220 protein-coding genes, 2 tRNA genes, 9 pseudogenes and 1 riboswitch (1 of these 232 running past the window's edge) are annotated in these 230,686 nt (G+C 42.3%); of the genes and pseudogenes, 50 read left to right on the forward strand and 181 right to left on the reverse strand.

What is annotated here, in order from left to right; translation table 11 throughout:
- Nucleotides 1-62, reverse strand: the start of a protein-coding gene (locus I872_RS07840) for a PFL family protein (protein ID WP_015605593.1). The gene continues 1,276 nt to the left of window position 1, outside the view; 62 of the gene's 1,338 nt are visible here — the first part of the coding sequence; the start codon lies at nucleotides 60-62; the stop codon falls past the left edge of the window.
- 11 nt (nucleotides 63-73) lie between these two features.
- Entirely contained in the window at nucleotides 74-340 is a 267-nt protein-coding gene (locus I872_RS07845) for an ACT domain-containing protein (RefSeq protein WP_005590918.1), read from the reverse strand.
- A gap of 296 nt (nucleotides 341-636) precedes the next feature.
- On the opposite strand from I872_RS07845, the gene I872_RS07855 reads away from it, so the two are divergent.
- Nucleotides 637-3,906, forward strand: coding sequence for an LPXTG-anchored zinc carboxypeptidase (locus tag I872_RS07855; protein ID WP_015605594.1), 3,270 nt, complete (start codon nucleotides 637-639; stop codon nucleotides 3,904-3,906).
- A 141-nt stretch (nucleotides 3,907-4,047) separates the two neighbouring features.
- Here the strand turns inward: I872_RS07855 and I872_RS07860 are convergent, their stop codons facing one another.
- Nucleotides 4,048-4,530, reverse strand: coding sequence for a GNAT family N-acetyltransferase (locus I872_RS07860; RefSeq protein ID WP_015605595.1), 483 nt, complete (start codon nucleotides 4,528-4,530; stop codon nucleotides 4,048-4,050).
- Nucleotides 4,531-4,959: 429 nt separating this feature from the next.
- On the opposite strand from I872_RS07860, the gene I872_RS07865 reads away from it, so the two are divergent.
- From I872_RS07865 to erm(B), 7 genes and pseudogenes are all read left to right on the forward strand, one after another.
- Nucleotides 4,960-5,274, forward strand: coding sequence for a YdcP family protein (locus I872_RS07865; RefSeq protein ID WP_000420682.1), 315 nt, complete (start codon nucleotides 4,960-4,962; stop codon nucleotides 5,272-5,274).
- A 15-nt stretch (nucleotides 5,275-5,289) separates the two neighbouring features.
- The gene (locus tag I872_RS07870; protein WP_000985015.1) at nucleotides 5,290-5,676 is read left to right on the forward strand and encodes a YdcP family protein; all 387 of its coding nucleotides are present in this window, start codon (nucleotides 5,290-5,292) and stop codon (nucleotides 5,674-5,676) included.
- Between the two features lie 28 nt (nucleotides 5,677-5,704).
- Entirely contained in the window at nucleotides 5,705-7,090 is a 1,386-nt protein-coding gene (locus I872_RS07875) for an FtsK/SpoIIIE domain-containing protein (protein ID WP_000813488.1), read from the forward strand.
- A 175-nt stretch (nucleotides 7,091-7,265) separates the two neighbouring features.
- Nucleotides 7,266-8,468, forward strand: a pseudogene (gene mobT, locus I872_RS07880) (MobT family relaxase); the annotation flags it as partial.
- Nucleotides 8,451-8,684 (forward strand): peptide-binding protein, encoded by a 234-nt coding sequence (locus I872_RS12315; RefSeq protein WP_148842514.1) that lies wholly within the window; start codon nucleotides 8,451-8,453, stop codon nucleotides 8,682-8,684. The pseudogene mobT and the gene I872_RS12315, both read left to right, overlap by 18 nt.
- Before the next feature lie 48 nt (nucleotides 8,685-8,732).
- On the forward strand, nucleotides 8,733-8,816 hold the full coding sequence (locus I872_RS07885) for a 23S rRNA methyltransferase attenuation leader peptide (RefSeq protein WP_001814874.1): 84 nt from the start codon (nucleotides 8,733-8,735) through the stop codon (nucleotides 8,814-8,816).
- A 124-nt stretch (nucleotides 8,817-8,940) separates the two neighbouring features.
- Nucleotides 8,941-9,678, forward strand: a complete 738-nt coding sequence (erm(B), locus tag I872_RS07890) for a 23S rRNA (adenine(2058)-N(6))-methyltransferase Erm(B) (protein ID WP_001038795.1) — start codon at nucleotides 8,941-8,943, stop codon at nucleotides 9,676-9,678.
- A 256-nt stretch (nucleotides 9,679-9,934) separates the two neighbouring features.
- Here the strand turns inward: erm(B) and I872_RS07895 are convergent.
- Nucleotides 9,935-11,180, reverse strand: a pseudogene (locus I872_RS07895) (ISL3 family transposase).
- A gap of 179 nt (nucleotides 11,181-11,359) precedes the next feature.
- Between I872_RS07895 and I872_RS07900 the strand changes: the two are divergent.
- From I872_RS07900 to I872_RS11065, 10 genes are all read left to right on the forward strand, one after another.
- Nucleotides 11,360-11,581, forward strand: coding sequence for a hypothetical protein (locus tag I872_RS07900; protein WP_001009056.1), 222 nt, complete (start codon nucleotides 11,360-11,362; stop codon nucleotides 11,579-11,581).
- Nucleotides 11,582-11,697: 116 nt separating this feature from the next.
- A complete protein-coding gene (locus I872_RS07905; RefSeq protein ID WP_000342539.1) occupies nucleotides 11,698-12,195 on the forward strand; it encodes an antirestriction protein ArdA in 498 nt (165 codons plus the stop codon).
- Between the two features lie 88 nt (nucleotides 12,196-12,283).
- The gene (locus I872_RS07910; protein ID WP_000723888.1) at nucleotides 12,284-12,676 is read left to right on the forward strand and encodes a conjugal transfer protein; all 393 of its coding nucleotides are present in this window, start codon (nucleotides 12,284-12,286) and stop codon (nucleotides 12,674-12,676) included.
- A complete protein-coding gene (tcpF, locus tag I872_RS07915) occupies nucleotides 12,660-15,107 on the forward strand; it encodes a conjugal transfer ATPase TcpF (RefSeq protein ID WP_000331160.1) in 2,448 nt (815 codons plus the stop codon). Before I872_RS07910 ends, tcpF begins: the two co-directional genes overlap by 17 nt.
- Before the next feature lie 2 nt (nucleotides 15,108-15,109).
- Nucleotides 15,110-17,287 carry a CD3337/EF1877 family mobilome membrane protein gene (locus I872_RS07920; protein ID WP_000804748.1) on the forward strand — a complete coding sequence of 726 codons (2,178 nt, stop codon included), beginning with the start codon at nucleotides 15,110-15,112 and terminating at the stop codon, nucleotides 17,285-17,287.
- On the forward strand, nucleotides 17,284-18,285 hold the full coding sequence (locus I872_RS07925) for a bifunctional lytic transglycosylase/C40 family peptidase (protein ID WP_000769868.1): 1,002 nt from the start codon (nucleotides 17,284-17,286) through the stop codon (nucleotides 18,283-18,285). The genes I872_RS07920 and I872_RS07925 overlap by 4 nt, the downstream gene beginning before the upstream one ends.
- Nucleotides 18,282-19,217 carry a conjugal transfer protein gene (locus I872_RS07930; RefSeq protein ID WP_001224320.1) on the forward strand — a complete coding sequence of 312 codons (936 nt, stop codon included), beginning with the start codon at nucleotides 18,282-18,284 and terminating at the stop codon, nucleotides 19,215-19,217. Before I872_RS07925 ends, I872_RS07930 begins: the two co-directional genes overlap by 4 nt.
- A gap of 295 nt (nucleotides 19,218-19,512) precedes the next feature.
- Entirely contained in the window at nucleotides 19,513-19,608 is a 96-nt protein-coding gene (locus tag I872_RS12540; protein WP_473965410.1) for a hypothetical protein, read from the forward strand.
- Nucleotides 19,595-21,514, forward strand: a complete 1,920-nt coding sequence (gene tet(M), locus I872_RS07935; RefSeq protein WP_002414694.1) for a tetracycline resistance ribosomal protection protein Tet(M) — start codon at nucleotides 19,595-19,597, stop codon at nucleotides 21,512-21,514. The genes I872_RS12540 and tet(M) overlap by 14 nt, the downstream gene beginning before the upstream one ends.
- A gap of 118 nt (nucleotides 21,515-21,632) precedes the next feature.
- Nucleotides 21,633-21,800 carry a cysteine-rich KTR domain-containing protein gene (locus tag I872_RS11065; RefSeq protein WP_000336323.1) on the forward strand — a complete coding sequence of 56 codons (168 nt, stop codon included), beginning with the start codon at nucleotides 21,633-21,635 and terminating at the stop codon, nucleotides 21,798-21,800.
- Between the two features lie 59 nt (nucleotides 21,801-21,859).
- On the opposite strand, the gene I872_RS07945 is transcribed toward I872_RS11065, so the two are convergent.
- Entirely contained in the window at nucleotides 21,860-22,213 is a 354-nt protein-coding gene (locus tag I872_RS07945; protein ID WP_001227347.1) for a helix-turn-helix transcriptional regulator, read from the reverse strand.
- Between the two features lie 503 nt (nucleotides 22,214-22,716).
- Between I872_RS07945 and I872_RS07950 the strand changes: the two genes are divergently transcribed.
- The 4 genes from I872_RS07950 to I872_RS07965 all read left to right on the forward strand — a co-directional run bounded on the left by I872_RS07950 (nucleotide 22,717) and on the right by I872_RS07965 (nucleotide 25,329).
- The gene (locus I872_RS07950; RefSeq protein WP_000804885.1) at nucleotides 22,717-23,139 is read left to right on the forward strand and encodes a sigma-70 family RNA polymerase sigma factor; all 423 of its coding nucleotides are present in this window, start codon (nucleotides 22,717-22,719) and stop codon (nucleotides 23,137-23,139) included.
- Nucleotides 23,136-23,366, forward strand: coding sequence for a helix-turn-helix domain-containing protein (locus I872_RS07955; RefSeq protein ID WP_000857133.1), 231 nt, complete (start codon nucleotides 23,136-23,138; stop codon nucleotides 23,364-23,366). Before I872_RS07950 ends, I872_RS07955 begins: the two co-directional genes overlap by 4 nt.
- Before the next feature lie 460 nt (nucleotides 23,367-23,826).
- Nucleotides 23,827-24,030: an excisionase gene (locus I872_RS07960; RefSeq protein ID WP_000814511.1), complete on the forward strand. Its 204-nt coding sequence runs from the start codon at nucleotides 23,827-23,829 to the stop codon at nucleotides 24,028-24,030.
- Between the two features lie 81 nt (nucleotides 24,031-24,111).
- A complete protein-coding gene (locus I872_RS07965; RefSeq protein WP_001291561.1) occupies nucleotides 24,112-25,329 on the forward strand; it encodes a tyrosine-type recombinase/integrase in 1,218 nt (405 codons plus the stop codon).
- Nucleotides 25,330-25,881: 552 nt separating this feature from the next.
- On the opposite strand, the gene I872_RS07975 is transcribed toward I872_RS07965, so the two are convergent.
- From I872_RS07975 to I872_RS08190, 46 genes and pseudogenes are all read right to left on the reverse strand, one after another.
- Entirely contained in the window at nucleotides 25,882-26,646 is a 765-nt protein-coding gene (locus I872_RS07975; RefSeq protein WP_015605598.1) for a class I SAM-dependent methyltransferase, read from the reverse strand.
- A gap of 792 nt (nucleotides 26,647-27,438) precedes the next feature.
- Entirely contained in the window at nucleotides 27,439-28,371 is a 933-nt protein-coding gene (locus I872_RS07980; protein WP_015605599.1) for an HNH endonuclease, read from the reverse strand.
- Nucleotides 28,355-28,516, reverse strand: coding sequence for a hypothetical protein (locus I872_RS12325; RefSeq protein WP_015605600.1), 162 nt, complete (start codon nucleotides 28,514-28,516; stop codon nucleotides 28,355-28,357). The genes I872_RS07980 and I872_RS12325 overlap by 17 nt, the downstream gene beginning before the upstream one ends.
- 5 nt (nucleotides 28,517-28,521) lie before the next feature.
- On the reverse strand, nucleotides 28,522-29,943 hold the full coding sequence (locus tag I872_RS07985; protein WP_015605601.1) for an AAA family ATPase: 1,422 nt from the start codon (nucleotides 29,941-29,943) through the stop codon (nucleotides 28,522-28,524).
- A gap of 1 nt (nucleotide 29,944) precedes the next feature.
- Nucleotides 29,945-30,619 carry a hypothetical protein gene (locus I872_RS07990; RefSeq protein WP_015605602.1) on the reverse strand — a complete coding sequence of 225 codons (675 nt, stop codon included), beginning with the start codon at nucleotides 30,617-30,619 and terminating at the stop codon, nucleotides 29,945-29,947.
- 170 nt (nucleotides 30,620-30,789) lie between these two features.
- Nucleotides 30,790-31,671: a class II fructose-bisphosphate aldolase gene (locus tag I872_RS07995; RefSeq protein ID WP_015605603.1), complete on the reverse strand. Its 882-nt coding sequence runs from the start codon at nucleotides 31,669-31,671 to the stop codon at nucleotides 30,790-30,792.
- A 181-nt stretch (nucleotides 31,672-31,852) separates the two neighbouring features.
- Nucleotides 31,853-31,938: transfer RNA gene (locus tag I872_RS08000), tRNA-Leu, on the reverse strand.
- Between the two features lie 131 nt (nucleotides 31,939-32,069).
- Nucleotides 32,070-32,420, reverse strand: a complete 351-nt coding sequence (gene rbfA / locus I872_RS08005) for a 30S ribosome-binding factor RbfA (protein WP_005590924.1) — start codon at nucleotides 32,418-32,420, stop codon at nucleotides 32,070-32,072.
- Nucleotides 32,421-32,748: 328 nt separating this feature from the next.
- On the reverse strand, nucleotides 32,749-35,550 hold the full coding sequence (gene infB / locus I872_RS08010) for a translation initiation factor IF-2 (protein ID WP_015605604.1): 2,802 nt from the start codon (nucleotides 35,548-35,550) through the stop codon (nucleotides 32,749-32,751).
- Between the two features lie 16 nt (nucleotides 35,551-35,566).
- A complete protein-coding gene (locus I872_RS08015) occupies nucleotides 35,567-35,866 on the reverse strand; it encodes a YlxQ-related RNA-binding protein (RefSeq protein ID WP_015605605.1) in 300 nt (99 codons plus the stop codon).
- Nucleotides 35,859-36,155, reverse strand: a complete 297-nt coding sequence (gene rnpM / locus I872_RS08020) for an RNase P modulator RnpM (RefSeq protein ID WP_015605606.1) — start codon at nucleotides 36,153-36,155, stop codon at nucleotides 35,859-35,861. The genes I872_RS08015 and rnpM overlap by 8 nt, the downstream gene beginning before the upstream one ends.
- 11 nt (nucleotides 36,156-36,166) lie before the next feature.
- Nucleotides 36,167-37,417, reverse strand: coding sequence for a transcription termination factor NusA (gene nusA / locus I872_RS08025; protein ID WP_172456451.1), 1,251 nt, complete (start codon nucleotides 37,415-37,417; stop codon nucleotides 36,167-36,169).
- Nucleotides 37,418-37,478: 61 nt separating this feature from the next.
- On the reverse strand, nucleotides 37,479-37,967 hold the full coding sequence (gene rimP / locus I872_RS08030; RefSeq protein ID WP_041826911.1) for a ribosome maturation factor RimP: 489 nt from the start codon (nucleotides 37,965-37,967) through the stop codon (nucleotides 37,479-37,481).
- A 149-nt stretch (nucleotides 37,968-38,116) separates the two neighbouring features.
- On the reverse strand, nucleotides 38,117-39,988 hold the full coding sequence (pknB, locus tag I872_RS08035; protein ID WP_015605609.1) for a Stk1 family PASTA domain-containing Ser/Thr kinase: 1,872 nt from the start codon (nucleotides 39,986-39,988) through the stop codon (nucleotides 38,117-38,119).
- Nucleotides 39,985-40,725, reverse strand: a complete 741-nt coding sequence (locus I872_RS08040) for a Stp1/IreP family PP2C-type Ser/Thr phosphatase (protein ID WP_015605610.1) — start codon at nucleotides 40,723-40,725, stop codon at nucleotides 39,985-39,987. Before I872_RS08040 ends, pknB begins: the two co-directional genes overlap by 4 nt.
- 21 nt (nucleotides 40,726-40,746) lie before the next feature.
- Nucleotides 40,747-42,060 (reverse strand): 16S rRNA (cytosine(967)-C(5))-methyltransferase RsmB, encoded by a 1,314-nt coding sequence (rsmB, locus tag I872_RS08045; RefSeq protein WP_172456452.1) that lies wholly within the window; start codon nucleotides 42,058-42,060, stop codon nucleotides 40,747-40,749.
- On the reverse strand, nucleotides 42,050-42,988 hold the full coding sequence (gene fmt, locus I872_RS08050; RefSeq protein WP_041826831.1) for a methionyl-tRNA formyltransferase: 939 nt from the start codon (nucleotides 42,986-42,988) through the stop codon (nucleotides 42,050-42,052). The genes rsmB and fmt overlap by 11 nt, the downstream gene beginning before the upstream one ends.
- 100 nt (nucleotides 42,989-43,088) lie before the next feature.
- The gene (locus I872_RS08055; RefSeq protein ID WP_015605613.1) at nucleotides 43,089-45,494 is read right to left on the reverse strand and encodes a primosomal protein N'; all 2,406 of its coding nucleotides are present in this window, start codon (nucleotides 45,492-45,494) and stop codon (nucleotides 43,089-43,091) included.
- 64 nt (nucleotides 45,495-45,558) lie between these two features.
- A complete protein-coding gene (gene rpoZ / locus I872_RS08060; RefSeq protein WP_005590937.1) occupies nucleotides 45,559-45,873 on the reverse strand; it encodes a DNA-directed RNA polymerase subunit omega in 315 nt (104 codons plus the stop codon).
- Between the two features lie 26 nt (nucleotides 45,874-45,899).
- Nucleotides 45,900-46,532 (reverse strand): guanylate kinase, encoded by a 633-nt coding sequence (gmk, locus tag I872_RS08065; RefSeq protein WP_172456453.1) that lies wholly within the window; start codon nucleotides 46,530-46,532, stop codon nucleotides 45,900-45,902.
- Nucleotides 46,533-46,644: 112 nt separating this feature from the next.
- Nucleotides 46,645-47,178, reverse strand: a complete 534-nt coding sequence (locus I872_RS08070; protein ID WP_015605615.1) for a YceD family protein — start codon at nucleotides 47,176-47,178, stop codon at nucleotides 46,645-46,647.
- A gap of 149 nt (nucleotides 47,179-47,327) precedes the next feature.
- The gene (locus I872_RS08075; RefSeq protein ID WP_015605616.1) at nucleotides 47,328-48,713 is read right to left on the reverse strand and encodes an amino acid permease; all 1,386 of its coding nucleotides are present in this window, start codon (nucleotides 48,711-48,713) and stop codon (nucleotides 47,328-47,330) included.
- A 177-nt stretch (nucleotides 48,714-48,890) separates the two neighbouring features.
- Nucleotides 48,891-49,093 (reverse strand): annotated as a pseudogene (locus I872_RS08080) (DUF7716 domain-containing protein); the annotation flags it as partial.
- Nucleotides 49,090-49,848 carry a GNAT family N-acetyltransferase gene (locus I872_RS08085; protein ID WP_015605618.1) on the reverse strand — a complete coding sequence of 253 codons (759 nt, stop codon included), beginning with the start codon at nucleotides 49,846-49,848 and terminating at the stop codon, nucleotides 49,090-49,092. The gene I872_RS08085 and the pseudogene I872_RS08080, both read right to left, overlap by 4 nt.
- 4 nt (nucleotides 49,849-49,852) lie before the next feature.
- Entirely contained in the window at nucleotides 49,853-50,551 is a 699-nt protein-coding gene (locus tag I872_RS08090) for a 3-oxoacyl-ACP reductase (protein ID WP_015605619.1), read from the reverse strand.
- Nucleotides 50,544-50,780, reverse strand: a complete 237-nt coding sequence (locus tag I872_RS08095) for a DUF2829 domain-containing protein (protein WP_002899859.1) — start codon at nucleotides 50,778-50,780, stop codon at nucleotides 50,544-50,546. The genes I872_RS08090 and I872_RS08095 overlap by 8 nt, the downstream gene beginning before the upstream one ends.
- A 62-nt stretch (nucleotides 50,781-50,842) precedes the next feature.
- Entirely contained in the window at nucleotides 50,843-51,298 is a 456-nt protein-coding gene (locus tag I872_RS08100) for a GNAT family N-acetyltransferase (protein WP_015605620.1), read from the reverse strand.
- A gap of 18 nt (nucleotides 51,299-51,316) precedes the next feature.
- Complete coding sequence (locus I872_RS08105) at nucleotides 51,317-51,742, reverse strand: GNAT family N-acetyltransferase (protein ID WP_015605621.1); 426 nt, start codon at nucleotides 51,740-51,742, stop codon at nucleotides 51,317-51,319.
- A gap of 315 nt (nucleotides 51,743-52,057) precedes the next feature.
- Nucleotides 52,058-52,327: a hypothetical protein gene (locus tag I872_RS08110; protein WP_015605622.1), complete on the reverse strand. Its 270-nt coding sequence runs from the start codon at nucleotides 52,325-52,327 to the stop codon at nucleotides 52,058-52,060.
- Between the two features lie 42 nt (nucleotides 52,328-52,369).
- Complete coding sequence (locus I872_RS08115) at nucleotides 52,370-53,770, reverse strand: amino acid permease (RefSeq protein WP_015605623.1); 1,401 nt, start codon at nucleotides 53,768-53,770, stop codon at nucleotides 52,370-52,372.
- A gap of 131 nt (nucleotides 53,771-53,901) precedes the next feature.
- Nucleotides 53,902-55,890: an ABC transporter permease gene (locus I872_RS08120; RefSeq protein ID WP_015605624.1), complete on the reverse strand. Its 1,989-nt coding sequence runs from the start codon at nucleotides 55,888-55,890 to the stop codon at nucleotides 53,902-53,904.
- Nucleotides 55,883-56,650, reverse strand: coding sequence for an ABC transporter ATP-binding protein (locus tag I872_RS08125; RefSeq protein ID WP_015605625.1), 768 nt, complete (start codon nucleotides 56,648-56,650; stop codon nucleotides 55,883-55,885). Before I872_RS08125 ends, I872_RS08120 begins: the two co-directional genes overlap by 8 nt.
- A 525-nt stretch (nucleotides 56,651-57,175) precedes the next feature.
- Nucleotides 57,176-57,307, reverse strand: a complete 132-nt coding sequence (locus tag I872_RS12395) for a hypothetical protein (RefSeq protein WP_015605626.1) — start codon at nucleotides 57,305-57,307, stop codon at nucleotides 57,176-57,178.
- 420 nt (nucleotides 57,308-57,727) lie between these two features.
- Entirely contained in the window at nucleotides 57,728-64,516 is a 6,789-nt protein-coding gene (gene bgaA, locus I872_RS08130) for an LPXTG-anchored adhesin/beta-galactosidase BgaA (protein WP_015605627.1), read from the reverse strand.
- Between the two features lie 246 nt (nucleotides 64,517-64,762).
- Nucleotides 64,763-65,110, reverse strand: coding sequence for a class Ib ribonucleoside-diphosphate reductase assembly flavoprotein NrdI (locus tag I872_RS08135; RefSeq protein WP_015605628.1), 348 nt, complete (start codon nucleotides 65,108-65,110; stop codon nucleotides 64,763-64,765).
- A gap of 9 nt (nucleotides 65,111-65,119) precedes the next feature.
- A complete protein-coding gene (locus I872_RS08140; RefSeq protein WP_041826912.1) occupies nucleotides 65,120-65,467 on the reverse strand; it encodes a hypothetical protein in 348 nt (115 codons plus the stop codon).
- A 174-nt stretch (nucleotides 65,468-65,641) separates the two neighbouring features.
- Nucleotides 65,642-66,208, reverse strand: a complete 567-nt coding sequence (locus tag I872_RS08145; protein ID WP_015605630.1) for a TetR/AcrR family transcriptional regulator — start codon at nucleotides 66,206-66,208, stop codon at nucleotides 65,642-65,644.
- A 182-nt stretch (nucleotides 66,209-66,390) separates the two neighbouring features.
- Nucleotides 66,391-66,792 carry a DUF3021 domain-containing protein gene (locus I872_RS08150; protein ID WP_015605631.1) on the reverse strand — a complete coding sequence of 134 codons (402 nt, stop codon included), beginning with the start codon at nucleotides 66,790-66,792 and terminating at the stop codon, nucleotides 66,391-66,393.
- A 10-nt stretch (nucleotides 66,793-66,802) separates the two neighbouring features.
- Nucleotides 66,803-67,258 (reverse strand): LytTR family DNA-binding domain-containing protein, encoded by a 456-nt coding sequence (locus I872_RS08155; protein ID WP_015605632.1) that lies wholly within the window; start codon nucleotides 67,256-67,258, stop codon nucleotides 66,803-66,805.
- 20 nt (nucleotides 67,259-67,278) lie between these two features.
- Complete coding sequence (locus tag I872_RS08160) at nucleotides 67,279-68,142, reverse strand: ABC transporter permease (RefSeq protein WP_015605633.1); 864 nt, start codon at nucleotides 68,140-68,142, stop codon at nucleotides 67,279-67,281.
- A gap of 218 nt (nucleotides 68,143-68,360) precedes the next feature.
- Nucleotides 68,361-69,009 (reverse strand): annotated as a pseudogene (locus I872_RS08165) (ABC transporter ATP-binding protein); the annotation flags it as partial.
- 147 nt (nucleotides 69,010-69,156) lie between these two features.
- Entirely contained in the window at nucleotides 69,157-71,157 is a 2,001-nt protein-coding gene (locus I872_RS08170; protein WP_015605635.1) for an ABC transporter permease, read from the reverse strand.
- Entirely contained in the window at nucleotides 71,138-71,917 is a 780-nt protein-coding gene (locus I872_RS08175) for an ABC transporter ATP-binding protein (protein WP_015605636.1), read from the reverse strand. The genes I872_RS08170 and I872_RS08175 overlap by 20 nt, the downstream gene beginning before the upstream one ends.
- 82 nt (nucleotides 71,918-71,999) lie before the next feature.
- Nucleotides 72,000-72,758 carry a TraX family protein gene (locus I872_RS08180; RefSeq protein WP_015605637.1) on the reverse strand — a complete coding sequence of 253 codons (759 nt, stop codon included), beginning with the start codon at nucleotides 72,756-72,758 and terminating at the stop codon, nucleotides 72,000-72,002.
- A 111-nt stretch (nucleotides 72,759-72,869) separates the two neighbouring features.
- Nucleotides 72,870-73,850: a sensor histidine kinase gene (locus I872_RS08185; RefSeq protein WP_015605638.1), complete on the reverse strand. Its 981-nt coding sequence runs from the start codon at nucleotides 73,848-73,850 to the stop codon at nucleotides 72,870-72,872.
- Nucleotides 73,834-74,520: a response regulator transcription factor gene (locus tag I872_RS08190; RefSeq protein ID WP_015605639.1), complete on the reverse strand. Its 687-nt coding sequence runs from the start codon at nucleotides 74,518-74,520 to the stop codon at nucleotides 73,834-73,836. Before I872_RS08190 ends, I872_RS08185 begins: the two co-directional genes overlap by 17 nt.
- A 205-nt stretch (nucleotides 74,521-74,725) precedes the next feature.
- Between I872_RS08190 and I872_RS08195 the strand changes: the two genes are divergently transcribed.
- Nucleotides 74,726-75,985, forward strand: a complete 1,260-nt coding sequence (locus I872_RS08195; protein WP_015605640.1) for an NRAMP family divalent metal transporter — start codon at nucleotides 74,726-74,728, stop codon at nucleotides 75,983-75,985.
- 119 nt (nucleotides 75,986-76,104) lie between these two features.
- Entirely contained in the window at nucleotides 76,105-77,310 is a 1,206-nt protein-coding gene (locus I872_RS08200) for a DUF2974 domain-containing protein (protein WP_041826913.1), read from the forward strand.
- Nucleotides 77,311-77,554: 244 nt separating this feature from the next.
- On the opposite strand, the gene I872_RS08205 is transcribed toward I872_RS08200, so the two are convergent.
- Together I872_RS08205 and metG are read right to left on the reverse strand one after the other, a co-directional pair.
- Entirely contained in the window at nucleotides 77,555-77,950 is a 396-nt protein-coding gene (locus I872_RS08205) for a DUF805 domain-containing protein (RefSeq protein WP_015605642.1), read from the reverse strand.
- A 354-nt stretch (nucleotides 77,951-78,304) separates the two neighbouring features.
- Nucleotides 78,305-80,302 (reverse strand): methionine--tRNA ligase, encoded by a 1,998-nt coding sequence (gene metG / locus I872_RS08210; RefSeq protein WP_015605643.1) that lies wholly within the window; start codon nucleotides 80,300-80,302, stop codon nucleotides 78,305-78,307.
- A 363-nt stretch (nucleotides 80,303-80,665) separates the two neighbouring features.
- On the opposite strand from metG, the gene I872_RS08215 reads away from it, so the two are divergent.
- Nucleotides 80,666-81,127, forward strand: coding sequence for a DUF805 domain-containing protein (locus tag I872_RS08215; RefSeq protein ID WP_015605644.1), 462 nt, complete (start codon nucleotides 80,666-80,668; stop codon nucleotides 81,125-81,127).
- Nucleotides 81,128-81,250: 123 nt separating this feature from the next.
- On the opposite strand, the gene I872_RS12330 is transcribed toward I872_RS08215, so the two are convergent.
- The 35 genes and pseudogenes from I872_RS12330 to I872_RS08380 form a co-directional block, all read right to left on the reverse strand.
- Nucleotides 81,251-81,580 (reverse strand): hypothetical protein, encoded by a 330-nt coding sequence (locus I872_RS12330; protein ID WP_231913921.1) that lies wholly within the window; start codon nucleotides 81,578-81,580, stop codon nucleotides 81,251-81,253.
- Between the two features lie 301 nt (nucleotides 81,581-81,881).
- On the reverse strand, nucleotides 81,882-82,718 hold the full coding sequence (locus I872_RS08225; RefSeq protein WP_015605646.1) for an energy-coupling factor transporter transmembrane component T family protein: 837 nt from the start codon (nucleotides 82,716-82,718) through the stop codon (nucleotides 81,882-81,884).
- A pseudogene (locus I872_RS12500) lies at nucleotides 82,711-83,514 on the reverse strand (energy-coupling factor ABC transporter ATP-binding protein); the annotation flags it as partial. The gene I872_RS08225 and the pseudogene I872_RS12500, both read right to left, overlap by 8 nt.
- A 27-nt stretch (nucleotides 83,515-83,541) precedes the next feature.
- Nucleotides 83,542-84,396, reverse strand: a pseudogene (locus I872_RS12505) (ATP-binding cassette domain-containing protein); the annotation flags it as partial.
- Between the two features lie 6 nt (nucleotides 84,397-84,402).
- Nucleotides 84,403-85,164, reverse strand: coding sequence for a nucleoside phosphorylase (locus I872_RS08235; protein WP_015605648.1), 762 nt, complete (start codon nucleotides 85,162-85,164; stop codon nucleotides 84,403-84,405).
- Between the two features lie 343 nt (nucleotides 85,165-85,507).
- Nucleotides 85,508-85,780: pseudogene (locus tag I872_RS12545) on the reverse strand (IS30 family transposase); the annotation flags it as partial.
- 290 nt (nucleotides 85,781-86,070) lie between these two features.
- On the reverse strand, nucleotides 86,071-88,101 hold the full coding sequence (locus I872_RS11095) for an ATP-binding cassette domain-containing protein (protein ID WP_015605650.1): 2,031 nt from the start codon (nucleotides 88,099-88,101) through the stop codon (nucleotides 86,071-86,073).
- Between the two features lie 173 nt (nucleotides 88,102-88,274).
- Entirely contained in the window at nucleotides 88,275-88,673 is a 399-nt protein-coding gene (locus I872_RS08245) for a hypothetical protein (protein ID WP_234702195.1), read from the reverse strand.
- 8 nt (nucleotides 88,674-88,681) lie between these two features.
- Nucleotides 88,682-89,374 (reverse strand): ABC transporter permease, encoded by a 693-nt coding sequence (locus tag I872_RS08250; RefSeq protein ID WP_015605652.1) that lies wholly within the window; start codon nucleotides 89,372-89,374, stop codon nucleotides 88,682-88,684.
- Between the two features lie 23 nt (nucleotides 89,375-89,397).
- Nucleotides 89,398-90,261, reverse strand: coding sequence for an ATP-binding cassette domain-containing protein (locus I872_RS08255; RefSeq protein ID WP_015605653.1), 864 nt, complete (start codon nucleotides 90,259-90,261; stop codon nucleotides 89,398-89,400).
- Nucleotides 90,262-90,617: 356 nt separating this feature from the next.
- The gene (locus tag I872_RS08260; RefSeq protein ID WP_015605654.1) at nucleotides 90,618-91,208 is read right to left on the reverse strand and encodes a TlpA family protein disulfide reductase; all 591 of its coding nucleotides are present in this window, start codon (nucleotides 91,206-91,208) and stop codon (nucleotides 90,618-90,620) included.
- On the reverse strand, nucleotides 91,208-91,429 hold the full coding sequence (locus tag I872_RS08265; RefSeq protein WP_015605655.1) for a hypothetical protein: 222 nt from the start codon (nucleotides 91,427-91,429) through the stop codon (nucleotides 91,208-91,210). Before I872_RS08265 ends, I872_RS08260 begins: the two co-directional genes overlap by 1 nt.
- 142 nt (nucleotides 91,430-91,571) lie before the next feature.
- The gene (locus I872_RS08270) at nucleotides 91,572-92,495 is read right to left on the reverse strand and encodes a helix-turn-helix domain-containing protein (protein WP_015605656.1); all 924 of its coding nucleotides are present in this window, start codon (nucleotides 92,493-92,495) and stop codon (nucleotides 91,572-91,574) included.
- Nucleotides 92,496-92,649: 154 nt separating this feature from the next.
- Entirely contained in the window at nucleotides 92,650-93,525 is an 876-nt protein-coding gene (locus I872_RS08275) for a DUF4299 family protein (protein ID WP_015605657.1), read from the reverse strand.
- Between the two features lie 120 nt (nucleotides 93,526-93,645).
- Nucleotides 93,646-94,632 (reverse strand): oxygen-dependent tRNA uridine(34) hydroxylase TrhO, encoded by a 987-nt coding sequence (trhO, locus tag I872_RS08280; RefSeq protein WP_015605658.1) that lies wholly within the window; start codon nucleotides 94,630-94,632, stop codon nucleotides 93,646-93,648.
- A gap of 136 nt (nucleotides 94,633-94,768) precedes the next feature.
- Nucleotides 94,769-95,260, reverse strand: a complete 492-nt coding sequence (locus I872_RS08285; RefSeq protein ID WP_015605659.1) for a DUF6773 family protein — start codon at nucleotides 95,258-95,260, stop codon at nucleotides 94,769-94,771.
- Between the two features lie 9 nt (nucleotides 95,261-95,269).
- Complete coding sequence (locus I872_RS08290; RefSeq protein ID WP_015605660.1) at nucleotides 95,270-95,947, reverse strand: CPBP family intramembrane glutamic endopeptidase; 678 nt, start codon at nucleotides 95,945-95,947, stop codon at nucleotides 95,270-95,272.
- The gene (locus I872_RS08295; RefSeq protein ID WP_015605661.1) at nucleotides 95,944-96,420 is read right to left on the reverse strand and encodes a DUF6773 family protein; all 477 of its coding nucleotides are present in this window, start codon (nucleotides 96,418-96,420) and stop codon (nucleotides 95,944-95,946) included. Before I872_RS08295 ends, I872_RS08290 begins: the two co-directional genes overlap by 4 nt.
- Nucleotides 96,421-96,464: 44 nt before the next feature.
- Complete coding sequence (locus tag I872_RS08300) at nucleotides 96,465-96,959, reverse strand: DUF6773 family protein (protein WP_015605662.1); 495 nt, start codon at nucleotides 96,957-96,959, stop codon at nucleotides 96,465-96,467.
- Between the two features lie 19 nt (nucleotides 96,960-96,978).
- Nucleotides 96,979-97,176 (reverse strand): helix-turn-helix transcriptional regulator, encoded by a 198-nt coding sequence (locus tag I872_RS08305; protein ID WP_015605663.1) that lies wholly within the window; start codon nucleotides 97,174-97,176, stop codon nucleotides 96,979-96,981.
- Nucleotides 97,160-97,360 (reverse strand): hypothetical protein, encoded by a 201-nt coding sequence (locus tag I872_RS08310; protein WP_041826832.1) that lies wholly within the window; start codon nucleotides 97,358-97,360, stop codon nucleotides 97,160-97,162. The genes I872_RS08305 and I872_RS08310 overlap by 17 nt, the downstream gene beginning before the upstream one ends.
- 134 nt (nucleotides 97,361-97,494) lie before the next feature.
- Nucleotides 97,495-98,037, reverse strand: coding sequence for an ECF-type riboflavin transporter substrate-binding protein (locus I872_RS08315; RefSeq protein WP_015605664.1), 543 nt, complete (start codon nucleotides 98,035-98,037; stop codon nucleotides 97,495-97,497).
- Between the two features lie 11 nt (nucleotides 98,038-98,048).
- Complete coding sequence (locus tag I872_RS08320; protein WP_015605665.1) at nucleotides 98,049-98,894, reverse strand: SAM hydrolase/SAM-dependent halogenase family protein; 846 nt, start codon at nucleotides 98,892-98,894, stop codon at nucleotides 98,049-98,051.
- 222 nt (nucleotides 98,895-99,116) lie between these two features.
- On the reverse strand, nucleotides 99,117-99,710 hold the full coding sequence (locus I872_RS08325) for an MptD family putative ECF transporter S component (RefSeq protein ID WP_041826833.1): 594 nt from the start codon (nucleotides 99,708-99,710) through the stop codon (nucleotides 99,117-99,119).
- Between the two features lie 478 nt (nucleotides 99,711-100,188).
- Nucleotides 100,189-100,881, reverse strand: coding sequence for a methionine ABC transporter permease (locus tag I872_RS08330; RefSeq protein ID WP_015605667.1), 693 nt, complete (start codon nucleotides 100,879-100,881; stop codon nucleotides 100,189-100,191).
- A 1-nt stretch (nucleotide 100,882) separates the two neighbouring features.
- Entirely contained in the window at nucleotides 100,883-101,947 is a 1,065-nt protein-coding gene (locus I872_RS08335) for a methionine ABC transporter ATP-binding protein (RefSeq protein ID WP_015605668.1), read from the reverse strand.
- Entirely contained in the window at nucleotides 101,937-103,313 is a 1,377-nt protein-coding gene (locus tag I872_RS08340) for a M20/M25/M40 family metallo-hydrolase (RefSeq protein WP_015605669.1), read from the reverse strand. Before I872_RS08340 ends, I872_RS08335 begins: the two co-directional genes overlap by 11 nt.
- A 206-nt stretch (nucleotides 103,314-103,519) precedes the next feature.
- On the reverse strand, nucleotides 103,520-104,395 hold the full coding sequence (locus tag I872_RS08345; protein ID WP_015605670.1) for a MetQ/NlpA family ABC transporter substrate-binding protein: 876 nt from the start codon (nucleotides 104,393-104,395) through the stop codon (nucleotides 103,520-103,522).
- Nucleotides 104,396-104,480: 85 nt separating this feature from the next.
- Nucleotides 104,481-105,314 carry a transporter substrate-binding domain-containing protein gene (locus tag I872_RS08350; protein WP_005592302.1) on the reverse strand — a complete coding sequence of 278 codons (834 nt, stop codon included), beginning with the start codon at nucleotides 105,312-105,314 and terminating at the stop codon, nucleotides 104,481-104,483.
- Between the two features lie 204 nt (nucleotides 105,315-105,518).
- Nucleotides 105,519-106,655, reverse strand: coding sequence for an amidohydrolase (locus tag I872_RS08355; protein WP_015605671.1), 1,137 nt, complete (start codon nucleotides 106,653-106,655; stop codon nucleotides 105,519-105,521).
- A 105-nt stretch (nucleotides 106,656-106,760) separates the two neighbouring features.
- Nucleotides 106,761-107,855: a DUF4352 domain-containing protein gene (locus I872_RS08360; protein WP_172456454.1), complete on the reverse strand. Its 1,095-nt coding sequence runs from the start codon at nucleotides 107,853-107,855 to the stop codon at nucleotides 106,761-106,763.
- 151 nt (nucleotides 107,856-108,006) lie between these two features.
- Entirely contained in the window at nucleotides 108,007-108,567 is a 561-nt protein-coding gene (locus I872_RS08365) for a hypothetical protein (protein WP_015605673.1), read from the reverse strand.
- A gap of 29 nt (nucleotides 108,568-108,596) precedes the next feature.
- Complete coding sequence (locus tag I872_RS08370; RefSeq protein ID WP_015605674.1) at nucleotides 108,597-109,007, reverse strand: peptide deformylase; 411 nt, start codon at nucleotides 109,005-109,007, stop codon at nucleotides 108,597-108,599.
- 80 nt (nucleotides 109,008-109,087) lie between these two features.
- Nucleotides 109,088-109,987 (reverse strand): fructokinase ScrK, encoded by a 900-nt coding sequence (gene scrK, locus I872_RS08375; RefSeq protein ID WP_015605675.1) that lies wholly within the window; start codon nucleotides 109,985-109,987, stop codon nucleotides 109,088-109,090.
- Between the two features lie 311 nt (nucleotides 109,988-110,298).
- Nucleotides 110,299-112,311, reverse strand: a complete 2,013-nt coding sequence (locus I872_RS08380) for a sucrose-specific PTS transporter subunit IIBC (RefSeq protein WP_015605676.1) — start codon at nucleotides 112,309-112,311, stop codon at nucleotides 110,299-110,301.
- A 196-nt stretch (nucleotides 112,312-112,507) separates the two neighbouring features.
- Here I872_RS08380 and I872_RS08385 point away from each other — a divergent pair, with 196 nt between their 5' ends.
- From I872_RS08385 to I872_RS08395, 3 genes and pseudogenes are all read left to right on the forward strand, one after another.
- Nucleotides 112,508-113,962 (forward strand): sucrose-6-phosphate hydrolase, encoded by a 1,455-nt coding sequence (locus I872_RS08385; RefSeq protein ID WP_015605677.1) that lies wholly within the window; start codon nucleotides 112,508-112,510, stop codon nucleotides 113,960-113,962.
- The gene (locus I872_RS08390; RefSeq protein ID WP_015605678.1) at nucleotides 113,943-114,908 is read left to right on the forward strand and encodes a LacI family DNA-binding transcriptional regulator; all 966 of its coding nucleotides are present in this window, start codon (nucleotides 113,943-113,945) and stop codon (nucleotides 114,906-114,908) included. Before I872_RS08385 ends, I872_RS08390 begins: the two co-directional genes overlap by 20 nt.
- Nucleotides 114,909-115,063: 155 nt before the next feature.
- Nucleotides 115,064-116,007: pseudogene (locus I872_RS08395) on the forward strand (IS30 family transposase).
- 358 nt (nucleotides 116,008-116,365) lie between these two features.
- Here I872_RS08395 and I872_RS08400 read toward each other — a convergent pair.
- From I872_RS08400 to I872_RS08430, 7 genes are all read right to left on the reverse strand, one after another.
- Nucleotides 116,366-120,190 (reverse strand): pullulanase, encoded by a 3,825-nt coding sequence (locus I872_RS08400; protein ID WP_015605681.1) that lies wholly within the window; start codon nucleotides 120,188-120,190, stop codon nucleotides 116,366-116,368.
- 652 nt (nucleotides 120,191-120,842) lie between these two features.
- Nucleotides 120,843-121,058, reverse strand: a complete 216-nt coding sequence (locus I872_RS12335; protein ID WP_015605682.1) for a hypothetical protein — start codon at nucleotides 121,056-121,058, stop codon at nucleotides 120,843-120,845.
- Between the two features lie 898 nt (nucleotides 121,059-121,956).
- Nucleotides 121,957-122,388, reverse strand: coding sequence for a transcription antitermination factor NusB (gene nusB, locus I872_RS08410; protein WP_015605683.1), 432 nt, complete (start codon nucleotides 122,386-122,388; stop codon nucleotides 121,957-121,959).
- Nucleotides 122,381-122,770, reverse strand: a complete 390-nt coding sequence (locus tag I872_RS08415) for an Asp23/Gls24 family envelope stress response protein (protein ID WP_015605684.1) — start codon at nucleotides 122,768-122,770, stop codon at nucleotides 122,381-122,383. Before I872_RS08415 ends, nusB begins: the two co-directional genes overlap by 8 nt.
- Before the next feature lie 30 nt (nucleotides 122,771-122,800).
- Nucleotides 122,801-123,361, reverse strand: a complete 561-nt coding sequence (gene efp, locus I872_RS08420) for an elongation factor P (protein ID WP_015605685.1) — start codon at nucleotides 123,359-123,361, stop codon at nucleotides 122,801-122,803.
- A gap of 61 nt (nucleotides 123,362-123,422) precedes the next feature.
- A complete protein-coding gene (locus I872_RS08425) occupies nucleotides 123,423-124,484 on the reverse strand; it encodes a M24 family metallopeptidase (RefSeq protein ID WP_015605686.1) in 1,062 nt (353 codons plus the stop codon).
- A gap of 64 nt (nucleotides 124,485-124,548) precedes the next feature.
- Nucleotides 124,549-125,955 carry a Cof-type HAD-IIB family hydrolase gene (locus I872_RS08430; protein ID WP_015605687.1) on the reverse strand — a complete coding sequence of 469 codons (1,407 nt, stop codon included), beginning with the start codon at nucleotides 125,953-125,955 and terminating at the stop codon, nucleotides 124,549-124,551.
- A 66-nt stretch (nucleotides 125,956-126,021) separates the two neighbouring features.
- On the opposite strand from I872_RS08430, the gene I872_RS08435 reads away from it, so the two are divergent.
- A complete protein-coding gene (locus tag I872_RS08435) occupies nucleotides 126,022-126,984 on the forward strand; it encodes an asparaginase (RefSeq protein WP_015605688.1) in 963 nt (320 codons plus the stop codon).
- 454 nt (nucleotides 126,985-127,438) lie between these two features.
- On the opposite strand, the gene I872_RS08440 is transcribed toward I872_RS08435, so the two are convergent.
- The 3 genes from I872_RS08440 to glyQ are packed head-to-tail and all read right to left on the reverse strand — an operon-like array spanning nucleotide 127,439 to nucleotide 130,678.
- Nucleotides 127,439-127,696, reverse strand: coding sequence for a DUF896 family protein (locus I872_RS08440; protein ID WP_015605689.1), 258 nt, complete (start codon nucleotides 127,694-127,696; stop codon nucleotides 127,439-127,441).
- Between the two features lie 22 nt (nucleotides 127,697-127,718).
- Nucleotides 127,719-129,758, reverse strand: a complete 2,040-nt coding sequence (gene glyS, locus I872_RS08445) for a glycine--tRNA ligase subunit beta (RefSeq protein ID WP_015605690.1) — start codon at nucleotides 129,756-129,758, stop codon at nucleotides 127,719-127,721.
- Nucleotides 129,759-129,760: 2 nt separating this feature from the next.
- Complete coding sequence (gene glyQ, locus I872_RS08450) at nucleotides 129,761-130,678, reverse strand: glycine--tRNA ligase subunit alpha (RefSeq protein WP_015605691.1); 918 nt, start codon at nucleotides 130,676-130,678, stop codon at nucleotides 129,761-129,763.
- Between the two features lie 788 nt (nucleotides 130,679-131,466).
- Between glyQ and I872_RS08455 the strand changes: the two genes are divergently transcribed.
- The 5 genes from I872_RS08455 (at nucleotide 131,467) to serS (ending at nucleotide 136,166) form a co-directional block, all read left to right on the forward strand.
- The gene (locus I872_RS08455; RefSeq protein ID WP_005591780.1) at nucleotides 131,467-132,456 is read left to right on the forward strand and encodes a PTS sugar transporter subunit IIB; all 990 of its coding nucleotides are present in this window, start codon (nucleotides 131,467-131,469) and stop codon (nucleotides 132,454-132,456) included.
- A gap of 44 nt (nucleotides 132,457-132,500) precedes the next feature.
- On the forward strand, nucleotides 132,501-133,304 hold the full coding sequence (locus tag I872_RS08460; RefSeq protein ID WP_015605692.1) for a PTS mannose/fructose/sorbose transporter subunit IIC: 804 nt from the start codon (nucleotides 132,501-132,503) through the stop codon (nucleotides 133,302-133,304).
- Nucleotides 133,305-133,322: 18 nt separating this feature from the next.
- Entirely contained in the window at nucleotides 133,323-134,234 is a 912-nt protein-coding gene (locus tag I872_RS08465; RefSeq protein ID WP_015605693.1) for a PTS system mannose/fructose/sorbose family transporter subunit IID, read from the forward strand.
- A gap of 70 nt (nucleotides 134,235-134,304) precedes the next feature.
- Entirely contained in the window at nucleotides 134,305-134,676 is a 372-nt protein-coding gene (locus I872_RS08470; protein WP_015605694.1) for a DUF956 family protein, read from the forward strand.
- 212 nt (nucleotides 134,677-134,888) lie between these two features.
- On the forward strand, nucleotides 134,889-136,166 hold the full coding sequence (serS, locus tag I872_RS08475; RefSeq protein WP_015605695.1) for a serine--tRNA ligase: 1,278 nt from the start codon (nucleotides 134,889-134,891) through the stop codon (nucleotides 136,164-136,166).
- A 288-nt stretch (nucleotides 136,167-136,454) separates the two neighbouring features.
- On the opposite strand, the gene I872_RS08480 is transcribed toward serS, so the two are convergent.
- A complete protein-coding gene (locus I872_RS08480) occupies nucleotides 136,455-138,413 on the reverse strand; it encodes a peptide ABC transporter substrate-binding protein (RefSeq protein WP_015605696.1) in 1,959 nt (652 codons plus the stop codon).
- A 280-nt stretch (nucleotides 138,414-138,693) separates the two neighbouring features.
- On the opposite strand from I872_RS08480, the gene pbp3 reads away from it, so the two are divergent.
- Nucleotides 138,694-139,971: a D-alanyl-D-alanine carboxypeptidase PBP3 gene (pbp3, locus tag I872_RS08485; RefSeq protein ID WP_015605697.1), complete on the forward strand. Its 1,278-nt coding sequence runs from the start codon at nucleotides 138,694-138,696 to the stop codon at nucleotides 139,969-139,971.
- Nucleotides 139,972-140,164: 193 nt separating this feature from the next.
- On the opposite strand, the gene sufB is transcribed toward pbp3, so the two are convergent.
- The 9 genes from sufB to I872_RS08530 all read right to left on the reverse strand — a co-directional run bounded on the left by sufB (nucleotide 140,165) and on the right by I872_RS08530 (nucleotide 150,447).
- Nucleotides 140,165-141,577 carry a Fe-S cluster assembly protein SufB gene (gene sufB / locus I872_RS08490; RefSeq protein ID WP_015605698.1) on the reverse strand — a complete coding sequence of 471 codons (1,413 nt, stop codon included), beginning with the start codon at nucleotides 141,575-141,577 and terminating at the stop codon, nucleotides 140,165-140,167.
- 17 nt (nucleotides 141,578-141,594) lie between these two features.
- On the reverse strand, nucleotides 141,595-142,032 hold the full coding sequence (gene sufU / locus I872_RS08495) for a Fe-S cluster assembly sulfur transfer protein SufU (RefSeq protein WP_015605699.1): 438 nt from the start codon (nucleotides 142,030-142,032) through the stop codon (nucleotides 141,595-141,597).
- Nucleotides 142,019-143,251: a cysteine desulfurase gene (locus I872_RS08500; RefSeq protein WP_015605700.1), complete on the reverse strand. Its 1,233-nt coding sequence runs from the start codon at nucleotides 143,249-143,251 to the stop codon at nucleotides 142,019-142,021. Before I872_RS08500 ends, sufU begins: the two co-directional genes overlap by 14 nt.
- A 40-nt stretch (nucleotides 143,252-143,291) precedes the next feature.
- Entirely contained in the window at nucleotides 143,292-144,554 is a 1,263-nt protein-coding gene (sufD, locus tag I872_RS08505) for a Fe-S cluster assembly protein SufD (RefSeq protein WP_015605701.1), read from the reverse strand.
- Nucleotides 144,555-144,595: 41 nt separating this feature from the next.
- Nucleotides 144,596-145,366, reverse strand: a complete 771-nt coding sequence (gene sufC / locus I872_RS08510; RefSeq protein ID WP_015605702.1) for a Fe-S cluster assembly ATPase SufC — start codon at nucleotides 145,364-145,366, stop codon at nucleotides 144,596-144,598.
- A gap of 83 nt (nucleotides 145,367-145,449) precedes the next feature.
- Entirely contained in the window at nucleotides 145,450-146,622 is a 1,173-nt protein-coding gene (locus I872_RS08515) for a glycosyltransferase family 4 protein (RefSeq protein ID WP_041826834.1), read from the reverse strand.
- Entirely contained in the window at nucleotides 146,613-147,359 is a 747-nt protein-coding gene (gene mecA / locus I872_RS08520; RefSeq protein WP_015605704.1) for an adaptor protein MecA, read from the reverse strand. Before mecA ends, I872_RS08515 begins: the two co-directional genes overlap by 10 nt.
- Nucleotides 147,360-147,620: 261 nt before the next feature.
- The gene (locus I872_RS08525) at nucleotides 147,621-148,463 is read right to left on the reverse strand and encodes an undecaprenyl-diphosphate phosphatase (protein WP_015605705.1); all 843 of its coding nucleotides are present in this window, start codon (nucleotides 148,461-148,463) and stop codon (nucleotides 147,621-147,623) included.
- 88 nt (nucleotides 148,464-148,551) lie between these two features.
- Nucleotides 148,552-150,447 carry a DUF2207 domain-containing protein gene (locus tag I872_RS08530; protein WP_015605706.1) on the reverse strand — a complete coding sequence of 632 codons (1,896 nt, stop codon included), beginning with the start codon at nucleotides 150,445-150,447 and terminating at the stop codon, nucleotides 148,552-148,554.
- Nucleotides 150,448-150,577: 130 nt separating this feature from the next.
- Here I872_RS08530 and I872_RS08535 point away from each other — a divergent pair, with 130 nt between their 5' ends.
- Nucleotides 150,578-152,143 (forward strand): ABC transporter substrate-binding protein/permease, encoded by a 1,566-nt coding sequence (locus I872_RS08535; RefSeq protein ID WP_015605707.1) that lies wholly within the window; start codon nucleotides 150,578-150,580, stop codon nucleotides 152,141-152,143.
- On the forward strand, nucleotides 152,140-152,880 hold the full coding sequence (locus I872_RS08540) for an amino acid ABC transporter ATP-binding protein (protein ID WP_015605708.1): 741 nt from the start codon (nucleotides 152,140-152,142) through the stop codon (nucleotides 152,878-152,880). The genes I872_RS08535 and I872_RS08540 overlap by 4 nt, the downstream gene beginning before the upstream one ends.
- 93 nt (nucleotides 152,881-152,973) lie before the next feature.
- Here I872_RS08540 and I872_RS08545 read toward each other — a convergent pair whose 3' ends face one another.
- From I872_RS08545 to I872_RS08640, 20 genes are all read right to left on the reverse strand, one after another.
- Nucleotides 152,974-153,189, reverse strand: a complete 216-nt coding sequence (locus I872_RS08545; protein WP_001130035.1) for a capsule biosynthesis transcriptional regulator — start codon at nucleotides 153,187-153,189, stop codon at nucleotides 152,974-152,976.
- A gap of 110 nt (nucleotides 153,190-153,299) precedes the next feature.
- Nucleotides 153,300-154,238 (reverse strand): SPFH domain-containing protein, encoded by a 939-nt coding sequence (locus I872_RS08550; protein ID WP_095666434.1) that lies wholly within the window; start codon nucleotides 154,236-154,238, stop codon nucleotides 153,300-153,302.
- A 54-nt stretch (nucleotides 154,239-154,292) separates the two neighbouring features.
- On the reverse strand, nucleotides 154,293-155,543 hold the full coding sequence (gene ilvA / locus I872_RS08555; protein WP_015605710.1) for a threonine ammonia-lyase IlvA: 1,251 nt from the start codon (nucleotides 155,541-155,543) through the stop codon (nucleotides 154,293-154,295).
- A gap of 66 nt (nucleotides 155,544-155,609) precedes the next feature.
- A complete protein-coding gene (gene ilvC / locus I872_RS08560) occupies nucleotides 155,610-156,632 on the reverse strand; it encodes a ketol-acid reductoisomerase (RefSeq protein ID WP_015605711.1) in 1,023 nt (340 codons plus the stop codon).
- A gap of 217 nt (nucleotides 156,633-156,849) precedes the next feature.
- Nucleotides 156,850-157,326 (reverse strand): acetolactate synthase small subunit, encoded by a 477-nt coding sequence (gene ilvN / locus I872_RS08565; RefSeq protein ID WP_015605712.1) that lies wholly within the window; start codon nucleotides 157,324-157,326, stop codon nucleotides 156,850-156,852.
- Nucleotides 157,319-159,019 carry an acetolactate synthase large subunit gene (locus I872_RS08570; RefSeq protein ID WP_015605713.1) on the reverse strand — a complete coding sequence of 567 codons (1,701 nt, stop codon included), beginning with the start codon at nucleotides 159,017-159,019 and terminating at the stop codon, nucleotides 157,319-157,321. The genes ilvN and I872_RS08570 overlap by 8 nt, the downstream gene beginning before the upstream one ends.
- Nucleotides 159,020-159,180: 161 nt before the next feature.
- Nucleotides 159,181-159,780 carry a response regulator transcription factor gene (locus I872_RS08575; protein ID WP_015605714.1) on the reverse strand — a complete coding sequence of 200 codons (600 nt, stop codon included), beginning with the start codon at nucleotides 159,778-159,780 and terminating at the stop codon, nucleotides 159,181-159,183.
- On the reverse strand, nucleotides 159,777-160,883 hold the full coding sequence (locus tag I872_RS08580) for a sensor histidine kinase (RefSeq protein ID WP_041826835.1): 1,107 nt from the start codon (nucleotides 160,881-160,883) through the stop codon (nucleotides 159,777-159,779). The genes I872_RS08575 and I872_RS08580 overlap by 4 nt, the downstream gene beginning before the upstream one ends.
- Nucleotides 160,884-160,887: 4 nt before the next feature.
- Nucleotides 160,888-161,622 (reverse strand): ABC transporter permease, encoded by a 735-nt coding sequence (locus I872_RS08585; protein WP_015605716.1) that lies wholly within the window; start codon nucleotides 161,620-161,622, stop codon nucleotides 160,888-160,890.
- Nucleotides 161,623-161,634: 12 nt separating this feature from the next.
- Entirely contained in the window at nucleotides 161,635-162,510 is an 876-nt protein-coding gene (locus I872_RS08590) for an ABC transporter ATP-binding protein (protein WP_015605717.1), read from the reverse strand.
- On the reverse strand, nucleotides 162,497-162,691 hold the full coding sequence (locus I872_RS08595) for a hypothetical protein (protein ID WP_015605718.1): 195 nt from the start codon (nucleotides 162,689-162,691) through the stop codon (nucleotides 162,497-162,499). Before I872_RS08595 ends, I872_RS08590 begins: the two co-directional genes overlap by 14 nt.
- On the reverse strand, nucleotides 162,688-162,870 hold the full coding sequence (locus tag I872_RS08600; protein ID WP_015605719.1) for a hypothetical protein: 183 nt from the start codon (nucleotides 162,868-162,870) through the stop codon (nucleotides 162,688-162,690). The genes I872_RS08595 and I872_RS08600 overlap by 4 nt, the downstream gene beginning before the upstream one ends.
- Before the next feature lie 148 nt (nucleotides 162,871-163,018).
- Nucleotides 163,019-163,615 carry an SP0191 family lipoprotein gene (locus I872_RS08605; protein WP_015605720.1) on the reverse strand — a complete coding sequence of 199 codons (597 nt, stop codon included), beginning with the start codon at nucleotides 163,613-163,615 and terminating at the stop codon, nucleotides 163,019-163,021.
- Between the two features lie 265 nt (nucleotides 163,616-163,880).
- Nucleotides 163,881-165,545, reverse strand: coding sequence for a DAK2 domain-containing protein (locus I872_RS08610; protein ID WP_015605721.1), 1,665 nt, complete (start codon nucleotides 165,543-165,545; stop codon nucleotides 163,881-163,883).
- Nucleotides 165,546-165,547: 2 nt separating this feature from the next.
- Complete coding sequence (locus I872_RS08615) at nucleotides 165,548-165,913, reverse strand: Asp23/Gls24 family envelope stress response protein (RefSeq protein WP_005591747.1); 366 nt, start codon at nucleotides 165,911-165,913, stop codon at nucleotides 165,548-165,550.
- A 145-nt stretch (nucleotides 165,914-166,058) separates the two neighbouring features.
- Entirely contained in the window at nucleotides 166,059-166,247 is a 189-nt protein-coding gene (gene rpmB, locus I872_RS08620) for a 50S ribosomal protein L28 (RefSeq protein WP_001140948.1), read from the reverse strand.
- A 135-nt stretch (nucleotides 166,248-166,382) separates the two neighbouring features.
- Nucleotides 166,383-167,048 (reverse strand): LiaF transmembrane domain-containing protein, encoded by a 666-nt coding sequence (locus tag I872_RS08625; RefSeq protein ID WP_015605722.1) that lies wholly within the window; start codon nucleotides 167,046-167,048, stop codon nucleotides 166,383-166,385.
- 5 nt (nucleotides 167,049-167,053) lie between these two features.
- Nucleotides 167,054-167,500, reverse strand: a complete 447-nt coding sequence (locus tag I872_RS08630) for a LytTR family DNA-binding domain-containing protein (RefSeq protein ID WP_015605723.1) — start codon at nucleotides 167,498-167,500, stop codon at nucleotides 167,054-167,056.
- Between the two features lie 166 nt (nucleotides 167,501-167,666).
- Complete coding sequence (locus I872_RS08635) at nucleotides 167,667-168,155, reverse strand: hypothetical protein (protein ID WP_015605724.1); 489 nt, start codon at nucleotides 168,153-168,155, stop codon at nucleotides 167,667-167,669.
- Nucleotides 168,156-168,535: 380 nt separating this feature from the next.
- Nucleotides 168,536-168,608, reverse strand: a tRNA-Thr gene (locus I872_RS08640).
- 212 nt (nucleotides 168,609-168,820) lie between these two features.
- Here I872_RS08640 and I872_RS08645 point away from each other — a divergent pair.
- The 4 genes and pseudogenes from I872_RS08645 (at nucleotide 168,821) to I872_RS12340 (ending at nucleotide 170,673) form a co-directional block, all read left to right on the forward strand.
- Nucleotides 168,821-169,272: pseudogene (locus I872_RS08645) on the forward strand (DUF3290 family protein).
- On the forward strand, nucleotides 169,272-169,901 hold the full coding sequence (locus tag I872_RS08650) for a DUF421 domain-containing protein (protein ID WP_005591742.1): 630 nt from the start codon (nucleotides 169,272-169,274) through the stop codon (nucleotides 169,899-169,901). Before I872_RS08645 ends, I872_RS08650 begins: the two are co-directional and overlap by 1 nt.
- 136 nt (nucleotides 169,902-170,037) lie before the next feature.
- Nucleotides 170,038-170,241 carry a CsbD family protein gene (locus I872_RS08655; RefSeq protein ID WP_015605726.1) on the forward strand — a complete coding sequence of 68 codons (204 nt, stop codon included), beginning with the start codon at nucleotides 170,038-170,040 and terminating at the stop codon, nucleotides 170,239-170,241.
- A 120-nt stretch (nucleotides 170,242-170,361) separates the two neighbouring features.
- The gene (locus I872_RS12340) at nucleotides 170,362-170,673 is read left to right on the forward strand and encodes a site-specific integrase (protein WP_015605727.1); all 312 of its coding nucleotides are present in this window, start codon (nucleotides 170,362-170,364) and stop codon (nucleotides 170,671-170,673) included.
- An 11-nt stretch (nucleotides 170,674-170,684) separates the two neighbouring features.
- Here the strand turns inward: I872_RS12340 and I872_RS08665 are convergent, their stop codons facing one another.
- From I872_RS08665 to I872_RS08710, 11 genes are all read right to left on the reverse strand, one after another.
- Nucleotides 170,685-171,182 (reverse strand): GNAT family N-acetyltransferase, encoded by a 498-nt coding sequence (locus tag I872_RS08665; RefSeq protein WP_015605728.1) that lies wholly within the window; start codon nucleotides 171,180-171,182, stop codon nucleotides 170,685-170,687.
- A gap of 26 nt (nucleotides 171,183-171,208) precedes the next feature.
- Nucleotides 171,209-172,258 carry a DUF389 domain-containing protein gene (locus I872_RS08670; protein WP_015605729.1) on the reverse strand — a complete coding sequence of 350 codons (1,050 nt, stop codon included), beginning with the start codon at nucleotides 172,256-172,258 and terminating at the stop codon, nucleotides 171,209-171,211.
- Nucleotides 172,255-172,578, reverse strand: coding sequence for a potassium channel family protein (locus tag I872_RS08675; protein ID WP_001253404.1), 324 nt, complete (start codon nucleotides 172,576-172,578; stop codon nucleotides 172,255-172,257). The genes I872_RS08670 and I872_RS08675 overlap by 4 nt, the downstream gene beginning before the upstream one ends.
- A gap of 13 nt (nucleotides 172,579-172,591) precedes the next feature.
- Nucleotides 172,592-172,933 (reverse strand): hypothetical protein, encoded by a 342-nt coding sequence (locus tag I872_RS08680; protein ID WP_000397556.1) that lies wholly within the window; start codon nucleotides 172,931-172,933, stop codon nucleotides 172,592-172,594.
- Nucleotides 172,858-173,160 carry a TMEM175 family protein gene (locus I872_RS11130; RefSeq protein WP_004240734.1) on the reverse strand — a complete coding sequence of 101 codons (303 nt, stop codon included), beginning with the start codon at nucleotides 173,158-173,160 and terminating at the stop codon, nucleotides 172,858-172,860. Before I872_RS11130 ends, I872_RS08680 begins: the two co-directional genes overlap by 76 nt.
- A 353-nt stretch (nucleotides 173,161-173,513) precedes the next feature.
- Nucleotides 173,514-173,906: a 30S ribosomal protein S9 gene (gene rpsI / locus I872_RS08685; protein WP_015605730.1), complete on the reverse strand. Its 393-nt coding sequence runs from the start codon at nucleotides 173,904-173,906 to the stop codon at nucleotides 173,514-173,516.
- An 18-nt stretch (nucleotides 173,907-173,924) separates the two neighbouring features.
- Nucleotides 173,925-174,371: a 50S ribosomal protein L13 gene (gene rplM, locus I872_RS08690; protein WP_003026230.1), complete on the reverse strand. Its 447-nt coding sequence runs from the start codon at nucleotides 174,369-174,371 to the stop codon at nucleotides 173,925-173,927.
- A gap of 183 nt (nucleotides 174,372-174,554) precedes the next feature.
- The gene (locus I872_RS08695; RefSeq protein WP_015605731.1) at nucleotides 174,555-175,418 is read right to left on the reverse strand and encodes a DegV family protein; all 864 of its coding nucleotides are present in this window, start codon (nucleotides 175,416-175,418) and stop codon (nucleotides 174,555-174,557) included.
- A 142-nt stretch (nucleotides 175,419-175,560) separates the two neighbouring features.
- On the reverse strand, nucleotides 175,561-175,989 hold the full coding sequence (locus tag I872_RS08700; RefSeq protein ID WP_015605732.1) for a hypothetical protein: 429 nt from the start codon (nucleotides 175,987-175,989) through the stop codon (nucleotides 175,561-175,563).
- 215 nt (nucleotides 175,990-176,204) lie between these two features.
- Entirely contained in the window at nucleotides 176,205-176,936 is a 732-nt protein-coding gene (gene rlmB / locus I872_RS08705) for a 23S rRNA (guanosine(2251)-2'-O)-methyltransferase RlmB (RefSeq protein ID WP_015605733.1), read from the reverse strand.
- A 792-nt stretch (nucleotides 176,937-177,728) separates the two neighbouring features.
- Nucleotides 177,729-178,097: a hypothetical protein gene (locus I872_RS08710; RefSeq protein ID WP_015605734.1), complete on the reverse strand. Its 369-nt coding sequence runs from the start codon at nucleotides 178,095-178,097 to the stop codon at nucleotides 177,729-177,731.
- A 215-nt stretch (nucleotides 178,098-178,312) separates the two neighbouring features.
- Between I872_RS08710 and I872_RS08715 the strand changes: the two genes are divergently transcribed.
- On the forward strand, nucleotides 178,313-179,203 hold the full coding sequence (locus I872_RS08715; protein WP_015605735.1) for a helix-turn-helix domain-containing protein: 891 nt from the start codon (nucleotides 178,313-178,315) through the stop codon (nucleotides 179,201-179,203).
- Between the two features lie 174 nt (nucleotides 179,204-179,377).
- On the opposite strand, the gene tig is transcribed toward I872_RS08715, so the two are convergent.
- From tig to truA, 5 genes are all read right to left on the reverse strand, one after another.
- Nucleotides 179,378-180,661, reverse strand: a complete 1,284-nt coding sequence (gene tig / locus I872_RS08720) for a trigger factor (RefSeq protein ID WP_005591726.1) — start codon at nucleotides 180,659-180,661, stop codon at nucleotides 179,378-179,380.
- A gap of 428 nt (nucleotides 180,662-181,089) precedes the next feature.
- Nucleotides 181,090-181,653 (reverse strand): TIGR01440 family protein, encoded by a 564-nt coding sequence (locus tag I872_RS08725; protein ID WP_015605736.1) that lies wholly within the window; start codon nucleotides 181,651-181,653, stop codon nucleotides 181,090-181,092.
- Nucleotides 181,654-181,665: 12 nt separating this feature from the next.
- A complete protein-coding gene (locus I872_RS08730) occupies nucleotides 181,666-182,148 on the reverse strand; it encodes an ECF transporter S component (RefSeq protein WP_015605737.1) in 483 nt (160 codons plus the stop codon).
- A complete protein-coding gene (locus I872_RS08735; RefSeq protein WP_015605738.1) occupies nucleotides 182,138-182,899 on the reverse strand; it encodes a bifunctional hydroxymethylpyrimidine kinase/phosphomethylpyrimidine kinase in 762 nt (253 codons plus the stop codon). Before I872_RS08735 ends, I872_RS08730 begins: the two co-directional genes overlap by 11 nt.
- Complete coding sequence (gene truA, locus I872_RS08740) at nucleotides 182,889-183,638, reverse strand: tRNA pseudouridine(38-40) synthase TruA (protein ID WP_015605739.1); 750 nt, start codon at nucleotides 183,636-183,638, stop codon at nucleotides 182,889-182,891. Before truA ends, I872_RS08735 begins: the two co-directional genes overlap by 11 nt.
- Nucleotides 183,639-183,759: 121 nt before the next feature.
- On the opposite strand from truA, the gene I872_RS08745 reads away from it, so the two are divergent.
- Entirely contained in the window at nucleotides 183,760-184,287 is a 528-nt protein-coding gene (locus I872_RS08745) for an NUDIX hydrolase (protein WP_015605740.1), read from the forward strand.
- Nucleotides 184,288-184,399: 112 nt separating this feature from the next.
- Here I872_RS08745 and I872_RS08750 read toward each other — a convergent pair whose 3' ends face one another.
- From I872_RS08750 to I872_RS08780, 7 genes are all read right to left on the reverse strand, one after another.
- Complete coding sequence (locus I872_RS08750; protein ID WP_015605741.1) at nucleotides 184,400-185,551, reverse strand: FtsX-like permease family protein; 1,152 nt, start codon at nucleotides 185,549-185,551, stop codon at nucleotides 184,400-184,402.
- A 3-nt stretch (nucleotides 185,552-185,554) separates the two neighbouring features.
- Complete coding sequence (locus I872_RS08755) at nucleotides 185,555-186,235, reverse strand: ABC transporter ATP-binding protein (RefSeq protein ID WP_015605742.1); 681 nt, start codon at nucleotides 186,233-186,235, stop codon at nucleotides 185,555-185,557.
- On the reverse strand, nucleotides 186,232-186,810 hold the full coding sequence (locus I872_RS08760; protein WP_015605743.1) for a TetR/AcrR family transcriptional regulator: 579 nt from the start codon (nucleotides 186,808-186,810) through the stop codon (nucleotides 186,232-186,234). The genes I872_RS08755 and I872_RS08760 overlap by 4 nt, the downstream gene beginning before the upstream one ends.
- A gap of 279 nt (nucleotides 186,811-187,089) precedes the next feature.
- Nucleotides 187,090-188,445: a bacteriocin secretion accessory protein gene (locus I872_RS08765; protein WP_015605744.1), complete on the reverse strand. Its 1,356-nt coding sequence runs from the start codon at nucleotides 188,443-188,445 to the stop codon at nucleotides 187,090-187,092.
- Nucleotides 188,446-188,459: 14 nt separating this feature from the next.
- The gene (gene comA / locus I872_RS08770) at nucleotides 188,460-190,613 is read right to left on the reverse strand and encodes a peptide cleavage/export ABC transporter ComA (protein ID WP_015605745.1); all 2,154 of its coding nucleotides are present in this window, start codon (nucleotides 190,611-190,613) and stop codon (nucleotides 188,460-188,462) included.
- 355 nt (nucleotides 190,614-190,968) lie between these two features.
- Nucleotides 190,969-191,196, reverse strand: coding sequence for a hypothetical protein (locus tag I872_RS08775; RefSeq protein ID WP_231913924.1), 228 nt, complete (start codon nucleotides 191,194-191,196; stop codon nucleotides 190,969-190,971).
- A 68-nt stretch (nucleotides 191,197-191,264) separates the two neighbouring features.
- Entirely contained in the window at nucleotides 191,265-191,438 is a 174-nt protein-coding gene (locus I872_RS08780; protein ID WP_041826837.1) for a class IIb bacteriocin, lactobin A/cerein 7B family, read from the reverse strand.
- Nucleotides 191,439-191,662: 224 nt separating this feature from the next.
- Here I872_RS08780 and rnhC point away from each other — a divergent pair, with 224 nt between their 5' ends.
- From rnhC to recD2, 3 genes are all read left to right on the forward strand, one after another.
- Nucleotides 191,663-192,547: a ribonuclease HIII gene (gene rnhC / locus I872_RS08785; RefSeq protein WP_015605747.1), complete on the forward strand. Its 885-nt coding sequence runs from the start codon at nucleotides 191,663-191,665 to the stop codon at nucleotides 192,545-192,547.
- A 3-nt stretch (nucleotides 192,548-192,550) separates the two neighbouring features.
- A complete protein-coding gene (gene lepB / locus I872_RS08790) occupies nucleotides 192,551-193,183 on the forward strand; it encodes a signal peptidase I (protein ID WP_015605748.1) in 633 nt (210 codons plus the stop codon).
- 76 nt (nucleotides 193,184-193,259) lie between these two features.
- Complete coding sequence (gene recD2, locus I872_RS08795) at nucleotides 193,260-195,644, forward strand: SF1B family DNA helicase RecD2 (protein ID WP_015605749.1); 2,385 nt, start codon at nucleotides 193,260-193,262, stop codon at nucleotides 195,642-195,644.
- A gap of 142 nt (nucleotides 195,645-195,786) precedes the next feature.
- Here the strand turns inward: recD2 and dinB are convergent, their stop codons facing one another.
- Nucleotides 195,787-196,851 (reverse strand): DNA polymerase IV, encoded by a 1,065-nt coding sequence (gene dinB, locus I872_RS08800; RefSeq protein WP_015605750.1) that lies wholly within the window; start codon nucleotides 196,849-196,851, stop codon nucleotides 195,787-195,789.
- A 354-nt stretch (nucleotides 196,852-197,205) separates the two neighbouring features.
- Between dinB and pflB the strand changes: the two genes are divergently transcribed.
- The 3 genes from pflB (at nucleotide 197,206) to I872_RS08815 (ending at nucleotide 200,875) form a co-directional block, all read left to right on the forward strand.
- Nucleotides 197,206-199,521 carry a formate C-acetyltransferase gene (gene pflB / locus I872_RS08805; RefSeq protein WP_015605751.1) on the forward strand — a complete coding sequence of 772 codons (2,316 nt, stop codon included), beginning with the start codon at nucleotides 197,206-197,208 and terminating at the stop codon, nucleotides 199,519-199,521.
- Nucleotides 199,522-199,638: 117 nt separating this feature from the next.
- Nucleotides 199,639-200,412 (forward strand): threonine/serine exporter family protein, encoded by a 774-nt coding sequence (locus I872_RS08810; RefSeq protein WP_015605752.1) that lies wholly within the window; start codon nucleotides 199,639-199,641, stop codon nucleotides 200,410-200,412.
- A gap of 4 nt (nucleotides 200,413-200,416) precedes the next feature.
- Complete coding sequence (locus tag I872_RS08815; RefSeq protein WP_015605753.1) at nucleotides 200,417-200,875, forward strand: threonine/serine exporter family protein; 459 nt, start codon at nucleotides 200,417-200,419, stop codon at nucleotides 200,873-200,875.
- Between the two features lie 171 nt (nucleotides 200,876-201,046).
- Here I872_RS08815 and I872_RS08820 read toward each other — a convergent pair whose 3' ends face one another.
- From I872_RS08820 to I872_RS08925, 22 genes are all read right to left on the reverse strand, one after another.
- Complete coding sequence (locus I872_RS08820) at nucleotides 201,047-202,327, reverse strand: hydroxymethylglutaryl-CoA reductase, degradative (protein ID WP_015605754.1); 1,281 nt, start codon at nucleotides 202,325-202,327, stop codon at nucleotides 201,047-201,049.
- Entirely contained in the window at nucleotides 202,324-203,502 is a 1,179-nt protein-coding gene (locus tag I872_RS08825) for a hydroxymethylglutaryl-CoA synthase (protein WP_015605755.1), read from the reverse strand. Before I872_RS08825 ends, I872_RS08820 begins: the two co-directional genes overlap by 4 nt.
- Before the next feature lie 287 nt (nucleotides 203,503-203,789).
- A complete protein-coding gene (gene der, locus I872_RS08830; protein ID WP_015605756.1) occupies nucleotides 203,790-205,100 on the reverse strand; it encodes a ribosome biogenesis GTPase Der in 1,311 nt (436 codons plus the stop codon).
- Between the two features lie 42 nt (nucleotides 205,101-205,142).
- Nucleotides 205,143-205,859 (reverse strand): NADPH-dependent oxidoreductase, encoded by a 717-nt coding sequence (locus I872_RS08835; protein WP_015605757.1) that lies wholly within the window; start codon nucleotides 205,857-205,859, stop codon nucleotides 205,143-205,145.
- Nucleotides 205,856-206,755 (reverse strand): primosomal protein DnaI, encoded by a 900-nt coding sequence (dnaI, locus tag I872_RS08840; RefSeq protein ID WP_015605758.1) that lies wholly within the window; start codon nucleotides 206,753-206,755, stop codon nucleotides 205,856-205,858. Before dnaI ends, I872_RS08835 begins: the two co-directional genes overlap by 4 nt.
- The gene (locus I872_RS08845) at nucleotides 206,756-207,910 is read right to left on the reverse strand and encodes a replication initiation and membrane attachment family protein (RefSeq protein ID WP_015605759.1); all 1,155 of its coding nucleotides are present in this window, start codon (nucleotides 207,908-207,910) and stop codon (nucleotides 206,756-206,758) included.
- A gap of 6 nt (nucleotides 207,911-207,916) precedes the next feature.
- The gene (gene nrdR, locus I872_RS08850) at nucleotides 207,917-208,390 is read right to left on the reverse strand and encodes a transcriptional regulator NrdR (RefSeq protein WP_005591110.1); all 474 of its coding nucleotides are present in this window, start codon (nucleotides 208,388-208,390) and stop codon (nucleotides 207,917-207,919) included.
- 148 nt (nucleotides 208,391-208,538) lie between these two features.
- Nucleotides 208,539-209,870: an alanine/glycine:cation symporter family protein gene (locus tag I872_RS08855; RefSeq protein ID WP_015605760.1), complete on the reverse strand. Its 1,332-nt coding sequence runs from the start codon at nucleotides 209,868-209,870 to the stop codon at nucleotides 208,539-208,541.
- Between the two features lie 90 nt (nucleotides 209,871-209,960).
- A riboswitch (glycine riboswitch) is annotated at nucleotides 209,961-210,053 on the reverse strand.
- Between the two features lie 426 nt (nucleotides 210,054-210,479).
- Complete coding sequence (locus tag I872_RS08860) at nucleotides 210,480-211,028, reverse strand: carboxymuconolactone decarboxylase family protein (RefSeq protein WP_009659051.1); 549 nt, start codon at nucleotides 211,026-211,028, stop codon at nucleotides 210,480-210,482.
- A gap of 182 nt (nucleotides 211,029-211,210) precedes the next feature.
- Nucleotides 211,211-211,981 carry an acetyl-CoA carboxylase carboxyl transferase subunit alpha gene (locus I872_RS08865; RefSeq protein WP_015605761.1) on the reverse strand — a complete coding sequence of 257 codons (771 nt, stop codon included), beginning with the start codon at nucleotides 211,979-211,981 and terminating at the stop codon, nucleotides 211,211-211,213.
- The gene (gene accD, locus I872_RS08870) at nucleotides 211,978-212,841 is read right to left on the reverse strand and encodes an acetyl-CoA carboxylase, carboxyltransferase subunit beta (protein WP_015605762.1); all 864 of its coding nucleotides are present in this window, start codon (nucleotides 212,839-212,841) and stop codon (nucleotides 211,978-211,980) included. The genes I872_RS08865 and accD overlap by 4 nt, the downstream gene beginning before the upstream one ends.
- A 65-nt stretch (nucleotides 212,842-212,906) precedes the next feature.
- Entirely contained in the window at nucleotides 212,907-214,274 is a 1,368-nt protein-coding gene (locus I872_RS08875; RefSeq protein WP_015605763.1) for an acetyl-CoA carboxylase biotin carboxylase subunit, read from the reverse strand.
- Nucleotides 214,275-214,292: 18 nt separating this feature from the next.
- Nucleotides 214,293-214,715 (reverse strand): 3-hydroxyacyl-ACP dehydratase FabZ, encoded by a 423-nt coding sequence (fabZ, locus tag I872_RS08880; RefSeq protein WP_008809611.1) that lies wholly within the window; start codon nucleotides 214,713-214,715, stop codon nucleotides 214,293-214,295.
- On the reverse strand, nucleotides 214,712-215,218 hold the full coding sequence (accB, locus tag I872_RS08885) for an acetyl-CoA carboxylase biotin carboxyl carrier protein (protein ID WP_015605764.1): 507 nt from the start codon (nucleotides 215,216-215,218) through the stop codon (nucleotides 214,712-214,714). Before accB ends, fabZ begins: the two co-directional genes overlap by 4 nt.
- Nucleotides 215,219-216,451: a beta-ketoacyl-ACP synthase II gene (gene fabF / locus I872_RS08890; RefSeq protein ID WP_015605765.1), complete on the reverse strand. Its 1,233-nt coding sequence runs from the start codon at nucleotides 216,449-216,451 to the stop codon at nucleotides 215,219-215,221.
- Nucleotides 216,452-216,503: 52 nt separating this feature from the next.
- Nucleotides 216,504-217,238 carry a 3-oxoacyl-[acyl-carrier-protein] reductase gene (gene fabG / locus I872_RS08895; protein WP_015605766.1) on the reverse strand — a complete coding sequence of 245 codons (735 nt, stop codon included), beginning with the start codon at nucleotides 217,236-217,238 and terminating at the stop codon, nucleotides 216,504-216,506.
- A 12-nt stretch (nucleotides 217,239-217,250) separates the two neighbouring features.
- The gene (gene fabD / locus I872_RS08900) at nucleotides 217,251-218,171 is read right to left on the reverse strand and encodes an ACP S-malonyltransferase (protein ID WP_015605767.1); all 921 of its coding nucleotides are present in this window, start codon (nucleotides 218,169-218,171) and stop codon (nucleotides 217,251-217,253) included.
- Complete coding sequence (fabK, locus tag I872_RS08905; protein WP_015605768.1) at nucleotides 218,164-219,138, reverse strand: enoyl-[acyl-carrier-protein] reductase FabK; 975 nt, start codon at nucleotides 219,136-219,138, stop codon at nucleotides 218,164-218,166. The genes fabD and fabK overlap by 8 nt, the downstream gene beginning before the upstream one ends.
- A 130-nt stretch (nucleotides 219,139-219,268) precedes the next feature.
- Entirely contained in the window at nucleotides 219,269-219,493 is a 225-nt protein-coding gene (locus I872_RS08910; RefSeq protein ID WP_005591706.1) for an acyl carrier protein, read from the reverse strand.
- Between the two features lie 55 nt (nucleotides 219,494-219,548).
- Nucleotides 219,549-220,523 (reverse strand): beta-ketoacyl-ACP synthase III, encoded by a 975-nt coding sequence (locus tag I872_RS08915; protein ID WP_015605769.1) that lies wholly within the window; start codon nucleotides 220,521-220,523, stop codon nucleotides 219,549-219,551.
- Nucleotides 220,523-220,957 carry a fatty acid biosynthesis transcriptional regulator FabT gene (gene fabT, locus I872_RS08920; protein WP_015605770.1) on the reverse strand — a complete coding sequence of 145 codons (435 nt, stop codon included), beginning with the start codon at nucleotides 220,955-220,957 and terminating at the stop codon, nucleotides 220,523-220,525. The genes I872_RS08915 and fabT overlap by 1 nt, the downstream gene beginning before the upstream one ends.
- 119 nt (nucleotides 220,958-221,076) lie before the next feature.
- The gene (locus tag I872_RS08925; RefSeq protein ID WP_015605771.1) at nucleotides 221,077-221,868 is read right to left on the reverse strand and encodes an enoyl-CoA hydratase; all 792 of its coding nucleotides are present in this window, start codon (nucleotides 221,866-221,868) and stop codon (nucleotides 221,077-221,079) included.
- Between the two features lie 245 nt (nucleotides 221,869-222,113).
- On the opposite strand from I872_RS08925, the gene I872_RS08930 reads away from it, so the two are divergent.
- The gene (locus I872_RS08930) at nucleotides 222,114-223,481 is read left to right on the forward strand and encodes an aspartate kinase (RefSeq protein WP_015605772.1); all 1,368 of its coding nucleotides are present in this window, start codon (nucleotides 222,114-222,116) and stop codon (nucleotides 223,479-223,481) included.
- Nucleotides 223,482-223,543: 62 nt separating this feature from the next.
- On the opposite strand, the gene I872_RS08935 is transcribed toward I872_RS08930, so the two are convergent.
- From I872_RS08935 to aspS, 7 genes are all read right to left on the reverse strand, one after another.
- Nucleotides 223,544-224,455 (reverse strand): DMT family transporter, encoded by a 912-nt coding sequence (locus I872_RS08935; RefSeq protein ID WP_015605773.1) that lies wholly within the window; start codon nucleotides 224,453-224,455, stop codon nucleotides 223,544-223,546.
- Between the two features lie 253 nt (nucleotides 224,456-224,708).
- Nucleotides 224,709-225,002 carry a hypothetical protein gene (locus I872_RS08940; protein WP_015605774.1) on the reverse strand — a complete coding sequence of 98 codons (294 nt, stop codon included), beginning with the start codon at nucleotides 225,000-225,002 and terminating at the stop codon, nucleotides 224,709-224,711.
- Nucleotides 225,003-225,050: 48 nt separating this feature from the next.
- Nucleotides 225,051-225,407, reverse strand: a complete 357-nt coding sequence (locus I872_RS08945; RefSeq protein ID WP_015605775.1) for a hypothetical protein — start codon at nucleotides 225,405-225,407, stop codon at nucleotides 225,051-225,053.
- 88 nt (nucleotides 225,408-225,495) lie between these two features.
- The gene (gene gatB, locus I872_RS08950; RefSeq protein WP_015605776.1) at nucleotides 225,496-226,929 is read right to left on the reverse strand and encodes an Asp-tRNA(Asn)/Glu-tRNA(Gln) amidotransferase subunit GatB; all 1,434 of its coding nucleotides are present in this window, start codon (nucleotides 226,927-226,929) and stop codon (nucleotides 225,496-225,498) included.
- Entirely contained in the window at nucleotides 226,929-228,395 is a 1,467-nt protein-coding gene (gene gatA / locus I872_RS08955; protein WP_015605777.1) for an Asp-tRNA(Asn)/Glu-tRNA(Gln) amidotransferase subunit GatA, read from the reverse strand. Before gatA ends, gatB begins: the two co-directional genes overlap by 1 nt.
- Nucleotides 228,395-228,697, reverse strand: coding sequence for an Asp-tRNA(Asn)/Glu-tRNA(Gln) amidotransferase subunit GatC (gene gatC / locus I872_RS08960; protein WP_005591696.1), 303 nt, complete (start codon nucleotides 228,695-228,697; stop codon nucleotides 228,395-228,397). Before gatC ends, gatA begins: the two co-directional genes overlap by 1 nt.
- Nucleotides 228,698-228,897: 200 nt before the next feature.
- The gene (aspS, locus tag I872_RS08965) at nucleotides 228,898-230,634 is read right to left on the reverse strand and encodes an aspartate--tRNA ligase (protein WP_015605778.1); all 1,737 of its coding nucleotides are present in this window, start codon (nucleotides 230,632-230,634) and stop codon (nucleotides 228,898-228,900) included.
- Nucleotides 230,635-230,686 lie beyond the last annotated feature (52 nt).

Below are 230,686 nucleotides of genomic sequence, written 5' to 3' on the forward strand. Positions count from 1 at the left end.
CGAATATCAAAATTCTGCTCCTCAATCATGGCAATGGTTTCTGTAACTTGTCTAATATCCATGCGCCCTCTCCTTAGATATTGTACATAGCGTCAAAAATCGCTGCACTTTGAATATTGATTTTGACATTGAGGGTCTGACCAAAGGCCTCAAATTCACTACGAAGCGCAGCAAAATCCTGCTTTTCGTCGCTAGACACGACAGCCATCATGGTAAAAAACTCATCCAAAACCGTTTGAGAAATATCGTCAATATTGAGCCCCAGCTCGGCAATTTTACTAGCTACACCAGCCACAATCCCTGCCTTATCTTTTCCAACAACCGTAATAATCGCTTTCATCGTTTGCTCCAATCATCTTTATTGCTAATATTGTAGCATAAACGCTTGGTTTTTGCATGAATTTGCAGAAATCCAAGCTGCGAATCTTGCAAGCCATTTTTAAAAAATAATTGATTCAAATATTGGCAACATCCCACTAAAAATGGCTCTCTCGATATCAGGTTCAGATGCTCTTCAGAAATTACACACATCTCTCTTTTTTGTTAGAAGTTTGTTTTTTATCTATGTTTTTGTTTGTGAACGGTTTCAAACTCTGCTATACTAAACTTAAGAACACATTAAAAAGGAGGTTTCTTATGAAAAACTCATATAAGAAACGCTTATATACACAAGCCCTCAGCCTATCCGCTGCGGTTCTCTTAGCCGTTTTAGCTCAAGGAAATTCAGCGGCTGATACGCTTAACCCTGCTGAAACTCCGCAAGACAGCAGCAAAATCAGTTCTCTGGTGGAGCAGCCTAAGCCTGCAAGTACAGAGAAACCTGAAGAAACTTCGACTACTCCACAAGCTGAGCCACTAGAGAAAAATGGTCCATCTGAAGCTGCCGACAGCAAGGCTCCAAGTCTTCCTTCCACAGCCCCAGAGGAAAAAGCAGCTGATGCTAGCCAAAAACTGGATACTGCGCCTAAAACAGAAGTCCGCGCAGCCAGCACCCATGAAAGCAAGGTTCAGCTTGCTGACAGTAAAGTTTACATGTCCGAAAAAGCCAGCATTGAAGAAACTATTCAAGAACAGGGCGCTCAAGCTGGTAAAATCACCTGGACACTAGACAACAAGCCTATTAGCGAGTGGAAAACTTGGAAAATGGATGACGGCACCTTCACTGGCGACCCATTTGTCACTGTCGAAGAAAAAGCTGATGGAAATGACCTAAAAGTTTCCCTCAAATTTAATGAACTATTTGGTCAAGACTTAAGCCTGCGGACACCGAACAATATCCGTAGAACCTACCGCAACTTTATGGGAACTCATGAATTAGTCGGAACTAGTGAGGATCTTGGCCTGACCATTCGCAAGAATATCGTCCTTCGTCCTTACGAAGATTTCCATACCCACGATGAAATGCTGGCAGCTATCGAAAAGAGCCGACAAGATGCTAAAAAAGACCGACTGGTCCAAATCGAAACAATTGGTAGCAGTGCCCAAGGTCGTGATATCAAGCTCGGTATCATCAGCTCCGACCAAAAGAGCATTGACGACTATCTCAACACAACCAATAAAGTTGCCCTTACTAAACCAGCTGAAATGTTAGCTGCTCTGAAAAATGGTAGACTGGACTACAAACTTCCGGTCCTTATCAATAACACCCACGCTGACGAACAGCCAGCTATCGACATCATCACTGGACTCTTCAATACTTTTGCGACCAAGGAGCAAATTTCTTTCCAAACAACTGATGCCAACGGTGCTGCTAGAAATATCACCCTCAATGTCAAAGAACTCCTCAAGAAATTCATTTTCCTCTTTGACTTTACTGAAAATCCTGACGGAGATGTTGCCAATACGCGTGCTCTTGCCAACGGAATCGATCCAAACCGCGACACTAGCTATCAGGCTAACCCAGAAACCCGTACTGTAGCTGGACTCATCAACAAATGGAATCCAATTGCACTTTATGATATTCATGGATTTGTTAAAGAATTCTTGATAGAACCCGCTACCCCACCGCACGATCCAAACTTTGAATACGACCTTTTGTCTGAAAATATGCTGGAAAATGCCCACCACATGGGTCGCGCCGGCGTTGCCAACTCCAAATACGACCACTACATCATCCCTAAACTAGACTGGGGCGATGGCTGGGATGACTCCTTCTCCGGCTACACTGGTGTCTATGCCATGTACCATGGCATATTAGGACATACCATTGAAATACCTGAGGGCAATCAGGAATCCTACAAGGCTGGCTATCACGCTGTCCTCGGAGGTATTTCTTACCTATCCCAAAACCCTGATAAACTCATGGAAATGCGCCTTAACTTCTATCTCCGTGGCATCAACAAAGTTGAAGATCCAAAAGCTGAAAATGAGTTGGTCGGACCTGACGGCAAGGTTGTTGGACGGGTAAAAAACGGTCAGAAAAAATTCTTCCCTGACTATTACGTCATCCCTATGGGTCTCGACAAAGACAATGATTCCCAACAAGCCTTTAATATGATTGAATACTTCAAGAGAAATGGTGTTGTCATTCAAGAATTGAAGGAAGATGTTGGCAACTATAAGAAGGGTGACCTGGTTGTCGATATGGCTCAAGCTAAGCGTGGCTATGCCAACCATATCCTCTACAAAGGATCAAACGAATCCGCTTGGGCTGCCATGTATGCTGAGCTTTTGGTAAACTTCCCAGATATGAGAGGCTTTAAAGCTGAGCCGATCTTTAAAGATAAACTCTTTGATGGCAAACTCGGTGAAGTCACTGCTCTCCGTGCTACTCGGACGAGCGATATCAACTACTCAGCACCTTACTATGTCATCGCTAATACATCTGACAGCGCAGTCAAAGCTGTCAACCAAGCCATTCGCCAAGGTAAGAAAGTCTATCTAACAGAAGATGGTTATATCGTTGATACATCAACCTTTGCAAATCTCTTAGGTGATTATGCTATTTATGGAGACGCCTTGTATAAGGTTCCGGAAGGGCCAAGCTTGAAAGCACTGAAGGTCTATGCACCTCCTCATCAATTCTACTGGGCAGGAGTGGACTCACCTGCTCATACCGCTCTGGCATTGAAAAATCTAGGCTTTGATATTGTCGATACACCTGAGGAAGCTGATGTCATCGCCCTTGAAAGCAACAAGTTTGATAAGTCTATTCTTGGTCGCAAACCAACCATTGTAGTGGGGGGCTCTGCTATGCAACGCCTTGAAAAACTCGGTGTTCTAGATGGATTTGATGCAGAAAGATTCTCCGGCGGTAGCGATTTTGAAGGTCTGATGAAGGCTATTATAGACGATAAAGATCCATTGACTAGCGGCTATAAAAAGAATGATTTCTTCTATTCTAATTCTGGAAACTGGATCGCAAAAGCCCCTGCCAACTTCAAGACTTTGGCGACTATTGCAGACAGTGACTATTACATTGCAGGTTGGTGGCCAGGCAACGAAAAACTAGCCAATAAAATCGTTGCTATTTCTGGTAATTACAAGGAACACCCACTCTTCGTTTATGCTGGAAATCCAACCAATCGTCTGCACACCATTCACTTCTACCGTTGGGTATCGAACGCTGTCTTTGGCAATCAATTGGCTGAGCTGAAAGATATGCCTATCACTCACAAACCAAGTGTCGAAATTGTTGAAATTTTGAACCAAAAACCTCAGCCAAAACAAGCAGGCAAACCAGCTGACAAACCGACAGCTCCGAAAGCAAAAGAAGAGCCATTAGAAAGTCTAGCTCAGAAAACAAGCGAAGCACAGCCTATCGCTACAGCTCAAAAAGCAACAAATACTCATCAGGCCCAGCTCCCACAAACAGGAAGCAAAGAAGACTCTGCTCTCTTTACAGTTGCAACGATTCTTCTGGCTACAAGCGGTGGTCTCATCTTGCTCAAAAAGAAAGAAGCATAAGCATTCATTTCCTTTTTTGCTAGCTCACTACAATCCTCTAAATACAAAAATCGCATGGACAAATCATCTCAGTTTCATCCATGCGATTTTTTTCGTAATTGCTAATGTTGCAGTATTGAGCTAATAGTGAGAAAAGCTCAGTCAGATCTGGAAATATGCTTCTGAATTTAATTTTTTTACCCAAATCAAACAAGGGTTGCTCTTATCCCAAAGCTCAGGAAAGATTTCTAACTTCTTAAATCCCTGAGACTGGTAGAAAGCGTTCGTCCTGTCGTAAGTACGATAATGACCTGGTGCTACCGTTTTGACTTGCAGATAAGATGCTTTTTGACGAGCAGCATTTTCCAAAACTCCCAGAAGCCGACTGCCAATTCCCAATCTATGATAGCATTTCTTAACAGCCAGACAGTCAATCTCAGCACAATCCTCACTGGAATAGGACAAACTGATAAACCCCACTGCTTGGTTCCCATCATAAGCTCCCCAAACCTGCAGATTCTCAGCGGTCTCAATATAGGCTCTGGTGCTTTCGGGAATCCCAAACCACTCTGGCAAATCAGCTAGAACAGCCGTCGCAAGTGCCGATTTTTGACTCCTATTTGTGATTTCAGTTACTTGAATCATTACTCTCCTCCACAATGTTCCTTTTATTTCCGGAAAAATATTGTAAATCATATTTATATCTAGGCAATACAGAACTATCTAGTATTTTTCAAAGAAAAATAGCATAAAAATCTAGTTATCCGCATAAAAACTGGACTTATCACACTTTATCAAGGTCAAAACCACTCAATTTACTACTAATTTACTACTTATGAATGAGCTTTGATACGACGATTTATCCTTGAAAAGTGAAGATATAAAGATACTTCCAATAAAATTTGAATATTTAATAGGTAGACACTTCAAAAAATGAGGTGTCTATTTTTTACCCGATTTTGAAAGGAAGTGAACTTATGAAAACAAAAAATCAAGAATCAAAAGGTCGTTCCCCACTCTTTAAGACCATCAAACATTCATTCAGCCAATAAAAAAGAAAGGATAGGTAAAAATATGGAACTTAAATTTGTGATTCCCAACATGGAAAAAACATTCGGCAATTTAGAATTTGCTGGCGAGGATAAAGTCGTTCAGCGAAGAATCAACGGACGGCTAACTGTCTTATCAAGAAGCTATAATCTCTATTCTGATGTTCAAAGAGCAGATGATATTGTGGTGGTGCTTCCTGCTGAAGCTGGCGAAAAACATTTCGGCTTTGAGGAACGTGTGAAGTTAGTCAATCCACGTATTACCGCAGAGGGCTACAAAATCGGCACTCGTGGTTTTACAAATTACCTTTTACATGCTGACGACATGATAAAAGAATAAAGAAAGAGAGGAAAAATGATGAGATTAGCAAATGGCATTGTATTAGATAAAGACACGACTTTTGGAGAATTGAAATTCTCTGCTCTACGTCGTGAAGTGAGAATCCAAAATGAAGACGGGTCGGTTTCAGATGAAATCAAGGAACGTACCTATGACTTAAAATCCAAAGGACAAGGACGCATGATTCAAGTAAGTATTCCTGCCAGCGTGCCTTTGAAAGAGTTTGATTATAACGCACGGGTGGAACTTATCAATCCCATTGCGGACACCGTTGCTACTGCCACCTATCAAGGAGCAGATGTTGACTGGTATATCAAGGCAGACGATATTGTGCTGACAAAGGATTCTAGTTCATTCAAAGCTCAACCACAAGCAAAGAAAGAACCGACACAAGACAAATAGTCGCTAGGTAGAAAGGAGACTTTTTCGCATGAAACAGCGTGGTAAAAGGATTCGCCCATCTGGTAAAGATTTAGTCTTTCATTTTACGATAGCGTCACTCCTGCCTGTTTTCCTGCTGGTTGTCGGACTGTTTCATGTGAAGACAATCCAGCAGATCAACTGGCAGGATTTTAACCTATCACAAGCAGATAAGATTGACATTCCCTATTTAATTATCAGTTTCAGTGTCGCAATTCTTATCTGCTTGCTGGTAGCGTTTGTATTCAAACGGGTTCGCTATGATACGGTTAAACAACTTTACCACCGTCAAAAACTGGCAAAGATGATACTTGAAAACAAGTGGTATGAATCTGAACAGGTCAAAACAGAGGGTTTCTTTAAAGATAGTGCTGGTCGTACAAAGGAAAAGATAACCTACTTCCCTAAAATGTATTATCGACTTAAAAATGGCTTGATACAGATACGGGTGGAAATCACGCTGGGAAAATATCAAGACCAACTCTTACACTTGGAAAAGAAATTAGAGAGTGGCTTGTACTGTGAGCTGACGGATAAAGAGTTAAAGGATTCCTATGTGGAATATACTTTGCTCTATGACACCATAGCCAGTCGTATTTCTATTGATGAAGTAGAAGCTAAAGATGGTAAACTTCGCTTAATGAAAAACGTATGGTGGGAATATGATAAGCTCCCTCATATGTTGATTGCTGGTGGTACAGGTGGCGGTAAAACTTACTTTATACTGACACTGATTGAAGCCTTGCTTCATACAGATTCAAAACTGTATATTCTTGACCCGAAAAATGCTGACCTTGCGGACTTAGGTTCTGTGATGGCAAATGTCTACTATAGAAAAGAAGACTTGCTTTCTTGCATTGAAACATTCTATGAAGAAATGATGAAACGTAGTGAGGAAATGAAGCAGATGAAGAACTATAAGACTGGCAAAAATTATGCTTACTTAGGTCTCCCGGCACACTTCTTAATCTTTGATGAATACGTCGCTTTCATGGAAATGCTGGGAACAAAAGAAAACACCGCAGTTATGAATAAGCTGAAACAGATTGTCATGTTAGGTCGTCAAGCTGGCTTCTTTCTAATACTGGCTTGTCAACGTCCAGACGCAAAATATTTAGGCGACGGAATCCGTGATCAGTTTAATTTCAGAGTGGCTTTAGGTCGTATGTCTGAAATGGGCTATGGCATGATGTTTGGCAGTGACGTACAAAAGGATTTCTTCTTAAAGCGAATCAAAGGTCGTGGCTATGTTGATGTAGGAACAAGTGTCATATCAGAGTTTTATACTCCCCTTGTACCAAAAGGATATGATTTCTTGGAGGAAATTAAAAAGTTATCCAACAGCAGACAGTCCACGCAGGCGACGTGCGAAGCGGAAGTCGCAGGTGTGGACTGATCTTGCTGGCTGGTGTGGCAATAGCCACGCCAGCACTTAACCCCCGTATCTAACAGGGGGGTACAAATCGACAGGAAACAGTCAAAAAACATTAGAAAATCCTTTGGTTACAAGGGATTTACAAAATTTCAGCGTATGTCAAATGGGCTTTAAAAGTTGACATACGCCTTTTTGATTGGAGGGATTTTTACTGAATGAACAAACTTGGTTACAGCATTTAAAAGAAAAACGCTTGGCTTATGGACTATCTCAAAACCGTTTAGCTGTTGCGACTGGTATTACAAGGCAGTATCTAAGCGATATTGAAACAGGAAAAGTCAAGCCATCAGAGGATTTACAGCAGTCCCTTTGGGAAGCTCTGGAACGCTTCAATCCCGACGCTCCCCTTGAAATGCTGTTTGATTATGTAAGAATTCGCTTTCCGACAACAGACGTACAGCAGGTGGTCGAAAACATCTTACAACTGAAACTGTCCTATTTTCTTCATGAGGACTATGGTTTCTATTCTTATTCAGAGCATTATGCTTTAGGCGACATATTCGTCCTTTGCTCCCATGAACTGGACAAAGGAGTTCTGGTGGAATTGAAAGGTCGTGGGTGCAGACAATTTGAAAGCTATCTTCTGGCACAACAAAGAAGCTGGTATGAGTTCTTTATGGACGTTTTGGTGGCTGGCGGTGTGATGAAACGCCTTGACCTTGCCATTAACGATAAGACAGGGATTTTAAATATCCCTGTACTCACTGAAAAGTGCCAACAGGAAGAATGTATCTCCGTCTTCCGCAGTTTTAAAAGCTATCGCAGTGGCGAACTGGTACGCAAAGAGGAAAAGGAATGTATGGGAAACACCCTCTATATCGGTTCATTACAAAGTGAAGTTTATTTCTGTATCTATGAAAAGGACTACGAGCAGTACAAGAAAAATGATATTCCCATTGAAGACGCAGAAGTAAAAAACCGTTTTGAGATTCGATTGAAAAATGAGCGTGCCTATTATGCAGTCCGTGATTTACTCGTCTATGACAATCCAGAGCATACCGCCTTTAAAATTATCAATCGGTATATCCGTTTTGTAGATAAAGACGATTCCAAACCTCGTTCTGATTGGAAACTGAATGAAGAATGGGCTTGGTTTATTGGGAACAATCGTGAACGATTAAAACTAACCACAAAACCAGAGCCTTACTCCTTCCAAAGGACGCTGAACTGGCTATCTCATCAAGTTGCCCCGACCTTAAAGGTTGCGATTAAACTTGATGAAATCAACCAGACGCAGGTTGTAAAAGACATTCTCGACCATGCGAAACTGACAGACCGACACAAGCAGATTTTGAAGCAACAGTCAGTAAAAGAACAGGACGTGATAACAACAAAAAAAGGATATCTGTCAACCATACCAGTTGACAGATATCCAAAAAAAGATATAATGGGAGATAAGACGGTTCGTGTTCGTGCTGACTTGCACCATATCATAAAAATCGAAACAGCAAAGAATGGCGGAAACGTAAAAGAAGTTATGGAAATAAGACTTAGAAGCAAACTTAAGAGTGTGTTGATAGTGCATTATCTTAAAATTTTGTATAATAGGAATTGAAGTTAAATTAGATGCTAAAAATTTGTAATTAAGAAGGAGGGATTCGTCATGTTGGTATTCCAAATGCGTAATGTAGATAAAACATCTACTGTTTTGAAACAGACTAAAAACAGTGATTACGCAGATAAATAAATACGTTAGATTAATTCCTACCAGTGACTAATCTTATGACTTTTTAAACAGATAACTAAAATTACAAACAAATCGTTTAACTTCTGTATTTGTTTATAGATGTAATCACTTCAGGAGAGATTACATGAACAAAAATATAAAATATTCTCAAAACTTTTTAACGAGTGAAAAAGTACTCAACCAAATAATAAAACAATTGAATTTAAAAGAAACCGATACCGTTTACGAAATTGGAACAGGTAAAGGGCATTTAACGACGAAACTGGCTAAAATAAGTAAACAGGTAACGTCTATTGAATTAGACAGTCATCTATTCAACTTATCGTCAGAAAAATTAAAACTGAATACTCGTGTCACTTTAATTCACCAAGATATTCTACAGTTTCAATTCCCTAACAAACAGAGGTATAAAATTGTTGGGAATATTCCTTACCATTTAAGCACACAAATTATTAAAAAAGTGGTTTTTGAAAGCCGTGCGTCTGACATCTATCTGATTGTTGAAGAAGGATTCTACAAGCGTACCTTGGATATTCACCGAACACTAGGGTTGCTCTTGCACACTCAAGTCTCGATTCAGCAATTGCTTAAGCTGCCAGCGGAATGCTTTCATCCTAAACCAAAAGTAAACAGTGTCTTAATAAAACTTACCCGCCATACCACAGATGTTCCAGATAAATATTGGAAGCTATATACGTACTTTGTTTCAAAATGGGTCAATCGAGAATATCGTCAACTGTTTACTAAAAATCAGTTTCATCAAGCAATGAAACACGCCAAAGTAAACAATTTAAGTACCATTACTTATGAGCAAGTATTGTCTATTTTTAATAGTTATCTATTATTTAACGGGAGGAAATAATTCTATGAGTCGCTTTTTTAAATTTGGAAAGTTACACGTTACTAAAGGGAATGGAGATAAATTATTAGATATACTACTGACAGCTTCCAAGAAGCTAAAGAGGTCCCTAGCGCCTACGGGGAATTTGTATCGATAAGGGGTACAAATTCCCACTAAGCGCTCGGGACCCCTTGTAGGAAAATGTCCTAAGTGGGATATCTGTCAACTGGTATGGTTGACTAAAAATACTTCCTACGAAAATGTAGGGGGTATTTTTTTACGAAAAAATACAATCGATTCTTAAAAAGAAAAATTTTTGATTGGCAAAACCATAACAAGTTCGTTTTAGGGTTTTGATTTTGCGATTGATGCCTTCTAAAGGACCATTAGAGTATTCAAATTTAGCGCTATTTAAGACATATTTTCTGTTTTGACGAAGGGTTTGAATAGCAGTATCCATTTCTGTATTGGTTTTTTGGTAGTCTAAGATGGTTGACTCTAGTAATTCACTATTGCGCTCGTTTAGGGCTTTCGTGATATCTTGGTAAGTTTGGTATACTTCAGCGAACTTGGAAAATTTACTAGTAATGAGATCAACAGCATTTTGGCGAGTCATATATTGTTTAACGCCGCGAAGAAAAACTACTTCTTCAGGGTGAAGATCTTCAGCTTTTTTATGGAATAGCTTCCAATGTGACTTCATAATTTTATATTCTTGGCTCTGTTTATCAAGTTGCTTTAGGATAGAGATACGACAATTGTCCAAAGCGCGACCAGCTAATTGTACAAGGTGGAAGCGATCAATAATGATATTGGCATTAGGGAAAAGGCGATAGATAAAACTTTGATATTGAGCATTTAAATCAATTACAACTGATTGAACGCATTCGCGTTCGGCTTTTGAATAACGACTTTCAAAATAATCAACAATGGTAGGTGATAGACGATCCTGTAACTTTGTGACAATTTGGTGGGTTTCAGCGTCACAACAGATAAAGGACATCACAGACTTAATTGAACGAAACTCGTCAAAACATAGATGCTTAGGCAACTTAGCCACACGATAGTGTGGTTCCATGCGCTCTAAGATTGTTCGACGAACACTGCTAGGAGAGCAGTGACACATTTCAGCAATAAGCTGACCAGATAAGCCTTTACGAGCTAAAAGCATGATTTGATTTTTGAGATCACTGGATAAGGTTTGATTTTCTTTGGTTAAATTAGTAATAGCACCAAAAGTAGTATGGCATGATTTACATTTATAGCGTTGTTTACGAAGCTCTAGTTCATATCTTCTCCCATTTAAACTTGCCAGTCGTACATGAGTTTTGCGAAAGCCATCCTTATTAACTGTGGGAAAGCCACAGTTACGACAACGATTAATCGGATAAGAAAGAGTAGCTGTTATTAGCGTTATATACTCTTTAACAGAATCGTTGTTGTGTTCAGCTTCTTCAACAGAAATAATTTAATATTTTATCTTTAATTCCAAGAATATTTAGGATAGAATCATTATGGGACATTTGTTTAACCTTCTTTCATGATTTTTGTGGTGAATTGATTGTATAACGAGGGGACAGCAAATGTCCTCTTTTTTGTATAAAAAAATCTGGCATGGAATCTCTATCCATACCAGAAAGTGTATACCCCAAAAAAATAACTCAAATACAAATTCATTGAATATAGAGAGGAGAACATTTTTATGAATTTTGGACAAAACCTTTATAACTGGTTTCTATCAAACGCTCAATCACTGGTGCTTTTAGCAATCGTTGTGATTGGCTTGTATCTTGGCTTCAAGCGTGAGTTTAGCAAACTGATTGGCTTTTTAATTATTGCGATTATTGCGGTTGGCTTAGTCTTCAACGCTGCTGGAGTAAAAGACATTTTACTAGAGCTATTCAATCGCATTATTGGTGCTTAAATAAAACCGTTCTTTTGTGGAATATAAGTGGTTTTCTTATGTTCCGCAAAGGAATGGTACACCAAACGAAGTGCGGTAGGGATTTTTGAATCTCTACAAAGAAAGGACGTGAATATATGGACGATATGCAAGTCTATATTGCGAATTTAGGCAAATACAATGAGGGCGAATTGGTCGGTGCGTGGTTTACCTTTCCCATTGACTTTGAGGAAGTCAAAGAGAAAATCGGCTTGAATGATGAATATGAGGAATACGCCATTCATGACTACGAGTTACCCTTTACGGTTGACGAATACACTTCCATTGGCGAACTCAATCGACTATGGGAAATGGTATCGGAATTACCCGAAGAATTACAATCGGAGCTATCTGCTCTGCTCACTCATTTTTCAAGCATTGAAGAACTAAGCGAACATCAAGAGGATATTATCATTCATTCCGATTGTGATGATATGTATGACGTGGCACGCTACTACATTGAAGAAACGGGTGCTTTAGGCGAAGTACCAGCTAGTCTTCAAAACTATATTGATTATCAAGCCTATGGTCGGGATTTAGACCTTTCAGGAACGTTTATCTCAACCAATCATGGGATTTTTGAAATCGTCTATTAAATCTGTCGGTACATTACTACTGGCAGATTTTCTATTTTACGGGGTGGCTCAATCAGCTACCCCTATTTTTTATGAAAGGATTGATTACATGAAGAAAATACGAAGCTATACCAGTATCTGGTCTGTGGAAAAGGTACTGTATTCTATCAATGATTTTAGACTTCCGTTTCCCATAACCTTTACGCAAATGACATGGTTTGTCGTGTCACTCTTTGCAGTGATGATACTTGGCAACTTGCCCCCTCTTTCCATGATAGAGGGAGCATTTCTCAAATACTTTGGGATTCCTGTGGCTTTCACATGGTTTATGTCTACAAAAACTTTTGATGGTAAAAAGCCTTATGGATTTTTGAAGTCTGTCATTGCTTATGCACTGCGACCAAAGCTGACCTATGCAGGAAAAAAAGTAACGCTTGGCAGAAACCAGCCACAAGAAGCCATTACAGCAGTTAGGAGTGAATTTTATGGCATATCCAATTAAATACATTGAAAACAATCTCGTCTGGAATAAAGACGGGGAATGTTATGCTTACTATGAGCTTGTTCCTTACAATTACTCATTTCTAAGTCCAGAACAGAAAATACAAGTGCATGATTCTTTCAGACAGCTTATCGCACAAAATCGTGATGGCAAAATTCATGCTTTACAAATCAGTACAGAATCCAGCATACGTTCTGCACAAGAGCGTTCCAAAAATGAAGTCACTGGCAAGCTCAAAGCGGTTGCCTATGACAAAATCGACCAACAGACAGACGCTTTAATATCCATGATTGGCGAAAATCAAGTGAACTACCGTTTCTTTATCGGCTTTAAGTTGCTTCTCAACGATCAGGAGTTTTCTATGAAAAGTCTTACCGTTGAAGCAAAAAATGCTTTGTCTGATTTTGTCTATGATGTGAACCATAAGCTGATGGGCGATTTTGTTAGTATGAGTAATGATGAAATCCTGCGTTTTCAGAAGATGGAAAAGCTCTTAGAAAATAAAATCTCTCGTCGTTTCAAAATCCGCAGGTTAGATAAGGACGACTTCGGCTATCTGATTGAACACCTTTACGGACAGACAGGCACTGCCTATGAAGAGTATGAGTACCATCTATCAAAGAAAAAGCTGGATAATGAAACGCTGATTAAATACTATGACTTGATTAAGCCTACTCGCTGTTTGGTGGAAGAAAAACAGCGATATTTGAAAATCCAGCAGGAAGATGAAACCGTCTATGTAGCTTACTTTACCATTAACAGCATTGTCGGAGAACTGGACTTCCCGTCCTCTGAAATCTTCTACTACCAGCAACAGCAATTTACATTCCCGATTGATACGTCAATGAATGTGGAAATTGTAGCGAATCGTAAAGCCCTATCTACTGTCCGCAATAAAAAGAAAGAACTGAAAGACTTGGATAACCACGCTTGGCAAAGTGATAATGAAACCAGCTCCAATGTGGCGGAAGCTCTGGAAAGTGTGAATGAGCTGGAAACCAATTTAGACCAAAGCAAGGAATCTATGTACAAGCTGTCTTATGTGGTAAGGGTATCAGCAAATGATCTTGACGAACTCAAACGTCGTTGTAATGAAGTGAAAGATTTTTATGACGATTTAAGCGTAAAACTGGTACGACCATTTGGGGATATGCTCGGCTTACATGAAGAATTTTTACCTGCCAGCAAGCGTTATATGAATGATTATATTCAATACGTGACCTCTGATTTCCTCGCTGGTTTAGGTTTTGGTGCTACTCAAATGCTGGGGGAAAATGAGGGGATTTATGTTGGCTACAGCTTAGATACTGGACGCAATGTCTATCTGAAACCTGCTCTTGCCAGTCAAGGGGTTAAGGGTTCAGTAACCAATGCGTTAGCGTCGGCTTTTGTTGGTTCGCTGGGTGGTGGTAAATCCTTTGCGAATAACCTTATCGTCTATTATGCGGTGCTTTATGGGGCACAAGCAGTGATTGTAGACCCAAAAGCAGAACGTGGCAGATGGAAAGAAACCTTGCCAGAGATTTCCCATGAAATCAATATCGTCACTCTGACTTCTGATGAGAAAAACAAAGGCTTACTTGACCCTTATGTGATTATGAAAAATCCCAAAGATTCTGAATCACTGGCTATTGATATTCTGACATTCCTTACGGGGATTTCCTCTCGTGATGGGGAACGCTTCCCAATCCTTAGAAAAGCCATTCGTGCAGTAACCAATAGTGAAGTACGAGGGTTGATGAAAGTGATTGAGGAATTACGGGTTGAGAATACGCCACTAAGTACCAGTATAGCCGACCATATCGAAAGTTTTACAGACTATGACTTTGCACATTTATTATTCAGTAATGGTTATGTGGAGCAGTCTATCAGCTTAGAAAAACAACTGAACATTATACAGGTTGCGGACTTGGTACTTCCCGACAAGGAAACTTCCTTTGAGGAATATACCACTATGGAGCTTTTATCCGTTGCTATGCTGATTGTCATTAGTACCTTTGCTTTAGACTTTATCCATACAGACCGAAGCATTTTCAAGATTGTAGATTTAGACGAAGCATGGAGCTTTTTACAGGTAGCACAAGGAAAAACACTATCTATGAAGCTGGTTCGGGCTGGTCGTGCTATGAACGCTGGGGTATATTTCGTGACCCAAAATACAGACGACCTCTTAGATGAAAAACTGAAAAATAACCTCGGCTTAAAATTTGCATTTCGTTCCACTGACCTTAACGAGATTAAAAAGACCTTAGCCTTTTTTGGTGTAGACCCAGAGGACGAAAACAATCAGAAGCGATTGCGTGATTTGGAAAACGGGCAATGCCTTATCAGTGATTTATATGGTCGTGTCGGTGTGATACAGTTCCACCCTGTATTTGAAGAACTGCTCCATGCCTTTGATACCAGACCACCTGTGCGAAAAGAGGTGTAAATGTGAAACCATCAATAGTAAACAGAATAAAATCAAACTGGACGCTGAAACGTCTAGGTAAAGTGGCAATGACAGTGGCTTTCACACTTGTGATTGCCATTTTTCTTTTAGCCATGCTGGGAACGGTGGTTCAAGCTGCGGGCTTGGTAGATGATACGGTCAATGTGGCAAATGAATACAGCCGATACCCACTTGAAAACTATCAACTGGATTTTTATGTGGATAATAGCTGGGGCTGGCTTCCGTGGAACTGGTCGGACGGGATTGGAAAACAGGTCATGTATGGACTATATGCCATTACCAATTTTATTTGGACAATCAGTTTGTATGTTTCCAATGCGACAGGTTACTTAGTACAGGAAGCCTATTCCTTAGACTTCATTTCCGCTACAGCAGATTCCATTGGTAAGAATATGCAGACCTTAGCTGGTGTGAGTGCAAACGGATTTTCAACAGAGGGTTTCTATGTTGGATTCCTCTTACTCTTGATTTTGGTTCTTGGGGTTTATGTTGCCTATACGGGACTGATAAAGAGAGAAACCACAAAGGCAATTCATGCCATTATGAATTTTGTGCTGGTGTTTATCCTATCGGCTTCCTTTATTGCCTACGCTCCCGACTACATTAAAAAAATCAATGACTTTTCATCAGACATCAGTAATGCCAGTTTATCACTTGGCACGAAGATTGTCATGCCCCATTCCGATAGTCAAGGCAAGGACAGCGTGGACTTAATCAGAGATAGCCTGTTTTCCATACAGGTTCAGCAACCGTGGCTACTGCTTCAATACAACAGTTCAGACATTGAAAGTATCGGTATTGACCGTGTGGAAAGCCTGCTCTCCACCAGCCCAGATTCCAACAATGGCGAAGACAGAGAAAAAATTGTTGCGGAAGAAATTGAAGACAGAAGCAATACCAATCTAACCATTACAAAGACCATTAACCGTTTAGGTACAGTCTTCTTCCTATTTGTCTTCAATATTGGGATTTCCATATTTGTATTCCTATTAACAGGAATCATGATTTTCTCGCAGGTACTTTTTATCATCTATGCTATGTTTCTGCCTGTGAGCTTTATTTTAAGCATGATTCCATCATTTGATGGTATGTCAAAACGAGCCATAACAAAGCTCTTTAATACCATTTTGACACGAGCTGGAATCACATTGATTATTACGACAGCATTTAGTATTTCAACCATGCTCTATACCTTATCGGCTGGTTATCCGTTCTTTTTGATTGCTTTTCTACAGATTGTGACCTTTGCAGGAATCTACTTCAAGCTGGGCGATTTAATGAGTATGTTTTCTCTACAGAGTAACGATTCTCAAAGTGTGGGAAGTCGTGTGATGAGAAAACCTCGTATGCTTATGCACGCTCACATGCACCGTCTACAGCGGAAACTTGGACGTTCCATGACTACTCTAGGGGCTGGGTCTGCCATTGTTACAGGTAAAAAAGGACAGTCGGGTTCGGGGAGTTCTGCAAGGACACAAGCAGATCACTCCCGACCAGACGGAAAGGAAAAATCAACACTTGGAAAACGTATCGGTCAAACCATCGGTACAGTAGCTGATACCAAAGACAGAATGGTAGACACTGCTAGTGGTTTGAAAGAACAGGTTAAAGATTTGCCGACCAATGCAAGATATGCAGTATATCAAGGAAAATCCAAAGTAAAAGAGAATGTCCGTGATTTAACCAGTAGTATTTCTCAAACCAAAGCGGACAGAGCCAGTGGACGCAAGGAACAGCAGGAACAAAGGCGAAAAACCATTGCGAAGCGTCGCTCTGAAATGGAACAGGTCAAACAGAAAAAACAGCCTGCTTCTTCTGTTCATGAAAGACCGACTACAAGACAAGAACAATATCATGATGAACAGACCTCAAAACAGTCTAATATTCAGACTTCATATAAGGAATCTCAACAAGCCAAACAAGAGCGTCCAGCAGTTAAGTCCGATTTTTCAAGTCCAAAAGTGGAACGCCAAGGCAATACCGTTCAAGAAAAAACCGTTCAAAAGCCAGCAACTTCAACCACTACAGCAGATAGAACTTCACAACGTCCAATCACAAAAGAACGTCCGTCTACTGTTCAAAGAGTACCACTACAAAATACAAGAAGTAGACCACCAATCAAAACCGCCACCATTAAGAAAGTCGGTAAGAAACCATGAAGTTGAAAACTTTAGTGATTGGTGGTTCTGGATTATTCTTGATGGTCTTCTCACTGCTTCTGTTTGTTGCCATTTTATTTTCAGATGAACAGGACAGCGGAATTTCCAATATTCATTATGGAGGTGTGAATGTTTCCGCAGAAGTGCTGGCTCATAAGCCTATGGTAGAAAAATATGCCAAAGAATATGGCGTTGAAGAATATGTCAACATACTTCTTGCGATTATACAGGTGGAATCGGGCGGTACTGCGGAAGATGTTATGCAGTCCTCGGAATCCCTCGGTCTTCCACCTAATTCATTGAGTACAGAAGAATCCATTAAGCAAGGTGTGAAGTATTTCAGTGAATTATTAGCCAGTAGCGAAAGGCTCAGTGTAGATTTAGAATCGGTTATCCAGTCCTACAATTATGGTGGTGGTTTCTTAGGGTATGTGGCTAATCGTGGAAATAAATATACCTTTGAACTGGCTCAAAGTTTCTCAAAAGAGTATTCAGGTGGCGAAAAAGTGTCTTACCCCAATCCCATAGCCATACCTATCAATGGGGGCTGGCGATACAACTATGGCAATATGTTTTATGTGCAACTGGTAACGCAGTATCTTGTCACAACAGAGTTTGATGATGATACGGTACAAGCCATCATGGACGAAGCACTGAAATATGAGGGCTGGCGATACGTTTACGGTGGAGCTTCCCCGACTACTTCTTTTGATTGTAGCGGACTGACACAATGGACGTATGGAAAAGCTGGAATTAACTTACCACGAACCGCACAACAGCAATATGATGTGACCCAGCATATCCCACTATCGGAAGCACAAGCTGGCGATTTGGTTTTCTTTCATTCTACCTATAACGCTGGCTCTTATATTACTCATGTTGGGATATACCTTGGCAATAACCGTATGTTTCATGCAGGCGACCCAATCGGTTATGCCGACTTAACAAGCCCCTACTGGCAACAGCATTTAGTGGGAGCAGGACGAATCAAACAATGAGAAAGGAAGATTTAATGATGAAATTTAGAAAAAATCAGAATAAAGAAAAACAGATACCAAAGGAAAAGAAACCTCGTGTCTACTATAAGGTCAATCCTCATAAAAAGGTTGTGATTGCCTTGTGGGTACTTTTAGGGCTTAGTTTCAGCTTTGCGATATTCAAGCACTTTACAGCTATAGATACTCATACTATTCACGAAACAACTATCATAGAAAAGGAATACGTTGATACTCATCATGTAGAAAATTTTGTAGAGAACTTTGCGAAAGTCTACTATTCATGGGAGCAATCCGATAAGTCCATTGATAATCGAATGGAAAGTCTAAAAGGCTATCTGACAGATGAACTTCAAGCTCTCAATGTTGATACAGTACGCAAAGATATTCCTGTATCGTCTTCTGTAAGAGGATTTCAGATATGGACGGTAGAGCCAACTGGCGACAATGAGTTTAATGTAACCTACAGTGTAGACCAGCTCATTACAGAGGGAGAAAATACAAAGACCGTCCACTCTGCTTATATAGTGAGTGTCTATGTAGATGGTTCTGGAAATATGGTACTGGTTAAGAATCCGACCATTACCAACATACCTAAGAAATCAAGTTATAAACCAAAAGCCATTGAAAGTGAGGGGACGGTTGATTCCATTACAACCAATGAAATCAATGAGTTTTTAACGACGTTCTTCAAGCTCTATCCTACAGCGACAGCCAGTGAACTTTCCTACTATGTGAATGACGGGATATTAAAACCAATCGGAAAAGAGTACATCTTTCAAGAACTGGTAAATCCTATTCACAATCGTAAGGATAATCAAGTCACGGTATCGCTGACAGTGGAGTATATCGACCAGCAGACCAAAGCAACGCAGGTATCTCAATTTGATTTGGTACTTGAAAAGAACGGGAGTAATTGGAAGATTATAGAATAACAAATATTGGTACATTATTACAGCTATTTTGTAATCACGTACTCTCTTTGATAAAAAATTGGAGATTCCTTTACAAATATGCTCTTACGTGCTATTATTTAAGTATCTATTTAAAAGGAGTTAATAAATATGCGGCAAGGTATTCTTAAATAAACTGTCAATTTGATAGTGGGAACAAATAATTGGATGTCCTTTTTTAGGAGGGCTTAGTTTTTTGTACCCAGTTTAAGAATACCTTTATCATGTGATTCTAAAGTATCCGGAGAATATCTGTATGCTTTGTATGCCTATGGTTATGCATAAAAATCCCAGTGATAAGAGTATTCATCACTGGAGATTTTTATGCCCTTTTGGGCTTTTGAATGGAGGAAAATCACATGAAAATTATTAATATTGGAGTTTTAGCTCATGTTGATGCGGGAAAAACTACCTTAACAGAAAGCTTATTATATAACAGTGGAGCGATTACAGAATTAGGAAGCGTGGACAGAGGTACAACGAAAACGGATAATACGCTTTTAGAACGTCAGAGAGGAATTACAATTCAGACGGCGATAACCTCTTTTCAGTGGAAAAATACTAAGATAAACATCATAGACACGCCAGGACATATGGATTTTTTAGCAGAAGTATATCGTTCATTATCAGTATTAGATGGGGCAATTCTACTGATTTCTGCAAAAGATGGCGTACAAGCACAAACTCGTATATTGTTTCATGCACTTAGGAAAATAGGTATTCCCACAATCTTTTTTATCAATAAGATTGACCAAAATGGAATTGATTTATCAACGGTTTATCAGGATATTAAAGAGAAACTTTCTGCGGAAATTGTAATCAAACAGAAGGTAGAACTGCATCCTAATATGCGTGTAATGAACTTTACCGAATCTGAACAATGGGATATGGTAATAGAAGGAAATGATTACCTTTTGGAGAAATATACGTCTGGGAAATTATTGGAAGCATTAGAACTCGAACAAGAGGAAAGCATAAGATTTCATAATTGTTCCCTGTTCCCTGTTTATCACGGAAGTGCAAAAAACAATATAGGGATTGATAACCTTATAGAAGTGATTACGAATAAATTTTATTCATCAACACATCGAGGTCAGTCTGAACTTTGCGGAAAAGTTTTCAAAATTGAGTATTCGGAAAAAAGACAGCGTCTTGCATATATACGTCTTTATAGTGGCGTACTGCATTTGCGAGATTCGGTTAGAATATCGGAAAAGGAAAAAATAAAAATTACAGAAATGTATACTTCAATAAATGGTGAATTATGTAAAATCGATAAGGCTTATTCCGGGGAAATTGTTATTTTGCAGAATGAGTTTTTGAAGTTAAATAGTGTTCTTGGAGATACAAAGCTATTGCCACAGAGAGAGAGAATTGAAAATCCCCTCCCTCTGCTGCAAACGACTGTTGAACCGAGCAAACCTCAACAAAGGGAAATGTTACTTGATGCACTTTTAGAAATCTCCGACAGTGACCCGCTTCTGCGATATTATGTGGATTCTGCGACACATGAAATCATACTTTCTTTCTTAGGGAAAGTACAAATGGAAGTGACTTGTGCTCTGCTGCAAGAAAAGTATCATGTGGAGATAGAAATAAAAGAGCCTACAGTCATTTATATGGAAAGACCGTTAAAAAAAGCAGAGTATACCATTCACATCGAAGTTCCACCGAATCCTTTCTGGGCTTCCATTGGTCTATCTGTAGCACCGCTTCCATTAGGGAGCGGAGTACAGTATGAGAGCTCGGTTTCTCTTGGATACTTAAATCAATCGTTTCAAAATGCAGTTATGGAGGGGATACGCTATGGCTGTGAACAAGGATTGTATGGTTGGAATGTGACGGACTGTAAAATCTGTTTTAAGTATGGCTTATACTATAGCCCTGTTAGTACCCCAGCAGATTTTCGGATGCTTGCTCCTATTGTATTGGAACAAGTCTTAAAAAAAGCTGGAACAGAATTGTTAGAGCCATATCTTAGTTTTAAAATTTATGCGCCACAGGAATATCTTTCACGAGCATACAACGATGCTCCTAAATATTGTGCGAACATCGTAGACACTCAATTGAAAAATAATGAGGTCATTCTTAGTGGAGAAATCCCTGCTCGGTGTATTCAAGAATATCGTAGTGATTTAACTTTCTTTACAAATGGACGTAGTGTTTGTTTAACAGAGTTAAAAGGGTACCATGTTACTACCGGTGAACCTGTTTGCCAGCCCCGTCGTCCAAATAGTCGGATAGATAAAGTACGATATATGTTCAATAAAATAACTTAGTGTATTTTATGTTGTTATATAAATATGGTTTCTTGTTAAATAAGATGAAATATTTTTTAATAAAGATTTGAATTAAAGTGTAAAGGAGGAGATAGTTATTATAAACTACAAGTGGATATTGTGTCCTGTATGTGGAAATAAAACACGATTAAAGATAAGGGAAGATACTGAATTAAAAAAATTCCCCCTCTATTGTCCGAAATGCAGACAAGAAAATTTAATTGAAATAAAGCAGTTCAAAGTAACTGTGATTACAGAGCCAGACGCAAAGACGCAGAGCCGATAAAATGAGATTAATACAATCTCATTTTATCGGCTCTTTCCGTTATGTATGGATTCTTTTAATTAGTCTTCGATGTTTCTTGCTTCGTTGATACCGCTGGCTAAAGATTCCATTAAGGATAGTTCTTTGTCTGTAAAGCTATCCATGTATTTCTCTATCTGTAATCGTCGGGTGCTTTTTACCAAGTTATTAGCAGGTAAGAAAAATTCATCAACGGAAACATGAAGTAACGATACAAGGTCATAAAGAACTTGTATGCTGGGGTGTTGCCCTTTATTTTCAATATTAGTTAAGTACCGTGGGTCAATTTCAATCAATGCTCCCACTTGTTCACGAGTTAAACCTCGTTTCAATCGAGCTTCTTTAATGGCTAAACCAAAGGCTCTAAAATCATATTTATCTTCTTTTTTACGCATAGTAGACCACCTCTATACATTTTATTGTTCCTACTGAATTAAAAACAGGTATAGAAAAACGTGTTATATGGTTTATAGGTTTATATTTAATAAAAAGCACTACTAAACGCCAATAAAAAAACCGTTATATGGTAGTGCTATTTACGCTGTTAAAATATTGTATATTACTTCCAAATGGCGGTTTGTTGGAGGTCAACGTCGCCATGAAGTACATCATATACAATAAATTTCCTTACATTGGGTTCTTGTCAAAAAAAGTCGTCTATCTGCAATAGATAAGTACGTCCACCAATGTGGTTTTATAAATCATATAGATAGAATAACAGAAGCATGTAAACAGAGAAATAAATCTGTTTATATGCTTTTTTGGCTATTCAGAACTTTTTTACAAAGTTTATTTATCAGTAATGCAACAAATCCCCCTTTCACATTGGGACTAAGAGTGAAAGGAGATAAACGAGCAAGGCTCACTTCCTTTCCTAGACAGAAAGGGGGTGAGAAACATGAAACCATCTTCTTTTCAGACCACAATAGAAAATCAGTTTGACTATATCTGTAAACGTGCTATGGAAGACGAGCGAAAGAATTATATGCTTTATCTTTCAAGGATTGCAAAGCGTGAGGTGTCCTTTTCGGATGTTGGCGATTATCTTGTTAGCCAGTTTGCGACAACAGATAACTATTCAACTGACTTTCAGATTTTTACACTCAATGGGTTATCAGTAGGCGTTGAAAATGATTTGTTGAGTGAAGCATTACGTGAGTTGCCAGACAAGAAACGTGAAATTCTACTGCTGTTTTACTTTATGGACATGAGCGATTCAGAAATTGCAGACCTGTTGAAATTGAACCGTTCTACTGTCTATCGGCATAGAACCAGTGGACTAGCCTTAATTAAAAAGTTTATGGAGGAATTTGAAGAATGAAAACACAATATCCTATGATTCCCTTTCCTCTCATTGTAAAGGCAACAGATGGCGATACCGAAGCGATTAACCAGATTCTACATCATTACAGAGGGTACATAACGAAGCGTTCCCTACGACTTATGAAAGATGAATATGGCAATCAAAGTATGGTCGTTGATGAAGTCTTACGTGGAAGAATGGAAACCAGACTGATTACAAAGATTTTGTCATTTGAAATTAAGTAATATCCTCTCTCCTTTCGTGGAAGCGTGCTAAACCATTCCACGCTTCCCGAACAGGGAGGTTTGTTATTCCACCAAAGCATATTGAGCTTTCAATGTGTTTTGATAGGCTAACGAGCCATTGTTCTTTGAAAACTGAATAAAAGTAATCGAATACGTTTCGATAAGAAAAGAGCCAACGGAACTAACCGCCATGACCTATCTTATAAAGATAGCGAGCGATTCATGTTAGTGATCCGAGAAGCAATCTTTAGCAGGATTGCCTGCAACGACATTCTTATCGTGATAATGATACTCCCATACAGTCAATAGTCCGAGCGTGATAAAACCGTCGCAGGCAATGAGTATGGCTACATGAGAACCATGCAGGGGTGGAACTCCCGTGAGCTTTGCTAAAGCTGTTCGATTGCTGGTAAAACAACTTTTATGAAATCCAAATAAGTGATTTGGAAAGGAGGATTTTATGAAGCAGACTGACATTCCTATTTGGGAACGTTATACCCTAACCATTGAAGAAGCGTCAAAATATTTTCGTATTGGCGAAAACAAGCTACGACGCTTGGCAGAGGAAAATAAAAATGCAAATTGGCTGATTATGAATGGCAATCGTATTCAGATTAAACGAAAACAATTTGAAAAAATTATAGATACATTGGACGCAATCTAGCGTCGCCAAAGGGTCTTGTATATGATAAAATAGTATTAAGTCGTATCAAGGCTCTTTCCATAAAGGAAAGGAGCAAATGCCATGTCAGAAAAAAGACGTGACAATAAAGGTCGAATCTTAAAGACTGGAGAGAGCCAACGAAAAGACGGAAGATACTTATACAAATATATAGATTCATTTGGAGAACCGCAATTTGTTTACTCGTGGAAACTTGTGGCTACAGACCGAGTACCAGCAGGAAAGCGTGATTGTATCTCACTTAGAGAGAAAATCGCAGAGTTACAGAAAGACATTCATGATGGTATTGATGTTGTAGGAAAGAAAATGACACTCTGCCAGCTTTACGCAAAACAGAACGCTCAAAGACCAAAGGTTAGAAAAAACACTGAAACTGGACGCAAATATCTTATGGATATTTTGAAGAAAGACAAGTTAGGTGTAAGAAGTATTGACAGTATTAAGCCATCAGACGCTAAAGAATGGGCTATTAGAATGAGTGAAAATGGTTATGCTTATCAAACCATCAATAACTACAAACGTTCTTTAAAGGCTTCATTCTATATTGCTATACAAGATGATTGTGTTCGGAAGAATCCATTTGACTTTCAACTGAAAGCAGTTCTTGATGATGATACTGTCCCTAAGACCGTACTAACAGAAGAACAGGAAGAAAAACTGTTAGCCTTTGCAAAAGCTGATAAAACCTACAGCAAAAATTATGATGAAATTCTGATACTCTTAAAAACAGGTCTTCGTATTTCAGAGTTTGGTGGTTTGACACTTCCAGATTTAGATTTTGAGAATCGTCTTGTCAATATAGACCATCAGCTATTGAGAGATACTGAAATTGGGTACTACATTGAAACACCAAAGACCAAAAGTGGCGAACGTCAAGTTCCTATGGTTGAAGAAGCCTATCAAGCATTTAAGCGAGTGTTAGCGAATCGAAAGAATGATAAGCGTGTTGAGATTGATGGATATAGTGATTTCCTCTTTCTTAATAGAAAGAACTATCCAAAAGTGGCAAGTGATTACAACGGCATGATGAAAGGTCTTGTTAAGAAATACAATAAGTATAACGAGGATAAATTGCCACACATCACTCCACATAGTTTGCGACATACATTCTGTACCAACTATGCAAATGCAGGAATGAATCCAAAGGCATTACAGTACATTATGGGACATGCTAATATAGCCATGACGCTGAACTATTACGCACATGCAACATTCGATTCTGCAATGGCAGAAATGAAACGCTTGAATAAAGAGAAGCAACAGGAGCGTCTTGTTGCTTAGTAGTACAAATGAATTTACTACTTATTTACCACTTCTGACAGCTAAGACATGAGGAAATATGCAAAGAAACGTGAAGTATCTTCCTACAGTAAAAATACTCGAAAGCACATAGAATAAGGCTTTACGAGCATTTAAGAAAATATAAAAAGATAATTAGAAATTTATACTTTGTTTATTTCAAAAATTGAATAAATTTGATTGAGACAGAAGATTTTTATAAAGTTAAATTTCAAAATTATGAGATTAGGTAAACACAAATACTAAGGATTTCTTAACTTAACTATATAATCATACGTATGGCCTTCATCCCGCAATCAGAATCCTTTTGATTTATAGGGATTCCAAATTTAATAAAAAAATCTCCCTTACAACTATTAAAAATTTCACTTTCTAATGGTATCCGTGACTCTAGATTTATTATAAAGTTTGTTTTATCACTTTTCTTTTCTAATATTTCAATAATTAAATATGAGAATAGTGCATCTTTAAACATTAGATTTTAACCCTTACAGAAAATGAAACGGGCTATTCTCCTGAAGTAGGTCCTTCACATTATAGTTTAATGCAAAGTGTAGCTATATAGTCGTTTCCATAACGTGATAATCTATTTCTTTTATCACATGATTCATAAAAATCTATCATAGCGAGACCATTTTTAAGTTGTCCTCTAATCTGACTTTCTAAGGTATGGCTAAATTCATATCCATATTCTGGATTTATGGTTATTTTGCCTTCCGCTTCAAGCTCTTTTGAATTAAAAGGTATTGAAAACTTTAAAAGTAATTCCTCATCGGGTTTGTCCCATACAATGTCAGCATCATACATGTATATCCAAGGGTTCATAAACCCGACCATTAACAATCCACCCTTTTTCAATACTCGAGAGGCTTCTTTATACATGTTTTCTAAATCTTCTATATATACATTTGAAACCGGATTAAAAATAATATCAAACGTTTCATTTTCAAATGGAAATGGTTTTGTCATATCGCCTTGAACTGTGTTGATTTTTAAGCCTTCTCTTTTAGCAACCATCTCATCTCTTTGTAATTGTGATGTAGAAAAATCCATGATGGTGACATCATAACCTTTTGCAGCAAAAACGGGTCCCTGCTGTCCGCCACCACAAGCTAACCCTAATATCTTTTTTCCGTTTGCTTTTTCAAACCATTCTTTTGGAACTTTTTTCCCAACAGTTAATGCAACAGAAATTGGATGATTTCTAACTTCTTCTAATTCTTCATGTGTCAATGGCTCAGTATAGTCATTTTTGACATTATTCCATCTATCTTGATTTAATTTTATATAATTGTTCATCTTATAATCTCCTCGTAATTTTATATTATTTCAATTTAAGTTGGATGTGTTGCCATTACTTGATTTCATTTTATTATACCATATGTCCAATTACTATTATTTCAATATTTTCTTAATTAGTATTTTAAATTTATTTTCCTATATTAAATATCGAACCAAAGATTGTTTCTCGCACACGTGCTACTCTTGGTGGAGCTCCAGACGCAAATTATGAAGATAATGGTAAAAACACTCAAAGTTATAGGAAAGTTCAACTCACATTTTTCGTCACACACATATCAGCTTTTTAGCTGGTCAAGGAATCCCACTCGAATCAATTCAAGATCGTGTTGGGCACACACGAGGAAGTCGAGTCACAGATATCTATTTGTACCTTACACAAAAAAACAAAAGATCTCATTATTCCTGTATTAGATTCGTTAACTGAATAAGTGTGGCAAATTTGTGGCAAAACAAAGAAAAAAGGTTTATCCAAATTGGATAAACCCTATTATATCAAGCATTTACAAGCTTCTTATGCTTTACCTTCTGAACATAAACCATTTAGTTACTATGCTTCCTCATACACTAAAAAGGGCTATATTCAGGTATTCTTCTACCCACACTGTATTAGAAAGATGCTTCATTATTCCCTTTAGTTCTTAAAAAGTGTGGCAAAATAGGGGCAAAATCTTAAGTTGAATTTGCCACAAATCATATGATCTGGTTTGAGAAGAACTCTATGTATTTAGATCCAAAGAGCATCAACCATATCCTCCTATTTTACATGTAAAACTTTAATAAGTTAATTTTTCACTTTTCTCTCAACTCAACTATATAATCATATGTATCCTTTTTTAATTTTGATAGTGAATGATTTAAATAGTCGTCAAAACTATCATTGGCAATCTCTCCAAATATCATACTATCGAAAAATTCTTCTGAAAATTCATTTACTATATTACCTTTATCTCCCAAAAGAGAAATTAAATAATCACGATATTCTTTACAATATTTTTCTTCTTTCATAAACATTTCAGCAACGTCTTTTTTATGAATTTCATACGCATCTTCTAATTTTAAAATATTATCTTCCTGTGATTTCTCACCAAAAAGAATCTTTATTTTGCTGTCCTTACTTGATGGAGACACTACAAATTTAACTTCTATATCCTCCTCAAGATCAAAAGGGCAAAATTCATAATCATTGGCCTGTTTTATCCTATTACAAGTGCTGCACGAGGGAACTAAATTTGAAAGTGTCAAAGCGAAAAAAGGAAACTTGTCTTTGCTGTAATAATGGTCAAACTCACATCCTAATTTATCGTGCCTAGAATTAATATAATTTCTATTACAATAGGGACATACGGTTACATCAAGATTTTTGACTAAAATCATATTATTTCTAATCCCAATAGTTTCATCTATTTTATGAAAAAATTCAGAATAATAACTTTTATAAATTCTCAAATCTTCTTTACTTTGCTTTAAAAGATTTTTATATCTCGGTTTGTCTGTAGCTAAAGAATCACAAAATTTTTGTAGATCTGAGAAATTCATAGTAAGTAATTCATAAAAGCTCCCTATCTTTATTTGGGGAGATTTTTTCTGTGGAAGTTGATTTAATAAAGATATCATAGCTGTTCCCTTACCATTAGTTTTAACAATTGATGGTTTCTTTTTTAAAACAAAATTATAATATCTATATAATTCCTGTTGACTATAAAAACTATTTATTTTTATCATTTTTTCCTTCTTGAAGTTCTTTTATTTTATCTTGATATATCTTGATCTTTCTTTGGTACTCTAAAATTTGACGTTCTTCTCTACCCCATTTTATACTTTCAAGCTGAATTTTCAAATGATTACGAATAATATCTTCACCAATCATATCTACTAATTTTTCAAAAAAATTGCGAATATCCTGAGCCGGTGTATCTTTTTTAAATGTATTCTGTATCTCTTAATAAACTGTTTATATGTTTTATTTCGTTGAATCATTTCTTCATTTGAGCAACTCCCAAATATTTTCAATAAGTCTTCAATCACTTGTTGTGAAAAAGCTCCTTTGGGAGCCTCTAAGAAAAATGAATTCTTAAATAAACTATAAATATTCTGGCCAAAAGTTTTTAATATTTTATTAGGCTCTTCTGGTAAATATATTACATCCTCTGCTAGAAAGTCTGAGAGAATAATAGGTGAATGTGTTGATAATATTACCCGAACTGCATCATTCCCTTTCTTCATAATTTTACCGATAATAGGTAAAACACTGTTTACCCAATTTCTTTGCCACTCAGGATGCAGCCCTAGGTCAACTTCATCAAGCAATACCAGTACTTTACTACTATTAAGATTACTTGTAACACTATTTAAACGTCCAAGTAAATTAAGTAATGCTAGTTCACCCGAACTAAGTCCATTCCATTCAAATTCAAGGACAGAAAATGTTTCTTGTGAAATCAAATTATCCGATTCTTCGGTATTTAAACTTTTAAAAATATCTTCTAACGTCTTTCTATCATCATCCTTAGTAAAGACAAAGTTTCTTCCAACATTACTAATAATAGTACTTAAAGCACTAAAGAAATTCCTTAAATGAGCTATCTTTGATTTTGTATTGCCATTTAAAAACTTATTTAAATCCACATAGAATCTTTCAGTTGGTTGTATAGTTTTAGGATCTATTTCATTAATTAAAGATACGATTTGTTCACGACTCAAGTCGAAAACAATATAATCGCTAAATACTGCAAAGAATTTTCTCAATAATACTTTTATTATTTTCTTTTCTTTATCTACATATTCTATTATTTCTTTTAGTTTGTTTTCCCATTCTTTATTCAATGGATTACCTTTTAAATAATATTTATCATATGAATGTATCCCTTCACCTATTTGATTTAATCTAAGAAACACTTTTTTATCCGAAAGTTCAATTAAATTTTGCCATTTCGTATTTCTATTTTCCTCTTTATAATAATCAATCACTACTTTTACTTGTTTGATCGAATCTTCACGATTCAAGTTTACGAGATCCATCGTATTTAAATATGCAGAGGTTGAAATGTCCATAGAACCACTAGGAATAACTTTTATATTGTTCAACTCTACGGAAGCTGAATACTTAACAAAAGAATAAGCTAATATATCCTTGGTGTCCTGATAGAATTTTGCAATTGAATCCTCATCCTTTTCTAATAAAGAATTTATCAACATTGTTTTTCCCGAACCGTTTTCACCAACTATACAGTGCACAGATTCAATTTCATTAGAATAATTTAATCTATATTTAAAGCTACTACGATTATTTTTCATTTTAAATTTCCTTTACTATACATTCAAAGTGTGTAAGCTTACAATAAGTATTTAATCTACTGAGAACTATTTCTATATCTTTCATTTCCTCTTCATGTTTCTGTTTATCATTATCAGGAATTTTTACTGTTAACGCACCTTGAATAGGCCCTGTTTGATTTTTTCTACCAATAATATGTCTAAAGCCCTCTTCTCTATCTTTGTAAATTTTATTAATATTTTGAATTCTTGACAGACTGGGGGCAAAAGGATGATCACCACACCATTTTTCAATATCCACATCTAACGGATATGGGATAAAAATTCGAATTACATTCTTAAGAATTAGTTTATACTTCCAACTTTGTCGACCTGCCCAAATATAGTCTAATTCTTTAGCTTCGATTTTCTTAAAAACAGTAGCTAAATAAATTGCAGCATTATTATTCGTAATAAATATAAGATCTCCCGATTTAGGTGGATTTATTTTTAAATTATTATCATTCTCACTATAGCCCCAAACAGAGAAGGATTCTTCTATGGATTCTAGAATTTCTTTTATATCATTCAAATCTCCATTTTCAGATTCTAAAGCAGATATAATAATAGATTTGGAAACCTTCTTCTCTATTGTATTAAGATAAGGTATTATTACACCCGTCCCCCCAGCCATTACAAATACATCCTGATCTGTCATCTTTAACTCCTAAAAAATTGGAAATTTTATAATTGTATAAATCATTTTACAAATTCTTATAAAATCGCTTGCATAGTGATTATATCATAATATTTTATATTTGTTCTAAAACGAAGAAAAAGGTTTATCCAAATTGGATAAACCTATTATATCAAGCGTTTACAAGCTTCTTATGCTTTACCTTCTGAACCGAATACGTCGATACGTTCTTCAACTGATGCTTGGATAGCTTTGACACCGTCAGCCAAGAATTTACGTGGGTCGAAGAGTTTCTTCTTGTCGTATTCTGCTTCGTTTGCTTCGTAATCGCGAGCAAATTTACGAGTTGCGTTAGCGAATGCGATTTGGCATTCAGTGTTAACGTTAACTTTGGCAACACCAAGTTTGATCGCTGCTTGGATTTGGTCATCAGGAATACCTGAACCACCGTGCAATACGATTGGGAAACCTGGAAGAGCTTCTGTCAATTTCTTCAAGTGGTCAAGGTCAAGACCTTCCCAGTTTGCAGGGTAAGGACCGTGGATGTTACCGATACCAGCTGCCAAGAAGTCAATACCAGTTGCAACCATTGCTTTAGCGTCTTCGATTGGAGCCAATTCACCTTTACCGATGATACCGTCTTCTTCACCACCGATAGTACCAACTTCAGCTTCTACTGAGATACCTTTAGAGTGTGCTTTTTCAACAACGTCTTTAGCCAATTTAAGGTTTTCTTCAACTGGAAGGTGTGAACCGTCAAACATGATTGAAGTATAACCAACTTCGATACACTCAAGTGCATCTTCGTAGTGACCATGGTCAAGGTGGATCGCTACTGGTACAGTGATACCCATTGATTCAACAAGGTTAGCGATCAAGTTGCGAGCAACTTTGTAACCACCCATATATTTGGCAGCACCCATTGAAGTTTGGATCAAAACTGGTGCTTTTTTAGCTTCTGCTGCGCGCAAGATAGCTTGAGTCCACTCAAGGTTATTTGTGTTAAATCCACCAACTGCATAACCATTGTCACGAGCTGCTTGGACAAATTTTTCTGCTGAAACGATTGCCATTTGTAATAGGCCTCCTCTAATTTTTGTGGAATGAACCACTTACATTGTTTATTTTATCACTTTTTCACTAAAATTGCTAGTTTTTCCTGAAATTTTAAGTAATTCCCAAGCAATTTTTGAATTCAGACATCTTCAGCTTCTTTGAGAAAACAAAAAAACTGACCGAAGTCAGCTAATCCTATGCGGAGAGAGGGACTTGAACCCTCACGACCTAAAGCGGTCACAGGATCCTTAGTCCTGCGCGTCTGCCAATTCCGCCATCCCCGCGATTGAGTACTTTACTAGTATAACAGGATAATCTCCACTTGTCAACACCTTTTTTCAAAACTTTTAAAAAGTATTTGCAAAAATAAAAATGAGATAGGACTCGTAAACACTGCCCTATCTCACTATTTTCATTAATGTTTTTCTAAATTGCGTAACATTTGATCAATCTTATTACCGTACTCAATAGACTCGTCTTTGACGAAGGTCAAGTCTGGAATCTTATACATCTTGAGGTTTCGGCCCAGTTCACGCTTAATGGTGCCGGTTGCCTTTTCTAAGCCCAGCTGTGCCTTTTGATTATCTGAAGCCAAGTCACTCATGATGCTATAGTAGACCTTGGCCATAGACAGATCGCCCAGCATTTGAACGTCAGTAATAGTCACACCTTGGACACGTGGATCACGGACTTTCTTTTGCAAAATCTCATTGACTTCACGCTTGATTTCCATTCCTACACGGTCGGTACGAAAATGATTTGCCATAGGATTTCCTTTCTAATTTTTTCTTCTGCAATATGAGGCTGGGACAAAAGTCCTAGCCTCTCAATTGTCTTTGGATTATCGAGCAAGACGCAGTGGTTGAGTGGGCTCTATTACGCTGATTTCATCAGCTTTTACAGCCCTACTCAACTGTGCGGAGGTGGGACGACGAAATCGAATTCTAACGAATTACCGATTTCTGTCCCACTCTCATATTTTTAATTTTAGTTGAATGAAATTCGCTCTAAACTCTTTGAGAAAAGGTGCTTGGGATAAAAGTATCAACTTCCATCCAATATGCTTTTCACTGGGAGTTTTCGACGGATTTCTCTTATTTCTTAATTTCTTCCATGATATAGGCTTCAATCGTATCATCCACTTGGATATCATTATAGCCGTCAATCATGAGACCACCTTCGCGGCCGTTAGTGACTTCTTTCACATCATCCTTGAAGTGCTTCAAGCTCGCCAACTGACCGTCGTAAATCACGACGCCATCACGGATGACACGAACCTTAGAATCACGGGTAACTTTACCATTGATAACCATGAATCCACCGATAGTACCAACCTTGGAAACTTTGAAAGTTTCGCGGATAAGGGCTTCCCCGATGATTTTTTCTTGGTATTCTGGGTCCAGCATTCCTTTCATGGCATCTTCCATTTCTTCGATAACCTTATAGATAATGCTGTGAAGACGGATTTCTACATCATCAGCTTCTGCTTGCTGGCGAGCTTGTGGTGTAGGGCGAACGTTAAATCCAATGATAAAGGCATTTGAAGCTTCTGCCAATGTCACGTCAGACTCATTGATAGCACCAACTGCTGAGTGGACAATGGTAATCTTAACGCCTTCCACTTCAATCTTCTGCAAGGAAGCAGCCAAGGCTTCTACAGAACCTTGTACATCGGCTTTGATAATGACGTTAACAGACTTAACTTCACCAGCTTTGAGGGTATCAAAGAGATTTTCTAGACTGACACGATGAGTAGCTTGACGTTGCTTGAGAAGGGCACGTTTAGCACGTTCTTCACCGGCTGCACGCGCAGCTTTTTCATCTTCATAGACGGCAAAGTGGTCACCTGCCATCGGAGTTTCATTAAGACCTGTGATAGAAACCGGCGTAGATGGACCTGCCGCTTTGACACGACGACCTAAGTCATTGGTCATAGCACGGACACGTCCGAAGGTATTTCCGACAACGATTGGATCTTGAACATTCAGCGTACCTTGTTGGACGAGAAGGGTTGCAACTGCACCTTTTCCTTTATCCAAACGGGCTTCGATAACCGTACCGATAGCGCGAACTGTTGGATCTGCTTTGAGTTCCTGAATTTCTGCTACAAGTAGAACTGTTTCCAAAAGTTCATCGATGTTTTGGTTGAACTTAGCTGAGATTTCAACAAACTCAGAATCTCCACCCCAAGCAGTTGACATAACACCATGCTCAGCCAATTCACCAATTACGCGCTCAGGATTGGCACCTGGCTTATCGATCTTGTTAATAGCCACAATAATTGGCACATTAGCGGCTTTAGAGTGGTTAATCGCTTCAATAGTCTGAGGCATAACACCGTCATCAGCTGCTACGACCAAGATGGTAATATCGGTAACAGATGCACCACGCGCACGCATCGAAGTAAAGGCCGCGTGTCCAGGTGTATCCAAGAAAGTAATCTTCTTGCCATTTTCCTCAATCTGGTAGGCACCGATATGCTGAGTGATACCACCTGCTTCACCTGTCGCAACGCGAGAGTTACGTAGAGTATCCAAGAGGGTTGTTTTACCATGGTCAACGTGTCCCATGATGGTCACAACTGGCGGACGCTCTACCAATTCATCTGGATTGATATAGCCTTCTTCGACAAAGAAGCGCTCAATATCAGCTGTATCCACTTCAACCTTTTGTTTGGCTTCGATACCATAATCCACCATGAGGAGCTCAATCGTATCCCCATCAAGAGATTGGTTTTGCGTTGCCATCACGCCCATCATAAAGAGCTTCTTGACAATTTCAGCTGGCTCGCGCTTGATCCGTTTTGCGATTTCCGCAACGGTCATGCCATCCGTATATTCGAATTCGCTTGGCAACTCATGGAACTTGCGTTCTGTAACAGGTTTTGGAACCTGATTCTGGTTACCTTTTCCTTTTTTATTTTTCTTATTGTTATTCCAGTTACTGTTTCTTTGATTTCTCACTTGATTTTGACTATTTCGATTCTTTTGTTGTTTTCTTGGACCTTCTTCTTCGCGATCAAAATCATCGCGCTTCTTATCTGGTCGAGCTTGCTTTTTACGACGAGTATCTACCGCAGCTTGTGCTGGTGCAGGAGCAGCCGGTTGGACTGTTTCAGCCGGAGTAGCTTTAAATACTTCAGCAGTTGTTGGCTCTGCTTGGACTGGCTCTTTTCGTCTATTCTGGCGTTCCTGCGCTTCTTTAGCTGCTTGAGCCTGTTTAAAACGCTCCTCACTAGAACGTGCATACTCCGCATTTTGCTCTGCTTTCAGAGCTGCTGCCCGAGCCTTAAAGTCAATTTTCGGACCCTGAGGCTGTTGGCGGTTTTGACCGTTGAATCCTTGATGATTCTGACCATTCCGACGGCCATCTTGACCACGATTATCACGACGGTCATTGCGGCGCTCTTGGCGATCATTGTTGGCCTTGCGGTCATGTCGATCACGCTCATTGCTTTTCTTCTGGTCAGGATTTTGTGGTTTCCGATTTTGTTGCTGCTTACGACGCTCTGCTTGTTCCTTGGCACGTGCTTCACGCTCTGCCTTAAAATTTCGACTTTGTGGCCGAGCTGGAGCCGGTTTAGCTGGAGCTTCAGCTGCTGGTACGTCGGCTACTTTTGGCTCTTCTTTTCTAGCAGAGGCCACTTCCTTTTGGACTGGAGCAGCTGGTTTTTCAGCTACTTTATTTGGTGCTGGCTGGACAGCCGCTTCTTTCTTTGGAAGAGGCTTAGCAACTTCTTTAGTCGCGAAGCTAGCCTTGATGCGTTGGCTTGCTTCTTCTTCTACGCTGGAAGAATGGCTTTTGACTTCTAGGCCTAATTCCTTGGCCCGAGCTACTACCTCTTTACTTTCCTTCCCCAGTTCTTTTGCGATTTCGTACAATCTAATTCTAGACAATTCTTGTCCTCCTCTTCTATTGCATAAGAGACCTCATTTTCTTTGTAAAACCAGCATCTGTGATGGCAGCTACTTTGCGAGCTTTGCCAATCGCAGTGCTTAATTCCAGTGTTGAAAACACGGTTGACACTTCTATCTTGTAATAATGGCTTTTATCAGTCATTTTTTTCGTCAAATTTGGTCCGGCATCCTCAGCTAGAAAGATCAAATGAACCTTTCCTTCTTGGATGGCTTTGATGACCAATTCTTCTCCTGAAATGATGCGGCCAGCCCGCTGGGCCAAACCCAGCAAGTTTGCTAGTTTTTCTTTATTCAAGACCCAACTCTCTTCTCTTGACCTTGTGATCGACATAGGCAATCAGCTCGTCGTAGAAACTTTCTTCTACTTCCATACTGAAACTACGGTTAAAGACCCGTTTTTTCTTGGCCTGCTGAGCTTCTTCATTATCTAGCTTGATATAAGCGCCCCGCCCATTGGCCTTGCCTGTCGGATCAATGAATACCTGACCTTCTTTATTCTTGACGATGCGCAACAGATCACGCTTGTCAATCACTTCACTTGACACAACTGATTTTCTTAAAGGGATTTTTCTTGTTTTTGCCATATCTGCCTCCCTTATTCTGTGGCTACTGCTTCACTTTCTTCGAGTTCGATTTCAGTTGCCACTTCTGTACCATTTGCCAGCTCTTCCACTTCAAATTCTGCTGAAAGGGCATCTACTTCGGCTGGTACATCTTCTGCTACGTAATCTTGGCCAAATCCACCAAGCTCATTGGCTGCTTCCATTGCTTCAAATTCGCTGGCTGACTTGATATCAATTCTAAAGCCAGTCAAATGAGCTGCCAAGCGAACGTTTTGACCACGACGGCCGATAGCCAGTGAAAGCTTGTTATCCGGTACGACAACCAAAGCTCGCTTATTGTCTTCTGCATGGAAGATAACTTGATCTACCTCTGCTGGAGCAATGGCATTGTAGATATACTCGGCTGGATCAGCAACCCACTCGATAACATCGATATTTTCCTCAGTCGGAATCATACGACCACTTTTGGCATCATATTTGGCTGGGTGGAATTTGCTGGTAATCTTCTTGATATTGGCACCTCCACGTCCGACGATGGTTCCGATCGCATCCACGTTTGGATTGTGGCTGCGAACCGCTACCTTGGTCCGATCGCCCGCTTCCCGAGACACGCTCATGATTTCCACAGTTCCGTCGTAAACTTCAGGAATTTCCTGCTCCATCAAGCGCTTGATCATTTCTGGATGACTACGGCTAACGAAAACATTGACACCACGAGGATTGTCTTCTACTTTATAGACAAAAACTTCGATGCGGTCATGAGAGGCAAAGACCTCACCAGGAATCTGGTCTTGTTTAGATAATTGTGCTTCAATAGTGCCCAGATTGACATAGATAAAGCGATTATCAAAGCGCTCCACAGTTCCTGACATGATTTCATTTTCATGTTCTTTGTAGGTATTGTAAGTGATAGCACGAGTTTGCTTACGCATCTTTTCCATGATGGTCTGCTTAGCAGATTGAGCTGCTACGCGGCCAAATTCGGCTGGCGCTTCTTCAAACTTGATCTTATCTCCCAACTCATAGGCAGAGCTGATAGCCAAGGCGTCCTTTAGGCTGATTTCCAAGCGGCTGTCAAAGACCTCATCCACGACTTCGCGGACAGTATAGACACGGAAATCACCTGTTTTTTCATTAAACTCAATGGATGCGCTGTCTGCCTGACCGTAGCGACGACGATAAGCAGAGCGCAGAGATTCTGTCACTGCTTCGATAATATCTTCTTTTTTAATACCTTTGTCCTCTTCCAAAATACGGAAGGCCTCTAGCATTTCTTTACTCATCTTCATGTAACTTTTGTCTAAACAAAAGTATTCCTTTCTTCATTAATATTGCGATTTGTTATTAAAATTTAACAGCCAATCTTGCTTTTGACACTAGACTATATGGAATTTCAACTTCTTTTTTGCGTGTTTTGTCCATATATTCCATAAGCAAAACATCATCTTCAAATCCAAGTAGAGTTCCTTCAAAAACCTTGTTTTTATCCAGTGCTTTATAAAGGCTGACATGGATATAACTGCCGACTGCAGCTGCCACAGCTTCCTTGGTCTTGAGCGGGCGCTCCAAGCCTGGACTGGTCACCTCCAGAAAATACTGGTCAGGAAAAGGATCTGGCTTGATAGAGTCCAACAGAGGACTGATAATATCGGTCAAATCTGCTGTATCGTTGACCGTAATCCCCTCGGGCTTGTCTATAAAAACACTTAGAACATGGTCACCGCCCATCTTGCCATACTCAATATCCACCAATTCATAAGGTTCTTGGATGGCTGGCTCAATGACTTCTCTTACTAATTCAACAATCGTTGCGATAAGACTGCACCTCCTCACAGACAAGAGGCGAAGATATTTCCTCGCCTCTCTTTCATATTTACTAAGGTGATTATAGCATAGTCTGCCTTGAAAATCAAGGGATACGCTTTTATTTATCTACAAAGCCTAAAATAGACTAGATAAGATAACTGCGACTAGCTGCCTCATTAATGGCTCGTCGATGCAGTTGTAGAGCTGCTCGAAGAGCTCGAGTGACTTTCCTCCTCACTCGTGCTGCTTGAAGAAGATGATGGTTGTGTTCGCTCACTTGAACTAGAAGAGCTAGTGACTGTGCCATCTGTTACGTAGAAAGTAATCTTGGTATTTGATTTCAATTTGATACTTTGTCCAGCTGCTGGAGACTGGGATGTCACCAAATCAGCTTGACTTGACTCTACAGAACGATCGATAACACGCTCGATTCGAGACGCAGAAATTCCCATCTCCATCAGATAGGCCCGTGCATAAGCATAGGAAACTTGGAGATGGCCAAAGTCAGGCATTTCAACTCTAGTTACCGTTTTAGCAACCGTCAGGGTAATCTGTTTGTTTGATGTCACATCGTAAGAAGAACCTGCAGCCGGTGTCTGGCTGATAACAACTCCCTCTTCAACATCAGAATTTTCTTCTTCTACAATCTTGATTAGCTTTTCAGGGATATTGTAAGTGCTCTTCAGATGTTCGACCGCTTCAGAAGATTTTTGACCAACATAGTTTTCTACCGTAAAGGTTTTTGAACCTTTAGATACAATCAAATCCACCTTACTATTTTCCCGACGCTGGCTATTTACTGGCGGATCAGTCTTGATGACCTTGCCTTCTGCCACATTATCACTGTAGTCTTCTTTGATTTCCCCTACTTCGAGGCCTTTAGCAGTAATGGTCGAACGGGCTTCCGCCACTGTTTGACCTGCTACATCTGGTACCGTAGTATTGGCAGGACTTTTATAGAGCAAGAAGAAGAAGGCTGCAAAAACCAAGAGAATGGCTAAGAACATAACCTTGTATCTAGCTCTCAAATGGCGTTTTTTCGGCTTCTTGACTGGAGCCTTCAAAACGGGAGTCTCTCTCTTCACATCAGCCGCAACTTTAGGCGCCACTGCTTCTGCGACAGGGCTTGGAGCTGACTGAGGAACCGGAGGAACTTTTGGCAGAGTTTTAGTATCTGCCTTGGCTCCATCATCAAAGACCAGTTTCTTTTCATTTCGGCGGTCATAGGATAAGCTGCTAGACAAGTCAACATACATCTCCGCAACGGACTGATAGCGATCGCTCAGCTTTTTAGCCGTCGCCTTAATGACCACATTTTCCAAGGCCTGAGGGACATTCGGATTTTCTGCGATGATTGACGGCAGGGGCTTTTGGAAATGCTGCAAGGCAATTGTTACAGCACTATCTCCGTCATAAGGGATATGCCCTGTCAGCATCTCGTAGAAAATAATCCCCATGGCATAAATGTCGCTCTGAACAGTGGCTTTAGAGCCACGCGCCTGTTCTGGCGAAAGATAATGCACCGACCCCAGCATCGAATTGGTCTGGGTCAGGCTGGTCTCTGCGAAAGCCACGGCAATTCCAAAGTCTGTTACCTTGGCATTGCCATCTGGCGTCAAGAGAACGTTTTGGGGTTTTAAGTCACGATGGACAATCCCGCGTGTATGCGCTAAACGCATAGCTAGTAGGATTTGTCCCATGATTCGGACTGCTTCTTCATTTGAAAGTGGAGAATTTTCTTTGATATAGCGTTTGAGGTCAAGCCCAGACACGTATTCCATAGCCAGATACTGCTGGCCATCTTCTTCTCCAATATCGGAAATCCGGACAATGTAAGGATGATCCAAGTCCGCCATCGCTTTGGCTTCTCTCTGGAAGCGAGCAACTGCAATCGGATCCGTCTGATAATTGGTTCTAAGAACCTTTACAGCAACTTCCTCACCATCAAGTATCAGATCTCGTGCCAGATAGACATCGGCCATGCCTCCGCGGCCAATCTGCTTGATGATTTTATATCGCCCGGCAAAGATCTTGCCGATTTGAATCATTCCTGCTCCTCCTTGTCAAAACGAACCAGAGCAACTGTGATGTTATCCAGTCCTCCAGCATTGTTGGCAAAGCGAATTAAGGTTTCAGTTTTTTCAGACAGGCTGATGTCGCTGGTGACAATGTCATAAATCTCGCTGCCTGAAATCATATTGGTCAGACCATCGCTATTGAGCAGAAGGTAATCACCATCTTCTAATGTAATCATGCCATAGTCAGGCTGCACTTCATCTTTTTGACCGATAGACTGAGTGATAATATTCTTCTGTGGATGGCGTTCCGCCTCTTCTTGGGTAATCTGTCCAGCCTTGAGCAAAGCATTAACAAGTGAATGGTCGCTGGTTAATTGACTGTATTCTTCACCACGAATCAGGCTAATCCGTGAATCGCCAATATGAGCATAAATGGCTTGATTGTCAATGATAGCCAAGGCTTCTAGCGTTGTGCCCATGCCCTTGTATTCTTCACCCTGACCAAATTGGTGAATACGTTGATTTTCTTGTTCCAGATGCTCTGCAAACCATTCACGGACTTGATTTACTGAGTCAATCTGGGTATCAACCCATGCGGCACCCAGGTCTGTCACTGCCATTTCACTGGCAATATTGCCGGCCCTGTGGCCACCCATACCATCGGCCAAGATAATCATGGTCTTGCCAGCCCGATTTACAAAAAGATTGGCATAATCCTGATTATTTTTCCGCTTTTGACCAACATCTGTTAATATTGAAATTTCCATACTGTCAGTTTCCTCCTCCAATTAAGACATCTTCCTAAATTGACTGATAAAAAATCCATCACTGCCATATAGTTCTGGTGTAATCAAAATACAGCCGTCTTTCACGATATCTTCTCTTTCATGTTCTAGTCTAACTTGCTCAAAGTTTGGGTGTCTTTCTAAGAATTTCTTAACCACTTCAAAATTCTCTGTAGACACAATCGTGCAAGTACTATAAATTATTATACCACCTTTACGTAGACTTTGACAAACGCTGTCTAATATATCCAGCTGAATTTTTTGTAAATTTTCAAAATCGGCGTTTTCTTTATTGTACTTAATGTCTGGTTTGCGACGAATCAAGCCGATGCCAGAGCAGGGAGCGTCCACTAGGATTTTATCAAAAGCATTTGGTCCAAAAGTCTCAAATACCTTGGTTGCATCCAGTTTTTTAGTGGTGATTTTATCCGCCAAACCTAGACGTTCTGCGTTTTGACGAATCAAGTCCAGCTTATGGTCGTAAAGATCCAAGGCTATAATCTGACCAGTCGTCAGATAGGAAGCCATATGCACAGCCTTGCCCCCTGGCGCACTGCAGGCATCCAAAATCTGCTCATGTCCTTCAATTTGCAAGGTCGGAGCAACCAGCTGACTAGACTCGTCTTGAATAGTAATCAAGCCTTTTTCAAAGAACTCATGACCAGCAAAATGGCCTTGTTTCTTGACCAAGGCTGAAGGAGCTAAGACCGAATCTTCCGCACCCAAAACTGCTTTAATTTCTTCCTTTCGAGCCAAATCCGTCACTCGGATGCTGGCCTTGTTGCGTTCAAAGAGACTAGCAAAGATGGCTTCCGCACGTTCTTCCCCGTATTCGTCAATCAAGACCTTGACCAGCCAGACCGGCAAAGAATACTGGACTGAGTAGCGCTTGTTCTTGCGGTTGATACTGGTCGGATCAGCTGCGCCTTCCCGCTCGATTTTCCGCAGGATGGCATTGACATATTTTTCACTGCCACGCTTGCGGCCTTTTGCAATCTCAACAGCTTCATTGACGACAGCATGCTGGGGGATTTTATCCAGATAGAGCATCTGATAAAGGCTGAGCTCAAGCAGGATATATAGCCAAGCATCTAGCTTGTCTCTGTCCTCCACCCAATGAGCCAGCTGCCATTCTAGAGTAATTTTGCGAGCGACCGTTCCATAGACCAGCTCCGTAACCAAGCTTTTATCAGCTGAACTGAGAGCACTCTGTTTCAGAGCCTTATTGAGGGCAATATTGGAATAAGCTCCCTCCTCAAAGACTTCTTCCAGAATTTGCAGAGCAAGCTCTCGGGCTCTGTTTTGCTTACTTTCCAAATTCATCACCTACTGCTAAACTCCGACCCAGACCGTTGAGAAAGTCCTTGATGTCCATTTTGGGCTTGCCGAATGGCTGCACCGTCTTTAGTGAAAGGGCTCCCTGACCCGCTGCGACCACTAATTCTTTCTTGCTGATTGTCAAGATTTCACCTGGACGACCACTGCCTTCCGCTTGGCTAACTTCATAAATCTTGAAGCGCTGGCCAGCTAGCAGGGTATGGGCCACCGGCCAAGGATTCATGCCCCGAACCTGATTGAAAATCTGACGACTGGTCTTTGTCCAATCAATCCGCTCTTGCTCTGGGCTGATATTCGGTGAAAAAGTCACCAACTCTGGATCCTGAGGCTGAGCTTGAATCTCTCCCGCTACATAGGCTGGCAAGACTTCTAAAAGAAGATCGCGGCCAATCACAGCTAATTTTTCAAAGAGAGTTCCGACATTATCAGACTCTTCAATGGCGGTTGCTCGACTGGCAATCATATCACCAGCATCCATCTCCTTGACCATCTCCATAATGGTCACACCCGCTTCTTGATCGCCATTTATCAAGGCATAATGAATAGGCGCTCCGCCACGGTATTTTGGCAAGAGAGAGGCATGGACATTCACTGCGAAGTTAACGCTGTCCAGCAAGCGGCTAGGCAGAAATTGGCCAAAGGCTGCTGTCACAATACCGTCAGCTCCCAAGTTCATAAGCTCTTCCAAGTCAGCGCTTTTAGCCAGCTTCTCTGGTTGGTAAACTGGCAAGTCATTAGCTAAAGCCACTTCCTTGACCGGTGTCATGCGGATTTCCTTTTTGCGACCCACCGCTCGGTCTGGTTGAGTAACCACCGCTAAAATGTCATATTGTTCGCTTTCCAGCAGGCCTTTTAAGACCGTTGCTGAAAAGTCAGGCGTTCCCATAAAAATTAATTTCACTGTCATTTCCTCAAATCTGTCGCAGAATCCCACCACCTGCGACTGTTTTTCTTTCTATTATATCAAAAAAGCGAGCAAAGCTGACAGCTCTCGCTCACTTTTGCCATCAGATAAAATTCTGGGGCTCGTTATCAATACTGAGCCGCAGGTCCTTGTTTTCCGCTTGCTGCGTTAGTTCCAAGACCCGATTGAGCGTGGTTTGTAGGTCATCCTCAAAGCGATACTTAAGTAAAATCTGATAGTGGTAGAGATTGTGGGTTCGGGCAATGGGTTTGGGTGTGGGACCCAAAATTTGCACCTTGTCCGACAGGCCACTCCGTAAAATATCCATGACTTGGTAAGATTTCTTGACTACTGTTTCCTCATCCTTGTGGGATAGGGTCAACCCGACTGTATAGTAATACGGCGGATAGCCCAACTGACGACGAATTCCCATTTCATAAGCGTAGAAGCCTTCGTAGTCCTGCTTTCTGGCAAAGTCAATGGCATAGTGATGCGGGTTGTAAGACTGGATAAAGACTTGTCCAGCTTTTTCAGCCCGACCTGCCCGACCTGCTACCTGAGTCAGCAGCTGAAAAGTTCGTTCTGAAGAGCGAAAATCTGGCAGATTTAGAGCTGTATCCGCATTGAGGACACCGACCAAGGTCACATTAGGAAAATCCAAGCCCTTGGCAATCATCTGAGTTCCCAGCAGAATATCTGCCTGCCCTTGACCAAAGGCCTCTAGGATTTCTTCGTGGCTCCCCTTCTTACGGGTCGTATCCACATCCATGCGCAGAATGCGAGCCTGTGGAAAGAGAGTCGTCAGCTCATCATAGGCCTTCTGCGTCCCCGTACCATAGTAGCGGATGCTGCGACTGGCACAATTAGGACAGGTTTGCGGAATGTCCTTGGTAAAGCCACAGTAGTGGCAGTTCATGGTTTTGGTATCCATATGTAAGGTCAGAGAAATATCACAGTTGGGGCAGGTGTCCACCGTGCCGCATTCCCGACACATGACAAAGCTGGAATAGCCTCGCCTGTTGAGCATGAGAACAGTCTGCTCCCCCTTATCCAGACGATTCTGAATAGCCTCTAGCAGGACTGGGGTGAAATTACTGGCTTCATTTTGCCCAATATAATCTCGGAAGTCCACCACTTGAACCTGAGGAATCTGCGCCAGCGGATTAGCCCGCTTAGTCAGCTGCAAAAAATCATAAACGCCACGGCTGGCTCTGGCTCTACTTTCTAAGCTAGGAGTCGCCGAACCCAGCACCAAGACAGCTTGATTGTACTGAGCTCGCAGGAGAGCCACATCTCTGGCATGGTAGCGAGGATTGGAATCCTGCTTGTAGGAGGACTCATGCTCCTCGTCAATGATGATGGCTCCGATATTTGTCAGTGGAGCAAAAATGGCCGAACGCGCACCAACAACGACCTGGGCCTCTCCCCGCTCCACCTTGCGCCACTCATCGTACTTCTCACCGTCAGATAGGCCTGAATGCAAAATAGCCACCTTGTCGCCAAAGCGCGAGATAAAACGGTCGGTCACCTGAGGAGTCAAAGAAATTTCTGGCACCAGCATAATTGCTGTTTTGCCTTGACCTAGAGCCTCCTCGATAACCTTGAGATAAACCTCGGTCTTTCCACTTCCCGTCACTCCTTCTAGCAAAACGGGTTGAGCCTTTTCTTTACCGATTTTTTCACAAATCGCAGCGACCGCAGCTGCCTGCTCCTCATTGAGAACCAGCTTTTTATCCTGTCGCTCCTTCTGGAAATGCGCCGCAGACCGGCTGACCTCTCTCTCCTCTGTATGGAGAAGCTCCTTTTCTAAGAAAATGTTGACCGCTGCAGGCGAAAAGAACTTGCGTAAGTCTTTGAGGCGACCTGATTGCGGATTTTCCAGCAAATAAGTCTGAAGTTCCTGCTGCTTTTTCGCTCGGGCAGAAGGCACGAATTGAGCCAATTTCTCTCTGTCCACCTGATACCAAGTTTCTGTCTTGATATGCTTACGGTCGGTCGCTTGGTATTCCAAGCGAATCTTACCAGCCTGGGTCAACCGCATTAGCTTAGACTGACTTTTTTTATCCAAATCAGAAAAGCGAAGACTAGCTGACTGACCGAAAATGGCCTGCTGCTCCTCAACTGAAAGCTGCTCCGTTGGATACAACAACTTGTCATAGCTGGAATTAAGAAGACTTGGCAACATGGCCTTCAGGATAGAAATTTTATAAGAAAAGACAGACTGGCGCAACTGGTCAGCCAGCCAGAGCTGCTCCGCATTGAGAACCGGTCTAAAGTCCAGGACCTCTGCAATATCTTTCAATTCTTCAATATGTTCAGCCAAATCTTCAGCTTCCTCATCCGCCAAGCCAACAATCAATCCTTGAATCAATCGACCGCCCTTACCAAAAGGCACATGCACCCGCATCCCAGCTTCTAGCATCCCAGAAAACTCCTCTGGAACCGCATAGCTGTATGGTTTGTCCGTCTGCATCAGAGGAACATCGACAATAATCTTGGCAATTTTCACACTCTCACCCCGCTTTCCCTAAACGCCATATTCATAGAAAAAATAAGATTGAGTAGCCCCAACCTTAAATTTTCTCACCCTCTTCTTTTTCTTTGGCAATTTGTTCTTTGATCTTGCGCTCTTCTTCTTCTTTGCGCAGGCGTTCTTCTTCCGCACGTCGACGAACTGCTTCGCGTTTTCCTTCTGGATCTGGGTGAATCACAACATTACCAGATTCAATTTCTTCCAAAGCGCGTAGCGTTGATTTCACTGACTTGAAATCCTGAGTTGGCTTAGCACCAGCCTCTAGCTCATGGGCACGCTTAGCTTCTAAAATAACCAAAGAATATTTTGACGGCACCTTGTCCAACAAGGTGTCAATAGACGGTTTTAACATCATAATTATTTACCTAATTTCTAACTTTATTAACGGACGACTGCTTCATCCTTAGGAAGCATGTCTTGATAGTGACCGATGACACGGTCTACACGAAAATGCTCGGCTTCAATCACACGTTTCACACGTTCAGCTGCCAAAGGTACTTGGTCATTGACAATGGCATAATCATACTCACGCATCAAGGCAATTTCTTCTTTTGCTTTCTCAATCCGCTGAGCAATAACTTCTGCACTGTCTGTGCCACGACCAACCAAACGGTCTTTCAACTCTTCCAAGTCTGGCGGAGTCAGAAAGATAAACACAGCATCGGGCACTTTTTTCTTGACTTGGAGTGCTCCTTGGACTTCGATTTCCAAGAAAACATCTATCCCCTTATCCAAGGTCTCATTGACATAAGTGAGCGGAGTCCCGTAATAATTGCCGACATACTCTGCATACTCGAGCATCTGCCCTTGACGAATCAGCTCCTCAAACTCTTCACGAGTGCGAAAGAAATAATCAACACCATCAACTTCTCCAGGACGCTGCGGACGAGTCGTCATAGATACAGAATACTGAAACTGATTGTCCGTACTCTCAAAAATTTCCCGTCTTACTGTTCCTTTCCCAACGCCTGAGGGGCCAGAAAAGACAATTAACAAGCCTCGTTCTGTCATCATATCTCCTTCACAATCTTTCTATCTAGTGTAACAAAATTGCGCTCATATTTCAAGAAGATTCAAAGAGATTTCCTTGATAATCCTCTAGAATCCTGCTAGAGTTTAGACGCTTTTATTCATCAAATAAACCTTGAAGGCTGGCAAAAGGGCTATTGGCTTCTTTCTTTTCCATTTGCTGCTTTTGATAGTCTTCCTCCGTCAGCACCTGCCAGTCAATTCCCATAGGCATGGTCTCACCGGCTTCCTCTCCAGGAGTCAAAACTTTCAACGGAATATGGAGCAAAATATTGTCCGCCACACTTGCTGCCAAATCGATCGTATCCCCCTCAAATGGCAGAACCAAATCATCTTCCAGCAAATCTTTTTGCACAGAGCCATCTTCGACAGAGGCAAAGACTTCATGAACCATGTAGTCTTCCACTATGTCAACTGGAGCCATGCTGCGACTAGAAGCGAGGGTAATCTGGTAAGTCAAGGTGTAATCCAAAAAATAAAGCCCATTTTCATACTGAGCCTGACCTCTAGCCACGATCTTCTGGATATCTAGCACTTCACGATTACGTTCTTTTAGCTCTTGCGCCAAATCAAAGTCTTGATCAAACTGCAAACCGCCAGCATTTTTCTTAATTTCTTGAATATTTAACATTTCAGCCTCGTTTTACATTATTTCTTTCATCATTATACCATTTTCTCGACCAAATACCTATACCCCAAACAGCCAATGAGACAACTAAAAAGAAAATCTCTCAGCCTCTTGGACTGAGAGAAAATACGCTTCTTCCTAAAAAGGTTCGTTTATTTTCTAAATTTAAACTGGCTGTAAAGACCAAAAACGATGATCCAAACAGCTGATCCGATTGCTCCCACTACCGTTGACTTTTGTAAGAAAAGAGTCACAAAGACAAAGGCAAAGAAGAGCATGGTCAAAGGATTGAGAAACTTGTAAGCTGGCATGAGATAACCATCTGCCATAAAATCTGGTGACTTGCGATATTTGAGGTGGGCCAGCATGGTCAGACCATAGATGGCGATGTAGACACCAGATGAGGAAGCCGTAATCAGGGCAAAGGAATCTGATACTCCCGGCAGAATCTTGATAAAGGCCGCAAAGGCAATAACAGCCGCTGACGCCAAAATCGCATTCTGCGGAACGTTTTGCCGAGACAGCTTCCCAGCTCCTATTTTCTTTAGAAAACGATTTGGCGTATCGTGGGCAATCTGATACAAATGGCGACCCGTTGAGTAAAGGGTCGAGTTCAGTGCTGAAGCCGCTGAGGTCAGAACCACGAAGTTAATCAAGGCCGCTGCCCATTTGAGACCAGCTAACTGAAAAACGATAACAAAGGGAGAGTCAGCCGTTGCCAGCTCTTTCCAAGGAATGATAGCCATAATGGCAAGGAGAGAACCCCCGTAGAACAAGACAATCCGCAAAGGAATTTCTTTAATGGCCTTTGGCAATACCGCTCGTGGATTAGCCGTTTCAGAAGTAGTAATCCCGATAAATTCAATGGCCTGATAGGCAAAGAAAACCATCTGAAAAGCCATAACAAAACTTACAAAGCCATTAGGGAAAAGCTGAAAACCGCGACCAATATTCCCAAGACTGGCTACTCCGTGAGGCGTTTTAAAGCCTGTCAATATCATAAAGACAGCCGTTGCAATCAAGGCGATGATAGCCACAATTTTTATCATGGCAAACCAAAATTCGACCTCGCCAAAAACTCGAACCGCTATCAGATTGACCAAGCTAAGAAGGGCTAGAAAGACTAGCTGAATCAGCCAAGCTGGCCAGTCAGGAAACCAGTACTGCACATACTGGGCAACAGCCGTAATCTCAGCCATTCCGATAAAAATCAGAGAAATCCAGTAGGACCAGCCGGAAAAATACCCCCAGCCAGTTCCCAAATATTTGGTAATAAAGTTGATAAAGGTATGCTGGTCAGGGTCGTAGTAAAGCATTTCCCCAATCGCCCGCATCATCAGATACATGAAAAGGCCCGTCAGCATATAAATCAAGATAATGGATGGTCCCGTCAGGCTAATCGAACGCCCCGCCCCCAAGAAAAGACCCGTGCCGATGGTTCCAGCAATGGCTATAATCTGAACATGTCGATTTTGTAAACCACGTTCCATCCCATTCTTTTCTGTTTTCTCGTTATTTTTCAACTCATTTTCACTCATTCAATCATTTCCTTTCACAAATCGCTTTATTGTATCACAATTCAGACAATTCTGCTAGATTTTTTCATTTTATCTAAACATTTACTCTAGAAAATTTATGTAAAAAGCCAGACTCATAGTTCGTAGAATCATTTATAACAGACAGGATAAAAACATTGCATACTGTTCTTATGAAGGGACTCTATCTAGCTCTAACTCCCTTACTTGTCTAGGATAAACATCCCTATCATCCACACTTGTCGATAATCGGCAAACAAATCGCTGGCTTGGAAATTCCGTTCTCCCGTATCCTTATCATACAAACAAAAATCATCATCTAGATCTTCCGATTTTACAGCCTCAACGATGTCTTTTAAGAAATAGGTTTGGTTTTTCTTCATTGGTCAAAAGTCCCTTTCCATTCATAAGCCGGATAAGCTCCTAGGCACAGACAGCCCAAGCTTTCTGCGACCTTTTTGGAGGCTTCATTGTGCGCATCCCATAGAGGAAAGAGTGAGCGTTTTTGAGCTTCTAAAATCATCTGGGCACCCAAGATTTTGGCCAAGCCCTGTCTTTGGTAGACTGGCTTGGTAGCAATTTCAATCTCAAGGGCGCCATGATAGACCAATCCTGTCGATATGCCAGCGATGATTTCCTCTCCTGAATAGAGTAAAAAACCAAAGCCACCCGTCGCTTGAAAATGGTCAAAATCGGAAAAATCACCCTGCAAATCCTGAGACCATGCTTCCCCAGCCAAACGCTCATAACTCTCCGTATCAATCGAGCAAAGGTAGTAGTTTGCAGGTAGCCTGCTCTGCCATTTCTCCAAAGCCTCTGTGTCAAAGGAAGCCCTGTCCGCAAAAGCATAGCGAGTGAACTGCTGCAGCTCACTCTGACTATCAAAAAATTCTCGCCAGCTGAAATCCTCAGAGATGACAATCTTATCAGCCAGACCATACTGGCTACTATAATCCTGCCAAAAATCCGGATCTGCCTGACCAGCAGGAAAGATGAAATTTCCTAGTTGGTAAAGACAAGATGTCTCAGGCGCGTTCATAAAGAACTGCCCTAGACCAGCATCCAAACCGTAAAGTACCATATTTTTGGTCCAGGATTGGAAAAGATTCTTAGCTTTTTCATTGTTCGCATTCTTCATTTACTTACTTCAAACTCCAGCCACCATCGATTTTGATAATCTCGCCCTGCATAGCAGCTGCCTTACCACTGGCTAGAAAGAGGCTGATGTCTGCCACTTCCTGAGGATCCAGCCAGCGCTTGATCGGCGTTTCCTCAGCAACCCAGTCTGCCAGCCCGCCTGGCTCAAAATCTGCAGCAGTCATAGCTGTCTTGACTGCGCCTGGCGCTAGGCCAAAGACTTGGATATTTTGATCCGCATAGTCTAAGGCTATCTGTTTGGTCAGGCCAGCCAGAGCATGCTTAGAGGCTGTATAGGCTACACCGCCGCCACCAGCCAGAAAGCTAGCAATCGAGCACATATTAATGATGATACCAGACTTTTTCTCCAGCATTTTCTGCAGGTAAAAGCGAGTGATTTTCATTGTCGCGGTCAGATTAAGGCCAAAAATCTGCTCCCAGTCCTCGTCACTTGTCTCGTGCAGGGGGCAATAATCGTCCAAAATTCCAGCTGTATTGCAGAGAATGTCCACCTCGGGCAAGCTGGTGAAGAGCGGTGTCAAATCCCCTGTCAAATCCAACTTGATAAAACGCAGCTCATTGAGAAAGCCGGGATTTTCATCCTTGTCCACACCATAAACCCGGTAGCCATTTTCCAAAAAGGTCAGAGCCTGAGCTCGACCGATGCCAGAGCTAGCTCCCGTCACCAGTACCGTCTTAGTCATCTACTTCCACCCAATCTGTAGCGAGCACATCACAAGGAGTTGGACTCCACATGGAGAAGCCCTCTCCCTCACCTGAAACATTGATGAGGAAATACGGTGTCACTTCAAGAGCCACTCCATTCTGCTCAATCGTGTCAAAGAGCTGGACATAGTTTTCCGCTCCACCCCAGCCTGTCCTCACATATTTTTTCTTGGCCTTAAGGCCAGGTAAAATTTCTTCAAATGTCATGGTTTTCTCCTTTTGTTTATCGATATCCATTTACAAATTTACTGTTAGCAGTCATAGGTAAGTTAAAGCTTCTTCTCCATCTCTACAAAGAGGTGAATATCGCCATTGCTTTCCTGCGGAATGCGTCTCACCACTTCAAAGCCCATGTTGAGATACAGCTGCTGGGCTCGATGATTGAAGTCAGCCACGGATAGCCTTATGACTTGGGGCGCAAAATTTTCCATGATAAAGTCCAGAATTTCCTGCAGAAATGAAGCGCCCTGACTCTTTCCGCAGTGCTCCGGCTTCATCCCCAAACCAAGCTCCAAAGCTCGTTCTCCTTTTTGCTCCAAACAGAAAAATCCATAGAGCTTCCCCTCTCGCAGGACTTGATAATAACAGTCCCCACGCGCTTCTGAGGAGACCATTTCTTCATAATCCTCTAGGTCATTTTTCATATCATAAAAGTCATAGGGCGCCTCGTAATGCCAGTCCTTAGCAATTTCCAAAGCATGCTGCTGGGTTAATTGTTCAATCATCGTCTAGTCCTCTTTTCTCTAAAATTTCCAATAAAATCGTTTCTGATCTGCTTTTTCACTGCAGCCGAGGTTGCGATAAAATTCATGGGCTGATGAGCGGGAAATGCCTGAATTAATCCGAATCCCTGTGTAGCCTGCGGCTTTTGCCTCTTCACGCAAGGCTTGCATCAGCGCTCTGCCATGTCCCTGGCCTTGAAAATCCTGAGCGACGGCCAAAGCCAAGAGATTGAGCAAGGACGGGAAATAGAGACAGTCGTAGCTAGCTGCATGAGCGTAACCTATGACCTTTCCGTCTTCTTCAGCGACCAAAATCAAATGCTGGTCATTCTCTAGCAGCCTCTTCAGTTGAGCCTCCGTCGCTTCCCTATCGAAATCATAGCCCAAGCACTCAGCATTGAGCCGCTGAATGGCTGCGGCGTCTCTTAGTTTTACTTTACGAATCATCTGTCACCTCGTTCTATTCTTTATTATAGCAGAAAGAGAGTGGGACGGAAATCGGTAATTCGTTAGAATTCGATTTCGTCGTCCCACCTCCGCACAGTTGAGTAGGGCTGTAAAAGCTGATGAAATCAGCGTAATAGAACCCACTCAACCACTGCGTCTTGCTCAACAATCCAAAGACAATTGAGGAGGCTAGGACTTTTGTCCCAGCCTCTTTCAATAAACTATTCTCCTAACTGTTTCTTCAACCAAGACTCCGCCTCTTCTAAAGGATGGTCAGTTAGGACATCGGGCTGAATTGCCTCATTTTCATAAAGCTTATTCCCATTTCTCACTCTTGGAAAATGCAATCATGAGACCCGAACCAGCTATACCTGCTAAAAGAACAAGACAGATATTTTTCAGAGGATAGAGCCAGTCTTTATTTTCCTCATGCCATCTTGACTTCCAAAGACCAACATAATCAGCGCTCATATGTTCGGGTTGATTCAGCTGGATATTGATTACAATGGCTAGTAAGATAAGGGCAAGTAAGGCAAGCGCAATCAGCCAAACTTTCTTCTTTTTCGTTAGGTTAAAATTCTTCATCCTTTTCTCCTTCTACTTTCTGTTTAAAACAACTTTTTTACACTACTTTTCTTTCACTTCTATTTCCGAATGACGATAGCCGTAGCCAAAGTAAATCAAAATTCCCAAAAGCAGGGCGATGCCAAAGGCCAACCAAGTGTCCCAAGTGTACTGAGTCATAAAGGAAAGACAGATGACAATGGACAAAATCGGAGTTAGAGGCACCAGCGGAGTTTTAAACTCTCCTGCCTTGGGCTGCCCCTTTTCCTTGCGCAACTTCAAAATGGCAAAGGCCAGCATAATCAGATAGGCCAAAGTACAGATATTGAGGAAAGAAGCGATGCTGGCAAGAGGGAAGATACCCGCACAGATAGCTGAGGCAATCCCCACCAAGATAGTAGCATTTTGAGGTACGCGGCTAGTAGCAGTCAATTCCTTGAAAGACCGCGGTAAAAGTCCGTCACGCGCTATGCTGTAAATCATCCGAGACAAGGCATAGGTCATGGAGATACAGACCGTAATCAGGGTCAAAATAGCCACGATAGAGACATAATTAGCCGCCCAATCCAGCCCAATACTGCGAAGGGAAAAGGCTACTGCATCTGGAACATTTAGCTTAGTATAGTGGACCAAGCCTGTCAATACCAAAGTTACCAAGATATAGAGAATGGTCACGATCCCAAGGGAAAGGACAATGCCGCGCGGCACATTTTTTTGCGGTTCTTTAATCTCATCCACAGACATGGAAATCGACTCAAAGCCGAGAAAAGCAAAGAACATCAGAGAAGCTCCAGCCATAATCCCCGTCTGTCCGCCATAAATCTGACCAAAGCCGAAGGGTGCAAAGTTAGACCAATTCTCAGGTCGGAGATGGAAAAGCCCAACGAGAATAAAGAGAGCTAAGGCTGAGAATTTGAGGACGACCAAGGCTGAATTAAAGCGCAGGGCTGCTTTTGAGTTTAGAAGTACCACACCCGTCACAAAAAGAATGACCAAAATTGGCAAAATATCGACATAGGTCCCTGCTTGTGGAGCAAAAGTTCCATTTAAGGCAGTCGGTAACTGAAAACCAAAACCACCCAGTAGCCCTTTTAGGTAAGAGGCCCAACCAGAAGCCACACCTGATATAGCTGTCATAAATTCCATGATGGTCAGCCAACCAGCCATCCAGGCCGGAAATTCCCCTAAAACAGCGTAAATATAGCTGTAAGCTCCGCCATTAGCCGGGACTCGAGAGGCAAACTCTGCATAAAATAAGGCAGAGATGCTGACACATAGGGCAGAAATCACGATCGACACAATCAAAGCTGGACCAGCATAAGTCGCCGCTCCAATTCCCGTAACCGTGAAAATCCCGGTACCGACCATGGCACCGATCCCTAAAAGAATCAAATCCATCAGTTTCAGATGCCGCCGCATTCCCGTCCTGTTTTTACTGGCATCTTTTTTTCGAAAAATATTCATAGCAATCTCCCTCCAAGGCATAGATGGTTTATTATATCATAGATTGTTGGATTTACCAAAGTCTCATTTTATCTGCCCCTTTTTCATCAGGTAAAGAAAAGCAAAATAAGAAGCTGGGAAAACCCAACTTCTTACATAGAGACAATTTTACGATAACTGCGGGAAGTAATCATGAAGACAATCACATAGCTGATAAAGAAGATTGCACAGACACCCAGCGTTACAGCTAGCATGAGAACTGAGTTAAGAACACCGAGGGCAGACAAGATCAAGCTCAGCATATGATAGGCAAAGGTCAGATGGATAAAGGCAAAGGCCAGCGGCAGGAAGAAAACAATCAAGATCTGTTTCCGAATGGTTTGTCTGATTTGCTTCTCATCCAGACCGACCTTTTGTAGAATCATAAAGCGATCCCGATCCTCGTACCCTTCTGAAATCTGCTTGTAGTAGATGATGAGGATGGTCCCCAGCATAAAGACGATCGACAGAAAGATGCCGATGAAGAACATCCCACCCAGCATACCTTTGATTTCTTGCTTATCAAAAGCTGTTACCGAACCGTAGACTGCTTGGTTTTCAGGCAAGGTCTGATTAAACTGCTGCAATTTTTCTTGGTAAGCATCCCGCAGATTGCGCTGTTCTTCTGTTGACAGCTTTGTATCAAGCCAGCCATAATAATTAAGGTTTACAGCATATTTATCCGTCATTGCAGAGAATATTTGGTCAGGGTTTTTAAGAACCATGTAGATTTTCTCTGGGACGATCATGTTCATCTGATCGGGTAAATGACCAAAGATAAAGTCTTCTTTGAGTTCTTCCTTGATTTTAAAAGTCTGACCAGCCAGCTGCAAGTCTTGCTTGGGATCCAGTTTCACTCCTTGCTGGTAGAGCGCCACTTCATCATCTCCAAGATCAAGAGTTTTCCCCGTCATACTCTGATAATCCGCTTCTGAAACCGCCAGAATATAAGTTTTCGGTGTGACAAATTTTTGAGCGGCAGCGTTGATATCGAGCTGATTGCCAGCACGACTCGTCACTCCCATCGTATAGTATGGATAGACACCTTTCTTAGTGACTGGCAACTGCTGCTCATTCACAAACTCTGTCAGCACTTGGTCCATCTGCTCACCCGTGGTTCCTTTTCCTTGAATGCTAAAATCATGAGGAAACATAGCTTTTTGCATGTAGTCACCACCGGCATAGATGTTAGCACCGCCAGATAAGGTTACCAAGACCATGGTTGATAGGATAGCAATCGTTGCCAGGCCCACTGCATTTTTCTTCATGCGGAAAATCAGGTTGGAAACGGAAATCATATTATTGGGTTGGTAATAATAGGACTTCCTCTTTTTCAAAAATTGTAGAAAGACTGTAATTCCAGCATTAAAGAGTAGATAGGTGCCTAGAATCACAAAGAGCACCGCGACAAAGAATGTAAAGACTGCTGATAAAGGATTGGTCACTCCTAATGCAAGGAAGTAACCGTATGCCAAGGCTGCAAGTCCAAGTAGTGTCTGCAGGAATAAAAAGCGACTTTTCTTTTCTCCGCTATTCTTCTCTTTGACCAATTGCAGCGCATCAAGCTTTCTCAGGCGCAGACCATTGCTAATCATCAAGCAGAAAAAGACAAAAGCGTAGAAAATAGCAACCGCGATAACGACAGCAGGCTGAAAAGTTGACACCAAGACAACCTTCATCGCCATGATTTTCAGCAAAAGAGCATAGATCAGCTTGTCAAACAAGAGTCCAATCCCTAGTCCGAGGATAAGGGTGACCAGACCAAATACCAGTAATTCGATCACCACCATGACAAAGATGTGGGATTTATTGAGCCCTAGCACACTGTAAAGGCCTAACTCTTTGGAGCGATTCTTGAAAACAAAGCTATTAGCATAAAAGACGATAATGCTGGTCGTGATGCTGACAATCACCATCCCCAAAGATAGCACCATAGAAACAGCACTTGCACCGGTCATTTTTACTAAATTGGGATTAAAGGTCAGGGAGAAAAAGATGTAGGAGATGGCGATGGATAGACAGGTCGCCAGGGCGAAAGGATAATAAAGCTTACGATTTTTGATTAAATTGGAAAGCGCAAGCTTACTAGTTAATCTAAGCATGAGCTTCTACCTCACTTGCCATGACCGTCAGCGTATCAGAAATCTCTTGGAACATCTGCCGCTCGGTCTTGTCACCGCGGAAGATTTGATTGTAAAGAATTCCATCCTTGATAAAGAGCACCCGCTTGGCCCGACTGGCTGCCGAGGTCGAGTGGGTCACCATGAGAATGGTCTGGCCGCGGTCGTTGATATCGTCAAAGACATCCAAGAGGGCAGCCGAGGACTTGGAATCCAAGGCTCCTGTTGGTTCATCTGCCAGCAGAATCTCAGGCTCGGTGATAATGGCACGGGCTACTGCTACCCGTTGCTTCTGACCACCGGAAATTTCATAAGGGAACTTCTCTTGAAGTTTGTTAATCCCCAGCTCATTGCAGGTCGTGACCAGCTTTTGCATCATCTCAGTAATAGGACGCCGAGAGAGGACCAAAGGCAGGAGGATATTATCCTTGACTGACAAGGTATCCAGCAAGTTGAAATCCTGAAATACAAAGCCTAATTTCTCCCGACGGAAGCTGGAAGCCTGGCTGTTTTTAATGGTTGCCGTATCAGTTCCGTTGAGGAAAACACGGCCTTCTGTCGGCTTGTCCAGCATAGCTAGAATATTGAGCAGGGTGGATTTCCCAGAGCCTGACTCCCCCATGATGGCGACATATTCGCCTTTTTCTACTGTAAAGTGAATGTCCTTCAGCGCCTCTACTTGGCTGCCCTGAAAGCGGGTCTTATAAATCTTTTTCACGTGTTGTACGTCTAATAATGTCATACTTGAACCTCTTTTTATTTATGTGTAAAATGGCTATTTAGCTTATCTTTCAATACCTTATTAGCTAGCTCTGCTCTAAGATTAGCTGAGCTGCTGCCCCCTACTGAAAGCAAACTAAAAACGATACTATTATCATACCGAAAAGCCCCATAAGTTTCCATAAGCTAATCTTTCATTTTGGACGCTAATCTTACATTTTTGTCACTTAGCGTTCCTCAAGTTATATAAAAATCTGATGCTCATTGGAGGGAGCTGGCTGTATGATTTGCCTTGCTTTGCAAGTGTCCCTCTCTAAACTTTTAGTTCCATTTGGACAAAAAGGTGGTGGGACTGGGAAAAAAGGCCTAGCCTCTCAATTGTCTTTGGATTATCGAGCAAGACGCAGTGGTTGAGTGGGCTCTACTACGCTGATTTCATCAGCTTTTACAGCCCTACTCAACTGTGCGGAGGTGGGACGACGAAATCGAATTCTAACAAATTACCGATTTCTGTCCCACTCTCCAGCCCCTTCACTGCATCTGCTTCTTAATGACTATATTGTAGCCAGAAATAATACTGGCTTGATGCACAGCCCAGTCTGGTTTTTTCGATTTCTTCTTTGGAAATCTTCTGCGCCATTGGTGTCTTTTGTTTATGGTTGAAGAGATTTGTTTTCATAGTGGGCCTCCTTTTATTTGGATCTTATTTTGATTTGTTTTTCCTTACACCTATATGATATAAAATTCCCCGTCCCGCTACCATCGAATAACCTTTCATTTTAAGCTTTAAACTTACATTTTTGTCATCTTAAACAGAAAGTTCGCGATTGATAGTTCAGTTGCTCTATTTTCTACAAACCCCTAGAAAAACAGTAAAAGAGGCTGGGACAAAAGTCCTAGCCTCTCAATTGTCTTTGGGATTGTCGAGCAAGACGCAGTGGTTGAGTGGGCTCTACTACGCTGATTTCATCAGTCTTTTACAGCCCTACTCAACTGTGCGGAGGTGGGACGACGAAATCTAATTCTAACGAATTACCGATTTCTGTACCACTCTCTTCATTCGACAGTTTTAGTTGTCAAGATTAATCCTCTACGAGACTTAATCTTCTTTTTTCTTTAGTTTTGCTACAAGACTAGCTACTAAGCCTAACAGTCCCATTCCTGCCAGTGCTGCTACCTGCGCAGAACGGTTTCCTGTATTTGGCAAACGACCACTGTCTGTTTGACTTGCTTTTCTAGCTTCCGATTTTGTTTCTTCAGCATTTGTTTTTTCTTCCTCAGCTTTTGCTGGTGCTTGAGCAGGTCTTTCTGCTGCTGGCTGAGTCGGACTTTGATCTTTCTCAACTTCTACAATCCTAGTTTCGCCCTTACCGGTCTCTTCTGGTTTTTGAGGAGTCACATGGTGAGGTTCATGTGATGGCTGAGGAGTTTCTTTCTTCGTTCCGACGAGGACGATTCGATCTGTCGGAGCTTGTAGAACTTCTCGTAGCTTTTCTTCTCGCTTGCCATCTGGGTAAACTTCTGTAAGAACTCGTTCCTGACCATTTTTGCCTTCTTGAGCCACACGCTTTTCTCCTATTTTGAGCGTCGGATCCTCTTTTTCAACTGTTTGGAAGTTGAGCTCTTGTTCGAGGACTTCTAGATTTGGAAGTTCCTCTTGGACAGCAGCTGCAGTTTTCCCAGTCACTGGTTTTTCCTTGGTCAATTGGATGCGATATTCCTTGACCTGCTTACCATTTTCTGAAACAAGGCGCACCAAGACTGGCAAATGGTCATCTCCACTATCCACAACCGTCGAAGCTACTTGATCGCTTTCTGCTACTGTGATCTTCGGACGTTGACCTGTATAAGTCACTTGATAATTCTGACGTTCTTGAGAGAAGTCTGGCAGTTCTTTTCCATCTACTAGAATCTTAGAATTTGTACTTTCCTTAGCCAATTCACTTGGTGCCAAGAAAGTCATCTCCGTCAGAGCAACTCCATTCTTGTCATCTTTTCTTTCCATCCGCCATCTCATCGCTTTAGACTGAACAGCGTTAAAGCTTGCTGTGAGCTCCGTACCTGCCTGGATTTCCTGGTTGATGTTATATGGGACTGCCTCCCAGTTGTCAGGGTTGTTAAACGGATGATTTGGTTCGTAGGCTTGGTAGTTTGAGTAATAGACAGGAGCATCAAAATCTGGTCCAACATAGCGCTCTAAAACAAGTTTAGATGGTGCATCTGTTCCGCTATCGGCAAAGAAGCGCAGTTTAGCTTGAACGACCGTCCGCTCAACAATCCTACCTTGGTCCTTGAAGATGACACCTACTGAGACTTCTGGATTCTCTGACGGAGTGGCAGACCAATTGGTCCAACGACGACTATCATCATGATCTCCATCATTGATATAGTCCACACGGTCATGAGAACCTGGGTCAATATCATTGGTTGCTGAAGCAAAGGCTTGATTGCTATTTTCATCATAATATGGATTGTCTGATACAGACTCGCCTTGCTTATCGGTCACTCGGACAGATAGCTCGACAGGTAGGTCACTACCTAGAAGGCGACCTCGAACAGTGAATTCACCAGCTTTTGCCAGATTTTCAGCCGGAACTGGCTCCCACTCAACAGTCAGGTCTTTGACTTCATAGTCTGATGTACCAGTGAAGTAAACAGGAACTTTGTTTGGCAAGTCTAGACTTTGACCTAGGTGAAGCAAGCGAGACTGTTTCACTGCTGCTACCGGTTTGCGAGCCAGCAAGTCTTTATCATTTGTAAAGTGGAGACGGTATTCTCCGAGGATATCTCCATTCTCAGCTTTCACGACAACACGGACAGGATCTCCCTCATGGACACTTGGCACGACTGTTGCCAGACCATTATTGCTGACACTAGCAGTTACTGCTGGTACTTGCCCATCGTTAGCTGGGAGATAATAGTCAGTCAAGCTTGGGTTAAAGTTTGGCAAGTCTTGACCAGCCACTTGGATGCGGGTTTCTGCCTCTTTCGCTGCCGCCACTTGTTTGGAGAAGATTTGGACTTCTGTGATCGAGGTTCCCCACTTGTCATCCGCTCTCACCATACGAATCCGAAGGGCATAAGTATCGACTTTATCAAAGTTAAAGTGATTCATTTCCCCAGCTTTGAGTTGATCTGGTGCTTTGAGGTTGGTCACCGGTTTCCAGTTGGTAGCATCGTTGAAGACATGCTCTTCGCTTTCGACAAAGCTAGGATTTTTAGGCGCAGTCGGCACGGTCTTGCCAGCATAATACTCAATCACGTAGGATTTCGGAGCCCCAACGCCGTGATCTTCGTGGAAGGCTACGTTTAGATTGTCAACCGCCCGCTTGGTCATAATGCCAGAATCTCCAAAGAGAACGCCCACTGAAGCCTCATCTTGTCGGTTCCAGTTTGTCCAACGATTGGCTGGTTGGTCATTGTAAGAAATCACCTTATCATTAACATAAGATACTGGGTCACTTGGATTAGAGTCCGAAGCAAAGGCCAGCGGCAATTCTGAACCTGTCCATTGGTCCGAAATATTGGCTCCATTTTCGGTCTTATCAGAGACACGGACATGGAGTTTGGTTGGCAACTGAGTGCCTTCTACCTGACCAGTGACCGTGAAGACGCCTTCTTTTTGATATTGACTTGGCGAAATAGCGTCCCAAGCAACTTTTGCTGAAGAAACTTGCCCATTTGAATGGTAAGTCCGGACACTCTCTGGCAGGTGTGGTGCTTCCGCAAGTGGAGTTGTCACGCTGACTTCCTCTACTGCGACAATGCCTTCCACAGACACCTTAGCACGCGCTTCCTGCTCAATACCTTCAACTTTTCCGACCACTTCAAAAGTGTGGTAGCGATTAAGTTTTTCTTTTTCGACAGCCTGCCAAGTAACCTTATGAACTTTAGGGAAACCTTTTTCGTACTCAACCGTCACGGTTGTTGGCAGTTTTGGTTCTTGATGCAAGTCTGTTACCACATGGACTGGGCGGACTGCTTGAACCACTTTCTTCTCCGTATTGGCTTGAATCGCTAGTTCCACTTGCCCTTCAGCACCGTCATACTCTGCTTTCAGAGTCACATTTCCTGGTTTGTGCAGTTCTAAGCTTCCTTTACGAACGGCAACTTCTCCTTCACCTTTCGTAGAGAAGGCCACCTTATCTGCCTGTAAAACTGCCTGAGTGCCATCTTGATAGTGAGCCAAAACAGTTAATTGGGCAGTCTGGTCTTCTTTGAGACCGTCAGCTTGCTCAACTTGGAGACTCAAATGGTCAATTTTAGGAGCTTCTTCTAAGAATTGCACTGCATAAGTTTGCAGGGCCCCACCATCTTTTGGCTGTACATAAATATTTGCGCGCATACCGTTTGAAGCACTAGCTTGAACCACTGTCACATCCGCATTTTCAGCTGTAGCTGCCACTGAAGGGAGTTGCGCTCCATAGGCAAGGCTTTGATAATGGACTGGTTTTTGACTAGTCAGGTCCGATACTGCCTCACCACCCACAGTCACTAGTGGCGTCACAGGTCCAGCTGCTTGCCCTTCTTCAACGAGCAAGGTAGCAGAAATGGTATCGCCTGCTAGATGACCTGTCATTGGAATACGAGAACCTGCCACAGACAATTTAGCTTGATCTTCTGGCGCGATTTCCCATCTATCTACATCATAATGTTCGACACTGCCGTCAGTTAGAGCAAGAGGGATCGACTTGTCTACACTGTTCAAGTCCGTTCCAGGAGCTACTCGTTTGATGACTGGCAATTCTCTTTCAACAGCTAAAACTTCCACACGTGCTTCTACTTGACGATCGTCTGCCTCTCCTTTAACGGTTACAATGCCTGAGTGGCTAACGTCTGCTTGTGACCAAGTTACAGGGCGTTCTGCACGACTACCGTCACTGTAAACAAAAGGAACTGTCGCTGGCAAGCTTGGAGCTTGTCCCAAAACTGTACGAACGTTTGGCACTTCTGTACCCAAAACAGTCTTTTCTTTCTGCTCGTCTTTGCCAGTAAAGACCGTCACTTGGTCTGATTTTAATAAACCAGAATGGGCAGTCAGCGTGAATTTACCTGCTTGGTCTGTTGATTTGACAATGGCAACTCCTTTACCGTTAAAGGCTTTGCGGATCCAAGAACCGTCTGCTTGTTCCTTGTAACGTTCACGACTGGCTTGCTCACCATTATCTACACCGACAAGCTGGCCTTGTCCATGCAACTGGAAGCGAACAAGGTTATTAGCAGTTGGCACGACATTGCCGTCACGATCGACGATTTCATAGTAGATATAGGTCAAGTCTTTTCCATCTGCTGCGATAGCATGTTCTTCCTTGACCAAGCGTACACCTGCTGGCTGACCTGCTGTGACAATCTTGTCGCGGGCAATTTCTTTACCTTGCTCATCACGAGCTACAGCTTCCAAAGTTCCCGGCTGATAAGCCACTTTCCACTCAAGGTAGAGTTCTTGAGGATTTGCTCCTTCTTGATAGCTACGACCGTCGCTGGTTTCTTTTTTATTAAATTTCTTAACTCCCAAAGATTGGTTGTTCAAGTACAATTCGACACTAGCAGCGTTGGAGTATGCACGGACTGGTATTTTATTTTCAGCATCTGCAACATTGTCCGCTAAATCTTGATCTTCCCAGTTCCAATGAGGAAGCAGGTGAACCATCGGTTTCTTCTTAGCTGAAACCCACTGACTTTGGTAAAGGTAATAGTCATTTTTCGGAATGCCCGCCGTGTCCACTATTCCAAAGTAAGAACTTTTCACAGGCGTGTTGTTTTGGTTGTGCCAAGGAGTTGGCTCGCCGATATAGTCTGTGCCTGTCCAGATAAATTGTCCTGCATAGCCCGCATTGTCTCGGTCAAAAGTCCAAGAAGCAGTGGCCGTTTTTCCCCAACCGACACGGTCATTCCCATAGTCAGACTGCTCATAGTTGCGCCAAGATTGATTGCTTCCAACCCATTCTTGCTCTGGATGGAAATAGCTACCACGCGTACGAGTTGCCGAAGATGTTTCAGAACCATAAATCAACCAGTTTGGATGTTTGGCACGTAAGGCCTTGTAATTATCTTCTGAGTAGTTAAAGCCAACCGCATCCAGTTCATCTGCGATTTTTTCATGACCACCACTACCATCACCAAAGCGGAATTTGTCAGCTCCCATCGTGACATAGCGGGTCTTATCAACTGACTTGATGACCTTGACTAAGCGTTTAACCGTCGCTAACGAATGAGCATCGCCGTTTGCTTCACCGATTTCATTTCCGATTGACCACATAACGATGGCAGGATTATTTTTGCCTCTTTCAACCATGGTCCGCAGGTCATAGTCAGACCATTTTTCACCCTTTTTAGCTTCTGGGTGAGTCGCATCTTTTTCAAAGAAACGACCGTAGTCATAAGGCTTCTTGCCTCCATACCAAGTATCAAAAGCCTCTTCTTGGACCATCAGCCCCAGCTCTGCCGCAATCTGCAAAGTCTGTTCGCTGGCAGGATTGTGGGTCGTACGAATCGAGTTGACCCCCATTTCCTTCATTTGCTTGAGGCGACGATACTCTGCCTTATAGTTTTCTTCTGCTCCTAGAGCCCCGTGGTCATGGTGCAAGGATACTCCGTGGAATTTGACCTTCTGGCCATTGAGAGAGAAGCCTTCATTTGGAGTCCAGTTGTAATAACGATAGCCAAACAAGTCTTTCTTAGCATCGACCAATTGACCATCACGATAAATCCGTGTCACCAATTCGTACAAGGCAGGATTGTCTTTAAACACAGTCCACAATTCCGGCTTTTCTACTTCTAAGCTTGCCTGGATAGTACTGCTTTCGTGGGCTTTTATTTTTTGGCTAGCAGTACGAATAAGGTCTGTGACTGCCTCACCACCACGTCTGACAATCTGATATTCCGCTGTGATTTCATGGTCTTTATCGTCTGTATTGACAATCTTACTCGTCACATGAGTTGCAACCTTACCGTCTTGCTGCTTCTCAAGTTCTGGCGTTAAGATAGTTGTACTATTTTTCTCAACATGCACCTTATCTGTCACTTGCAAACTCACATCACGGTAGATCCCACTTCCTGAATACCAACGGCTACTTGGTTGCTTGTTGACAACGTGCACAGCGATGACATTTTCCCGACCATCTTTGTGGAGGTATTTAGTAATATCGTATGAAAATTGGTTGTAGCCATTTGGATAATGCCCGACCAGCTGGCCATTGACAAAGACCTGCGAATCCATGTAGACACCATCAAATGTGAGACGAACATTTTTATCAAGATCTTTTTCGTCTAATTTCAGAGGCTTACGATACCAAGCATCTCCACCATTGAGCTGGCCACCTTCGTTTTGTGCAGGTGATTCATGGTCAAAATCAAAGTGGATACTCCAGTCATGAGGCAGATCCAATTTTTTCCATGATGTGACATCCGTCTCAGCTTGGACAGCTTCCTTAGCATTAGCGTTTAATTTAAAGTGCCAATTCTGATTAAAATTCACTTTTCTATCTTCGATCATTTGGCTCACTTCTTCCTTCGTCGCAGATTTTATCTCAGGCTGAGCAGCTTTTTCTTGAGTAGCTTCTTGGCCATTCTCTTTTGCTCCATTTTGAGATGCTGCTGAAATGTCCTCCGCCACTTTAGAAAGCTGAGGATTTTCTTCTTTTTTCTCCTCCTGAGAATGTTCAACAGTCTCAGCTGCCTGACTTGTCACTGGTTCAGCAGTTACTTCTTCCTCAATGGGCTTTTCTGCAGCAACCAGCACCGTTGTTTCCTCGGCATAAACTGGAGTCGCTCCCGCCACACTTGCTCCAAATAAGAGGAAGCAAGTACCAATAACTATCGAGCAAACACCAATAGAAAACTTTCTTATGCTATAAACTCTCTTTCGATTCCAATGATCCTTTCCCATAGGATCATCCTTCTTTTTTTAGTAATCGCTTCTATTTTTAAGAAAGCGTTTTACTTTTTATAATCGTTTCCCTCCTATTTTATAAAACAAGATAGCTTATCTCAATAAGCCAAGAACCTTTTTTATACTTTTGAGCTTTTTTCCTAAAATTAGGAGAAAAACAAACTTTATCGAACATTCCTATAAAAAGGATGAGTCATTATCACCCATCCTTTTTCTAGAGATTTATCATATAAATAATCGCTCTTAGAGTTTAGCCAAGTATTCCTGCACAAGTTTGATGTCCGCTTCCTTGCCACCTCGGTCAATATCGCAGATATGCGGCAGCCCATATTTTTCGATAATCAAAGCTGTCGCCCCGCAGAAGGTCCGACCATGCTTAACCGAATCTCCATTATTGACAAAACCTTTAATCAGGCTTGAGTGTTTCTTGATGAAGCGTTTACTTGACCAGGGAATTTTCCCAGCACCTGCATTTCTAGTAATTAGAATGCAGGGTTCTTCCAACTTTTCCTTGATGCTTTGTGTCGGATAGCCCAGCGATTCTGCAAATCGCTTCCCAACACCCGTTACTGAATCGTAAACTACAATCATTTCCTTTACCTACTTTCTCAAAAGAAGCGCTGCCAAAAAAGCACCAAAACCTATAACAGCCACATCCGCTATCAGTTGTAAGAGAATTTCCAAATCAGGCATACTGTGAATATAGAGCAAGATACTGATCACCGTCAAGGCCAAAACCACCAACTTGATAGCTACCGCCACGCCTGGCATCGCAAGCAATCCAAGCAAGATACAAATAAGACCACCAATCAAAAAAGACTGGAAGCCCAAACTTAGACCAAAGCCAAATTCCACCCCACCATAAGCAAAGGTCAAAAGACCAATCACAACTAGGCAAAGCCCCAAAATAGTCCTTCCACTCAACAGCATTCCACCTTGTTTCATCATCATTTCCTCACTTTCTTGTTTGAATGAATAGATTTTGATATTCATTCAAATCTTTCAAAAAATATTTTTCCAATTCACTTCCACATGAGATTCTATATCACACAAATCCATCTCCTTTATTGAATGAATATTTTTATAAATTCATTCACATTATCTTCTAAGAAAAGGAAATTCTTATTTAGCAAAAATTCCCTTTAAAAAATATTTCACCAAGGTTTCGATACTCTCAAAATAGCCTGGAAAATCCTGCTCTGTCACATGCATGTCAATGTAGTAGATCAAATCGTAAGCCTTCATGATTTGGGCGACTTCCTCTTGAGAAAAGCCCTTCTCTTGCAAGCGCTGGCTGAAAGTCTGAATCAAAAACTGATGAAAGGCATTGGCCGCGCGACCAGCATCTTGATTATAGTAGTCGTGCAAGATCTGAGAAATGCCCGGCTTGCTCCACTCAGCCAAAATTTTATTAGGCGAAATCAACTCAAAGGTGACTGCAAAGAGCTGTTCAACGACTGCCTCAGGTTCACCTTGCCAATCCACGCGCTGCATGGTTTCCTCACGTATGCGGTTATTCTCAGCTACATAAACCTCTAAAAAAATAGCTTCTTTGGAGTCATAATACTTATAAAAGGAGCCAACAGCCATGCCGGCACGCTTGGTAATATCCGAAATATTCGTCTTTTTATAGCCTTTCTCAGCAAACACCTGCCTAGCCTCAGCCAATAATTCAGCTTTTTTGTCCATGACTCTCTCCTACCCTGAATGAATTTTAATTTCTGTTCATTCATATTATAACACTTTAAAAATCTTTGTCAAGAAGGGTCGAAATAGTATTTTGAACGGAAGACGGCAATTTGAGATAATAGCGCCTTTGTTAATAAAAAAACAAGCAAGTTCTCGTTAAACTTGCTTGCGTCTTGGATACATTAGTGTTTTCTACGATTTTTCAAGGCCTCGTTGATTTTCTTGGTTTTGATCATCGAATCAACGGAGATAAGGAACCAAACCAAGAGGTAAATCAAAATAAAGTTTAGCCAGAAGAACCAACCGAAAAGCATACTTCCCCAGTCATTGCAGATCATGGCCAAACAAACGATAGTTGCAGTCACTACAAAGTGGCAGAAAAGTAGGAAAGGAAATGGAAAGCGATCTGTCGCATCAAAAATATAGCTTGCTACTCCGATTAAGGCGCTGACAAGGAGGACACTGAGAATAGAGCTAGGAGTCAACGAAAATGTTTTTCCTGAGAACAGGCCTACCAGCAGAAAGACCAAACTACCCGTTCTCAGACCATCCTGCATACCGATCAGAATTTTTTTAAAGGTCATGATTTTCCTCCTAAATTCCCAAATAGTCCATAAGTAGCTTGACATAGCGGCGACTGACATCTGTTTTGAGCTGATTGGTCAGCTTGGCAGTCATATTACCCGAGAAGCTATCCGACAAGGATTCCAGATGATCAATGTTAATGACTGCATGCCGCGACACCTGAATGAAATTGCGACTATTGAGACGATTTTGAAAACGAGTCAGCGTTTCTATCGTTGTATAAACGCCCTCGGTACTGTAAATCATCAGGGTTGTCTGATTAATATCGGCCAGGATAATGTCCTCCGTCTTGAGCATGACCAGCTTATCATCTGACTTAATAGGCAGGACACCACTTGGACCAGCCTTGAAGTTTTCCAGATAGTCTAGGACGACCTTGGCCTCACCAGCCAGTTGATCCGCTCTCACGACCACCAGCGGGTCTTGGGAGGAAATCTGAGCATCTTCTTCAAATCTTGTCTGCAAACCTAAGCCTCCTACTTTCTTTACTTGAAGCTCATCCGTCTATTCAGCAGCCAATTTTGACCTAGCCAGAGGAGGGCTACTGCCGTGAGCACTACTCCAACTATATAGTATGTTTCTTGGCTTGTCAAGAGCTTTTGCCATTCGATACGGATACCTAGGAGCTTCTCAAATTCTTGCTGGAGCTGACTCTGGTCCGCAAAAACTTCAGTCAGAGACTCCTTCATCAGGACTTGTCTGAAAAGGGAAGCCATGTAGGTTGAAGGAGTCAGCTTCATGAGATTTTGGGCAAGGCTGGGCAGAGTCCCAATCGGAATATAGGTTCCCACTAGAAAACCAGAGGCCGCACCGATGACCGTTGCATATTGACCCAAGGAATTCACCGATTTGAAATAAGGAACAACTAGCGCATTGAGGAGACTAGCCAGCAAGCTATTGAGTAACATAAGGCAGGCCAGCTGGGGAAGAAGCCCCCAGTCAAAGGAAATCTTGTCCGCTAGAATAAAGTAGGTTAGCATGACAGCAAACATGAAGACTTGCATGACAAAGCCAATCACAAAGGCACTGATTAAGTAGCTAAATCGCAAGCCCCATTGCCCTAAATCTGTGATAAAGAGGTCGGCAGTCACCTTTCTTTCTCGGTCTTCCGTCTGTTGTGAAAAAGCTGATAGGGTAGTTGTCAAGGCGGTGACCGCCAGCGTTCCGCTAATCAACCAGAAATCAAGCAAGTCCGTCGCATGGCTACTGTCTGACCAAGAGCCTTTCATGTTGTTCTTTAGAAAAACCAGATATAACACAAAGGGAATAATGGCTCCAAAGAGAGAGAGGATCACCCCACTATGATTGCGGAAATAGAGTAAAAAATTTCGTTTGATCAACATTAACATTTAACGTACCTCTCTTCCTGTCAGGGCCATAAAGGCATCATCCATCGTCCCTGCTTGAAATTCAAATTGTTCAATATAAGAGCCAAGCTGGCTCAGTAAAGTCAAGGCTTCTTGGGTCGTTTCAGGATAAAAGAAAAATTCATTCTCCTTGCCTTGCTCAAATTCACAGCTAGTCGGCAAAGCAGCCTTCAAGCTCTCTGAATGCTGGGTCAAAATCCGCAAAACATTGCGGGCATAGCGCTCCTTGATCTGGTCGGCAGAGCCTTGCGCAATGACTTGACCATGGTCTACGATATAAATCTTATCCGCATCGTCTGCTTCATTGAGATAGTGGGTGGTCAGGACTACGGTCATCTTTTCCTTCTGCTGCAGTTCTTTGAGCAGCTTCCAAATGCTTTCTCTAGTCTGGATATCCAGGCCTGTCGTCGGCTCATCTAGAAAAAGCAGGTCGGGACTATTGAGCAGCGCACGTGCAATGTCTACCCGTCGCTTTTGTCCGCCAGAAAGTGTCCCGTAGCGCTGTTTGGCAAAGCTAGTCAGCCCCAGTTGCTCGATTAATTTCTCAATCTTACCAGTCGCCACCTGCTTGTACTGCTTGGCACGGATTTGCAGATTTTCAACTACTGTCAAATTGGCATCTAGCACACTATTTTGAAAGACCACCCCCAGCTTGGCTTGTTCTGCATAAGTGATTTGTCCTGATGTTGGCTGCAAAAGTCCAATCAACATCTGAATCGTTGTCGACTTGCCCGCTCCATTAGGACCCAGAATTGCTGTAAAACTACCTGCCTCAATTTCTAAATTCAGGCCGTTAACCGCTACCTTATCGCCATAAACTTTGGTTAGATTTTTCGTTTCTACTAACATGATTTTCCTCCTGTCTTAACTTCTGAGACTATGATAGCAAGTCTTTTTTGAAAAATCTCGGCTTCTTGGACAAGCGGTAAAATGAGGGAGATGAGAGGTGAAAATCCAGCCATCAAAAAATCCCCGACCAAGGGTCAGGGAAGCTTATTAGCGGGCGACAATCTTGCGGTAACTGCGGGAAGTTAGTAAGAATACTAAAATATAGGTCAGGAGGAAGACGCCGCAAGTTGCAAGTGTTGTCTGGATTAAAAGAGGAAGATTGGTCACCCCTAATAGAGCAACTATCAAGCGCAGCATATGAAAGACTGCTGCTATATGTAGAAAAGCAAAGATAAGAGGTAGGAAGAAAACAGTCAAAATCTGCTTGCGAATGGTACTTCTGGTCTGCTTTTCATCTAAACCAACTTTTTGTAAGATAATAAAACCATCACGGTCTTCATAGCCTTCAGAGATTTGCTTGTAGTAAATCACGAGAACAGCTCCTAGGAGGAAGATAACGGAGAGGAAGACACCGATGAAGAGCAAGGTTCCGGTAAGTTCCTGATAACTCTTTTCTGCGCTATGACGGTCACTGGCCATTGCGTAGCTACCATCTTGGGCCTGTTCCTGATCCAAAGTGTCTCTCAACGCCAGCTGGACTTGCTCGACAAATTTCTTACTGTCCTTAGTCTCCGAAGCAATTCCAATGTAGTAGTGATGAGCCGCATCAAGACCAACCGCTTTACTATCATTGACCACCATATAGAGGCCCTGCTCCATGGCCACATCGTTTGGATTAGGGATTTTCCCATGCGTGAAATTCGACGGTAAAATCTGCTTAATCTTCCAGTCCTTGCCATTCACTCGGAGAGGCTGGTCCTTATTTAAGGAAACATTTTTTCCATAGACAAGAGTTTCATCGTCTGCCAAGTCTATCTTTTTCCCTGTCATTTTTTCATAATCCTGACGATTGATGACCGTAATTGTGCCAGCAGACTTGGTCAAGATACTTGGATCCGAATTCAGCTCGCCTTGCATTGGAACAGTGATATCATTTCCAGCCAGTTTCATGATGAAGGATGATTGATAAAGATAGGCAGTATAGTTTGGCTTCTTCAGACCTGTTTCCTGAGCGACTTGCTGGACCTTGTCCAACAGTGCTTCCGTCTGATCGGTTGATTTCGGCAGGACGACGCTGACATTATAATCCTTCGGATGCAAGGTAGTAATATAATCCTGACCTCCAACATAGATATTGATTGTACCAACTAGAGTCACGAGGAGCATGGTGGACAAGATGGAAATGGTTGCCAAGCCTGCTGCATTTTTACGCATCCGCGAGATGAGATTGGAAACAGAAATGAAATTCTGCGTTTTATAGTAGTAGCCCTTGCGCTTTTTGAGAAATTGCAAGAGTGTAATCGAACCTGCATTAAAAAGCAGATAAGTTGCTAGGATAACCATGAGCACAGCTATAAAGAAATTGCCGATTGCAGCGACAGGTTTTGTAACGGTCAAAGCCATGTAATAAGCCACACCCATGAGCAGGAGCCCCAGCAAGGTTTGCGGCAAAAGGAAGCGTCCCTTCTTCTCGCCAGCTTTCTTTTCTTTCATTAGATTAAGAGAGCTATGGCGTAGAAGGCGTAAAGAATTGAGCAACAATATCACTGCAAAAGCGACACCCAGACTAGCTAGAGTTATCCAGACATTTTGCCATTGGAAGGTCGAGGCAAGGACTACTGGTAGACCCATCAATTTCAAAAGGACTGCGTAAAGCATCTTGTCCAAAGCTAAGCCAGACAAGACCCCCAGACCGACCGTAGCCAGATAAAAAACGCAGAGTTCAAAGAAGGTCATGACTAGCAGGTGACGTTTTTCCATCCCCAGCACGCTATAAACCCCGAGCTCCCGTGAGCGGTTCTTCATAACAAAGCTATTAGCATAAGTAATGAGAATGAGCACTGCAATCTGAATGACTCGGATGCCAAACTGCAGGGTCATGCGAGCTGCTGTACCGCCATAAGAGGTCTCCATATTGGGGCTATGAGCCAGTGAGACAAAACTATACAAAATCGCTGTTGCCAGTACCGTCGCCAAAGCAAATGGATAATACAAACTGCGATTTTTGATCAGATTTGATAAAGCCAGTTTACTCGTTAGTTTGAACATAATCGCCCACCTCACTTGCCATGACTGTCAGAGTATCGGAAATTTCTTGGAACATCTGCCGCTCGGTCTTGTTGCCGCGAAAGATTTGGTTATAAAGAATCCCGTCCTTGATAAATAGCACCCGCTTGGCCCGACTGGCAGCTGAAGTCGAGTGGGTCACCATGAGAATGGTCTGGCCGCGGTCATTGATATCGTCAAAGACATCCAAAAGAGCAGCTGAAGACTTGGAATCCAAAGCTCCTGTCGGCTCATCCGCCAGCAAAATCTCAGGCTCTGTGATGATGGCACGGGCTACTGCAACCCGTTGCTTCTGACCACCAGAAATTTCATAAGGGAACTTCTCTTGAAGTTTGTTAATCCCCAGCTCATTGCAGGTCGTCACCAGCTTTTGCATCATCTCAGTAATAGGACGACGCGAGAGCACCAAAGGCAGGAGGATATTATCCTTGACCGACAGGGTATCTAACAGATTAAAATCCTGAAATACAAAGCCTAATTTCTCTCGGCGAAAGCTGGAAGCCTGACTGTTCTTGATGGTTGCTGTGTCAGTTCCGTTGAGAAAGACGCGGCCCTCAGTCGGCTTGTCCAACATGGCTAGGATATTGAGCAGGGTGGACTTCCCAGAGCCTGATTCTCCCATGATGGCCACATATTCGCCTTTCTCCACTGTAAAGTGAATGTCCTTCAGCGCCTCTACTTGACTGCCCTGAAAACGGGTTTTATAAATCTTTTTCACGTGTTGTACATCTAATAAGGTCATCATGATCTCCTTTTCTATAATTCCATTTTAATACAGAAACAACTTTATTTCCATATTTACTAATTTTTAAATGCCAATATTTTTATCTCTGCACCAGATAAGCAATCAGTGCGATGATCCAGAGATGGGCTGGGTAAAAGATATAAAAGAAATACTTGCCCCACTTGCCATTGTAGCCTCGCTCGCCATTGTAGAGACGGAGGAAGGGTAAGACGGTAATAAAGGCCCAGTCTGAATTGTAGAGCATCATCGAAAGGGTCGCTCCCATGGTTGGGTAGATTTCAATGCTCAGACAGAAGAGTAGAAAAGTCAAGACAATGTAAGAAAGAGTTCTGAGGGCAGGCTGATTGCGGAAGATATAGCTAATCAGCATCAAAGGAATAATGGTCATGCCACCTTCTGTCAAAAAAACTCCTGCCAAACCAATTAAGACTGCTGCTCCAATCCGCAAATAGCGCTTCTCATCCATAACCTCTTCACCATTTTTGGAAAAACCAAATACAAGATTAAGTACTAGAACGCCGCAGGCTAAGCTGAGAAAGATATTATTCTCAAGATGAATTCCCTTGCTATGAAAGAGCATGGTCAGGATACTATTGCCCAGCTGCATGATAGCCGCCCAGATAAACAAGCGTGCATTGTAGGCCAAGCGATTACGCGTATGCAGAAAGCCTTCTACTGCGCTAAAAGCAAACCAAGCGGCTACACAGCGGGTCAGCAGGTGAAAAATCCCGTCCCAGCCCGTCGGCAAAAGCCCTGGAATCTTACCAATATGATCAAAAACCATTAAAAAGGCCATGAAAAGCTTGAGTTGGAATGCATTTAATCCTCTTGTTTTCATTTCATATCTCCTTGTCTTCTTTATACATCTATCTTACAAAAAAAGAAAGGCCGGTACCATAACCTAACCTTTCAATTTCACTTACCAATCTTACAAATTTGTAAGAATGCCTTATTCAAATATCATCTTCTTCTCTGAAAAGCTAATCATGACAGTTGTTCCCTTTCCGACCTGCGAAGCGATGCTGATCTGGTGCCCTAGCTCATCTGCGATTTTCTTGGACAGATAAAGCCCCAAACCAGACGACTGCTGGGTCAAACGGCCATTATAGCCCGAAAATCCTCGCTCGAAAACCCGCAACAAATCCGCATCCTGAATGCCCAGACCGCTGTCCTTGATATAAAGCGTATCCTCCTGAAAATAAATTTCAATTCCGCCTTGACTGGTGTATTTCAGACTATTCGACAGCACTTGCTCCAAAATAACGACGAACCATTTCTTATCTGTGATGATGGTTCGGTCCAGATCATGCAGACTGAGACTCAGGTCCTTTTGGATAAAGAAAATCGCATATTTCTTGACAATCTCCTTGACCAAATCTTCAACATTTTCCTTTTTCAAGACCAAATCCTCGTGGAAACTCTCCAAACGAAGGTACTGCAAGACGATATTGACATAGGACTCGATCTTAAAGAGCTCTTGCTCCAGCTGGTTCTTGACCTTCTTGTCCTCAATCTCTCCAACCAGCAAGGAACTAGCCGCAATAGGCGTCTTGATCTGATGAGCCCAGAGCGTATAATAGTCCATCAGGTCATTTAACTTCTCCCTCTCCTCAATCGCACGGTTCTTCTTATCCATTTCCAAAAGAGCCAGTTTCTCAAAAAGGAGAGCCTCTAAGGCTGTCTGAGGCCGACCTGAGGCGTAGAAGAGCTGGTTGCGGTAGTCCTTATAGGCGCTAGCTAGATCCATTCCCAAGAAAAAGCTAGCGAGGAGGAAGGCTAAGAGCAGCTGATACTCTAGTAGACTGCGCCCATCCTCGAAAATAAAGGCAAACATCCCCATAACCGAAAATATAACTAACAAGAGCGACAAAATGAAGCGACGAGAATAGAGATGGTGTCTCAAAAAGAAAAATTTATCCTGCATGTCCATTGGTCAAACCGTACCCTATCCCTTTTTTCGTCTCAATGAAATACTTCAGACCGTGCTCCTCCAGCTTCTTGCGCAAACGGGCAACATTGACAGACAAGGTATTGTCATCTATAAAGAAATCACTGTTCCAGAGCTCCTTCATCAAGTCATCACGCGCCACGATACTACCGGAATGCTCAAAGAGCACCCGCAAGATCTGAAATTCATTCTTGGTCAACGTTACAAGCTCGCCCTCATAGACCAAATCCATGGACTTAAGATTTAAAATCACGCCCTGATATTCCAAAAGGCTTTGATCCGTTCCAAACTCATACGATCGCCTCAGCAGGCCTTGAACTTTTGCCAGAAAGACATTATTATCAAAAGGCTTGGTCACATAGTCATCTGCGCCCATATTGATGGCCATGACGATATCCATGGACTGGTCGCGCGAAGATAGAAACATAATTGGCACCGTCGAAATCTTCCGAATTTCCTGGCACCAATGGTAGCCGTTAAAGAGGGGCAGACCAATATCCATCAGCACCAGCTGGGGCTCCTCCTTGACAAAGGTCGTCAAAACCTGCATGAAATCCTCAATCGCCACAACCTGATAGCCCCACTGCTCCAGCATTTTTTTGATCATTTGACGGATAACCGCATCATCCTCGACCAGTAAAATCTTGTGCATTCCATTTCCTCACTCATTTTTCTTACTGCTATTATATCAAATTCTCCCTTAAATCACAGAGACTTTTTTAGTTTGAAAATCATATTGTTTTCAGAAATTTTCAAGAAATCATTCAAGAAGTGTTGACAAAAATAGAGTAAAAAGATAAAATAACACTACATTCAGAATTGTCTGAAAATTCATTTTTTATAATAAGGAGATTATTATGCTAGAACAAACTCAGACATCTACCTGGCAGTCAAAACTGAAAGCCCTCGGTCCCGGGATCCTCATGGCCTCTGCTGCTGTTGGTGGCTCTCACATTGTTTCCTCGGCTCAAGCAGGCGCCAAGTATGGCTGGGCTTTGATGGGACTGGTCATCTTGGCCAACCTCTTCAAATATCCCTTCTTCCGCTTCGGTGCTGAGTACACCTTAGAAACTGGTCATAGCCTGGTTGAAGGCTATGCTCAAAAAGGAAAAGTCTACTTGGGCATCTTCTTCGTTTTAAATGTCTTCTCCGCCTTGGTCAATACAGCAGGGGTCGGGATTCTCTGTGCTGCTATCATCGCCAGCGCCTTTCCAAATGCCCTTGGGCTCAGTATTACTCAATGGTCGCTGATTCTCATCATCCTGATCTGGGCAATGCTACTCTTTGGTGGCTACAAGTTCCTTGATGGCCTTGCCAAATGGATCATGTCCGCTCTAACCTTTGCAACCGTTATTGCGGTCATCGTTGCCATTATCAAGCATCCTGAGTACGGAGCAGACTTCGTTGAAAAGACACCTTGGCAGATGGCTGCCTTACCTTTCATCGTTTCTCTCATGGGCTGGATGCCAGCTCCAATCGAGATTTCAGCAATCAACTCCCTCTGGACTGCTGAGAAAGGAAAATCTGTTAATATCTCTGTCACGGACGGACTTTTTGACTTTAATGTTGGTTATATTGGAACGGCCATTCTGGCCATCTTCTTCGTCGCTATGGGCGCTCTTATCCAGTATCCAACTGGTCAAGCAGTTCAGGATGCTGGGGCTGCCTACATCCAGCAATTCGTTGGGATGTACGCATCTGTCCTTGGTGATTGGACACGGATTCTGATTACTTTCATTGCCTTTCTCTGTATCTTCGGTACCGTTATTACCGTTATCGATGGCTATTCTCGTGTAAACGCTGAATCCCTACGCCTCCTTCTCAATGAAGAGAAGACTTCTCAAAAAAATCTGCATATCTGGATGACAGCTACAGCCATTATCGGTGGCATTATCATCTACTTCTTCCAAGGTAGTGTGGCCCTCATGCTTCGTTTTGCCATGATTGCTTCCTTCCTGACGACTCCATTTTTTGCCCTTCTAAACTATCTCCTCGTTACGAGCGAAAATAAACATCTGGGTAAATGGCTAAAAGGTCTTTCCATCCTTGGTTTGATCTTCCTCTTTAGCTTCGCTTTATTCTTTATCTACGCCATCCTCATCGGTAAAGCTTACTAGATCAAAAGAGCTGGAAATACTGAAGAATATCTTCAGCTTTCCGCTCTTTTCTTTTTCCCTTTCTGACAACTAGCCCCTACTTATGCTATACTGTAAGAAGATAGAATATGGAGAACGATATGGGAATAATTTTTGATTACCTAGACCAAGTAGCTTACGACAGTATCTACGACACCCCCTTTAATGAACTGGATATGCTGATGCTGACGGAGATAACTTATCTGCCTTTTGACCAGATTGTGTCTGATCAGATATCCCCTGATTGTACTTGCCGCTTGTTTGAAGCTGCTGAAAAGATGCCCCAAGATTTGTCCATGTTGGTGACTAAAAATCGTCTGAAACTTTTAGAAAAGGTAGCTAGCTCAACCCGCTTCAAAAATATCAAGCTCATGGGCTATGTCAATGATATTGACCCTGATGTCCAAAAGCAGTTTGCAGCTATGATCTTCAAAATCAAGCCCGATAGTTATGTCCTGACCTTCCGCGGAACTGATGATTCCATTATTGGCTGGAAAGAGGACTTCCACATGACTTATATGGATCAGGTACCAGCTCAAAAAACGGCGGTCAATTATCTGCGAAAAGCCATGGATGTTCTGCCTGGTCAGTTCATCCTGACTGGTCACTCAAAGGGCGGAAATCTAGCCTCCTACGCTGCTAGTCAGATCGAGCCAGAATATCAAGAGCGGATTCAGATCATTTACAGCTATGATGCCCCTGGACTGAATCACTCGGTCATCACCAGTCAAGGCTACCAAACTATTTCAGACAAGATAAAGCGCTACATTCCGCAAGGCTCTATCGTCGGAATGATGCTCGAAACACCCAAGCAGGCTCAGATTGTCAAAAGTACAGCTATCGGCGGTCTGGCCCAGCACGATACCTTCACTTGGCAGATCAGTGACCAGACTTTTGTCCTACTGGACAACCTCAATCCAGACAGCCTTCAAGTAGATAAAACTCTGAAAAACTGGGTTGATAGCGTTTCTGATGAGGAATTAAAAGACTTTTTTGACCTCTTTTTCGGTCTCATCCTAGATGCTGGTATCAGCTCCATTAATGACCTCACCAAGCTGGAAAATTTCAACAAAATCTTAGCTGTTTTTGAAAATGCTAACGCCCTCACAGACCATGAGCGGGAAATGCTGACGCGATTAGCCAAACTACTGGTAGACATGCGCTACCAGTCTTGGAAAGACGACATAAACCTGCTGAAGCCTAGCAAACTTGTCCAAGAGGTCAAGGAAAATCTATCCGAATTCACTAAGAATCTTCCTTTCACAAGCAATGATCCCGCTCAAACAGATGAACCCAATGAGCAATAAGCTATAAATACAGCACTTGGCAATTCTCTAATATAAAAGAAAAACACTCCTGTCAAAATCTAGAAAACTAGATTCAGGAGTGTTTTATTATGGCTAATAAGTGAATTCTCTAAAATTTGAAGCAAGCTGAGCTCTCAACAAAGAGAAACCAGAAATCCACTATCAAACACCATCGTACGAGAAAAACAGTTGATGCAAGTAGCATAATGACTAAGCATACTATTTTTCTTGCTTAATCATTAAATTACTGCGTTTCTTGGTCGGTTTTAACATCTAATTCTACAATATTATTGCTTGGAAAAGCTAACAAAACAAGGAGTGCAATTGAGCCTACCCAAGGAATAAAAGTGATAAAAATCAGAGCCCAGTGAAAACCAGCATCTCGTAGACGACGAATGGTTAGAGCTAAGGCAGGCAAGAAAAAGATGACTAACCAAATGATACCAAAATTAGTCAAGGAATTTACTGTTTCAATTGCCTCAATACTGTTTGGATTAGATACTACAGTTGAGTAAATTATCATGTACAAAAAAACAGCAAGAATAAAATTGGTTAGGTAAATCCACCAGTACTCAGAACGTGTAGAGCGACCAGAAAAATCCCAATAGCCTTTGACAAAATTTTTATAAGCATTAATCATAAAACAAACCTCTTTACTTTTTTATCAGTTTATCATATCTAACACATTTTTACAAGATTTTCAGAAAAAAACTTTCTTCTATAAAGAAATACCATGTACCTTAATCCACATCAACTGAGGAAAGCTACTCTAACAAATTCTTCTTTTCCCTCAGTTTAAGACAAGGACTATCACTATTTCATAATCCTGAATCATGAATTTCCAGATACTTAGGACTTTCTCCACTTCCTTTATTTTCTACCAATTTTCTTATGCTATCAAAAGAGCCCTCAGCAAAATAAGCTTGCTGGGGGCTTTACATTAGATGAAATTAACACGAATGTTATCAATTAAAATAATGGACTACAAAATTCTCTACCCAATCAAACTTCCATTTGGTACTTTCTCGTCTACAGTTAGGAGAGTCAGTTGGTCACCGTGCTCGGCTGAGAGAATCATACCTTGACTGATACGGCCCATCATTTTGCGGGGTTTGAGGTTGGCTACGATTTGGACTTTTTTACCGACCAGTTCTTGCTCGTTTGGATAGTATTTGGCAATACCAGAGAGGATTTGGCGGTCTTCGCCGTCTCCTGCATCCAAGCGGAATTGGAGCAGCTTATCAGAGCCTTCAACCTTAGAAACTTCTTTGACTTCTGCAACTCGGATTTCTACCTTATCAAAGTCGTCAAATTTGATGGCGCTACGATTAAGTTTGAGCTCGACTTCTTCTGGCTTCCATTCCTTTTCAACCGCAGGTTTGTTGCCTTCCATTTGTTCTTTGATATAGGCAATTTCTTCTTCCATATCCAGACGTGGGAAGATTGGCGTTCCTTTTTCTACAACTGTCAGACCTGCTGGGAGCTGGTCAATTGCTAGGTTTTCCAACGAAACTGCTTGAGGCAAGCCCAGTTGACTGAGAACAGCCTTGCTGGTTGTCATCATAAACGGCTCAATCAAGTGCGCCACAACACGCAGACTCGCTGCTAAGTGGCTCATAACTGCTGCCAGTTCTTTGACCATGGCTTCATCCTTAGCCAGAACCCAAGGAGCTGTTTCATCGATGTATTTATTGGTGCGGGAGATGAGCGTCCAGACTGCTTCCAGCGCGCGTGGGTAGTCAACTGCATCCATGTGTTTGTAGTAGTCAGCGATGGACTCAGCTGCTACTTGAGCCAGAGCTCCGTCAAAGTCCGTCACATTTTCTTCATAAGCTGGCACCTGACCATCAAAGTACTTGTTAATCATAGAAACCGTACGGTTGAGGAGGTTTCCTAGGTCATTGGCCAGCTCATAGTTGATACGGCCAACATAATCTTCTGGCGTGAAAGTTCCGTCTGAGCCAACTGGAAGACTGCGCATGAGGTAATAGCGCAGAGCATCCAAACCATAGCGTTCTACCAGCATTTCAGGATAGACCACATTGCCCTTAGACTTGGACATCTTGCCATCCTTCATGACAAACCAACCGTGACCAATCAAACGTTCAGGCAATTTGATATCCAACATCATCAGAAGGATTGGCCAGTAGATGGAGTGGAAACGCAGAATGTCCTTGCCCACCATGTGGAAGACTGTTCCGTTCCAGAATTTGTCAAAGTTCCCGTGCTCATCTTGACCGTAGCCAAGAGCTGTCACATAGTTGAGCAGGGCATCAAACCAAACATAGACAACGTGTTTAGGATTTGATGGGACTGGTACTCCCCATGTAAAGGTTGTACGAGAAACTGCCAAATCTTCCAAACCTGGCTCGATGAAGTTTTTCAGCATTTCATTGAGTCGACCATCAGGTGTGATAAAGTCTGGCTGAGATTTGAAAAATTCTACCAAGCGGTCTTGGTACTTGCTGAGACGCAGGAAATAAGACTCTTCTGACACCCACTCCACTTCATGTCCAGATGGCGCGATTCCGCCAGTTACTTTCCCATTTTCATCACGGAAGACTTCTGCCAGCTGGCTTTCAGTAAAGAATTCCTCATCAGATACAGAATACCAGCCTGAATATTCACCCAAATAGATATCATCTTGGGCCAAGAGTCTTTCAAAGACATCGGCTACAACCTTTTCGTGGTAGTCATCTGTCGTCCGGATAAATTTATCGTAAGAAATATCCAGCAGTTTCCAGAGTTCCTTGACCCCAACTGCCATGCCATCAACATAAGCCTGCGGACTGATACCAGCTTCTTCAGCTTTTTGCTGGATTTTTTGACCGTGCTCATCAAGACCAGTCAGATAGAAAACATCATGGCCCATGAGGCGCTTGTAGCGAGCCAGAACATCACAGGCAATGGTCGTATAGGCAGAGCCAATGTGGAGCTTGCCAGACGGGTAGTAAATAGGTGTCGTAATATAAAACGGTTGTTTTGTAGTCATTTTTTAATCCTTTCAAGGCTAATGAAACCTTTTTTGATAACACTTCATTATATCATATTTCCTAGCGATTGAAAGAGGATAACTGACATTGATTTTAGGCCTTCTTCTCTTCAAATAAATAAGGACGATAGGTTTTATTCCATAGTTTCTTTCGACAATAGTAATAGTAAATAACAGCTCTATTCATCAAATCAGTTGAGAAACAAGCTTCTTAGTTTGTTCATAATTTTTCTCTAGGGCTATAATAAAACAGCTTGATTTAGCCATCTATTTTATTCTAGCCAAAGATCGCTATTTCCCCAAAACTTGCCAATTCTTGCTAAATATAGTAGAATATATAAAAATATTTAAGGAGATTACTACATGATTGATGCATATAAAAAATTTTGGAAGGGCTATGTGGATTTCACTGGTCGCTCAACTCGCCCAGAATATTGGTGGCCCATTCTCTGCCATTTTTTAGTAATAATACTAATACTTTGTACTGCTCTTCTGATTGAGACGGTTTTGAACTCTGAGATTGGAGGATCCTTATTTTCTGGCCTGATGGTTGTCTATTACATTGCAATTCTGCTTCCCTCTCTCGCCATTAAAGTTCGACGATTGCGAGATGGTGGCTATCATTGGGCTCTTCTCTTTTTGTACTTGGTCCCACTTTTTGGCTATTTTATTCTGTTTATTTTTTATTGTCAGCCTACAAAATATGAACTCCTTAGCAATGATTCCTATAATAATACAGACTACCAAGATCAGCAATTTAGCCAAAATCCCTATCAAGAGCAGCAAAATTACCAACAAAATTTTGTAACAACTGAAAACGAGTAAAGTCCATTGAAACAAGCAAAAAGCATTCTACTTTAACAGGCCTCCCTAAAGGTTAGATTTTTGTGTCTAACTCTTTGGGAGGCCTGTTAAATTCATCTGATTTTTTATGTTTGTTAGACCATACTATTTTTCCACAGCTTCATTATAGATTCGAATCCAAGGAGCAACTTGATTCATCACATCTAAAAACTGTAATAAGTCAATATATTTTTGATCCGTATAAGGCCCAAAAGCCAGACGAATATCTTTGTTAGAACTCATTGGATTGTAATACAGATAAAGGTGATGAATTTTTACATACCTTGTTTCTTCCACCTCCTCAATCTTAATGGTCACATCAGCTAAATCAGAAAGCCTAAGAAATTGGAAATAACCATCCACCCGTATGATAGCATCCTTGTAGAGATAGAGAGATAGACTTTCATGCGCATAACGAGAGTTACTATAAATCAATTGAAAATCCTTTTCAAGCTCTGGAAAGTGAGAATAAAGTTCTTGACAGCGTCGCAAACTCTTTTCTCTATTGACTATAGCAAGGCAAGTAAAGAGACCACTCATCCCTATTAGCAAGATGATTGAAATCAGGATCATTCTTCCCCCGACTTCATCTGTCTGTGACAAAGCCAAGAGCAAAACGAAAGCCCCTAGACCACAAAAAACAGGAAAAAGTAATTCCTTATAAAATTTAAAATTTATTTTTTCTTGCACCGATTGATCCTCTCAATCCAAACCTGGCTAGTTTTCCACCTTTAGCCTAGGCCCAAGGATTATAAAAGCGTCCTTGATTGACAACGAAAAGAAGAAGGCTGAGGGCTAGTAGAAGGACAGACACCACGATTACAAGTTTGTCTAGCTTGCTGAAGGCTTGCTGGGTGTACCAGGTCCGCTTCTTGTTTTCCCCAAAGCGGCGCAGCTCCATGGCCGTTGCGATAGTATTGATTCGCTCGAGCGAGCTGAAAATCAGGGGAATGACGATTTGCAGATTGCCCTTGACCCGTTTGCTGAGGGGAGCTTTCTTGGATAATTCTTGTCCACGCGCCTCTTGAGACATCTTGATTAGGTAAAATTCCTCCTGTAAATCCGGAATATAACGCAGGGTCAGACTGACCGCATAGGCGATCTTATAAGAAAGGCCGATTTGATTCAGACTGGAAGCAAATTGACTGGGATGGGTGGTCATGAGAAAGATCACCGCTAGGGGAATCGTTGAGAAATACTTGAGCAAAAGATTCAAGAGATAAAAGAGTTCCTGAAGCGTGAGATTATAAGCACCCCATCCTGTCCAGAGCAAATTCTTGGCTCCATAAATCTCCACCCCATACTGAGGAGCAAATAGATAGACCATGAGAATATTCAGCGCCGCAAAGGTTCCCGCAAAAGCCAGAACGAAAGAAATATCTTTCAGCCGAATCTCAGACACTCGAAATAACATCAGGGAAGCCAGAGCCACAAGAAGGAGGAAACGCGTATCGTAGCTCATCATGGCTGCCACCGAAACTAGGATAAAAAAGATAAGTTTGCTGGCACCAGACAGACCATGGAGAAAAGTCTTTCCGGCATGGTAGCCAATCAATTTTTGTTGATTAAACATGACTTTCCTCCTTTTTTTGCATGTAAAATTGAGTCAGAGCTAGCGGATCCACTCCCAGCTTCTCAGCTAGGCTAAAAATCGAAGTCTCCTTTAGATTAGCCGCTGCAATCAACTCATGATTGGACAAAATCTGAGCAGGCGACTGGTCTGCTAAAATCTGGCCGTCCACCACCACGATGGCCCGATCCGAATAATCCAACATAAGCTGCATATCATGGGTAATCATGATAATCGTGTGTCCCTGCTGGTTTAGCTCATCGAGAAAGTCCATCATCTCTGTATAGTGGCGCTGATCCTGACCAGCTGTTGGCTCATCCAAAAGGATAATCTCTGGATTTAGCACCAAGATAGAAGCAATGGTCACCCGCTTCTTCTGACCAAAAGACAGGGCTGAAATCGGCCAACTGCGGAATTCATAGAGACCACAAGTTTTGAGCACAGCATGAACCCTTTCTTCAATTTCCGCCTCTGCCAAACCACGCAACCGCAGTCCCAGCGCTACTTCATCAAAGATCATTGTGGTCGAAATCATCTGATTGGGATTTTGCAGGACATAGCCAATCCGCTCCGCTCGCTCCTTGATAGAGTCTCCCTTGATATCCTGTCCCTGCCAACGATACTCCCCTTCTGTATCAATAAAACGACAGAGAGCCTTGGCTAGCGTAGACTTGCCAGCCCCATTTTTCCCAACGATGGCTATCCGCTCACCCTTGAAAACCTTCAGACTGATATCCCGCAAAATAGGTCTATCGCTCTGATAGGCAAAGGAAACATGGTCGAGTTCTAAAAGAGCTTCATGCCTACTGTCAATCTGCTCTGTTTTTTGCTCGGTCAGATTCTGTGAGAGTCCTGTAAGTTCCAGCTTGGTCAAATCAGCCAGATGAGTCGCGCTTGCCACATCAAAACCAAGCTGCCGCAAAGCTGTAATATAGAGAGGTTCTCGAATCCCATTTTCTGCTAAGAGGTCCGTCTTGAGCAAGTCATCCGGCGCACCGTTAAAAAGAATCTGACCATCATTGACGAGGACAACTCGGTCAACAGGTCGATAAAGCACATCTTCCAAGCGGTGCTCGATGATGATGGTCGTGGTTGCAGCTTCTCTATGAATCTGATCAATCAAGTCAATCGTATCTTGACCAGACTTGGGATCGAGATTGGCCAAAGGCTCATCAAACAGCAAAATTGGACTCTCATCGATCAAGACACCCGCCAGACTGACCCGCTGCTTCTGCCCGCCAGACAAGTCTTGAGGACGATGGTCCAAAAGCTGCTCTAGATCTAGCTGCTTCGCCCAACGCAGAACTTTCTCCCGCATCAAGGGCAAGGCCACCATATCATTTTCCAGAGCAAAGGCCAGATCCTCTGCTACACTGAGTCCGATAAACTGACCATCCGTGTCCTGCAAAACCGTGCTGACAAGATTTGACTTGTCATAAATACTACTATCAAAGGCTGTCTGCCCCTTAATCAAGAGTTGCCCACTGGCCTGTCCCTTGTAAATATTGGGAATAATGCCGTTTAAACACTGGCCCAAGGTTGACTTACCAGAGCCAGACGGCCCAATCAGCAGCACCTTTTCCCCTTCATAAATGGTCAGATTGATATGCTTCAAAGTCGGCTCCGACTGAGCCTGATATTGAAAACTAAAATCTTCAAATTGAATAATTGGTTTTTTCATGTTTTTCTATAAGGCCAGAGCGATCTGAATCGCCAGATTGGCCACCTTGTCTTTCTCGTCTAAGTCCGCATGATTAGCCAGATTGCGCATGTCCCAAGCCTCCTCAGACAGATGATCCGCCGCATAAAAGAACTGGCAAACTTGAATGCCACGAAAGGCCGCCAAAGCCGCTACAGCCGAGCACTCCATATCCACACAGATAGCTCCCGCCTCTTTTCTCCTGCGTAGCTTGTCCACAGTCTCTCGGAAAATGCCGTCGGTCGTCCAAACCTTGCCCAAGCTATGGGAAATCCCTCGCCGCTCAAGGAAATTTACCAGAAAATCCTGCAAGCCAACATTGACCGCTATCTCCGAACTAGCCGGCTGATAATGATAGCTAGTCCCCTCATCGCGCAAGGCTGCTGTTGGAATAATGACGGATGTTGCTTTGATATCCTCGTCCAGCACACCACAAGTCCCAAAGAGAACCAGCTTTCTCATACCAAAAGCAATCAAATCCTCCAGAATAGCCACACAAGCGGAAGCTCCAACTGGAGCGTTGAAAAGAGCTAGCTCCTGACAATCCGCAAAGACCCGATAAATAGGAATTTCAATGTTGGCCATAGATGTCGTCGTAATCAACTCATGGTCAAAATCCGCCAGCATTCGGGCAAAGGTCTCCCGAGCAAAGCAGGACACTGCCGTCTGCGGAAATCCTTCAATAGGCTCTATCAAATCCTCTGGATTAATGATGGCCTTACGGTTTTGATCAAACTCTTCAAGAATCATCGACTTATTTTTCCCTTTCTTTAGCATGAAATAGCCAGCTAGCGTCCACTGACTCTATCCTACTATTGTATCATAAAAAGGTGGTCTACTGACTATCACCAGCATATTTTCTAGCTAGCCAAGGATATAGGCAGACTCTATAGCAAGGACCGGTTCAAGCGCATTTCAAAACAAAAAAGATTGGGATAAAGCAACTGCCCCTCAAGCGCTAGATCAATATCTAGCTATCGGAGGGCATTCAATCTGAATGAGAGTTTTCACATAAAAAGATTATTCATCCATAAATGGAAGCTAAACTGGCTGAGTCCAGTCTTGGCATGAACAAAGACTACAAAACAAGCTCTTGGCAATCGAGAAATAGATGTTTGACAGTATTGCTTAAATGATGTTCTATTTCAAGTTTTCTCTTTCGCCCACAGTGTGATTTTGCGAGTTTATAAGATGCTTGGGCTTTGTTGAGAGAATAACTTGCTGATTTTATATGTCATTTCCATTCCCGACTAATGCTGGAAGGATGACGATGAAGTAATTTCCCTCTTTGAGAGAAATTCAATACTTTTGCACGGTAAATCAGAATACTTTCGTGTTCTTCTATGGTAAAATGGTGATAGCTCATGAGATTTCCTTTCGTAACTAGTTCGTTCAATTCTATTTTACTAGAAAATCTTATGAGTTTTTTATTGTGCACTTATACTGTATATTCAAGGCCAAAAAAGCAAGTCGATTGACCTGCTTCTGCTTTACTTTTCTTGCGCTAATGCTTTAAAATCTTGTCCTAGGATGGGTTTTATTCCTAGAGTTCATTAGTATCATAATATTGCTACGAAATGCTTTAATCCAAATATTATACAAACTAGTTATAGGTAAACTTAAGATTGGAAACCACCAATCTCCATTTTTTAAATGTTAATGAAACTCATCCATATTAATAACTTTACTTGCTCTAGCAATAACATCCTTATCATGAGTCACGACAATAACAATCTTTTCCTCGCTCACTAATTTCTCAACCTCATTTAGGAACAATTCAGTTGAGTTTCTGTCCAAATTTCCTGTAGGCTCATCGAATAGATAGATATCTTTTTCTTGCGATAAACTCCTCATGAGTAGAATTTTTTGCTTCTGACCTTGCGAAATATTGGTGGCTTTCCCATCAATCTGATGACTCAGAGCTACATTGAGATTCAGACCATCAAAATTATTTAATTCATAGTTTTCCTTATTAAATAAGTTAAAATTAATATTTTTTGAAACACTTCCGGGGAACACATGAAATTCAGATGAATACACGCTTAAATAATCAAAAATATTAGTCTCCTCTAAAGTAGAAAAACTTTCTATCCCATTCAGTACAATATCACCCTCTGTTGGAGAAGACAATCCCTGAATAATATTCAAAAGAGATGATTTCCCAGTTCCATTACCGCCTATAATGACGGTTAATTCACCACTATTAAACTCACAATTTAATTTATTAAATACCAACTTTTCATCCCATTTTTTATATAAATTTCGGCATGACAATTGTTCAATTTTAGATACTGGAATTGTAACAAGATTACTTTCCAGCCCTACTTCCTCTAGTCCAATAAACTCAAAGGAATATTGACTTTTTTTCAATGCTACCCAAGATGTAATTAAAGAATTCAAAATGCTGGATAAAAGTAATAGAATCAAAATACTATTTGAATACTCTGATATATGTGCGTAATCTCTAATAATATTCACAGTAACAATCAAAAATGAACCAGTTAAAGCGATAAATATCTGCGTAGAAGCTAATAGTCTATTGGTAATATGTGTACTATCTAGTTTCGTTCCCAACAGTTCATCTAGTCTTTTATCAAATTCTTTGATAAAGTCGCCAGATTTTTGGAAACTTATAATATCTTGCAAACCATAAATTGTATTTTCTACAAGAGAGCTAAAGTTAGAACTCTTAGCAATGAATTCTCGCTGATTTTTTACAACTTTACGTATCTCAAAATTAACATATAAACCAAGAATAGCTATATATAAGCATGTAACTGCGAAAATTATGATATTCACTTTTAATAACAATAACAGTAGCAAACAAAACACTAAAAGCTGCACCTTTAAGTAAAATTTTTGCATAATACCTGTTGCTGATAATAATAAATTCCAAAAATAACTACTAACGTACTCATAATTCTTAGTTAAGGAAAAATCATTTAATTGGTTCTGATAAAAAGAGGACAGAATATCATTTAAAAAATCATTCTCAATCTTTCCTTTTAATCTCGTTTCTAATATAGAGAACTGCCAATACAAATATGAAGCTAATATTATTGAAGCTAGGGTAAATAGCTGAATACTAAACTGAATGTTAAGCAGACCAGACATCGTTATTTGTAGTAAAAAAGCAATAGCAACAGGTAAACTAATTTTAGCTAATCCCAAGAAAAAGATTGCAAACTTTCTCTTCCAACCAAGTGAAGCTAGAAATCTATGATACAACTTATCTACATAGCTTATCGTAACAGCAGCTTTTCTATCTTCTGAATTAACACTCTCACTCTTTTGGGGAATTAAAACAATTCCTACACTCTGACTAAAAAGTTCTAATCTTGAAATTTTCTCAATTTCCTCATTTGCAGGATCAGAAACCGTCAATGAATTACTGTCTCCATCTAATACAACAATATAATGAGGTAAACCAGCTCTTTCTACTACCATCAAATAAGGAAATGATACGTTATTTAACAAACTAGGAGTGTCAATTTGATAAGAATCCGCATCAATACCATAGCTTTTTAATACATCTTCTATTTCAAACAAAGACAGTCCTTGGTGATTATTATTATCAAATTGTAGACTATCTAAATGTTCTAATTTTGGGAAATAGTAAGAAATGATTGTCTTTACACAAGCCATTCCACAATCCAGCAAAGTTGCTTGTTTATAGTGACTAACCATTATTTTCTCCTTTTTCAACACTTATCTTACTATAGCCATCAACTTCAATGATGCTATTCGAAGTTTGATTTGTGGTAGGAACCCTTAAATTTCTCCTGTATTGTTTGTATGTAAAGTATAAATCCCATCAAAATCTTTAGGGACTGTAATAAATACATCGCCAACAAGAGTATCTATAAATATTTTTCGAAGGTAGCATTTTTCCCTAAGGAAATAGTTACATATAACTTGTCTTTCCCTTCTGAACTCAGAGCCAAATTAAAACCATGTTGTGAAAATGGTAGATATAGACTATCTGAACTCATTTTAACGTTTTTAGATATATTATTCGCTGATTCTTCGGAAACTTTTCCTTCTATTTGAACACTTGTTTCATCTGATTCACTCTTGAGAACTTTAACATCAATTGCTTGCTTTGAGCCATAAAACTCTAACGTTTTAATACTTTTAGAAGAAAGAGCCCATGATTGTTTCACACTGATTGTCGTCTCTCCTCGTTTTAAGGTTAATAAAATTCCAGCTACTACAAACAGTAACAACAGCCCAATTACAATTCCTATTTTTTTCATCATTAGTCCTCCTACTTAAATTCTTTTTTACTAAATACAGCTAACGCAAGCACAAGTACTGCTATACTCACCACTATAGGATAGCATACGTTTGTAAGGGTAAATTGACTTACCTCAGGGGAAGCTTTCAAATTTAAAGTCATAAGTAAATAGTCTTTCACACTCTCACCAGAATTTGGAAGGACGTAAGCCAATAGGTTATCAAATAGTAAAATGTAGAGTGTATAAATCATACATGACTCATAAACCTTATCAAATATTTGAAAAATCAATAACGAGATACTGATAATAACCAAATAGTATGGTAGTTGGTGTAAAAATGTCGAAACAATCAACACCATGTCCCCTTCCAAATAAACAAGAGCTGTTAAACTATAAAAAATAGACACATATAATAAAGACAAACAAAAGGTTCCCAAAGTTTTATATAAAAACAACTTCCATCGTTGTTTTTCTTTTGTGAGCAAAATATTAATCGTACGGAAACTATAATCTTCTCCCCAGAAAAATAAATTAGTAGAGATGAAAAGCAAAGGAATAAAACCACTCACATTTGAAATCAAAACTCGAAATGCCGGATCATTTTCATTTGATGACTTAAAAAACAAGGAGAATAACAAAATTAATAATCCTATCAACAAACTAGGAAGCACTCCTCTTTTTTCCCAGTAAAATTTATACATATCTGCCTTAAGAGAATTCATGACTCTCCTCCTTTCTTAAATCATCAGATAATATTACGCAAATAGTAGTCCTCAAAGCGTTCCTTCTTAATATAAATATCCTGTATCACTAGATTTGACGCGACACTATATTGCAAAATAGGCATTAATTTTTCCTTTTCTGTAACAACCAGATAGTCATCCTGCTCAAAATGAACAATGCCCTCTTTTTCTAAAAACATTTTTAGAATCTGATTATCACTTGTCTTTAGGAAAATTTTTTCAGAAAAATCATTCGCTAGCTCTTTTGAACTCATCACATTTAGAATCTTTCCTTTTTTCATGATGATATACTTATCTGTTATAAATTCCAATTCTGACAGAATATGACTCGAGATTAAAAAAGTAACTCCTAACTGATCCCTTAAATTCAAAATCATCTTTCTTAAATCTGAAATCCCTTGAGGATCTAAACCATTCACGGGTTCATCTAAGATAATAAGCTCTGGATTATCCAAAAGCGCAATCGCAATCGATAACCTCTGCTTCATTCCAAGGGAATAGTTTTTTACTTTTCGATCCCATGACGGTTCAGGCAAGTGAACCAATTCCAACATTTTTGTGATATCTGTCTTTAAACCAAATCTTGTTTTATAATATTGCAGGTGTTGACGTCCAGTCAAGTTTGGGTAGAGGGCAGGTGATTCGATAATACTGCCGATCTTATGCTGCGAAACACTCTCGATTTCTCCCTTATCAGCTCGAATTAGTCCTAGAAGAATCCTCATTAACGTTGTCTTTCCTGCACCATTTTCACCGATAAGACCACATATTTCTCCTTGTTCAATATCAAAGGAAATATTATGGAGAACCTGTTCTTTCCCATATGTTTTATCGATATTTTTAAGACTTAAAATCACACGATTCATCGTTTCTCTCCTTTCATTATATTAAAAAGTCTCTGACAAGGAGTGAACCTTGCCAGAGATTTTTAGCTTACGTTAACTCCAGCAGAAGAATCCAATACCTACAATCATTCCAACAATACCATATGGTGAAAGTGCACAAAATTGACCTGCCACAATGTCCTTTTTATTTTTATTGCTTAGTTTTTTCATTACTTTATCCTCCTATTTAATCCCAGCAAAATATACCTCTTCCATATGAGAGACCTATAATACAAAAGCGACCTGCTACAATGTGTCTTTTGACACGTCCAGTTAGTTTTCTCATCAGAAAACCCTCCTTTTAAAAATTTTTATAATAACCAAATGAGATTCTCATCTCAATTATTTATTAACTGTTTTAAATCTTTAGACAACATTTCTTCGCTTCCTTGTTCTACATAAATTTGTTTCACTACACCATCTTTATCCACTATAAAGATAGTTGGGATAGCTTTTACATCAAAAAACTTAAAAGCTTGTAAATCTTGATCTATATAAATTGGAAAGGTGAAACCCTGATTCCTTAAAAATTTATGAGAGGTTTCAAGTGTTTCACGTTCACCATCGACTATATCCACCATAAAGAAATCAACTTTATTTTGATATTTATCATAAAGTCGCTGAATGATTGGGAGCTCTTTTTGACAATCAGGACACCAACTAGCCCAAAATACCACAACCTTTGGTCTAAACTTATAATCTGATAATTGAACCTGTGCTCCCTCATTGGAGGTTAACAATGCATTCTTGAATGTAGTATTTTTAGTTTTTGAAATATATTGTTTTATTTCCTCTTCTTTTTTTAAAAGTAGCTCTTGTTTTGTTTCTTCTTGATGATGAGATTCCTGGTTTTGATAGTAAAATCCTGCTAAAAATAAAGAAGCTATCACAAGAAGAAACATTGTCTCTACAACATATTTTTTGGGCATTATTGACTATCCTCCACTTCTGAAATTTTAAAGCTTTCAATAATAGATAATTCTTCTGGTAAGATTAAAACACGCTCTTCACCTGCATCTAAAATAGCTAAACGGAATAACTCCTTGTTTAACTCGATTCGTACCAACTTTTGCTCAGTGGTGTTATTTCGAACTATCAGACTGTGGCGAGTTTGTGTAAAAGTCTCGAGTGAGATACTAAAATCTTCCATTTCCATCTCCTATCCAGAAAACCAAAAACTAAGACTTAAGAATACTGCAAATCCAAACATTTTTCTTTCCTCCTTATCTCTTGTTCTTTATGACTAGAGTATAGCGCTTTCAAAAAGAAGAAAACATGACAAAAATGTCATGTCAGCTCTTCATTTCCTCAAAAGTTTTTAAATCTTTTTCTTTTTCTCCTAATATACGCGCTTCTAATACTGAGTCCCCAAATGCTTGAGCACAAACAATAGCTCTGTCATATAATTGGATAGCTTTTTCCTTATCCTGTTTATGAAATAAGGTACACATAGCATCTAGCATATCAATAATTGGCTTATTTTGAAAATCCTGCGATATAATCATCAATGTGTTCATTGCCTTAACATAAGGCTCAAAAGTGGAGTAAGATTTTTCCATCCATTGAACAGCTAAAGAATCAAGCACCGTTCTCTTTAACATATAGGCTGTCTCTAAGTCTGATGAATTTGTTTCTCTCATAAGTTTTTTAGAAAGCATCCAAAATAGTTCATGATTATACTCAGTCGGTCTTGCTAAACATGAAACAAAGTACAGCTTTATCAAAAGCAAATCATTCACCGAATAGTTTTTCCTTATCTTTACTTGTTCAAAATACTCATCAAGCAAAGCATCGCCAAACCCTGCATCTTCACTTACAAAGACATCAAAACTAGCTTGTAGAGCACTAACTGCAATCTGCTCATCCTCAGGTAGACTGTCATAATAGTGTTCGTAAACTCTATCAAACAACTCTTCCTTAACCTGGATCCTATCATCATCTCCATAAGTTTGAAACTTAATTAGTTTATCCTTTAATATCAAGTACCCTGAAGGTAAAATCATATGATCCATATCTACTATATGTGAAATTGGACAACCTAGTTTGTAAGCTATATACTCTACCTTGGATAAACTAGGAGAAGATTGACCTGATTCAATCCGTGCTAATTGGCGCACCGTTATCTCAGTTTCATCATCACAAAGAGCTTCACGAGTGATATGTTTCATCTCTCGCAACATTCGGATTCTTTTACCCACTTCCTTCTTTATATCCATCTTAAGATCTCCTGATAATTAATTACTGAACAATATTATATTTTTTGATATAATTTACTACTTTTTATTAAACTAAGCAATTTTTGAAATTTCATATTACAAAACTTAACTACGCTAAACTATCTTTCGCACGCTAAATAGACGTTGACCTGCTTTACTTTTCTTGTGCTAATCCTTCAAAATCTTGTCCCAAAATAGGTTGTACTTCTAATTGATTGGCATCTAATTGATTGGCATCTAATTGCTGATAGAATGCTTCTGGTAGCAAGTCTAAAAATCTTGCATAATCCAAGCGAGCGATGGCTTGGTAGTCTTCTGCTTTTGAGCCATCACCAGAAATCTTCACTAGGTCAATCTCCCAAACAAGCTCCTTGCGGGCCAGCTGCTCGGTATAAGGCACTGGTACAAAGGGCTCCTTTGGCAAAATCGTCTTGACTCCCTGGGCCAGGTGATAGATGCCGTGCACCTTACCTTGAGCATCTGGGTAAAATTTTACGCTGGCAAGGTAGGCATCAGAGCCTTGAACCTTCTTGACCAGCTCTTCAAAACATGCCAATCCATCCTCTGCTAAAAATCTCTCGAGGCATTCCTTGTTGAGATAGATAGGGGAGAAGAGCTCTTGGCAATATACTAGACGAACCGCCTTATCCACTAGATAATGCTTGACCGTTTGTCGAAAATAAGCTTCAAAGTCAAAGCCTTCTAGCCCTTCTACCGCTTGCCCCAACTTGCTAGATAGGGCCTGGAGGAGAGGCTCTACAATCTCCCAGTCCGCTCTAGTAAGGAAATCTGGAATCACCACTTGATAGCCTTTTCGACTATCTGCATAGTTGACCTTGAAGAGAAATTGCGACTGGCCTACAATCCCACACTCCATGTATTCGAGACGATTGAGGGGCTGACGGAGATAGACCACATCATAACTGTGTGACTCCGAGCCCTCCACCAAGGCTAAGATGTACTTGGCAGTCAAGACCTCCTGTTGTCCTAGAATGCTTTCTTTATTTGGGATAAAAAATGTTTTCGCCATAACCGACATCCTTTGAAATCGTTTACATACAGTATAACCTATTTTCCTGAAAGATACAGAAATAAACTTTAGATTTTTAGATAAAAAGCATAGAAAAACAGCCCCTGAAGGCTGTTTACTTTATACTGTAGCGACCTGATCTAAGCTTTCTCCAATCGCAGCCAAACGTTCTATCACTTCTGCTTGGCTCAAGCCGTTTTCAGTCACATAGCGGTTGCGAGGGTGAACACGGCATTCATGACAGCAGCCACGGAGGTACTTGTCTTCATTTTCTTCTGAAGTCAGGATGCGGCGGTTACACTCTGGATTGCCACAGTTGACATAGCGCTCGCAAGGAGTACCGTCAAACCAGTCTTTCCCAATCACAACTGGATCGACATGGTTGATATCAACCGAGATACGCTCATCAAAGACATACATCTTGCCGTCCCAAAGCTCACCTTGAACTTCTGGATCCTTGCCGTAAGTCGCAATTCCTCCGTGCAATTGACCGACATCCTTGTAGCCTTCACGTACCATCCAGCCTGAGAATTTCTCACAGCGAACGCCACCTGTACAGTAAACCACTACACGCTTGTCCATGAATTTTTCCTTGTTGTCACGGACCCATTGTGGCAACTCACGGAAGTTGCGGATGTCTGGGCGAATAGCTCCACGGAAGTGTCCTAGGTCGTACTCATAATCGTTACGTGTGTCAAGGACAACGGTATCTTCGTCAAGAAGGGCTTCTTTGAACTCTTTTGGTGACAAGTAAGCTCCTGTCGTCTCCAACGGGTTGATGTCATTATCAAAATCATTGTCTTCCAAGCCCAGGTGCACAATTTCTTTCTTGTAGCGAACAAACATTTTCTTGAAAGCTTGTTCGTTTTCTTCGTCAATCTTGAACCAAAGGTCTTCCATGCCCGGAAGGCTGTGCACATAATCCATGTATTTTTGAGTGGTTTCATAATCACCAGAAACCGTTCCGTTGATTCCTTCATCTGCTACCAAGATACGGCCTTTCAGACCGATAGATTTACAGAAGGCCAGATGATCAGCTGCAAATTTCTCAGCATTCTCAATGGGAACATATTTGTAGTAAAGTAGGACGCGAATATCTTTTGCCATAAGATTTCAACTCTCTTTTCTTTATAAAATTTTCTGAATTTTTAATTCATCAATTTATTATAACCTGATTAGAAAAACTGGGCAAAAGATTTGTTTGGAAAATAGCAGAGCAGTAATCTCTACGCAGAAAAGCAGGTTAGCCCTCTTTCTCCAATTCTTCCAAATACTTCTCAAAGCGCTTTTTCTGCCACTTGCTTAGACTCTCCAAGATAATATTAACCAGCAGCATAAAAGGAAAGTGAATGACAAAAGTAATTAAAATAACAAATAGGAACATGGGGTGAAAAACACTGTTATGATAAATAGCATGATTGAGCTGAAAATTCTGGCAGGCAATCAAAAGGGTCAGAAAGCCTGTCGCAGCCAGCACACCCCAGATAGTCAGACTGAAACTATTGTAATAATTGGCTCCCAGATACTGAGTGCGACACATGAAATAAAAACTGGTGATGAGAATCAAAAGTAAGAAGGGCTGGTAGTGAACGACTCCCCCATTCATTGCTACAGAACCCATATATAAAGCTAAACTGCCACATAGCATGAGACTGAAACTCTCCATACCAGCCTTGTTGACTAGTTGTTCTTCGCGTTCGTCTAAGATTTGACGTTTAATAAGTTTTATTTTCATTTTAAGCTCCTATACTTCTACTCCCAAAATAGGGATTAACAACATCAGAATGGCAGGAAGTCCGTTATTTATCATGTGAACTGCGATACTGACTTCCAAGCGCCGAGTTCGACAAGCCAGCAAGGTCAAAATCACAGAGGCACCACCATAAATCACAAAAGACATAATATTGGTTGGGCCATGAAAAATCGCAAAGAGCAGTCCGCCTATGATATAGCCCCAGCTTTCATAGCCTTTAAAAATTTTTAGAGGAATGATGCCACGGAAAATAATTTCTTCTGCGATAGGCGCTAAAACACCAAGCATGATGGCCAACAACATCGTATTTCCCCTTCGGAACTCCTCCATCAAAGAGGCCTGATTAGCCGTTGTCACTTCTCCATGCAGCCAACGGAGTAATACTGTCCCAAGGACAGATATGAGCACCATGCCTAAGAGGCCTAGAGCAATTCGCTTCCCGTCTCCTTTTTGAAAGATTTTTCCAGACTGGGATAAGATTCCAGCCTTCTTTGCTAACACGATAAAGACCAGCAAAACTAGGAAAATCAGCGAAAGCCCAAGACCAATGGTCCAATGTTTAGGAAATTGATAAATTATTGCTAGCTGCTGAAATAGCAGAGGAAGAACATACAAGCCCAAGGCTAAGAAAGCGCAACTACCCCAGATCAATCGTTTCCACCAAGTCATTCTTCATCCTCCAATTCCTGATCGAGCTTTGCCTGACCTTTGCCGTTTAGGTAAAGACTGATCTTGTCCATCGTCAAGCTTCCAAGCATAAACAGTATCATTGCAAGAGCCAGCTTGAGCAGATACAAAATGTTCAACATGCTAGCCAGATTTTCTCGCTGACCAAAGAAATCAATACCTATAAGGATGAGAACAAAGACAATGCCACCGCCAAAACGCTCTGCCCATTTTTCCTCTCTCACCATATCACGAACATCAATCCCTAGACTTAAGCGACGAAGCAAGGCATATAGACCTACTAGGGTAAGCAGAATACCTTCTGGAAGATAGGCCAGCAAGCTCAGATGGAGGATATAAGCTTTGAAAAATACAGAGATAGCTAAGAAGAGGAACATTCCTAGTACCAGTTCTCCCGCAACTTTGCCGTCCAATTTCTCTGTTCGTTCATCTTTTATAACAGGCTGCTTCTTCATTTTCTTTCTCACTTTCTTATTTATAAGTTGAAGATTCACTGATTCTAATTCTCATCATTTTCTAATTCTTGGTCCAATAAAACCTGTCTCTTCTGATAAAAATAATTGACCAACTGATCAAGTATGCTAGAAAAGGCAATCATCAAAGCTAAAATAAAAATAAATTGCAAGATTGGATGATGACGAAAGAATGGTCGAATAGCTGAATTTCCACTCCACATCTGAACAGCCACGATTACAATTGCTAAGATAGCCCCGTTAGCCAAACGACTTCTGAAACTTTTACGCCCAATAGATGGCTTGTAGCGTCTGATATCAAGTCCCAATTGCCAGCTACGAATTCCAGCATACATTTCCATACCCAAAATAACTAGAATTTCTGGTAAGTAGCCTTCTACTGGCTCATGCCAAAGAGTAATTTTGACAAAAATAGAAATAACGAGCAAAATAATCGCGAAAAAAGCAACTTCATTTCCTAATTTTCGCTCAAGTTGTAGAGTCCGCTCGTCTGTATAGACTTTTTGTGGTTTGTCTTTCATTTTCTTACTCACTTTCTTACTATTCTTCCCAAAACAACTGATCCAGCGTTTTATTGAGGCATTTACAAATGGCCAAGCATAGACTAAGGCTGGGATTGTACTTGCCTGCCTCAATCAGGCCTATGGTCTGACGGGTCACACCAATAGCATCAGCCAAGTCACCTTGGGTCATGTCATGCTCAACCCGTGCCATCTTGAGCTTAAGATTTTTTGCCATGGTCACCATCCTTATCGTCATTTTTTTGCCCGCCTATGGTGTAGAAAGTACAGCCGAGGGCAACATCAGCACAAGCGAGTATGATAAAGGTTTGATTCTTCCGAATCATGCCCACAACTAGTAAAATTGTGGCTGATACAAGACAAATAAGCAGTATAAGCAGATCATTCACTTTTTTATTCATATCTACGCTCCTTTCATCTTCATAAGTCCATTATACAATATATTTTAAATAATGCAATATATAAATTACATTTTGTTTTTTATTTTGTACAAAAAAAGATTGGGATTTTCCCAATCTTGTAATATCTAGTTCCATTAATCTTTCTTAAGGCTGCCTGAGCGAGTCTGAGTACGGGCATAGGCGCTTAGCAAAACAGTACCAATGACTGCTACTGTCACAGAATTCACCAGAATTGCTACAATACTTTGAGCAATAACCTTATTGACCGGCTCACCAGACACAATCACGTCACCAATCGGGCCGATTAGCCAAGCGATTGCATTTGCTCCAAACTGAATCAAGTTAAAGCGGATAATGTCCTTGACTTCAAATTTTCCTTCTTCCACTTGGAAGAATTTTCTAAAGAAGCCAACCAATAGACCGAAGACTCCGCTGCCAACAATCCAGAACCACCAAAGTCCGCCACCGCTCATAGCGTCTTTAATGGCATGGCCAATGAAGCCCATCAGGAAACCGACGATTGGTCCAAAGATGACGCTAAAAAGAGCTTGCAGAGGGTATTGGAGCTGGATGCTGGTATTGGGTACAGGAGTTGGGATATTGATCATTCCGATGACCACAAATAGGGCTGCTCCAATTCCTGTTGCGACTACGTTTCTGATTGTATTATTTTTCATTTTCTTCTTCCTTAATTTTCAATTCTCTTAATCTCAATATGCCATTGAGCACCGACACCAACATTGTAGGCCTTGGCAAAGGAACCTTGGTTGATAGCCAAGCCCACCCGATAGAGGGAATTGATGTATAAAATCGGCTGACCGATACGGACATCCGCAAAGGACTTGCCATAGGTCACTTGGTTTTGATAGACCAGCATATCATTGTTGTAGATAGTGACTTCAAAACGGTCGCCAAAGTTGGGCTCTAAGGTGCAGAACTCCTCACGCGTAATCGAAGTCCAAAGCGAGCCAAAGCGAACATCCAAAATATCAATGGCTCCACTAACCAAATTATCTGCTAGTCTTGTTTCCACAACAGGGATTTCAACAATTTCTTCGACACTCAGCTCTGGGCCAACTTCCTCAAAACTGATATGGCCGCTGGCTAGCTTGGCACCTGTGTAGGCATAGACATCTCGCCCATGGAAGGTATAAGAATGCTCGGTATTCTTGCGACGATTTTCCACTTCTGAAATCTCACGAATAGCTACGATACCGACATGCTTTTTGATAAAGGACAGAGTACCATTGTCAGGTGTCACGATATATTGATTTTTACTGGTCTTAGCAACCACGCTTTTCCGCTTGGAACCCACTCCCGGATCCACGACTGAAACAAAAGTCGTTCCCTCTGGCCAATAATCTACCGTTTGAAAGAGACGATAACTACCCTCAAAGATATTGTAAGGAGTGATATCATGGGTCAAATGATGGATTTTCAGCGTTGGTGATTCCTCCAAAGCCACTCCAATCATAGCCGACACCGCTCCATCTACCAGACCGAAGTCCGACTGCAGCACTAATATGTTGTTCATCTTATTCCTCCCAGGCCCTGAGCCTGATATTCTCCAAGTCCTCTAATCTTACCAAATTAGGCTCTTTTCGCTAGAGCTGGAGGCATAAAATTTTTTATAACCGTCTATTTCTCAAAGATATAGCATACAAGCTAGTGATTTTTTCTGGATTGAGCTTATGTCAGAACAATTACCTGAGTAAGCTAAGATAGGAAAGTCCCACCTTTCGTCTGGCTTGACTTTTTATGACTGAGAGCCAGCTTTTGCACTGCGCTTTTTTACCAGATATTGACCCAGCAGGCCACCGATTAAGGCACCTGCCACTACCATCACGATAAAACTAGCGATGGTCGGAAAATCCAACGGCAGCAAAATCCGATTGATATATTCCGCTGTCTTGCCACGCGCCACCAAGCTATCAATGTAAGCCCGACGTGCTAGCCACATCAGGATAATAGGGCCTGAATTGACAAAAGAGAAACAAACAAAGGAAAGCAGATTCCAGAATTTATTTTCATATTTGCCCAAGCCTGCAATCGTGTCCGCCAAGAGACCGAACACCAAGCCTGGCAGACCAGCAATCATAAAATGACCAGACAAGAGGAAGAAGCCTCCCATCACCACGCCCAGTAAGCTAATCGCTCCGAATTTTTTAATCTTGCTTTGCAGCAACATATAAACGCTTCCGCCAAAAACTGCAGCAAAGACTGGAGCATAGAACATATTGCCAGCATTGTCAAAAAAGTGACCTACTAATACTCCTAGTCCGACACAGAGAAAGTAGAGTAGAGCAAAGAGTCCCGTCCATTTCAACTCTTTCAGTGTTAACGATGTCATCATCGATTCCTTTCTAATTCTGAAGTCAAAACTTCATAAAACTATTGATAGCTATATCCTTGATAAGTGAAAATACGCATTTTATGGCTTGCCATCCTTCCTACAGGAGGAGATTTTAGCAAGGTTTGCAGATCTAGCATCCTTGATATGCTTGCTTCCCTCGGCACGGGTAAAATCCAGTGCTAGCAAGAAGTAATTTATTATGCTATTTTTCCATACTTATCTTTATTTATTATAGCATTATGAAAATAGAATGTAAATTAAATTTTCAGACTTTTCAAAGGATGATAGCTGACAAAAGAGGCTGGGACTTTTGTCCCAGCCTCCTCAATTGTCTTTGGATTATCAGCAAGACGAAGTGGTTGAGTGGGCTCTACTACGTTGATTTCATCAATTTTTACAGCCCTACGCAACTGTGCGGAGGTGGGACAACGAAATCGAATTCTAACGAATTACCGATTTCTGTCCCACTCTCTGTCTAGCGATGACTGATTTTTCTGGTTAAGAAATCGCCCAAAAACTGGATAAAGAAAATGAGGAGCAAGAGCAAAACAGTTGCTAAAACGGTCACGTCTTGGTTGAAACGTTGATAACCGTAAGCAATTGCTACGTTTCCAAGACCGCCTGCACCGATCGCTCCCGCCATGGCTGTTTCACCAACCAGCGAGATTAGGGTCACCGTTGTCACCCGAATCAAGTCTGGCAAACCTTCGCGCAGATAAACTCCGATGATATCCCATGTATTAGCCCCAACTGCCTGGGCCGCTTCAATCACACCGCGATCCAATTCCGATAGAACCACCTGTACTTGACGGGCAAAGAAAGGAAAGACTGCCAAAGATAGCGGTACTAAAGCCGCTGTTGGCCCAATCCCTGTACCCACAATCATCCGTGTGAAGGGATTGATTAAAGCCAGGAGGATGATAAAAGGAATCGCCCGAAAGATGGATGTGACCTTATCCAAGATGAAAAAGGCTGTTTTGTTTTCTAAAATACCACCCGGTGCTGTCAATACAAGGAAAAGTCCAGCTATCAAGCCTAAAATCCCACCAATCAGGAAGGAAATAATTGTCATATAAAGGGTCAGATAAATCGCTGTTCCCCAGCCAGCCTGACCAGCCCAGCCCATCTTATAGACATTGGGCAAAAATGTTTTAATCAAGTCTACCAATCTAAATTCCTCCCTTAAGCACCTTTAATTCTACGCCAGCAGCTTGCAAATTGCTCTGAGTTGCCGCAAGATTTTCTGCATTTCCAGATAAAATAACCACCATCTCCCCGACAGGCACATGATCTAAAATCTCAATGTTGGCATGTAAAATATTGGCCGAAACCTGATACTGCTTGTAGATATCGTTGATAATGGCTGTATCTGTCACCGTACCAGCATACTTCAAATGCGCCAAGACAGAATCCGCTGGCAGATCTTGCACAATCTTCTGTTGATTGATTTTAACCATCGCTTCAGTGATACCTGTTGCCGTTGTGATAAAGTCTTGGGTCAATTCGTTCTGTGGATTGGTAAAGATATCCAAGACCGAACCTTCCTCAATCAATTTCCCATTCTGCATAACAGCCACACGATTGGCAATATCTTTGACAATCTGCATTTCGTGCGTGATGAGTACAATCGTCAGCCCCAACTTTTGATTCAAATCCTGAAGCAAGGCCAAAATTTGCTTGGTTGTTTTAGGATCCAATGCCGAAGTCGCTTCATCTGAAATCAAGATCTTTGGGTCATTGGCCAAGGCTCTAGCAATCGCCACACGCTGCTTCTGACCGCCAGACAGTTGAGAAGGATAATTATCCGCTCGATCTTCCAGACCAACCAGTTCTAAAAGTTTGCGAACCTTGTCCTCTTTTTCAGCAGCAGACAGGGAAGAGTGCTTCAAGGCAAATGCGACATTTTCCTTAGCCGTCATCTGGGCCATCAGATTGAAATGCTGGAAAATCATGCCAATGTCCTTGCGCTTTTCCCGCAGTTGAGCCGCATTCAGCTGGACTGTCCCCTTGTCGTATAGGACTGTCCCATCCACAGTGATGCGACCACCAGATGGCTTCTGCAGGAGGTTAATAACCCGCACCAAAGTTGACTTTCCAGCACCAGAATAACCCACGATACCGTAAATATCCCCCTGATTGATGTGAATGGTCACATCTTCAACCGCCTTGATGATACGATTTTTCTGTGTAAATGTGACATCAATACGGTCTAATTTGATAATTTCATTGCTCATAACTTCTGATTAACTCCTTGATTAATTCAATATGGGTATAATAATCGGCAATCTTGACATTTTCATCGCCACCATGATCCCGACTGTTGGCATTCCCCAAGCCAAAGGCAGCCATCGGAACTTCTAAAGCCTCAAAGACTGTATGCATGGGGCCTGTTCCTGCCGAGGTCGGAAGCACCGATATGCCCTCTGGATAAAAATCCTTGGCCAGTTCAATCACATTCAGGATAGAAGGAGCACTCATATCACTACGATAGCTCATTTCTCCCAATGTATAAGTTAATTCTACCTTATCATAGCCATTTTTGTCCAGTTGCTTGCGAATCTTGTCTAAGACATCATGAGGTTCTAAGCCTGGTACCAAGCGTACTTCCATCTTGGCAGATGCATATGCTGGGAGGATGGTTTTGACTCCTTGTCCCTGATAGCCCGAACCGAAGCCTTCAATGTTAATGGCTGGCTCAAAATAGAAGCGACGGAGGAATTCCTGCCTTTCCTCTTTCAAGACTGGAAGCTGGAGGCCGTAAATTTCCTTCAACTCTTCTGGTGTCTTCAGAGCGTACTGGGCAATCAAAGCTAGCTCTCGCTCATTGGGCTCCTGTACTTGCTCATAGATACCCTCCACCAAAATCCGACCGTCAGCACTACGCAGGCTAGAGATAGCATCCATCAAGTACCAAGAAGCTGAATTAATGACACCGCCATAGCTAGAATGAATATCGACTTCCGCACTACGAACAGACATATCAAAGGTGACAATCCCCTTATTTCCACCAGAAATTTCAAGCTGGCCTAGATTATTACGCGTGCCCTGCTCCCAGACCAGCAAATCTGCTCCCCGCAAATGTTTCTTATGCTTGGCCAGATATTTATCCAAGTCTGTTGAAGCCGACTCCTCTGCTCCCTCCATCATGAAAATGATATTGACTGGCAGCGAACCGTGCTCTCGGATATACTTACGCACCGCTGTCAAACGCGCCGTAATGTGTCCCTTGTCATCATCGACTCCGCGGCCATACATAACACCGTAGTGGACAGACAGAGTAAAGGGATCGTTGGTCCAAGGCTGGTCATTATCGGCCGGCACCGTATCATAGTGGTGATAGAAAATGATAGTCTTGGCCTCAGGATTGTCCGACTGAAACTCTGCCAATACAAAGGGAGCCGTGTAACTGTCATCAATCATCACTTTAGCACCTGCGGCAGTGAAAATTTCTCCCAGATAGGTAGCTACCTCCTTGAGCCCAATTTGCTGGGCAAAGATAGACTTTTTAGAAATCAAAGTCCGTAACACCTCAAAATAGTGTTGGGCCACCTCATCATTTTCAAACTTTTTAATTTGTTCACTCTCAGTTGAGAAAGGCATGTGTAACTCCCACTAATCGCATCTGTTTAAAGATGATCTGCTATGATTCACAAAAGAACAAAGACTTGCTGTCGTGTAAGTCTGTGACTCTGCGTTTTAATATTGCTAAGTCATCTCCGCTGATAAAAACTCTAACTAATAGCAGATAAAGGGCTGGAGAAATCCATTCCCCGCCCTTTCTATCTTCAATTATTTTCTATAAAATCTTACCAAACTGGTTGATCCATACCATCTGAAGACTCTTCGATGACTTTTTTAACTTCGTCAGTATGATAAGCCTTGATGATTTTCTTGATGGCATCTGCCTTGTCAGATTTTTCCCAATCTTTCTTAGCAGCAATCAAGTTGTACCAAAGTTTAGAATTTTCATCTGTCTTTTCTTTGTAAAGAGCGTTCTTGTAGTCAATACCAGCTTCACGAACGAAGGTATTGTTGACAACTGCTGCATCTACAGAAGTAAGAGAAGCTGCTGTTTGAGAAGCATCCAATTCAGAAATTTTCAAGTTTTTCTTGTTTTCTTTGATGTTAGCAACAGTCGCAAGCTTCGTTGAATCCACGTCCAACTTGATCAAACCAGCTGCTTGAAGAAGGTTCAAAGCACGACTTTCGTTTGTTGGGTCATTTGGTACGGCAATGCTTCCGTTTTCTGGAATGTCTTTCACAGCAGTATATTTGTTTTTGCCATCTTTAGTACCAGAGTAAAGACGGATTGGTGCGATATACGTATCTGCTACAGACACCAAATCAGCATTGTTTTCTTTATTCCAGTTTTTCAGGTAGTAGTAGTGCTGGAAGGCATTGATATCCGCATCGCCGTCACGAACTGCTTGGTTAGGCTGAGAGTAGTCTGTAAATTGGGTAAACTCCAATTTAACGCCTGCTTTTTCCTCGTCAAGAATTTCCTGAACCTTGTCCCAACGTGCTTCTTCTGTATCGCTGAGGTTCATCACGCCGACTTTTACAGTGACTGTTGCACTGTCTGCTGACTTAGCGTCTTTAGATGTTGAAGATGAGCAAGCTGCCAAACCAAATGCTGCTACAGCTAAGAGTGCTGTTGCACCAAACCATTTTTTCAATTTCATGAGATAATCTCCTTATAAAATATATTTTTTCTAGTGAAAGGGTTGTAAGTTATTTCCGATTGCTTAGGGCAAGGAAAATCAGAACTTACTTGATATCCTTGGCATCTGGCAAGTAAGTGCCGCCAAAGAATTCTTTTGATAATTTTTCAAGTGTGCCATCCTCGTAGAGTTCCTTGATCCGCTTGTTCATGAAGGTTTGAAGCTCTTCTTGTCCTGAAGCAAGGATTGGATAGACATACGGTTGTTGGTCACTTGGAAGTTCAATCACTTCGACATTATCTAAACCTTGGTCTTTGATGATAGTATCTACTGTGATACGCTCAAAGATCTTGTAGTCTGAACGACCATCATTCAAATTAGCCAAGATTTGTTGGATTGTACCATCTGTGTAGTTGATGGTTGTTGGATTTGAACTGTGCTCTTCATTGTACTTTTCCAGTTGTTTGGCTGTTGAAGTACCTTGAACAACCTCAGTGGACTTGCCTCCGATATCGTCCAGCGACTTGATATTCACTCCTTTACGAACCACCAAGACGGTTGGGTTTTTAGCGTAAGGGTTGGTATAGAGGTATTTACCAGCACGGTCTTCTGAATAACTGATGTTATTGGCACCGATTTGGTAGCGGTCACTGTCCAAGCCAGAGAAAACAGAAGCCCATTTGGTCTTGTTGAAGTTGACTTCGTACTTATCTGAACCTTTGAAGATTTCACGAAGCACTTCAATTTCGTAACCAGTTAGTTTTCCATCCTTATCTTCATAAGAGAAAGGCTTAGTTGTTCCAACCGTTCCGACTTCAATCGTCTTTTTCTTTGTAGCACTATCTTTACTTGCAGAAGACGAGCAGGCTACAAGCAGCCCAACTGCAAGACTTCCTACCACAGCAGTGGCAGTGTATTTCAATATCTTTTTAATATTCATATCTCTATCTCCTCCTAAAGAGCATGTTTCTATCATACCAAAAGTCGAAAATCCTGACCATTATATATTTTTTATCAAGGTGATAGATTTTCTTTATCACTGATTCGATTATTCAAACTATTTGAAAATATCGAAATCTTGTTTTTCTATGATAACAAAAGAAGAAGAGCTTGCCTAGTTCTTATTTTCTATGAAAGACTATAGTTATTTCTTATAGTGCTTGAGGAGAAAGAGGGCGTTTTCGACATAGTAAGGCACAGAGACCTGAAAGGCTGCATCGTCAATCGTCATGCTATCATGGTGCAGGTCAGGCGCATCTGCTGCACCATTTGAGCCGATAAAAGCAAAGACACCAGGGATTCTTTCTTGATAAAAGGCAAAGTCTTCGCCAGCTGAAGATGGCTGGGCAGGCAGTAGCTCCCCGATGTTCTGGGAGTTTTCAAAAATAAGCTCGGCCAATTCTGGATCATTATAGGTCACTGGCGGAGTCTGATCCCAGATAATAGTGACCTTAGCACCGAAATTCTCCGCCGTATGCTCCACAATACGGATAAAATCCGCCTTCAAACGCTTTTGCAAATCAGGGTTAAAACAACGAATCGTGCCTTCAAAAAAGCCATTTTGCGGCAGAACATTCCAAGTCGCCCCAGCTTCAATGTGTGTCACAGACAAAACAACTGGCTCAAAGGGCGAGACAGTCCGAGAAATCAGAGCTTGGAGATTTTGAATCATGCTGGTCAGAGTCAGCACCGTATCCACTCCTAAATCTGGTCGAGCCGCATGGCTGCTGACTCCCTCAACAGTCACCTTAAACTTTTCCACACCTGCCATCATGGCTCCCGCCTTCAAGGCTATTTGCCCAGCTTTTAACTGGGGCATATTGTGAAAACCGATAATCGCAACCACATCATCCAGCAAACCCGTAGCCAGAACTTGACTGGCTCCCTGAGAGGTTTCCTCGGCTGGCTGAAAAATCAGGCGAATGGTTCCCTGTAAATCTTCTTCCATAGCCTTGAGCAACTCCGCTGCTCCCAAGAGACTGGCTTGATGAAAATCATGACCGCAGGCATGCATGACACTAGGATTTTGGCTAGCGTAAGGCAGACCTGTCTGCTCTAAAATGGGCAGGGCATCAATATCTGCCCTCAAGGCGATCACGGGCTTTCCTTGACCAATTTCGGCAATCAAGCCCGTCTCTAAGCCAGAGTCCAAAATTTTAATTCCTAAGTCTTGCAAATAGCGGCTTAGAAAGGCTGTCGTTTCATATTCTTGGCCAGACAACTCTGGATGCTGATGAAGATAGTGACGCGTTTTTACTAATTTATCATAGAATTGTTTCATAGCAGGCTCCTTCACTCTACATATCTATCCTCCAGTATAGCACAAAGCTAGACTAGGAAACAAAAATAGAGAGCAGAATGAAGCATCCGCCCTCTCATCTTGCTATTAGGATATATCGCCTTCAAAAGCTCTGACGATGGATTCATAAGAATAATCACGTTCTAGAACCCATTTACCATCTGTTTTGACAAATTTCAACTGATAATCTCGCTCTGGCGTAAGGAGAGGACGTGAGTCCATTCCAGCCATCATGTCATTGGCATAGCTCTTATCGGTAGCTTTATAGAGATCACTCAGACTTCCATATTCAGAACGATGCTTATCATAAAAATCTTGACGGTAGGTATACATAGTTTTATTTAGACTGACCGTTCTCGGTTTGATCTTGATAACGATTGAATTTGGCATGTACTGGGCTACTGTATAATCAATTTCTGAGCGTTTAGCATTACTTTTCACATAGGCATCAATGAAAGCATTGATTTCATCATCACTAAAGGGATAATCATGCAATTTACGTGTGAAATCTGCTGCAAAAGCTGCTCTATAATCTTTTTTATCTTGCTCCAAATCGCCACCTAAAACTAAATCGCCTTTGTCTTTAGAAGATTTTGTCTTTGCTTCTCCTCCCAAGAAAACAGAATTGAGGTAATCAGAAGCTAATTTCTTTGATTCGTCAACGTGATTAGGATATTTCGCAGGATCAACCTTTAGTTTGATAGCTTCTGCTTTTTCATCCGAGCTATAGGTTTTCTTCTCATAGTGAAGTTCATATTTCTTGCCATCTTCAACCTTAAAGACCAGATTACCAGAAAGAGTTTTTCCTTCCGCTAAATCTTCATAGCTCAGTGTTTTGAAGTTTTCTTTATCATCATAGACTCCGACTGGCTGGATTTTTTCGCCTTCTGAATCATAAAAAGCAATATCTGAGGAGGAAATCATGATTTTATCATTCGTTTTATTTTTAATTTCCAAAGACAAGGCCAAGTATTTTGCATCAGCTGATCCGTTGCTTGGCATAATAAACTGACCTTCTTTAATCTGGATATCAACCTGCCCATTGCTGGCTGATTTTTTGACAGTCTTCTCCTGACTTGGCTTACCAGAATGTTTTTTATTTGGACTTGGAAGCAAGGCACAGGCTGTTAAACTCAGACCTGCCACAAGCAAAGCTGTGTATTTAAATACTTTTTTCATCATTGTCTCCTTAATTTCTTAATACTGTGACTTTTCTATTTTATCATACTTGGCTAAACTGGTAAATAGCGGTTGAGATTGTCTATATATAAATGCAACATTGCAATCGCTCGAATGACCAAGCAGATCAAATCTCTACTCTATCATAATATTTCTATGGAAAGAGCCACTTGATATGCGGAGCAAGTTGGGAAATTTCTTGATGAAGTTCATTGAAGCTAGCATTTTTCACATCAGCCAAGTTCAAAGAGACAGCACTCTCCTCTTGATTTTTAGGATAGAAATATAAAGTTCGACTGTCCGGTTCTGACGTAGATCGATAGATATCGTATTCAATTTGCTCAATCTCCTGCCACAAGAAGTACTTCTCTCTTTTAGCAGATAAGCCTCTCAGCCTTATTCCCATCTCATCCATCTCTAAAATCGGTGGTTTATGATTCGAAATATAGCCTAGAACGATCATAAAAATAGCGTCTATGCCCATTACCCAATAGACTGGATTGAGCATATTGTTGCTTTCTTCAGTAATCTGCCTCCTTATTTGGTCTTCTTCGTTGATAGAAGCCCTATGAACCAGTTGATTGCTACTATTTTGACTTGTTGACTCAGGAGAGGCATCATTCATAGATACAGAAGACCTGATAAAAAAGATACCAAAGAGTAAGAGAAAGCCTATGACATAAAATCTTGCTCCATCGCGCTTGTATACTTTCATTCTATTCCTATCCTTTCCAGATACATTTCCTATATGAGAACTCCTTCCAAATGATCCAATTCATGCTGGCAGATTTGCGCTGGAAAATCCTCTAAAGTGATAGTCTTCTTCAGCCAGTTCTGATCCAGATATTCGACCGTGATTTTCTGATAGCGAATGGTTGACCGACTGCCTGTCAAGGACAGACAGCCTTCTTCCGTTTCATAAGGGCCAGACTTCTGAATGAGAACTGGATTAAACATGACCATGGGCAGCATGCCATACATAAAAATAATCACCCGCTTTTGGGAACCAATCATATTCGCAGCAAGGCCGACACAAGACTCTCTATGGGCCAACAAGGTATCCTGCAAATCCTGAGCCAAGAATAGATCATCTTTCGTGGCAGGAACTGATTTTTGCTGTAAAAAGAAGGGATCTTTCACAATTGCTTTTTGCATCTTTCACCTCAAATGGAAGAGGTTGGATTCCCTATCTCAGCCTCCTTAGTTTATTTGAACACTCTCAACGCCTTATTTACTTATTTTGCATAGCGTTCGCTAATATCTTTTGCGAGGACAAAATTTCCTAGTGTGGCTGAACCATTTCCTGCGACAGCCGGTGTGACAATGTAGTCACGCACATTTGGCACTGGCAGGTAACCATTGAGTAGGACAGTGAATTTCTCACGAACACGGTCCAACATGTGCTGCTGCGCCATCACACCACCACCAAAGACAATGACATCTGGACGGAAAGTCACTGTCGCTTGAATAGCTGCCTGCGCAATATAATAAGCCTGAATATCCCAGACAGTACTATTGAGCTCAATATTTTCACCCCGTACACCTGTCCGCGCCTCTAAGCTAGGACCAGCCGCTAAACCTTCCAAACAACCCTTGTGGAAAGGACAAACGCCATTAAAGCCTTTTTCCTCATCCATCGGGTGCTTAGCTACATAGTAGTGACCCATTTCTGGGTGGCCTGTCCCCCCGACAAATTCACCACGTTGAATAGCACCAGCGCCAATCCCCGTTCCAATCGTATAATAAACTAGATTTTCAATGCGGCCGCCAGCATTATTGCGAGCTACAACTTCACCATAGGCAGAGCTGTTGACATCTGTCGTAAAGTAAATAGGCACATTCAAAGCACGACGAAGCGCTCCCACAATGTCCACATTTGCCCAATGTGGTTTTGGAGTTGTTGTGATGTAGCCATATGTTTTTGAATTAGGATCAATATCAATAGGACCGAAAGAGCCGACTGCCAGACCAGCTAGATTGTCAAAACGAGAGAAGAACTCAATCGTTTTATCCAGTGTCTCAATCGGTGTAGTCGTAGGAAATTGTGTCTTTTCTACAACATTAAAATTTTCATCGCCCACAGCACAGATAAATTTCGTTCCACCAGCTTCTAAACTTCCGTACAATTTTGTCATTTCAAACACCTCTTGTATTCTTTGTATTCCATTATAGCATATTTCCATATTGGAAATGGCTCTATATTTTAGATTTTCCTCTGTAAATCTTAGCACTCAAGTAAAAAGAGAGTGGGACAGAAATCGGTAATTCGTTAGAATTCGATTTCGTCGTCCCACCTCCGCACAGTTGAGTAGTGCTCTAAAAGCTGATGAAACCAGCCTAGTAGAGCCCACTCAACCACTGCGTCTTGCTCGACAATCCAAAGACAATTGAGAGGCTAGGACTTTTGTCCCAGCCTCTTTCCTTTGTTGACTTTCTCTAGCTATGATTAAGCTTTCACTTCAATAATCGCATCGCCTTTGGCTACTGCACCTGTCGCAACTGGCGTTACAGAAGCGTAGTCAGGTGTATTGGTCACGATGATCATGGTTGTATCATCCAGACCAGCTGCTGCGATTTTAGCTGAATCAAAAGTTCCAATAATATCACCAGCCTTTACTTTAGAGCCTTGAGAAACTTTTTGATCAAAGCCTTCGCCATTCATAGACACTGTGTCAATACCAACGTGGATAAGGATTTCAGCACCATTAGCTGTCTTCAAACCATAGGCATGGCCTGTCGCAAAAGCGATCGTCACTTCTGCATCAGCTGGGGCGTAAACAACACCTTCAGTTGGCTTGATCGCAATCCCTTGTCCCATCGCACCACTTGCAAAGACAGGGTCATTGACATCAGCCAAAGCCACAGCCTGACCAACGATAGGAGCAACAATAGTTTCATCTTGAAGAGCTGCTGGAACATTGCCAGTTGTTTCTTCTTCGACTAATTTTTCAGTTTCAGCTTTTTCTTCAGCAGTTTCTTCGTCTTTATATCCGAACATATAAGTCAGAGCAAAACTCAAACCAGTTGTCAGAACGACCATAAAGATATATTGCATCAATTGACCATTCAGGTAAAGGAGTGTACCTGGAATAATTGTGATACCGAAACTTGTACCTGCAAGCCCCATAATAGAAGCTAACCAACCACCAACAGCACCAGCACCCAGTCCAATTACAAACGGTTTAACAAAGCGCAAGTTAACACCGAAGATAGCTGGCTCAGTAATACCCAATCCTGCAGAAAGTGCTGCTGGGAATGCAAGAGCCTTGAGTTTTTTAGATTTTGTCTTCACAGCTACAGCCAAAGTCGCACCAGCTTGAGCTGTCATAGCAGCAGTGATAATCGCATTAAATGGATCTTTCCCAGTTTGAGATACCAATTGAGATTCCAGTAAGTTGAAGATGTGATGAACACCAGTTACGACAATCAGTTGATGAACTGCACCGATAATCAAACCAGCAAGACCAAACGGAAGGCTAAGAAGGAACTCTGTACCATTCAAAACATATGACTCAACAATGTGGAAGACTGGACCAATCACAAAGAGTCCCAAAATAGACATTACAAGGAAAGTAAGGAATGGAACAAGAAGAAGGTCCAAGACATCTGGAATTTTCTTGTGTAGCCATTTTTCAAATTTCGCACCAAACAAACCTACAAAGAAGGCAGGAAGCACAGAGTTTTGGTAGCCAACTACTGGAATAAAACCAAAGAAGTAAATTGGATGAGCTTTTGTTGCTGTAACTTCGCTAGTGAATTTCAAACTTCCAAGAACATCCATATTAGCAATTTTGTCTAAAATATCCTTAGAAGGATCAACAGCAAATTTAGTAGCCTGACCAGCTACATCCCAAGCATTTGGAAGTGCTGAGTTAACCATCATTAGACCAAGAACCAAACCAATGATTGGGTTCCCGCCAAAGACTCTAAAAGCTGACCAGCAAATCAAAGCTGGGAAGAAAGCGAAGGCTGTATCAGTTAATACTACTGTATAAGTGTAGAAGTCAGTCGATTTGAAAGCATCCGCTGTGGTACCAAATAAAGATAAAACTTGATCCTGAGCAATTGCTCCGCGAACTCCCATGAAAAGACCTGTCGCAACAATAGCTGGAAGAATTGGTACAAATACGTCACCGAAAGTACGGATGGCACGTTGGAACCAGTTCCCTTGCTTAGCAGCTTCAGCTTTCATGTCATCTTTTGATGAAGTTGGTAAACCAAGTGCTACAACCTCGTCATAAATCTTATTAACCGTACCAGTACCAAAAATGATTTGATATTGACCTGAGTTAAAGAAAGCTCCCTGAACTTTTTCTAGGTTCTCGACAGTATTTTTGTCGATTTTACCTTCATCTTTAACCATCACGCGCAAGCGAGTCGCACAGTGGGCTACACTGTTGACATTCTCACGTCCGCCAAGAGCTTCGATGACCTTTTTTGCAATTTCAGTATTAGTCATTTGCAAAAATCTCCTTATAGATATTTTTAACTTTTTGAAAGCGATTTTATCACCTTTACGAATATTATTTTACCATGATTCAAAAATATGTCAAGCGTTTTGCAGAAATTTTGATTTTTCGCTGTTAAAGGTTGATTTTTAAGCAGGAAACGTTTACTATAGTAATAAGAAATAATATGATTTGGAGGACAAAAGATTGGCTTGGACGACTGAAAAACGCTACAAACGTTATGAAGACTGGACTCAGGAAGAGATGCAGCAGATCAAAGAAAACATGGCTAAATCTCCTTGGCGGGCCAGCTATCACGTGGAGCCTCAAACTGGTCTGCTCAACGACCCCAATGGCTTTTCTTACTTTGACGGCAAGTGGGTGGTGTTTTATCAAAACTTTCCTTTCGGAGCAGCTCACGGTCTCAAGTGCTGGGTTCAGATGGAAAGCGATGACTTAGTCCACTTCACCGAAACTGGTCTTCGAGTGCTGCCAGATACTGCTCTGGACAGCCACGGCGCCTACTCTGGCTCTGCCATGCAGTTTGATGACAAGCTCTTTCTCTTCTATACTGGTAATGTCCGTGATGAGAATTGGGTGCGTCACCCTTATCAAATCGGTGCCCTATTAGATAAAGCAGGCAATCTTGAAAAAATTGACAAGGTCTTGATTGAGCAGCCTGCTGAAGCGACCGACCACTTCCGCGATCCACAGATTTTCAACTACAAAGGGCAATTCTATGCCATTGTCGGCGGGCAAAATCTGGATAAGCAAGGCTATGTCAAGCTTTACAAGGCTGTTGATAACGACTATACCAACTGGGAAGTCGTCGGTGATTTAGACTTCTCCAATGACAAGACAGCCTATATGATGGAGTGTCCTAATCTAGTCTTTATCAACAACCAACCAGTTCTGCTTTATTGCCCTCAAGGTTTGTCTAAGGACATGTTGGACTATGACAACATTTATCCAAATATGTATAAAATAGGTCAATCGTTTGACACAAGCAAAGCTGCTATGATTGATCCTAGCCCTATCCAAAATCTGGACTACGGCTTCGACTGCTACGCCACCCAAGCCTTTAACGCACCTGATGGCCGTGCACTGGCTGTCAGCTGGCTAGGCTTGCCTGATGTGGAATACCCTTCTGACCGCTTCGACCATCAGGGGACCTTCTCCCTCGTCAAGGAATTGACCCTAAAAGACGGCAAGCTCTACCAATACCCAGTCCCAGCAATCAAGGACTTGCGAGTAGAGGCTCAGCCTTTCGCTGCTTTGGCAGAAAGCAAGAACAGCTACGAACTAGAGCTGAATCTCGCTGCGGACACTGAGCATGAAATCGTCCTCTTTGCAGACAAGGATGGCAAGGGCCTACGCATCAACTTTGACCTCAAGGCAGGGCAAGTGACGGTTGACCGTAGTCAGGCGGGCGAGCCATTCGCACTGGACTTTGGAAGCATTCGAAGCTGTAACATTAACAAACAAGCTACAAATGCTAGTATATTTATAGATAAATCAATTTTTGAAATTTTCATCAATAAAGGAGAGAAAGTATTTTCCGGTCGTGTCTTCCCGAGAGAAGACCAGACAGGCATTGCCATTACCAAGGGCAAGCCAACCGGTACTTACTATGAATTAGATTATGGTCGCAAAGCTAACTGATGTAGCAAAACTAGCAGGAGTCAGCCCCACAACTGTTTCCCGCGTCATCAACAGAAAAGGCTACTTGTCTGACAAAACGATTTCTAAAGTTGAAGCAGCCATGCGAGAGTTGGCCTACAAGCCCAACAATCTGGCGCGTAGCCTCCAAGGAAAATCAGCCAAGCTGATCGGACTCATTTTCCCCAATATCAGCAATGTCTTTTATGCAGAATTGATTGGCAAGCTAGAGCACGAGCTCTTTAAACAAGGCTATAAAACCATCATCTGCAATAGCGAGCATGACTCGGACAAGGAGCGTGAATACCTTGAGATGCTGGAAGCCAATCAGGTGGACGGCATCATTTCTGGTAGCCACAATCTAGGAATCGAGGACTACAATCGCGTAACCGCTCCTATCATTGCCTTTGACCGCAATCTTTCGCCAGATATCCCTGTTGTTTCCTCAGACAACTATGGCGGCGGGGTGCTGGCTGCTCAGACCTTGGTCAAGGCTGGCGCTCAAAACATCATTATGATTACTGGTAATGACAATTCCAACTCGCCGACCGGCCTGCGCCATGCTGGCTTCGCCTCTGTTCTACCAGACGCTCCTATTATCAATGTATCTAGCGACTTTTCTCCAGTCCGAAAGGAAATGGAAATCAAGCACATTTTGACCCACAAGAAGCCAGATGCTATCTTCGCATCAGATGATTTGACAGCCATTTTAGTCATGAAGGTCGCTCAGGAGTTAGGCATCCAGATTCCTGAAGATTTAAAAATCATCGGCTACGACGGCACCTACTTTGTGGAGAACTATTATCCTCAACTAGCGACTATTAAACAGCCACTGAAAGAGATTGCCAAACTTCTGGTCGATTTACTGCTACAAAAAATTGACAAGCAAGAAGTCACAACGACTGGCTACTTCCTGCCAGTGAACCTCTTGCCAGGCAAAAGTGTGTAATTTTCATTCAACCCCTACTAAATAAGAAAATGGAGTTTGGGACAAAAAGATTTCAATTTTTAAAAATCCCAATTTGTAAAATTAAGCTAGACAGAAAAAGCCATCTATGTTAGGCTCAGATAAACACCACATTTGTCTGAAAGGAACTAACATAAATGACCTATACTCATCTTACCACAAACGAGCTTGTAATGATAGAGGCTTACTATCAAGAAAACATAAAAGTTTCAGATATTGTGACTTCACTTGGCAGATCAAAACAGACAATCTACAATGTCATCAACTATCTGAAAGAGGGGCACTCTGCTTATGATTACTATAACCGATATAAAATCAATAAGAAACGCTGTGGCAGGAATAAAACCAGTCTTACGCAATCAGAAAAAGATTTCATCCAAACTCATTTAGAAAAAAATTGGAGCCTTGATGTCATTAAAGGAACTTATCCAGATAGGGTTTCTTGTTCTATGAGAACTCTCTATCGACTAGCAGACCGTGGTATTCTAAAGAAAGAGGATCTCCCTTGGAAAGGCAAAAGAAAACCAATGGTCATAGCGAAAAACGAGGAAAACAAGCATTGCGCAGAGATTTACGTGAGAGAGCAGACAGTTATCCTAATTTTAAGACGGAATTCGGTCATCTAGAAGGGGATACAATTGTGGGAGAAAAACACAAAAGTGCAGTCATTACCTTAGTAGAACGCCTCTCAAAAGCCATCATCACACTGAAAACCAATGGACGCAAAGCAAGTGATATTGAGGCCTCCATCAATCAATGGTTGTCTCAAGTTCCCAGTCATCTCTTTAAGTCGATAACGTTTGATTGTGGGAAAGAATTTTCTAATTGGAAATCTATTTCGAATGCACATGACATTGATATTTTCTTTGCGGATCCAGGATGTCCTGGTCAACGAGGTCTCAATGAACATTCTAATGGCTTATTAAGACGAAATGGATTACCGAAACAAATGGATTTTACTAATATTTCTCAAAATTATTTATCAGCTATAGCTGATAAAAGAAATATAATTCCTAGGAAATCATTGAATTATCAATCACCCTACCAAGTTTTTCTGAGTTACTTGAAAAGTCTAGCTTAATTTGACAATTTAGGAATTTTAATTATTAAGCCCTTCAAATCTATAATTAAATGCGAAAAGCGAACAAAGCAGAATTCTGATTACCAGAAAACTAGTTTTGTTCGCTTTTTATATTTGAGGTCGGACTTTTGTCCTAGCCTCTCAATTGTCTTTGGATTGTCGAGCAAGACGCAGTGGTTGAGTGGGCTCTACTACGCTGATTTCATCAGCTTTTACAACCCTACTCAACTGTGCGGAGGTGGGACGACGAAATCGAATTCTAACGAATTAGCGATTTCTGTCCCACTCTCATTTTTATCTATCATGGCTGAGAAATATGGATTGCTACAACTGCTAGAGGAGAGTATTCTCTTCTATTTTATTGCTTCTTTCTAAAAGCGAGCAAGCCAGCAAAGAAGGCAAGAAAACCACCTAAAAGTGCAAGCAGAGAAGTTTCTGTGCCAGTTTTCGGCAAGACTTTTTCTGTCGAAGCAGTCTCACTAGGACTTACTTTGTCCTGCTGTGGCTCTGCGGCAAGTGGTTTTTGACTCTCTAACGATGGAGATGTAGTTGTAGATGGAACTTGAACAAGCTTATTCGACAAGCTAGGACTAGGGCTTTGTTCTTTTTGAAGCTCCTTAACGCTGCCTTGAGACGGATTTTGCTGGATATCTTTACTTGCATCTTGAGGTTTTTCTTCTTGAGCTGGACTCGCCTTTTTAATCCGCAAAATTGTAGCTGTTAGCGGAGCTAGAGTCAAGCCATTGCTGTTTCTGGTGACACCTGCTGGATTTGAAATAGCAGAAACTCCTGCGGTATTGCCATCAGCCACAACCTCTGCACCTGCTAGATGCTTGTAGGTTTCACCAAAGTTGAAGTTTCGCTCCTTTTTATCCGCATTGACAAAGACTGCATAAATATCTCCATTCGAAGCAACCACTTGATAGCCGAGAACAAGGTCTTCTTTCTCAACACCATCCTTGCCAGGCTGGGTGATGAGAGTCACATTTTGATCCACTTCATCTTTGGAACTGCGAGTGAAGGCGTCCGTTGATTTCCGCAGACTAATCAAGCCCTTCATATAAGCACGGCTCTTGGCATTTTCAGGGAATTTCTCCGAATCAGTCGCCTTGGTCCAGTCAAAATGATTGACCGCGTCGCTTGAATCATAAGAATCATGAATGAAATACGGGTATTCAAACGGCGTGCCGTCCTCATTGGTCAACAAATGCGCTTTGTTTGGAACCTTGTCTTCGGAAACAGGATATTTATAGGCAGGATCGCGGAATTGCTTGGTCCGGCCGTATTCTTGACCAGAGTGGATAAATGGTGTCCCTTGCGAAGTCAGCATCATCAGATTTCCTAGGCGCAGGCGGCGATGAATCTCTTGATTATTGGCAGTCACTGCCGGATCTTTCTTGATCGACTGGGCAATGATATCAAAGAGGGTCAGATTATCATGAGCTGCGATGTATTGAATCACATCCCCTGGGCTATCCGCCTCAAAATTGGTTGGTTGTGCCTTGATATTCTTGAAGACATCTTCTACATTGCGTTTACCACCAGTGATAAAGGCTGGCGTTCCCTCATTTGGATAACCCGATTTCAAGGTGTTGCGAATGTCATCTGAGAAGACAGCCACCGTGTCTGTTGACTTCATCCAAGTCTGATCAGCAGGCTGGACTGCTTTATTTTCATCACCTGCATAAGTCTTCCAGCCCTCACCCAGCATAATGAGATTTGGATTGAGCTTTCTAGCTTCTTCAAAGGCTTTTTGGATGGACTCAGCATCGTGATCCCCCATCATATCAAAGCGGAAACCATCTACCTTGTACTGCTCTGTCAAGTACTTGATCGAATCCACCAAGATCCGTCTGCTCATATAGTGAGTAGTACCCAAGCGACCGCCACCAAAGCTGGTTCTCGGTGTACCATCCGCATCCATAAAGTGGTAGTAATTCGGCTCCAAATCTTCAAAGATAGAGGTCTTGGCTGTGTGATTATAGACCACGTCCATGATAACGCCCATGCCACGCTTATGAATTTCGTTGACAAGATTTTTAAATTCCTCAATGCGCTTGGCTGGATCTGTCGGCGCGCTGGAGTACATACCTGTCAGCGAGAAGTAGTTTTGCGGGTCATACCCCCAGTTGTAATTGCTGTTGCTGGAAGCGTACTTGTCCATGCGCTCAGCATTTTTCAGCTCATTGACAAAGTAATAGCTCAGAACTGGCAAGAGCTGAACGTGGGTCACTCCCAAGTCTTTCAAATAATCCAATTTCTCAATGAAAGCTGAGAAGGTCCCAAATTGAGATTTTAAATCCTTTGAAATAGCTGGATCTGAAGTGAAATCACGAACGTGCGCCTCATAAATCAAGGCATCTTCCCGCTTCTTGAAGTTTGGAATATTAGCATAGGTTAAGTCTTTCGGTCCATATTCACTTGGATCTACAAAGGCCGCCTTAGCAATCTTGTAAGCATCCCCCTTGTCCGCATCTTCACTGTTCCAAGCGGCTAAAGACTTGGCATAGGGATCCAGCACAAGGACTTTTTTGCCGCCACGGCTAATTTCATAATGATAGAAATATCCACGATAGTCAGAAAGACCTAGCCCGCTCTCAGGCGTCAAGCTGCTAGTCCATGTACCAGACTCACCCTTCTGCATAGCTATGCGCCCAAGAACCTTGTTCTGATCTTCCTTGTCATAGACCACCAAATCGACTTGGTCCGCACTTGGTGACCAGAAGGTTAAGTCCACTTGTTTGCCCGCCTGAGAAACACGCGCGCCCAAATCACCATCATACTTGTAAAGACTATCCTTCAGCTGCCAGTTCATGCTAGTTTTAAATTGGTCATTGCCATATTTGATAAGGTAAGGTGACTGAGCTTGGTTAAAATCACCGATTAACTTTGCGCTTTTATTCTTAGAATCCAGAACCACATCTTTAACAGTGACTTCTCCACCATCTTTGTTGGTAATTTTTAGGTTTTTCAGAATATCTTCTTTTTTAGCGTTTTCCAAGGTAGAGAAAGTCGCCTCAATCTCTGTCAGGCTAACATGCTGGGCTCCTGTCATGCGGATATCATTGACAAAGTAAGGGTTGGTATAAACCGTTGGATCCGCATCACGCAAGAAAATCTGGCTAGTTTTACCCAAATTTGCGAAATTATAATCCTGTTTTTGAATCTTCACATCATCTCCTGACTTGCTTTCATCTAAAAGCAGGAAACCAACCATCTTTGCAGCCTCTTTCAGAGGAACATCTACGTAGCGACCGTATTTCCCAGTCTTTTCAAAGTCCACGCCATCAGGCCAATTTTGACCTGGATGTTGCACATCTCCCCAGAGCCAGAGGGATTTCTTATCATACTGACCATCTGTACGATAATAATTGATCCGAAGCATTCCTTCTTTCAAGGGCTCGGATGTATGAGGATTGTAGTCTTTGTCAAACCAAACTTCATTCATCTGAGGACTCAGTAGCTCAACTGTCTTGTCTCCCGTAATGTTTTGACCTGCCGTATTGTTGATTAAGAGACTAACCTTGCTTCTTTTCTCTGCCATCTTGACATCAAGGTAATAGCCATAATCATCTTTTTTAGCCGTCGCAAAACTAGTCGCACCAGTCGGCCAACCTCCCTTTTGACCAGAAGGCGTTTCAACATCATCCCAAGTCCATAAACCTAAGCTATCCAGATTCTCGGATGGTAGATTTTTGAAATGGAAACGCATATGGCCATCTGCGATAGCATTCTTTGGCGATGTCTCCGACTGACTAGTTGATGCTGGCTTTTCTTTCTCGTCAGATGCAGCTGTTTCCTTTGCTTCTTTCCCAGCTGCTTCTGGAGTCGCACTAGAGTCTGCCCCCTCTGTCGGTTGGGCAGTTTGACTTACTACTGCTTCAGGCTGGGCGCTTTTCTCGATCTCTCCTTTTTGTTCGCTTTCTTTTTGCGCGGAACGATCCACTTCCTCAGCTTTTACTTCATCTGCTGGCTTAGGCAAAACTTCTGAATTAGTAACTGATACTGCTTCCGTTGCTGGGCTAGTCGTAGCCTTTGTCTCATCCGCTTTGGCTAACTGGGCACCTCCAAAGAGGAAGCCAGATGCAATAACTACAGATGCTACTCCGACTTTTAAGCGACGAATCCCAAAATAATGACGCTTTTCACTGCTCCGAGACTGTAGATGATAGTTTCTTTTCATAAATAAAAAACTCCTTTATTTTTCCTATAGAAAATACGTATGCAAACGTTTTCTGTATTTATTATACAGATTATCTATCGAAATGTAAAGGTTTTCACAGATCATTTTTTATTCCAAAGCTTTATGTATGATTTCAGATTAGTTTCATACGAAATTCACCAGCTCTCTCTTTGTTGCTTAAGATAATGAAACTAAATATTTCTTTAGACTCATCAAAAAAAAGCTTTTCTTTCATAAAGCTTTTCTTTTAAAGTTTTTTAATGTAGTTCAACCCCTGATTACTTTTTGGTGTTAGATTCACTACCGCTTTCCTTAGGTATCTCCTGCATTCAATAGCACTGTCTGTTCTTTTAGAAAGATAAGGTTTTCCCAAACTTTAAAGAAAATCAAACTAATCTACATAGAAAAATCTTCTATAAATTCGCGCAATCGTTAAAATTATGATTAAAAGTATAGCTATTATAGACAATACTATTTTCCCAAAACTTACTTCCGAACCGACTATAAAAATGTGAAAGAGAGGTGCCAATCCTACACCTATAGCAATTAGATAACTAACAAGGTTTATTGCACCAAGACCTGCAAAAAATGTTTCATTTTAAATACCCAACTTTTTAACTTTCATTTTCTAATGACTCTCTCTAAATCAATTTCATTGCTTACTTCTCGCCTTTTCAAAGAAATTTGATAGTAAATGTGCTCCACTGAGGGCTATTACTATGTCAATTGGTAAGAAATAGTAATCCCATATAAAATGAGACACAATCAATAATAGAAATAGAATACAATCAATATAACTATTCTTAAAATGTTCTGCGATTTTATGATATAGAAATACAGTAATAACTGAAATCAAAACAATCGTCATACTTATCCTCCTCTAATCTGCAAATAATCCATGTATTCACCTGCTCTAAGCTCTCCCTCTTCTTAGAATTTTTCAAGTGGCTTAAAGCTTTTAACAATACAATCTATTAGATACTTCCTGTTTCCTATTATATCAATTATTATTTAGTCCATAAAGTTTTTATGTATAAATACCATACAAAAACAGACAGAAACTTCTTCAACATTATCAATGTTTACTAGCAATTTAAACTTCCCCATATAGCCGTATTCAAATAGTTATTAAATCCAAAGATCTCCCTCAAAAACTCTCTTCTAAAGAATTGCTCTTTAGGAGATTTTCTATTATCTCTTTCTTTTCTTACTTAGACTGACTAGACCATTCCTCATCTCTAAAAGACCTCGTAAAAATCGTAAGAAACGAAAGCGATTTATCCTATAAACAGATATGAAAAGAGCGTTCGAGGTCTAGAATACCATGAATTTATAGGGAAAGTGACCAACCTAGACCTAGGTTACCATGAAGCTATAGGAAAAGTGACCAGCCGAGGCCTAGATTGCCATGAAACTATAGGAAAAGTGACCAGCCGAGACCTAGATTGCCATGAATCTATAGGAAAAGTGACCAACCGAGGCCTAGGTCGCCGTTAAGATACAGCAAGCTAGACTGGTCCAGCTTTATACCTCTATCAGGGAAACTTCCTCTGATTTTTCAGCGACTACAACTAGCAAAAAGCCAAAAAAAGAGGCTGGGACAAAGGTCCTAGCCTCTCAATTATCTTTGGATTGTCGAGCAAGACGCAGTGGTTGAGTGGGCTCTACTAGGCTGATTTCATCAGCTTTTACAACCCTACTCAACTGTGCGGAGGTGGGACGACGCAATCGAATTCTAACGAATTAGCGATTTCTGTCCCACTCTCCTATTCTTCTGTTATAAATTGACTCAAAATCCCATTGATAAACTTACTTGATTTTTCATCTGAGAATTGCTTGGAGAGTTCAATGGCTTCATTGACAGCTACTCGCTCAGGAGTATCAAACTCTGTGATTTCAAAGATGCCTAATCGCAGGATATTCTTTTCTACCAAGGTCAGACGCTCAACTGTCCAGCCTGCTTTTAAGTGCTGGGCAATTTTTTTATCCAATTCTTCCTTGGACTGGAGTACTCCCGTGACCAAGTTGAGTAGAAAGGCTGGGATATCGACCTCAGCATCTGTCTCCTCTTCGTCCTTATCGTAGGTATAGGCAAAGCGGCAAGACTCAATGGCATCACCTTCATATTCTAGACTCATCAAAGCCTGAAAAGCCCGCTGACGTAGCTCTCTTCTAGATTCTAACAAAACATCAGTCATTGAGGAAATCCTCATCAAATAGATCTTTCAAATCTGGTTTTGGTGATTTTTCTGGAACAATGCCTGCCACATGGATATTGACAGCAGACAGCTCCACTTCAGCCATATCGCTTACAGCGCTTTTGACTGCTTTTTGGATTGCAACTGCAACTGTTGGTACACTGATACCGTACTCCAGATATAGGTAAATATCTACTGTTATGTCGCCACTTTCATCCGTATGAAGCGCAACACCACGTCCAAGCGTACGCATAGAGAGACTGTCTGACATGCTTTTATTTGCAAAAGAATGAACGCCCTCCACCTTTGCCGTAGCAATGGCAATGATTTTTTCCAAAACTCGTGGCGCAATGACGATTTCGCCTAATTGTTCGTTTGCCATAAGAATTCCTTTCTATCTGAAAGATTAAGATTACGCACGAGAAACGTAAGTTCCTTCTGCTGTATTGATGACCAGTTTTTGTCCAACTTCGATGAAGTCTGGCACGTTGACAACAAGACCTGTTTCAAGAGTTGCTGGCTTACCAGAACCTGTTACAGTAGCACCCTTGATAGATGGTTGTGTTTCTGTTACCACCAATTCAACAGTTGTAGGTACTGTCACACCGATCACTTCTGATCCGTAGAATTGGATTTTCACGTCTGAGTTTTCAAGGATGTATTTCAATTCTTCTTCTACGTTGACTACTGGGATTTCGTATTGGTCATAAGTCTCAGTATTCATGAAATAAGCAGTGCCATCCATTTGGTACAAGTATTGTGCTGGTACTGTTTCGATGATCGCTTGCTCAAATTTTTCTTCTGGACGGTAGCTAGTATCAAATGTAGAACCAGTACGGACATCACGCAATTTCATACGCATGATGGTATTTCCCTTACCTGGTTTGTGGTGGCTTGCTTCCAACACGCGGATCAATTTACCATCTGCAGTTTCAAAAGTCATTCCAGCTCTCAGCTTGCTTGCTTCAATCATTTGTTTTTTACCTCTTTAATAAATAATTTACTCTTTATTCTACCATAAAGCTTGATAATTCTCAAATCACAATCAATTCTTTTGGAGCAAGGGTCAAGACCTCACAACCAGTCTCTGTGATCAGAAGGTCATCTTCGATCCGAACGCCGTATTTGCCATCCAGATAGATGCCCGGCTCATCGGTCAGGACCATGCCCGCCTTGATAGGCTCTTCTGACTTGCCAAAGTAAGGAATCTCATGGATATCCAGCCCAATCCCGTGGCCAATCCCGTGGCTGAAGTAAGGGCCGTAGCCTGCATCGTTGATAATTTGACGAGGAATCCGGTCAAAATCAATACAGCTGAGTCCAGCTTTAGCCGCTTCTATCAAGGCTTGATTGCTGCGCAGGACAATATCATAAATTTCTCGCTCTTCATCCGTCACCTGCCCCACATGAACAGTCCGCGTCATATCGCTGACATAGTGATTGTAGTAGCAACCAAAGTCCATGGTCAGGGTTTCACCATTTTGAATGACCTTGTCACTAGCCACGCCATGTGGCATAGCAGAGCGGTAGCCCGAAGCGATAATAAAGTCAAAGGAGGCTCCTGAAGCACCTAACTGGCGCATGCGGGCATCTAAAAAGTTCATGACAGCCAGCTCTGTCGTCTGACCAGGCTTAATAAAGTCCAGCACGTCTAGGAAGGCTTGATCAGAAATCTGGCAGGCCTTGCGAATGGTCGCGATTTCTTGCTCATCCTTGATCATGCGCAGATTTTCGATAAAACCTGTCATCGGCACCAACTTATGACCAGCAAACACACTTTCCAGCATCTTGAAGTAAGCATAGGAAATTTCATCATCAAAACCGATTTTTGCCAACTGATCGTCTGCAATGATTTTAGCAATTTCACCAACCGCATCCCGCGTTTCAACAATATCAAAGCCATCAACCACGCCCTTAGCAATCAAGGTATAACGAGAATCCGTCAGGAAAATCCGACGCGACTTGCTAATAAAAACTGTCGCCTCTGTCCCGCTGAAACCAGTCAGATAGTAAATATTCTTCAGATTGGTTACTAGGACAGCATCACACTCTGTCTGTTTTAAGGCTGCTTCAAATTTTTCAACTCTTGATAACATGAGGTACCTCCGTAAAATATTTCATTTGATTATCGTAAAATAAAATCCTGCCGACAAAGAGCAGTTACTCTTCGTCTTTTGTTTCTTTTTGCGCCTTTTCCACATTGCGCTGATAGGCCTGAATCTGTCGCTCCAACTCCCGTTCGATCGCTGGTTCTGGCGCATATTTCTCTTCCCAGTCATCTGGTTTTAGGATTTTATGAGTCACGGGATCAAAATGCGCTTTTCCATCTGGGAAAATTTTCCCCATATTGGCCTGATGGACAATATCAAAAATCCGCTCAGGATCGACTCCCATCAAGACAAAACTACCATAAGTAAAATACAGCATGTCAATCAGGGCATCTACTTGTCCAACTAAGGAAACCTCGGCCTCTCGCTTGCTCCGTACCTTGGCAGCAGCCTTATCTAAAGCCTCATGCATTCTAGCCATCGACTGGTCAAATTCTTCTTCTGAAGAGCTGGCAGCTCTGAGAAATTCAACTACTTCTTCCAGCTTAAAGTCAGCGCGGTGCCGTGCTTCTTCTGGTGTCCAAGCGATAGGTTCTTCCTGCGTACACTCATCCATGACTCCATGGAAGGTCTTGACCTTATTGAAGTGGTGATCGCGGGACACAAAGACTTTCTCACTGGCCAAAATACCGAAATGTTCCAGCGCCCGATGAATCCCATCCTGACTATTGCTGCTAGTCGTATGCTTGGCTACTTCCTTGACAGAGCTGGTCCCATTTCCCATGGCAATAGACAAGCCAACTCCCGACAGCATTTCCAAGTCATTGTCTGAATCTCCGAAGGCCATGACCTGATGGATATCAAAGCCATACTCTTGACCGACTAGACGAATCCCCTCCAGCTTGGACATCCCTTGATTGATAATGTCCGCTGCATAGGGGCTCGAACGAGTAAATTTCAAATGGGGAAAATCCGCTTCAATTTTTTCACTCTCAGCTGGATCCGCCAAAATCAGCACTTGATAAATAGGCTCTTGAATCAATTTCAACAGGTCTTCTTCATGCTGAGGCAAGGCCTTGCTCACAATCTTGTTAAAACCGTGGCTCACCGTCCGAGTCATGCTCCTAGGGATAAACTGGGTTGCCCACTGAGAAAAGGAACTCATACCAAAGGTCATAATTTTTGAACCTTGCATGGCCTGTTCTGTCCCCAAGGAAATCTCTTTCCGATGTTCTTTGGCATAGGCAATCAAATCACGCAGGCTCTGCTTATCAATCGGTGTGGCAGAAATAACCCTATCCTTTGAAAAAATATACTGACCATTGTAGGTGACAGCAAAGTCTAAATCCAGCTTGTCCATAAAAGGCTTGACAAAGAAGGGGCCGCGGCCTGTCGCTAAACCGACCAAAATCCCTTGTTCTTGCAAACTCTTAATGGCAGCCTCTGTCGATTTCAAGACGGTTCGACTGTCATTAATCAAGGTTCCATCTATATCAAAAAAGACGGCTTTTATTTCCATTGATTTTCTCATTCTTTCCTTTTATGATACAATAAATTATAACACAATTCACGGAGAAGCTCATCTATGAATAAGCAAATTTTAGTTTTACATACGGGTGGAACCATTTCCATGCAGGCTGATGGAAGTGGCGCTGTCAATAGCAGCCAAGACAATCCCATGAACCATGTGGCTGTTCCCTTAGATGGTATTGAGGTAACAGTCGTTGATTTCTTCAACGTTCCCAGTCCTCACATCACTCCCCAGCACATGCTCGACCTCTACCAAAAAATCAAGGCTGACGCTGACCAATACGATGGTGTGGTCATTACCCACGGAACCGATACTCTAGAGGAAACCGCCTACTTCCTTGATACTATGGACCTGCCTGACATCCCTGTCGTTTTGACCGGAGCTATGAGAAGTTCAAATGAACTCGGCAGTGACGGAGTTTATAACTACCTGACTGCTTTGCGGGTGGCCAGTGACCAGAAAGCTCGTGGCAAGGGTGTCCTAGTCGTCATGAATGATGAAGTCCATGCTGCCAAGTATGTCACCAAGACCCACACCACCAATGTCAGCACCTTTCAAACTCCGACACACGGTCCTCTAGGCCTCGTTATGAAGCAGGAAATCCTCTATTTTAAAACAGCAGAGCCCCGCGTCCGCTTTGATCTGACTAGCATTTCAGGTCTGGTGCCCATCATTCCATCCTATGCTGGCATGACAACGGAACTGCTGGATTTGCTGGATTGGCAAAAGCTAGACGGCCTCGTCATCGAAGCCTTTGGTGCTGGCAATCTGCCAAAAGAAACTGCCGAAAAATTAACAGAGATGGCAAAAGCTGGGCTCCCCATCGCTCTGGTTTCTCGCTGCTTCAACGGCATTGCTGAGCCTGTCTACGCCTATGAAGGGGGTGGTGTCAAGCTACACCAAGCCGGAATCATGTTTGTCAAAGAGCTCAATGCACCGAAAGCCCGCATAAAATTGCTGATTGCCCTCAATGTCGGCCTAAGTGGTCAAGCATTAAAAGATTATATAGAAGGATAAAATCCAAGCTTGTCTACTCGCTTGTTAGGCATTATTTCTTGATTTTCCTTGATAAATGCTGGATCCTTCGATATAAAGTTCCAAGTTCATAATTATTCTTAACCTCAAGCGAAGTTATAAATTCAAAAAAGGAGTTTGGGACAAAAGTCCAACCTCAAATATAAAAAGCGAACAAAACTAGTTTTCTGGTAATCAGAATTCTGCTTTGTTCGCTTTTCGCATTTAATTATAGATTTGAAGGCCTTAATAATTAAGATTTTTAAAAATTGAAATCTTTTTGTCCCAGACTCCTCAATTGTCTTTGGATTGTCGAGCAAGACGCAGTGGTTGAGTGGGCTCTACTACGCTGATTTCATCAGCTTTTACAGCCCTACTCAACTTTGCGGAGGTGGGACGACGAAATCGAATTCTAACGAATTACCGATTTCTGTCCCACTCTCTCTTTTTCTTGTTGTTATGAATTTGGGTCATCCAGACTGCGGCCATGAAGACCTTTCTCGCGCTGAACTTGGCGCAATTTTTCAGGCGTCACATCATTGCCATCCTCGTCAACTATCTTGATACCTTCAATGTGATGGCGAACAGAGCGACGGTAGCCTTCGATATACTCTTCACGAAGCTTGGCTTGCTCTACTTTTTCCTCAGCAGTTAAACCTTCCGTTTTTTTCTTTCTAGCCAGTTCATTAATGCGTTCAATTTTTTTAGGATCCATGATTCTACCTCTCCCTTAGCTTTTATTTCGTATTAATCTGATTAAACTGCGCAAGTTGTCCCGCCTTAGCCGTCAGAGATGCGAGGAGAGCTAGGCGGTTGTTACGCACAGCTTCATCTTCTGCCATAACCATAGTATGGTCAAAGAAAGCATCGATAACTGGACTGAGAGCAAAGAGTTGGTCCAAATTGGCAGCTAAGTCAGATGTCAGCTCTACTGCTTCAATGGCTGCAGCCAAGTCTTTTTCCTCTTGATTTTCAAAGAGTGCTGGATTGACATCTGTCTGGCCTTGGGCTTTCTCAGCTAGATTGAAGACACGAGACAAGCTCTCTACCGCTGACTTGAAGTTATCTTCCTTAGCTTTTTCTGCTAGAAGCGCAGCTGTTTCTACCAAATCGCGTACAACGAAATGAGTGCTTTGAAGAACAGCTGTCACGATATCCTTCGGAATGCTGCGGTCCATCATTTTCTCAACACGGGCACGGAAGAAGTCCAGCACGGCCTCTTGATTGTCATAGCTTAGACTATCAAACTTGAGTTCGTAAAGTCGACCAAGAAGCTGAGCCAAGTCAATGTTCCAGCCAAACTTGTCCAAGATACGCACAACACCTTGAGTCGCACGGCGCAGTGCATAAGGGTCATTGGAACCACTTGGAATCAAGCCAACTGAGAAGAAGGACAGAATGGTATCCAGCTTATCAGCCAGCGCCAAGACGGCTCCGACCTTGGTGCCAGGCAATTCGCCATCGGCTGAAGTCGGCATATAGTGCTCCCGAATGGCAGCCGCCACCGCAGCATTCTCACCAGCCAGAAGAGCATACTTCTCACCCATGATGCCTTGCAACTCATCAAACTCACCGACCATGCCAGTCAGCAAGTCAAACTTATAAATAGCCGCTGCACGAGCCAAGTCAGCTGTCTCAGCAGCATCCAATCCTGCTTCTTGCGCCAAGAGAGCCGCAATCTTGCCCGTCCGCTCCATGTGCTCTGCTAGAGAGCCTATCTTTTCGTGGAAGGTCACATTGCTCAGCTTTTCAACCAAGTCAGCAATAGCCAGCTTTTGGTCTTCCCGCCAGAAGAATTCCCCATCTTCCAGACGAGCCACCAAGACCTTCTCATTTCCTTTGATGACATTTTCTAGATGCTCTGCATTTCCGTTGCGGACAGAGATGAAGTGCGGCAAAAGTTTGCCTTTAGCATCGCGCACAACAAAGTAACGCTGGTGCTCTTTCATGGAAGTTACCAAGACTTCTTCTGGCACCTCTAAGTATTTGGCATCAAAATTACCTAAGAAAGCAGTTGGATATTCGACAAGATTCAACACTTCATTGAGCAAGTCTTCGTCAATCTCGATAGAAACCCCGTGCTTCTGCTCTAACGCTCGAATCTGCTCGACAATCATATTTTCCCGCTCAAGAGGACTGGCAATGACAAACTGAGCCCGTAGGTCATCTTCATAAGAATCTGCTGAAGCAATCTCCGTTTCTTGACCCAGGAAGCGGTGTCCTCGGCTAGTACGACCGCTCTTTATATCCAAGAAATCCAAGTCAAAGGCCTGCTCATCTAAGAGTACAGTCAAGGTGTGGACTGGGCGGATATATTCAAAGGTGTTGTTGGCCCAGTGCATGCTGACAGGGAAGGTCAGAGCTTGCAGAACTTCCGTCACTGCTGGGATGATTTCCTCAACCGGGCGACCGACCTCTTCCTTGGTCACATAGACGTATTCCTCTCCCTTGATTTCACGGAAAGTAATGTCCTCAACCGTCAAGCCCTTACCACGGACAAAACCTTCTGCAGCCTTGGTAAAGTTCCCATCTTCGTCCAGAGCGATTTTCTTAGAAGGGCCTTTGAAATCTTCGGTCAAATCGGACTGCTTGTCCGCCAAGCCAACCACGCGCACCGCCAAACGACGAGGCGTTGAGAACATTTCAATTTTCTCAAAAGTCAGACGATGGTCTGTCAGGAAGGCTCCCATCTTGTCGCGCAGCTGCTTCATGCTCGGTGTCACGACATAGGCTGGCATTTCTTCCAAACCTAGTTCAACTAATAAATTTTTTACCATGATTATTCTCCCTCCTCTGCCAAGAGTTTCTCACGAGTCTCTGCATCCAAAAGCGGATATCCTAGACGCTTGCGCTCAGCCACAAAGGTCTTGGCCACGACACGCGCTAAATTCCGAATACGGGCAATATAACCAGCCCGCTCTGTCACAGATACAGCGCCACGCGCATCCAAGAGGTTAAAAGTATGCGAGCACTTGAGAACATAGTCATAGGCTGGGTGCACCAGATGCTCGTCCAGACAGCGCTTGGCTTCCGCTTCAAACTTCTCAAAATTCCCCAGGAGCAAGTCTTGATCGCTGACCTCAAAGCTGTACTTGGAATGTTCATACTCAGGATGCGTGAAAATTTCACCGTACTTGACGCCATCAGCCCACTCAATGTCGTAGACAGAGTCCACTTCTTGGATATATGAAGCCAGACGCTCCAGACCATAAGTCACCTCAGCGGTCACCGGTTGAGTTGGCAGACCTCCGACCTGCTGGAAGTATGTGAACTGAGTGATTTCCATCCCATCCAGCCAGACTTCCCAGCCCAATCCAGCCGAGCCAGTTGACGGGTTTTCCCAGTTATCCTCAACAAAGCGAATATCGTGCTCCAGCGGATCGATGCCCAAGAGCTCCAAAGACTGCAAGTAAAGTTCTTGGATATTGCTTGGAGATGGCTTCATGACCACCTGAAATTGATGGTGTTGATAAAGACGGTTAGGATTTTCCCCATAACGGCCATCTGCCGGCCGACGAGACGGCTCGACATAAGCAGCATTCCAAGGCTCTGGCCCAATAGCCCGCAGGAAGGTATAGGGACTCATCGTTCCCGCCCCCTTCTCATTATCATAAGCCTGCATGAGCATACAGCCCTGGTCATTCCAGAACTGCTGTAAAGTCAAAATTATTTCTTGAAACGTTAACTTCTTAGACATTTTTTACTCCTTTAATTTCTTGAGATCCTTGCGAAGCGTTCAAAAGGGAACGATTATTTCCCTTTTGAAAAGCTAGTACATCGCTTAGACAAACCTCCCATAGCGGTTGTCGTTAGTCAATCGAACCCTTAGGTTCGCAATTGACTTTGGCGAGGTGAAATGTAAGTTTCTTAGACATTTGTTACTCCTTTTTTTGTTTCATTTCCAGCACTAGGTCTGTCCTCTGTTCTATTTGAACAAACAAAAGAACCACATCCGACAGTCCTAGGCTATTGTGACCTAGGGGCGTCAAAACGCGGTTCCACCCTAATTTATTACTTCATTACCTTTAAAAATATTAACCGAAAGCGCCATCTGCACTGCTTCCCTATCTGGCTCCCACCAACCCAGACTCGCTAAAAAGTAGACAATGAGAATTCTTTCTAAAAACGATTATAGCAGAAAATAGATAATTTGTAAAATACTTCTTGGGCTTCAGCTATAAATTCTTCCTATATAAATTCACTTTCTAATCAATTTATCAGATAAGCATTTTCATAGAAATTTTCAACAACTTTCATATATTAACCTAGTTACATTGATGATCTAATCTTCATATAATTATTTAGTGAGAAGAAAAGATAAAAAAAGACTGATATAACGGCGTTTTTCACTAGAAATAGAATTTGAAAATAATTGTCGCTTCGATTCAGGTACTTGCATTTTTCATGAAAACGTTTTATAATAATAGTTAGCCTTAAAGTTTTCTTAAACTTAAGTCAAACATTTTATAAGGAGGAAAAACAATAATGAGTATTGGAATCATTATTGCCAGCCACGGTGAATTTGCTGCCGGCATTCATCAGTCAGGTTCTATGATTTTTGGTGAGCAAGAAAAAGTTCAAGTTGTAACTTTCATGCCAAACGAAGGTCCTGATGATCTGTATGCAAAATTCAATGACGCTGTGGCTTCGTTTGATGCGAACGATGAGGTATTGGTCTTGGCTGACCTTTGGAGCGGGTCTCCATTTAACCAAGCTAGCCGTGTCATGGGTGAAAATCCAGACCGTAAGTTCGCTATTATTACAGGTTTGAACCTGCCTATGCTAATTCAAGCCTACACAGAGCGCATGATGGATGCAAACGCTGGCGTAGATGCTGTCGTTGCAAACATTATCAAGGAAGCTAAGGAAGGCGTAAAAGCACTTCCAGAAGAGCTAAATCCAGTCCTAGAAAGCGCTGCTCCTGCTGCTGCACCAGTTGCTCAAGCAGCTATCCCAGAAGGAACTGTTATCGGAGATGGCAAGCTCAAAATCAACCTTGCTCGTATCGATACTCGTTTGTTGCACGGACAAGTTGCGACAGCTTGGACTCCAGATTCAAAAGCAGACCGTATCATCGTTGCTTCTGACTCAGTAGCTAAAGACGAACTTCGTAAAGAGCTCATCAAACAAGCTGCACCTGGTAATGTTAAAGCAAACGTTGTTCCAATTGATAAATTGATTGCTGTTTCAAAAGATCCACGCTTTGGTAATACGCACGCTCTTATTTTATTTGAAACTCCACAAGATGCCCTACGCGCTATCGAAGGCGGTGTGCCAATCAAGACTCTCAACGTCGGCTCAATGGCTCACTCAACTGGTAAGACAATGGTCAACAACGTTCTGTCAATGGACAAGGATGACGTAGCTACTTACGAAAAATTGCGTGATCTCGGAGTTGAATTCGACGTACGTAAAGTACCAAATGACTCTAAGAAAGATTTGTTTGACTTAATTAACAAAGCCAACGTTCAATAATCTTAAACGTTTCGCTCTCATATTATTATGAAAGGATTTAAAACATGTCTATTATTTCTATGGTTTTAGTAGTCTTTGTTGCCTTCCTAGCTGGTCTTGAAGGTATCTTGGACCAATTCCAATTCCACCAACCATTGGTTGCATGTACCTTGATCGGTCTTGTAACTGGTAACTTAACTGCTGGTGTTGTCCTTGGCGGATCTCTTCAAATGATCGCTCTTGGTTGGGCTAACATCGGTGCTGCCGTTGCTCCTGACGCTGCCTTGGCTTCAGTTGCTGCTGCTATCATCATGGTTCAAGGTGGAGACTTCACTGACAAAGGTATCACAGTTGCAACTACAATCGCGATTCCTCTTGCCGTAGCTGGTCTCTTCCTGACTATGATCGTGCGTACTGCCTCTGTTGTCTTAGTTCACACTGCAGACTCTGCTGCTAAAAAAGGCGACTTTGCTAGCGTTGAACGCGCGCACTTTGTAGCTCTCCTTCTTCAAGGACTTCGTATCGCTATCCCTGCAGCCCTTCTTCTTGCTATCCCTGCAGAAACAGTGCAAAAATTGCTTGCTATGATGCCTGATTGGTTGGCAGGCGGTATGGCTGTCGGTGGGGGAATGGTTGTTGCCGTTGGTTACGCTATGGTTATCAACATGATGGCAACTCGCGAAGTATGGCCATTCTTTGCTATCGGTTTTGCTCTTGCGGCTGTTAGCGAATTGACTTTGATTGCCCTTGGTGCTATCGGTGTAGCGATCGCCCTTATCTACCTCAACCTTTCTAAGAAAGGTGGAAACGGTGGTGGCGGTTCTGCTACATCTAACGACCCAATCGGCGATATCCTAGAAGACTACTAAGAAAGGAGCTGCTATATCATGACTGAAAAAATTCAATTATCTAAATCAGACCGTCAAAAAGTTTGGTGGCGTTCTACTTTCTTGCAAGGTTCTTGGAACTACGAACGTATGCAAAACTTGGGTTGGGCTTATTCTTTAATTCCAGCTCTCAAGAAACTTTACACTAAAAAAGAAGATCAAGCTGCTGCTCTTGAGCGTCACTTGGAATTCTTCAATACTCACCCATACGTTGCTGCTCCAATCATCGGTGTAACACTTGCCCTTGAAGAAGAAAAAGCAAACGGTGCAGAAATTGACGATGCAGCTATCCAAGGGGTTAAAATCGGTATGATGGGACCTTTGGCTGGTATCGGTGACCCAGTCTTCTGGTTTACAGTTCGTCCGATCCTTGGAGCGCTCGGTGCTTCTCTTGCTATATCAGGAAATATCATCGGTCCACTTCTCTTCTTCGTTCTTTGGAATGCAATCCGTATGGCCTTCTTGTGGTACACTCAAGAATTGGGTTACAAGGCTGGTTCTGAAATCACTAAAGACATGTCTGGTGGTATCCTCCAAGACATCACTAAAGGGGCTTCAATCCTTGGTATGTTTATCTTAGCTGTTTTGGTAGCACGCTGGGTAAACGTTAGCTTCGCGCTTCAATTGCCATCTACAAAACTCTCTGAGGGAGCTTACATCAACTTCCCTAAAGGTGAGGTAACTGGCGAGCAACTTCAAAAAATCTTAGGTGATGTTGCAGGCGGATTGAGCTTGACTCCTGAAAAAGCAAATACCCTTCAAGGACAAATTAACTCTTTGATTCCAGGTTTGATGGGACTTCTCCTTACCTTCCTCTGCATGTGGTTGCTTAAGAAGAAAGCCTCTCCAATCTTAATCATCATCGGACTTTTCTTTGTTGGTATCGTTGCCCGCCTTATTGGTTTGATGTAAGCAAAAAGAAGGTTTCAGCCTTCTTTTTATTATGGTATAATAGCTATATCATTTAAAAGGGAGATGTTCTATGGCACAATCGCAAAATAAATCGATTGAATTTCAAACGACAGGAGTTTCCTATCTGGGTTTAGGTGGCAAGGTTGGGAAGTTTTTGGTCGGTGATGTCGCACTGGAATTCTACGCTGACGCCAATGTAGAAGACTATATCCAGCTACCTTGGTCCAGCATCCAGCAAATCGGTGCCAATGTCTCTGGGAAAAATATCAGTCGCCATTTCGAAGTTTTTACAGACAAGGGCAAGTTTCTCTTTGCATCTAAGGACACTGGAAAGATTCTCAAAATTGCACGGCAACATATCGGGAATGAAAAGGTTGTTAAATTGCCTACCTTGATCCAAACAATTGGCCAATTCTTTAAAAATCTATTTGCAAAAAAATAGAAAATCCTGTATAATCTAGGAAACGGATAAGTAAGACTATCGCTTCTTTCAGAAAGTCTGCGGGTGCTGCGAGCAGATAGGAGCCTAGTGTGAAATTCTACCGTTGCAATACAACTACATACATAATCAAGTGCACACCTGTGAAGTTGGATGGAACCGCGGCCTAGCCGCTCCAACAGTTTCCTCGGTGTGCTTTTATTTTTGGAGGTCTTATGTTAGATTTAAAACGTATTCGGACAGACTTTGATACTGTCGCAGAGAAATTAGCTACCCGTGGCGTAGCAGCTGATGTGCTCAATCAAATGAAGGAAATTGATGAGCAGCGACGTGATTTGCTGGTGAAAGTAGAAAATCTCAAAGCAGAACGCAACACTGTTTCTGCAGAGATTGCCCAAGCCAAGCGCAATAAAGAAAATGCGGATGACAAGATTGCAGCCATGCAAAAACTATCTGCCCAAGTCAAGGACTTGGATGCCACTTTGACTGAATTGGATGCCAAACTGACTGAGTTCACCACAACCCTGCCAAACATTCCGCACGATAGCGTGCCAGTCGGGGCAGACGAGGATGATAATGTAGAAGTCCGCCGCTGGGGTGCACCTCGCCAATTTGACTTTGAAGCTAAGGCTCACTGGGATTTGGGCGAAGATTTGGATATCTTAGACTGGGAGCGTGGTGCAAAAGTTACGGGTGCTCGTTTCCTCTTCTATAAGGGCTTGGGAGCTCGTTTGGAGCGTGCTATCTACAACTTTATGCTGGATGAGCATGGCAAAGAAGGCTATACAGAGGTCATCACTCCCTATATGGTCAACCATGACTCTATGTTTGGTACCGGGCAATATCCTAAGTTCAAAGAAGATACGTTTGAGCTGAGCGACACTAACTTCGTGCTCATTCCGACTGCTGAAGTTCCACTGACCAACTACTATCGAGATGAAATTATAGATGGCAAGGAATTGCCAATCTACTTCACAGCTATGAGCCCATCTTTCCGCTCTGAAGCTGGTTCTGCTGGTCGTGACACACGTGGTCTGATCCGCCTGCACCAATTCCACAAGGTTGAAATGGTGAAATTTTCCAAGCCAGAAGAATCTTATGAGGAGCTGGAAAAGATGACTGCCAATGCAGAAAACATCCTACAAAAGCTCAATCTGCCTTACCGTGTTGTTGCCCTTTCTACTGGCGACATGGGCTTCTCAGCTGCTAAAACCTATGACTTGGAAGTCTGGATTCCAGCGCAAAATACCTACCGTGAAATCTCTAGCTGCTCTAATACAGAAGATTTCCAAGCTCGTCGAGCTCAAATCCGTTACCGTGACGAAGAAGATGGCAAGGTCAAACTCCTTCATACTCTCAACGGTTCTGGACTGGCTGTCGGACGCACAGTGGCAGCTATCTTAGAAAATTACCAAAATGAAGATGGTTCTGTGACCATTCCTGAAGTCCTGCGTCCCTACATGGGCGGTTTGGAAGTCATCGCACCAAAATAAGCAATGAAAGGTCCGAAACAAATCGGACCTTTTCTTATTCTAGTTGAGGAGAAATCCAACAGTTCAAAAAAATAAACGAAATATAGGATTTTCTACTTTAAAAGAGAGTGGGACAGAAATCGGTCATTCGTTAGAATTCGATTTCGTCGTCCCACCTCCGCACAGTTGAGTAGGGCTGTGAAAGCTGATGAAATCAGCGTAGTAGAGCCCACTCAACCACTGCGTCTTGCTCGACAATCCAAAAGACAATTGAGAGGCTAGGACTTTTGTCCCAGCCTTCTTTTTCTTTTACTTAACGTGACTTGCTAACTCTTCTTGAGCTTTTTTATTTGACTCTTCTTTTTCTTTTTCCCATTTTTTCAAAGCTTTTTGATAATCAGCCACTGTCAGAACCTCATCTTGAAGTTCCATGCCCTTAAATACATAGCTATCACCCTTGATACCTACATAAGAGTAGGCTTTGGTAAATGGTACGACTTTTTGAACGGTTGGTGAACCACCCGCAGAAATAGATGGGATAACAATAGAGCTATCTGTTAACCAAGCCTGAGCCGCTGCATACTTCGTATAACGAGCATTCGTATCTTGCTTTTCTACATCTGCTTTGTCCAAAAGTGCCTTGTAGTCAGTTAAACCAACCTTGGAAGCAACATCTTGGTTTTGGCCTTTTGTCAGACCAATATTGTCCAAGATATCCCCTGTTTCTGGGTTAAAGATATTCAGATAAGTTACTGGGTCTTGATAGTCCGCTGACCAACCAGACATATTGAGGTCATAATCCTTTTGGGCAGCTGTTTCTGCGAAGTAAGTAGAGTTATCAAAATCGTCTGATGACATTTGATGCACGTCAATCACAACGTTTTCTTGGCCTAGAGCTGCCTCAACAGATTGTTTGAAGGAATTGGTCCGCTGCACCATGATTTTATCAGTTTGGTCAACTGGTACATCTAGATGAATTGGGAATTCAACTCCCTGTGCTTGCAAAGCTTCTTTTGCTTTAGCAAATTCTGCCTTGGCCTTTTCTGGGTTGTAAATGCTGTCTTGGGCATCAGCTAATTTGACACCTTGCCATTCATCCCCATAAGAAGCCAGTTGTGATTCAACAACATCCGAGAAGTCCTTGCCATCTACTTGCACAAAACTAGGAGGTACAAGCGAGCTTCTGATGATCTTGGTTGCTCCTTCATTACCATTCATCTGGGCACCAAAGGATTTACGGTCAAAAGCAAAGTTAATTGCCTGACGGAAGTCTTTATTTTGAATCGCTTCTTTGCTGGCAGCCTTTTGGGCATCTGTCTTAGAAGTGTGGCTATAAGCCTGACGATTCAAGTTAAAGGCATAGAAATAGCTAGTTGAATTTTGTGGAGTAAAGATGATGTTGTCTTTGTATTTCTTTTCTACTGATGCGTAGTTTGAGCTAGTCGGATAGAGACGAGCTTGTGTGTAAGCACCATCAGTAAAGTTACGGATCAATGACTCTTGGTCAGAACCATCGTAGTAAGTCAGCTTGACATCTTCGATCTTCACATTGTCCTTGTCCCAATAGTTTTGGTTTTTAGAGTATTCGATAACAGACTTAGAAGTAAATGACTTTAATACATATGGACCATTGTAGAGGATGCCGGAAGGTTTCACGGTACCAAAATCTTTGCCTTCTTTCTTTAGAAATTCTTCGTTAATTGGGAAGAGAATGCCCATCGTTGTCTTAGAATTCCAATAGCTTTCTGGCTGATTCAGGGTGTATTGGACTGTATAGTCGTCGATTGCCTTGACACCGACAGTAGAGAAATCATTGCTTTCCCCTTTGATATAAGCATCTAATCCCTTGATAGAGTTTTGCACGATTGGTAATGCTTCTGATTTTTCATCTGCAGCGTGCTTGAGTCCTGTTACAAAGTCTTGTGCCTTGACAGCAGCGTACTCTTCACCTTCTGCTGTGTACCATTTAGCGTCCTTACGCAACTTATAAGTATAAGTCAGGCCGTCTTTAGACACAGTCCAGTCTTCAGCCAATGAAAGGATAAGATTCCCATATTGATCATTTTCTAAAAGACCGTCGACCAAATTGGCAATGACATCAGAAGTGGAGGCGCGATTGGAGTTTACATAATCCAATGTATCTGGATCTGTATTATAGACATAAGAATATGTCTTTGCCGAGCTAGTGCTTGACTTGCCACAAGCTGCTAAAAATAGCGCTGATGCTGCAACCAAACCAGTAATAGCCAACCATTTAGATTTTTTCATAAGCAAATCTCCTTCTTTAGATTATGTATTATTATACATCATTTCCAGACAAAAACAAGTCTTATTTAAGAAAATTTTAAATTTCTATGCATTTTTCTTATTTTTATTGAAACAAAGTATAGGAAAATTTCTATGCATTTTCATATATTTTCATAAACATGCAAAAAAATCTTATAAATAGAAGTCTGTTAAATATTTTACAAGGAATCTTGAATAGGTTTGGCAAAAATATCGGCTTTTTTATGTTACAATATACTTACTACTAATCTAGGGGAAAGAAATGAAAAAACTTTTTGTATTCCTACTGCTATTTTTTGGTCTGATTGCCAAGCCTGTTCTGGCAGATGACTATGAAATTGCCGCTAAAAGCGCCATTGCTGTCGATGCAAACTCAGGGAAAATCCTCTATGAAAAGGAGGCTACAAGCCCACTAGAAGTCGGTGCTATTACTAACATTTTGACTGCTTATCTGGTTTACGAGGCCATTGCCGAAGGCAAACTGAGCTTAGAAACTGAAGTTGATATTTCTGATTATGCTTATCATCTGACAGTAAATCCCTCAATTGCAAATCTTCCTCTGGAAGCTCGACGCTACAAGGTAAAGGACTTGCTGAATGCCTCTCTTTTGGCCAGTGCCAACAGCGCCACCATCGCTCTGGCAGAACAAGTTGGTGGAAGTGAGGAAAATTTTGTCAAAATGATGAAAGCAAAACTCAAGGAATGGAATATTTCTGATGCAACCATTGTAAATGCTACTGGTACCGATATTCGTTTATTAGATGGTTCGCTCGAACCTAGCAGTGCTGAGGAAGAGACTACAGAGAATTCTAAAAGCAAGAAAAAACAAGAAACTATCAATAAGTTCAGTGCTTATGATATAGCTGTGATTGCTTCGCATCTGATCAATGACTACCCAGAAGTCCTTGCCACCACTTCCAAACCTCACGTTAATTTTGCTGGAATCCATCTGGAAAATCCCAACTTAATGCTGGAAGGTTTTCCTAGTTTTCGCTCAGGGGTTAAGGGCTTAAAAACAGGTGGTTCTGAGCAGAGTGGCTTATCTTTTGTAGGTGTGACAAGCGAAAAAGGAATGCGATTGATTACAGTTGTATTGGGAGTAGACCAAGAAGAGGATGACCCTACTACCCGCTTTAGCGTTACATCTAGCCTAATGACCTACGTTACACAAAATTTCTCTCCGACAGTCCTAGTCAAAAAAGGGGAAAGATACAACAAGTCCCAAGTAGCTATTAGAGACAGTCGAGATGATAAAGTCGCTGCAGTTGCCAGTGAGGACTTGGTAATCTTAGAACGGATAGCCAATCAGGCTGAACATAAAGTCACCTTTACTCCAAGCTCGAAGGAGCTGCAGGCGCCCTTGAAAAAAGGTAGTGTAGTAGGCACCCTCTCTTATACAGATTCTGAGCCAATCGGCCAGGGCTACATCGAAAACAAGAAAACTTCTGTTTCTATGGTCACAGAAAAAAACATTGAAAAAGCGATTATTTTTAAAGTCTGGTGGAACGACTTTGTCCGCTTCGTCAATGAGAAGTTATAAAAGAAATACCGCGAATCAATTGATTCGCGGTATTTCTATAGTTTGTAAACGTTTAACGTAATCAAAAAAAGTTCTTTGAGGGTTAACTAGCAATCGAGTATTCCACTACTGTTTAACAGGTCCTCTGAATCTTTTAAACACTTTTGCTTAAGCAAAGATTTATTCACAATTAAAAAGAGGCCAAGGCCTCTTTTTATCCAACAGATCCTTCCATTTCATAGCTAATCAAGCGGTTCAGCTCAACAGCGTATTCCATTGGCAGTTCCTTGGTGAAAGGCTCGACAAAGCCCATGACAATCATTTCAGTCGCTTCGGATTCCGACAAGCCACGACTCATGAGATAGTAGAGCTGCTCTTCAGAAATTTTAGAAACTTTAGCTTCATGCTCCAAAGCCACCTGCGAGTTGTGGATTTCATTAAATGGAATGGTGTCTGAGGCAGACAAATCGTCCATGATAATGGTATCACACTCGATATGGCTGACAGATTTCTTAGAATTGCGAGCAAAGGTCACTTGGCCACGGTAGTCTACCTTACCTCCGCCCTTGGCAATGGACTTAGACACAATAGACGAGCTAGTGTGTGGCGCATTGTGAATCATCTTAGCCCCTGTATCCTGGTGTTGGCCAGCATTGGCAAAGGCGATAGAAAGCATAGTTCCACGCGCCCCAGGTCCGTCCAGATAAACAGATGGGTACTTCATGGTTGTTTTGGCACCCAAGTTCCCATCAATCCACTCAACAGTCGCATCTTTCATAGCCCGTGCCCGTTTGGTTACCAAGTTATAGACATTATCAGACCAGTTTTGAATGGTCGTATAACGCATATAAGCTCCATCCAAGGCAAAGATTTCGACAATAGCCGCATGCAAGCTGTTGCTTGAATAAGTTGGCGCTGTACATCCTTCTACGTAGTGGACGCTTGCTCCTTCATCGACGATAATCAAAGTCCGCTCAAACTGACCTGTGTTTTCATTGTTGATACGGAAGTAGGTTTGGAGCGGAATGTCTACCTTAACGCCTTTTGGTACATAGATAAAGGTTCCACCTGACCATACTGCCGAGTTGAGGGCGGCCAACTTGTTATCTGTCGGCGGTACCAACTTAGCAAAATACTGCTTAAACAAGTCTGGATATTCCTTGAGGGCCGAGTCTGTATCTGTGAAGACAATTCCTAGCTTTTGGAACTCTTCCTTCATATTGTGGTAGACCACTTCTGACTCATACTGGGCAGCTGCACCAGCAAGGTAAGCTCGCTCTGCTTCTGGAATCCCGATCCGTTCAAAGGTTTCCTTGATCTTCTCAGGTACTTCATCCCAGCTTCTAGCTGGCTTATCAGAGGCCTTTTGGTAATAAATCAAGTCATCGAAGTCAATCTCAGACAAGTCTGGTCCCCAAGTCTGCATAGGCATTTTCTTGAAGGCCTCGTAGGATTTGAGGCGAAAATCTAGCATCCATTCTGGTTCATCCTTGGCAGCTGACAGCTCACGGATGACCGCTTCATTCAGCCCTTTCCCTGTTGAGAGAATAGGTTCAACATCGTCATGGAAACCAAACTTGTACTCACCGAGATCAATCGGTTTTGGTTCTACTCTTTCTTCTGACATAATTTCCTTTCACATTCTTACTTTTTATCTTCTTCAATCGCTCGCTTGAGGGCATTCCAACCCAAGGTCGCACACTTAATCCGCTGTGGGAATTTGGCAACACCTGCTAAGAAAGCGGCGTCTCCCAGTTCTTTCTGGCGGCTGTCTTCCTGTCCCTGAATCATCTGAGAGAAGACTTCTGCTAACTCCAGCGCCTGCTCTTTTGTCTTTCCAAGCACCGCATCCGTCATCATGCTGGCCGAAGCCGTTGAGATGGTACAGCCGGAATTCACAAAGGCAATATCCTCAATCTGATTTTCAGCATTAAACTTCACAGACAGGCTGATAACATCGCCACAGGTCGGATTATTAAGGACTACCTGTTCCACATCTTCCAGCTTCCCATGATGATGGGGGTGAGCCGAATGGTCGGTCACAACCGCCTTGTAAAGACTGTCTAACTTAGAAAGCGCCATTGAAAAACTCCTTTGTCTTTTCTAAAGCATCTACCAGCTTGTCACAATCCGCATAGTTATTGTAGATGTAAAAGCTGGCCCGCACAGTCGCTGGTACCTGCAGATAGCTGAGCAGGGGCTGGGCACAATGGTGACCCGCCCGAACAGCTACTCCTTCGTAGTCCAGAGCCGTCGCGACATCATGCGGATGAAGACCATCCAGATTAAAGGCAATCACGCCTGAGCGCTGGGCCAAGTCCTGAGAACCATAAATGGTCAAGCCTTCTACTGCCTTCAACTTAGGAAATACATAGGCAATCAGGTCCTGTTCATGCTGAGCAATGGCATCCATACCCAAGTCTTCCAAATATTCAATGGCTGCTGCAAGACCGATTGCTCCTGCCATATTCGGCGTTCCGGCCTCAAACTTCCAAGGAAGCTCCTTCCATGTCGCCTCCTGCTCATAGACAAAATCAATCATTTCGCCGCCAAACTCGACTGGTGACATCTGCTCTAGCAGTTCTTCCTTACCATAGAGGACCCCGATACCAGTCGGGCCTGCCATCTTATGCCCAGAAAAGGCGAAGAAGTCCACATCCAAATCCTGTACATCAATCTTCATGTGCGGAATGGATTGAGCTCCATCCACCACCAAAAGCGCTCCTTGCTGACGAACCAACTGGGCAATTTCCTTGATGGGATTGATGATACCGAGAACATTAGAAGCATGAGCCAGAGAGACAAACTTGGTCCTCTCATTGAGCTTGGCACGGAAATCCTCCATATCCAGAGCACCATCTTTGAGATAGACATAGACCAACTTGGCTCCAGTCTTCCTACAAGCTTCCTGCCAAGGAATGACATTGGAATGATGCTCCATGATAGAAATCATCACTTCGTCACCAGGCTGCAACCTTTCAGCCGCAAATTGAGCCACCCAATTGAGACTCGTCGTGGTCCCTCGTGTAAAGAGGACTTCTTTGCTAGAAGCTGCATTGATAAAAGGACGAACTCTTTCTCTGGCTGCTTCATAGGCTGCTGTCGCTCGCTCGGCTAGTGTATGCACACCACGGTGGACGTTGGCATTGTCTCTAAGATAGTAGTTCTCGATAGCCGCCAGCACCTGCTTGGGTTTCTGGGTTGTCGCCGCATTGTCCAAATAAACCAAAGGTTCATCATTGACAATTTGGCCCAAAATGGGAAAATCTTGCTTGATTGCTTCTGCATTAAATCCAGACATGAAGACTCCTATCTACTTATACGGGACAAGGCCCAGCTTTTTATCTTTTTGCGAGAATAATATCGATATTTTCAATCATTTCATCACGGACTTCCTTGACAGGGATTTCCACAATCACTGAACCTAAGAAGCCGCGCACGACCAAGCGCTCAGCTGTCGCCTTATCAAGACCCCGACTCATGAGGTAGTACATATCTTCTGGATCCACCTGGCCGATAGAAGCCGCGTGACCAGCCGTCACATCGTTCTCATCAATCAAGAGGATGGGATTAGCATCTGAGCGCGCTTGGTCAGACAGCATGAGAACTCGGCTTTCCTGCTGGGCATCTGCTCCCTTAGCCCCCTTGATAATATGACCGATACCATTGAAAGTCAAGGTCCCTTTTTCCAGAATAACCCCGTGCTGCAGGATATTTCCGATAGAGTTGCAGCCATAGTTGGTTACGCGGGTGTCAATTCCCTGAACTTGCTTGCCGCTAGAGAGAGCCACCACTTTCATATCCGCATGGCTGCCGTTTCCATAGAGGTCACTATCAAAGTCAGCCACGACATTGCCTTCGTTCATAACGCCGATGGCCCAGTCAATCATAGCATCATTATCCAGCTTGCCACGGCGGCTGATATAGGCTGTGACATTTTCGCCTAGGCGGTCAATGGCTGAAAACTTAATCTGAGCTCCAGCTTGGGCAATGACTTCGACGGTGATATTAGCTGTTGTCGGAACAGTCCCTTGGCCATAAGTCTCCAAGCGTTCCAAGTAGTTAACCTTGGAGTGCTTGCCCGCGATAATCAAAATATGCTTGTTAAAAGGAACATCGCTTTCGCTGTCCTGATAAAAAATTCCTTCAATTGGCTGGTCAATCTCAACATTGTCCGGCACATAAAGCACCGCACCGCTGTTGAAATAAGCCGTGTGATAAGCTGCCAATTTGTCCTCGTCATACTTAACCGCGGACATGAAATACTGCTCCACCAGCACTGGAATTTCTTCCAAAGCAGAGTGGAAATCAGTGAAGACCACACCTTGCTCGGCCAAATCTGCTGGCAGCTGCTCAAGGACCGTTTGAGTTCCCATTTGGATAAACTTGAGATTGTCTCCGAGAGCCGTGAAATCTGGCACACTGGTCAAAGGCTCGCTGTCGCTAATACGGCCGTCACCCAGATTCCAGCGGTGAAATTTGACCCGCTCAATGACTGGCAAGTCCAGTTGATCAATTTGGTCAAAAGCCTGCTGACGGAGATCAGCCAACCATACTGGTTCTGCGTGAAGCTGTGAAAATTCGTGAATCAATTCTTTTGTCATGTCATTCTCCTATCTTTTATCAAAGTCAAAAGAATGTTTGACTAAACTTCTTCAGTATAGTTGAAGCCCAACTCTTCAGCCAATTTGGCATAGCCTTCTTTTTCCAAGCGAACTGCCAATTCTGGACCGCCAGAAAGAACAACTTTCCCCTCCATCATGACATGAACTACGTCTGGAGTGATATAGTTGAGCAGACGTTGGTAGTGGGTGATGATCATAGCACCAAATCCCTCTCCACGCATAGCATTGACCCCTTTAGACACGACCTTGAGAGCGTCGATATCCAGACCTGAGTCAATCTCATCCAAAAGCGCAAAAGTTGGCTCTAACATAAGCAACTGCAAGATTTCATTACGTTTTTTCTCACCACCTGAGAAGCCTTCATTGAGGTAGCGCTCAGCCATTTCTTCCTTCATGTTGAGCAATTCCATCTTTTCATCTAGTTTCGTGATGAAGTCACGGACAGAGATCTTTTCATCGTCTTCCTTGCCAGCATTCATGGCCGCACGGAGAAACTCTGCATTAGTAATGCCAGGAATTTCACTAGGATACTGCATTGCAAGAAAGAGTCCCATACGAGCCCGTTCATCCACTTCTAGCTCCAAGATATTAACCCCATCAAAAAGCACCTCTCCTTGAGTTACTTCGTAGTTAGGATTACCCATAATGGCTGCAGACAAGGTAGATTTCCCTGTTCCATTTGGACCCATGATGGCTGCAATCTCTCCCGTTTTCAGAGTAAGATTTACCCCTTTGAGAATTTTTTTCCCTTCAATTTCAACATGAAGGTCTTTGATTTCCAATACAGACATGATTATTTTCCTTTCCTTTTTGGCAATTTATGCTTTCTTTAGTATATCAAAAAAAGCCCAAAAGGCTTTTATTTTGTTTAGAACTATTCTTGTTTGTGGCTCTTTTGATGCTTTTTCTGTCGAACTTCTTCTCGATAAGAAGAGTTCCCGATAAAACGTAAAATATTGAGCAAGGGCGTCCTTTGTGGACCCAGGACACCTATTAGTTCTACCAAGAGTTCTACTCCCAGCAGAAGACCAATTACGAGGAGGAGTCCTCCGATGCGGCTCGATACATTTAGCAGGAGGGAAATCATCGAGAAAATCATCGAAATGCCATAGATAACCAGAACTGTTCCCCGATGTGTCAGCCCCAAGGACAAGAGCCTATGGTGAAGGTGATGACGGTCAGGCTGGTAAAATTTCTGACCTGACAAAGTCCGACGAACGATTGCTAAAAAAGTATCGGTAATTGGCACACCCAAGATAATCATAGGTGTGACAATCGCTACTGCCGTTGCATTCTTCAAGCCTTGCAGAGACAGGACCGAAATCATAAAACCGATGAAAAGAGCGCCCGTATCCCCGCCATATATGATGGCTGGATGATAATTGTAAGGAAAGAAGCCAGCAATGGAGGCCACTAAAACCAAGATGGTCAGGGTCAGGAATAAATTATGACCCGGCAAGAAAAAGTAGGAAACAATGCCCATGGTCAGCAAGGAAATAATGGAGACTCCGCTGACAAGGCCATCCAAACCGTCCATGAGATTGACCGCATTGGTAATGGAGACAATCCAGAGAATAGTCAAAATGAAAGATAGCCATGGTGGGAAAAAGAGATGGGGACCTCCAAAAGGAATCTTAAAATCATCCAAGCGGAAATCCGTCAGCCACCAAATTAAACAGGCAGCCAGCACAATTCCCCCTAGCTTCAGCAGAGGACTTAATTCTTTAATATCGTCGATAAGACCCGTCAAGGCTACAATCAAGCCTCCTAGCACTACTGGCCAAATATAATCAAAATAAGTTTGTTCAAAGAAAGTGACGCTAACAATCTGCGGCATGAAGACCAAAGTCGCCACGGTAAAAGCCGTCACAACCGCTAGTCCGCCTGCACTCGGCATGGGCTTTTTATTGATTCGTCGAGCATTAGGATAGTCGACTGCATCCATTTTAAAAGCCAAGAGCCGAACTAGGGGAGTCAGCAAAACTCCGACAAAAAACGTCGCTAGCAACACCAAAATGAACTTTAAGGGAAAAGCAATCATACGCATTCAACCTTTTGCAATTGTTGGATGGCTTCTGTCACCAAAAGCAGACGTCCGTGTTCTTGCAGGACAGCACGAGTAATATCTGTATCCTCAGCAAATTCCCGCATTTTAGCCAGTAACCAAGCTGGATAGAGCTCCGGTTGCTCTTCCAAATCTACCAAAATAGTCAGGTAGTAGGCAGAGTCATATTTATAGAGTTCTGACAGGTCTATCGGATAGTCAACCGTTTTGGCGAAAGAAACTACGCTGCGCAGGTCAGTAAAAGATAGAATATAATAGACATACCGGTCTAGATTCTCTTCTTCCTTCTCTTCTGAAGAATCTGCAGAATCCTCCTGATCAGCCTCTGCTTCCTCTAAAGATTTAACCGCCTCGAGATCATCCTTACTCTTTTCAAAGATATTTTTTTCCAAAGTCTTTAAAAATTCATCTGGAGACATCTGGCTGAGCTCATCCAGATCTGGTAGATTGCCCAAATCTTCAAAATTCAAATTCTTATCAATCTTGGATCTTGTTACAAAGACATCCAGCTTGTCTGGCTTAGGCGTCACCCGAAAGCTCAGCATCCCACTATCTAAGAAACTTTCCGGCATTTCCAGCTCATCCAAGATTGTATAGAAAAATTCTTCTGTTTTTTCTTGGGGAACTAGGAAATCTGCAATTTCCATGCCGTGTTCTTCTAAATCTTCCAATTGGATGGTGATTTTAATCGTCGAATCATTAATCTGTTTCACTTCCATCTCATCAACCTCATACTTTCATAGTTTTCTATTATACTAAATTCTAAACTTATTTCAAAAAATAACGAGTCAAATAAGAAAAGAGAGTGGGACAGAAATCGGTAATTCGTTAGAATTCGATTTCGTCGTCCCACCTCCGCACAGTTGAGTAGGGCTATAAAAGCTGATGAAGTCAGCGTAGTAGAGCCCACTCAACCACTGCGTCTTGCTCGACAATCCAAAGACAATTGAGAGGCTAGGACTTTTGTCCCAGCCTCTTGATTAGCCAATAATAACCTTGATCAGACCGTAAACCAACAACAGAGCTCCGAGGCCGATCCGATATTTACCAAAGATTGTAAAGTCATGGTTCTTGACATAGTCTGTCAGGAAGCGAATCACATAAAGACTGACCCCGAAAGCCACTCCCATAGCTACCAATAAAAGGAATAATTGGTCGAAGCCTAAAGAATTGCCCTTGATGATAAATTTCAGGATTTTTAGCCCACTTGCGCCAAACATGATTGGAATCCCCAAGTAGAAAGTAAACTCTGTCACAACAGATCGACTGACACCATTCAAGAGACCACCGACAATGGTCGCACCTGAACGGCTGGTTCCCGGAAAGAGGGACAAGACTTGGAAAAGACCAATATAAAGAGCTGTTTGATAAGGAAGTCTACTCAATTCTGTAACAGTCGGTTCCACCTGCTCACGTTTTTCCAAATAGATAAAGGCAACCCCGTAGATAATCAGCATGATTGCAACGGATACCAGATTATAAAAATGCGCTTCAAACCAATCGTCTAGGAAAAGGCCGATGATTGCAGCTGGCAAAGCAGCAACGACTACCTTGGCCCAGAGCTGCCATGTCAGCTGAATCTGACGAGCTGTTTTTCCTGGTTTAAAAGGATTAAGCTTATCAAAATAAATCACCACGACTGCTAAGATAGCTCCCAGCTGAATGACAACATTAAACATTTCCATAAAGGCTGGATTTTCATTTTTATACTTAATAAAATCTTGAATCAGAATCAAGTGGCCGGTACTCGAAATCGGTAGCCACTCGGTAATCCCCTCAACGATCCCATAAATAATAGACTTTAAAATTTCAACAATAAACATATCTAACTCCTAAAACAACTTTAACGTTTATTATACCACATTTCGGAGGAGAGGAAAAGCTTTCTCAAGGGCTTTAGCAAGGTTTTTATCAAAAGGCTCCGCCCCCACCGCCTCCACCGCCACCAGAGAAGCCACCTCCTGCTCCGCCTCCCGATGAAACAGAAAAATGACTGGCCGTCGAGGCAATGTGTCCATAATTTGAAAAACTATGGGAACTTGCGTAGAAAATAGGATGAAGATTGTATTGTAGATAAGTATTCATAGACGCATTTTCTAGGGAAATCTGACGCAGCTTCATGACCCGACTAACCCGATCTGCATAGCCAAATAGGGTAGCATAGACCAAAAGCCGGTTCCACAGGACAATGCCCTCCACCTCGGTATCGTATAGGCGAGCGATGTAGCGTAGCATATTCGCAAAGCTATTCCAGAGATAGAAATCATGGGCTCCCTCATCGCTCAGGACACCATCTCGCTGATATAACTGCAAGGCTCTGCCCAGCAGAACGGTCAACACCGAAGCGACAACTGCAAGCGGAAGATAGGACCAAATAAAACCGTCTAGCTTGATCAAATAGACAAAAAATGTCAATAAAGACAAGACGAAAGCAAGGAAACTTGCCATTAGAGCCAACCACAAGAGAAGCTTTTCTCCTCGTTTTAAAGGACGATAGTGATCCAGCAAGTTTAGCTCCCGAATCTCCCTTAGCACTTGTTCAGACAAGATGTTTAAATTAGTTGAAAAGCGATTCTTAATCCGATTTCCAATTTGGCGAATTCGTGCCTCATCTGCTGATTTTTTATTTTTATAAAGGTCTTCTGAAATTTGGTAAGACTCAAACAAGTCTGTGACAGCTGCTTGTTTATGGTCGCCAAATGCCATCTGTAGGAATTTCCGTTCAAAATCTGACAAACCTTTTTTAGAAATTGGTTTCAGGATTGGCTTGTCTGCAGTTCCTAAAAGCTCGATATAGCCTCGATCCATCAAATCCAGCAAGGTTGCCTGCACCAGATTTTCAAATTTTAAATGCGCCCGTCCGCCACTGGTCGGATCGACTTCTCTCATATCCACAGCAAAGATATTAGCCGCTACAATGAGGGGGGCTAGATCTTGCGGAGCTTCATAAAGACGAGCGTCTTTAGGAAAAGCTTGGCTAGGGCGAATCTTCATCCGAAAGAACAGATAAAATATCCCCGAAAGTATCAGCAAGAACAAGGCCAAAGGAGGCAGATAAACTTCTCCCAAGCGATGATAAAACTGGCTCTTGGCTACAATCTCTTCCTCAACGGCTTGAAAAGTCTTTAGATAGTCGGTCGCTCTCGGATCCTCTGCTGCCTGATGCAAGGCCTGTCGATGCCAATATCCATGCAGTTCGACCTTCTTCCTGCTAGGCAAATGAGATAGCTGAATCTGATAAACACCACGATTTTCATCTATAGTGGCCGATTGGCCAAAATAACCTGTATGGACATACATGTCCGTTAAGGTCCAAGTTCCCAGACCCCAAACCTTAATCGTCACATTTTGCAGCTCCTCTTCCCAATCACTGATCGGTGTCCATTTGAGCTCTGCTATATCTTTATGGAGGAACAGAAGATTGGTCAAGTTCCATGTGACTGTTACTTTGACCGTGTCTCCCTCTTTACCTGCATTGTAAATCTTGACTTCGTAGCCATCTCCCAAATCTGTAACTCGTGGCTCAAAGTCATATTTTACGACTCCATTGGTTTTCACGGAGACTTTTGGATCTGAATCAATAGCAAAGCCTTCTGGCATCTTTCCTGCCGATCCTAAAGAGACCATCTGGCCATTGTAATCATCATCAAAATGATAGGTCACCTCTTCTGTATAGGTGGCTGTATTATCGGCGTGGATCTCCAAATCTCCATTATAAGACTGGATTTGATAGTCTAAAGCTGACACTGTCCCAGCAAAAAATAAACTCAAAAAAAGAATAAAAATCCCTGACAAGTACCTTTTCATAAACCAAAGTCCTTTTCTAAATCTTTATCCTATTATAGCATTTTTCTCAAGTAAGGGCTTACCAGGATTGAAAAGTCGAATATTTTTCGGTAGAATAGAAAAAACCATTTTAGAAAGACTCGGAGAGAATATGAAAAAATTCATTTTAACCTTATTTACAGCCCTCCTCGTCTGTCTGGGAACCCTTACCGTGGCTCAGGCGGATGATTATCTCAGAATTGGGATGGAAGCGGCCTATGCCCCTTTCAACTGGACCCAAGATGATGATTCAAATGGCGCTGTCAAAATCGAAGGAACAAATCAGTATGCCAATGGCTACGATGTCCAAGTTGCCAAGAAGATTGCTCAGGAAATGGGCAAGGAACCGCTGGTTGTAAAGACTTCTTGGAATGGACTGATCCCAGCCTTGACCTCTGGTAAAATCGATATGATTATCGCTGGTATGAGCCCAACAGCCGAACGGAAAAAAGAAATCGCCTTTTCTAGCAGTTACTACACCAGTGAGCCTGTTATGCTGGTTCGAAAAGACGGCAACTACTCCAATGCCAAGACCCTCAAGGACTTTAAAGATGCTAAAATCACCTCCCAGCAAGGTGTCTATCTTTACAATCTGATTTCTCAACTGCCGGGTGCTAAGCAAGAAACGGCCATGGGAGATTTCGCCCAAATGCGTCAAGCTCTAGAATCTGGTGTTATTGACGGTTACATTTCTGAACGGCCCGAAGCTCTGACAGCTGAAGCTGCCAACTCTAAGTTCAAAATGATTCAATTCAAAGAGGGCTTTGAAGTTGGCGAAGAAGATGCCTCCATCGCCGTCGGCATGCGTAAAGACGACAGTCGAATCGAGCAAGCGAATGCAGCTATCGCTAAACTTTCAGCGGATGAACAAACGCAACTGATGGATCAGATGATTAAAAATCAGCCGGTGGACACTGATACTGACGATGCTGAAGACACATTCTTCAATAAAGTTCTTAAGATTTGGAAGGAAAATTGGCCACAATTTTTACGCGGAGCTGGTTTGACCTTGCTTATTTCCATTACAGGGACGATCGCTGGTCTCCTCATCGGTTTGCTGATTGGGGTCTATCGGACAGCGCCCATTTCAAAAAATAAGGCTTTAGCCTTCCTACAAAAACTATTCGGTTGGTTCCTCAATGTTTATATTGAAATCTTCCGTGGTACACCTATGATTGTACAATCCATGGTTATCTACTATGGAACAGCTCAGGCTTTTGGCATCTCGATTGACCGGACGGCTGCAGCCATCTTCATCGTTTCTATCAATACTGGTGCTTACATGAGTGAAATTGTCCGCGGTGGTATCTTTGCCGTTGACAAGGGACAATTTGAAGCAGCTACTGCGCTCGGAATGACCCACGGTCAAACCATGCGCAAGGTCGTCCTGCCACAGGTGGTCCGCAACATTTTGCCTGCAACTGGTAATGAATTTGTCATCAATATCAAGGATACTTCTGTCCTCAATGTCATCTCCGTGGTAGAGCTCTACTTCTCAGGAAATACCATTGCAACTCAGACCTATCAGTATTTCCAAACCTTCACCATTATCGCAGTCATTTACTTCGTCTTGACCTTTACTATCACTCGAATCCTACGTTTCATCGAGCGGAAGTTTGACACAGATCATTACACAACAGGTGCCAACCAAATGCAGACGGGAGAATTGAAACAATGACCGAAACAATTTTAGAAATTAAAAATCTCAAAAAATCTTATGGAGAGAATCAAGTCTTGAAAGACATTTCTCTGACTGTCCACAAGGGCGAAGTTATCTCCATTATCGGAAGTTCAGGTAGCGGGAAATCAACCTTTCTCCGCTCCATCAACCTCCTCGAAACACCTACTGCTGGCGAAATTCTCTATCGCGGGAAAAATGTCTTGGATGAGAATTACGACCTGACTCATTACCGCGAAAAATTAGGTATGGTATTCCAAAGTTTCAATCTTTTTGAAAATCTCAATGTCCTCGAAAACACCATCGTTGCTCAGACAACCGTACTCAAAAGAGAACGTGCTGAGGCAGAAAAGATTGCCAAAGAAAATCTGGAAAAGGTGGGAATGGGAGAGCTCTACTGGCAGGCCAAGCCTAAACAGCTTTCAGGTGGACAAAAACAGCGGGTTGCCATTGCGCGTGCGCTTTCCATGAATCCTGACGCTATCCTTTTCGATGAACCAACTTCAGCTCTTGACCCAGAAATGGTCGGTGAAGTCCTGAAAATTATGAAGGATTTGGCCAAAGAAGGCCTGACCATGATTGTCGTGACCCACGAAATGGAATTTGCCCGCGATGTTTCCAGCCGCGTTATCTTTATGGATAAGGGCGTCATCGCAGAAGAAGGCACTCCTCAAGAATTCTTTACCAATCCTAAAGAAGAACGAACCAAGGAATTTCTACATCGCTTCTTAAAATAAACAATCAATCAAACAAACAAGACGGAAAAAGATACATCCGCCTTGTTTTTTTATTCGCAAAATAAAAAAGCGGGTTTCCCCACTTTTTGAAGATTAGTCTTCAAACTTTTCATGATTTTTGTCGTAGAAATCAATCAAGCCAAGAGCTGTTTCAAAAGAAATATTCTTTACTTTTGCACGTCCTTGAGCAAGAGCAATAATTGACATTTCACGCGCGTTTGTTTCTTTACTAATACGGTAACCTGTAATTTTTTTGTCACGAACCCATCCAACGACTGACTCTACTTTTTCAAAATTTGATTTAGCCATTTCTTACTCCTCTCTAACTTATTTAGAATACTAATATAATGGTTTTTATACAGTTTGTCAACTTAGAAAAACCAAAACAAACAAATTAAATAATTCTGAATATTCTATATTTATTTTGCTTTGAGAGCTGAAAGGATTTGCGTGCGGATACTCTCCACTCCATCAGGGTTTGCTGGAAGGAAAATCGTATTATTTCCTTCTTTATCCGCAAAATTATTCAAAGTATCTAGATATTGGTTGGTCAATAGAATGGACATGATTTGCTCTTCTGTCAGTTCAACATTGGCCCCTTTAAGTTCTTGGATGGAGTCAGCTAAACCATCTACGATCGCCTTCCGTTGCTCTGCAATACCGACCCCGTGAAGGCGGTCTTTCTCAGCCTCAGCCTCTGCTGCAGTAACGATTTTGATCTTATCTGCTTCTGCCAATTCCTGAGCTGCTACGCGCTTGCGTTGAGCGGCGTTGATTTCGTTCATAGACTGCTTGACTTCTGCATCTGGCTCAACCTTGGTAATCAAGGTTTTGACAATGATGTAGCCATAAGTGGACATTTCTTCAGCCACCTGCTTTTGAACTTCTAGGGCAATCTCATCTTTCTTTTCAAAGAGCTCGTCCAAGGTCAGTTTAGGAACAGAGGAACGCAGAGCATCTTCGATATAAGACTTGATCTGCGCTTCTGGTCGCATGAGTTTATAGTAAGCATCCGTGACATTGTGTTCATTTACACGATACTGGGTCGCAACATTCATGGTCACAAAGACATTATCCTGAGTCTTGGTCTCGACAATAATCTCGCTCTGCAGCAAACGCAACTGGACACGAGCAGCAATTTTGTCAATTCCCAAAGGCAAACGCACATTCATCCCACTTGTACTGGTCTTGTGGTAGCGGCCGAAACGCTCAATGATGGCAACAGACTGCTGGCGCACGACATAGAGCGAGCTAAATGCCGCTAAAATACAAAGAATGATAAAAAAGAGAAAGAAGAAAAAGAAGAAATTAAAAAACATAAGATCATCTCCTTGATTTAATATATTATATTCTAGCACAGTCCTCAATCACTTGCAATTAAAAAGCGGACTTTTGCTAAAATATTTTTAGGATCAGACTAGCATGTTGTAAAGTGTTTCATTTCCATTCAGATTGATAAAGGATGGGTCAAACTGCTCAATTCGATTGATCAGACCTGCATAATCATGTTTATTGGACAAGGCAATTCCAATCAAGACTGGACCTGTCCCTTTGCTGGCCCGCTTGATGTATTCAAATCGAGTGATGTCATCATTTGGCCCTAAAATATCATTTACAAATTCACGTAAGGCACCAGGCCGCTGCGGGAAATTTACTACAAAATAATGCTTGATGCCATCATAGATAAGGGCACGCTCTTCCATTTCCGGCATGCGGTTAATGTCATTATTTCCTCCCGAAATAATACAGCAGACAGTTTTTCCTTTGATGTATTCTCGCAATACTTCTAGGGCTGCCACGCTAGCTGCACCAGCAGGCTCTGCGATGATTCCTTGTTTAGAATAGAGATCAATCAAGGTTTCTGAAATCAAACCTTCATCAACCCCGATAAGTGTTTCTACATTCTTCTTCGTCGCTTCATAAGTAGAGGCCCCTACCTTTTGGACTGCGATACCATCCGCAAATTTATCAATTTCTTTGAGCTTGACAGGGCCGCCTGCTTCGAAAGCCGCCCTCATACTGCGGGCGCCATTAGCCTCTACCCCAATCACTTCAATTTGTGGCTGACTTTCCTTGATGTAAGTGGATACTCCTGCGATGAGACCGCCGCCTCCTACTGGTACCAAAACCAAGTCTAAATCGATGGACTCCCGAGCTGTATCTTCTAGGATTTCATAAGCAACCGTTCCCTGACCTGCTTGAACATGAGCATCATCAAAAGGATCGATGAAAGTCCGATTTTCCATCCGTGTGAATTCCATAGCCGCCCGAGCAGAAGCATCAAAAGTATCTCCTACTAGCTTGATGGTCACAAAGTCGCCACCAAAGAAACGAACCTGCCCAATTTTTTGCTGAGGAGTTGTGATGGGCATAAAAATGGTCGCTGGAATTTTCATCTCATTACAAGTGTAAGCGACCCCTTGAGCATGATTGCCCGCAGAAGCACAGACAACCCCACGTTCACGTTCTTCCTCGCTCAACTGAGAAATGGCATAGTAGGCACCACGGATTTTGAAGGAGCGGACACGTTGGGCATTTTCCTTTTTGAGATAAATCTTTGCCCCGTACTTTTCTGACAAGTAATGATCATAATCAAGCGGTGTATTGACAACAACATCTTTTAATACCTTATGAGCACGGACAATATCTTTTGCTGTTAACATTCCTTTTCCTTTCCAAATGAGGTAAACAAACTCAACTGGTATCCCAGCTGAGTTTTTCACACAATCTTAGTTGTAGATCTTGAAAGCATCATCGTCGTTTTTACCAACGAATGGCATTGCTTTACGCAATTCTGCACCGACTTTTTCAATCTCCAGATTAGCCGCTTGCTCACGGTAAGCAGTCAATTTCGGACGACCAGCCTTGTAGTCGTTTACGAAGTCGTTTGCGAATTTACCATTTTGGATGTCAGTAAGAACAGCCTTCATGTTTTCTTTGACTTGCTCTGTAATCACGCGCGGACCAGATACATAATCACCATATTCAGCTGTATTTGAGATAGATTGGCGCATCTTCTTGAAGCCACCTTCGTAAATCAAGTCAACGATCAATTTCATTTCGTGCAGCACTTCGAAGTAAGCCAATTCTGGAGCATAGCCTGCTTCTGTCAAGACTTCAAAACCTGCTTCGATAAGGGCAGTCAAACCACCACAAAGTACAGCCTGTTCACCAAACAAATCTTCTTCAGTTTCTTCTTTATAAGTTGTTTCAAGCAAACCAACACGAGCTGCACCAACACCTTTACACCAGTCCATAGCGATATCTTTGGCATTGCCAGTCGCATCCTGATATACCGCGTAAAGAGCTGGAACACCGAAGCCTTCTTCAAAAGTACGGCGAACCAAGTGACCAGGACCTTTTGGTGCACACATGAAGACATCTACATCTGCAGGAACTTTGATAAATTCAAAATGGATATTGAAACCATGAGCAAAGCCAACTGCGTTACCAGCTTCCAAGTTCGGAGCGATTTCTGTTTCGTACAATTCTTGCTGGATTTCATCTGGAGCCAAGATCATGATAACATCAGCCAATTTAGCAGCTTCTGCTACTGTGTATGTAGCAAAGCCATCTTCTTTAGCCTTGTCAAATGACTTACCAGGACGAACACCGATAATCACATCGTGGCCTGTATCACGCAAGTTTTGCGCATGGGCATGCCCTTGTGAGCCATAACCGATAACGGCGATCTTTTTACCGTCAAGTGCTGCTACTTTTACATCTTTTTCGTATTCCATTTGTACTGCCATAATATTTACTCTCTTTTCTATTTTTATTGCCTCTTAGGCGGTTTTAACAAATTTAAGTAGGGTTTTATACTCACTGAAAATCAAAGCTCAAACTAGGAAGCTAGCTGTAGGTCGCTCGAAGCACTGCTTTGAGGCTGTCAATAAGACTGACGGAGTCAGTAACATTTACCTACGGCAAGGCGAAGCTGACGTGGTTTGAAGAGATTTTCGAAGAGTATTAATCACGGGTAAAGCCAGTTGCCCCAGTCCGTGCGATATTGCGAATGCCGTAAGGACGGATGACTCGTAAGAGCGCTTCGCTCTTTTCTGCATCGCCCGTCATCTGGATAGTGATCGAGTTTGGTGCCACATCGACTACCGTTGCACGGAAAGGCTGGATAATGGCCAAGATTTCTGCACGCTTAGCAACTGGTGCCGATACCTTGATCAAAATAACTTCTCGCTCTAGGTGAGGATGATCTGTAATATCTCGCACCCGAATCACATCAATTTGGCGATTAAGCTGCTTGATAATCTGCTCCACTTCATTGAGGGAATTTACATCAATGATAATGGTGATCCGAGAAACATTTTCATCCTCGGTCGCACCTACAGAGATACTTTCGATATTGACCTGACGTCTGGAAAGCACACCAGTGAAGCGGTTCAGAACACCCGAACGATTTTGGAGTTTAGCTGTCAACATTCTACGCATGGAACTTCACCCCCAACATCTCATGATTGCTCTTGCCAGCTGGCACCATTGGAAGCACATGCTCCTTGCGAGAAATATCTACCTCGATAAACATCGGTATATCTTCCTTTAGGACTTCCAAATCTTGAGCAATGGTCTCGGGATTATCAAATTTATAGGATTTGACACCATAAGCCTGAGCCATTAGCTGAAAATCTGGTAAACTGTCAAAGACTGACTCGGAGGTCCGACCATCATAGAAGGCTTCCTGCCACTGACGAACCATCCCCAACGAATGATTGTTGAGCATGATGACCTTAATCGGAACCTTATAGATATTTAAAATAGCCATTTCCTGATTGGTCATCTGATAGCCCCCATCCCCAACAAACAAGACAACTTCCTTGTCTGGATTAGCAATCTTAGCTCCAATCGCTGCTGGAACACCAAAGCCCATGGTTCCGAGACCACCTGATGTGACCAGCTGACGCTCATTGCGATAAGGATAGTACTGGGCTGCCCACATTTGGTGCTGGCCGACATCCGTAACGACAATGGCATCACCATCTGTCAACTCTCCAATACGCTCAATGACTGGCTGAGGCTGGACAACTCGTTCCTTCCTATCGTAAGAACGAACTCGGTTCTTATCCTCTGTCACCTTGGCAATCCATTTTTCAGTGTTGTTTCGGACAGTCTCTTCAGCCAGCAGCATCTCCAAGGCTTGCTTTGCATCTCCTACGACAGGAATGTCCACTGCGATAATCTTGCCAATCTCTGCTGGGTCAATATCGATATGGACCACCTTAGCATTCTTAGCAAAGGTCTTGGGATTCCCCGTCAAACGGTCATCGAAACGAGATCCGATATTGATCATCAAGTCCGCCTCGGTCATGGCAATATTGGCCGCGAAAGTCCCGTGCATTCCTCCCATTCCAAGGAAGAGGGGATGATCCGTCGCAATCGTTCCCTGCCCCAAAAGAGTGGTAACGACTGGAATCTGATAACGTTCAGCAAAAGTCTGTAGAAGCTCAGAAGCACCTGCGTAAGCAACACCACCACCAGATAAAATAACTGGCTTTTTAGACTTGCTCAACTGGCTGAGAATCTTCTTGATTTGCAGTTCATTCGGCTGAATGGTCGGCTGATAGCTTGGTAGATTCACATCCGAAGGATAAACAAAATCAACTTCCTTGGCTGAAATATCCCTAGGCAAATCAATGACCACTGGGCCAGGACGGCCAGTCGTTGCAATGTGAACTGCCTCTGTCACAATCCGAGGAATATCCGCCGTATCCCGCACTTGATAGTTATACTTGGTGATCGGCATGGTCATCCCGACCATATCTGCTTCCTGAAAGGCATCCTTACCGATACCCGGAGTCGCTACCTGCCCAGTGAAGACCAAAAGGGGAACACTGTCACTCATGGCGTCCGCAATACCAGTAATGGCATTGGTCGCTCCCGGACCACTGGTGACAACGGCTACACCGATTTTACCAGTTGATTTAGCGTAACCTTCTGCTTCATGAACACACCCCTGCTCATGGCGACCAAGAATATGGCGGATACCTTTAAAGCTATAAATAGCATCATAGAGGGGCAAGACTGCACCACCAGGATAGCCAAAAATGGTATCAACACCAAGACTTTTCAAGGTTTCCAAGACCAGCTGTGAGCCAGACATGGGAGTTTCTAATTGGATTCTTTCCATAATTCCCCTTTCATTTATTTACAATTTTCTAAAAATTCAAAAAGCTTTCTACTATGATAACATTTTTGAAAAAAATTGCAAGTATTGCGGATCTTTTTTTACATTTCAGGAAAAAAAGATAAGAAAATCTCGCTAAATCCGAATTTAACGAGAAATGTTTCTTATATCCATCCTTGATCTTGCGCAATCCGAACCGCTTCTGTGCGATTGTCGGCTGCCAGTTTGGTCAGGATGGCTGACATATAATTGCGAATAGTCCCATTTGATAAATAGAGCTTTTCCGCAATTTCTTTATTGGAGAGACCAGTTGCTGCTGCCTCTAAGACTAGAAGCTCCTGATGGGAGAGGGGATTTTTATGGGCCATCAGTACTTCCATAAGTTCAGGTGAGTATTCTTTTTGACCAGCCAAGACAGTGTGGATGGTCTTCATCAGCTCAGCAATACTACGCTCCTTAAGTACATAGGCATCAACATCCGCCTTGACAGCTCGCTCAAAATAGCCTGGCCGCTTAAAAGTCGTCACAATGATGACCTTGACAGCTGGTTGATGTTCCTTCATCCATTCTAGGACGTCCAGTCCCGTCTGATAGGGCATTTCCACATCCAAGATGGCCACATCGACTGGATTAGTCTTGAGTAGCTCCATGGATTCACGTCCATCTGCCGCTTGATGAACTACTTCAACATCTGGCTGCAACTGCAAGAGCTGACAAAGAGCATCCCGCAGCATACTCTGGTCTTCTGCTAATAATACCTTCATCTCTCATCTCCTTTAACCCTATACGGCAATCGCACGCGAATAATGGTCGGCTTCTGGCTACTGATGACCTCCACTCTACCGTCAAGCCCCTCCAAGCGCTCTCGAACTGAATGAAGCTCTCGGCCAGTGACTCGCTTAAAGCCTCGACCATCATCTTCAACATCCAAGATCAAATCTTGATCCTGACTATGCAAATCAATCTTGGACTTCTTGGCCTCCGCATGCTTGATAATATTGGTTGCTAATTCCAACAAAATCATACTAATGGTAAACTGCATCTCCGTAGGAATACTGGCGACATTGAGCTGATTATGAAGCTCTAAGTCAATATCACTCATTTCCAGCATAGTTCGGATTGTATTTAATTCTTCATCTAGCGTCCGCGTCTTGAGATTGTCTACAATCCGTCGAACATCAGCCATGGCCTGCTTACTGATCCGTCGCACTTCCTCCATCTCTTTCTCCGCCTGCTCGTAGGCCTCCATTTGTAGGAATTGCTGGGCCAGCTCCGTCTTGACGCTGAGCATGGCAAAGGTATGACCCAAACTATCATGTAAATCCCGTCCGATTCGATTGCGCTCATTTTCTGCTAGGAAAAGATTGAGCTGGGCATTCTGCTTGCTTTTTTCTTCCTTTAGCTGTTCAGCGACTTGGATACGGTGCAGACCCAGGGTCAAGAAATCCGAAAAGAGAAAGGTCGTCGAGAAAAAGATTAGATAACCGATACTAAATTGCTGCTGCACATACACCCCGACCAGAAGAGCCGGTTGAACAGCTAAGAAACTCCAAAAGCGCCAAGATTTAAGGGAAATCTCATTGTAATGATAAACAAGAAGGTTGGACAAATAGAAAATATACCAAACGAAGCCCACATTCAGCCAAATGGTAGTGTAAAAAATGTAAGCAAGCATGCCCCACCAGGACAGAGCCTGGTAGAAAGGCTTTTTCTCCGTGAGGATGGTGTAATAGGCCCCTATAAACAATGCTGTCCAAAGCAAAGTCAAAAGCGGGTATTCACCACTGATGACACCCGCTACCGGAAAGATGATAAAGACCAGAGAAATATGAAACATGTGATGTATGTTTTTGAACTTTTCCCACATATAATTATTTAACCTCAATCCGTTTTTTGAGCTGAAGGACTAAAATACTAAAGAAAATGGTGTAGGCTAGGACGATTAGCATGGCAGAGACATTCCAGTCATGGTGTTCCAAATAGGAAGAGACCACCTGCATGAGCTGATAGCTCGGCGTTAGCTTGCCGATGGATTGCAACCAGTCTGGAAACATGGTCAGAGGAAACCAAAGACCACCCAAGACCGCTAAAGCCATATAAACGATATTGCCTACGACCGACATGAGCTGGGCACTGGGCAGGAGGCTGATCAAGACGCCCATGGCGATAAAGACCAGACTACCGATCAAAAGAATCAGTGCAATCATTAGCCAGTCCATCATGGGCTCATTGACTCCACGAACGAAATGTCCGACAGAGAAGACGACGATGATGGAAAGCAGAAAGGTTAGTAAAGTACTAAAAAGCTTTGATATATAATATTCTACCATAGAAACTGGCGAATGCTGAATCAATTTTTGCCAGTTATTGGTCTTGTCCGACTGCAAGGTGCTGGGAATGCTAAAAAAGGCACTAGACATAATACTAAAAAGTGTCATAGAAAAGAGATAGGTTTGGAGCAAAAGCGCCGGTACATCAGAACCTGACATCATTCCTGAAAAGATCAGATAGAAAACGCTGGGTAGCCCGATAGAGAGCAGGTAGTAGGCCGCCTGCCGCTTCATCAAAATCAGCTCCATTTTCATTAAACTTGCCATATTTTTCATGATGCTGCTCCTTTACTCTTGTGTCGTCTCAAAAATACTATCCATCAGGGTTCGATTGCGGACTTCGATTTCTTCAATCGTACAGCCATGCTCCTGCAGAATTTGCCAGACTTGACTGGCATCCTTGGTCGCAAAAGATAGAGCCTTTTGCTTGATTTCAATCTCTTTCACACCAGCTATCTTTTCCACGATTTCTTTATAAGAAAGTGGCAGGGTGAAGTGTTTTTCCTGCTCTTCCTTGCGCATGGCATAAGGCGTGGTGTCGCGGATTAGTTCTCCCTTATGAAGCACCAAAATCCTGTCAGCCGTATGCTCCACTTCTTCAATGTAGTGAGAAGAATAAACAATGGTCACACCCTGTTTCTTGAGCTGATCCACAATTTCCCAGAAATGCTGACGGGTCGAAGTATCCATAGCCGAAGTCGGTTCATCCAAGAAGAGAATCTTTGGACGGCCAATCAAGGCTAAGATAAAGGAGAAGAGACGTTTTTGACCACCAGAGAGCTTGGAAGCCAGCTGGTTTTTTTGCTTGTCAGAAAAGCCCAACAAGGCATCGATTTCCTCTTCAGACAGGCTATTAGGATAAATAGAACGAAAGAAAGCGAGGAGTTCCTTGACTTTCAAATCCCCCACCACTGTATTTTCCTGAGGTAAAACAGCAACCATCTCTTTCAAGCGATTGTCCGTTGGCTTTAGCCCCTGAACCAGCGCTTGACCAGAAGTCAAGAATTTATCGCCTAAGAGACAGTCCATTAGAGTTGTTTTGCCTGCTCCGTTGGGGCCAATCAGAGCCACACAATCCCCTTCTTCAATGTCAAAGGAAATGTGACGCAAGATTTCCTTCCCCCGAATACTTTTAGATAACTTTTTCACTTCAATCAATTTCATGATCTGCCTCCTTAATAAAATCATAGATGAACGGCCAGATGACAAAGACAGCTAGAATCAACCCCCAGATACCTAGATAGAATTGCTGGAGTAGAAATTCCAACAAGAGACCTGTCGCCATCTGCAGAATCCATAAAGCAGCTGAAAATCCAATGAATAAGATGGATAGAGATTTTTTCATTTCTTCTCTCCCCTCTTGCCTAACTTGGTCGCTTCCTTTAGGACATAACTAGCCATTCCCAAGCTAGCAAAAATCTCCCAAGGAAAGCGGTAAAGACTTGCTCCGCTCATTCTCGCCAACTGATAAAACATCATCCCAACATGACTCAAGACTGCTACCTTTATCAACCATATTTTCATGTAACTACTCCCTATTTCTTCATTTCTTACTTGTATTATAAAACTTCCTGTATTTTCCGACTAGATGATTTTGTCACTGCCTGATATGACAAATGTCATGGTTTCGAGACAGCAAAAAAAGACGAGATGACTCGCCTTTTAAACATTCTTATTCTTCTTTCAAGCCACCCAATTTCATCCCTAGGATAAACATTGAAGGAGAAGCGTCTTTTATGTCATTAAGCCCCAAGTCTTTAAAGAAAGATAGGCTTGCTGCTTTCGCTACATCCATTTTCTCAAAATCCAGATCAACTATGGCCTGTAATTTCTTATCAGCTGTTACGGAGTATTCAATCGTCACTCCTTCCATATTCTTAGCTTCCACATAGTTTGGTTCTGATTCCATTCCTTCTCGAATGATAGCGGTCATTTCCTCTGGGCTCATAGTAGCTGCAGCTCCACTCGCTTCTTCTGGCAAATTACTCAACAGCTCCATTCGAAGTTTCAAGAGTTTGTCTCCTCGATAGGTCACCGTATCACGATGATGGATGCCTTTGAGGTCTCCGACCAAGGTTTTGGAGACAATAGCTGTACTTTCAGAAGAAGCACTCGTAGAGGAGTCACTTGAGCTTGAGCTCGAGCTAGAACTTGTTTTAGCAACTTTTGATTCAGCTGGAACTTTCGGACGATGCTTGCCATATTTTGGAAATACGCAACCTGTCAATAATACAGAAGCAGAAATAACAAGAATAAATAACTTTTTCATAGTACACCTTTTCTTTTTATTTTTTCCAGTATACCATAATACCATTATCTTGTCTAAATCTTACATATAAAAAAATACAAAGAGGCTGGGGCAAAAAGTCCTAGCCTCTCAATTGTCTTTGGATTGTCGAGCAAGACGCAGTGGTTGAGTGGGCTCTACTACGCTGATTTCATCAGCTTTTTACAGCCCTACTCAACTGTGCGGAGGTAGGACGACGAAATCGAATTCTAACGAATTACCGATTTCTGTCCCACTCCCAAATAAATTATTCTACACTGAAAATATATGGATAAACTGGCTGATTTCCTTGGTGGATCTCAACTTCTAGATCTTCATATTCTTCCATCAGATCTTGAGCCAAGCCATTTGCCAATTCCTCGTCACCATCTTCACCGATATAGATGGAAACAATTTCACTGTCCTCATCCAACATCTTCGCAAAGGTTGCCTTCAGAGTTGTCAACATATCTGGATTTGACACAAGGATTTTGCCATCAACCATACCCAAGTTATCATTTTCATGGATTTCGAGGCCATCAATGGTCGTATCACGAACCGCTGTCGTAACACTACCACTAATCACATCGCTCAAAGCCGCTGTCATTCGCTCATGGTTCTCTTCGATAGTTTTTCCACTATCAAAGGCCAAAAGACTTGTCAAACCTTGAGGAAGCGTACGTGTCTCAATGACAGTCGTCGGTTGCTCAAGCACTTCTGCCGCAGATTGAGCCGCCATGAAGATATTTTTATTGTTAGGTAGGAAAATGATATTGCGCGCATTCACCTGGTCAACAGCCTTGATAAAGTCCTCTGTAGAAGGGTTCATAGTCTGACCACCAGAAATAATATAGTCCACACCCTGAGCCTTGAAGATTTCAGCAAGGCCATCACCAGCTACTACGGCGATAATAGCGTATTCTTTTTCTTCAGCTGGCTTGATAGCTTTTTCTTCCTTCTCAAGCTGGGCTTCGTGCTGGTTGCGCATGTTGTCCACTTTTACCTTGACAAGGCTACCATACTTCAGTCCCTCTTGCATGACCAGACCTGGATCTTCTGTATGAACGTGCACTTTCACGATTTCATCATCATTAACTACCAGCAAGGAATCACCAAGCTCATTCAAATAATTACGGAATTCATCATAGTCAAAGTCCTTGACATAGGTTGGTCCTTGCTTCAAAGCCACCATGATTTCTGTACAATAACCAAAAGTGATGTCTTCTGTCGCCACATGGCCCGCTACAGATTTGTGGTGTTCAGCATTGATCATCTCAGTCATCGTAGCTGGAGTCGCTTGGAAATCTTCTGATGCGATATATTCGCCAGTCAGGGCAGAAAGGAAGCCTTCATAGATAAAGACCAAACCTTGACCACCAGAGTCCACAACACCAACTTCCTTGAGGACTGGTAACATATCTGGCGTTTTAGCAAGGGCAGCCTTTGCTCCTTCAAGAGCCGCTTTCATAACTTCGACAGCATCATTTGTCGCTTCAGCTTTCTTTTTAGCACCGATGGCCGCACCACGAGAAACGGTCAAAATTGTTCCCTCAACTGGCTTCATAACAGCCTTATAGGCTACTTCTACACCAGACTGGAAGGCAAGAGCCAAAGCTTGTCCGTCAAGCTCATCTTTTCCTTTTACGCTTTGTGAAAAACCACGGAAGAGCTGAGACGTGATAACACCAGAGTTCCCACGCGCACCCATCAAGAGTCCCTTGGCAAAGATAGCGGCCACTTCACCAACTGTTGAAGCTGACTTATCAGCTACTTCTTTGGCACCATTTTCAATGGTCATGCCCATATTGGTTCCTGTGTCACCATCTGGAACTGGGAAAACATTTAAAGAATTGACATATTCAGCCTGTTTATTTAAACGAGTTGATGCCGCCTGCACCATTTCTTGAAATAAACTAGTAGTAATATTTGACACGATTATTCTCCTACAACTTTAATATTTTGGATATAGACATTCACTGTATGGGCAGTGATCCCAAGTTGATTTTCCAAACTAAACTTAACGCGTTCTTGGATATTTTTGGAAACTTCACTGATTTTAATGCCGTAGCTCAAAACGGTATAAACATCAACTGCAATACCACCATCCTCAGACGTTTTTACTACCACACCCTTGGCATAGTTTTCTTTACCCAAAAGAGCTTGAAAGTTATCTTTAATTGCATTTTTGCTGGCCATTCCAACCACACCAAAAATTTCGGTTGCTGCGCCGCCGACGATGGTTGCAATGACATCATCAGTCAGTTCAATTTGACCATCTTTTGTATTGATTTTTACAGTCATCATTTGTACCTCAAAAGTATTTTATAGTTTATTTTACCATATTTTAGACAGGGTGTAAAAGAGGAAGGATAGAAATAAACTGTCTAGTCTGAAAATTCAACAACAAAAAAGGGAAGGAATAAATCTTTCCAATCCCTTTCATGTATTAAACGCGTTCAACTTTACCTGACTTAAGCGCGCGAGCTGAAGCCCAAACTTTTTTAGGTTTTCCGTCGATCAAAACAGTAACTTTTTGAAGATTTGGTTTAACAGCGCGTTTTGTTTGGTTCATCGCGTGAGAGCGGTTGTTTCCAGATACAGTCTTACGACCTGTAAAGTAACATACTTTAGCCATTAGTGTGTTTCCTCCTATTAGATCTAATATTACGGATGTGCTAGCACCACATACCGTACTATATTATCAAAAAACTTGACGTTTGGCAAGTACATTTTCCCAAACTTTACAATTTCTAATCAATAATCCGTTTTCTTAAATGTAAACAATCTTCAAAGATCCAAAGGCAACATTACCGCGCACATATAAAGTCTTGTCTTTCTCATTGACATTATGCGGATTGACCACTGTACCGAAAGCATTGTCCACATTTAGCTCTACTTGCCAGTTACTTGGAATGTAAAGCGTCGCACTACTGAAGGCTACTTCCACATCAAAACTAGCAGAATCGCCTAAAATTCTGGCATTATCAAAATATACAGTTGCACTACCAAAAACACATTCTACTTTATCATGGACGAAATTCTCCGAATTGATATAGCGAGTGCCGCTGCCAAAAGAAATCTCTCCTTCTGTTGTAGACAAACCCTTTCTAGACAAATAACGAACACCCCAGATCCTTCTTGGCTTGAAAATCATGTTAAGCCCAATGCAGGCCAAAACACCACCCATTACCAAGGTGCCTGTGGAGATAGCCAAGAAGTGATAGACAGAATTAGCAATTATCAGAGCAATAATCGTCATGATCAGAGCAGCCCCAAAATCTCGCTCCAAGAAATTTTCCAAGGCAAAATACGCAAACATGCCGACCAAAAGCAGGGGCCAGATATTAAAATTGAAGACAGGAATACCGAAATTTCCTTGAAGCAAAACCCAGCCCGCTAAGACCAAAAATCCGATACCTAGAATTGTTTTTTTCATGATGATTACCTCACTTCACTTAACTTTTCTTTTAGTAGTTGATAATAATGCCTTGAAACATGCACTTTCTTATGTGTTTCAGAAAACTGGACGGAACTGGTACCCGAGAAAGACTTTTCTAGAGAATAGATCGCCCTAGCATTAGCAATGGTTGACTTGGAAATTCTGCAAAAATAGCGGGGCAGTAATTCCTCTAGCTCATAGAGTTTCAACTTGACTTCATAGGCATCATTGCGCGCGTGGGCAAAGATTTTGGCTCCATCGGTCTCGAAAAAGAGGATCTCCGCCAAGTCCACAAAATACTCACTATTTTCCTTATAAAAGAGAATAGCTGGAGCAGTCGCTTCATTCAAAGCATCTTGAATCTTCTGAATCCTCTCATCAATCCGCGATACTCGAATCACCAATTCTGTATCAGCCAAACGATCGTCTAGCTCAATCCGAACCTTCATAAGCACTCCTCCCCTCTTTCTATCTTCATTATAACAATTTCTTGAAAAGAAACAAGGGACTTTCAGTAAGTGGTCAATATGGGCTGGTAAGTGGTTGAATTTGAATTATGACAGTGAATTGATTTCTTTTCATGCGTAAGATAAAAAGAGAGCCAACACTCTCTTTTTACATATTTTTATATCTTTTCCCATACACGATGCCTTGCGAGTTCAGACTTTTTACAATATCTTGTTCAGGGTTATCATGTTTATACCAAATACCCTCAGATATATATTTACTCAGTTCTTCTACATCATATAGTTCAAACCAGAAATGTCCTTCATCATTTAATTCCTGCTTATATGTTTTTTGAAAGTCTTTCGGAATATACTTCTTGTACTCTTTGTCCCAATTAGGTTTAGAAGACTCATCCCCACATTGACCACAATCCCTTACCTTAGCCAAAAAAGCTTTCTTGGCTCCCTTAGCTAAAATGACAGCTTCAGAAACATCGTGTCCTATTAAAGACTTTTTAGTAATAACTTCTGAATGATGCAAATACAAAAGTTTATTACCATTAGATTTTGCATACTCTAAATATGCTTGAAAAACTTCCTCAGGACCTTTCCCTGAAGAACATGAATTCGCTAACGGAAGAAATATTGTTTCACCCATTTTTTTATCCTTCTTTCTTTTTCTTAATCTCAACTAATCTAAGACTTGTTAAGTTCATTTCTGCTACTTATGGCAAACTTGATTCTATTCTAATCCTATAAGCGAGTTGTTTTTAACAATATAAGAAAAAATAGATATCCCTAAAAATTAACTCTACCAAAATATAACAGGAGTTCCCATTATTATATTTTTTATATCAAAGGCTACGAGGCATAATACCGAAAAGGTATTAAAAAGAAATTCTATTCCTATATTGTTGAAGAACTATCATTGATATGATTGATCATTTTACCCTTGAATAAGCAAAAAAACAGAAAAGTATGCTTGAATAATTCAACAAAAATTCTTTTAAACTAAGGCTCTATTAGTAGAAAATTTGATGCCGATTGCAGGGATCGAACCTGTGACCTACGCGTTACGAGTGCGTTGCTCTACCAACTGAGCTAAATCGGCCTCTACCTGTCTCTTATTCTAGCACTCTGAATGATTTTGTCAAGCTTTATTGACAGTTTCGAAACTCGAATGAAGTGAAATATTCTACTTAGGAATATACAGCTTCCATATTTAAAACAAGTTCCAGAAAACTGTATTTTTCGAGATAAAGCTATTGATGTAGCTGCTGAATTGTTTTATAATAGCTTGAATTCAAAAAAGTGAGGGATCTTATGAAATTCTATTCATATGACTATGTACTGAGTCAGATTAGCCAGCAGAATTGGGTGATGGTGATTATATCCGCCTGCTTGGTTTTGGTGACGGGATTTTTCGCCTTTAAGGCCTATAAAGATAAACGAGGAAGTAAGTTCCGTGAGTTGTCCATTATTTCTATTTTGACCCTAGTAGCCTTCGTTCTGATTAGCATTACTAATTTCCAAAACAATCAGTCAAATGACAATCAATTCCGTAGCTCCTTGCATTTTATTGAAGTTGTCTCAAAAGAATTAGGCGTTGAGAAGGAAGAAGTCTATGTCAATACTTCAGCTACGACAGATGGCGCAATTATCAAGGTTGGCAAACAATTCTACCGTGCTATTAGCGGAACCGACCAAGATAGCTATTTATTAGAAAAATGGAACTGTACAAATCAGACGTTGAACTTGTGGAGGTTGAAAAATAATGAGCTTTTTTATTACAATTGCAATTAAGTTAGCTTTGGGACTTGTTTCCCTCGTTTTTGTCATCAATGTGACAGGTAAGGGAAATTTAGCACCAAGCTCTGCGACAGACCAAGTACAAAACTTTGTTCTCGGTGGCATTATCGGCGGGGTCATTTACAACAGCTCCATTACTATCCTTCAATATGCAGTCATCCTAATCATCTGGACCATTCTGATTTTGCTCTTAAAATGGCTGAACACCAATGTTTCCTATATCAAACATCTGATTGATGGGAAGCCAACCATTATCATCAAAAACGGAAAACTAGATCCTGAAGCCTGCCGTTCAAAAGGGCTATCCGCATCAGACGTCGCTTTGAAATTACGCTCCCAAGGAGTCTTCCAATTGAAAGAAGTCAAAAGAGCCGTTATCGAGCAAAATGGTCAATTGATTATCGTAAGAATTGGCGATGAAAATCCAAAATATCCAATCATTACCGATGGGGTTGTCCAACTTGAAATTTTAGAAACTATCGGCAAGTCAGAAGAATGGTTGATGACCGAACTCCAAAAAGAAGGCTTTGAAAATGTCTCCGATATCTTCATTGCAGAGTATGACAAGGGCGAAATTAATGTGGTGACCTATTAAAAATTAGTTGTCATTTCGTAGCAGTTATTTGCTTTTTATTACTAAAGAGTCTATACTTATATCTATTATCTCACTTGAATGAGTATCAAACCGCATCCAACTTAGATAATACATTTAATAAAGGGAGGAAATTTCCATGTCAATCGAAGAAAAATTCAACCAAGCTAAAGGTTCTCTCAAAGAAGGATTGGGCAAACTTACTGGCGATACAAAAACTCAAGCAGAAGGAACTGCTGAAAAACTAGCTTCAAAAGCGAAAGAAGTTGCTGAAGACGCAAAGGGCGCTGTTGAAGGTGCTATCACAGGCGTTAAAAACATTATCAAAAAAGACGAAGAATAATCATCGTCTATCGTTCTTATAAAAAACACTCTTATCCTATGCTTTTAGCAGAACTAGGGATGAGGGTGTTTTTCTATATTGCTAAGGCATTGACTTTTCAGGAGAGATCAGAAGCATCCCATGAATGTCAAACTGAGACTTTTTCTACGATCCTTTTATAAACTGAGATACATAGGAGCCACGTTAACAAAACAAGCTGGAGTTTCACTACAGCCTGTTTCTGGAGCCTTAACTCATAGTGATAAACAGGTAACAAAAGCATATGTAATTACAGCTGATATCGCTAATCAAACAATTCGTGAAAATTGCTTTTATAAATCTCAAAAAATGACTCAAAGAAATTTCCGGGAAACTCTTGACTTTTTAGATCCAGAGAAAATCCTTGAATGTCCGCAAAGATTAATAACTCCATCGATCCTGTCAGTAAACTAGGAATGATGATGTTATAGATTTGTTATCTCAAACATCTCTGTATGCACCCACCCATTATTCATTTGTAAGTCATTTTCTATGATCCTACTAAAGGTGAAACCATTTTTTAAAAGCACTCTCTTAGAGGCCAGATTATCCGTTGCCGTTCCTGTAACAATTCTATTTAAACCATAAGTATGAAATGCCTTGTCTAAAACGAGTTTAACCGCTTCGCTGGCATAACCTAAATTAGTATATTTTTCTCCAATCCTATATCCAAGTTCTGCTGTTTTTCTGTCACTCTCTAAAACACTTAAATTGATTCTTCCGACCATCATGCCTTGCGAATCTCTAATAAGATGCATGTAGACATCATGATTTTCTTGTTCCCTTAACAATTCCCTTGTAATTTCTTTAAAACCTTCTGAATCAAAATAGTTAGCTGGTCTGGGAGGTAAATTCCGCTCAAAATACTCCCGATTTTCTTTTTCAAAAGCATAGACATCTAGACTATTTTCTTCAGACAGCAACTCTAAACCTATTCAGTTCATCGCCCTCAATCCTTGTCTGCTTCATTTTCTTTTACGAGATCTTTTTGCGAATCCTTTTCAGAGAGTTTTTGATCGATATACTTGTCAATGGTTTCATAAAATTCCTTGGTCGCTTCACTATCTAATTTTGTCGAATTATGGACTTGATTGACTTTCAATTGAACAGATTGAATACCGTAAGAGGCTTGTTTTTGGTGAATTATTTCTAATTCTTCTTCTGAAATCGGGTCACCAACAATTGTCAAGACCAATTCATTGTCCCTTGACTTGTAGACTTGATTAATGACCGTATAATTGGCAAACTCTTTTCCTACAAACTGTTTGACACCTTCTTTTCGCGCTTGTTCTATAGTCAGAGTAACTGCCGAATAACCGGCTGGAACAACCAATAATACAATCAAAGATATCAAACCAATTTTCATTTTAATGCTTAGCTCTTTGAATGAAGTTAAGGGAGATTTTCTCATTAAAATTTTTGCTCCTATAATGTTGGCTAGCATTATAAAGACACAGTTAATCAAGAAAAGATAGAGAGCACCAAATAAAAATCGTACATTTCCATTAGCTAAACCATAGCCGGCAGTGCAGATAGGTGGCATCAGAGCTGTAGCAATGGCTACTCCTGGCACAATATTGTTTGCTTCTTTTTTCCTTGAACCGATCACACCAGCAATCCCACCGGCAATAGCAATTAGGACATCCCAAATCGTTGGAGAAGTTCGTGCAATCAACTCGCTACTTGCATAAGATAAGGGAGTAATCCAGAAATACAGAGTCGATACAAGTAAACTGACAAATACTTGAGTAAGTAAAACCCCTAGAGCTTGCTTAACTAAACGAGTGTCAAAAATAGCTAAACCTAATCCTAGTCCAACAATCGGTGTCATGAGAGGTGAAATTAACATGGCCCCTATAATAACAGCTGTTGAATTCATATTTAGTCCGATAGAGGCAATAAAAATTGCACACATCAAAATCGCTATATCTCTCGATCGAACATGAAGGTCATCGTATAATTTCTCACGGTATTCCCGTGTTGAATAATTGGCAGTCATTTGTCCTCTCCTCTTTCCTTATTTAAATCGGTATAATAATTAATAATAACAGCTGATAAACAGCCAAAAAATATGAGCCCATAAATCGTCAAGAAGACACTGGTAATCCTTCCAATCAAGGTCACAGCTAGGAGATCCCCGTAGCCGACAGTCGTCGAAGTCACAAAAGCATACCAAAGACCGTCTCCGTAATTTGTGATAGCAGGTTCAACTAGGAAAAGCACGCCTCCTGACCCAAAAACAAAGGTCACAAAACTCAGAGCAAACCGAGTAAAACCCGTAACCTGTATAATATGCCATAACATTTTTAAACGTCTCATTTGTTCTCCTTATTCATACTAGCTCCTGACCGAGCCGTTTTTTCCAATAATCAAAGTGAAGATAGGACATGATCTCCATCAGAGAAAGATAGACAAACTGATAGATCTGATTTAAGCTGATTATCAACTGATATTGTTTGAAAAATGACTGGAAGAAAGACCAGATATGACTGTCTTGAATCAGTCCCTTCTTAACATCAGACAGGATATTAGCTAAAGCTCCCAAGGACTGAAACGGTAAATCCTTGACATTTATATAGATCCGGTCCACCACATCATTCAGACTGGTATCTTGGATGGCATGAAATTCTCCAAAGAGAACTCCTGCCGCTCCAAGAGTAGAAACAAATTCCACCAAATAATTTCTGAGGAAATTTTCTCAACCTTTTCCCATAATGTGTTTAGTGCCATCCATAACGATCCCAACCAGAAAAAGGAAAGAAAACAAGCAAAGAAATTTTGCCGTAAATCCCAAAAAGCTTCAAGACTTGGTGTTGTTGGTTTTTCTAACTCTAAAATCAAGATGGTCATAATAATTGCTAGAACAGCATCTGTCAATACAATTAATCTGTCTTTCTTCATCGGATTGCATCCCCTTTCTTTTTTGTAACATTCTATCTTATCGCATAATATTGGATATTCTTTCATAATCCGACTACAAACAAAAATAAACCAAAAAGTCTGTCCCTATTATGCTATATTTAACTCTAGAAGTATTCATCCATCTAATTAATAAATATATCATATTTCACAATAAATGAATACTATCAAAGATTCATCCCCTTTCACTTCATCATTTAGTGTTGCTTAGATTTATCAAAAACAACCAAATTTGTATTAATTTCAAGTATCACCTAGTTACAAAAATTTGGGGTGAACAGAAAAAGCATCCCGTATTTTTGATACGAAATGCTTTCAATAAGTTTAAATAAGTTTTAACGTTTACTAAATTGTGATGCTTTACGAGCTTTTTTCAAGCCTGGTTTCTTACGTTCTACCATACGAGCATCACGAGTAAGAAGGCCTGCGCGTTTCAATGAATCGCGGAAGTCTGGGTCTACTTGAAGAAGGGCACGAGCGATACCGTGACGGATAGCGCCTGATTGACCAGCGTAGCCACCACCATTAACGTTTACGAAAACGTCGTATTGACCAACAGTTGAAGTAACTGCGAATGGTTGGTTGATAACCAAACGAAGGTCAGCGTGTGGGATGTACTCTTCAACATCTTTTTTGTTTACAGTGATTTTACCAGTTCCTGGAACAAGGCGAACGCGTGCAACAGCGTTTTTACGACGTCCAGTACCTGCATATTGTGCTTGTGACATACTTTATTGTTCCTTTCCTTAGATAAGTCCTGAAATATCAAGAACTTCTGGTTGTTGTGCAGCGTGAGTGTGCTCAGCGCCTACAAATACTTTCAACTTCATACCTTGAGCACGGCCAAGAGTATTGTGTGGAAGCATACCTTTAACTGATTTTTCGATCAAACGAACAGCGTTCTTAGAGCGAAGTTCACCAGCAGTGATAGACTTCAAACCACCTGGGTACATTGAGTGAGTGTAGTAAACTTTATCAGTTGCTTTTTTACCAGTCAATTTAACTTTTTCAGCGTTGATAACGATTACGAAGTCACCTGTATCAGTGTGTGGTGTGAATGTTGGTTTGTTTTTTCCACGAAGTACGCTTGCTACAACTGCAGAAAGGCGTCCAAGAGGTACATCAGTAGCGTCTACTACATACCATTTGCGTTCAACTTCACCTGGCTTAGCCATGTATGTTGTTTTGTTCATGATTTCTCCTATATGAATATCGTTTTTGTTTACAGGGCGGATGTTCCGGTCCGCGGGTTATTTGAAAGGTTCCGGGGCCTTACAAATGGGGTAAACAATACCGCCTACTATCATACCAAATTTTCTAACCAAAAGTCAATATATTTGATGCAATTATTTATAAAATAACGATTTCATTTCTATTTAGTCTGAAAGTTCACTGCCAATGCTAAAGAGTCCTAGGGTACCTGGACCAGTATGCGTCGAAATAACCGGACCAAGAGGCAGGATGAGAACTTCTGTGATTTGTCCAGAAGCTAAAAGCTGCTCTTTGACAGTTTCAGCAACTTCTTTTTCACCTGCATAGGCGACTACCACCCGCGGATCAGAAATCGTCTCTAAGGTCATCCGAACCACCTCAGCCTGCGCCTTCTTCTTGCCTCGCACCTTAGCGACCGAATCCAGACTTCCGTCAGCTGTGACTGCGATGATGGGCTTGATATTGACCAAGCTTCCCATAAGAGCCGCTGCCTTGGAAATACGGCCACCCCGCATAAGATGGTTGAGGTCATCTACTAAGAAATAAGTCTTTACTCTAGGAACCAGACTTTGAATCAAGTCTGCCGTCTGCTCTAGGCTCTGACCTGCCGCTCTAGCTTCTACAGCCTTCATAACCAAGAGCCCTTCACCCATCGAAGCTGCCTTGGTATCAAGGATTGTGATGATTGCCTCAGGATAATCCTCTAAGACCATCTCCCGCGCCATAACTGCACTTTGGTAGGTACCAGACAGGGCGGAAGCAAAAGCCACATAGAGAACTGCTGTGCCCTCCTGAGCATACTGGCGGAAAACATCTTCAAATTGGCCGACATTGATCTGGCTGGTAGTTGGCTTGCTGCCAGACTCCATCTTGGCTAAAAGCTGCTCACTGGTCAGCTTATCCGGTCCGACAGTCTCGTAGGTTTGGCCATCCAGCTGAATGGTTAAGCCCAGAACCTGCACATCATGTTCTTGAGTCCAGCTTTCTGGCAGGTCTGCCGTCGAATCCGTTAAAATTTTAAAGGTCATCTTTTTTCTCCATCATCTTTTAGTTGCCACAGAGAAGACTTCTCCATGGACATCAGCGGGTTATTCGTGGTGGTTTGACTGCCACTATATCGGGACTAGCTATTGGAAATTACTTACTTTTTAGAAAAGCTATTTCGCTCGATCAGTCTAGAACAGGACTGACACCTTGAAAACCTTTCAAATCAAAAATATATTGGAAATATTCATCTTGTGAATTGTTTAAAATCAAGTTTGCTTTGCCATTCAGCAATTCAATACAGGTCCATTCCCCATCTAAACACTCAACATCATATTTTTTATCTTCTAAAAATAAATTTGTTAATTGTCCTTCTGGATATATATTTTGAAAAGAAACCATCCCAGAGTTGTCACTTCGGTAAGCAAGGACAGGAACTTCCACTTTTTGGTTTCCCATATAAAAGGAACTCATACATCTCTTTTCAGCAAGGTACTCATATTTTCCTTTTACATAATTCACAATCTCTTTATTTAAAATTGTAGAAAAATTTAGAATGCTAATGAAATCCGCCTTATCAGTGGATAAGGTTTCTACCTCAACCAGATATTTCAAGGATCCATTTACCTGACTTCCTTGACCGTATAAATCCGTGCAATTCAAGGAATATTGGGTCAATAAGTCCTCTAAGGGATACTGGTCTGCTTCCTCAGTGATTTCAAAGCAAAAGCAATAATTATCTTCTCTTTTATTATGGTAGATAGCATAAATAATCGGCTCAAACTTTTCTGTTTAGTATTTTTCTAACGTATAACTCCCAAGTACTTGCATTAGCCCACCCGATTTCTAAAAACTTCATACATGAGAATGGCAGCTGCGACGCTAGCATTGAGGCTTTGGACATGGCCATTCATAGGAATGGTCAGCATTTCGTCCACCTGCTTCTTGATGTTGCTGGAAATCCCCTTGCCTTCGTTGCCGATGATGAGGGCCAACTTTCCTGCCGTATTCCACTTATGAACAGGTGTCCCCTGCATATCCGTCCCAAAAATCCAGAAGCCAGCTTCCTTGAGCTTGTCCAGAGTCTGGCTGAGATTGGTCACACGGGCAATAGGAATGTGCTCGATAGCGCCCGTAGAGGTCTTGGCCACAACTGGTGTCACGCCGACTGCTCGGTGCTTGGGAATGAGCACTCCCGTGACATTGGTAGCGTCAGCCGTCCGTAAGATAGAGCCTAGATTATGCGGGTCTGTCAAGCCATCCAAAATCAACAGCAGAGGATTCTCTTCCTGCTCCGCTTTTTTCAAAACATCCGCCAAATCTGCATAGGCAAACTCCGATACCCGCAAGACAAAGCCTTGGTGAACGGCTCCATCCGTCATCTCCTGCAAGGTTTTCTTGGGTGTCCAAGAGATGGAGACCTTCTTTTCTGCTGCCAGATCTTTCAGTTTGCTCACGTTTTTGCCACGCAAGTCGTCCTGAATGTAAAGTTTATTTCCCGTATTGGCCATCAAGGCCTCGGTCACAGCATGCACGCCGTAAACAATATCATTTTTTTCCATACTAACAGTATATCACAAGCTCCCCCAAAAAATCTGTCTAAAAGCTAAATATCTCTCTATGACAGCCTAGCATTTCTCAGTAAGCAGCTAAAAACTGCTTTTCGTTATCCTATTTGTTTTTGAAAACATTCCTTATTTGAGACTTAGAAACCAGCTAGCCTAGCCAGTTCTGCTAGCTGGTTTCCAAACAGAAAGAAATCCCCCCTCGTCAGACACTTACTTTTGGCCAACGGCTATCTCAAGCATCATTTACCTTAAAAACTAAAGGAAAGTGACCGGCCGAGGCCTAGATTGCTATGAATCTATAGGAAAAGCGACCAGCCAAGGCCTAAGTTGCCAAGAAACTATAGGAAAAGTAACCAGCCGAGGTCTAGATTGCCATGATTCTATAGGGAAAGTGACTGGCCGAGGCCTAGATTGCTATGAATCTATAGGAAAAGTGGCCAGCCGAGGCCTAGGTTGCCATGAATCTATAGTAAAAGTGACCAGCCGAGGCCTAGGCTAAACTCACTTTCTCTAAGCAGTCACACCAAGAGATTAAAGTTCTTATCCTAGAGGCAAATAACTAAACACGAGACAAGAAGAGTTTGGGACAAAAAGAATTTCAATTTTTAAAAATCTTAATTATTAAGCCCTTCAAATCTATAATTAAATGCGAAAAGCGAACAAAGCAGAATTCTGATTACCAGAAAACTAGTCTTGTTCGCTTTTTATATTTGAGGTCGGACTTTTGTCCCACTCTCTTTCTCTCTAATTCAGCAACTAGCAATTAACATCAGCAAGTTGTCTGATTTAGTTATTCTTAAGTGCTTCTTTGATTTCACCAACTGTTGCAGCAACACTTTTATCTTGGAAAGATTTTAATTCTTTATTGCCATTCTCATCGGTTGTCTCTACTGGATTACTGTAATCATCTGTAGAGCTAGTTGTAAAACCACCTGATTTGTCTGCAATAATCAGTTTACTGTCTGATAAACCTGAAAAGTAGTCATTAATCTCTTTTTCAGATTTACCTTTTAGTAAATTCTTATAAATTGAAATCGTCTGATTTTCGTTTGTTTTGCCGATTGTTGTTTCTGCAATAACTGGTTTCAGCAAAGTATATGAAGCAATTCCTAATGCTACGACTGATAAAGTTAACAGTATCTTTTTCTTAGCCATTTTTTGACCTACTTTCTTATTCCAAATTCCATATCCTACACAGTCCTCTAGCCTAACATAGAGTTTGTTAAGAATATATAAGAAAATGATAGAACATAATTTACGACTTGAAATTTTTTATATTTCTTTGCATTCCTCCTTACTAAATTATATAATGTAGTCAGAATCATGTAGTATTGTTTTAACTATTTTCAAGTTTTTTTGGAGATTATGATATGAGATATGATTTTGGAAAAGTTTATAAAGAAATTAGAAAGTCTAAAAACCTCACTCAGTCAGATGTGTGTGGCAATGTACTATCTCCCACAACACTCTCTAAGATAGAGAATGGACTTGTCGTTCCAAAGTATGAGAACATGGCTTTTTTACTTCAACAAATTAATATGAGCTTTGATGAATTTGATTATATTTGTAATCTTTACCAACCTAGCGAGCATATCGAACTCTTCAATGAAATCAGCAATATTCATTCAATTAGTGGAGTAAGAGAACTTGAAGCTATTCATAAAAAATGTGAATCTTATCTAAAAACTCATTGTGATATCTCTATCCAAAAATTGCACCAATCTTTGACCGTTGTACTTCAAATTAGAAAGAATGGAATTTTAAACATAGATAAAGTGACACAAGATATCGTTGATATTCTATGGAACGATTTGAAATATCATGATACATGGTACGCATCAGATTTCAACATTTTAAACTCCATTCTTTTTGTCCTTCCTGCTGAGACCATTATAGATACAACTCAATTAATTCTTCACAGACTAGAAAAATACTCTGATTTTCAAAATATCCTTCCTATAAAGCTAGCCATCCTATCAAATTTGTCCACCTTTTATTTTTATTATAAACACTATCCCATGTGTAGTCATATTTGTTCGATCGTTGTTAAAACAGCAAAATTACTTAAACGGTATGATGCAATTGCATTTCATTCGGCTAGAATCGGAATTTGTGATGCTGATGAAGAGCTAATACAAAAGAATCTTGAAATATTACGTTTACTTGAGGAAGATGAGTTATTAAAAATTATTGAAAATGAAATAGCTGCATTTCATGCTACTAAAGCATTAAACGAAATGGGTATGCCATGGATGTTGTGATATGAGCTCTATAATTTCTACAGAGATTAACTTCCTGTAGGAATTGTAGAGCTTATTTTAATCTAAAGATTAGCTTTCCCATTTTAAACTACCCCTCCAACATCAAAAAAAGAGAGAACAAATCGTTCTCTCCTGTGCTTGCATTTGTCATCCACTAGGGTTGACTAGAAGCTATTATTTTACTTTAGCAGTGCTTGTGATAACTTCAACTGCTTTTTTAACAGCGATATCATGTTTAAGCATTTCTTCTGAAAGCAATTGGCGAACGCGGTCTGCTTCCATGTTGTAGTCTGTTGCCAATGAAGTGATTTCAGCTTCAACTTCTTCAGCGCTAGCTTCAAAGCCTTCTGCTTTCGCAACTGCTTCTACAACAAGGTTGGTCTTAGTGCGTGCTGCAGCATCTGCTTCATATTGTTTGTGAAGGTCTTCTTGAGTTGTACCAGTGATTTGGAAGTACATATCAGGAGAGATACCTTGACGTTGCATGTTGCCGAGGAATTCGTTCACAGCGCGATGAACTTCTTCGTGAATCATTTCTTCTGGAAGGTCAACGATTTCTGCATTTTCTACTGCAAGATCAATCGCTGCTGCTTCAACTGCATCGTTGTAAGCTGCTTCTTTCGCTTCTGCTAATTCTTTACGGTATTTTTCTTTCAATTCAGCAAGAGTTTCAACTTCTTCGTCGATGTCTTTTGCAAGTTCATCATCAAGAGCTGGAACTTCTTTTTCTTTTACTTCATGGATTGTTGTAACGAATTTTGCTTCTTTACCAGCAAGATCAGCTGCTTGGTAGTCTTCTGGGAAGGTTACAACAACGTCTACTGTTTCACCAGCTGAGTGACCAACCAATTGGTCTTCGAAGCCTGGGATGAATTGACCTGAACCGAGTCCAAGTGAGAAGTTATCGCCTTTTCCGCCGTCAAATTCAACACCGTCAACAGAACCAACAAAGTCGATGACAACTGTATCTCCTTCAGCTGCTGCTCCATCTTTCAGAACCAATTCAGCCAAGTTGTTGCGTTCACGCTCAATGCGCTCGTCAACTTCAGCATCAGTCACTTCCTTAGAAACTTCTACAGATACTTCAAGGTCTTTGTAAGCACCCAATTTCACTTCAGGTTTTGTCACAACATCAGCAGTGATGACCCAGTCTTGGCCTTTTTCCATTGAAGTCACATCAATTTTTGGTTGTGCAACCACTTCAAGACCAGCTTCTTTCACAGCTGCTTCATAAGCTGCTGGAAGCAAGGCATTCAAGACATCTTGATAAAGTGATTCTTCACCAAAACGTTGGTTGAAGACTGGACGAGGAATATGACCTTTACGGAAACCTGGTACAGCAATATTTTTCTTAACTGCATTAAAAGCACGATCCAAAGCAGGTTTGATTTGGTCTTGACCGATAGTAAAAGTCAACACTCCACGATTTGTTTCTTTGTTTTCAAATGATACAGACATTCTGTCAGTTCTCCTTCAAATTTTTTACATACAATCCATTATAACATAAGTAGCAGTTTTTTCAAGCGACACCTTTTATTTTTCGCCTTTTTCCCCTTTCATAAGCCAAAATCCAAGCCACTTTTTGCTCTTTTTTGACCATTTGCCCAACTCTTAGCAGACAATATTTTCCTATAACTGTCAATTTACTTTCTTTGCTAGCACGAGAAGCGACAAGCAAAGTCTACCATTTGGGAAAAGAGAGTGGGACAAAAATCGGTAATTCGTTAGAATTCGATTTCGTCGTCCCACCTCCGCACAGTTGAGTAGGGCTGTAAAAGCTGATGAAATCAGCCTAGTATAGCCCACTCAACCACTGCGTCTTGCTCGACAATCCAAAGACAATTGAGAGGCTAGGACTTTTGTCCCAGCCTCTTTCTACTATCCTACTAGGATTTTCGAATCCTATCTTCGATATAAGACGCTCTAGCTCCGCCAATCAACTTGGGACGACTGGCAAGGGCAGTAACGTGAGCCTGTCCCAAACTGCGCAGTTGAGGGCGAATAGGAACCTGAACATGCTTGACATGCATTCCGATGGATGTATCTCCCACATCCAAGCCAGCATGGGCTGTGATGAACTCAACCTCCACAGGATCTTCCATATAATCAAAAGCTGCTAGCTGGCTACTCCCGCCTGCATGGAGGCTGGGCAGGACATTGACAATTTCTAGGTCTTTCTTTTCTGCCAATTCTCGCTCTACGACCAAGGCGCGGTTGAGGTGCTCGCAGCCTTGAACGGCCAAGTAAATTCCCCGTGCTTGCAGAATATCTAGCAAGGTCTTGACAATGACTTGACCGACTTCCCTGCTGGAATGCTGGCCAATCTGTCCCCCCATGACTTCACTAGAAGATAGACCTAGGACAAAAATATTTCCCTTAACCAAACCCGCCTTGTCCAAGACATCTGTAGCGATCTGTCTGGTCTCCTTTTCAAGCTTCTCTAAATCCATCTTTGACCTCACTTACTCTGGCTGAAGGGCTCTTTTCAAGACAAGGGGAAAAGCTCTGTAAAGGGCATAGCCGACCACCAAGCCAAAAATATTTTGCATGACATTGCCCCAAATCGCTGCGATAGCTGCACCCGGTCCACTCAAGATACTACCAAAGAGGGCATAGCCGCCTACCATGGCAAGTCCAGCCAAGAGCAAGCCGATATAACGCTGCTTGCCAGTGAAGCCGGCAAAGTAGCCTTGAAGACCATGGCAGATGAGGCTAAAGACCATCCACTGAGGATAGCCGGCCACTAGGTCAATCAAGAGACCGGACAGACCACCAACCAAAGCTCCTTCCTTACGACCAAAATAAAATGCGGTAAAGTAAATCCCAGCATCTAGCAAGGTCAGAAAGCCAGTTGGCGTAGGGATTTTGAAAAAGTTTCCTAAAACAATGGATAGGGCTGTAATGACAGCCAGCAAAGCGATTTTTCGTGTCTGATTATTTTTCATATTGAATAACTCCATACTGATCTGAGCGCTGGATAGCGCGGTAAACAAAATCTTTTGAATAGTTGACGGCTTCAAGAGGGGATTGACCTGCCAAAAGCTGACTAGCTATGCTCGAAGCAAAGGTACAGCCTGCTCCTGTATTATTATTTGGCAAAACAGGGCTTTCTAGCAACTGAAAGTCTTTGCCATCGTAAAATAAATCTATAGCCTGATCTTGGCTAAAACGATTTCCTCCCTTGATCACGACATTTTGAGCTCTCAGTTCATGGAGAGCCACAGCCGCAGCCTTGAGGTCATCCAAAGTCTTAATCTCCGACTGGGTCAGGATCTCTGCTTCTGGTAGATTGGGCGTGATAATGGTCGTATAAGGGAAAAATTTGATCAATTCATCTCGGAGGGCCGAAACTTCCACATCGTGGGTTTCCTTACAGACTAGGACAGGGTCTAGCACGACTGGTATGCCCGCTTGCTTTTTGACGAACTCCAGAACCTGATCTGCAATGGCAACCGTCGGTAACAAGCCCAACTTTATAGCCGAAAAAGGCACATCTTTGAGCGAAGAGAGTTGCTGCGCAAAGACCTGCTCGTCGGTCGGAAGAACTTCAAATCCCTTGTCTGTCATAGCGGTTAAGCAAGTCACCGCTACAAAGCCATGCAGGCCATGGACCGTATAAGTAGCTAGATCCGCGTGGAGACCACCACCACTAAAAATATCATTGCCAGAGAGGGCTAAAATCAGCTTATTCTTCATAGTTAATCTCCTTTAGGTAAAGACCATTAGGCGCTGCGGTTGGGCCAGCTAGCTGCCGATCTTTTTCTTCTAAAATCCGTTCGATTTGGTTGACTGGCATCCGCTTATTTCCAATCTTGAGCAGGGTTCCCACCATGTTGCGGATTTGCTTATAGAGAAAGCCATTGCCAGAAAACGTAAAGACTAGAAAATTGCGTTGCTCATCAAAAGTCAGACTAGCCTTTGTAATCGTGCGAACCTTATTTTCCACACTGGTACCCGAGGCTGTAAAACCTGTAAAATCATGCGTTCCCTCCAAGGCTTTAATAGCCTGCTCCATCAGAGGAATCTCCAAAGGATAGGGATAGTGGGTCGCATAGTGGCGCATCATTGGATTTTTTGGCCGACCAATATCCACCAGAAACTCATAGGTCTTGCTGTGCGGCTTGTAACGGGCATGAAAATCTTCCGTCACTTCCTCCACAGAAATGACATCAATATCTTCTGGTGTCTGGGTATCCAAGGCAAAACGCAGCTTTTCTTCATCCCTAGCTGACGGGAGGTCAAAGTGAATGACCTGCCCAAGCGCATGAACGCCGCTGTCGGTTCGACCAGCTCCGTGGATGACAATGGGCTGGCCTTTGTTGATACGAGTTAAGGTTTTTTCAATCTCTTCCTGAACGCTCCGAGCATGAGGCTGGCGCTGAAAGCCAGCAAAGTCATGTCCGTCGTAGGAAATAAGGGCTTTATAACGAGTCATGCCATTATTCTAACAGGAAAAAAAGCCTGTCGCAAGAGAGAAAGATAGGAACTGTCTGGGTACAGAAAGTGTTGACAGAAAGCTCTAAATCAAGTAAACTAAAAAACGCAAGGAGGTTACTATGGCAAAGGATATTTCTTATAGGCAAGGGCAGGAGCACTTTCGCTATCGGGCTGCTGCACTCATCATTGAGGAGGAAGCCCTCTGTGTCATATCTTCTCCTAGCGAGGACTATTTCTATTCAGTGGGAGGGGCAGTCAGATTTGGAGAAACCTCCAAAGAAGCTGTTCAGCGAGAAGTTTTCGAAGAAACTGGACAAACGTATGAGATTGAAAAGCTAGCTTTTATCCATGAAAATTTATTTTCCAACTCAACCGGCATCCTCAAAGGGCTAGACTGTCATGAGATTTGCTTCTATTATCTGATGAAGTCTCACGGTAAGCAATTTGACTATCAACATAAGCAAGAACAAGTCTATTGGATTCCCCTGACAGACTTGGAGAACTACAGAATTTTCCCAAAGGAAATCACACACATCCTCAAGCACCTCCAGACAGGCATCCAGCATATCATTAGTAAAAAAGAGAGTGGGACAGAAATCGGTAATTCGTTAGAATTCGATTTCGTCGTCCCACCTCCGCACAGTTGAGTAGGGCTGTAAAAGCTGATGAAATCAGCGTAGTAGAGCCCACTCAACCACTGCGTCGTGCTCGACAATCCAAAAGACAATTAAGAGGCTAGGACTTTTGTCCCAGTCCTTTTTATTCTCCCAGCATCACCTGCTTGATGGTCAGTTGATCTATCTTCCTGCTGGATACATAGATGAAACTTTCATAGACTAAGGTAAAGATCAACAAAGTCATCAGGCAGACTCCAAAATCAAAATCATACTCAACTTTCTGAGCTATTGATTTTTCCATCAATCTAAGTAAAAGCTGCATAATCCCATACTGATAGCCCGTTCCTAAAACAAAGCCCAAAAAGGCAAGAAAGCGGTAGGGAGCAAATAAACTCTTATGACAATCATTTTTGCTATAACCAAAAACCTTCATAATAGCCAGTGTTTCCTGATTTTCCTGCAGGAGCACTCCCAGCGACAGATAGAGGATTGCTACTGACAGGACAGTACCGATTGACATCATCATTATCTGAATAGTTTCATCTGTCAATTCCTTCATGCCAAATGATAGTTGAATCATAGCTGAAAAGCACATCGAACCGAAAATGACAAAGAATATTAATAATTTTCTAGACCAGAGCAGGCTGGCAGAAAGGTCTTTTAAAAAGGGGCTGTCTTTCCTTATTTGCTTTACTGTTTTCCTTTTTGGTGACTTTCGACTAGGGCTGACCCGCTTGAGCAAGTCTAAAGCAGGCAAGCGTAGACAATAACTAGCGTAGAGAACGGCTAAAGCAGCAAAGGCAAGAGTCGGCAAGACAACGAGAAACAAGAAGAGGGACCAATGTTGCCTAATGGTAATTTCAGGCAAAACTCCGCTTTGATTACGCAACTGATAAAAATGCGGCATCATGGCAAAAGAAGAGAAATAGCCAGTGCCTGTTCCCAAACCAATTGGAAGACTAAAAAGCCAAAACTTTCGAGCAATTTCCCAGTTTTTATAGCCCAGAGCTTTTAAAACTCCTAATTCTGGCTTATGCTGGTCAATAAATTGCCGAATGTAAAAGAAGAGAAGGAGTATCGATGTTAGGGATAAAACAGCTCCGCTAATGGATGCAATCAACCAAGAAATCGCAACTTGAGCATCGTAAGCAGCTCGAATCTCAGGCAACCAATTTGTTTGATCTAGTAAACGGATATCCAGATAAAAATTTAAGAAGAGATTGGTCACAAAGACCGCACAAAAGCTGATAATTGATACAACGACTAATCTATACAAATCTTTTATTGAAAACATAGCTTACCATCCAATCTCATAGGCCGTCTTGGGCTGACTATTTGTCTCTAAGCTTTGAATCTGACCGCTATTGATATGGACAATGGTCTTAGCCATCTGAGCAATATTTGCATTGTGGGTCACCATGACCAGCGTAAATCCTAGCTCCTCTTGAAGACTTGAAATATAGGCTAGAATCTGACGACCTGTTGCTTCGTCCAAGGCTCCAGTCGGCTCGTCCAAAAAGAGGACACGTGGTCTTTTAGCTAGGGCTCGTGCAATAGCCACCCGCTGCTGCTCACCGCCTGACAGTTGACTTGGATAATGCTGAAGTTTATCACCTAAACCTAAAGCCTCCAAAATACGGACATAATCTTGATTGCCTGCTAGATTAGCACCCATTTTGACATTTTGCTCCACTGTAAGATTTGGAAGTAAGAAATACTGCTGAAAAATAAAGGCAATCTTCGCTCGACGAAAAGCCGTCAATTGAGCTTCTGTCAGCTGGGATAGATCTTCCTCATCGTAATAAACATGACCACTGTCTGGTTTTTCTAGGCCTGATAAAACGTTGAGCAAGGTTGACTTTCCAGATCCAGAAGCTCCCAAAATGACCAAGTAATCTTGGTCAGCAATCTCCAAGTCGATTCCTTTTAAAACTTCTCTTCCACTGTAGGACTTACGAATTCCCTTTAATCTAATCATTCTTGCTTTCCTTTCATTTCCTTTAGGAGGGCAGTAAATACTTGCGTCAAACGTTCTGTCACTTCCTCCTGACTAAAAGAATAAATACCCGATGCTATCATGCTAGCCAGACCATGAGAATAGATAAACAAATGCTGATACACGAACTCTGCACTTTCTATGTGCATGGGATAATCCTCCACAATCGACTCTAATATCTGCTGATAACTATGGTCTTTCTGAGGTAAAAAGTCCTTGAAAGACTCAATGGGGTGCTTGTGAGGATTTAGATAGAGAATTTTAAAAAGCTGAGGCTCCTGACTAGCAAAAAGGATATAAGCCATACCAACTGCTCTGAAAGGCTTGGCCCGCTCCAAAGCCGAACGAATATATTGGACTAGGACAAACTCAGCTGCCCGAACAACCGAATGACTTAAATCCTCCATATTTTCAAACTGACCGAAAATAACCTTAGGACTAGACTGCAAACGTTCAGCCAGAGAACGAGCAGTCAAACCAGCTAAGCCGGCTTCTCTGACAATCCCTAGAGCTGCTTGAATAATCTCATCACGAGTAAATTTATTTTTAGGTGGCATAGAAACTCCTTTTGAGAACAACTGTTGCGCAACAATTGTTTCTTTAACTATAATATCACACAAAACATCAAAAAACAAGTAAAAAAGAAGCCTCTCGGCTTCGATTTTTTATATGATAAATCGCCAAATAAAACGGGATCCTCATTTAGTCAACAAGAGGGTAACAAACAAACTCTTTTCCTCTATCTTTTAGGAATCCGTACAAATCATGGCACAACCATGGTTTTTTCATATTTGCGAGATAAGAACTTCAAGCAAAACTTATCGGTTATTCTCAACTTAATCTCTTCTTAAGAATTCATCCAAGTAATAGTCAAAGTAGGTCTTGCTTCCTGTGATGACAACCGCACGACCTTCAACACCATAACGCATTTTCTTGGCCTGAGCATCGGTTAAGGTTGTTTCAGCTTCCACTTTAAAGAAGTTTCCTTTTTCCGTCTTTGTTGCATTGCTATCAATGTTCGAAATTTTAGATTTGAGAACAAACTCTTTATTATTTTCGTCCATTGCAGTGAAACGTAGAGTTTCACCTTTTTTCAGACTAGCAACATCTTTTGAGGTCACATAAGTGGTGATAATCACCTTTTTTTCCTTGGTCAAAACAGGATACAACTGAGCGAGCAACTTCCCTTCGGGAACCAAATTCGCTCCTGCTGTTTCAGGATTTAGGTGGAGAATACCATCTTCAGTTGCTGTGATCATGCCCTTTTGAGTAATACCACCTTGCACCTTGAGATTGTTTTCAACTTCTAAAATCTTTTGATTCAAGGCCGTCAACTCTTGGCCAACTTTAGTCAATTGTTGAGCTTTCAAGGATTCAAGCTGGCTATCCAAACTTCCAGAATAGGCTTGCTGAGCACCGGAACCTGCATACTGCACCCGATAACCCGAAAGAGCTGATTCAAACTGCGAAATCTGATTGTCAATCTGCGACAGAACTTGACTCTTTAGCTGACCTTGACTATCAGCAACGGCTTGCGCCTCATAAGCCTGATAAATGCTATAACCAGCATTGGTCGAAGGGACACTTGTCCCATTTTGGATGGCGTTTCTAAGCGTTTGATAATCCGCCAATTTAGCATTGGTTTCATTGATCAAATTTCCCAGCTCTGCCTGTGAATTGCTAGCCGCTGAATTTTGAGAAGCAATGGTCGAATTCTGTTGTTCGGTGTTGCTACGGATGCTAGCAGCTTGACTCTTATAGTCATTAAAGGCCTGCTCATAACCGAAGCGATCCTCTCCTGAAAACTGGCTAGTCCCCGTCTTCAGACTTTCTTGTAGCAATTCCAACTGCCGTTTTTGCTCCTTCAAGCTTTCCACTTGAGAGGAGAAGGTTTCTTTCTGAGTATTTTCGCTATCAGACTTATACTGAACTAAAAGATCCCCTTTTTTAACAACCTTGTTTTCCTTTAAGTTATTAGTAACAATAGCATTGTTACTAGTTGATTGGATGCTGGCCAAAATTTTGCTAGGCTCAATAGAGGCACCTGAAGTAATGGTGATTTCTTTTTTAGCAAATAGAGAGAATAAAACTACAAAAAGCAATAAGAAGAAAGTCGGTAAAATCACGTGCACAGAAAAGCTAGAATATCTACGATTATAAAATTCGGCACTCTCTAAGTAATGTTCTTTCATCTTCTTTCTCCTTTCTAACTATTTACCAGATGAGCATAGAAGCCATCTTGAGCAACCAGCTCCTCATGCGTTCCTTGCTCTACGATTTCGCCCTTGTCCAGGACGACCACTTTTTCAGATCGCTCTGCAATGGTCAGTCGATGGGCAATGAATATAATGGTCTTGTCCAACTCTAAAAGGTTGTCAATAATCTTTTTCTCTGTCAAGATATCAAGGTTGCTGGTCGCCTCATCGAGAATCAAAACAGGAGCATCGGTCAAAAGAGCCCGAGCTAAGGCCAAACGCTGACGCTGACCACCTGAAATCCCTGAACCATCTGATGTCAATTCTGTTTGATAATTCAAAGGCATCCGTTCAATGTCTTCACGAATCTCGGCAATTTCCAGCGCTCGAATGATCTCTTTCTGAGTCGTTCCAGGCTTGGCACCTAGGAGAACATTCTCCAAGATGGTACCATTAAAAACATAAGGCTGTTGTGGCAAGTAATTGATATGACGCCGCAAGACATGTTTGTCAATCTGATTGAGGTTGATATTATTAACCAGAATCTCTCCCTCGTTCGGATCATAGAAATTCACAATCATCTTAGCAAGGGTCGTCTTTCCAGAACCAGAAATTCCGACAAAGGCCACCTTACTGCCTCTTTCAATGGTCAAGTTAATATCTGACAGGACATTTCGTCCATAGCCATACTTATAGCTAACATTCCGCAACTCAATATTGCCCTTGGTCATACTCAAATCACGAATCGCTTTTTTATCCATAAACTCAGAATCAACCAAATAAACCTCATTCAAACGATTATTGGCAACTTGCGCTGTTTGGAGTTTGGTCTGTAAATTGATAATGTTTTCCAGCGGATTCGTGAAATAAACCAGCAAAGTGTTATAAGTAATCAGCTGCCCCAAGGTCATTTTATTGTCCATAACCAAGAGGGCTCCCATCCAAAGGATTGCAACATTCAGCAAGAGCTGAGCTGTCTTCTTCAAACCAATTTGGATATTCTCCATCCGACTATAAGCAAATGATTTCTTCAAATAATCCACAAATTCTCTATCAATCTTTTGATAGCGGAAATCCTCACTGGTCAAGGATTTGATCGTCTCAATCCCATTGATATCCTCGATAATGGAAGAAGACAGAATGGCATTGGATTCCATGGTGTCACGATTCATTTTTTCAAATGGTTTCATGAAGGCAAAAATCACGACAATATAGATCGGCAGCGAGAGCAAGCTGATAAAGAATAAATAGAAGTTTTGCGAGAACAAAACAACTGCCATGACGACAACGATGGAGACATCCAAGAAGATGGAGAGAATGGTACTAGCCAAGGCGTCGATGATACTATTGGCATCATTGAAGCGCGATACGATTTCCCCTGTCCTTCTCGTAGCGAAAAAGGACATAGGTAGATGAAAGACATGCTTGATATAGGATAAAATCACATCAATCGAAAGTCGTTGTCCCAAAATGAGAAGCAAATAATTCTGGGCATAGGATAGGATCTGTTGCAGAATATAGACGACTATTAGACCCAAAGAAATAATCCCTAAGGTATTCCTCATCTGATTGGGTACATAGGTATCAATAATCCCCTGCATATAGTAAGAGCCCACGATATTGATGATCGTAACCAGCATCGTTGCGATAACGATATTAGCAATCAAGCCTTTTTGCTTTATTAAAATTGGAACAAAAGACCAGAGACCATTTTTCTTTTCCTTGTGCGGTCTATATTCCGGTGCGGGGGCAATGAAAATAGAAACACCTGTCCACTCTTGCGCAAACTGTTCCTTAGAAAGCTTGGTCATCTTAACAGCTGGATCAGGGTCAGCAATATGAACCGAATGTTTATCATGCCCAGTCACAACGTAGTAATGAAGCATCTTCTTGTCTTTGATGACATGAGCGATAAAAGGATAGATAACCCCTTTCATGTCAAATAAAGACATATCCGCTTTCAAGGCTCGTGTCTCAAAGCCTAACTCTTCCGAAACTTTCACTAGCCCAAAAGCAGTTGTTCCCCTCAAGGTCGTTTTGGCCATTTCACGCAAACTGGCCAAAGAATAATAGGAACCATAATAACCATAAATCATGGCGAGCGCTGCTACACCACAATCTCTAGCGTCAACTTGAGCTCTATAATGACGCTTTGTAAATCTCATACAATCTCCTTTATTCACAAAAGTGTAAATTTATTTTTATGAAGGATAATCCTACACAAAAAACTCCTAATAATGAACTTACTTTTTCAACAGTAGTTGCTTGCCAACTCGATGCTTATCAGTTCTCTCCAACAAAAAACGAACACAAAATTAGGGAGGGAAAATTTTCATAGCAAGCAAAAAAGTAGGTATTTATATCATACACTAATGTGGCGTATTTTTCCAATGGTATCAGTCGTTTTACTCTATATAAGCACAAAATTACTTAAAAAACAGACATAAAGTAACTTTTACACTAAAAAGCCTCTTGTCCAAATCAAGACGAACAAGAGGCTTTATGTCGAAACAAAAAATATTAGTTAAAAACGTCTGGGCTTGCAGCACCACCGTTGTTAGCACCGCCACCATTGCTAGAACCACCAGATCTTGAACCAATTCTACCTCTGATGCGACCATATGCACGAATAGCAACGCCACGTACAGCACGACCAACTTCACGACCGATATCAAATACGGCACGTACAAGGTCACCGCCGACCCATCCACCTTCTACTTCAACCAATTCAGCTTCAGTAAGAGGCATAAATTTTTGATCTAATGATTTAAAATCTTTGTTCATAAAATTCACCTTCTTCTATTTTAAATATTAAATTAGTTGAAAAGTCCTACTAAGAAACCTGAAACCAATGAGCCACCCAAAATAGCCAATGATACTGTGAAAATATCAACAGGGATGCCGTAGAATGACCATCCACCGTCGATCATCATCATTTCTTCTTCAGTCAACGCAACAAATTGGTTGTCCATCATAGCAAAGTTTTCCATATGTGTTCTCCTTTTTTACAAGGTTTCTTTAACCTTGTTAATATATTGTTTGTGGCCAGTTTTATTCAAACATCGCTTCAACACCTATATTATACAACAACCCTAACGGGTTCAACATGACATTTATGTCATGTTTAGGAGAAAAATATGTAATTTTTTATAATATTTGAAATATCCTCTTTTTCCCATTTTCCCTAGTTTCATTTTGTGGTACAATAGGGCCTATGGAAAGTATTACTTTAAGTCCTAACCGAGAAGAAATTCAGGCTTTTGTCCAGAAATATCGAGACAAGATTGTGCCCAGTAAAAATCAGTATATCCAATATCTACTGAAATTGAACCAGGCAACTGTCAGCATCTATACTTCTGGCAAGGTTCTTTTCCAAGGAGAAAAAGCTGGTCACTATGCTGCTTTTTTCGGCCATCAAGCCGAGGAAACAAGCAAGACCTCTCAGAACATTTCCCTTATCGGTACTGATGAGGTCGGAAATGGCTCTTACTTTGGTGGTTTAGCAGTTGTTGCTTCCTTTGTCAGTCCAGAACAGCACGCTTTCTTGCGCAAGTTAGGTGTAGGCGATTCGAAGACCTTGACCGACCTTAAGATTCGGCAGTTGGCACCGATTTTGAAAAAGGAAATCCAACATCAAGCCCTGCTCTTGTCCCCAGAAAAATATAACGAAGTGATTGCCTCTGGTTACAATGCTGTATCTGTCAAGGTGGCTCTTCACAATCAAGCCATTTATCTGCTATTACAAAAAGGTCTGACAGCAGAAAAAATTGTCATCGATGCCTTTACCAGCCAGCAGAATTATGATAAATACCTGCAAAATGAAAAGAATCATTTCCCAAATCCTGTTACCCTCATCGAAAAGGCTGAAGGGAAGTTTCTAGCTGTCGCTGTTAGCTCCATTATCGCTCGCGATCTCTTTTTGGAAAATCTGGAAAAGCTAAGTCAAGAGCTTGGCTATACCCTTCCGAGCGGGGCTGGCAGCAAGAGCGATCAAGTTGCTTGCCAGATCCTCCAAGCCTATGGAATGGCTGGCCTCCAGCATACCGCTAAACTTCATTTTAAAAATACAGAAAAAGCTAAAAAGCTCTTAGAAAGGTAGACTATGAAAAACAAACGCTTTGACTTCCGTGCCTTCCTCAAGGAGTGGGGAGTCTTTACCCTGATTGTCTCCGTCATCTTACTCACTCGCTGGCTGCTCTGGGCACCTGTCAAGGTAGACGGCCACTCTATGGATCCAACCTTAGCCAATGGTGAGTATTTGATGATTTTGAAACACCAGTCTATTGATCGTTTTGATATTGTTGTAGCCTCCGAAAAGGATGACGATGGTAAAAAGAAAGAAGTCGTCAAACGGGTGATTGGCCTTCCGGGTGATACCATTCAGTACGAAAACGACACCCTCTATATCAATGGTAAGAAAACTGATGAACCTTATTTAGCAGACTACATCAAGAAATTCCAAAAGGACAAGCTACAATCTACCTATGTGGGCAAGGATTATACGGACAACGGTACTTTCTTCCGTAAGCTCGCTTCTCAAGCCCAGGCCTTTACAGTGGACAAGGAAGGTAGCCCAGTCTTTACCATCAAGCTCCTAGATGACGAATACCTGCTTTTAGGCGACGATCGCATCGTGTCCAAGGATAGTCGTCAGGTCGGTGCCTTTAAATCCAGTCAGATTCAAGGCGAAGCTAAATTCCGATTGTGGCCGCTGCTACCATTTAAGACTTACTAATACTTAAGAGTATAACCCCTTCAAACTCAGTTGATTGCTCAGCTGGGTTTGCTTTTTAAAAACAGATACATAAACAATGACAGAATTTTATTTTTCAGGCACTATTGAGCGCATCATTTTTGAGAATCCCAGCAACTTCTTTCGAATTCTCCTCTTGGATATCCAAGACACGGATTGTGAAGATTTTGATGATTTTGAGATTATCGTTACCGGCACTATGGCCGATGTTATCGAAGGTGAAGATTATACATTTTGGGGCAATCTAGTTCAGCATCCCAAGTACGGACAGCAGCTCAAAATTTCCCGCTATGAGCGCGCAAAACCAACTAGCAAGGGGCTGGTTAAATATTTTTCCAGTGACCACTTTAAAGGTATCGGCGTCAAAACAGCCCAAAAAATCGTGGATCTTTATGGGGAGGAAACCATTGACAAGATTTTAGCTGAACCAGAAAAACTCAAAGAAATCACTGGCCTTTCCGCTAAAAATCGAGAAGCCTTTGTTGCCAAACTGCAACTCAACTATGGAACAGAGTTGGTCTTAGCCAAACTGGCAGCCTATGGCATTCCTAACAAACTAGCCTTTCAAATCCAAGAAACTTACAAGGAAGAAACGCTGGAAGTTGTCGAGCACTATCCCTACCAACTAGTTGAAGACATCCAAGGCATCGGCTTTAAGATCGCCGATCAGTTGGCCCAGCAGTTGGGCATTGAGAGTGATGCCCCTGAGCGTTTTCGGGCTGGCTTGATTCACACCCTTCTGACCCAGTCCATGGAAACTGGCGACACCTATTTGGAGGCCAGAGACCTATTGGCTCATACTATTGAGCTTTTGGAAAGTTCGCGTCAAGTAGAACTAGATCCCAGTCTGGTAGCCAATGAATTGGCTCACCTGATTGAGGAAGACAAGGTCCAGAATGTCGAAACAAAAATTTTTGAGAACAGTCTCTTCTTTGCCGAAGAAGGCATCCGCAGTAATCTGGTCCGCCTCTTGGAAAAAGGCCATCAGGATCGATTCGAAGAAGAGAAAATCCTCGGTGCCATCAGCCAAGCTGAAGATGAACTAGGCATCCACTATGATGGTATTCAGAAACAGGCTATTTTCGACGCTATCACACAAAAAGTCTTTATCCTGACGGGTGGACCAGGAACAGGCAAAACAACCGTCATCAATGGTATCATTGCCGTCTACAGCCAGCTTCGAGGCTTGGATTTGAAAAAGAAGGCCGATTTGCCCATTCTTCTAGCTGCTCCAACTGGTCGGGCTGCTCGCCGTATGAATGAGCTGACTGGACTGCCCAGTGCTACGATTCACCGGCATCTCGGTATGACTGGAGATGATGACAGCAGTCATCTGGATGATTATCTAGATGCTGACTTTATCATCGTGGACGAATTTTCTATGGTGGATACTTGGCTAGCCAACCAGCTCCTCAGCAACATCTCCTCCAACACCAAATTGCTCTTGGTCGGAGATGCAGAGCAGTTGCCCTCTGTCAGTCCCGGTCAGGTATTAGCTGACCTACTGCAAATACCGAGCATCCCCCAAACCAAGCTGGAAAAAATTTACCGTCAGAGTCAAGATTCGACCATTGTCACTCTGGCTAGTCAGATCCAAAAAGGACTGCTGCCAGCAGATTTTACTGAGAAAAAAGCAGATCGCTCTTATTTTGAAGCTCGAAATGAACACATCTCACCCATGATCGAACGAATTACCAGCGCAGCTATTCGCAGCGGCATCCCAGCTCAGGATGTGCAAGTGCTGGCTCCCATGTACCGCGGACAGGCCGGCATTGACCAGATTAACAGCCTCATGCAAAATCTCATCAATCCTGTGGAAAAAGATCAGCTAACCTTTGAGGCACCTGACTGCCAATATCGACAGGGAGATCGGGTCATCCATCTCGTCAATGATGCTGAATGCAATGTCTTTAACGGTGACTTGGGCTATATCACCGACCTGCTGCCAGCTAAGTACACCGAATCCAAGCAGGACGAACTGACCATCAACTTTGACGGCAACGAGATTAGCTATCAGCGCAGCGAATGGTACAAAATCCGCCTAGCCTATGCCATGAGCATCCACAAGTCTCAAGGCAGCGAGTTTCCCGTGGTCATCCTTCCCATTACCCGAAGCAGCCACCGCATGCTCCAGCGCAATCTGGTCTACACAGCCATTACCCGAGCCAAGAGCAAACTGATCCTACTTGGGGAAAGGTCAGCCTTTGACTACGCCGTAAAAAATACCGGTACAGCTCGCAAAACCTATCTGATTCAACGTTTTGGAGATGTTGGAAATCCCCAAGAAATTATCCACACTCCTGTTGATAACGCCGAACCACCTGTTGAAAACTATATCTTAACTGAGGAAAATTTCCTAACAATCGATCCTTTAATCGGATTGACTGAGGAAGATATCCACAGTATATTTGGCAATGTCAACCAAATAGAAACAGATGCCTAGATCTACCTTTTGAGCTGTCACAGAAGCTTACTAGGAAAACCTCGCAAGGTTGTTCTTTGGTCAGATTCGACCAAGGGTGCTTTATCAACTATTTCCTATAAAACTAGAGTCTGGGACAAATTGTCTAAGACTCTTTTCTGTCTTATTTAAACCCCGTCACTGTCAGTCCTAACAAACGGACGCCTCGCTGATGCTCTTCCAGACTGTCGTAGATTTCATGGCCGACCCGCTCAATTACTTCGACCTCACTCGTTTCTTGCTCCAAGGTTCTCCTCTTGGTTAGGGTTGAAAAGTCAGCATAGCGGATTTTGAGAACAACTGTCTTACCAGCTTTTTGGTGTTTCTCTAAGCTGAGAGTCACCTTAGCCGCCAAGCGGGACAGCTCTTTCTTGATGTCCTCCTCACCATAGAGCAGTTTGGCATAGGTCCGCTCCTTACCGATAGACTTACGGATACGATTGGACTTGACCGGGCTATTGCTGATGCCGCGCGCTTTTCGGTAAAGATCAAAGCCAAAGCGACCGAACCTATCAATCAAGGTCATTTCCGGTATCTTGAGCAAATCCGCGCCAGTATAGACCCCCATATCATGCAGTTTCTCGACACTCTTCTTGCCAACTCCATGAAACTTAGCAATATCCATGGACGCTAGAAAGGCCTCTGCCTCCTCGGGCAGAATGACAGTCAGACCGTGCGGCTTCTCATAATCACTAGCAATCTTGGCCAGAAACTTATTATAAGAAACGCCTGCAGAAGCCGTCAGCTGCAGTTCATTCCAGATATCATGCTGGATCAGCTTGGCTATCTTGACCGCAGATTTAAGCCCTAGCTTATTTTCTGTCACGTCCAGATAGGCCTCGTCGATACTCATAGGCTCAATTTTATCCGTATAGCGCTTAAAAATCTCTCGGATCTGCAAGCCAACCGCCTGATATTTTTCGTAATTCCCCGAGATAAAAATTCCCTGCGGGCAGCGCTCATAGGCTTCCTTGGAGCTCATAGCCGAATGAACTCCAAACTTTCTAGCTTCGTAATTACAGGTCGAAACCACGCCACGTCCACCCGTCTGACGCGGATCACTACCGATAATAACTGGCTTCCCCTTAAGCTTTGGATTGTCCCGCTCTTCGATCGAAGCAAAAAAAGCATCCATATCAATATGAATGATCTTTCGCGATGTATCATTGATTAGCGGAAAAATTAGCATGGCGTCTCCTATAGGTAGAATAGCTCTTTAAGAAATTTTATCATTTTTAAAGCAAGTTTCAAAGGATTTTTATCCAAAAGTAAGACCAGAGAAAGCAAGAAACTTTCAATCCTAGGTAAGTATGATCAAAATAAAATGGAAAACAAATATCCTGCAACTAGGTTTGTCAAAATCTTCCTACTATTTTCATTTACATTTTCAAAATTATAAGACAGTTTATGCCAAAACAACGAACTGTATTATAAAAGAAAGCCCCTTTTAGCGATAAAATTCGTTTGTGAAACCGATTACCTTGTGATATACTTTAATTATAAATGTAACAGTTTATGTTGCTAGAATAAAGAGGAAAATCTAATGGTTGTTAAAACAGTTGTTGAAGCTCAAGATATTTTCGACAAAGCTTGGGAAGGTTTCCAAGGTGAAGACTGGAAAGAAAAAGCAAGCGTTTCTCGCTTCGTTCAAGCTAACTACACACCTTATGACGGAGATGAAAGCTTCTTGGCAGGTCCTACTGAACGCTCACTCCACATCAAGAAAATCGTAGAAGAAACAAAAGCTCACTACGAAGAAACTCGTTTCCCAATGGACACTCGTCCAACATCTATTGCTGGTATCGACGCTGGTTACATTGACAAGGACAACGAACTGATTTACGGTATCCAAAATGACGAACTCTTCAAATTGAACTTCATGCCAAAAGGTGGTATCCGTATGGCTGAAACTACTTTGAAAGAAAATGGATACGAACCAGATCCTGCTGTTCATGAAATCTTTACTAAATATGTTACAACAGTAAATGACGGTATTTTCCGTGCTTACACTTCTAACATCCGCCGTGCTCGTCACGCCCACACTGTAACTGGTCTTCCAGATGCTTACTCACGTGGACGTATCATCGGTGTTTACGCACGTCTTGCTCTCTATGGAGCTGACTACCTCATGGCTGAAAAAGTTCGCGACTGGAACGGTTTGACTGATATTGATGAAGAAACAATCCGTCTGCGCGAAGAAATCAACTTGCAATACCAAGCACTCGGTGAAGTTGTAAAACTTGGTGACCTTTACGGAGTTGATGTTCGCCGTCCTGCCTTTGACGTTAAAGAAGCTATCCAATGGACTAACATCGCCTTCATGGCTGTCTGCCGTGTTATCAACGGTGCTGCTACTTCTCTTGGACGTGTGCCTATCGTTCTTGACATCTACGCAGAACGTGACTTGGCTCGCGGTACTTACACTGAATCAGAAATCCAAGAATTTGTCGATGATTTCGTTATGAAACTTCGTACAGTGAAATTTGCTCGTACAAAATCTTACGACCAACTTTACTCTGGTGACCCAACCTTCATCACTACTTCTATGGCAGGTATGGGTAACGACGGTCGTCACCGTGTTACTAAGATGGACTACCGTTTCTTGAACACACTTGACAACATCGGTAACTCTCCAGAGCCAAACTTGACGGTTCTTTGGACTGACAAATTGCCATATTCATTCCGTCGCTACTGTATGCACATGAGCCACAAACACTCTTCTATCCAATACGAAGGTGTAACAACAATGGCTAAAGACGGATATGGTGAAATGAGCTGTATCTCATGTTGTGTGTCTCCACTTGACCCAGAAAACGAAGAACAACGCCACAACATCCAGTACTTCGGTGCTCGTGTAAACGTTTTGAAAGCTCTTCTTACTGGTTTGAACGGTGGTTACGATGATGTACATAAAGACTACAAAGTATTTGACATCGATCCTATCCGTGATGAAGTTCTTGAATTTGAATCAGTTAAAGCGAACTTCGAAAAATCACTTGACTGGTTGACTGACACCTACGTAGATGCTTTGAACATCATCCACTACATGACTGACAAGTACAACTACGAAGCTGTTCAAATGGCCTTCTTGCCAACTAAACAACGTGCTAACATGGGATTCGGTATCTGTGGATTTGCTAACACTGTTGATACATTGTCAGCTATCAAATACGCAACTGTTAAACCACTCCGTGATGAAAATGGCTACATCTACGATTACGAAACAATCGGTGACTTCCCTCGTTGGGGTGAAGATGACCCACGTTCAAACGAATTGGCAGAATGGTTGATCGAAGCTTACACTACACGTCTACGTAGCCACAAACTTTACAAAGACGCTGAAGCAACTGTATCACTTTTGACAATCACATCTAACGTTGCATACTCTAAACAAACTGGTAACTCACCAGTCCACAAAGGTGTATACCTCAACGAAGATGGTTCAGTGAACTTATCTAAACTTGAATTCTTCTCACCAGGTGCTAACCCATCTAACAAAGCTAAAGGTGGATGGTTGCAAAACTTGAACTCACTTGCTAGCCTTGACTTTGGTTACGCGGCTGACGGTATCTCGTTGACAACTCAAGTTTCTCCACGTGCTCTTGGTAAGACTCGTGATGAACAAGTGGATAACTTGGTAACAATCCTTGATGGTTACTTCGAAAACGGTGGACAACACGTTAACTTGAACGTTATGGACTTGCAAGATGTTTACGACAAGATCATGTCTGGTGAAGACGTTATCGTTCGTATCTCAGGTTACTGTGTAAACACTAAATATCTCACTCCAGAGCAAAAGACTGAATTAACACAACGTGTCTTCCACGAAGTCCTTTCAATGGATGATGCACTTAGCTAAACCTCTTTCCTAATTGTAAAACCAGCTGAAAATCAGCTGGTTTTATTTTGATTTATAGAGATAGCTTGGGGCATTTGTGTTATAATAGAGTTATTGTGAAACGAAAAAGGGGATGCAATGGCTGAGAAAATGTCTACAGATGAAAAAAATCTTAATCTGGCCGTCGATGTTATCATGCTAGCTGGGACTTTGCTACTACAAAGTGGTTCAGAGATTTATCGGGTCGAAGACACCATGATCCGGATCGCCCATTCGCAGGGCATCATGGACTGCAATGCCTTGGCCATGCCAGTTGCCGTATTCTTTTCCATTGAAAATACCAATATTTCTCGAATGAAACGAAATATCCATACGAACTATAATATCGAGAAAGTCTGTGATGTCAATCAGGTTTCTCGGCAATTAGTCAGTGGAGCAATCAATTTGGAAGAAGCGCTTGAACAACTAAAGGAACTTAAAATAAAAAAGCTTCCTTATAGCGAAAAAGAGCTGATTACAGCTGCTACGCTCAGTGCGCCCTTCTTTTCAATCATGTTCGGTGGAAATTTTTACGATGCTCTTGGGGCTGGTATAGCAACCCTATTTGGCTTTTCTTTCTCCCTTTATGTCGATAAATATATTCGGATTCCTTTCGTATCAGCCTTTGCTGGGGCTTTCGTCTTCGGATTATTGGCTCAGATTTGGGCTCGCTACTCAGGCTTCGATTCAACAGCAGACTTGATTATCGCAGGAGCTGTCATGCCCTTCGTCCCAGGAATCGCCCTGACCAACTCTGTGCGTGACATCATGACCAGCCATATCAATTCTGGGATGAGCAAGCTCTTTGAATCGCTCCTCATTACCCTTGCTCTTGGTGCAGGTACCTCTGTCGCCCTCCTTATTATGAAATAAGCCTATGACAATCTTGACTTTCTTACTGCAAGCCCTTGCCAGCCTACTGGCCATCATCACTTTTCTAATCGTTCTAAATGTCCAGCGGAGTATGCTGATTCCCGGCGGAGTCTTAGGAATGTCCACTTGGCTACTCTATCTCCTACTCAAGGGACCGACCAATGTCATCATAGCAACCTTTGTGGCTGCTATCATTGGTTCCTGTGCCAGCCAAATCCTCAGCATCATCTACAGAACGCCAGCTGTCGTCTTTATTTTGGCTATTCTAGCGCCTCTAGTACCTGGATATATTTCTTACCGGACAACTGCCTTCTTTGTGACAGGTGATTACAGTCATGCTATGGTCAATGCTACCTTGGTCGTCATCCTAGCCTTGGTCATCTCTATCGGGATGGCTAGCGGGACTGTCGTCTTAAAGATCTACAGCTACCTTAAGAAACATCCTCTTCACTATAAAAAATGAGGCTGGGACAAAAGTCCTAGCCTCTCAATTGTCTTTGGATTGTCGAGCAAGACGCAGTGGTTGAGTGGGCTCTATTACGCTGATTCCATCAGCTTTTAAAGCCCTACTCAACTGTGCGGAGGTGGGACGACGAAATCGAATTCTAACGAATTACCGATTTCTGTCCCACTCTCATTTTTCTTTACGCATTTTGGTTAGAATTTCCTTAGCTTTTGCCTGATTGAATTGCTTCTCTTTGAGAAGTTCTGCAACAACAGCAGCAATCTCATCTTCCTGAGCACCTGCCAATAAAGCTAGAGATTTAGCTTGGAGTTTCATGTGGCCAGCCTGAATTCCCGTGGTCACCAGTGCTCTCAAGGCCGCAAAATTTTGCGCTAAGCCGACAGAGACGACAATCGAAGCTAATTCTTTGGCTGTCGGTTGCCCTAATAAATCAAAACTGGCGACAACCATTGGATTAAGCCCAATGGAGCCTCCCTTGGCCGCAACAGGCATGGGTAGAGTCAACTGGCCATAGAGCTTTTCTTCTTCTAGATCGACCTCCCACTGACTCAAACCTTGGTAGGCGCCATCGTGAGCAGCATAGGCATGAGCTCCTGCTTCAATGGCCCGCCAATCATTTCCTGTCGCCAAAAGAACTGCATCAATTCCGTTAAAAATCCCTTTATTATGCGTGCTGGCCCGATAAGGATCCTGCTTTGCAAACTGACTGGCTAGAACGATTCTTTGGGCAGTGCGTTCAGCTTCTGCCTTGTCTCGACTGAGTGAGTGGAAATCAATTTCACAAGAAGCTGTTACGAGCGCCTCAGTCGCATAGTTAGATAAGATGGCCATCAGGCTCTGCCCACCTGTTATCTCCTCTAACCGTTCTTTTAGGGCTTCTAGCATCGTATTAAGGATATTGGCGCCCATGGCTTCCTGGGTATCCACGACAAGGTAGACGACTAGAAAATCTGTCTCTCCCTCCAGGAAATCCGTTCGCAATTCACGCGCCCCACCACCTCGCTTGACGATGGAAGGATGGGCTTGATTCGCCAATTTTAATAAAGCTGACTTTTCATTTTGAATCTGCTCTAGAGCTTTAGCTACATCAGGTACATCATAGAGCGCGACCTGTCCAATCATCTGGCGATTATGAATCTTGGTCTTGAAACCACCGCTGCGCTTGATGATTTTTGCTGCAAAACTAGCAGCAGCAACGACAGAAGGCTCCTCTGTTACAAAGGGTACCTGATAAACCTGCTCATCTATGAGAAAGTCCGGTGCAATCGAATAAGGCAAAGCCAGAATAGAAAGCACATTTTCACTCATTTGATTGGCTGTCTCCAACGGCAGATAGTATTGATTAGCAAGATTCTGCCAATTCTCATCCTGGAGTAGCTCATGGGCTTTTAGAAACTCTAGCCGCTCTGCAGGTGTCTTTTTAGAAAATCCAGTCCAATTTATTTTCATGATGGTTTCTCAACTTTGATATACTTGCGCTGGTGTTGGTCTATTTGAACCAAGGCGTAAACTTGGTCATCATAGCCAGAAAAGACAGCTGAGCCGTTTTCATCCAGCTGGGCTTCTGCAAAGAAAAGCTCTTCATAGGTGGCAACTGTCAGTTCCTGACGTTGATTCAATTGCTCCAAGCGATGAGTCGTCAGTTGTTTTTCATAACCTTCTACCAGATTAGCACTGAAAATCTCAGCGACAGCACCGCTACCATAACTAAAGAGAGCAATCTTGTCACCAGCCTTGAGATTTTCAGAGTTTTCTAAAAGGGACAAGAGCCCCAAAAAGAGCGAGCCTGTGTAGATGTTTCCAACCTTTTGGCTATAAAGAATAGACTTATCAAAGTTTTCTTGCAGTTTTCTCTGCTCTTCCTGAGACAAGCTCTGATCCATAATTTTATTTAAACCTTTGAGTGCCAATTTAGGATAAGGAAGATGGAAACAGACCGCTGCAAAGTCGGCTAGAGCTAAGCCATGACGCTTTTGATATTCCTTCCAAGTTGTCTCAAGGCAATCCAAATACTGCTGGGTTGAGTAGACACCATTGACATAAGGAGTCGTAGAATAATTTGGTCGCCAGAAATCCATAATATCACGAGTCTGGGCCACATTGTCATCGTTGAACTCCAGGATTCGTGGATTTTGACTGATCAGCATAGCGATTGCGCCTGCACCTTGAGTCGGCTCGCCTGGCGCCTCTATCCCGTATTTTGCAATATCACTAGCGATGACCAAGACCTTGCTTTCTGGATATTGTTTGATATGTAGCTTGGCATAGTCTAGAGCAGCAGTTCCAGCGTAGCAGGCTTCCTTCATTTCAAAGCTACGAGCAAAGGGCTGGATCCCCAAAAGACCGTGAATAAAGACCGAAGCCGCCTTACTTTGGTCGATGCTAGACTCCGTTGCGACAATGACCATATCAATGACCTGCTTATCCTCTACGGTCAAGATTTGTTCAGCTGCTGTCGCGCCCAGAGTGACAATATCCTCAGTTAAAGGAGCAATGCTGATCTCCTTCATCAATAATCCCTTGCTGAGCTTGTTGGGATCAATGCCCCGCTCCTCAGCCAGATGATCTAATTTTAAAACATAATTGCTGGTCGCAAAACCGATTTGATCGATTCCGATTTTCATCATAAAGACCTCATTCAATTCATTTGATAGCTAATAGTATTCAGACACTATTTTACCATAATTAAGGCTAAAACTCTTTTAAAAACCATTTTTAATCCCAAATCCGACTTGAGACGGAGAAAGCTCATCATCAAAAAATAAGAGAAACCCAATTTTTCCAATTCAGTTTCCCTCATCAATCTATTCCAAATTTTGAGCTAGCAAGTTTATGGATTTAAGGATAAGCCTCCCTCCATAAACTCCTTGCAATATACCTTGTTTTCTTTGTAAACAGGCTGAAGCGAGTCCTACTTCCGTTTCCTTGCAATCAAGTGAATCGGTGTTCCTTCAAAGACAAAGGCCTTGCGGATTTGATTTTCCAAGAAACGCAGGTATGAGAAGTGCATAAGCTCTTCTTCGTTGACAAAGATGACAAAGGTCGGCGGTTTGGTCGCAACCTGAGTCGCATAAAAAATCTTGAGACGTTTGCCCTTGTCAGTCGGTGTCGGATTAATGGCGATAGCATCCATGATGACATCATTAAGCACCGCTGATGGAATACGGGTATTCTGACTCTGACTGATTTGCTTAATCATAGCCGGCAGCTTATGGAGACGCTGCTTGGTCAAGGCAGAAACAAAGATAATCGGCGCATAAGACAAGTACTGGAACTGGTCGCGAATATCTTCTTCCCAGTCTTTCATGGTATGGTTGTCTTTTTCCAGCGTATCCCACTTATTTACGACGATGATCATTCCTTTTCCTGCTTCATGGGCGAAGCCAGCGATTCGCTTGTCGTACTCACGAATTCCTTCTTCAGCATTCAGCACCATCAGAACGACATCTGAGCGATCGATTGCCCGCATAGCCCGCATAACAGAGTATTTCTCTGTATTTTCATAGACCTTGCCTGACTTGCGTATACCAGCCGTGTCGATCATGGTAAATTCCTGACCTTCACTGTCCGTAAAGACCGTATCAATAGCATCGCGTGTTGTACCAGCCACTGGACTGGCAATGACCCGATCCTCACCCAAGATGGCATTGATCAAGCTAGACTTACCGACATTAGGACGGCCAATCAGACTAAACTTAATCATATCAGGATTTTCAACTACTTCCTCGTGAGGAAGATTTTCGACGATAGCATCCAGAACATCCCCTGTGCCGATCCCGTGGACAGAAGATACTGGGAATGGATCGCCCAAGCCCAGTGCATAGAAATCATAGATTTCATTGCGGATCTCGGGATTATCCACCTTATTGACTGCTAAAATAATCGGTTTGTGAGTCTTATAAAGCATGCGAGCCACATACTCGTCCGCATCAGTGATGCCTTCCTTGCCAGACACAACAAAAACGATGACATCAGCCTCGTCCATAGCAATCTCAGCTTGGTGTTTGATTTGCTCCATAAAAGGCGCATCAACATCGTCAATTCCGCCCGTATCAATGATACTGAACTTACGATTCAGCCAATCTGCCGTCGCATAGATTCGGTCACGGGTAACCCCTTCCACGTCTTCGACAATGGAAATCCGCTCTCCCGCAATCCGATTAAAAAGCGTTGATTTGCCGACATTAGGACGGCCGACAATGGCAATAGTTGGTAAAGCCATGTTTTCCCTCTTTCATTCTTTGGGACAGAGCAGAGCTCCGCCTTAATTTTCTAATTTCTTTTCTTTGAACAGTTGGTCAATCGCTTGATTCGGCTCCTGACCAAATTGAGCTGCCAAACGCTGGCTCCAAGTATCCTGTGCTCGCTCACCAGCATACTCAGCCTGCACACGGTCATAGGCCTCGATAACTGAGCTTCCCTGCTCACAGTATTCTGCCTCAAAGACCACCGCTTCATAGGGCAGGCGTGGCTTGACAGCATGGTTTTGATTTGGTTTTCCTAAAGCCATACCAAAAACTGGATAAGTATAGTCTGGCAGATTAAATAGCTGGGCAATTTTTGAAGCTTCGTAGCGAACTAAACCAATAATAACGCCGCCATAACCCAGACTTTCAGCTGCCAAGAGGGTATTTTGCCCTGCCAAAGCAGCATCTACCGAGCTAATGAGGATATTTTCAGTTCCCTCCGGATAAAAATCTTCTGTATGTAGCGCAGCTCCCTTTTTAGCTCGATTGAGGTCTCCTACAAAGAGCAAAAAGACTGATGCCTGAAGAATTGCTTTCTGCGGAACTAAGTCAAAAAGAGCCTCTTTTTTCTCCTGGCTGCGCACCACGATGATAGAGTAGGACTGGAAGTTTTTCCAACTGGAAGCAGCACGTCCAGCATCGATAATAGCACGTAATTCCTTATCCGAAATCTGCTCCTCCGTAAAACGGCGAACAGACGTATGAGCTTTCATCAACTTAATTGTTTCATTCATCGGCGATTCTCTCCTTCTAGGTGTACTTCTTGAGCTAAAAACTTAATCCGCTCCATAACCCGCTTAGCCTGCCAAGTCTCATCGCCATTCTTAGAGTTGGCAAAGTGACGTTCCAAATCTGCAAAACTAAAGTTAGAAGTGAAGAAAGTCGGCAGATTTTCCTGCATACGGTGCTGGAGGATAACCTGCAAAATCTCATCCCGCATCCATGGACTAGACTGCTCAGCACCGATATCGTCCAAAATCAGCACTTGAGCTGTCTTGACCTGGTCAATTTTGTCCTTGACCAAGCCAGAACTGATCGCATTTTTAACATCCAAAACAAAGCTCGGATAGTGGAGAAGAGTCGTTGAGACACTGCGCTTTTCTGACAAATCATGCGCCAGAGCAGCCATCATGTAGCTCTTACCCACGCCGAAATCTCCGTAGAGATAAACAGCCTTTTGATAATGCGGAAAGTCCGCAACAAAACTGGTCAAGAACTCGAAAGCTTTGTAGCGACCGACATCGTCTAAATCCACTTTGGCCAAACTAGCCTCTTTTAAACTGGCTGGCAGATTGATAAGGTTGAGACGGCTTCTAATCGTTTCCTGTCTCTCCTGCTCAATCAACTCAGGCGTTTCCTCATAGGCAACATCCGCATAGCCTTCATTTTTCACCAAAATCGGCTTATAACCCTTGGCAATATAGTTCTGATCTTCTAGCAGGAAGCGATCGCGTTCTGTAATGTATTGATTGAACTTAGAAATGCTCCGCTGAATTTCGGTTGGAGACAGTTGTTCTCGACTGATAAAGGCAGCGATATCTGGATCTGCTAAAATCTGCTGGACTAATTTTTGATAATCAAATTGCTTCACCTTATTCATATGAGGCATCGCCTGTCCTATTTTTTCCATTTAATCGCCTCCCTCTTCCAGTCTTGCTAAAAGTCTTCTTTTTTGTTCCTCTAGTTCCGCTTGTTTTTCTAAGCTAGTTTCATTTTTGTAATCTGGCTGACTCCAATTCGGCACATTGCTTTTAGCAGAAGCTGGGCTGACTTGCGCAGGACGACTATTCGTCTGCTGGTTGCGCTCGCGGATTTTCAGGACCGCCTCTTCAGCCGAGGTCACCTTTTGATAAGAAAAGTCATTGGCCACCTTGAGGGCATACTTCTCATTGAGATTGGCCGAATCCACCTTATTAAAAGTCAAGAGCAGGATGATATTGATAACTTCATCCAAAAGTCCCATCTCTGCCAAATCCTGAATCAGCTTCCGTTCACTACGCGTAATGGCCGCTTGGCGGGTTTTCTTGATTTCGGCCAAAAAGAGCAAGGGCTGCTTGCTTTTGGCCTCACGAATAATAGACTGCTCTTGCGGAGAAAAGTCTCCCGAAACTGGCTTTTGCTGAATTTTTTGCTGCATCCTTTTCGTTGAAATCACATGCGACACAGCCGTATCACGCGCTAAGACATAAGTCTCATACCAAGTCCATTTCTTCTGCTCCGCAATGGCAAACAAGTCCAAGAGGTCCGTTTTTTCATCTGCAAAACGCAAGCCATCCTGGGCCATTCTCTGTTTAAAATGCGTCAAATCAAAATCATTTTGGCGACTAGTTCTCGTCGGACTGACGTCATCCATGCCATAAATCTGGCTAAAAGAAGGACTGATCTTTTGCCCAGCTGGATTTTCCGGTCGTAGCTTATCTACCGCCGCCTGACCAATCTTTTTCTCCAAAAGACTACTGTACACATGATGAGCAAAGAAGTCCTCAGCAGACAAGGTTGGATAGAGTCGGATGGAAAACCCCGTCTCAGTCTGGAAAAGCTCTAGCAACCCAATAGCTGATAGGCGCTCCAAACTTCTCTCCAACACTTCCATACCAAAATCAAGATGATTTAAAATATGACTGAAAAGTCGCTGCTGAGCTCCATTATCCCAAAAAGAAACCAGATAAAGATAAAGTGCCACTGCATCCTTACCCACAATGGGTAGATAATAACGGGCCAGCCCGCTCATATCTTGACTGACCTGGTTATTAGACAAGAAAGAAAAATGATCATTTGGTTTCATAAGCCATTATTTTTCCTTTTTCTTCTTAGAACCCTTGGTAATCTGCTTCAAAAGGCTTTCCAGCTCGCCAACATCTTTGAAACTCCGATAAACACTGGCAAAACGGACATAGGTAATTTCATCCAGTTCGGCCAGCTCATCCATAACCAGAGAGCCAATATATTCGCTAGCAATCTCATTTTCACTCTGACTGCGGAGCTTTTGCTCAATCCGATTGACCAATTCTTCAATCTCATCACTTGATACCGGACGCTTCTGGGCGGAGCGGATGATTCCGTTAAAGATCTTATCCCGAGAAAATTGCTCACGCGTTCCATCTTTTTTGACAACGACTAGGGTTCTTTCTTCCACGCGCTCATAAGTTGTAAAACGATGCTGGCATTCCTCGCATTCACGGCGACGACGGATTGTATTTCCATCTTCTGCCTGCCGGCTGTCAACCACACTTGATTTGCTTCCGCCACATTTGGGACAACGCATGTCATTTCCTCCTAGAATCTTAATACTTCATTATACCATGTTTTGACCAATAACAAAAGACGAGAGATTTCTCGCCCATAAAAAAACTAAAGCTGACAAAGCAGCTTTAGCAAGGTAATCTTCTTTCAAAAATCCAGCAACTAAAAACTCAGCCCTTTTTGTCAAAATACTTTTTGGTCTCAGCAATAATAACAGGAGATAAGACCAAAAGAGCAATCAGATTTGGCAAGGCCATCAAGGCATTGACAATATCGGCAATAACCCAAACTGCTTCTAACTCGATAAAGCCTCCTAAGAGCACCATAGCGACAAAGATGATTCGGTACAAGCGAATATATTTGACACCAAACAGGAACTCAAAACAACGCTCACCGTAGTAGTTCCAGCCTAAAATCGTGGTAAAGGCGAAAAGAACCAGAAAAATAGTGAGAAGAACAGGACCGAAACTAGAGAATACTGTAGAAAATGCCGCTTGTGTCAATCTAACGCCGTTCAAATCACTATTCCAAACGCCAGTGACTAAGATTGTCAGACCAGTTAAGCTACAAATAATGAGGGTATCAATAAAGGTTCCCGTCATCGAAATCAAGCCTTGCTCGACAGGTTCCTTAGTCTTAGCTGCCGCTGCCGCAATAGGAGCTGATCCTAGGCCCGATTCATTTGAAAAGACGCCACGAGCTACCCCATTTTGAATGGCCATCCGCATGCTTGCACCAGCAAAGCCGCCCACCGCTGCTGTTTGACTAAAGGCAGAAGTGAAGACCAGCTGCAAAGTTGCCCCAAGCCGATCAAAGTTAAGAAGCAAAATGGTTATGGTTCCCAAGATATAAATAGCTGCCATAAAAGGCACAACCTTGGTCGACACTCGCGCAATGGACTGAATGCCGCTGAAAATAACCAAAGCCACCAAAATAGCCAAGATAAAGGCTGTCATAGCTGAAGGTAGCTGAATAGTATTATGCATGGCTTCTGTGATGGAGTTGACCTGCGTAAAGGTTCCAATACCTAAAAGAGCTACCAAGACACCCGCAACAGCAAAGAAGATGGCTAGCGGACGCCATTTTTCTCCCATTCCCAACAGAATATAGTGCATGGGGCCACCAGCAACTGCTCCGTGGGCATCCTTGGAACGATACTTAATCGCTAATAAACCTTCGGCATACTTGGTTGCCATTCCAAAGAAAGCAGCTAACCACATCCAAAACAAGGCACCCGGTCCACCAACTTTTATGGCCGTCGCAACACCGATAATATTCCCCGTTCCAACCGTGGCTGCCAATGCTGTACAAAGAGCAGCAAAGCTTGACACGTCTCCATGGTGATCCTCTCCGGATACAAAAATTAAGCGAAAGGCTCGAGAAAGACGCGAAATCTGTAGCAACCTCAGACGAAGAGTCAGATAAATTCCCGTTCCAACCAATAAAATCAAAAGGGGAGGCCCCCAGACCAAAGAATCAATTTGATTCAGCAACTTCAACATAAGTCTTATGCTCCTTTTCCACACCGAGAAAAAGAAAAGTACATGTTTACACATGTACTCTGGATGCTTGAGAATGACCGACTTCTGTCCTTCCCTTGCTCTGTCCTTTTACCTGAGAGTTTGAGCGGTTCTAAACCGCCTTGCCCCTTCGGTGCCAATCATGGTCTCTCCAGAGTTCCGTCCATTTCACAGTCATAAGGTTCAAACGCTTATTTCTGAAAAACTTCATTCGGTGTTTATTCTAAATTTTCTATTATTTTAAAATAATATTCGGTTTTTGTCAATATTTTATGAAAAACTTTGAATATTGTATTGACCCCAAAAGGTCAGACAGATAATTTATTCAAAGGTGAGATGATAGTAACTCATAGAATCTCCTTGGTTACCTGTTGATGTGGTTATTTATGATTTACACTAATTGAAGTTCTGTAAGTTTTTTGCACTATGTTTTACAATTTTTCATTCCTTAAAATATTGACAACATTCTTCCAAGAGTTAGTCAAGAAAAATTTTAGAAAGTTCTGCTAGTTCAGCACTGGTTTCTTGCTTGACTTGTAGTCAATGAAAAAGAATGGGTCGTTCTACAAAGCCCTTCTCACCCCTCAAAGACTAGGCATAAGGCTGCAATTCTGGATTGATTGGTGTGTTTGCTAGATTATTGGCATAATTGCAGAGGGTTGCAAGACTAACACCCAGAACTACATCCAGAGCATTTTCATGCGTATAGCCGGCTTCTAGGAAGTCTGCCAAAGCCTCATCTCCGACTCGTCCCTTGGTATTGATGACAGCAATGGTAAATTTGGCAAGTGTATCTAGCTTCGGATCTGTATCTATCGGCGTACGATTGCGTAGAGCCTCCAAAAGATCATCATTCATTTGAATCTGCTTGATTGAAAAAGCTGTGTGACCCGCCACACAGAAGGCGCAGCCGTTGGTAACTGCAGCTGTAATCTGCACTACTTCCCGCTCAGTCGGTGTCAGGCTGTTGCGGCGATTGATAGCTCCAACTGTCCGATAAGTTTCCAAGGCCGTTGGTGCATTGGCCAAAAGACCGATAAGATTGGGAATGTAACCACCGTTATCTTTTTGAACAGTTTCCAGGACCTCTTTTACCTCGGCAGGTGCGGACTCAATTGTGTGGATAGTAAATTCTGACATATGAAACCTCATTTCTTTTGATTAGCAACTATCTTAACATAGGTCTGACAGCTTGTATAATATATATTTTATATGACCTCTATAAAGAGAATATATTGCCACATGTCAAACTAAAATATATTACCACCTTAACTGTCTCCATACCTCTCTCAAGCAAGAAAAAGAAGCCCTAAGGCTTCTGACTAATATTTTCTAAAACGTTGATAGCGATCTTCCAAAAGTTGCTCGAGAGAAAGTTTAGAAAGTTCCGCTAATTCGGTACTGATTTCTTGCTTGACTGTAGCTAAGAGCTCATTTTTATTAAAGCCACGTTCGGGGATAACCTTATCAACGACACCCATCTGCAAAAGCTCATGCGAGGTGATTTTCATCATCTCAGCCGCCTCCATTGCTCGGCTGCCATCCTTCCATAAAATGGAAGCAAAGCCTTCCGGACTGAGAATGGCATACATAGAGTTTTCCAGCATCCAGACCCTGTCAGCCACTGCTAAGGCCAGCGCCCCACCAGAGCCACCCTCACCAATGATAATGGCAATAATGGGCACTTTCAGATCACTCATTTCCATGAGATTACGGGCAATGGCTTCTCCCTGTCCGCGCTCCTCAGCACCGACGCCAGGATAGGCACCAGCTGTATTGATAAAAGTCACGACTGGACGGCCGAATTTCTCAGCCTGCTTCATGAGACGTAGGGCCTTGCGATAGCCTTCCGGATGGGGCTGACCAAAGTTCCGTCGCAAATTATCCTGCAAATTGCGACCTTTTTGAATACCGACCACTGTGACTGGCTGACCATTTAAGGTTCCGATACCGCCAATGACAGCACCATCATCACGGAAACCACGATCTCCGTGCAACTCCACAAAATCATCAAAAATGCCTTGGGCAAAATCCAGAGCCGTCAAACGGGACTGATCACGCGCTGCTTTGATAATCTGACTGATTTTTGTCATTGGTCACCTCCATGAAAGCTCAAGAGAGTAGCAATCCGATCTCGCAATTCACCACGTTTGACAATCGCATCAACAAAGCCATGCTCCAGCAAGAACTCTGCCTTTTGAAAGTCATCTGGCAATTTTTCCCTTACAGTAGACTCAATAACCCGACGGCCAGCAAAGCCTACCAAGGCCTGCGCTTCTGCCAAGATAATATCACCTTCCATAGCAAAAGAGGCTGTGACACCACCTGTTGTCGGATCTGTCAAAACGGTTAGGTAAAAAAGACCAGCCTTTGAATGACGTTGTACAGCAGCAGACGTTTTGGCCATTTGCATCAGGCTCATGATGCCCTCCTGCATGCGGGCACCGCCAGAAGCCGTAAACAGAACGACTGGCAATTTATGCTCTGTCGCATACTCAAAGAGACGGGTAATCTTTTCACCGACAACCGTTCCCATGGAAGCCATGATAAAGTTGGAATCCATGATCCCAAGGGCTGTTTTTTGTCCCTTGATACTAGCTATCCCCGTCAAAACGGCCTCATCTAGGCCAGTCTTTGCCCGTGTCTCCGCCAGTTTTTCTCGATAATTTGGAAAACGCAAGGGATCTGTCGTCTCAATACCAGTGAACAATTCCTCAAAGCTTCCTTGATCCACCGTCAAGCTCAGGCGCTCAAAAGCTGAAATCCGAAAAGTATAGCCACAGCTTGGACAGACACGTTCTGCCCCCAAATCTTTTTGATAAATGGTATGCTTACAACCTGGGCACTTAGAAAAAAGCTCATCTGGAACTTCTGGTTTTGGCTGAGGCAAGGCACGAGAGGAACGATTAGGATTGATCCGAATATATTTATCCTTTTTTGAAAACAAAGGCATTGCTTACTCCTTCATTAAATTTTAGAGTGATTCTGCTTCTTTCAAACAAAATCACTCCTTGTCATCTATTTTTTCTCTTGATAAGCCGGAAGGAACTGCTCCATGAGAAAGGCTGTATCATAATCACCAGCAATCACATTAGGATCTGAAATCAAATCCAACTGGAAACTGCTATTGGTCACAACACCGTCAATTTCTAGCTCATAGAGAGCCCGTTGCATCTTCATCAGGGCATCAAAGCGATTTTCCCCATGAACGATGATTTTGGCAATCATGCTGTCATAGTAAGGGGGAATAGTGTAGCCAGGATAGACGGCTGAATCCACGCGCAGTCCTACTCCACCACTTGGCAGATAAAGATTGGAAATCTTGCCTGGGCTCGGTGCAAAGTTAAAGGCTGGATTTTCAGCGTTGATCCGACATTCAATCGCATGACCGCGAATTTCAACATCTTCTTGACTGAAGGATAGCTCTTGACCATCCGCAATCTTAATCTGCTCTTTAACAATATCCACACCGGTAACAAACTCAGTCACTGGATGCTCAACCTGCACGCGAGTATTCATCTCCATAAAGTAGAATTCGCCCTTGGCTTCATCCAGCAGAAACTCAATCGTTCCGGCATTTTCATAGCCGACTGACTCAGCAGCCCGAACAGCTGCTTCCCCAATCTGCTGACGCAGGGTTTTCCCAATTGCCACAGACGGACTTTCTTCCAGCACCTTCTGATTATTCCGCTGCAAAGAGCAGTCCCGCTCGCCCAAGTGGACCACATGCCCCTGCTGATCTGCCAAAATCTGCACTTCAATATGGCGCGCTGGATAGATGACTCGCTCCATATACATGGCACCATTCCCAAAGGCCGCTTTGGCTTCACTAGAAGCAGACTCAAAGGCTGCCACTAAATCCTCAGCCTTTTCAACCTTACGAATGCCTTTACCGCCGCCACCAGCAGAAGCTTTGAGCATGACTGGATAGCCTATCTTTTCGGCGACTTCCAAGGCTTCTTCAGAGGTATGAACCTCACCATCAGAACCTGGGATGACTGGCACTTTGGCCTTAATCATCTGAGCCCGAGCATTAATCTTGTCCCCCATCAGGTCCATAACAGCACCTGAAGGTCCAATAAACTTAATGCCGACTTCTTCGCACATAGTCGCAAATTTGGAGTTTTCGCTCAAAAAACCAAAACCAGGATGAATGGCTTCTGCACCTGTCAGAACAGCCGCAGATAGGACCGCGTTCATATTCAGATAAGAATCCGTAGACTTGGCTGGACCGATACAGACCGCCTCATCAGCCAGTAAGGTATGGAGTGCTTCTTTGTCAGCCGTTGAATAGACGGCGACCGTATCGATTCCCAGCTCGCGAGCTGCACGAATAATTCTGACCGCAATTTCCCCACGGTTAGCAATTAAAATTTTACGAAACATGGTGAAATCTCCTCTTTCTTATTGACCAATCGCAAAGGTCAAGGTTCCGCTGGCTGCAAGTTTTCCGTCAACTTCGGCCTTGGCCTCTACCACTGCAATGGTGCCGCGGCGCTTGACAAACTTAGCTGTCATAATCAATTGATCACCTGGTACAACTTGCTTTTTGAACTTAACCTTGTCCATTCCTGCATAGAAGACCAGTTTGCCCTTATTTTCTTCTTTAGATAATTCCAGCACACCAGCCGTTTGAGCCAGAGCTTCCATGATTAAGACACCTGGCATAACTGGATACTGGGGAAAATGTCCATTAAAGAAAGGCTCGTTGATTGTCACATTTTTCAAAGCAACAATCTCATCTTCACTGACTTCCAAAACACGGTCCACCAAGAGCATGGGATAACGGTGCGGAAGTGCTTCTTTTATTGCATTGATATCAATCATTTGATGCGTACCAGCCCTTTCCCAAACTCAACCATTTCTTCATTCTGAACCAGAATTTCTGTAACCAGACCATCTTTAGGTGCTGGCACTTCATTCATGACCTTCATGGCTTCAATGATCATCAGAGTTTGACCTTTTTTAACTCGGTCTCCCACATTGACAAAAGCTGGTTTATCTGGTCCTGCGGCCAAGTAGGCCACGCCGACCAATGGACTTTCCACGACATCGCCTTCAGCAGCAGGGGTTGGAGCCTCTGGAGCCTCTGGAGCCACTTCAGGCGCTGCAGTTGGAGCTGCTTGGGGAGCTAGCTCAAACACAGGTGCGCTTGTTGGCTGCACAGGAGCTACGATTGGAGCTGCACTGACTGCTGGAGCTGTTGCAACTGCGGCTTGCCCTTCATTCTTGCTGAAAGTCAGCTCATCACTTTGATTTTTATAAGAAAATTCACGCAGACTTGATTGGTCAAACTGAGCCATCAAGTCTTTAATTTCATTGATATTCATCTAGTCCTCCCAACGCTTGAATGCCAGAACAGCATTGTGGCCGCCGAAGCCAAATGTATTGGAAATCGCATAAGGAATCTCTTGCTCCTTGCCTTCCCCAAATACAACATTTGCTTCAATATAATCTGATACTTCTCTTGTACCAGCTGTTTTTGGTACAAAACTGTGGCGCATCGCTTCAATAGTCGCAATCGCTTCAACTGCACCAGCTGCACCCAGCAGGTGACCAGTGAATGATTTGGTGGATGAAACAGGGACATCCTTACCAAAAACAGCTACAATGGCACCACTTTCACCTTTTTCATTAGCAGGAGTTGAAGTTCCGTGAGCATTGATGTAAGCTACATCTGACGGGCTAATTTCCGCTTCCTCAAGGGCCAATTTCATGGCTTTAATTGCACCCTGACCTTCTGGATGTGGAGAAGTCATATGGTAAGCATCACAAGTATTACCGTAGCCAACCACTTCAGCCAAGATAGTCGCTCCACGTTTTTCAGCATGCTCCAGACTTTCAAGAACCAGCATACCAGAGCCTTCTCCCATGACAAAGCCATTACGGTCTTTATCAAATGGAATGGAAGCGCGGGTAGGATCTTCTGTAGTTGATAGGGCTGTCAAAGCTTGGAACCCAGCAATGGCAAAAGGAGTGATAGAAGCTTCTGACCCACCAACTAACATGACATCTTGGAAACCAAACTTGATAGAGCGGAAGGCATCCCCAATAGCATCATTGGAAGAGGCACAAGCTGTATTGATTGATTTACAGATACCATTTGCACCAAAGCGCATAGCAACATTCCCCGCTGCCATATTTGGCAAGGCTTTTGGCAAGGTCATTGGTTTGACACGTTTTGGACCTTTTTCATGCAAACGAATGACTTGATCTTCGATTTCCTTGATACCACCGATACCAGAAGCAACGATGACACCAAAACGATCTTTATTGATTGCTTCTACATCAAGATTAGCATTTGTTACCGCTTCTTGAGCTGCATACAAGGAATACAAGGAATAATTGTCAAAACGATTAGTATCTTTCTTGATAAAGTATTTATCAAAAGGAAAGTCTTGAACCTCTGCCGCATTATGAACAGCAAAATCGCTGTGATCAAACTTGGTAATGGGACCAATTCCAATCTTACCTTCTTTTAAACTATTCCAAAATTCTTCTGGTGTGTTTCCGATGGGAGAGGTTAATCCATAACCTGTTACAACAACTCGATTTAGTTTCATAGTAAACTCCTTTATGATAATTGGTGAACTGTCAAATCCAAATGCATCGCACTTACTGCATGGTCAGCCCGCCATCAATCGCGATGACCTGACCAGTAAGATATTCCTGTCCTGCCAAGAACAAAGCGACATCAGCCACTTCTTCGGTATTGCCGAACCGTTTCATTGGGATTTGAGCCAGAGAAGCTTCTTTGATTTTTTCAGAAAGCCCGTCTGTCATATCTGATTCGATAAAGCCTGGGGCAATCACATTGACACGGATATTGCGCCCAGCTACCTCACGAGCAACCGACTTAGAAAATCCAATCAAGCCAGCTTTAGAGGCTGCATAGTTGGCCTGACCGACATTACCAGTCAAACCGACAACACTTGATAGGTTGATAATTGCTCCCTGACGAGCCTTGGTCATTGGTTTCAAGACAGCTTGCGTCATATTGAAGGCTCCAGTCAGATTGACCTTCAGCACTTGCTCGAAGTCTTCCTCTGTCATCTTGAGCATAATCTTATCGCGGGTAATTCCAGCATTGTTGACCAAGATGTCTACAGAACCCAAAGCCGCAATCGCCTCCTCAACCATTCGCTTGGCATCAGTACCATCAGACACATCACCTGAAATAGCCACGACCTTGATCGGATAACCAGCAAACTCAGCTAAAACGTCATCTGAAATTTGACCGCGACCGTTCAAGACAATATTGGCACCTGCACTTGCAAACTTATGTGCAATGGCTAAACCGATCCCACGGCTAGAGCCAGTAATAAAAACATTTTTATTCTTTAATTCCATTGATATTCCCCATTATTTTTCCAGTAGGGCTGTCAAAGTCTCTACACTTTCAACAGAATGAACAACTGCCGATTTATCAATTTTCTTCATAAAGCCAGACAGGACTTTCCCTGGGCCAATCTCGATAAATTCTGTCACACCAGCTTCCTGCATTTTAGCGATACTGTCATAGAAACGAACTGGTTCCATGACCTGACGGGCCAGTAATTCCTTAATTCTGCTAGCTTCCATAATATCCGCTTCTGTATTGCCTACTAGCGGAAGCTGAAATTCAGTAAATTCCGTTTCAGCCAAGACCTGAGCTAATTTCTCACTAGCTGGTTTCAAGAGTGCCGTATGGAAAGGACCAGAAACATTCAGCGGAATCAAGCGTTTCACACCTGCTTCCTTGAGGAGTTCTACCGCTTTATCCACCGCTGCCACATCTCCCCCAATGACGACTTGACCTGGAGTATTGTAATTGGCAGGAGAGACCACTCCTAGCTGACTAGCCTTCTGGCAAGCTTCTTCAATAAGACCTACGTCCGCATTTAGCACCGCAACCATCTTTCCAGAACCAGCAGGAGCTGCTTCTTCCATGAAAGCTCCGCGTTTAGCGACTAGAGCTACCGCTGTTTTGAAGTCCAGCGCGCCAGCAGCTACCAAGGCAGAGTATTCGCCCAGAGAAAGACCAGCTACCATATCAGGACGGATTCCTTTTTCAGCCAGCAGGCGATAAATAGCAAAAGAAGTTGTCAAAATTGCTGGCTGAGTATAGCGAGTTTGGTTGAGTTTCTCCTCATCTTGGTCAATCAGCGCCCGAACATCATATCCCAGAACCTGACTCGCTTCCTCAAAGGTCGCCTTGACCACATCATACTGCTCATAGAAGTCACGAGCCATCCCCAGATACTGGGCTCCCTGACCGGCAAAGAGAAAGGCTGTTTTAGTCATTTCTAGTAACTCCTGCCCAACGTTTTGCTTCTTGCTGAATCTTTTCAGCAGCGCCATAATAGATATCCTTGAGGATTTCTTCGACTGTTTCTTCCTTGCTGACCAAGCCGGCAATCTGACCGGACATGACAGAACCATTTTCCACATCGCCACGGACAACTGCATTGGCCAAGGCACCAGCACCCAGATTTTCAAAAACAGTCAAGTCTGGAGTTTCTTGCTTGAAGGCTTCTTTTTCAGCTTTTTCGAAATCGCGAGTCAGCTTATTCTTGATAGCACGAACCGCATGGCCGAAATGCTGAGCAGAGATTGTCGTATCAATATCACGAGCCTTCAAGATCATATCTTTATAATTTTGGTGGGCATTGGATTCCTTAGCCACGACGAAGCGTGTTCCGACCTGAACAGCCTCTGCCCCCAGCATAAATCCAGCTGCAGCACCAGAGCCATCCGCAATACCACCAGCTGCAATAACTGGAATGCTGACTGCTTCTACGACCTGACGAACCAAAGTCATGGTCGTTAACTTACCGATGTGACCACCGGCTTCCATCCCTTCAGCAATGACGGCATCCGCTCCGATTTTTTCCATCCGTTTAGCCAGAGCTACACTTGGTACAACAGGAATCACAGTAATACCTGCCTCGTGGAAACGAGCCATGTACTTACTTGGATTGCCGGCACCAGTCGTCACCACTTTTACACCCTCTTCAATGACGAGGTCCACGATGTCATCTACAAAAGGCGACAAAAGCATGATATTGACACCGAAAGGACGATCGGTCAAAGACTTAATCTTGTCAATATTGGCTTTCACCACTTCCTTAGGCGCATTTCCGCCACCAATGATCCCAAGACCACCAGCCTTTGAAACCGCACCAGCCAAGTCACCATCTGCAACCCAAGCCATACCACCTTGGAAAATAGGATATTTAATATCTAATAATTCTGTAATTCGTGTTTGCATAATACCTTCCTCATAATCATTGCTTAAGTAATAGCTTGAGCCCAAACCTCTAGATAGCAACCTTTTTACTTTGAAATTCAAACTATTACCTAAACAAGAGAGAATATCTTGCGATACTCTCAAATCTTTATTATTTTGTTTTTTCTTCTACGTAGGCAACCAAGTCACCAACTGTTTTCAAGCCTTCTTCAGTTTCGATTTGGATGTCAAATGCATCTTCGATTTCTGAAATTACTTGGAACAAATCCAATGAATCTGCTTCAAGATCATCGAAAGTTGACTCAAGTGTAACTTCTGATGGCTCTTTACCAAGTTCCTCAACGATAATTTCTTGTACTTTTTCAAATACTGCCATGGATAGACTCCTTTAAAAAATATATATTTTTATCTATGTGTTTCCACATGATTAACTAAATTGTAACAATAAGCGTGCCCCATGTCAAACCTCCACCGAAACCTGACAACAAAACTGTCTGGTCTCCGTTCAGCTTAATCAAGTCCTGTTGAACACACTCAGATAATAAAATCGGGATACTGGCTGCACTAGTATTGCCATATTCCATCATATTGGCAGGCAGTTTTTCCCTAGAAACTCCAAGTTTCTTAGCCATTTTATCTAAAATTCGGATATTGGCCTGATGCAAGAGCAGATAGTCAACCTCCTCCACTGAAAACGGACTCTCTTCAATGGTGTTTTTGATAGAACTAGCTACATCGCGAATAGCAAAGTCAAAGATTGCGCGACCTTCCATTTTCAAATAGCGATCATCAGCTTGCTTTTCCGAAAAAGGAGAGGACAAACCAAGTCCACCACAAGTCAAGCTCTGACCTCTCAAACCATCAGTAAACTGACTTTCAGCCCAAAAATACTGCTTTTCTGTCGCTTCAAGCAAGACTCCTCCAGCCCCATCACCAAATAAGACTGACGTCGCCCGATCCGACCAATCAACAACCTTCGACAGCGTTTCACTACCGATAATCAAGCCTCTTTGATAACGACCCGAAGAAATGAACTTTTCCCCAGTTGAAAGGGCAAAGATGAAGCCACTGCAAGCCGCCGTCAAGTCAAAAGCAAAAGCCTGGCTAGCTCCAATATTGGCCTGCACTCTAGCTGCAGTCGATGGCATCAGAGAATCTGGAGTCACCGTCGCAACGATGATAAAATCAAGTTGGTCAGCAGATAGTTGCGCCTTTTCAAGCAATTGCTCAGCAACCCTTGTAGCCAAGTCACTGGTTGACTCAGTTCGAGATAGGTGACGCTGTTTGATACCCGTGCGGCTGGAAATCCATTCATCACTTGTATCCATAATCCTGGCCAGATCATCATTTGTGACAACCTGCTTTGGAGCATAATGAGCTACTTGAGTAATTCTTGCATAGTTCATCATTTTAGCTCCTCTAAAAAATTATACAAGTTTTGCAAACCCTTTTGCATCACTTTTTGTTCCTCTGATGACATTCCTTCCACGACCTGCATGACCATGCGATTGTGAAAACGTTTATGAAGGCGATACAAGAGCCTCCCTTTCTTAGTCAAGCTCAGATGAACCACGCGACGGTCAATGGACGAACGGCGACGCTCGATATAGCCCTTACGCTCCAAGTTGTTCAAGCTGGTTGTAACGGTCCCCAAAGTGACCAGTAATTCCCTTGAAATGTCACTTGGAGTCGCATTAGGCGTGGTACCAATAACATCAATAGTGTGCATTTCTTTAATCGAGACATCTTTAAATTGACTGCCTCGGAGGCTAGACTCTTCAATAACCAAAACATTATTAAAAATAGATGTTAAATAATCATTGACTAATTGATAATTCAAACCAACACCTCCTTCATAAATACTTTGACAATCAAATTTTATCAGATCTCAAAATATTTTGCAAGTTTTTTTTGAAAATTTATTTGATTTTCAAACAATTTTCTTGGCCAGCAAACTCCTTACTTACCTGTAAATTGAGGACGCCGCTTCTCAGTATAAGCTTGAACTCCTTCTTTGAAGTCCTCAGTGAAAGCCAGAGATTTCTGAACAGCCAATTCCAGCTCTGCATACTCTTTCCAACCGCTGAAGAGACTCTTCCAGACCATTTCTTTCATGGCTCTGTAAGAATTCAGCGAGCCACGTTTTAGCTTCTTCAGTAGCTGTTCTGTTGTTTTTTCCAATTTTTCTGCTTCACAGACTTTATAGAGCAAGCCATAATCCAGGGCCTTCTCTGCGGTCAGAGCCTCTCCAGTCATAACCAAATGGGTTGCCCGAGTCACACCAATTGCCCGAGTCAGTAAATACAATCCACCAGCATCTGGCGCTAGCCCCACTCCCACAAAAGCTTGGATGAAACGAGATTTCTCTGTCGCAATACAGAAATCGGCAGCCACAACCATATTGGCAGCAGCGCCTGCAACAGGTCCGTCCACACTCATGATCACTGGCTTAGGTAGCCGTTTCATGGCAAAGGAAATATCATTGACCAACTCTGCAATTTTTACCAAGGATTGAATATCGTCAGCACTGACAGCTCTTTGCATCTCAGCTAGGTCGCCACCGACAGAAAAGACCTTCCCATTGGCATTGATCACTAAAAACTTCACTACCTCATCATTTGCGGCCAGCTCAATCGCTTCTAAAATCTCCTCACACATCGGAATATTGAAACCATTGGAAACTTCAGGACGATTGAAAGTAATGGTCGCCACTTCATCAACTACTTTATAAAGAATACCATTAAAAGTCATTCTAACTCCATTCTCGACTGGATATATGCAGCCGTTTTGTTTTATTCTTAAATAATTTGATATTCAAATTATATTCATTCTAGCACAAAAGTTTTAAGAAAGAAAACAAAAACTGGGAAATTTGATTTTATATTCGTTTTTTGCTTATTTTTTGAAAAGAAGCTTGGATGAAAAAGCGCTTCTGATAGATTTGCAAAATTTTCAGAATTTTGTTATAATTTCCTAAATTATGTTTAGGAGTCTCCATGAAAGTTGTTAAATTCGGTGGAAGTTCACTCGCTTCTGCTTCACAGTTAGAAAAAGTCTTACATATCGTAAAATCTGACGCTGAGCGTCGCTTCGTTGTCGTTTCTGCACCAGGAAAAAGAGACGACCAAGATACAAAGGTCACTGATGCTTTGATCAAGTATTATCGCCAGTATATCGCAGGGAATGATGTCTCCAAGGAGCAAAATTGGATCATCAACCGCTACGCAGACATGGTCGCTGAGCTGGGCCTGAAATCTACAATTATTGAGAAAATCTCTAAGAGCATCATCTCCCTGGCTACCCTGCCCATTGAAAACAACGAATTTCTTTACGACGCCTTCCTAGCAGCAGGTGAAAACAACAATGCCAAGCTAATCGCAGCTTACTTTAATCACAATGGCATTCCAGCCCGCTACGTCCATCCTAGAGAAGCTGGACTAGTAGTTTCAAGCGAACCTGGAAATGCCCGTATCCTTCCTTCAAGCTATGATAAGTTGGAGGAACTGAACCATTCCGATGAAGTCCTTGTCATCCCTGGCTTCTTTGGTGTCACTCAATATGGACAGATCTGTACCTTTTCTCGTGGTGGCTCAGATATTACTGGGGCGATTATTGCAGCTGGTGTCAAGGCTGATGTCTATGAAAACTTCACTGATGTGGACGGCATCTTTGCTGCTCACCCTGGGATTATTCACAAACCACGCTCCATTGCTGAGCTTACTTATCGCGAAATGCGGGAATTAGCCTATGCAGGCTTTACGGTTCTTCATGACGAAGCCCTGCTGCCAGCCTATCGCGGAAAAATTCCACTCGTCATCAAAAATACCAACAATCCAGAACACCCTGGTACGCGCATCGTCCACAAACATAGCGAGGATCATCCCCCTGTTGTTGGAATCGCTGGTGATTCTGGCTTTGTAAGTATTAACATGTCCAAGTACCTCATGAACCGAGAAGTTGGATTCGGTCGCAAGGCGCTACAGATTTTAGAAGATTTGAACATTGGTTGGGAACATATGCCGACAGGAATTGATGATCTTTCTATCATCCTTCGTGAACGCGAATTGACTCCAATCAAGGAAGAAGAGATTCTGCGCCAACTTGTGCAAAAAGCGGAAGTAGACTTCGCAGAAATTGAGCACGATCTTTCTATTATCATGATTGTCGGCGAAAAAATGAAGAGTCATATCGGGGTGACTGCTACTGCGACTAAGGCTCTTTCTGACAATAAAATCAATATCCAAATGATGTCACAAGGTTCAAGTGAAGTTTCCATCATGTTTGTTGTCAATAAAAACCAAGAAAAGGCTGCCATTCGTGCCCTTTATAAAGCTTTCTTTGGCAGCTCAGAAAACGATGAATAAACTGAACAAGCAAACAACAAAGACCTAGCTCTGGATAGAGCTAGGTCTTTCCTTATGCTTTTTTATAATAATCCTTTTTTCTTTTCCAAGATTAGGTCTTTGACAGATATCAACAGGACAGCCAATAAAATCATGCCCATACCTACGAAATCGAGTAGATAAAAGCGTTCATTCATAATGATAAAGGCAAAGAAGACCGCTGAAATTGGCTCAATCGAGGCTAGGAGGCTAGATTTGACAGGACCGACCAAGCTTGTTCCCTTCAAAAAGACAGTGTAAGCAAAGATTGTTCCGATGACAATGATGCCGACCAAGGCCAGAAGAATATCCAAACGGAATTGCCACTGATGTTGGAAAATACCGCTGAAAGGAAGGAGCAAGATACCTGCAATGGTCATGCCAATCCCGATAACCAACATGCTGCCCCACTTTTTAATGAGTCCAATCGGCAAAAGAATATAAAGTGCATAAGTAAATGCTGAGAAAACACCTAAAAATAAACCTTTTGGCGTCATCGAGAGCTGATTGACCTGACCGTGGGTCGCAATCAGAAAGGTTCCTCCGATAGCTAAAATCATGGAGCAGACCTGAGCCACAGTCGGAGCCACTCTATCTTTGACACAAGTGTAAGCCAAGACTCCCACCGGACAGAGATATTGTAAAACCGTTGCTGTTCCTGCATTTGTCTCATGAATAGCCGCCAGATAGGCGTATTGATTGATGAACAAGCCTAAAATTGCAAAAATTAAAATGTGTAGTAGAGAATTCTTATCTTTCCAAATCTTTTTAAAGGATTCTTTATTTGTGGCATAAGCCAACATCATCAAGACTAAACCCGCTAGCAACAAGCGCACATTGGTCAAGCTCATCGCCGAAAAACCGTTCTCCATCAGATATTGACCACTTGTTCCCGATAAGCCCCAGGCAATCCCCGCAGCCAAGGTATAGATAGTTCCCCTTAAAACTTTTGACATCCCCAACCTCTTTCTTTTAGCTTTGATCATTATAACATAAACCATAAAAAGAGAGTGGGACAGAAATCGGTAATTCGTTAGAATTCGATTTCGTCGTCCCACCTCCGCACAGTTGAGTAGGGCTATAAAAGCTGATGAAATCAGCCTAGTAGAGCCCACTCAACCACTGTGTCTTGCTCGACAATCCAAAGACAATTGAGAGGATAGGACTTTTGTCCCAGCCTCTTTATGATTCAACATAGCTAAAAGACGACTAAGCCTCTATCTCAAGAAGTAAATAAGGCAAGCCTAAGATCAAGCCAATAACTCCTAGCATAGCTCGCATTCCAGAAGCTGTAACAAGTACCTTCTGACCATCTTTTACCTGAATCTTATGCGATTTCATAAAACTTTGTCCAACCTGTAGTTCAACACTGTCTCCCTCAAAAGTCAGCGTTTTACCTTCATCATTCGCAAGTTTATCCACAAGTTCGCCATTTAGATAGACTGCAACATTTTGAACTACTCCAACCATACCCGTAGAACGCGTAATTGTAAATTTTGACATCAAAAGCTCCTTTATTTCAATCCAGCCCATCAACCAAAACTTTTATGTTTATTCTGCAATTCTAGCAGAGTAGAAAGGAAGAAGGAACATTAAAACAATATAAAGAATCAAGAGAATCGCACGAAGCAATCCACCAAATAGAAAAGCAACTACTAAAGTTCCCAAACAAATAGAAAAATTAGTAAAATTTGTTTCAACCAACAAGGTTTGCCCTGCTTTAACTGTCACTGGCTTGGTTCTCATAGGAGCAGCTCCTACACGAACAACAGCTTCTTCTCCCTCAATAGGAAAGACAGCCTCGTCACCATTCTGGATTGTACCAACCTTTTGACCATTGATTAAAATTGGAAAATTCCCAATAATCCCTACAAAACCTGTTCCACGTTTTACTTTAATTTCTGACATAAGGACTCCTTTTTTTTACCTATTTTACCATAAGTTCCATTCAAATAAAAGGTAAAAACCAGCCTCACGACTGGTTTTCCACTTATTTCTAAAGTTTTTCCAACTCTTCATTGAGCAATTTTTGTGCTACTTGTGGGTTGGCTTGACCCTTGGTAGCCTTCATCAATTGACCGATCAAGGACTTGGCCGCATTCTTGTTGCCGCCCTTATAGTCATTGATGGCTTTTTCATTATCCGCAAAGACTTGCTGGATAATAGGAAGAAGTTGGGCAGGGTCTGAGATTTGAATCAGGCCTGCTTTTTGTACATATTCCTTGGCAGAACCACCATTTTTAGCTAGATGAATAAAGACCTTCTTAGCAATCTTAGAAGAAATCGTTCCATCTGCAATCAGAGCAATCATTTCAGTCAGGTTCTCAGGTGTCAGCTCAATCTCAGTGATGGTCTTGCCTTCTGCATTGAGGTATTGAGCCACTTCTCCTTGGAGCCAGTTAGAGACAGCCTTAGCGTCACCACCTGCGGCAACAGCTGCTTCAAAGAAGTCTGACACAGCCTTCGTCGCTGTCAGCTGCTTGGCATCGTAATCAGACAGACCATAATCGCCCACATACTTAGCACGTCGTTCTTTTGGAAAGGCTGGCAGACTGCTACGCACTTGCTCAATCCAAGCATCCTCAATCTCAAAGATTGGCAGATCAGGCTCTGGGAAGTAACGGTAATCCGCTGAACCTTCCTTCACCCGCATGAGCAGGGTTTCGCCAGTCGCTTCGTCATAACGACGGGTTTCCTGACGGATTTGACCACCGCTGCGTAGGATTTCTGCTTGGCGTTTTTCCTCAAATGCTAGACCCTTGCGGACAAAGTTGAAGGAGTTGAGGTTTTTCAGCTCAGTCTTGGTACCAAATTCTTCCTGACCGTAAGGACGAATGGAAATATTGGCGTCAACACGCATGGAGCCCTCTTCCATCTTGACATCCGAAATGCCCGTGTACTGGATGATTTCCTTGAGAGCAGTCAGATAGGCATAAGCTTCTTCTGGACTGCGCATATCTGCTTCCGATACAATCTCAATCAGCGGCACCCCTTGGCGGTTGAGGTCCACATAAGAGTAGCCATCGCTGCCGTGGGTATTCTTTCCGGCATCTTCTTCCAAGTGGGCCCGCTCGATACGGATTTTCTTGGTCGTGCCATCTTCTAGCTCAATCTCAATCCAGCCATTGTAGCCAATCGGCTCATCAAACTGAGAAATTTGATAGGCTTTTGGATTGTCCGGATAGAAGTAGTTCTTGCGGTCAAAGTGCATCTTCTGGTGAATATCCATGTTCAAGGCCAGAGCAGCCTTGATACCATAGTCAATGACCCCCTTGTTCATAACAGGCAGAACACCTGGGAAGGACCAGTCAATGATATTGGTATTGGCATTTGGATCTTCACCAAAGTGAGCTGGAGCCGGTGAGAAAATTTTTGAATTGGTCTTCAATTCAACATGGACTTCCAGTCCGATAACTGTTTCAAAGTTCATTATTTTTCACCTCCAAAGATAACTGGCTGCTGTTTGTGGTAGTCAGTCGTCGCTTCAAATGCTGCGGCTGCCTGATAGATGGTCTCTTCATCAAAGTGGTTACCGATCAGCTGCAGGCCAACAGGAAGACCATCTGCAAAGCCAGCTGGGATTGAAATGCCTGGTAGGCCAGCCAGATTGACTGGAATGGTCAAAAGGTCAGCCAGATACATAGCCACTGGATCTTGGTTTTGACTGCCCAAGTCATAAGCTACTGTTGGTGCCGTTGGACCTAAGATCAAATCATATTTTTCAAAAACCTTAGCAAAATCCTGCATAATCAAGGTCCGAACCTGACCAGCTTTCTTGAAGTAGGCATCATAGTAACCAGATGACAGGCTAAAAGTACCCAGCATGATGCGGCGTTTCACCTCTTCACCAAAGCCTTCACTGCGAGATTTGACATAGACATCTTCTAGATTTTCAATGCCTTCTGCGCGGTAGCCATAGCGAATACCGTCAAAACGTTGCAGGTTAGAACTAGCTTCAGAGGAAGCAATAATATAGTAGACTGCTACTCCATACTTACTGTGGGGCAAGCTGACTTCTTCAACGATAGCACCTAGGCTTTCTAAGTGCTTCGCCGCTGCCAGAATCGTTTCCTTGACCTTGCTGTCAATTCCCTCACCCATGTATTCCTTAGGTAGGGCAATCTTCATCCCCTTGATGTCTTGGCCAATCTTGCTGGTAAAGTCTGGCACTGCATCTTGTGATGATGTAGAATCCTTAGGATCATTACCAGCAATAACATTTAGAAGCTGAGCATTTTCCTTAACTGTCTGAGAGAAAGGCCCAATCTGGTCTAAAGAAGAACCAAAGGCAATGAGACCGAAACGGGAAACCCGTCCGTAGGTTGGCTTGAGGCCAACTACACCGTTAAAGGAAGCTGGCTGGCGAATAGAACCACCCGTATCTGAACCCAGTGACAAGCGAACCTGACCAGAGGCAACCGCTGTCGCTGAACCACCAGATGAGCCACCAGGAACCTTGCTGCTGTCCCAAGCATTCTTAGTCGTTTTAAAGTAAGAGTTTTCGCTGGATCCACCCATGGCAAACTCGTCCATGTTGGTCTTCCCGACGATAATCATATCCTTACCATAGAGCTTCTCTACGCTGGTCGCATCGAAAATTGGCTTGTAGTTGTAGAGCATTTTAGATGCAGCTGTTGTCAAAATTCCCTTGGTTGAGATATTGTCCTTAACCGCCAGCGGAATTCCACTCATAAGATTATCGGCATCAATGCCCTTGGCATCCAGAGCCGCTGCCTGAGCCAATGCTTCCTCTTCACTGATAGTGATGAAACTGTCCACGGCAGCTTCACGTTCTTTGATGTCTGCCAAAGTCGCCTGAGTTAACTCTACTGCAGAAATTTCTTTCTTGACCAGCAAATCATGCAGCTCTTCAATGGTCTTGTGATTAAAAGTCATTAGGCATCTCCTCCGTCATCTAGGATGGCAGGCACTTTGATGTAGCCCCGCTCTTTTTCAGGTACATTTTGGAAAAGCTCTTCCCGGTTCCAGCCTGGCTGAGCCACATCTTCTCGCATATAGTTGATGTTGGCTGCCACATTGGAAGTGAAAGGCACTCCCTCCGTATCCACTTCATTGAGCAATTCGACCATGTCGACAATTTTAGACAAGGTTGTCGCAAACTCAGCTGTCTCTTCTGGTGAAAAAGCCAATTTTGACAGTTTTGCAACGTGACTTACTTCTTCTTGAGTAATCTTCATCTCTGATTCCTTTCGTAAGATAGGCGAGCATGAATACCGACCAAAAACAATAAATCTAAGAAAAAACTTTGTTTTCGAGGTTGAGCTCGCATTGTGTTGCTAAGATAGGGACGCTAAGCACTCGTAGCTGCGACCTCTTTCTTTGGCTTCTTCCTGATTTCTTCAGGAATTCGCATCATTTCATTTTACCATATTTCAGGCTAATTCTTCAATTCCAAATACAGTTCTTTGAGCTGTCTTTGGTCCACCAAACTCGGACTTTCCAGCATAGGGTCAAAGCCAGTACCATTTTTCGGAAAAGCGATGACTTGGCGGATATTTTCTTCCCCAGCCAAAATCATAACCAAGCGATCTAAGCCTAGAGCCAAGCCGCCGTGCGGTGGGAAGCCGTACTCTAAGGCTTCTAGGAAGAAACCAAAGTCCCGCTCGTAGTCTTCTCGGCTCATACCCAACAGCTCAAACATAGCTTCCTGAGCCTTCCGATCATGAATCCGCAGACTACCTCCGCCAATCTCATAGCCGTTCAAGACGATGTCGTAAGCGTGGCTGCGGAATTGATCTGGCGCCTGACCTTCTTCAAAAATGCCCTGTGTGAAAGGATGGTGCATGGCTTGATAGCGGTTTTGGTCTTCATTCCACTCTAGTAACGGCCAATCCACAACCCAGAGAAAATGAAGCAGACTCGGATCAATCAAATCCAAAGCTTTTGCCACTTCTATCCGCAGATGCCCCAAAGCTTCCTGAGCACGACGCTTCTTGGCCATGACTAGCAGGATGAGGTCTCCATCCTTGGCCTCAAAACGTGCTAGTAAATCCTGGCTCTCAGCCTCAAAGGTGCTAGCCAAATCCCCAACCAATTGATCATTTTCAACCTTAAGGCTGGCAAAACGACTGCAACCAAATTCCTTCATTTCTTGATAAAAATGACTGAGCTGTTTCTTGCTAAAAGCACTAGCCGCATCTGGCACACAGATTCCCATCATTTCCTCTTGGCTATCCAAGGCTTTCTTGATGAGAAGAGAGCCATTTTCTTGGCACAAATCCGTCAAATTCTTTAGTTCCAAACCAAAGCGCGTATCTGGCTTGTCAGAGCCGAAGCGGCTCATAGCCTCTTCATAGCTGATAGTTGGAAAAGCTTCCGTCAGCTCTAAACCATGAGTTTTCTTGACAACAGCCTTGAGCATGGCTTCAACCAGAGCTCGGATTTCTTCCTCGCTGGCAAAACTCAGCTCTAAATCTACCTGGGTAAACTCTGGCTGACGGTCTCCCCGCAAGTCTTCGTCACGGAAGCAACGAACAATCTGATAATAGCGTTCGAGGCCAGCTCCCATCAGCAACTGCTTGAGCATCTGAGGGCTCTGCGGCAGCGCGTAGAATTGATTTTTAAAGATCCGACTAGGCACCAAGAAGTCTCTAGCGCCTTCAGGAGTTGACTTAGTCAGATAAGGCGTCTCCACTTCCAAAAAGTCCAAACCGTTTAAATATTCCCGAATAGTTGATGTGACCTGGTGACGCAGTTTGAGGTTATGTGTCATCTTCTCACGCCGCAAGTCCAGATAGCGATATTTCTGGCGCAGGTCTTCTCCTGTATGGGCATGCTGGTCCAGCTCAAAAGGCAGAACCTTGCTGCTAGCAATGACTTCAATCTTTTCAGCTCGAAGCTCCACCTGACCAGACTTGATGGTCTTGTTGACAAAGCGCTCTTCCCGCTGAACGACTTGCCCCGTCACTGCAATGACATCCTCTTTGCCAATTTCTTCTAGCCTAGCAAAATCTTCAATATCACCGCCAACGAAGACCTGAAGCAAGCCCTCGCGGTCCCGCAATTCAATAAAGGCTAGCTTACCGTGATTGCGGATATTAGCCACCCAGCCAGTTGCGGTCATGGTCTGTCCGACCTGCTCTAAACCGTAGTTTCCGATAAAAATTTCTTTCATATTCTTTCCCTCTCAAATCCATTTGCAAGCCGCCCTGTCCTTGAGCATATTA

The organism is Streptococcus cristatus AS 1.3089 (assembly GCF_000385925.1).
Lineage (GTDB): Bacteria > Bacillota > Bacilli > Lactobacillales > Streptococcaceae > Streptococcus > Streptococcus cristatus_B.

Bases quoted from the DNA above. Each gene is read 5' to 3' on its own strand.
- I872_RS07845 (WP_005590918.1), bottom strand. From the start codon at position 340: ATGAAAGCGATTATTACGGTTGTTGGAAAAGATAAGGCAGGGATTGTG.
- I872_RS07855 (WP_015605594.1), top strand. From the start codon at position 637: ATGAAAAACTCATATAAGAAACGCTTATATACACAAGCCCTCAGCCTA.
- I872_RS07860 (WP_015605595.1), bottom strand. From the start codon at position 4,530: ATGATTCAAGTAACTGAAATCACAAATAGGAGTCAAAAATCGGCACTT.
- I872_RS07865 (WP_000420682.1), top strand. From the start codon at position 4,960: ATGGAACTTAAATTTGTGATTCCCAACATGGAAAAAACATTCGGCAAT.
- I872_RS07870 (WP_000985015.1), top strand. From the start codon at position 5,290: ATGATGAGATTAGCAAATGGCATTGTATTAGATAAAGACACGACTTTT.
- I872_RS07875 (WP_000813488.1), top strand. From the start codon at position 5,705: ATGAAACAGCGTGGTAAAAGGATTCGCCCATCTGGTAAAGATTTAGTC.
- I872_RS07885 (WP_001814874.1), top strand. From the start codon at position 8,733: ATGTTGGTATTCCAAATGCGTAATGTAGATAAAACATCTACTGTTTTG.
- I872_RS07900 (WP_001009056.1), top strand. From the start codon at position 11,360: ATGAATTTTGGACAAAACCTTTATAACTGGTTTCTATCAAACGCTCAA.
- I872_RS07905 (WP_000342539.1), top strand. From the start codon at position 11,698: ATGGACGATATGCAAGTCTATATTGCGAATTTAGGCAAATACAATGAG.
- I872_RS07910 (WP_000723888.1), top strand. From the start codon at position 12,284: ATGAAGAAAATACGAAGCTATACCAGTATCTGGTCTGTGGAAAAGGTA.
- tcpF (WP_000331160.1), top strand. From the start codon at position 12,660: ATGGCATATCCAATTAAATACATTGAAAACAATCTCGTCTGGAATAAA.
- I872_RS07925 (WP_000769868.1), top strand. From the start codon at position 17,284: ATGAAGTTGAAAACTTTAGTGATTGGTGGTTCTGGATTATTCTTGATG.
- I872_RS07930 (WP_001224320.1), top strand. From the start codon at position 18,282: ATGAGAAAGGAAGATTTAATGATGAAATTTAGAAAAAATCAGAATAAA.
- I872_RS12540 (WP_473965410.1), top strand. From the start codon at position 19,513: ATGCATAAAAATCCCAGTGATAAGAGTATTCATCACTGGAGATTTTTA.
- I872_RS07945 (WP_001227347.1), bottom strand. From the start codon at position 22,213: ATGCGTAAAAAAGAAGATAAATATGATTTTAGAGCCTTTGGTTTAGCC.
- I872_RS07950 (WP_000804885.1), top strand. From the start codon at position 22,717: ATGAAACCATCTTCTTTTCAGACCACAATAGAAAATCAGTTTGACTAT.
- I872_RS07955 (WP_000857133.1), top strand. From the start codon at position 23,136: ATGAAAACACAATATCCTATGATTCCCTTTCCTCTCATTGTAAAGGCA.
- I872_RS07960 (WP_000814511.1), top strand. From the start codon at position 23,827: ATGAAGCAGACTGACATTCCTATTTGGGAACGTTATACCCTAACCATT.
- I872_RS07965 (WP_001291561.1), top strand. From the start codon at position 24,112: ATGTCAGAAAAAAGACGTGACAATAAAGGTCGAATCTTAAAGACTGGA.
- I872_RS07975 (WP_015605598.1), bottom strand. From the start codon at position 26,646: ATGAACAATTATATAAAATTAAATCAAGATAGATGGAATAATGTCAAA.
- I872_RS07980 (WP_015605599.1), bottom strand. From the start codon at position 28,371: ATGATAAAAATAAATAGTTTTTATAGTCAACAGGAATTATATAGATAT.
- I872_RS12325 (WP_015605600.1), bottom strand. From the start codon at position 28,516: ATGATTGGTGAAGATATTATTCGTAATCATTTGAAAATTCAGCTTGAA.
- I872_RS07985 (WP_015605601.1), bottom strand. From the start codon at position 29,943: ATGAAAAATAATCGTAGTAGCTTTAAATATAGATTAAATTATTCTAAT.
- I872_RS07990 (WP_015605602.1), bottom strand. From the start codon at position 30,619: ATGACAGATCAGGATGTATTTGTAATGGCTGGGGGGACGGGTGTAATA.
- I872_RS07995 (WP_015605603.1), bottom strand. From the start codon at position 31,671: ATGGCAATCGTTTCAGCAGAAAAATTTGTCCAAGCAGCTCGTGACAAT.
- rbfA (WP_005590924.1), bottom strand. From the start codon at position 32,420: ATGGCAAATCATTTTCGTACCGACCGTGTAGGAATGGAAATCAAGCGT.
- rnpM (WP_015605606.1), bottom strand. From the start codon at position 36,155: ATGGCAAAAACAAGAAAAATCCCTTTAAGAAAATCAGTTGTGTCAAGT.
- nusA (WP_172456451.1), bottom strand. From the start codon at position 37,417: ATGAGTAAAGAAATGCTAGAGGCCTTCCGTATTTTGGAAGAGGACAAA.
- pknB (WP_015605609.1), bottom strand. From the start codon at position 39,988: ATGATTCAAATCGGCAAGATCTTTGCCGGGCGATATAAAATCATCAAG.
- I872_RS08040 (WP_015605610.1), bottom strand. From the start codon at position 40,725: ATGGAAATTTCAATATTAACAGATGTTGGTCAAAAGCGGAAAAATAAT.
- fmt (WP_041826831.1), bottom strand. From the start codon at position 42,988: ATGACAGTGAAATTAATTTTTATGGGAACGCCTGACTTTTCAGCAACG.
- rpoZ (WP_005590937.1), bottom strand. From the start codon at position 45,873: ATGATGTTAAAACCGTCTATTGACACCTTGTTGGACAAGGTGCCGTCA.
- gmk (WP_172456453.1), bottom strand. From the start codon at position 46,532: ATGATGACAGAACGAGGCTTGTTAATTGTCTTTTCTGGCCCCTCAGGC.
- I872_RS08070 (WP_015605615.1), bottom strand. From the start codon at position 47,178: ATGTTAAATATTCAAGAAATTAAGAAAAATGCTGGCGGTTTGCAGTTT.
- I872_RS08075 (WP_015605616.1), bottom strand. From the start codon at position 48,713: ATGAGTGAAAATGAGTTGAAAAATAACGAGAAAACAGAAAAGAATGGG.
- I872_RS08085 (WP_015605618.1), bottom strand. From the start codon at position 49,848: ATGAAGAATGCGAACAATGAAAAAGCTAAGAATCTTTTCCAATCCTGG.
- I872_RS08090 (WP_015605619.1), bottom strand. From the start codon at position 50,551: ATGACTAAGACGGTACTGGTGACGGGAGCTAGCTCTGGCATCGGTCGA.
- I872_RS08095 (WP_002899859.1), bottom strand. From the start codon at position 50,780: ATGACATTTGAAGAAATTTTACCTGGCCTTAAGGCCAAGAAAAAATAT.
- I872_RS08100 (WP_015605620.1), bottom strand. From the start codon at position 51,298: ATGATTGAACAATTAACCCAGCAGCATGCTTTGGAAATTGCTAAGGAC.
- I872_RS08105 (WP_015605621.1), bottom strand. From the start codon at position 51,742: ATGATTCGTAAAGTAAAACTAAGAGACGCCGCAGCCATTCAGCGGCTC.
- I872_RS08110 (WP_015605622.1), bottom strand. From the start codon at position 52,327: ATGAAGAATTTTAACCTAACGAAAAAGAAGAAAGTTTGGCTGATTGCG.
- I872_RS08115 (WP_015605623.1), bottom strand. From the start codon at position 53,770: ATGAATATTTTTCGAAAAAAAGATGCCAGTAAAAACAGGACGGGAATG.
- I872_RS08120 (WP_015605624.1), bottom strand. From the start codon at position 55,890: ATGCTTAGATTAACTAGTAAGCTTGCGCTTTCCAATTTAATCAAAAAT.
- I872_RS08125 (WP_015605625.1), bottom strand. From the start codon at position 56,650: ATGACATTATTAGACGTACAACACGTGAAAAAGATTTATAAGACCCGC.
- I872_RS12395 (WP_015605626.1), bottom strand. From the start codon at position 57,307: ATGAAAACAAATCTCTTCAACCATAAACAAAAGACACCAATGGCGCAG.
- bgaA (WP_015605627.1), bottom strand. From the start codon at position 64,516: ATGGGAAAGGATCATTGGAATCGAAAGAGAGTTTATAGCATAAGAAAG.
- I872_RS08135 (WP_015605628.1), bottom strand. From the start codon at position 65,110: ATGATTGTAGTTTACGATTCAGTAACGGGTGTTGGGAAGCGATTTGCA.
- I872_RS08140 (WP_041826912.1), bottom strand. From the start codon at position 65,467: ATGATGAAACAAGGTGGAATGCTGTTGAGTGGAAGGACTATTTTGGGG.
- I872_RS08145 (WP_015605630.1), bottom strand. From the start codon at position 66,208: ATGGACAAAAAAGCTGAATTATTGGCTGAGGCTAGGCAGGTGTTTGCT.
- I872_RS08150 (WP_015605631.1), bottom strand. From the start codon at position 66,792: ATGACCTTTAAAAAAATTCTGATCGGTATGCAGGATGGTCTGAGAACG.
- I872_RS08160 (WP_015605633.1), bottom strand. From the start codon at position 68,142: ATGTTAATGTTGATCAAACGAAATTTTTTACTCTATTTCCGCAATCAT.
- I872_RS08170 (WP_015605635.1), bottom strand. From the start codon at position 71,157: ATGTTCAAACTAACGAGTAAACTGGCTTTATCAAATCTGATCAAAAAT.
- I872_RS08175 (WP_015605636.1), bottom strand. From the start codon at position 71,917: ATGACCTTATTAGATGTACAACACGTGAAAAAGATTTATAAAACCCGT.
- I872_RS08180 (WP_015605637.1), bottom strand. From the start codon at position 72,758: ATGAAAACAAGAGGATTAAATGCATTCCAACTCAAGCTTTTCATGGCC.
- I872_RS08185 (WP_015605638.1), bottom strand. From the start codon at position 73,850: ATGGACATGCAGGATAAATTTTTCTTTTTGAGACACCATCTCTATTCT.
- I872_RS08190 (WP_015605639.1), bottom strand. From the start codon at position 74,520: ATGCACAAGATTTTACTGGTCGAGGATGATGCGGTTATCCGTCAAATG.
- I872_RS08195 (WP_015605640.1), top strand. From the start codon at position 74,726: ATGCTAGAACAAACTCAGACATCTACCTGGCAGTCAAAACTGAAAGCC.
- I872_RS08200 (WP_041826913.1), top strand. From the start codon at position 76,105: ATGGGAATAATTTTTGATTACCTAGACCAAGTAGCTTACGACAGTATC.
- I872_RS08205 (WP_015605642.1), bottom strand. From the start codon at position 77,950: ATGATTAATGCTTATAAAAATTTTGTCAAAGGCTATTGGGATTTTTCT.
- metG (WP_015605643.1), bottom strand. From the start codon at position 80,302: ATGACTACAAAACAACCGTTTTATATTACGACACCTATTTACTACCCG.
- I872_RS08215 (WP_015605644.1), top strand. From the start codon at position 80,666: ATGATTGATGCATATAAAAAATTTTGGAAGGGCTATGTGGATTTCACT.
- I872_RS08225 (WP_015605646.1), bottom strand. From the start codon at position 82,718: ATGTTTAATCAACAAAAATTGATTGGCTACCATGCCGGAAAGACTTTT.
- I872_RS08235 (WP_015605648.1), bottom strand. From the start codon at position 85,164: ATGATTCTTGAAGAGTTTGATCAAAACCGTAAGGCCATCATTAATCCA.
- I872_RS11095 (WP_015605650.1), bottom strand. From the start codon at position 88,101: ATGGTTAGTCACTATAAACAAGCAACTTTGCTGGATTGTGGAATGGCT.
- I872_RS08245 (WP_234702195.1), bottom strand. From the start codon at position 88,673: ATGATGAAAAAAATAGGAATTGTAATTGGGCTGTTGTTACTGTTTGTA.
- I872_RS08250 (WP_015605652.1), bottom strand. From the start codon at position 89,374: ATGAATTCTCTTAAGGCAGATATGTATAAATTTTACTGGGAAAAAAGA.
- I872_RS08255 (WP_015605653.1), bottom strand. From the start codon at position 90,261: ATGAATCGTGTGATTTTAAGTCTTAAAAATATCGATAAAACATATGGG.
- I872_RS08260 (WP_015605654.1), bottom strand. From the start codon at position 91,208: ATGCCCAAAAAATATGTTGTAGAGACAATGTTTCTTCTTGTGATAGCT.
- I872_RS08265 (WP_015605655.1), bottom strand. From the start codon at position 91,429: ATGGAAGATTTTAGTATCTCACTCGAGACTTTTACACAAACTCGCCAC.
- I872_RS08270 (WP_015605656.1), bottom strand. From the start codon at position 92,495: ATGGATATAAAGAAGGAAGTGGGTAAAAGAATCCGAATGTTGCGAGAG.
- I872_RS08275 (WP_015605657.1), bottom strand. From the start codon at position 93,525: ATGGCGAAAACATTTTTTATCCCAAATAAAGAAAGCATTCTAGGACAA.
- trhO (WP_015605658.1), bottom strand. From the start codon at position 94,632: ATGGCAAAAGATATTCGCGTCCTACTTTACTACAAATATGTTCCCATT.
- I872_RS08285 (WP_015605659.1), bottom strand. From the start codon at position 95,260: ATGAAAATAAAACTTATTAAACGTCAAATCTTAGACGAACGCGAAGAA.
- I872_RS08290 (WP_015605660.1), bottom strand. From the start codon at position 95,947: ATGACTTGGTGGAAACGATTGATCTGGGGTAGTTGCGCTTTCTTAGCC.
- I872_RS08295 (WP_015605661.1), bottom strand. From the start codon at position 96,420: ATGAAGAAGCAGCCTGTTATAAAAGATGAACGAACAGAGAAATTGGAC.
- I872_RS08300 (WP_015605662.1), bottom strand. From the start codon at position 96,959: ATGAAAGACAAACCACAAAAAGTCTATACAGACGAGCGGACTCTACAA.
- I872_RS08305 (WP_015605663.1), bottom strand. From the start codon at position 97,176: ATGGCAAAAAATCTTAAGCTCAAGATGGCACGGGTTGAGCATGACATG.
- I872_RS08310 (WP_041826832.1), bottom strand. From the start codon at position 97,360: ATGAATAAAAAAGTGAATGATCTGCTTATACTGCTTATTTGTCTTGTA.
- I872_RS08315 (WP_015605664.1), bottom strand. From the start codon at position 98,037: ATGAAAAATAATACAATCAGAAACGTAGTCGCAACAGGAATTGGAGCA.
- I872_RS08320 (WP_015605665.1), bottom strand. From the start codon at position 98,894: ATGAACAACATATTAGTGCTGCAGTCGGACTTCGGTCTGGTAGATGGA.
- I872_RS08325 (WP_041826833.1), bottom strand. From the start codon at position 99,710: ATGACATCGTTAACACTGAAAGAGTTGAAATGGACGGGACTCTTTGCT.
- I872_RS08335 (WP_015605668.1), bottom strand. From the start codon at position 101,947: ATGAGCAATGAAATTATCAAATTAGACCGTATTGATGTCACATTTACA.
- I872_RS08340 (WP_015605669.1), bottom strand. From the start codon at position 103,313: ATGCCTTTCTCAACTGAGAGTGAACAAATTAAAAAGTTTGAAAATGAT.
- I872_RS08345 (WP_015605670.1), bottom strand. From the start codon at position 104,395: ATGAAATTGAAAAAATGGTTTGGTGCAACAGCACTCTTAGCTGTAGCA.
- I872_RS08350 (WP_005592302.1), bottom strand. From the start codon at position 105,314: ATGAATATTAAAAAGATATTGAAATACACTGCCACTGCTGTGGTAGGA.
- I872_RS08355 (WP_015605671.1), bottom strand. From the start codon at position 106,655: ATGAAACAATTCTATGATAAATTAGTAAAAACGCGTCACTATCTTCAT.
- I872_RS08360 (WP_172456454.1), bottom strand. From the start codon at position 107,855: ATGATGAAAAAAGTATTTAAATACACAGCTTTGCTTGTGGCAGGTCTG.
- I872_RS08365 (WP_015605673.1), bottom strand. From the start codon at position 108,567: ATGAAAGTATACAAGCGCGATGGAGCAAGATTTTATGTCATAGGCTTT.
- I872_RS08370 (WP_015605674.1), bottom strand. From the start codon at position 109,007: ATGCAAAAAGCAATTGTGAAAGATCCCTTCTTTTTACAGCAAAAATCA.
- scrK (WP_015605675.1), bottom strand. From the start codon at position 109,987: ATGACAAAATTGTACGGAAGTTTAGAAGCTGGTGGAACGAAATTTATC.
- I872_RS08380 (WP_015605676.1), bottom strand. From the start codon at position 112,311: ATGACTAATACTGAAATTGCAAAAAAGGTCATCGAAGCTCTTGGCGGA.
- I872_RS08390 (WP_015605678.1), top strand. From the start codon at position 113,943: ATGGTCGCAAAGCTAACTGATGTAGCAAAACTAGCAGGAGTCAGCCCC.
- I872_RS08400 (WP_015605681.1), bottom strand. From the start codon at position 120,190: ATGAAAAGAAACTATCATCTACAGTCTCGGAGCAGTGAAAAGCGTCAT.
- I872_RS12335 (WP_015605682.1), bottom strand. From the start codon at position 121,058: ATGACGATTGTTTTGATTTCAGTTATTACTGTATTTCTATATCATAAA.
- nusB (WP_015605683.1), bottom strand. From the start codon at position 122,388: ATGACTGATGTTTTGTTAGAATCTAGAAGAGAGCTACGTCAGCGGGCT.
- I872_RS08415 (WP_015605684.1), bottom strand. From the start codon at position 122,770: ATGGCAAACGAACAATTAGGCGAAATCGTCATTGCGCCACGAGTTTTG.
- efp (WP_015605685.1), bottom strand. From the start codon at position 123,361: ATGATTGAAGCAAGCAAGCTGAGAGCTGGAATGACTTTTGAAACTGCA.
- I872_RS08425 (WP_015605686.1), bottom strand. From the start codon at position 124,484: ATGTTATCAAGAGTTGAAAAATTTGAAGCAGCCTTAAAACAGACAGAG.
- I872_RS08430 (WP_015605687.1), bottom strand. From the start codon at position 125,955: ATGGAAATAAAAGCCGTCTTTTTTGATATAGATGGAACCTTGATTAAT.
- I872_RS08435 (WP_015605688.1), top strand. From the start codon at position 126,022: ATGAATAAGCAAATTTTAGTTTTACATACGGGTGGAACCATTTCCATG.
- I872_RS08440 (WP_015605689.1), bottom strand. From the start codon at position 127,696: ATGGATCCTAAAAAAATTGAACGCATTAATGAACTGGCTAGAAAGAAA.
- glyS (WP_015605690.1), bottom strand. From the start codon at position 129,758: ATGGTAAAAAATTTATTAGTTGAACTAGGTTTGGAAGAAATGCCAGCC.
- glyQ (WP_015605691.1), bottom strand. From the start codon at position 130,678: ATGTCTAAGAAGTTAACGTTTCAAGAAATAATTTTGACTTTACAGCAG.
- I872_RS08455 (WP_005591780.1), top strand. From the start codon at position 131,467: ATGAGTATTGGAATCATTATTGCCAGCCACGGTGAATTTGCTGCCGGC.
- I872_RS08460 (WP_015605692.1), top strand. From the start codon at position 132,501: ATGTCTATTATTTCTATGGTTTTAGTAGTCTTTGTTGCCTTCCTAGCT.
- I872_RS08465 (WP_015605693.1), top strand. From the start codon at position 133,323: ATGACTGAAAAAATTCAATTATCTAAATCAGACCGTCAAAAAGTTTGG.
- I872_RS08470 (WP_015605694.1), top strand. From the start codon at position 134,305: ATGGCACAATCGCAAAATAAATCGATTGAATTTCAAACGACAGGAGTT.
- serS (WP_015605695.1), top strand. From the start codon at position 134,889: ATGTTAGATTTAAAACGTATTCGGACAGACTTTGATACTGTCGCAGAG.
- I872_RS08480 (WP_015605696.1), bottom strand. From the start codon at position 138,413: ATGAAAAAATCTAAATGGTTGGCTATTACTGGTTTGGTTGCAGCATCA.
- pbp3 (WP_015605697.1), top strand. From the start codon at position 138,694: ATGAAAAAACTTTTTGTATTCCTACTGCTATTTTTTGGTCTGATTGCC.
- sufB (WP_015605698.1), bottom strand. From the start codon at position 141,577: ATGTCAGAAGAAAGAGTAGAACCAAAACCGATTGATCTCGGTGAGTAC.
- sufU (WP_015605699.1), bottom strand. From the start codon at position 142,032: ATGGCGCTTTCTAAGTTAGACAGTCTTTACAAGGCGGTTGTGACCGAC.
- I872_RS08500 (WP_015605700.1), bottom strand. From the start codon at position 143,251: ATGTCTGGATTTAATGCAGAAGCAATCAAGCAAGATTTTCCCATTTTG.
- sufD (WP_015605701.1), bottom strand. From the start codon at position 144,554: ATGACAAAAGAATTGATTCACGAATTTTCACAGCTTCACGCAGAACCA.
- sufC (WP_015605702.1), bottom strand. From the start codon at position 145,366: ATGTCTGTATTGGAAATCAAAGACCTTCATGTTGAAATTGAAGGGAAA.
- I872_RS08515 (WP_041826834.1), bottom strand. From the start codon at position 146,622: ATGCGTATGATTGCTTTTCCCTTAAAGTTCATTTTGGTGTTGCTAGCG.
- mecA (WP_015605704.1), bottom strand. From the start codon at position 147,359: ATGGAAGTGAAACAGATTAATGATTCGACGATTAAAATCACCATCCAA.
- I872_RS08525 (WP_015605705.1), bottom strand. From the start codon at position 148,463: ATGTTTATTGTTGAAATTTTAAAGTCTATTATTTATGGGATCGTTGAG.
- I872_RS08530 (WP_015605706.1), bottom strand. From the start codon at position 150,447: ATGAAAAGGTACTTGTCAGGGATTTTTATTCTTTTTTTGAGTTTATTT.
- I872_RS08535 (WP_015605707.1), top strand. From the start codon at position 150,578: ATGAAAAAATTCATTTTAACCTTATTTACAGCCCTCCTCGTCTGTCTG.
- I872_RS08540 (WP_015605708.1), top strand. From the start codon at position 152,140: ATGACCGAAACAATTTTAGAAATTAAAAATCTCAAAAAATCTTATGGA.
- I872_RS08545 (WP_001130035.1), bottom strand. From the start codon at position 153,189: ATGGCTAAATCAAATTTTGAAAAAGTAGAGTCAGTCGTTGGATGGGTT.
- ilvA (WP_015605710.1), bottom strand. From the start codon at position 155,543: ATGTTAACAGCAAAAGATATTGTCCGTGCTCATAAGGTATTAAAAGAT.
- ilvC (WP_015605711.1), bottom strand. From the start codon at position 156,632: ATGGCAGTACAAATGGAATACGAAAAAGATGTAAAAGTAGCAGCACTT.
- ilvN (WP_015605712.1), bottom strand. From the start codon at position 157,326: ATGCGTAGAATGTTGACAGCTAAACTCCAAAATCGTTCGGGTGTTCTG.
- I872_RS08570 (WP_015605713.1), bottom strand. From the start codon at position 159,019: ATGGAAAGAATCCAATTAGAAACTCCCATGTCTGGCTCACAGCTGGTC.
- I872_RS08575 (WP_015605714.1), bottom strand. From the start codon at position 159,780: ATGAAGGTATTATTAGCAGAAGACCAGAGTATGCTGCGGGATGCTCTT.
- I872_RS08580 (WP_041826835.1), bottom strand. From the start codon at position 160,883: ATGTGGGAAAAGTTCAAAAACATACATCACATGTTTCATATTTCTCTG.
- I872_RS08585 (WP_015605716.1), bottom strand. From the start codon at position 161,622: ATGAAAAATATGGCAAGTTTAATGAAAATGGAGCTGATTTTGATGAAG.
- I872_RS08590 (WP_015605717.1), bottom strand. From the start codon at position 162,510: ATGAAATTGATTGAAGTGAAAAAGTTATCTAAAAGTATTCGGGGGAAG.
- I872_RS08595 (WP_015605718.1), bottom strand. From the start codon at position 162,691: ATGAAAAAATCTCTATCCATCTTATTCATTGGATTTTCAGCTGCTTTA.
- I872_RS08600 (WP_015605719.1), bottom strand. From the start codon at position 162,870: ATGAAAATATGGTTGATAAAGGTAGCAGTCTTGAGTCATGTTGGGATG.
- I872_RS08605 (WP_015605720.1), bottom strand. From the start codon at position 163,615: ATGAAAAAGTTATTTATTCTTGTTATTTCTGCTTCTGTATTATTGACA.
- I872_RS08615 (WP_005591747.1), bottom strand. From the start codon at position 165,913: ATGACTGTAAAAATCAATACAAAAGATGGTCAAATTGAACTGACTGAT.
- rpmB (WP_001140948.1), bottom strand. From the start codon at position 166,247: ATGGCTAAAGTATGTTACTTTACAGGTCGTAAGACTGTATCTGGAAAC.
- I872_RS08625 (WP_015605722.1), bottom strand. From the start codon at position 167,048: ATGAAAAAAACAATTCTAGGTATCGGATTTTTGGTCTTAGCGGGCTGG.
- I872_RS08630 (WP_015605723.1), bottom strand. From the start codon at position 167,500: ATGAAGGTTCGGATTGAGCTAGACGATCGTTTGGCTGATACAGAATTG.
- I872_RS08635 (WP_015605724.1), bottom strand. From the start codon at position 168,155: ATGGGTGAAACAATATTTCTTCCGTTAGCGAATTCATGTTCTTCAGGG.
- I872_RS08650 (WP_005591742.1), top strand. From the start codon at position 169,272: ATGAGCTTTTTTATTACAATTGCAATTAAGTTAGCTTTGGGACTTGTT.
- I872_RS08655 (WP_015605726.1), top strand. From the start codon at position 170,038: ATGTCAATCGAAGAAAAATTCAACCAAGCTAAAGGTTCTCTCAAAGAA.
- I872_RS12340 (WP_015605727.1), top strand. From the start codon at position 170,362: ATGAATGTCAAACTGAGACTTTTTCTACGATCCTTTTATAAACTGAGA.
- I872_RS08670 (WP_015605729.1), bottom strand. From the start codon at position 172,258: ATGACTGCCAATTATTCAACACGGGAATACCGTGAGAAATTATACGAT.
- I872_RS08675 (WP_001253404.1), bottom strand. From the start codon at position 172,578: ATGAGACGTTTAAAAATGTTATGGCATATTATACAGGTTACGGGTTTT.
- I872_RS11130 (WP_004240734.1), bottom strand. From the start codon at position 173,160: ATGAAGAAAGACAGATTAATTGTATTGACAGATGCTGTTCTAGCAATT.
- rpsI (WP_015605730.1), bottom strand. From the start codon at position 173,906: ATGTCACAAGCACAATATGCAGGTACTGGACGTCGTAAAAACGCTGTT.
- rplM (WP_003026230.1), bottom strand. From the start codon at position 174,371: ATGAACAAAACAACATACATGGCTAAGCCAGGTGAAGTTGAACGCAAA.
- I872_RS08695 (WP_015605731.1), bottom strand. From the start codon at position 175,418: ATGACCTTTAAAATTTTAACGGATTCGACGGCAGACCTGCCAGAAAGC.
- rlmB (WP_015605733.1), bottom strand. From the start codon at position 176,936: ATGGAAAAAAATGATATTGTTTACGGCGTGCATGCTGTGACCGAGGCC.
- I872_RS08710 (WP_015605734.1), bottom strand. From the start codon at position 178,097: ATGGCTAAGAAAAAGATACTGTTAACTTTATCAGTCGTAGCATTAGGA.
- I872_RS08715 (WP_015605735.1), top strand. From the start codon at position 178,313: ATGAGATATGATTTTGGAAAAGTTTATAAAGAAATTAGAAAGTCTAAA.
- tig (WP_005591726.1), bottom strand. From the start codon at position 180,661: ATGTCTGTATCATTTGAAAACAAAGAAACAAATCGTGGAGTGTTGACT.
- I872_RS08725 (WP_015605736.1), bottom strand. From the start codon at position 181,653: ATGGATTTAGAGAAGCTTGAAAAGGAGACCAGACAGATCGCTACAGAT.
- I872_RS08730 (WP_015605737.1), bottom strand. From the start codon at position 182,148: ATGAAAAATAATCAGACACGAAAAATCGCTTTGCTGGCTGTCATTACA.
- I872_RS08735 (WP_015605738.1), bottom strand. From the start codon at position 182,899: ATGAAGAATAAGCTGATTTTAGCCCTCTCTGGCAATGATATTTTTAGT.
- truA (WP_015605739.1), bottom strand. From the start codon at position 183,638: ATGACTCGTTATAAAGCCCTTATTTCCTACGACGGACATGACTTTGCT.
- I872_RS08745 (WP_015605740.1), top strand. From the start codon at position 183,760: ATGGCAAAGGATATTTCTTATAGGCAAGGGCAGGAGCACTTTCGCTAT.
- I872_RS08750 (WP_015605741.1), bottom strand. From the start codon at position 185,551: ATGTTTTCAATAAAAGATTTGTATAGATTAGTCGTTGTATCAATTATC.
- I872_RS08755 (WP_015605742.1), bottom strand. From the start codon at position 186,235: ATGATTAGATTAAAGGGAATTCGTAAGTCCTACAGTGGAAGAGAAGTT.
- I872_RS08760 (WP_015605743.1), bottom strand. From the start codon at position 186,810: ATGCCACCTAAAAATAAATTTACTCGTGATGAGATTATTCAAGCAGCT.
- I872_RS08765 (WP_015605744.1), bottom strand. From the start codon at position 188,445: ATGAAAGAACATTACTTAGAGAGTGCCGAATTTTATAATCGTAGATAT.
- comA (WP_015605745.1), bottom strand. From the start codon at position 190,613: ATGAGATTTACAAAGCGTCATTATAGAGCTCAAGTTGACGCTAGAGAT.
- I872_RS08775 (WP_231913924.1), bottom strand. From the start codon at position 191,196: ATGCCTCTTACTGAAGCTGAATTGGTTGAAGTAGAAGGTGGATGGGTC.
- I872_RS08780 (WP_041826837.1), bottom strand. From the start codon at position 191,438: ATGGAAAACTTTGCTATGATGGACAACCAATTTGTTGCGTTGACTGAA.
- rnhC (WP_015605747.1), top strand. From the start codon at position 191,663: ATGGAAAGTATTACTTTAAGTCCTAACCGAGAAGAAATTCAGGCTTTT.
- lepB (WP_015605748.1), top strand. From the start codon at position 192,551: ATGAAAAACAAACGCTTTGACTTCCGTGCCTTCCTCAAGGAGTGGGGA.
- recD2 (WP_015605749.1), top strand. From the start codon at position 193,260: ATGACAGAATTTTATTTTTCAGGCACTATTGAGCGCATCATTTTTGAG.
- dinB (WP_015605750.1), bottom strand. From the start codon at position 196,851: ATGCTAATTTTTCCGCTAATCAATGATACATCGCGAAAGATCATTCAT.
- pflB (WP_015605751.1), top strand. From the start codon at position 197,206: ATGGTTGTTAAAACAGTTGTTGAAGCTCAAGATATTTTCGACAAAGCT.
- I872_RS08810 (WP_015605752.1), top strand. From the start codon at position 199,639: ATGGCTGAGAAAATGTCTACAGATGAAAAAAATCTTAATCTGGCCGTC.
- I872_RS08815 (WP_015605753.1), top strand. From the start codon at position 200,417: ATGACAATCTTGACTTTCTTACTGCAAGCCCTTGCCAGCCTACTGGCC.
- I872_RS08820 (WP_015605754.1), bottom strand. From the start codon at position 202,327: ATGAAAATAAATTGGACTGGATTTTCTAAAAAGACACCTGCAGAGCGG.
- I872_RS08825 (WP_015605755.1), bottom strand. From the start codon at position 203,502: ATGAAAATCGGAATCGATCAAATCGGTTTTGCGACCAGCAATTATGTT.
- der (WP_015605756.1), bottom strand. From the start codon at position 205,100: ATGGCTTTACCAACTATTGCCATTGTCGGCCGTCCTAATGTCGGCAAA.
- I872_RS08835 (WP_015605757.1), bottom strand. From the start codon at position 205,859: ATGAATGAAACAATTAAGTTGATGAAAGCTCATACGTCTGTTCGCCGT.
- dnaI (WP_015605758.1), bottom strand. From the start codon at position 206,755: ATGGAAAAAATAGGACAGGCGATGCCTCATATGAATAAGGTGAAGCAA.
- I872_RS08845 (WP_015605759.1), bottom strand. From the start codon at position 207,910: ATGAAACCAAATGATCATTTTTCTTTCTTGTCTAATAACCAGGTCAGT.
- nrdR (WP_005591110.1), bottom strand. From the start codon at position 208,390: ATGCGTTGTCCCAAATGTGGCGGAAGCAAATCAAGTGTGGTTGACAGC.
- I872_RS08855 (WP_015605760.1), bottom strand. From the start codon at position 209,870: ATGTTGAAGTTGCTGAATCAAATTGATTCTTTGGTCTGGGGGCCTCCC.
- I872_RS08860 (WP_009659051.1), bottom strand. From the start codon at position 211,028: ATGTCAGAATTTACTATCCACACAATTGAGTCCGCACCTGCCGAGGTA.
- I872_RS08865 (WP_015605761.1), bottom strand. From the start codon at position 211,981: ATGACAAAAATCAGTCAGATTATCAAAGCAGCGCGTGATCAGTCCCGT.
- accD (WP_015605762.1), bottom strand. From the start codon at position 212,841: ATGCCTTTGTTTTCAAAAAAGGATAAATATATTCGGATCAATCCTAAT.
- I872_RS08875 (WP_015605763.1), bottom strand. From the start codon at position 214,274: ATGTTTCGTAAAATTTTAATTGCTAACCGTGGGGAAATTGCGGTCAGA.
- fabZ (WP_008809611.1), bottom strand. From the start codon at position 214,715: ATGATTGATATCAATGCAATAAAAGAAGCACTTCCGCACCGTTATCCC.
- accB (WP_015605764.1), bottom strand. From the start codon at position 215,218: ATGAATATCAATGAAATTAAAGACTTGATGGCTCAGTTTGACCAATCA.
- fabF (WP_015605765.1), bottom strand. From the start codon at position 216,451: ATGAAACTAAATCGAGTTGTTGTAACAGGTTATGGATTAACCTCTCCC.
- fabG (WP_015605766.1), bottom strand. From the start codon at position 217,238: ATGGAATTAAAGAATAAAAATGTTTTTATTACTGGCTCTAGCCGTGGG.
- fabD (WP_015605767.1), bottom strand. From the start codon at position 218,171: ATGACTAAAACAGCCTTTCTCTTTGCCGGTCAGGGAGCCCAGTATCTG.
- fabK (WP_015605768.1), bottom strand. From the start codon at position 219,138: ATGCAAACACGAATTACAGAATTATTAGATATTAAATATCCTATTTTC.
- I872_RS08910 (WP_005591706.1), bottom strand. From the start codon at position 219,493: ATGGCAGTATTTGAAAAAGTACAAGAAATTATCGTTGAGGAACTTGGT.
- I872_RS08915 (WP_015605769.1), bottom strand. From the start codon at position 220,523: ATGAACTATGCAAGAATTACTCAAGTAGCTCATTATGCTCCAAAGCAG.
- I872_RS08925 (WP_015605771.1), bottom strand. From the start codon at position 221,868: ATGACTTTTAATGGTATTCTTTATAAAGTAGTTGATGAAGTGGCGACC.
- I872_RS08930 (WP_015605772.1), top strand. From the start codon at position 222,114: ATGAAAGTTGTTAAATTCGGTGGAAGTTCACTCGCTTCTGCTTCACAG.
- I872_RS08935 (WP_015605773.1), bottom strand. From the start codon at position 224,455: ATGTCAAAAGTTTTAAGGGGAACTATCTATACCTTGGCTGCGGGGATT.
- I872_RS08940 (WP_015605774.1), bottom strand. From the start codon at position 225,002: ATGTCAAAATTTACAATTACGCGTTCTACGGGTATGGTTGGAGTAGTT.
- I872_RS08945 (WP_015605775.1), bottom strand. From the start codon at position 225,407: ATGTCAGAAATTAAAGTAAAACGTGGAACAGGTTTTGTAGGGATTATT.
- gatB (WP_015605776.1), bottom strand. From the start codon at position 226,929: ATGAACTTTGAAACAGTTATCGGACTGGAAGTCCATGTTGAATTGAAG.
- gatA (WP_015605777.1), bottom strand. From the start codon at position 228,395: ATGACTTTTAATCACAAGACCATTGAAGAGCTGCATGATTTGCTGGTC.
- gatC (WP_005591696.1), bottom strand. From the start codon at position 228,697: ATGAAGATTACTCAAGAAGAAGTAAGTCACGTTGCAAAACTGTCAAAA.
- aspS (WP_015605778.1), bottom strand. From the start codon at position 230,634: ATGAAAGAAATTTTTATCGGAAACTACGGTTTAGAGCAGGTCGGACAG.